This is a genomic window from Sphingopyxis granuli, assembly GCF_001559015.1.
In the GTDB taxonomy this organism is placed as follows: domain Bacteria; phylum Pseudomonadota; class Alphaproteobacteria; order Sphingomonadales; family Sphingomonadaceae; genus Sphingopyxis; species Sphingopyxis granuli.
In genome coordinates, this window is record NZ_CP012199.1 from 3,721,423 (window position 1) to 3,952,108 (window position 230,686).

General features: G+C 67.7%; 201 protein-coding genes, 1 tRNA gene and 1 pseudogene (1 of these 203 cut by a window edge). 75 read left to right on the plus strand and 128 right to left on the minus strand.

Going from position 1 to position 230,686, the window contains the following annotated elements:
- Nucleotides 1-138, plus strand: the end of a protein-coding gene (locus SGRAN_RS17130; RefSeq protein WP_067185677.1) for a VOC family protein. The gene continues 249 nt to the left of window position 1, outside the view; the window shows 138 of its 387 coding nt (coding positions 250-387); the start codon falls outside the window, past its left edge; it ends in the stop codon at nt 136-138.
- 59 nt (nt 139-197) lie between these two features.
- On the opposite strand, the gene SGRAN_RS17135 is transcribed toward SGRAN_RS17130, so the two are convergent.
- The 5 genes from SGRAN_RS17135 to SGRAN_RS17155 all read right to left on the minus strand — a co-directional run bounded on the left by SGRAN_RS17135 (nt 198) and on the right by SGRAN_RS17155 (nt 6,426).
- Nucleotides 198-1,922: an ATP-binding protein gene (locus tag SGRAN_RS17135; RefSeq protein WP_210434248.1), complete on the minus strand. Its 1,725-nt coding sequence runs from the start codon at nt 1,920-1,922 to the stop codon at nt 198-200.
- Between the two features lie 85 nt (nt 1,923-2,007).
- Nucleotides 2,008-2,781, minus strand: coding sequence for a TIGR02186 family protein (locus tag SGRAN_RS17140; protein ID WP_067185678.1), 774 nt, complete (start codon nt 2,779-2,781; stop codon nt 2,008-2,010).
- Complete coding sequence (locus SGRAN_RS17145; RefSeq protein ID WP_067185680.1) at nt 2,778-3,686, minus strand: sulfite exporter TauE/SafE family protein; 909 nt, start codon at nt 3,684-3,686, stop codon at nt 2,778-2,780. Before SGRAN_RS17145 ends, SGRAN_RS17140 begins: the two co-directional genes overlap by 4 nt.
- 101 nt (nt 3,687-3,787) lie before the next feature.
- Nucleotides 3,788-4,972, minus strand: coding sequence for a hypothetical protein (locus SGRAN_RS17150; protein ID WP_148650911.1), 1,185 nt, complete (start codon nt 4,970-4,972; stop codon nt 3,788-3,790).
- Nucleotides 4,969-6,426, minus strand: coding sequence for a glycosyl transferase family protein (locus SGRAN_RS17155; RefSeq protein ID WP_082737326.1), 1,458 nt, complete (start codon nt 6,424-6,426; stop codon nt 4,969-4,971). The genes SGRAN_RS17150 and SGRAN_RS17155 overlap by 4 nt, the downstream gene beginning before the upstream one ends.
- Nucleotides 6,427-6,938: 512 nt before the next feature.
- Between SGRAN_RS17155 and nhaA the strand changes: the two genes are divergently transcribed.
- The 3 genes from nhaA (at nt 6,939) to SGRAN_RS17170 (ending at nt 10,382) form a co-directional block, all read left to right on the plus strand.
- Nucleotides 6,939-8,216: a Na+/H+ antiporter NhaA gene (nhaA, locus tag SGRAN_RS17160; RefSeq protein ID WP_067185686.1), complete on the plus strand. Its 1,278-nt coding sequence runs from the start codon at nt 6,939-6,941 to the stop codon at nt 8,214-8,216.
- A 274-nt stretch (nt 8,217-8,490) separates the two neighbouring features.
- Nucleotides 8,491-9,258 (plus strand): tryptophan 2,3-dioxygenase family protein, encoded by a 768-nt coding sequence (locus SGRAN_RS17165; RefSeq protein ID WP_067185688.1) that lies wholly within the window; start codon nt 8,491-8,493, stop codon nt 9,256-9,258.
- Nucleotides 9,255-10,382 (plus strand): aminotransferase class V-fold PLP-dependent enzyme, encoded by a 1,128-nt coding sequence (locus SGRAN_RS17170; RefSeq protein WP_067185690.1) that lies wholly within the window; start codon nt 9,255-9,257, stop codon nt 10,380-10,382. The genes SGRAN_RS17165 and SGRAN_RS17170 overlap by 4 nt, the downstream gene beginning before the upstream one ends.
- Before the next feature lie 3 nt (nt 10,383-10,385).
- Here the strand turns inward: SGRAN_RS17170 and SGRAN_RS17175 are convergent, their stop codons facing one another.
- Nucleotides 10,386-12,134 (minus strand): N-acyl-D-amino-acid deacylase family protein, encoded by a 1,749-nt coding sequence (locus SGRAN_RS17175; protein ID WP_067185692.1) that lies wholly within the window; start codon nt 12,132-12,134, stop codon nt 10,386-10,388.
- 270 nt (nt 12,135-12,404) lie between these two features.
- Between SGRAN_RS17175 and SGRAN_RS17180 the strand changes: the two genes are divergently transcribed.
- Nucleotides 12,405-12,716: an alkylphosphonate utilization protein gene (locus SGRAN_RS17180; RefSeq protein WP_067185694.1), complete on the plus strand. Its 312-nt coding sequence runs from the start codon at nt 12,405-12,407 to the stop codon at nt 12,714-12,716.
- Nucleotides 12,717-12,836: 120 nt separating this feature from the next.
- On the opposite strand, the gene SGRAN_RS17185 is transcribed toward SGRAN_RS17180, so the two are convergent.
- The 11 genes from SGRAN_RS17185 to SGRAN_RS17235 form a co-directional block, all read right to left on the minus strand.
- Nucleotides 12,837-14,132: an acyl-CoA dehydrogenase family protein gene (locus SGRAN_RS17185; protein ID WP_067187146.1), complete on the minus strand. Its 1,296-nt coding sequence runs from the start codon at nt 14,130-14,132 to the stop codon at nt 12,837-12,839.
- A gap of 141 nt (nt 14,133-14,273) precedes the next feature.
- A complete protein-coding gene (locus SGRAN_RS17190) occupies nt 14,274-15,605 on the minus strand; it encodes a phosphotransferase family protein (protein ID WP_067185695.1) in 1,332 nt (443 codons plus the stop codon).
- A gap of 53 nt (nt 15,606-15,658) precedes the next feature.
- Nucleotides 15,659-16,441: an enoyl-CoA hydratase gene (locus SGRAN_RS17195; protein ID WP_067187147.1), complete on the minus strand. Its 783-nt coding sequence runs from the start codon at nt 16,439-16,441 to the stop codon at nt 15,659-15,661.
- A 72-nt stretch (nt 16,442-16,513) separates the two neighbouring features.
- Nucleotides 16,514-17,443 (minus strand): electron transfer flavoprotein subunit alpha/FixB family protein, encoded by a 930-nt coding sequence (locus SGRAN_RS17200; protein ID WP_067185697.1) that lies wholly within the window; start codon nt 17,441-17,443, stop codon nt 16,514-16,516.
- A gap of 28 nt (nt 17,444-17,471) precedes the next feature.
- Nucleotides 17,472-18,221 (minus strand): electron transfer flavoprotein subunit beta/FixA family protein, encoded by a 750-nt coding sequence (locus SGRAN_RS17205; RefSeq protein WP_067185699.1) that lies wholly within the window; start codon nt 18,219-18,221, stop codon nt 17,472-17,474.
- A 236-nt stretch (nt 18,222-18,457) separates the two neighbouring features.
- Complete coding sequence (sucC, locus tag SGRAN_RS17210; RefSeq protein WP_067185701.1) at nt 18,458-19,666, minus strand: ADP-forming succinate--CoA ligase subunit beta; 1,209 nt, start codon at nt 19,664-19,666, stop codon at nt 18,458-18,460.
- Nucleotides 19,667-19,791: 125 nt separating this feature from the next.
- Nucleotides 19,792-20,106 (minus strand): hypothetical protein, encoded by a 315-nt coding sequence (locus SGRAN_RS17215; RefSeq protein WP_067185702.1) that lies wholly within the window; start codon nt 20,104-20,106, stop codon nt 19,792-19,794.
- 106 nt (nt 20,107-20,212) lie between these two features.
- Nucleotides 20,213-21,358 (minus strand): class A beta-lactamase, encoded by a 1,146-nt coding sequence (gene bla, locus SGRAN_RS17220; protein WP_067185704.1) that lies wholly within the window; start codon nt 21,356-21,358, stop codon nt 20,213-20,215.
- Between the two features lie 492 nt (nt 21,359-21,850).
- Complete coding sequence (locus tag SGRAN_RS17225; RefSeq protein WP_067185705.1) at nt 21,851-23,062, minus strand: pyridoxal phosphate-dependent aminotransferase; 1,212 nt, start codon at nt 23,060-23,062, stop codon at nt 21,851-21,853.
- A 133-nt stretch (nt 23,063-23,195) separates the two neighbouring features.
- On the minus strand, nt 23,196-25,025 hold the full coding sequence (gene pabB / locus SGRAN_RS17230; protein WP_210434163.1) for an aminodeoxychorismate synthase component I: 1,830 nt from the start codon (nt 25,023-25,025) through the stop codon (nt 23,196-23,198).
- A gap of 31 nt (nt 25,026-25,056) precedes the next feature.
- On the minus strand, nt 25,057-25,602 hold the full coding sequence (locus tag SGRAN_RS17235) for a hypothetical protein (protein ID WP_067185707.1): 546 nt from the start codon (nt 25,600-25,602) through the stop codon (nt 25,057-25,059).
- A 128-nt stretch (nt 25,603-25,730) separates the two neighbouring features.
- On the opposite strand from SGRAN_RS17235, the gene SGRAN_RS17240 reads away from it, so the two are divergent.
- The 4 genes from SGRAN_RS17240 (at nt 25,731) to SGRAN_RS17255 (ending at nt 30,448) form a co-directional block, all read left to right on the plus strand.
- Nucleotides 25,731-27,398 carry a long-chain-fatty-acid--CoA ligase gene (locus tag SGRAN_RS17240; RefSeq protein WP_067185709.1) on the plus strand — a complete coding sequence of 556 codons (1,668 nt, stop codon included), beginning with the start codon at nt 25,731-25,733 and terminating at the stop codon, nt 27,396-27,398.
- A 190-nt stretch (nt 27,399-27,588) separates the two neighbouring features.
- Nucleotides 27,589-28,020: a MerC domain-containing protein gene (locus SGRAN_RS17245; protein WP_234002460.1), complete on the plus strand. Its 432-nt coding sequence runs from the start codon at nt 27,589-27,591 to the stop codon at nt 28,018-28,020.
- A gap of 84 nt (nt 28,021-28,104) precedes the next feature.
- A complete protein-coding gene (locus SGRAN_RS17250) occupies nt 28,105-28,569 on the plus strand; it encodes a Fur family transcriptional regulator (RefSeq protein WP_067185711.1) in 465 nt (154 codons plus the stop codon).
- 355 nt (nt 28,570-28,924) lie between these two features.
- Nucleotides 28,925-30,448 carry a fumarate hydratase gene (locus tag SGRAN_RS17255; protein ID WP_067185713.1) on the plus strand — a complete coding sequence of 508 codons (1,524 nt, stop codon included), beginning with the start codon at nt 28,925-28,927 and terminating at the stop codon, nt 30,446-30,448.
- Between the two features lie 32 nt (nt 30,449-30,480).
- On the opposite strand, the gene SGRAN_RS17260 is transcribed toward SGRAN_RS17255, so the two are convergent.
- On the minus strand, nt 30,481-31,344 hold the full coding sequence (locus SGRAN_RS17260; protein WP_148650912.1) for an MBL fold metallo-hydrolase: 864 nt from the start codon (nt 31,342-31,344) through the stop codon (nt 30,481-30,483).
- On the minus strand, nt 31,341-31,658 hold the full coding sequence (locus SGRAN_RS22365) for a cupin domain-containing protein (protein WP_067185715.1): 318 nt from the start codon (nt 31,656-31,658) through the stop codon (nt 31,341-31,343). Before SGRAN_RS22365 ends, SGRAN_RS17260 begins: the two co-directional genes overlap by 4 nt.
- A gap of 120 nt (nt 31,659-31,778) precedes the next feature.
- Between SGRAN_RS22365 and SGRAN_RS17270 the strand changes: the two genes are divergently transcribed.
- The 3 genes from SGRAN_RS17270 (at nt 31,779) to SGRAN_RS17280 (ending at nt 34,807) form a co-directional block, all read left to right on the plus strand.
- Nucleotides 31,779-32,717 (plus strand): LysR substrate-binding domain-containing protein, encoded by a 939-nt coding sequence (locus tag SGRAN_RS17270; RefSeq protein WP_067185717.1) that lies wholly within the window; start codon nt 31,779-31,781, stop codon nt 32,715-32,717.
- A gap of 88 nt (nt 32,718-32,805) precedes the next feature.
- Nucleotides 32,806-34,341, plus strand: a complete 1,536-nt coding sequence (locus SGRAN_RS17275; protein ID WP_067185718.1) for a M20/M25/M40 family metallo-hydrolase — start codon at nt 32,806-32,808, stop codon at nt 34,339-34,341.
- Between the two features lie 10 nt (nt 34,342-34,351).
- Entirely contained in the window at nt 34,352-34,807 is a 456-nt protein-coding gene (locus SGRAN_RS17280; RefSeq protein WP_067185720.1) for a VOC family protein, read from the plus strand.
- Nucleotides 34,808-34,816: 9 nt separating this feature from the next.
- Here SGRAN_RS17280 and SGRAN_RS17285 read toward each other — a convergent pair whose 3' ends face one another.
- Nucleotides 34,817-35,848 carry a DUF481 domain-containing protein gene (locus SGRAN_RS17285; protein WP_237233553.1) on the minus strand — a complete coding sequence of 344 codons (1,032 nt, stop codon included), beginning with the start codon at nt 35,846-35,848 and terminating at the stop codon, nt 34,817-34,819.
- A gap of 34 nt (nt 35,849-35,882) precedes the next feature.
- Between SGRAN_RS17285 and SGRAN_RS17290 the strand changes: the two genes are divergently transcribed.
- Together SGRAN_RS17290 and SGRAN_RS17295 are read left to right on the plus strand one after the other, a co-directional pair.
- Nucleotides 35,883-36,065: a hypothetical protein gene (locus SGRAN_RS17290; protein ID WP_067185722.1), complete on the plus strand. Its 183-nt coding sequence runs from the start codon at nt 35,883-35,885 to the stop codon at nt 36,063-36,065.
- A gap of 48 nt (nt 36,066-36,113) precedes the next feature.
- Nucleotides 36,114-36,392 carry a hypothetical protein gene (locus SGRAN_RS17295; protein ID WP_067108458.1) on the plus strand — a complete coding sequence of 93 codons (279 nt, stop codon included), beginning with the start codon at nt 36,114-36,116 and terminating at the stop codon, nt 36,390-36,392.
- Between the two features lie 343 nt (nt 36,393-36,735).
- On the opposite strand, the gene SGRAN_RS17300 is transcribed toward SGRAN_RS17295, so the two are convergent.
- The 5 genes from SGRAN_RS17300 to SGRAN_RS17320 form a co-directional block, all read right to left on the minus strand.
- Nucleotides 36,736-37,872 carry an MBL fold metallo-hydrolase gene (locus SGRAN_RS17300; RefSeq protein WP_067185724.1) on the minus strand — a complete coding sequence of 379 codons (1,137 nt, stop codon included), beginning with the start codon at nt 37,870-37,872 and terminating at the stop codon, nt 36,736-36,738.
- Between the two features lie 117 nt (nt 37,873-37,989).
- Complete coding sequence (locus tag SGRAN_RS17305; RefSeq protein WP_210434164.1) at nt 37,990-38,655, minus strand: DUF1013 domain-containing protein; 666 nt, start codon at nt 38,653-38,655, stop codon at nt 37,990-37,992.
- A gap of 169 nt (nt 38,656-38,824) precedes the next feature.
- Nucleotides 38,825-40,216 carry an SPOR domain-containing protein gene (locus SGRAN_RS17310; RefSeq protein WP_067185726.1) on the minus strand — a complete coding sequence of 464 codons (1,392 nt, stop codon included), beginning with the start codon at nt 40,214-40,216 and terminating at the stop codon, nt 38,825-38,827.
- Between the two features lie 26 nt (nt 40,217-40,242).
- Entirely contained in the window at nt 40,243-40,893 is a 651-nt protein-coding gene (locus SGRAN_RS17315) for a hypothetical protein (RefSeq protein WP_067185730.1), read from the minus strand.
- Nucleotides 40,894-40,910: 17 nt separating this feature from the next.
- Nucleotides 40,911-41,633, minus strand: a complete 723-nt coding sequence (locus SGRAN_RS17320) for a ParA family protein (protein ID WP_067108446.1) — start codon at nt 41,631-41,633, stop codon at nt 40,911-40,913.
- Between the two features lie 255 nt (nt 41,634-41,888).
- On the opposite strand from SGRAN_RS17320, the gene SGRAN_RS17325 reads away from it, so the two are divergent.
- The gene (locus tag SGRAN_RS17325) at nt 41,889-43,259 is read left to right on the plus strand and encodes an SPOR domain-containing protein (RefSeq protein WP_082737328.1); all 1,371 of its coding nucleotides are present in this window, start codon (nt 41,889-41,891) and stop codon (nt 43,257-43,259) included.
- 355 nt (nt 43,260-43,614) lie between these two features.
- Here SGRAN_RS17325 and SGRAN_RS22370 read toward each other — a convergent pair whose 3' ends face one another.
- The 5 genes from SGRAN_RS22370 to SGRAN_RS17345 form a co-directional block, all read right to left on the minus strand.
- A complete protein-coding gene (locus SGRAN_RS22370; RefSeq protein ID WP_172709669.1) occupies nt 43,615-43,908 on the minus strand; it encodes a hypothetical protein in 294 nt (97 codons plus the stop codon).
- Nucleotides 43,905-48,236: an RHS repeat domain-containing protein gene (locus SGRAN_RS17330; protein ID WP_082737329.1), complete on the minus strand. Its 4,332-nt coding sequence runs from the start codon at nt 48,234-48,236 to the stop codon at nt 43,905-43,907. Before SGRAN_RS17330 ends, SGRAN_RS22370 begins: the two co-directional genes overlap by 4 nt.
- Before the next feature lie 57 nt (nt 48,237-48,293).
- A complete protein-coding gene (locus SGRAN_RS17335) occupies nt 48,294-48,560 on the minus strand; it encodes a hypothetical protein (RefSeq protein WP_237233554.1) in 267 nt (88 codons plus the stop codon).
- A gap of 125 nt (nt 48,561-48,685) precedes the next feature.
- Nucleotides 48,686-49,075: a DUF6118 family protein gene (locus SGRAN_RS17340; RefSeq protein ID WP_067185735.1), complete on the minus strand. Its 390-nt coding sequence runs from the start codon at nt 49,073-49,075 to the stop codon at nt 48,686-48,688.
- A gap of 1 nt (nt 49,076) precedes the next feature.
- Nucleotides 49,077-49,274, minus strand: a complete 198-nt coding sequence (locus SGRAN_RS17345) for a DUF1192 domain-containing protein (protein WP_067108440.1) — start codon at nt 49,272-49,274, stop codon at nt 49,077-49,079.
- Nucleotides 49,275-49,484: 210 nt separating this feature from the next.
- Here SGRAN_RS17345 and SGRAN_RS17350 point away from each other — a divergent pair, with 210 nt between their 5' ends.
- From SGRAN_RS17350 to argJ, 11 genes are all read left to right on the plus strand, one after another.
- Nucleotides 49,485-50,483 (plus strand): NAD(P)H-quinone oxidoreductase, encoded by a 999-nt coding sequence (locus SGRAN_RS17350; RefSeq protein WP_082737330.1) that lies wholly within the window; start codon nt 49,485-49,487, stop codon nt 50,481-50,483.
- 159 nt (nt 50,484-50,642) lie between these two features.
- Nucleotides 50,643-52,979, plus strand: coding sequence for an ATP-dependent Clp protease ATP-binding subunit ClpA (clpA, locus tag SGRAN_RS17355; protein WP_067185739.1), 2,337 nt, complete (start codon nt 50,643-50,645; stop codon nt 52,977-52,979).
- Nucleotides 52,976-53,152, plus strand: a complete 177-nt coding sequence (locus SGRAN_RS22680; RefSeq protein ID WP_210434165.1) for a hypothetical protein — start codon at nt 52,976-52,978, stop codon at nt 53,150-53,152. The genes clpA and SGRAN_RS22680 overlap by 4 nt, the downstream gene beginning before the upstream one ends.
- A 655-nt stretch (nt 53,153-53,807) precedes the next feature.
- Nucleotides 53,808-54,647, plus strand: a complete 840-nt coding sequence (map, locus tag SGRAN_RS17360; RefSeq protein ID WP_067185741.1) for a type I methionyl aminopeptidase — start codon at nt 53,808-53,810, stop codon at nt 54,645-54,647.
- Nucleotides 54,648-54,920: 273 nt separating this feature from the next.
- Nucleotides 54,921-57,098 carry a PQQ-dependent dehydrogenase, methanol/ethanol family gene (locus tag SGRAN_RS17365; protein ID WP_067185743.1) on the plus strand — a complete coding sequence of 726 codons (2,178 nt, stop codon included), beginning with the start codon at nt 54,921-54,923 and terminating at the stop codon, nt 57,096-57,098.
- A gap of 469 nt (nt 57,099-57,567) precedes the next feature.
- Nucleotides 57,568-57,906 (plus strand): P-II family nitrogen regulator, encoded by a 339-nt coding sequence (locus SGRAN_RS17370; protein WP_067112731.1) that lies wholly within the window; start codon nt 57,568-57,570, stop codon nt 57,904-57,906.
- A 66-nt stretch (nt 57,907-57,972) separates the two neighbouring features.
- Nucleotides 57,973-59,385, plus strand: coding sequence for a type I glutamate--ammonia ligase (gene glnA, locus SGRAN_RS17375; protein ID WP_067185745.1), 1,413 nt, complete (start codon nt 57,973-57,975; stop codon nt 59,383-59,385).
- A gap of 153 nt (nt 59,386-59,538) precedes the next feature.
- Nucleotides 59,539-60,057 (plus strand): hypothetical protein, encoded by a 519-nt coding sequence (locus tag SGRAN_RS17380; protein ID WP_067185747.1) that lies wholly within the window; start codon nt 59,539-59,541, stop codon nt 60,055-60,057.
- An 83-nt stretch (nt 60,058-60,140) separates the two neighbouring features.
- Complete coding sequence (locus SGRAN_RS17385; protein ID WP_067185749.1) at nt 60,141-61,451, plus strand: M20/M25/M40 family metallo-hydrolase; 1,311 nt, start codon at nt 60,141-60,143, stop codon at nt 61,449-61,451.
- A gap of 95 nt (nt 61,452-61,546) precedes the next feature.
- Entirely contained in the window at nt 61,547-62,983 is a 1,437-nt protein-coding gene (locus SGRAN_RS17390; RefSeq protein WP_067185751.1) for an aldehyde dehydrogenase family protein, read from the plus strand.
- A gap of 292 nt (nt 62,984-63,275) precedes the next feature.
- On the plus strand, nt 63,276-64,502 hold the full coding sequence (gene argJ, locus SGRAN_RS17395; RefSeq protein WP_067185753.1) for a bifunctional glutamate N-acetyltransferase/amino-acid acetyltransferase ArgJ: 1,227 nt from the start codon (nt 63,276-63,278) through the stop codon (nt 64,500-64,502).
- A gap of 246 nt (nt 64,503-64,748) precedes the next feature.
- Here the strand turns inward: argJ and trxA are convergent, their stop codons facing one another.
- The 8 genes from trxA to ahcY form a co-directional block, all read right to left on the minus strand.
- Nucleotides 64,749-65,069: a thioredoxin TrxA gene (gene trxA / locus SGRAN_RS17400; protein ID WP_067112728.1), complete on the minus strand. Its 321-nt coding sequence runs from the start codon at nt 65,067-65,069 to the stop codon at nt 64,749-64,751.
- 63 nt (nt 65,070-65,132) lie between these two features.
- Nucleotides 65,133-68,576 (minus strand): double-strand break repair helicase AddA, encoded by a 3,444-nt coding sequence (gene addA / locus SGRAN_RS17405; protein WP_067185755.1) that lies wholly within the window; start codon nt 68,574-68,576, stop codon nt 65,133-65,135.
- Nucleotides 68,576-71,542 carry a double-strand break repair protein AddB gene (gene addB / locus SGRAN_RS17410; protein ID WP_067185757.1) on the minus strand — a complete coding sequence of 989 codons (2,967 nt, stop codon included), beginning with the start codon at nt 71,540-71,542 and terminating at the stop codon, nt 68,576-68,578. The genes addA and addB overlap by 1 nt, the downstream gene beginning before the upstream one ends.
- A gap of 88 nt (nt 71,543-71,630) precedes the next feature.
- Nucleotides 71,631-72,350, minus strand: a complete 720-nt coding sequence (locus tag SGRAN_RS17415) for a nucleotidyltransferase family protein (RefSeq protein WP_067187153.1) — start codon at nt 72,348-72,350, stop codon at nt 71,631-71,633.
- Nucleotides 72,347-73,348: an aminoglycoside phosphotransferase family protein gene (locus tag SGRAN_RS17420; RefSeq protein WP_067185759.1), complete on the minus strand. Its 1,002-nt coding sequence runs from the start codon at nt 73,346-73,348 to the stop codon at nt 72,347-72,349. The genes SGRAN_RS17415 and SGRAN_RS17420 overlap by 4 nt, the downstream gene beginning before the upstream one ends.
- Nucleotides 73,345-73,794, minus strand: coding sequence for a tRNA (adenosine(37)-N6)-threonylcarbamoyltransferase complex ATPase subunit type 1 TsaE (tsaE, locus tag SGRAN_RS17425; protein ID WP_067187154.1), 450 nt, complete (start codon nt 73,792-73,794; stop codon nt 73,345-73,347). Before tsaE ends, SGRAN_RS17420 begins: the two co-directional genes overlap by 4 nt.
- Before the next feature lie 345 nt (nt 73,795-74,139).
- Nucleotides 74,140-76,503 (minus strand): sensor histidine kinase, encoded by a 2,364-nt coding sequence (locus SGRAN_RS17430; protein ID WP_067185761.1) that lies wholly within the window; start codon nt 76,501-76,503, stop codon nt 74,140-74,142.
- A gap of 458 nt (nt 76,504-76,961) precedes the next feature.
- Complete coding sequence (gene ahcY / locus SGRAN_RS17435) at nt 76,962-78,371, minus strand: adenosylhomocysteinase (RefSeq protein WP_067185763.1); 1,410 nt, start codon at nt 78,369-78,371, stop codon at nt 76,962-76,964.
- A gap of 484 nt (nt 78,372-78,855) precedes the next feature.
- Here ahcY and SGRAN_RS17440 point away from each other — a divergent pair, with 484 nt between their 5' ends.
- Complete coding sequence (locus tag SGRAN_RS17440; protein ID WP_067185765.1) at nt 78,856-79,254, plus strand: hypothetical protein; 399 nt, start codon at nt 78,856-78,858, stop codon at nt 79,252-79,254.
- Between the two features lie 4 nt (nt 79,255-79,258).
- On the opposite strand, the gene SGRAN_RS17445 is transcribed toward SGRAN_RS17440, so the two are convergent.
- Entirely contained in the window at nt 79,259-79,822 is a 564-nt protein-coding gene (locus SGRAN_RS17445; RefSeq protein WP_067185767.1) for a YqgE/AlgH family protein, read from the minus strand.
- Nucleotides 79,823-80,236: 414 nt separating this feature from the next.
- Here SGRAN_RS17445 and SGRAN_RS17450 point away from each other — a divergent pair, with 414 nt between their 5' ends.
- The 3 genes from SGRAN_RS17450 to SGRAN_RS17460 all read left to right on the plus strand — a co-directional run bounded on the left by SGRAN_RS17450 (nt 80,237) and on the right by SGRAN_RS17460 (nt 83,202).
- Nucleotides 80,237-80,716 carry a peroxiredoxin gene (locus SGRAN_RS17450; RefSeq protein ID WP_067109558.1) on the plus strand — a complete coding sequence of 160 codons (480 nt, stop codon included), beginning with the start codon at nt 80,237-80,239 and terminating at the stop codon, nt 80,714-80,716.
- A 73-nt stretch (nt 80,717-80,789) separates the two neighbouring features.
- Complete coding sequence (locus tag SGRAN_RS17455) at nt 80,790-82,277, plus strand: AMP nucleosidase (protein WP_067185768.1); 1,488 nt, start codon at nt 80,790-80,792, stop codon at nt 82,275-82,277.
- 151 nt (nt 82,278-82,428) lie between these two features.
- Entirely contained in the window at nt 82,429-83,202 is a 774-nt protein-coding gene (locus SGRAN_RS17460; RefSeq protein WP_067185770.1) for an SDR family NAD(P)-dependent oxidoreductase, read from the plus strand.
- A 13-nt stretch (nt 83,203-83,215) separates the two neighbouring features.
- Here the strand turns inward: SGRAN_RS17460 and SGRAN_RS17465 are convergent, their stop codons facing one another.
- Entirely contained in the window at nt 83,216-83,698 is a 483-nt protein-coding gene (locus SGRAN_RS17465; RefSeq protein ID WP_067185772.1) for an SRPBCC family protein, read from the minus strand.
- Between the two features lie 48 nt (nt 83,699-83,746).
- On the opposite strand from SGRAN_RS17465, the gene SGRAN_RS17470 reads away from it, so the two are divergent.
- Nucleotides 83,747-84,073 carry an ArsR/SmtB family transcription factor gene (locus tag SGRAN_RS17470; RefSeq protein WP_067185776.1) on the plus strand — a complete coding sequence of 109 codons (327 nt, stop codon included), beginning with the start codon at nt 83,747-83,749 and terminating at the stop codon, nt 84,071-84,073.
- A gap of 539 nt (nt 84,074-84,612) precedes the next feature.
- Here the strand turns inward: SGRAN_RS17470 and SGRAN_RS17475 are convergent.
- The 3 genes from SGRAN_RS17475 to SGRAN_RS17485 form a co-directional block, all read right to left on the minus strand.
- A complete protein-coding gene (locus SGRAN_RS17475; protein WP_067185777.1) occupies nt 84,613-86,460 on the minus strand; it encodes a M2 family metallopeptidase in 1,848 nt (615 codons plus the stop codon).
- A 74-nt stretch (nt 86,461-86,534) separates the two neighbouring features.
- Nucleotides 86,535-87,287, minus strand: a complete 753-nt coding sequence (locus SGRAN_RS17480; RefSeq protein WP_067185779.1) for an alpha/beta fold hydrolase — start codon at nt 87,285-87,287, stop codon at nt 86,535-86,537.
- Between the two features lie 238 nt (nt 87,288-87,525).
- A complete protein-coding gene (locus SGRAN_RS17485) occupies nt 87,526-88,173 on the minus strand; it encodes a 2-hydroxychromene-2-carboxylate isomerase (protein ID WP_067109576.1) in 648 nt (215 codons plus the stop codon).
- Nucleotides 88,174-88,305: 132 nt separating this feature from the next.
- On the opposite strand from SGRAN_RS17485, the gene SGRAN_RS17490 reads away from it, so the two are divergent.
- The 3 genes from SGRAN_RS17490 to SGRAN_RS17500 are packed head-to-tail and all read left to right on the plus strand — an operon-like array spanning nt 88,306 to nt 91,505.
- On the plus strand, nt 88,306-88,770 hold the full coding sequence (locus tag SGRAN_RS17490; protein ID WP_067109579.1) for a MarR family winged helix-turn-helix transcriptional regulator: 465 nt from the start codon (nt 88,306-88,308) through the stop codon (nt 88,768-88,770).
- Nucleotides 88,770-89,906, plus strand: a complete 1,137-nt coding sequence (locus SGRAN_RS17495) for an HlyD family secretion protein (RefSeq protein ID WP_082737331.1) — start codon at nt 88,770-88,772, stop codon at nt 89,904-89,906. The genes SGRAN_RS17490 and SGRAN_RS17495 overlap by 1 nt, the downstream gene beginning before the upstream one ends.
- Before the next feature lie 9 nt (nt 89,907-89,915).
- Nucleotides 89,916-91,505 (plus strand): DHA2 family efflux MFS transporter permease subunit, encoded by a 1,590-nt coding sequence (locus SGRAN_RS17500; RefSeq protein ID WP_067185781.1) that lies wholly within the window; start codon nt 89,916-89,918, stop codon nt 91,503-91,505.
- A gap of 25 nt (nt 91,506-91,530) precedes the next feature.
- Here the strand turns inward: SGRAN_RS17500 and SGRAN_RS17505 are convergent, their stop codons facing one another.
- Entirely contained in the window at nt 91,531-92,178 is a 648-nt protein-coding gene (locus tag SGRAN_RS17505) for a glutathione S-transferase family protein (protein ID WP_067185783.1), read from the minus strand.
- A 227-nt stretch (nt 92,179-92,405) separates the two neighbouring features.
- Here SGRAN_RS17505 and SGRAN_RS17510 point away from each other — a divergent pair, with 227 nt between their 5' ends.
- From SGRAN_RS17510 to SGRAN_RS17545, 8 genes are all read left to right on the plus strand, one after another.
- Nucleotides 92,406-94,031, plus strand: a complete 1,626-nt coding sequence (locus SGRAN_RS17510; RefSeq protein ID WP_237233555.1) for a CHASE domain-containing protein — start codon at nt 92,406-92,408, stop codon at nt 94,029-94,031.
- Complete coding sequence (locus SGRAN_RS17515; RefSeq protein ID WP_067185786.1) at nt 94,024-97,644, plus strand: hydantoinase B/oxoprolinase family protein; 3,621 nt, start codon at nt 94,024-94,026, stop codon at nt 97,642-97,644. The genes SGRAN_RS17510 and SGRAN_RS17515 overlap by 8 nt, the downstream gene beginning before the upstream one ends.
- Before the next feature lie 61 nt (nt 97,645-97,705).
- Nucleotides 97,706-98,380, plus strand: coding sequence for a DUF969 domain-containing protein (locus tag SGRAN_RS17520; protein WP_067185788.1), 675 nt, complete (start codon nt 97,706-97,708; stop codon nt 98,378-98,380).
- Nucleotides 98,377-99,315, plus strand: a complete 939-nt coding sequence (locus SGRAN_RS17525) for a DUF979 domain-containing protein (RefSeq protein ID WP_067185790.1) — start codon at nt 98,377-98,379, stop codon at nt 99,313-99,315. Before SGRAN_RS17520 ends, SGRAN_RS17525 begins: the two co-directional genes overlap by 4 nt.
- 13 nt (nt 99,316-99,328) lie before the next feature.
- Entirely contained in the window at nt 99,329-100,339 is a 1,011-nt protein-coding gene (locus SGRAN_RS17530) for a DUF2891 domain-containing protein (RefSeq protein WP_067185792.1), read from the plus strand.
- Nucleotides 100,340-100,431: 92 nt separating this feature from the next.
- Complete coding sequence (locus SGRAN_RS17535; protein WP_067185794.1) at nt 100,432-101,616, plus strand: GGDEF domain-containing protein; 1,185 nt, start codon at nt 100,432-100,434, stop codon at nt 101,614-101,616.
- 522 nt (nt 101,617-102,138) lie between these two features.
- Complete coding sequence (gene acnA / locus SGRAN_RS17540) at nt 102,139-104,814, plus strand: aconitate hydratase AcnA (RefSeq protein ID WP_067185796.1); 2,676 nt, start codon at nt 102,139-102,141, stop codon at nt 104,812-104,814.
- 30 nt (nt 104,815-104,844) lie between these two features.
- Entirely contained in the window at nt 104,845-105,156 is a 312-nt protein-coding gene (locus SGRAN_RS17545; protein WP_067185798.1) for a ribosomal protein L7/L12, read from the plus strand.
- Between the two features lie 176 nt (nt 105,157-105,332).
- Here the strand turns inward: SGRAN_RS17545 and SGRAN_RS17550 are convergent, their stop codons facing one another.
- The 3 genes from SGRAN_RS17550 to SGRAN_RS17560 form a co-directional block, all read right to left on the minus strand.
- Nucleotides 105,333-106,793: an amidohydrolase family protein gene (locus SGRAN_RS17550; RefSeq protein ID WP_067185800.1), complete on the minus strand. Its 1,461-nt coding sequence runs from the start codon at nt 106,791-106,793 to the stop codon at nt 105,333-105,335.
- 68 nt (nt 106,794-106,861) lie between these two features.
- A tRNA-Val gene (locus SGRAN_RS17555) sits at nt 106,862-106,937 on the minus strand.
- A 56-nt stretch (nt 106,938-106,993) separates the two neighbouring features.
- Nucleotides 106,994-107,986 carry a winged helix DNA-binding protein gene (locus tag SGRAN_RS17560; RefSeq protein WP_067185801.1) on the minus strand — a complete coding sequence of 331 codons (993 nt, stop codon included), beginning with the start codon at nt 107,984-107,986 and terminating at the stop codon, nt 106,994-106,996.
- A gap of 233 nt (nt 107,987-108,219) precedes the next feature.
- On the opposite strand from SGRAN_RS17560, the gene SGRAN_RS17565 reads away from it, so the two are divergent.
- The 6 genes from SGRAN_RS17565 to SGRAN_RS17590 all read left to right on the plus strand — a co-directional run bounded on the left by SGRAN_RS17565 (nt 108,220) and on the right by SGRAN_RS17590 (nt 112,161).
- The gene (locus tag SGRAN_RS17565) at nt 108,220-108,828 is read left to right on the plus strand and encodes a thermonuclease family protein (RefSeq protein WP_067185804.1); all 609 of its coding nucleotides are present in this window, start codon (nt 108,220-108,222) and stop codon (nt 108,826-108,828) included.
- Nucleotides 108,829-109,093: 265 nt separating this feature from the next.
- The gene (crcB, locus tag SGRAN_RS17570; RefSeq protein WP_067185806.1) at nt 109,094-109,471 is read left to right on the plus strand and encodes a fluoride efflux transporter CrcB; all 378 of its coding nucleotides are present in this window, start codon (nt 109,094-109,096) and stop codon (nt 109,469-109,471) included.
- On the plus strand, nt 109,468-110,619 hold the full coding sequence (locus tag SGRAN_RS17575; RefSeq protein WP_067185808.1) for an RluA family pseudouridine synthase: 1,152 nt from the start codon (nt 109,468-109,470) through the stop codon (nt 110,617-110,619). Before crcB ends, SGRAN_RS17575 begins: the two co-directional genes overlap by 4 nt.
- A complete protein-coding gene (locus SGRAN_RS17580; protein WP_067185810.1) occupies nt 110,619-111,242 on the plus strand; it encodes an FMN-binding negative transcriptional regulator in 624 nt (207 codons plus the stop codon). Before SGRAN_RS17575 ends, SGRAN_RS17580 begins: the two co-directional genes overlap by 1 nt.
- Nucleotides 111,239-111,475, plus strand: a complete 237-nt coding sequence (locus tag SGRAN_RS17585; RefSeq protein WP_067185812.1) for a hypothetical protein — start codon at nt 111,239-111,241, stop codon at nt 111,473-111,475. The genes SGRAN_RS17580 and SGRAN_RS17585 overlap by 4 nt, the downstream gene beginning before the upstream one ends.
- On the plus strand, nt 111,472-112,161 hold the full coding sequence (locus SGRAN_RS17590; RefSeq protein WP_067185814.1) for an ATP12 family chaperone protein: 690 nt from the start codon (nt 111,472-111,474) through the stop codon (nt 112,159-112,161). The genes SGRAN_RS17585 and SGRAN_RS17590 overlap by 4 nt, the downstream gene beginning before the upstream one ends.
- Before the next feature lie 13 nt (nt 112,162-112,174).
- On the opposite strand, the gene SGRAN_RS17595 is transcribed toward SGRAN_RS17590, so the two are convergent.
- The 5 genes from SGRAN_RS17595 to SGRAN_RS17615 all read right to left on the minus strand — a co-directional run bounded on the left by SGRAN_RS17595 (nt 112,175) and on the right by SGRAN_RS17615 (nt 116,631).
- A complete protein-coding gene (locus tag SGRAN_RS17595; protein WP_067185815.1) occupies nt 112,175-112,978 on the minus strand; it encodes a crotonase/enoyl-CoA hydratase family protein in 804 nt (267 codons plus the stop codon).
- Nucleotides 112,979-112,991: 13 nt separating this feature from the next.
- On the minus strand, nt 112,992-113,603 hold the full coding sequence (locus tag SGRAN_RS17600) for a 2-hydroxychromene-2-carboxylate isomerase (RefSeq protein ID WP_067185817.1): 612 nt from the start codon (nt 113,601-113,603) through the stop codon (nt 112,992-112,994).
- Between the two features lie 21 nt (nt 113,604-113,624).
- Nucleotides 113,625-114,275, minus strand: coding sequence for a TetR/AcrR family transcriptional regulator (locus SGRAN_RS22685; protein WP_067111461.1), 651 nt, complete (start codon nt 114,273-114,275; stop codon nt 113,625-113,627).
- A complete protein-coding gene (locus tag SGRAN_RS17610; RefSeq protein ID WP_067185819.1) occupies nt 114,272-115,801 on the minus strand; it encodes an acyl-CoA synthetase in 1,530 nt (509 codons plus the stop codon). Before SGRAN_RS17610 ends, SGRAN_RS22685 begins: the two co-directional genes overlap by 4 nt.
- Before the next feature lie 89 nt (nt 115,802-115,890).
- Nucleotides 115,891-116,631, minus strand: coding sequence for a response regulator transcription factor (locus SGRAN_RS17615; protein ID WP_067185820.1), 741 nt, complete (start codon nt 116,629-116,631; stop codon nt 115,891-115,893).
- A gap of 82 nt (nt 116,632-116,713) precedes the next feature.
- Here SGRAN_RS17615 and SGRAN_RS17620 point away from each other — a divergent pair, with 82 nt between their 5' ends.
- Nucleotides 116,714-118,246 (plus strand): class I adenylate-forming enzyme family protein, encoded by a 1,533-nt coding sequence (locus SGRAN_RS17620; RefSeq protein ID WP_067185822.1) that lies wholly within the window; start codon nt 116,714-116,716, stop codon nt 118,244-118,246.
- A gap of 174 nt (nt 118,247-118,420) precedes the next feature.
- Here the strand turns inward: SGRAN_RS17620 and SGRAN_RS17625 are convergent, their stop codons facing one another.
- Genes SGRAN_RS17625 through SGRAN_RS17635 form a run of 3 tightly spaced genes read right to left on the minus strand, consistent with a single transcriptional unit; the run spans nt 118,421 to nt 120,118 of the window.
- Nucleotides 118,421-118,939 carry an AAA family ATPase gene (locus SGRAN_RS17625; protein ID WP_067187156.1) on the minus strand — a complete coding sequence of 173 codons (519 nt, stop codon included), beginning with the start codon at nt 118,937-118,939 and terminating at the stop codon, nt 118,421-118,423.
- Nucleotides 118,936-119,505, minus strand: coding sequence for a nicotinamide riboside transporter PnuC (gene pnuC, locus SGRAN_RS17630; RefSeq protein WP_067185824.1), 570 nt, complete (start codon nt 119,503-119,505; stop codon nt 118,936-118,938). Before pnuC ends, SGRAN_RS17625 begins: the two co-directional genes overlap by 4 nt.
- A gap of 31 nt (nt 119,506-119,536) precedes the next feature.
- On the minus strand, nt 119,537-120,118 hold the full coding sequence (locus tag SGRAN_RS17635; RefSeq protein ID WP_067111500.1) for an LOG family protein: 582 nt from the start codon (nt 120,116-120,118) through the stop codon (nt 119,537-119,539).
- A 198-nt stretch (nt 120,119-120,316) separates the two neighbouring features.
- On the opposite strand from SGRAN_RS17635, the gene lnt reads away from it, so the two are divergent.
- From lnt to trmB, 3 genes are all read left to right on the plus strand, one after another.
- The gene (gene lnt / locus SGRAN_RS17640) at nt 120,317-122,008 is read left to right on the plus strand and encodes an apolipoprotein N-acyltransferase (RefSeq protein WP_067185826.1); all 1,692 of its coding nucleotides are present in this window, start codon (nt 120,317-120,319) and stop codon (nt 122,006-122,008) included.
- 52 nt (nt 122,009-122,060) lie between these two features.
- A complete protein-coding gene (gene metK / locus SGRAN_RS17645) occupies nt 122,061-123,287 on the plus strand; it encodes a methionine adenosyltransferase (protein WP_067185827.1) in 1,227 nt (408 codons plus the stop codon).
- A gap of 587 nt (nt 123,288-123,874) precedes the next feature.
- Nucleotides 123,875-124,606 (plus strand): tRNA (guanine(46)-N(7))-methyltransferase TrmB, encoded by a 732-nt coding sequence (gene trmB / locus SGRAN_RS17650; protein ID WP_067185829.1) that lies wholly within the window; start codon nt 123,875-123,877, stop codon nt 124,604-124,606.
- Nucleotides 124,607-124,622: 16 nt separating this feature from the next.
- Here the strand turns inward: trmB and SGRAN_RS17655 are convergent, their stop codons facing one another.
- The 3 genes from SGRAN_RS17655 to SGRAN_RS17665 form a co-directional block, all read right to left on the minus strand.
- On the minus strand, nt 124,623-125,537 hold the full coding sequence (locus tag SGRAN_RS17655; RefSeq protein ID WP_067185831.1) for an SMP-30/gluconolactonase/LRE family protein: 915 nt from the start codon (nt 125,535-125,537) through the stop codon (nt 124,623-124,625).
- 2 nt (nt 125,538-125,539) lie between these two features.
- Nucleotides 125,540-126,286 (minus strand): FadR/GntR family transcriptional regulator, encoded by a 747-nt coding sequence (locus tag SGRAN_RS17660; protein WP_076078102.1) that lies wholly within the window; start codon nt 126,284-126,286, stop codon nt 125,540-125,542.
- Nucleotides 126,287-126,457: 171 nt separating this feature from the next.
- Nucleotides 126,458-126,955, minus strand: coding sequence for a flavin reductase family protein (locus tag SGRAN_RS17665; protein WP_237233556.1), 498 nt, complete (start codon nt 126,953-126,955; stop codon nt 126,458-126,460).
- 145 nt (nt 126,956-127,100) lie between these two features.
- Between SGRAN_RS17665 and SGRAN_RS17670 the strand changes: the two genes are divergently transcribed.
- Genes SGRAN_RS17670 through SGRAN_RS17690 form a run of 5 tightly spaced genes read left to right on the plus strand, consistent with a single transcriptional unit; the run spans nt 127,101 to nt 132,707 of the window.
- Nucleotides 127,101-128,753 carry an FAD-dependent oxidoreductase gene (locus SGRAN_RS17670; protein WP_067185834.1) on the plus strand — a complete coding sequence of 551 codons (1,653 nt, stop codon included), beginning with the start codon at nt 127,101-127,103 and terminating at the stop codon, nt 128,751-128,753.
- A complete protein-coding gene (locus SGRAN_RS17675) occupies nt 128,750-129,538 on the plus strand; it encodes an alpha/beta fold hydrolase (protein ID WP_067185836.1) in 789 nt (262 codons plus the stop codon). Before SGRAN_RS17670 ends, SGRAN_RS17675 begins: the two co-directional genes overlap by 4 nt.
- Nucleotides 129,538-130,311, plus strand: a complete 774-nt coding sequence (locus tag SGRAN_RS17680) for an SDR family NAD(P)-dependent oxidoreductase (RefSeq protein ID WP_067185838.1) — start codon at nt 129,538-129,540, stop codon at nt 130,309-130,311. Before SGRAN_RS17675 ends, SGRAN_RS17680 begins: the two co-directional genes overlap by 1 nt.
- A gap of 42 nt (nt 130,312-130,353) precedes the next feature.
- Nucleotides 130,354-131,622: a cytochrome P450 gene (locus tag SGRAN_RS17685; protein WP_172709671.1), complete on the plus strand. Its 1,269-nt coding sequence runs from the start codon at nt 130,354-130,356 to the stop codon at nt 131,620-131,622.
- A complete protein-coding gene (locus SGRAN_RS17690; protein ID WP_067185842.1) occupies nt 131,619-132,707 on the plus strand; it encodes a zinc-binding dehydrogenase in 1,089 nt (362 codons plus the stop codon). Before SGRAN_RS17685 ends, SGRAN_RS17690 begins: the two co-directional genes overlap by 4 nt.
- Nucleotides 132,708-132,734: 27 nt before the next feature.
- Here SGRAN_RS17690 and SGRAN_RS17695 read toward each other — a convergent pair whose 3' ends face one another.
- From SGRAN_RS17695 to argH, 16 genes are all read right to left on the minus strand, one after another.
- Nucleotides 132,735-133,769 carry an LLM class flavin-dependent oxidoreductase gene (locus tag SGRAN_RS17695; protein WP_067185844.1) on the minus strand — a complete coding sequence of 345 codons (1,035 nt, stop codon included), beginning with the start codon at nt 133,767-133,769 and terminating at the stop codon, nt 132,735-132,737.
- Nucleotides 133,770-133,788: 19 nt separating this feature from the next.
- Nucleotides 133,789-135,282, minus strand: a complete 1,494-nt coding sequence (locus SGRAN_RS17700; protein WP_067185846.1) for a class I adenylate-forming enzyme family protein — start codon at nt 135,280-135,282, stop codon at nt 133,789-133,791.
- A gap of 5 nt (nt 135,283-135,287) precedes the next feature.
- Entirely contained in the window at nt 135,288-137,003 is a 1,716-nt protein-coding gene (locus tag SGRAN_RS17705) for a thiamine pyrophosphate-binding protein (protein ID WP_067185847.1), read from the minus strand.
- A complete protein-coding gene (locus SGRAN_RS17710; protein WP_148650918.1) occupies nt 136,990-138,372 on the minus strand; it encodes an MFS transporter in 1,383 nt (460 codons plus the stop codon). The genes SGRAN_RS17705 and SGRAN_RS17710 overlap by 14 nt, the downstream gene beginning before the upstream one ends.
- A 4-nt stretch (nt 138,373-138,376) precedes the next feature.
- Nucleotides 138,377-140,596 carry a TonB-dependent receptor gene (locus tag SGRAN_RS17715; protein ID WP_082737337.1) on the minus strand — a complete coding sequence of 740 codons (2,220 nt, stop codon included), beginning with the start codon at nt 140,594-140,596 and terminating at the stop codon, nt 138,377-138,379.
- A gap of 329 nt (nt 140,597-140,925) precedes the next feature.
- The gene (locus tag SGRAN_RS17720) at nt 140,926-142,050 is read right to left on the minus strand and encodes a dipeptidase (protein WP_067187158.1); all 1,125 of its coding nucleotides are present in this window, start codon (nt 142,048-142,050) and stop codon (nt 140,926-140,928) included.
- Complete coding sequence (locus tag SGRAN_RS17725; protein WP_067185853.1) at nt 142,040-143,419, minus strand: amidohydrolase family protein; 1,380 nt, start codon at nt 143,417-143,419, stop codon at nt 142,040-142,042. The genes SGRAN_RS17720 and SGRAN_RS17725 overlap by 11 nt, the downstream gene beginning before the upstream one ends.
- A gap of 50 nt (nt 143,420-143,469) precedes the next feature.
- Complete coding sequence (locus SGRAN_RS17730) at nt 143,470-144,084, minus strand: GNAT family N-acetyltransferase (RefSeq protein ID WP_067110287.1); 615 nt, start codon at nt 144,082-144,084, stop codon at nt 143,470-143,472.
- A gap of 62 nt (nt 144,085-144,146) precedes the next feature.
- Entirely contained in the window at nt 144,147-145,970 is a 1,824-nt protein-coding gene (gene lepA / locus SGRAN_RS17735) for a translation elongation factor 4 (protein ID WP_067110284.1), read from the minus strand.
- Between the two features lie 90 nt (nt 145,971-146,060).
- Nucleotides 146,061-146,969, minus strand: a complete 909-nt coding sequence (locus tag SGRAN_RS17740; protein ID WP_210434166.1) for a transposase — start codon at nt 146,967-146,969, stop codon at nt 146,061-146,063.
- Between the two features lie 74 nt (nt 146,970-147,043).
- Entirely contained in the window at nt 147,044-148,048 is a 1,005-nt protein-coding gene (locus tag SGRAN_RS17745) for a HEAT repeat domain-containing protein (RefSeq protein WP_067185855.1), read from the minus strand.
- A 78-nt stretch (nt 148,049-148,126) separates the two neighbouring features.
- Nucleotides 148,127-148,273 (minus strand): hypothetical protein, encoded by a 147-nt coding sequence (locus SGRAN_RS22690; RefSeq protein WP_156483142.1) that lies wholly within the window; start codon nt 148,271-148,273, stop codon nt 148,127-148,129.
- Between the two features lie 94 nt (nt 148,274-148,367).
- Entirely contained in the window at nt 148,368-149,135 is a 768-nt protein-coding gene (locus SGRAN_RS17750; protein WP_067185856.1) for a precorrin-2 dehydrogenase/sirohydrochlorin ferrochelatase family protein, read from the minus strand.
- A gap of 47 nt (nt 149,136-149,182) precedes the next feature.
- Nucleotides 149,183-150,442, minus strand: a complete 1,260-nt coding sequence (gene lysA, locus SGRAN_RS17755) for a diaminopimelate decarboxylase (protein ID WP_067185858.1) — start codon at nt 150,440-150,442, stop codon at nt 149,183-149,185.
- A gap of 143 nt (nt 150,443-150,585) precedes the next feature.
- On the minus strand, nt 150,586-150,849 hold the full coding sequence (locus SGRAN_RS17760; RefSeq protein ID WP_067185860.1) for a hypothetical protein: 264 nt from the start codon (nt 150,847-150,849) through the stop codon (nt 150,586-150,588).
- Between the two features lies 1 nt (nt 150,850).
- Nucleotides 150,851-152,221, minus strand: coding sequence for an argininosuccinate lyase (gene argH / locus SGRAN_RS17765; RefSeq protein ID WP_067185862.1), 1,371 nt, complete (start codon nt 152,219-152,221; stop codon nt 150,851-150,853).
- Nucleotides 152,222-152,279: 58 nt separating this feature from the next.
- Between argH and SGRAN_RS17770 the strand changes: the two genes are divergently transcribed.
- A complete protein-coding gene (locus SGRAN_RS17770) occupies nt 152,280-152,846 on the plus strand; it encodes a TlpA family protein disulfide reductase (protein ID WP_067187159.1) in 567 nt (188 codons plus the stop codon).
- A 33-nt stretch (nt 152,847-152,879) separates the two neighbouring features.
- Here SGRAN_RS17770 and SGRAN_RS17775 read toward each other — a convergent pair whose 3' ends face one another.
- The 11 genes and pseudogenes from SGRAN_RS17775 to zwf form a co-directional block, all read right to left on the minus strand.
- A complete protein-coding gene (locus tag SGRAN_RS17775; RefSeq protein ID WP_067185864.1) occupies nt 152,880-153,881 on the minus strand; it encodes an NAD(P)H-dependent glycerol-3-phosphate dehydrogenase in 1,002 nt (333 codons plus the stop codon).
- A gap of 43 nt (nt 153,882-153,924) precedes the next feature.
- A complete protein-coding gene (locus SGRAN_RS17780; RefSeq protein WP_067185867.1) occupies nt 153,925-154,857 on the minus strand; it encodes an alpha/beta fold hydrolase in 933 nt (310 codons plus the stop codon).
- Between the two features lie 39 nt (nt 154,858-154,896).
- A complete protein-coding gene (locus SGRAN_RS17785; RefSeq protein ID WP_067185869.1) occupies nt 154,897-155,739 on the minus strand; it encodes an alpha/beta hydrolase in 843 nt (280 codons plus the stop codon).
- 1 nt (nt 155,740) lies between these two features.
- On the minus strand, nt 155,741-157,189 hold the full coding sequence (locus tag SGRAN_RS17790; protein WP_067185871.1) for a DUF3336 domain-containing protein: 1,449 nt from the start codon (nt 157,187-157,189) through the stop codon (nt 155,741-155,743).
- Between the two features lie 17 nt (nt 157,190-157,206).
- Nucleotides 157,207-158,418: a WS/DGAT domain-containing protein gene (locus SGRAN_RS17795; RefSeq protein ID WP_404950380.1), complete on the minus strand. Its 1,212-nt coding sequence runs from the start codon at nt 158,416-158,418 to the stop codon at nt 157,207-157,209.
- Between the two features lie 127 nt (nt 158,419-158,545).
- A pseudogene (locus SGRAN_RS23075) lies at nt 158,546-158,758 on the minus strand (wax ester/triacylglycerol synthase domain-containing protein); the annotation flags it as partial.
- A gap of 121 nt (nt 158,759-158,879) precedes the next feature.
- Complete coding sequence (locus SGRAN_RS17800) at nt 158,880-161,234, minus strand: glycerol-3-phosphate 1-O-acyltransferase (RefSeq protein WP_067185873.1); 2,355 nt, start codon at nt 161,232-161,234, stop codon at nt 158,880-158,882.
- Nucleotides 161,235-161,361: 127 nt separating this feature from the next.
- The gene (locus SGRAN_RS17805) at nt 161,362-162,912 is read right to left on the minus strand and encodes an HAD-IB family hydrolase (RefSeq protein ID WP_067185875.1); all 1,551 of its coding nucleotides are present in this window, start codon (nt 162,910-162,912) and stop codon (nt 161,362-161,364) included.
- A gap of 106 nt (nt 162,913-163,018) precedes the next feature.
- Nucleotides 163,019-163,639: a bifunctional 4-hydroxy-2-oxoglutarate aldolase/2-dehydro-3-deoxy-phosphogluconate aldolase gene (eda, locus tag SGRAN_RS17810; RefSeq protein ID WP_067185877.1), complete on the minus strand. Its 621-nt coding sequence runs from the start codon at nt 163,637-163,639 to the stop codon at nt 163,019-163,021.
- Between the two features lie 135 nt (nt 163,640-163,774).
- Entirely contained in the window at nt 163,775-165,616 is a 1,842-nt protein-coding gene (gene edd, locus SGRAN_RS17815; RefSeq protein WP_067187160.1) for a phosphogluconate dehydratase, read from the minus strand.
- Between the two features lie 195 nt (nt 165,617-165,811).
- Entirely contained in the window at nt 165,812-167,287 is a 1,476-nt protein-coding gene (zwf, locus tag SGRAN_RS17820; protein WP_082737338.1) for a glucose-6-phosphate dehydrogenase, read from the minus strand.
- 352 nt (nt 167,288-167,639) lie between these two features.
- On the opposite strand from zwf, the gene glpD reads away from it, so the two are divergent.
- Entirely contained in the window at nt 167,640-169,166 is a 1,527-nt protein-coding gene (gene glpD, locus SGRAN_RS17825; RefSeq protein ID WP_067185879.1) for a glycerol-3-phosphate dehydrogenase, read from the plus strand.
- Between the two features lie 81 nt (nt 169,167-169,247).
- Here the strand turns inward: glpD and ahpF are convergent, their stop codons facing one another.
- The 13 genes from ahpF to SGRAN_RS17890 form a co-directional block, all read right to left on the minus strand.
- A complete protein-coding gene (ahpF, locus tag SGRAN_RS17830) occupies nt 169,248-170,831 on the minus strand; it encodes an alkyl hydroperoxide reductase subunit F (protein ID WP_067185881.1) in 1,584 nt (527 codons plus the stop codon).
- Nucleotides 170,832-170,966: 135 nt separating this feature from the next.
- Entirely contained in the window at nt 170,967-171,530 is a 564-nt protein-coding gene (gene ahpC / locus SGRAN_RS17835; protein WP_067112257.1) for an alkyl hydroperoxide reductase subunit C, read from the minus strand.
- A gap of 324 nt (nt 171,531-171,854) precedes the next feature.
- Nucleotides 171,855-172,397: a 3-hydroxyanthranilate 3,4-dioxygenase gene (locus tag SGRAN_RS17840; protein WP_067185882.1), complete on the minus strand. Its 543-nt coding sequence runs from the start codon at nt 172,395-172,397 to the stop codon at nt 171,855-171,857.
- Nucleotides 172,398-172,402: 5 nt separating this feature from the next.
- On the minus strand, nt 172,403-172,849 hold the full coding sequence (locus SGRAN_RS17845; RefSeq protein WP_067185885.1) for a RidA family protein: 447 nt from the start codon (nt 172,847-172,849) through the stop codon (nt 172,403-172,405).
- A complete protein-coding gene (locus SGRAN_RS17850; protein WP_082737339.1) occupies nt 172,846-173,625 on the minus strand; it encodes a 2-keto-4-pentenoate hydratase in 780 nt (259 codons plus the stop codon). The genes SGRAN_RS17845 and SGRAN_RS17850 overlap by 4 nt, the downstream gene beginning before the upstream one ends.
- 9 nt (nt 173,626-173,634) lie before the next feature.
- Entirely contained in the window at nt 173,635-175,107 is a 1,473-nt protein-coding gene (locus SGRAN_RS17855; protein ID WP_067185886.1) for a 2-hydroxymuconic semialdehyde dehydrogenase, read from the minus strand.
- Nucleotides 175,104-175,931, minus strand: a complete 828-nt coding sequence (locus SGRAN_RS17860) for an alpha/beta fold hydrolase (RefSeq protein ID WP_067185887.1) — start codon at nt 175,929-175,931, stop codon at nt 175,104-175,106. The genes SGRAN_RS17855 and SGRAN_RS17860 overlap by 4 nt, the downstream gene beginning before the upstream one ends.
- On the minus strand, nt 175,931-176,710 hold the full coding sequence (locus SGRAN_RS17865; protein WP_237233557.1) for an ABC transporter ATP-binding protein: 780 nt from the start codon (nt 176,708-176,710) through the stop codon (nt 175,931-175,933). The genes SGRAN_RS17860 and SGRAN_RS17865 overlap by 1 nt, the downstream gene beginning before the upstream one ends.
- Nucleotides 176,677-177,432 (minus strand): ABC transporter permease, encoded by a 756-nt coding sequence (locus SGRAN_RS17870; protein ID WP_067185889.1) that lies wholly within the window; start codon nt 177,430-177,432, stop codon nt 176,677-176,679. Before SGRAN_RS17870 ends, SGRAN_RS17865 begins: the two co-directional genes overlap by 34 nt.
- Nucleotides 177,429-177,986, minus strand: coding sequence for a VOC family protein (locus SGRAN_RS17875; RefSeq protein WP_067185891.1), 558 nt, complete (start codon nt 177,984-177,986; stop codon nt 177,429-177,431). The genes SGRAN_RS17870 and SGRAN_RS17875 overlap by 4 nt, the downstream gene beginning before the upstream one ends.
- Complete coding sequence (locus SGRAN_RS17880) at nt 177,983-179,035, minus strand: ABC transporter substrate-binding protein (RefSeq protein WP_067185893.1); 1,053 nt, start codon at nt 179,033-179,035, stop codon at nt 177,983-177,985. Before SGRAN_RS17880 ends, SGRAN_RS17875 begins: the two co-directional genes overlap by 4 nt.
- Complete coding sequence (locus tag SGRAN_RS17885) at nt 179,032-179,946, minus strand: fumarylacetoacetate hydrolase family protein (RefSeq protein ID WP_067187163.1); 915 nt, start codon at nt 179,944-179,946, stop codon at nt 179,032-179,034. Before SGRAN_RS17885 ends, SGRAN_RS17880 begins: the two co-directional genes overlap by 4 nt.
- Before the next feature lie 129 nt (nt 179,947-180,075).
- A complete protein-coding gene (locus SGRAN_RS17890; protein WP_067112228.1) occupies nt 180,076-180,903 on the minus strand; it encodes a sulfite exporter TauE/SafE family protein in 828 nt (275 codons plus the stop codon).
- Nucleotides 180,904-181,236: 333 nt separating this feature from the next.
- On the opposite strand from SGRAN_RS17890, the gene SGRAN_RS17895 reads away from it, so the two are divergent.
- Both SGRAN_RS17895 and SGRAN_RS17900 read left to right on the plus strand, forming a co-directional pair.
- Nucleotides 181,237-182,040, plus strand: coding sequence for an aspartate dehydrogenase (locus tag SGRAN_RS17895; protein WP_067185894.1), 804 nt, complete (start codon nt 181,237-181,239; stop codon nt 182,038-182,040).
- A gap of 25 nt (nt 182,041-182,065) precedes the next feature.
- Nucleotides 182,066-182,512, plus strand: coding sequence for a VOC family protein (locus SGRAN_RS17900; protein ID WP_067185896.1), 447 nt, complete (start codon nt 182,066-182,068; stop codon nt 182,510-182,512).
- A gap of 188 nt (nt 182,513-182,700) precedes the next feature.
- On the opposite strand, the gene SGRAN_RS17905 is transcribed toward SGRAN_RS17900, so the two are convergent.
- A complete protein-coding gene (locus SGRAN_RS17905) occupies nt 182,701-183,717 on the minus strand; it encodes an amidohydrolase family protein (protein ID WP_082737342.1) in 1,017 nt (338 codons plus the stop codon).
- 167 nt (nt 183,718-183,884) lie between these two features.
- Between SGRAN_RS17905 and SGRAN_RS17910 the strand changes: the two genes are divergently transcribed.
- Entirely contained in the window at nt 183,885-184,841 is a 957-nt protein-coding gene (locus tag SGRAN_RS17910; protein ID WP_067185898.1) for a LysR family transcriptional regulator, read from the plus strand.
- 13 nt (nt 184,842-184,854) lie between these two features.
- On the opposite strand, the gene SGRAN_RS17915 is transcribed toward SGRAN_RS17910, so the two are convergent.
- The 9 genes from SGRAN_RS17915 to SGRAN_RS17955 all read right to left on the minus strand — a co-directional run bounded on the left by SGRAN_RS17915 (nt 184,855) and on the right by SGRAN_RS17955 (nt 198,340).
- Nucleotides 184,855-186,243: an amino acid permease gene (locus SGRAN_RS17915; RefSeq protein ID WP_067185899.1), complete on the minus strand. Its 1,389-nt coding sequence runs from the start codon at nt 186,241-186,243 to the stop codon at nt 184,855-184,857.
- A 26-nt stretch (nt 186,244-186,269) separates the two neighbouring features.
- Nucleotides 186,270-187,523 carry a kynureninase gene (kynU, locus tag SGRAN_RS17920; protein ID WP_067185900.1) on the minus strand — a complete coding sequence of 418 codons (1,254 nt, stop codon included), beginning with the start codon at nt 187,521-187,523 and terminating at the stop codon, nt 186,270-186,272.
- Entirely contained in the window at nt 187,513-188,955 is a 1,443-nt protein-coding gene (locus tag SGRAN_RS17925; RefSeq protein ID WP_237233558.1) for an aldehyde dehydrogenase family protein, read from the minus strand. Before SGRAN_RS17925 ends, kynU begins: the two co-directional genes overlap by 11 nt.
- Nucleotides 188,952-190,580 carry a thiamine pyrophosphate-binding protein gene (locus tag SGRAN_RS17930; RefSeq protein WP_067185902.1) on the minus strand — a complete coding sequence of 543 codons (1,629 nt, stop codon included), beginning with the start codon at nt 190,578-190,580 and terminating at the stop codon, nt 188,952-188,954. The genes SGRAN_RS17925 and SGRAN_RS17930 overlap by 4 nt, the downstream gene beginning before the upstream one ends.
- Nucleotides 190,581-190,678: 98 nt before the next feature.
- Entirely contained in the window at nt 190,679-191,356 is a 678-nt protein-coding gene (locus SGRAN_RS17935) for a fumarylacetoacetate hydrolase family protein (RefSeq protein ID WP_067185905.1), read from the minus strand.
- Nucleotides 191,357-191,366: 10 nt separating this feature from the next.
- Nucleotides 191,367-192,284 (minus strand): hypothetical protein, encoded by a 918-nt coding sequence (locus tag SGRAN_RS17940; protein WP_067185906.1) that lies wholly within the window; start codon nt 192,282-192,284, stop codon nt 191,367-191,369.
- A 25-nt stretch (nt 192,285-192,309) separates the two neighbouring features.
- Entirely contained in the window at nt 192,310-194,061 is a 1,752-nt protein-coding gene (locus tag SGRAN_RS17945) for an LVIVD repeat-containing protein (RefSeq protein ID WP_067185909.1), read from the minus strand.
- Between the two features lie 80 nt (nt 194,062-194,141).
- Complete coding sequence (locus SGRAN_RS17950) at nt 194,142-196,523, minus strand: TonB-dependent receptor (RefSeq protein WP_067185911.1); 2,382 nt, start codon at nt 196,521-196,523, stop codon at nt 194,142-194,144.
- A gap of 272 nt (nt 196,524-196,795) precedes the next feature.
- Nucleotides 196,796-198,340: a M23 family metallopeptidase gene (locus SGRAN_RS17955; RefSeq protein WP_067185912.1), complete on the minus strand. Its 1,545-nt coding sequence runs from the start codon at nt 198,338-198,340 to the stop codon at nt 196,796-196,798.
- A 273-nt stretch (nt 198,341-198,613) separates the two neighbouring features.
- Between SGRAN_RS17955 and SGRAN_RS17960 the strand changes: the two genes are divergently transcribed.
- The 3 genes from SGRAN_RS17960 to fdxA all read left to right on the plus strand — a co-directional run bounded on the left by SGRAN_RS17960 (nt 198,614) and on the right by fdxA (nt 202,195).
- Nucleotides 198,614-201,394 (plus strand): helicase-related protein, encoded by a 2,781-nt coding sequence (locus SGRAN_RS17960; protein ID WP_067185914.1) that lies wholly within the window; start codon nt 198,614-198,616, stop codon nt 201,392-201,394.
- On the plus strand, nt 201,394-201,693 hold the full coding sequence (locus tag SGRAN_RS17965; protein WP_067106393.1) for an RNA-binding S4 domain-containing protein: 300 nt from the start codon (nt 201,394-201,396) through the stop codon (nt 201,691-201,693). Before SGRAN_RS17960 ends, SGRAN_RS17965 begins: the two co-directional genes overlap by 1 nt.
- A gap of 163 nt (nt 201,694-201,856) precedes the next feature.
- Nucleotides 201,857-202,195: a ferredoxin FdxA gene (gene fdxA / locus SGRAN_RS17970; protein WP_067106391.1), complete on the plus strand. Its 339-nt coding sequence runs from the start codon at nt 201,857-201,859 to the stop codon at nt 202,193-202,195.
- 155 nt (nt 202,196-202,350) lie between these two features.
- On the opposite strand, the gene SGRAN_RS17975 is transcribed toward fdxA, so the two are convergent.
- On the minus strand, nt 202,351-202,815 hold the full coding sequence (locus SGRAN_RS17975; protein WP_067185915.1) for a hypothetical protein: 465 nt from the start codon (nt 202,813-202,815) through the stop codon (nt 202,351-202,353).
- Nucleotides 202,816-203,468: 653 nt separating this feature from the next.
- Here SGRAN_RS17975 and SGRAN_RS17980 point away from each other — a divergent pair.
- From SGRAN_RS17980 to SGRAN_RS17990, 3 genes are all read left to right on the plus strand, one after another.
- Nucleotides 203,469-204,119, plus strand: coding sequence for an ATP-dependent Clp protease proteolytic subunit (locus tag SGRAN_RS17980; protein ID WP_067185917.1), 651 nt, complete (start codon nt 203,469-203,471; stop codon nt 204,117-204,119).
- 215 nt (nt 204,120-204,334) lie between these two features.
- A complete protein-coding gene (gene clpX, locus SGRAN_RS17985) occupies nt 204,335-205,603 on the plus strand; it encodes an ATP-dependent Clp protease ATP-binding subunit ClpX (protein WP_067106387.1) in 1,269 nt (422 codons plus the stop codon).
- A 270-nt stretch (nt 205,604-205,873) separates the two neighbouring features.
- Nucleotides 205,874-209,080 carry a TonB-dependent receptor gene (locus tag SGRAN_RS17990; protein ID WP_067185919.1) on the plus strand — a complete coding sequence of 1,069 codons (3,207 nt, stop codon included), beginning with the start codon at nt 205,874-205,876 and terminating at the stop codon, nt 209,078-209,080.
- 91 nt (nt 209,081-209,171) lie between these two features.
- On the opposite strand, the gene SGRAN_RS17995 is transcribed toward SGRAN_RS17990, so the two are convergent.
- The 10 genes from SGRAN_RS17995 to SGRAN_RS22695 all read right to left on the minus strand — a co-directional run bounded on the left by SGRAN_RS17995 (nt 209,172) and on the right by SGRAN_RS22695 (nt 212,787).
- Nucleotides 209,172-209,582 carry a SufE family protein gene (locus SGRAN_RS17995; protein ID WP_067185921.1) on the minus strand — a complete coding sequence of 137 codons (411 nt, stop codon included), beginning with the start codon at nt 209,580-209,582 and terminating at the stop codon, nt 209,172-209,174.
- Between the two features lie 86 nt (nt 209,583-209,668).
- On the minus strand, nt 209,669-209,923 hold the full coding sequence (locus SGRAN_RS18000) for a hypothetical protein (protein ID WP_210434169.1): 255 nt from the start codon (nt 209,921-209,923) through the stop codon (nt 209,669-209,671).
- Between the two features lie 26 nt (nt 209,924-209,949).
- Complete coding sequence (locus tag SGRAN_RS18005; RefSeq protein WP_067185923.1) at nt 209,950-210,213, minus strand: hypothetical protein; 264 nt, start codon at nt 210,211-210,213, stop codon at nt 209,950-209,952.
- A 45-nt stretch (nt 210,214-210,258) separates the two neighbouring features.
- The gene (locus SGRAN_RS18010) at nt 210,259-210,507 is read right to left on the minus strand and encodes a hypothetical protein (protein WP_067185928.1); all 249 of its coding nucleotides are present in this window, start codon (nt 210,505-210,507) and stop codon (nt 210,259-210,261) included.
- A 10-nt stretch (nt 210,508-210,517) separates the two neighbouring features.
- On the minus strand, nt 210,518-210,838 hold the full coding sequence (locus SGRAN_RS18015) for a hypothetical protein (protein WP_067106379.1): 321 nt from the start codon (nt 210,836-210,838) through the stop codon (nt 210,518-210,520).
- Nucleotides 210,839-210,849: 11 nt separating this feature from the next.
- Entirely contained in the window at nt 210,850-211,149 is a 300-nt protein-coding gene (locus SGRAN_RS18020) for a hypothetical protein (RefSeq protein ID WP_067185930.1), read from the minus strand.
- Between the two features lie 28 nt (nt 211,150-211,177).
- A complete protein-coding gene (gene pspC / locus SGRAN_RS18025; RefSeq protein ID WP_067106375.1) occupies nt 211,178-211,558 on the minus strand; it encodes an envelope stress response membrane protein PspC in 381 nt (126 codons plus the stop codon).
- 1 nt (nt 211,559) lies between these two features.
- A complete protein-coding gene (pspB, locus tag SGRAN_RS18030) occupies nt 211,560-211,835 on the minus strand; it encodes an envelope stress response membrane protein PspB (protein WP_067185932.1) in 276 nt (91 codons plus the stop codon).
- A 12-nt stretch (nt 211,836-211,847) separates the two neighbouring features.
- Nucleotides 211,848-212,510: a phage shock protein PspA gene (gene pspA / locus SGRAN_RS18035; protein WP_067106372.1), complete on the minus strand. Its 663-nt coding sequence runs from the start codon at nt 212,508-212,510 to the stop codon at nt 211,848-211,850.
- A gap of 106 nt (nt 212,511-212,616) precedes the next feature.
- Nucleotides 212,617-212,787 carry a hypothetical protein gene (locus SGRAN_RS22695; protein ID WP_156482980.1) on the minus strand — a complete coding sequence of 57 codons (171 nt, stop codon included), beginning with the start codon at nt 212,785-212,787 and terminating at the stop codon, nt 212,617-212,619.
- A gap of 176 nt (nt 212,788-212,963) precedes the next feature.
- On the opposite strand from SGRAN_RS22695, the gene pspF reads away from it, so the two are divergent.
- Nucleotides 212,964-213,992 carry a phage shock protein operon transcriptional activator gene (gene pspF / locus SGRAN_RS18040; protein ID WP_067185934.1) on the plus strand — a complete coding sequence of 343 codons (1,029 nt, stop codon included), beginning with the start codon at nt 212,964-212,966 and terminating at the stop codon, nt 213,990-213,992.
- A 234-nt stretch (nt 213,993-214,226) separates the two neighbouring features.
- On the opposite strand, the gene SGRAN_RS18045 is transcribed toward pspF, so the two are convergent.
- Entirely contained in the window at nt 214,227-214,745 is a 519-nt protein-coding gene (locus tag SGRAN_RS18045; RefSeq protein WP_067185936.1) for a hypothetical protein, read from the minus strand.
- 229 nt (nt 214,746-214,974) lie between these two features.
- On the opposite strand from SGRAN_RS18045, the gene rplU reads away from it, so the two are divergent.
- From rplU to SGRAN_RS18060, 3 genes are all read left to right on the plus strand, one after another.
- Nucleotides 214,975-215,454, plus strand: coding sequence for a 50S ribosomal protein L21 (gene rplU / locus SGRAN_RS18050; RefSeq protein WP_067185938.1), 480 nt, complete (start codon nt 214,975-214,977; stop codon nt 215,452-215,454).
- Between the two features lie 42 nt (nt 215,455-215,496).
- Complete coding sequence (rpmA, locus tag SGRAN_RS18055) at nt 215,497-215,766, plus strand: 50S ribosomal protein L27 (protein ID WP_067106365.1); 270 nt, start codon at nt 215,497-215,499, stop codon at nt 215,764-215,766.
- A 242-nt stretch (nt 215,767-216,008) separates the two neighbouring features.
- On the plus strand, nt 216,009-216,593 hold the full coding sequence (locus SGRAN_RS18060) for a GNAT family N-acetyltransferase (RefSeq protein ID WP_067185939.1): 585 nt from the start codon (nt 216,009-216,011) through the stop codon (nt 216,591-216,593).
- A 15-nt stretch (nt 216,594-216,608) separates the two neighbouring features.
- Here SGRAN_RS18060 and SGRAN_RS18065 read toward each other — a convergent pair whose 3' ends face one another.
- A complete protein-coding gene (locus tag SGRAN_RS18065; RefSeq protein ID WP_210434170.1) occupies nt 216,609-218,243 on the minus strand; it encodes an amidohydrolase family protein in 1,635 nt (544 codons plus the stop codon).
- A 61-nt stretch (nt 218,244-218,304) separates the two neighbouring features.
- Nucleotides 218,305-218,703, minus strand: coding sequence for a hypothetical protein (locus SGRAN_RS18070; protein ID WP_067185941.1), 399 nt, complete (start codon nt 218,701-218,703; stop codon nt 218,305-218,307).
- 211 nt (nt 218,704-218,914) lie between these two features.
- On the opposite strand from SGRAN_RS18070, the gene SGRAN_RS18075 reads away from it, so the two are divergent.
- Complete coding sequence (locus SGRAN_RS18075) at nt 218,915-219,370, plus strand: Lrp/AsnC ligand binding domain-containing protein (RefSeq protein WP_067185943.1); 456 nt, start codon at nt 218,915-218,917, stop codon at nt 219,368-219,370.
- A gap of 57 nt (nt 219,371-219,427) precedes the next feature.
- Here the strand turns inward: SGRAN_RS18075 and SGRAN_RS18080 are convergent, their stop codons facing one another.
- The 3 genes from SGRAN_RS18080 to SGRAN_RS18090 all read right to left on the minus strand — a co-directional run bounded on the left by SGRAN_RS18080 (nt 219,428) and on the right by SGRAN_RS18090 (nt 225,885).
- Nucleotides 219,428-220,834: an amino acid permease gene (locus SGRAN_RS18080; RefSeq protein WP_067185945.1), complete on the minus strand. Its 1,407-nt coding sequence runs from the start codon at nt 220,832-220,834 to the stop codon at nt 219,428-219,430.
- Between the two features lie 70 nt (nt 220,835-220,904).
- Nucleotides 220,905-223,040 (minus strand): S9 family peptidase, encoded by a 2,136-nt coding sequence (locus tag SGRAN_RS18085; RefSeq protein ID WP_172709672.1) that lies wholly within the window; start codon nt 223,038-223,040, stop codon nt 220,905-220,907.
- A gap of 100 nt (nt 223,041-223,140) precedes the next feature.
- A complete protein-coding gene (locus SGRAN_RS18090; protein WP_082737343.1) occupies nt 223,141-225,885 on the minus strand; it encodes a TonB-dependent receptor plug domain-containing protein in 2,745 nt (914 codons plus the stop codon).
- 412 nt (nt 225,886-226,297) lie between these two features.
- On the opposite strand from SGRAN_RS18090, the gene SGRAN_RS18095 reads away from it, so the two are divergent.
- Nucleotides 226,298-226,969: an FABP family protein gene (locus SGRAN_RS18095; protein WP_067185950.1), complete on the plus strand. Its 672-nt coding sequence runs from the start codon at nt 226,298-226,300 to the stop codon at nt 226,967-226,969.
- Nucleotides 226,970-227,017: 48 nt separating this feature from the next.
- Here SGRAN_RS18095 and SGRAN_RS22700 read toward each other — a convergent pair whose 3' ends face one another.
- Both SGRAN_RS22700 and SGRAN_RS18100 read right to left on the minus strand, forming a co-directional pair.
- On the minus strand, nt 227,018-227,194 hold the full coding sequence (locus tag SGRAN_RS22700) for a hypothetical protein (RefSeq protein WP_158682282.1): 177 nt from the start codon (nt 227,192-227,194) through the stop codon (nt 227,018-227,020).
- A gap of 334 nt (nt 227,195-227,528) precedes the next feature.
- On the minus strand, nt 227,529-228,227 hold the full coding sequence (locus SGRAN_RS18100) for a CerR family C-terminal domain-containing protein (protein ID WP_067185952.1): 699 nt from the start codon (nt 228,225-228,227) through the stop codon (nt 227,529-227,531).
- 81 nt (nt 228,228-228,308) lie between these two features.
- Here SGRAN_RS18100 and SGRAN_RS18105 point away from each other — a divergent pair, with 81 nt between their 5' ends.
- Nucleotides 228,309-229,655, plus strand: a complete 1,347-nt coding sequence (locus SGRAN_RS18105) for an oxygenase MpaB family protein (RefSeq protein WP_210434171.1) — start codon at nt 228,309-228,311, stop codon at nt 229,653-229,655.
- 15 nt (nt 229,656-229,670) lie between these two features.
- Here the strand turns inward: SGRAN_RS18105 and SGRAN_RS18110 are convergent, their stop codons facing one another.
- Nucleotides 229,671-230,630, minus strand: a complete 960-nt coding sequence (locus SGRAN_RS18110) for a Coq4 family protein (protein ID WP_067185956.1) — start codon at nt 230,628-230,630, stop codon at nt 229,671-229,673.
- Nucleotides 230,631-230,686 lie beyond the last annotated feature (56 nt).

Below are 230,686 nucleotides of genomic sequence, written 5' to 3' on the forward strand. Positions count from 1 at the left end.
GTGCTCGCGCCGTTCCGCGCCGCGGGCGAGGCCATCGTCACCAAGGACGAATGGGACGACCCGGCTGTTGGCCGCTTCGCCCGGGTGCACGACCCGGAGGGCAATCCGATCGAGTTGTGGGAGCCGCCGGCGGGCTGAGTCCAGCCGCCGCGCAGTCATGTGAACCTCCCCGCAAGCGTGGAGGATATTCGGAACCCTTAGCGCCCCTGGCTGCGCCAGCGCTTGACGATGCGCTCGACCATCTCGGCCTCGCCGCCGGTTTCGCGCCACAGCTTCGAGAAGAGCGGGTCGCCCGAGGCCGGTCGCTTGTCCTCTTCGAGCGTGTCGAGATGGATGCGGATCGGGATCGACACACCCTCGCCGCAGACGATGCATTCGCGGTTGCGCAGCGCCGGGATCGAATCGATGAAGCCGCGCGATCCTTCGGGCATCGCCGCCTTGACGAAATGCTGGTCGCGCTCGTTGTTGAGGCGCATCGAGATGATCGTGCCGCACTGCGACAGCACGCCCTCGGCCAGATCCGACGGGCGCTGGGTGATCAGGCCCAGCGACACGCCGTATTTGCGGCCTTCCTTGGCGATCCGCTCGAGGATCTTGCGCACCGCCTGCCCCTGGCCGACGTCCTTGGCCGGAATATAGCGGTGCGCCTCTTCGCAGACGAGCAGGATCGGTCGCTGCGGCTCGCCGCGCGACCAGATCGCATAGTCGAACGTCAGGCGCGAGAGCACCGCGACGACGACGCCGGTGATGTCCGATGGTACCCCCGACACATCGATGATCGAGATCGGCCGCCCGTCCGAAGGCAGCCGGAATATCTTGCCGATGAAATTCGCCATCGTGTCGGCGACGAGCATGCCCGAGAACATGAAATTATAGCGCGGATCGGCCCGCATTTCCTCGATCTTGCCCTTGATCCGCATGAAGGGTGCCGACGATGTCGCCTTGTCGAGCTTGCCCATCTCGTTGGTCAGGATGCTGAGCAGGTCGGACAGCAGGTAGGGGATCGGCGAATCCACGGTGATCTTCGTCATGCCCTCTGCCAGGCGGTTCTTCATCCGCGCCTGAAGCAGGCATTTGGCGAGCACGTCGCAATCGCCCTGCCGGTCGCGGCCCTCGCTGGTGACGAAGACCTCGCAATGCTCCTCGAAGTTCATCAGCCAATAGGGCATGGCAAGGTTGTCGACGTCGAACAGCGCGCCGGTGCCCTTGAACGCCGCCGAATATTCGCCGTGCGGGTCGACCATCACGATATGACCCTGCGGCGCGAGTTCGCAGATGCGGTGGAGGATCAGCGCGGCGCTGGTCGACTTGCCGGTGCCGGTCGACCCGAGCAGCGCGAAATGCTTGCCGAGCATCGCGTCGACATAGAGCGAACCGCGGATGTCGCGCGTCGGATAGACGGTGCCGATCTCGACATGCGCGCGCTCGTCGGCGGCGTAGATCTGCTTCAGATCGGCGTTGGTCGCGGCATAAACCTGACTGCCGGGGATCGGATAGCGCGTCACGCCGCGGCGGAAATTGTGGATGCGGCCGGTGATCTTCTCCTCGTCGCCCTCGCCGAGGAAGTCGATCGACGCGACGATCAGGCCCTGCCCGCCGTTATGAAGCTGCTGGTCGCGAATGCTGGCGAGCAACCACACATTGCCGACGCGGACCTTGACCTGCGCGCCGACCTGCCCCGCCATCGCGACGGCCGGGTCGGGGGAATTGGCGAGTTTTGCGAGCGTCGTGGCGTCGAGGAGGATGCGCGAGGCCGAACCCGCGATGTCGATGACCTCGCCGATCAGCAGGTCGTCGCGATGCGGCGCCGCGACGGGCGCGGGTGCAGCGGCGGAGGCCGCCACGGTGCCGCCGCCGGCCAGCCGGACGTGTTGCACCGCCGTCGAATCCGCGGCCGGAAAGCCGCTGCCCTGCATATCCATCAATCGCCCCGCCTGCTCTGGTCTGTCCCGCGGGCGATTATCGCATCGGATCGTAAAGAAAGCGCTTATGCCGCGCGCACCGCCGTCAGCGGCGGCGGAAGAGCGCCGAGGCGCCGTAGCCGAGCACGAGCGACAACAGCACCGCGCTCAATCCATAGAGAAAACCGTGCCGCTGCGCCGCGAGCGCGACGAATCGCTCGAAGCCCGCCTTACGGATCTGCACGTCGCGCGAGGCGACCGCGAGCACCCGCCCCTTGCTGATCAGATAGGTCTCGGCGCGATAGGTGCCGACGGGAACGCGCGCGGGCAGCGGAATGCGTGCGCGGTAGAGCACGCCCTCGGTGATCTCGACCGCCCGGGGGTTCTGGTAGAAGAGTCCCTGGCGCGTGTAGAGGTCGATCAGGCCGTTCTCGAAGCGTTCGAGCTTGCGCGATTCCGAAAAGCCGGTCGGCGACATCGACAGGTTGCTGAGCCCGAGTTCGAAGATCGCCGCGGTGCGCTCGTCGACCAGTTGCTCGATCGGGCGCGACGAGCCGATCGCATAGAAGCCCGGCGAGGTGCGCAGGCGGATGCTGTTCGCATTGACCCACATGCCGGCGACGCGCCGCTTCTCGCGCAGCACGATCGGGCGCACCGGTCCTTTCAGCACGACGACGATGTCGGCGCGGTCGTCGGGCAGGCGCTGCCCCGGATAGAGGATCGCGCCGAACAGCAGCAGTTCCTCGCCGGTGAAGCTGTACTGGATCTCGATCGCGCGGCTCGACACGTCGGGGACAAGGCGCGGATCGGCGGCGTGCGCAGCGCCGCCCAGCCCCACCGTCAGCGCCAGCCAGAGCAGAAAGGCGGCAAGCCGCCTCATTGCACCGTGTAGATTTCGTCGGGACGGATGAACAGGCCGACCGCCATCTGGACCGCGACGAGCAGCACGATGACCGCGAGCGCGAGGCGCAGATATTCGGGCCGCGCCTTTTGCGCGAAGCGCGCGCCGACCTGCGCGCCGGTGACGCTGCCGAGCAGCAGCAGCCCCGCAAGCACGATGTCGACCGCGCCGGTGGTCATCGCATGGACCATCGTCGTGGCGATCGTCACGAACAGGATCTGGAAGAGCGAGGTGCCGACGACCACCTGCGTCCCCATGCCGAGCAGATAGAGCATCGCGGGAACCAGGATGAAGCCGCCGCCGACCCCCAGCAGCATGGTGAGGATGCCGACCGCCATGCCGAGCAGCAGCGGCGCGAGCGGCGAGATATAGAGACCCGAGCGATAGAAGCGCCAGCGCATCGGCAGGTTGGCGACCATCGGATGATGGCGCCGCTTGCGCGGCGGCGGCGGCAGACCCGCCTGCATCGAGCGCAGCGTCCCCCACGCCTCGCGCCCCATCAGCGCGCCGACAGTGCCGAGCAGGCCGACATAGAGGATCGAGATCGCGGTATCGATCTGCCCGAGCGCCGCGAGCAGTTCGAACAGTCCGGCGCCGATCAGCGAGCCGAGCAGCCCCCCGGCGACGAGCACCGAGCCCATGCGCAGGTCGACCGCGTCGCGATCGAGGTAGGCCATCACCCCCGACACGCTGGCCCCCGTCACCTGCGTCGCGGCCGAGGCCACCGCCACCGTCGGCGGAATGCCGTAGAAGATCAGCAGCGGCGTGGTCAGGAAACCGCCGCCGACGCCGAACATCCCCGACAGCAGGCCGACGCCGCCGCCGAGCAGGACGATCACCAGCGCGTTGACCGACAGATTGGCGACGGGAAGATAAAGATCCATGGAACCCTGAACGATGGCCGAGCCCCGAACGGGGCCGATTCCGCCACCCTAGACCATTTTTCGGAGACGGGGAATCGGCTGTGCGGCGAATGCGGAGAATTTCAGAAATCGGCCGCCAGCGTCAGCGCCAGCCCGCTTTCGGGGCGTGCTTCGCCCGCGATGCGCTGGCGCCAGTCGAGCGCCACCCGGCTGCCCTCGCCGACGCGGGGCAGGCGCAGCGTCAGCCGCGGCCCGACATCGACCCGCCCGGCGCCGGGCTGGACCGCGCCCGCCGCGAGCGCGCCGATCCGCAACCGGCCGGCGCCGTCCGCGCCGAAGCCGCGGTCGATCGCCACCGCACCGTCGGCAAACGCGTCGCGTCGCTGCGCCCCGACGACCCCGGCCTGGCCATAGGCTTCGAGGCGGAAGCCCTTCGTCAGCGGCACGTCGCCGACCCCACCGCTGACGAAAGCGGCGAGCGCGGTCCGGCCTTCGCGGCCGATGGCGACGCGCTGCTCGACGGCAACATCGATCGGCCAGCCCGTCACCGGCGCATGGACGACACCGAACGCCAGCTCACGCTGCCGCGTCCGTTCGAGCGCGACGATCGCGCGGCCATAGACGCGCGTCCGCCCTGTCGCGCCAAGGCCGTAGGCCAGCCGGGCGCCCGCCTGACTGCCGCCGAGCCCGCCGGCCGCTGCAATTCCACCGGGCATCGCACCCGACGCTTCGCGCAGATAGACCCAGCCGCCGAGCGATAGGCCGCTCAGGTCGCGCTGCATCCAGAAGGGCGCACCGCGCCCCGGATCGGCGGGCCACGCCGACACTCCGGTAGGCCATGGCAGCGATCCGCGCAGCGCCGAGCGCGCCTCTCTACCGATCGGCGCGGGCAGCGTGCGCGCGATCAGCGCGAGGCGAATTGCATGGCGGTCGGTCCCCCATCCCGCGAAACCCGGCTCGCCGCCGCTCCGGCCGCTGACGGCAGTCGGTTGGCCGACCGTCGGGGCACGATCGGCGACCGATGCGAAACGCGGCTCGCCGACGGGCACGGCGGCGGCGCGGCGCGGCGGTGCAGGCGCGGGCATCGCATCGCTGCGACTTGGAGTGGCGAGCGCGGCGTCGCGCCATTGCGGCGCGACGAAGGACGCCGGTGGCCGCCAGCGATCTGCGCCCGGATCGGACAGCAGCCAGGCGGGATTCCACAGCATCATCGTCCGCAGCGCGATCCAGCCCCCGACGCACAGCGCCAGAAAGCGCAGCGCCGAAGCGTCGCGGCGCGAGCGCGGACCGGGCGAAAGCATCATCATGCGATCCGCACCGGCATCGCCAGCGGATCGGCCAGCGGATCGGCCAGCGGATCAAGTTGAGAGGGCGGCGGCGCTTCGCTATGCCGCGTCTTGTCCCAGACCACCTCGCGCGATCGCAGCATCCGGCCGTAAAGCAGAATCGCCCGGCGGGCGGCGAGCATGGCGACGATATTCGCAACGAAGGCCCGCGGAACCGACAGCAATGCCTCGCGCATTCCGTACCAGCGCGCCGCAAAATGCCCCCGCATCCCGAGCCGCCAGAGCAGCAGTGCGGCATCGACCGCCAGCAGCAGGCGGAAGCCGTCGCCGATCGGCGACGGCGCCCAGCCGAGCAGCGCCTCGCCGGCCCACACGACCCCCGTCGCGATCATGCCGACATAAGCGGCAAGCAGGATCAGCGCCGCGAGCGGTACCCGGCGATCGCGCCACAGCATCCAGCGCGCCAGCCACGCGCGGAGTCGGCCGCCGTTTCCACCCGCCAGCGATGGCCAGCCGAGATGATCCCAGCCGGCGAGCGAAATGCCCGCGACCCAGCGCGCCTTCTGCCGCGCCGCCGCCTCCAGCGTTGCCGGGAACGCCCCGCGCGAGACCACCGGATCGCCCGGCGCGCTCCACGCCTCGACGAAGGCGGCGGACAGCCCGTAATGGCCGATGAGCATGCCGGCCTCATAATCCTCGGTCAGGCTGTCGGCGCGAAACGGCGCGCCGCCGCGGTGCAGCGCGAGCAGCGAAAGCGCGTCGCGGGCGAAGGCGCAACCGACGCCCGCCGCGGGCAGCGGCAGTCCCAGATGCGAGCGAACGACCAGTTCCTTGCCGTGCGCCTCGGCGAACTCGTCGCCATAATGGCCGCTGACCCACGTCGCGCCCGCGCCTTTCGTCGGCACGACGGGAATCTGGATCATCGCATGATCGGGCAGCCAGTCGCGATAGAGCGCGATCTCGGCCGGGTGGACGCGATCCTCCGCATCGTGGAGGACGATGGCGGCAAAGCGCAGCCCCTCGCGCCGCTCATCCTCGCAAAGCGCATCCCACAGCCGGTTGAGATTGTCCCCCTTGGTCGTCGGACCGTCGGCGTCGCCGATGACGAGCCGCACCCGCGGGTCGCGCGCCGCAAACGGCGCGGCGGCGAACAGCGTGGCGGCATCGTTGGGATAGCAGCCGACATAGAGGCGGACCGCCTCGCCAACCCAGGCGCGGAGCGCGTGGACCAACGTGTGGGGCAGGACATCGGCCTCGTCCCACGCGGGTACGAAAACCGCGAAGACGCCGCGCAACCGCGGCCCGGCAGGACGGCTCACCGCACGCCGGGCGATGCTGCGGCGGATCCCGAACCACAAGCCGTCGAACAGCAGGTCGTCAAGACCCATGACGAGGATGCCGACTGCCGCGAAGAGCATCAGTTCGTGGCGGATGCCCTGCACCAGCCATTCGATCCATGCGGCCGCCTGATCCACCGCCGAACTCGCCCCCCTGCGCCGACGTCCATCTCCCGAGGGGTTCATGCCTAATGCCGGTCACGCATTTGTAAAGTGTGAGGAATGCGGGGTGGTGACTCAGTTTGAAAGCAGGAGCGAGGTTTTGCTTTCTTCGTCACCCCGGACTTGATCGGGATATATACCCTTCAGGCAAGTCAGGAGCTGTTCCCCGGCGAAAGCCGGGGTCCATGCGTGGTAGCGCCGTGCCATCTGGACCCCGGCTTTCGCCGGGGAACAGTGACTTGTCGAAAAGGGATAATTGCCGATCAAGTCCGGGGTGACGAGATAGGAAATTGCTCCTTCCGAATCCGGACTGAGTCACTACCGAATGCGGGCAGCATAGCTCGCAGGCTTAATCCACGACGCCTGCCCTCCCTTCCCGCAAGCGGGAGAAGAGCGGCGGCGTTGGCTTCGGTTTGATCCGCGCACACCGAGCGGGCATAGGGATGGCCACCCTCCCGCCAACGCCGACCCGACAGGATATTCCCCGCATGCCGCATCGCCCGACGCCCCGTTCCGTCCTGCGCGCCTTTCTGGCGAGCGAGAGCGCCGGTGGGATGCTGCTGATCGTCGCGGCGGCGCTGGCGATGCTGGTCGCCAACTCGTCCTTCGGTCCGGCTTACCACCATGCGGTCCATGCCGTGACCGGGCCGGTGCTGGCCGACGCACTCGGCCCGATGACGGTGCATCTGTGGATCAACGACGGGCTGATGGCGGTCTTCTTTCTGCTCGTCGGGCTGGAGATCAAGCGCGAGTTCGTCGATGGGCGGCTCGCCAGCTGGGATCGGCGGCGCCTGCCGATGATCGCCGCGGCGGCGGGGATGGCGGTGCCGGCGCTGCTCTATACGCTGCTCGCGGGTGGCACCCCTGGCCTCGCGCGGGGCTGGGCGATCCCGGCGGCGACCGACATCGCCTTCGCGATCGGCGTGCTGGCATTGCTCGGGCGCCGCGCGCCGACCTCGCTCAAGCTGTTCCTCGTCACCGTCGCGATCGTCGACGACATGGGCGCGGTGGCGATCATCGCGCTCTTCTACACCGCGCAGATCGACCTCGCGGCGCTGGCCGCCGCCGCCGCGGTGCTCGCGGTCATGGCCGCGTGCAACCGCGCGGGCGTCCGGCGCCTTTCGGTCTATGTCCCGCTGTTCGGCCTGCTCTGGTACGCGATGCTGCTGTCGGGGGTGCATGCGACGATCGCCGGGGTCCTCGCCGCGACCGCCATCCCCTTCGAGCGCACCCCCGATGCGCCCGACAGCGCGACTTCGCCGCTCCACCGGCTCGAGCATGCGCTGCATCCGTGGGTCGCGTTCGCGATCGTTCCGCTGTTCGGTTTCGCCAATGCAGGGGTCGATATCGGCGGGCTGACCGCCGCGCAGATATTCTCGCCGCTGCCGCTCGGCATCGCGGCGGGGCTGTTCCTGGGCAAGCAGGTCGGCATCTTCGGCAGCGTCTGGCTGTCGGTGAAGCTCGGCATCGCGGGGCCGCTGCGCGGCGCGACCTGGTGGCAGGTCTATGGCGTCGCGCTGCTGTGCGGCATCGGCTTCACGATGAGCCTGTTCATCGGCGGCCTCGCCTTCCCCGGCGAACCGCTGCTGGTCGAGGAGGCGAAGATCGGGATATTGATGGGGTCGCTGGCCGCGGCACTCGCGGGTTTCGCCGTGCTGCGCATCGCGCCGCTGCACCCGCGGCACGACGCGATCGAGCACGAAGCGCGCGCCGAGATCGACGCCGACGGCGACGTCCGCGATACGTCGGACGCGGCGACGAATTAGGCTGGCGACGGCGCGGCGCGGCATGCTATCGATCGGGGCGTGACGCTATCAGGCATCCCGGCTGGCGATCGCGGCTCCGTGCGGCGGGGCGGCGAGTTCCGCGCGCACGTAGCGCGCGCTTCCGCCGGCCGGAGGCGCCGCGCCGGCATGCCGCTCTGGCTCGGCCAGGCCGGATCGCCGCGCCACCCCCCTGCGGGCGTCACCCCGCGCGACTGACCGGCCGGCGCGGACCCGCGCCCCGTCCATTCGTGCCATTTTCGCAAGGGGATGCCCCATGCTCGACAAGATCGAAGTCCACAACCGTATCGAGACGCCCGAGATGAAGGATTACGGCGTCTACCTGTCGGTCGACCGCCTGCTCCAGTGCCAGAAGCGGCTCGCCGACCTGTCCACGCCCGACGAATTGCAGTTCCAGATCGTCCATCAGATCGAGGAGCTGTGGATGAAGCTGATGGCCTTCACGCTCGCCGAGATCGACGGGCACATGGCCGCGCGCGAGACGATGCGCGTCCTGACGCTGTTCGGCCGCGTCCACCGCATCATGCAGCTGATGACCGACCAGCTTGCGCTGCTCGAGACGATGAGTCCGTTCGACTATCAGGCGATCCGGCTGCTGCTCGGCAACGGATCGGGACAGGAAAGTCCCGGTTTCCAGCTGCTGCTGACGCTGCCGCAACCGTTATGGGCGCGCTACAAGACGGTCTATCTCGACGCGGCCGGGCGCAGCGTCGCCGACGTCTACGACACCGGCTATCGGCACGACGACGCCTATATGGTCGCCGAGGCGATGGTCGAGTTCGACGAGCTGTTCCAGCTGTTCCGCGCGCACCATATCCAGCTGATCCACCGGTCGATCGGCATGGGGTCGAAATCGCTGAAGGGGCGCCCCGTCGAGTTGCTCAACGCGGGCATGCGGCACCGTTTCTTTCCCGAGCTGTGGGACATCCGCTGCGAGATGACCGACCGCTGGGGCGCCGAATATGGCGTGAAGCGGGCGAGCATCAGCGGCGCGTCGGCGGCGGGCCACGGCAGCGGGCTGTGACCGGCACGCTGCTTTCGGAAGCGGTCGCGGACCGCTTCCACCTGCCCCCCGGCGCCGTGTACCTCAAGAGTCACAGCGTCGGCTGCCAGCCGCGCGCCGCCGAGGAGCTGCTGCGCGACCGGATGCTGGCGCCGTGGCGCGACACCGGCGAGGCGTGGCCCGACTGGCTGGCCGCGATCGACGCCTGGCGCGCCGCGCTGGCGGGCCTGATCGGCGTCGAAGCCCGCGACCTGTGCCCCGCGACCAACGTCAGCGCCGGCCTGTCGCGCTATCTTTCGGCGCTTGGCGCCGCGACCGGGCGGCGGACGATCCTGCTTGCGCCGAGTGCCTTTCCGACCATCGGCTATGTCGCCGGCGGGCTGGCGGCGGCGGGGTGGACGGTGCGTTACCTGCCCGACGATGCCGACGTGCGCGACGTCGCGAACTGGACTGCGGCGCTCGACGACGATGTCGCGCTGGCGGTCCCGATGCACGTCAGTTCGAACAGCGGCGCGCTGACCGACATTGCGGCGGTCGCGGCGGCCGCGCACGCCGCGGGAGCGCGCTGCATCGCCGATTGCGCCCAATCGGTCGGCGTCGTGCCCGTCACCCCCGCCGCATGGGGCGTCGACGCGGTTCTGGGCACCAGCGTCAAATGGCTGTGCGGCGGCCCCGGCGGCGCCTGGCTGTGGGTCGCTCCGCACGACCGCACCGCGCTCTGCCCCAGCGAGCGCGGCTGGTGGAGCCACGCCGATCCCTTCGAGATGGCGATCGGCGATTTCCGCTACGCGCCCGACGCGCGCCGCTGGTGGGGCGGCACCCCCGACGTCGCGCCCTTCATCCTGTCCACCGCCGGGATCGCGGAGATCGCGGCGATCGGCGTGGACCGGATCGCGGCGCACAACCGCACGCTGCAGGCGATGCTGCGCGACGCGCTGGAGGCCGCGACGCCGCAATGGCGCTGGCCCGAGGGCGCGATCGGCGGGACGCTGTGCATCGACACCGGCGCCGACCAGCCGCGCGTCGCGGCGCTGCTGGACCGGCACGGCCTGCGCGCCGATTTTCGCGGCACCGTGCTACGGCTGTCCTTCCACGCCTATAATAGCGTAGCGGACGTGGAGACGGCGGCGGCGGCGCTGGCCTGAGACCTATTCGGCCGCCATCGCCAGTTCGACGCGCTGCGGGCCGCGGATGACGGTGCCGGGATAGGCGCCCTGCCCCTCGCCGCCGCGGAAGGTCACCACCCCCGACTTGATCGTCGCATCATAGCCGTCCGCCTTTTGCAGCAGGCGCTTGCCGCCCGCGGGCAGGTCGAAGGCAAGCCAGGGTTTGCCGAGCCGAATCCGCTCCATGTCGACGACGTTGATGTCGGCGAGATAGCCGGGGGCGATCAGGCCGCGATCCTCGAGCCCGTAGAGGAGCGCGGTATCACGGCACTGGCGCTTGATCGCGCGTTCGAGCGGAATGCGCCCGCCGCGCTTGCGGTCGCGCACCCAATGCTGGAGCATGAAGGTCGGCGACGCGGCGTCGCAGATCGTGCCGCAATGCGCGCCGCCGTCGGACAGGCTGTTCACCGTGTCATCGGCGTCCTGCAACGCTTCGAGGAAATCGAGATTGCCGTCGGCATAGTTGAGGATCGGCAGATAGGCGAAGCCGGCCCCGTCGTCGCGGCATAGCAGGTCGTAGGCATAGGCCGCGGGATCGATCCCCGCCGCCGCGGCGCGCGCCGCGATGCTGGCCTCCGGCCCCGGCTCATAGTCGAAATCCTCGTCCATCTCGAACTGCATCGTCCAGCCGCCGGCGACGACCATCAGCAGCCCCATGATGTCCTTGGGCACCTCGCTGAAATCATTCTCCTCCGCCAGCAGCCGCGCCCGGAAGGCCGGGTCGAGCAGCTTCGCCTTCTGCTCGTCCCACGACAGCGCCTCGATCGCGCGCCATGACGGGCGGAAGCGGAAGGGATGCACGGTGCCGCGCCACGCCATGATGATGCCGTTGCCGCGCAGCGCGATCTGCGCGACGATATTCGCGCCCTTCGCATTTTCGGCACGCATCGTTTCGATCTGCTCGTCGAGCGGCAGTTCCTTGGCGATCGACTGGAGCGCGGCGAAGGTCACGGGCAGGCCGGTTTCGCGGCTGAGCTTGCCCATCCAGTCGAACTCGTTCCATTCGCGGTTGAGGTCGCTCGCCATCTCGAACACGCCGTAGCCGACGCGCCCCATCGCGCGGCCGATCTCGATCAGTTCCTCCGCCGTTGCAGTGGTGCCGGGGACGACCTCTCCATCGACCGACTTGTGGATCACCGTGCGGCTGGTCGAAAAGCCGAGCGCGCCCGCGCGCACGCCTTCCTCGACGATACGCGACATCTCCACGATGTCCTCGGCGGTCGGCACCGCGCCCGGCTTTTCCCGGTCGCCGAGCACATAGGCGCGCACCGCACCGTGCGGGACGTGGCAGGCGACGTCGATCGTGCGCGGCAGCTTTTCGAGTGCGTCCATATATTCGGGGAAGGTTTCCCAGTCCCACGACATCCCCTCGGCAAGCGCGGTGCCGGGAATATCCTCGACCCCTTCCATCAGGCCGATCAGCCAGTCGTGGCGATCGGGACGCGCGGGGGCGAAGCCGACGCCGCAATTGCCCATGACGACGGTGGTGACGCCGTGCCAGCTCGACGGGGCCATTTCCGGGTCCCACGTCGCCTGCCCGTCATAATGGGTGTGGACGTCGACGAAACCGGGAGTGACGATCCGGCCGCGCGCGTCGATCTCCTCGCGGCCCGCACCGATGTCGGCGCCGACCGCGACGATGCGATCGCCGTCGATCGCGACATCGGCGACAAAGGGCTGCGCGCCCGAACCATCGACGACCGTGCCGCCGCGAATCACCAGATCATGCATGCCGACTCTCCCGATTATTTGGCTCTGTTTTTCGTTTCAGGGAGAAACCTATCATGGATTGCCGAGATGCCAAGCGCTTTGGGACCGAGCCTTGAAGCCACAAAAGTCACGCATGCTCGCATCGTTTTGTGTCCTTTGTGGCTTGAGAGCATCGTGCGTCAAATCTGCATCACCCTTTCTGCCGGGGAGCGGCAGGGGCGCTGCCGACTGCCGCCCTTCCCCTCGCAATGGCGATTCCCATCGGCGCCGTCCTGTTCTAAGAGCGGCGCCATGACCAGCGACGATGAAGACTATGTCTATGACGAGGCGAGCGGCGAATGGCTGCCCGCGAGCGAAGCGCGCGCACGGACCGAAGCCGCCGCCGCGGGACCCGAGGTGCGCGACGCGGTCGGCAACCTGCTGAACGACGGCGATTCGGTGGTGCTGGTCAAGGACCTGACGGTGAAGGGCGCGGGCCAGACACTGAAGGTCGGCACGGTCATCAAGTCGATCCGCCTGACCGGCGACGCGCAGGAGATCGACTGCCGGCACGAAGGAATCAAGGGACTGGTGCTGCGCGCCGAATTCGTGCGGAAGCGCTAACGCCCTTTACTTTTTCGTGTTCCCCCGCGAAGGCGGGGGTCCATCTCCGGCCGGTTCAAGATAGCATGCACCGGAGATGGGTCCCCGCCTTCGCGGGGACACACGGTCTTTGTATGATCCTCAAATCTTCCCCAGCGTCTCCTTGCGCGGCCCCATGAAGCCGAACAGATAGGCCGCGACCTTGCGCATCTGGATTTCCTCCGCACCCTCGGTGATGCGGTAGCGGCGGTGGTGGCGATAGATGTGCTCGAAGGGCTTGTGCCGCGAATAGCCGATGCCGCCGTGCACCTGCATCGCGCGATCGGCGGCCTGACAGACGAGCCGGTTCGCCCAATAGTTGCACATGCTGACCTTGTCGGACAGCCGGCGCTCGATCTCCTTGTGCGGCATGTTGTCCATCTCCCACGCCGTCTTGCGGATCAGCAGGCGCAGCATCTCCGCCTGCGTCGCCAGTTCGACCAGCGGGAACTGGATCGCCTGATTCTTCGCCAGCGCCTCGCCGAACGGCTTGCGCTCGCGCGCGTAGCGCACGCTTTCCTCGATGCAGTAGACCGCCGCGCCCAGCGACGAGGCCGCCTGGCGGATGCGGTTCTGGTGGACGAAGCTCTGCGCGATGGCGAGCCCGCCGTCGACCGGGCCGAGCCGCGCGCTGTCGGGCACCCACACGTCGGTGAAGCTGACGCGCGGATGGTCGGTCGGCATGTTGAAGGTCCACAGATATTCCTCGATGACGAGGCCCGGCGACGGGTTGGGGACGAGCAGGCAGGTGATGCCCTTCGCGCTGCCGTCCTCGCCGCTGGTGCGGCAGAAGGTCGCGCAGTGGGTCGCGACGTGCATCCCCGTCGTCCACATCTTCTCGCCGTTGATCAGCCAGCCGTCGACGCCGTCGCGCGTCTCGCGCACCGCGCGCGTTTCCATATGCGTCGCGTCGCTGCCATGGTCGGGCTCGGTCAGGCCGAAGGCGGCACGGCGCTTGCCCTCGAAGCCGCCGAGGATGAATTCCTGCTTCTGTTCGTCGCTGGTCCCGAACTGTTCGAACATCGCGACGAAGGGGAAGTTGCCGACGATGCTATGCTCGTTCTGCAGGTCGTTGTGGAGGCCGAGTCCCTTCGCCGCGAAATGCTCGCGGATCACCGCCATCCACAGGTTCGACCCGTCCTTGCCGCCATATTGGCTGGGCGCCGAGAAGCGCCAGTGCCCCGCCGCGTCGGCACGCCGCGTCGCCTGCTTCAGCAGCGCCTCCCATTCATGCCGCGGCAGGCCCTGATTGTCCCAGTCGGTGCGGCTGTGCTCGCGCCGATGGTCGAAGAAGCGGATATTGTCGTCCGCCTCCTCCAGCGGCCTGATCTCGGCTTCGATGAACGCGTCGAGTTCGTCCAGATAGGCCTGCAGGTCGGGTGCAATCGCGAAATCCATCATCCTCTCCCTTTCAATTCTGACCCGTCACCCGCGCCGTTCGTGCTGAGCTTGTCGAAGCACCGTTCTTTCCTTCAAGATCGATGGAAAGAACAGCCCTTCGACAAGCTCAGGGCAAACGGAGAGGAGTATGCGGATCCCCTAGCCGTCCCACTGCTCCCGCGCCTGCGCGAGCGCGGCATATTTGGGGCTGTCGACGGCGCATTTGTCGAGCACGGCGCGGCGCAGCCGGGCGAGCAGGCCGGGTTCGGCGAGCGTCGTCGCCCCGGACAGCATGGCCTCCGCCAGCGCGCGATCCTCGGCGCGAACCCCGGCTTCGAGGTCGCGCATCACGATGCCGAGCGCGTTCATCGCGACCACCACCTGAAACTTGCCGTGCCCCTCGGCGCCGGGCTTGATCGCCTCACCCAGCCAGTCGCGCACCGCCTGCACCATCTCGCGCGTCGTCGGCTCGCCGACCGGGGGCGCCGGCGGGGCGGACGACGGCGGCAGCGGACGCGACCGCTCGGCCGCGGGCGCCTCGTCGCCGAGCAGCAGCAGCAGGTCGAGTTCCTGCTCGGCGGTGCGGCGCCCGACGACGACGCGCTCGACCGTGGTGTCGGCGCCGCTGCGCCAAGCCTGCCCCATCTGCAGGCAGCCGAGCGCCCACCAGAGCGTGCGATAGACCAGCCAGAAGCGGAATCTCTCGCGGTCGACCTTGCGCCCGCCCGCCGCTTCATAGGCCGCGAAATAATCCTCGAGACTGCCGACCCCGAAAGCCGGCCGGTCGAGCCGGCCGAAGCGCCACACCGTCATGCAGCCGAACGCCAGATCCTCGTGCGGGTCGCCGAGATGGGCGAGCTCCCAGTCGAGCACCGCGGCCAGCCCGTCCGCGTCGACCATCACATTGCCCATGCGATAATCGCCATGGACCAGCACCGGATCGGCGGGCGCGGGCAGATGCGCCTCGCACCAGCGGACGGCGAGCGCGATCACCGGCCGGTCGCCGCCATAGGCGAGGAAGCGCGCCTTGAGCTCGGCAAGCGCCGCGGCGGTGTCCATCACCTTTATGCCATCGGGGATCGCCGCGCGCGGCAGCGCGTGGATCAGCGCGAGTTCGCGCCCGAGATCGGCGACGAGCGACGGCGGCGGGTCGGCCAGTATCTTCGCCGGGCTGACCTCCGCGACCACCCGCCGCATGACATAGCCGGTGCCCATGCCGTCGGTATCCGCCAGCACCCCGACCACCTCGGGCGCCCTCACCCCGCCCGCGTGCGCCGCCCGGACCAGCGCCGCCTCGACCGCGTGGCTGTAGGGGCGCCCCTCCATATATTCGGCCGAGGGCGCGCGGCGCAGGACATAGGCGCGCCCCGCCCAGTCGAACGCCCAGCTTTCCATGTTGGCGCCGCCCGACAGGCGCGACAGACCCGAAAGCTCGCCGGGGCCGGCGATGCGCGTCATGAAGGCGGAAAGCGGTTGCACGAGATCGGTCATTACTTAACCTTGCTAAGTATTTTTGCGGTGGGCAAGCGCGAATCGCCCGCGGATCACCCCGCGCGTTCGCGCCCGCGCCTCATCACCGCCAGGCGCCGAGCCTCGACCGCGTCGGCGCTGACCGTACGGTTCGCCGCCGACGAGCGCGCATGTTCGAGCGCCAGCGCCTCGCCGTAGGGCAGCGCATAGCCGTCGTCGATCAGCGCCCTGTAGGCGCGCACCATCGCGGGGTCGGCGCTCGCGATGTCGCGTGCGAGCGCCTGCGCGGCGGGCAGCAGGTCCTCGGGCGCGACGACGCGGTTCACCAGACCCCAGTCGCGCGCCGCCTCCGCCCCCAGGAAATTGCCGGTGAGCGACAATTCCTTGGCGCGGCCGAGGCCGATCAGGCGCGACAGCTTCTGCGACAGGCCCCAGCCCGGCATCACCACGACGCGCGCGTGGGTGTCGGCAAAGCGCGCGTTGGTCGAGGCGATCAATATGTCGCAGGCGAGCGCCACCTCGAACCCGCCGGTGATCGCGACCCCGTTGATCGCGCCGATCACCGGCTGCGGGCACAGTTCGATCGCCTTCACGGGATTTTCGTCGGCGCCCTCCGCGTTGGCGGCGCCGAGGTTACCGGTGTCGGCGCCCAGTTCCTTGAGGTCGAGCCCCGCGGTGAACGCCCGCTCGCCCGCGCCGGTCAGCACGATCGCGCGAATCCCGTCATCGGCGGCAAGCCCGCGCATCGCGGCGGCAAACTCGGCTCGCAGCGCGCGCGACAGTGCATTCATCGCCTCGGGCCGGTTGAGGGTGACGGTGGCGACGGCATCGTCGCGGGTGACGAGGACGAGGGACATCATCTTCTCCCAAAAAGAAAGGGCGGCCGTTTGCGGGCCGCCCTTTTTCCGTTCATGCCATGCGATCTGAATTCAGATCTTGCCGGTGAGTTCGGGCACGGCGCTGAAAAGGTCGGCGACGAGGCCGAGGTCGGCGACCTGGAAGATCGGGGCGTCCTCGTCCTTGTTGATCGCGACGATGGTCTTCGAATCCTTCATGCCGGCGAGGTGCTGGATCGCGCCCGAGATGCCGATCGCGAAATAGACTTCCGGCGCGACGATCTTGCCGGTCTGGCCGACCTGATAGTCGTTGGGGACATAGCCCGCATCGACCGCGGCGCGGCTGGCGCCGAGCGCGGCGCCGAGCTTGTCGGCGAGCGGGACGATCACTTCCTGATATTTCTCGCTCGACCCCAGCGCGCGGCCGCCCGAGACGATGATCTTCGCCGAGGTGAGCTCGGGGCGATCCTGCTTGGCGATCTCGGCGCCGACGAAGCTCGACAGGCCGGCATCGCTTCCCGCCGAGACGGCTTCCACGGTGCCCGAGCCGCCGGTCGCGGCGGCCTTTTCGAAGGCGGTGCCGCGGACGGTGACGACCAGCTTCGCATCCGACGATTCGACGGTCGCGATGGCGTTGCCGGCGTAGATCGGACGGGTGAAGGTCTTGGGGCCCTCGACCGACAGCACTTCCGAAATCTGCATCACGTCGAGCAGCGCGGCGACGCGCGGCGCGATATTCTTGCCGGTGGTCGTTGCGGGCGCGACGAACGCGTCGTGGTTCGCCATCAGTTCGGCGACGAGCGGCGCGACATTTTCGGGCAGGTTGTGCGCGAAGGCGGCGTTATCGGCGACATGCACCTTCTGCACGCCCGCGATTTCGGCCGCCGCCTTGGCGACGCCATCGACACCTTCGCCCGCGACGAGCAGGTGGACTTCGCCGAGCTTCGAGGCGGCGGTCACCGCGGCGAGCGTGGCGTCCTTGACCGACGAACCGTCATGTTCGACCCAAACCAGAGTTTTCATCTCTTGCGTTCCTTCTGATCCGTGGGTGTTAGCTGTGGACGCCCATGGCCTTGAGCTTGGCGACCAGTTCGTCGACGTCGGCGACCTTGACGCCGGCCGAGCGGACGGGGGGTTCGGAAACCTTGACCGTCTTGACGCGCGGCGCGGTGTCGACGCCGTAATCGGCGGGCGACTTGGTATCGAGCGGCTTCGACTTCGCCTTCATGATATTGGGCAGCGACGCATAGCGCGGCTCGTTCAGGCGAAGGTCGGTGGTGACGATCGCCGGAAGCTTGAGCTTCACCGTCTCGAGACCGCCGTCGACTTCGCGCGTCACGCTGACATGATCGCCCTCGACGTTCACCGCGCTGGCAAAGGTGCCCTGCGCCCAGCCCGTCAGCGCGGCGAGCATCTGGCCGGTCTGGTTGTTGTCGCCGTCGATCGCCTGCTTGCCGAGGATCACGAGGCCCGGCTGTTCGGCATCGACGATCGCCTTGAAGATCTTGGCCAGCGCCAGCGGTTCGACCTCGTCGTCGGTCTGCACCAGGATCGCGCGGTCGGCGCCCATCGCGAGCGCGGTGCGCAGCGTTTCCTGCGCCTTCGCCGGGCCGACACTGACGGCGATGATCTCTGTTGCGACGCCCTTTTCCTTCAGGCGGATCGCTTCCTCGACCCCGATCTCGTCGAACGGGTTCATCGACATCTTCACATTCGCCAGGTCAACGCCCGTGCCGTCGGCCTTCACCCGCGGCTTCACGTTGTAATCGAGCACCCGCTTCACGGGGACGAGGATCTTCATCGCTATCCAGCTCCTCTCAAAAATTGTGCACCGCGCCATAATTGGCGTTTACGTAAACGTCAACCTTGCAGACCCTAGCCCTCTCCCCTTCAGGGGAGAGGATAGTGCAGCTTGCTCCGAAGGAGCTAGCGGAGCTTGGAGAGGGGGACGCGACCTGCCCCTCTCCAACTCCGGCTAGGCAGCAAGCTGCCAAGCCTTCATATCCTCTCCCCTGAAGGGGAGAGGGCAGAATCGTCTCACGCCGCCTTGGCGACTTCCGCGACGATCTTCTTCGCCGCGTCGCCCAGGTCGTTCGCGGGAACGATCGGCAGGCCGCTGTTCGCAAGGATTTCCTTGCCCTTCTCGACGTTCGTGCCTTCGAGGCGGACGACGAGGGGAACGGAAAGATTCACTTCCTTCGCCGCGGCGACGATGCCGTCGGCGATGATGTCGCACTTCATGATGCCGCCGAAGATGTTGACGAGGATGCCCTGCACCGCCGGGTCCTTGAGGATGATCTTGAACGCCGCGGTCACCTTTTCCTTGCTGGCGCCGCCGCCGACGTCGAGGAAGTTGGCCGGGAACGCGCCGTTGAGCTTGATGATGTCCATCGTCGCCATCGCAAGGCCGGCGCCATTGACCATGCAGCCAATGTTGCCGTCGAGCTTGATGTAGGCGAGGTCATATTCGCTCGCCTCGACCTCGGCCGGGTCTTCCTCGGTCAGGTCGCGCAGTTCGGCGAGGTCCTTGTGACGGAACATCGCGTTCGAATCGAAGCCGACCTTGGCATCGAGGACATAGAGCCTGTCGCCGTCCGCCGTCGGGCAGATGGCGAGCGGGTTGATCTCGATCTGCGAGGCGTCGGTGCCGAGGAAAGCGGCATAGAGGCCTTCGAGAATCTTCGCCGCCTGCTTGGCGAGGTCGCCGGTCAGGTTCAGTGCCTTGGCGACCGCGCGGCCGTGGTGCGGCATCAGCCCGGTGGCGGGGTCGATGGTGATGGTGTGGATTTTCTCGGGGGTCGAATGGGCGACTTCCTCGATGTCCATGCCGCCCTCGGTCGAGGCGACGACCGCGACGCGGCTGGTCGCGCGGTCGACGAGCAGCGCGAGGTAGAATTCCTTGCCGATATCAACGCCGTCGGTGATGTAGAGGCGATTGACCTGCTTGCCCGCCTCGCCCGTCTGGACGGTGACGAGCGTGTTGCCGAGCATGTCCTTGGCATGCGCCTCGACCTCTTCGATCGTCTTGGCGAGGCGAACGCCGCCCTTCGCGTCGGGGCCGAGTTCCTTGAACTTGCCCTTGCCGCGTCCGCCGGCATGAATCTGCGCCTTCACGACATAGAGCGGCCCCGGAAGCTGCTTCGCCGCCGCGACGGCTTCTTCGACGCTCATCGCGGGGATGCCCGCGGGAACCGCGACACCAAATTTCGCGAGCAGTTCTTTTGCCTGATATTCGTGGATGTTCATGGGATCTGCCGGCCCTTTCGACTCTGGAAGAGGAGATGATCGCGGCCGCATAAGCACAAGTTGCGTGGCAAGGCTACCCCTGCCACGTCCAGAAATTCTTGGCGCACCGAAAGCGGGCCGAGTCGTCAGCGCAGCGCGCAGACCGCCGCCGAGCTGGTCGTCACCGCGAGTATCTCGGCATCCTTCAGCGCGCGCACCTTGTGCCGGAACTGGTCGAGCGACAGGTCGGTCACGCGCTTGTCGCGGAGACTGCCGAGAGCGGACAGGCGGCGAAGCTGAACCAGCGACAGCCGGTCGACCATGCGATCGGCCATGCACGCCGCCATCGCCTGCGACAGGCCTGCATCGTGGAGCCCGGTGCGCAGCCGCGTTTCGGGCGTCGCGCAGCCCGCGAGCGCCAGCGACAGGGCGAGAAGGGAAAGGACGGAGCAGCTTTTCATGCGCGGCCCATAGTCGAAAATTCCCGCCGCCCAAACGCTATTCGCACGACAATCCTCAGCGCGTGGCGCGCCTGTCCGACCCGTCCGTTGCTCGTATCGAGCGAAGCTATCGTCCGTGGAATTCGGCGACGGCGCCCGACACCGCCTGCATCAGCGCCATGCGCGCGGGGATCGATGCGGTGGTGTTGCCCATCATCACGACGATCGCATAGCGCGTGCCGTCGGGGGCTGTCGCGATGCCGATGTCGTTATAGCCCGCGGTCATGCCGTTCAGGTCCTGCCCGGTCCCGGTCTTGTGCAGGAACTGCCAGCCGTCCGGCAGCCCTGCCTTCAGCCGCTTCGGGCCGCTGCGGGTACGGCTCATCACGCCGAGCAGATATTCGGTCGAAGCGGGCGACAGCAAGGTCCCGCGCGCGAGCCGGGTCAGCGCGCTGGCGATCGCGGCGGGGCTGGCGCCATCGATCGGGTCGGCCAGATAATTGTCCATCGCCGTCCGGCGCGTCGCGGCCGGCAGCGCCGAGCGCGCGGCCTGGAAATTGCGGCCGACCGAATAGCTCTGCTGCCAGCTCAGCCCGGCGGTCGCGCTCTGCAACAGCCGTTCGCCGGGGCCGAAGCGGATCGCACCCAGCCCCTTGTCGGCGATGAAGGCGCGCACCGCCTTCGGCCCGCCGACGGTGCGCAGCAGGCTGTCGTTCGCGGTGTTGTCGCTGTGCGTGATCGCGGTTTCGATGAGATCGCGCACGCTCATCGTCACCGTCCCCTCGGCGCGCACGCGCGCGGCGAGGGGCTGATGGAACAGGGTCAGGTCCTCGGGCCCGATGCGGACCATCTGGTCGAGGCTGATCCGGCCGGCATCGACCGCATCGAGCACCGTCAGCGCCACCCACAGCTTCGACACGCTCTGTTGCGGGAACAGGTCGCCGCCGCGCTGCGCCAGCGCCCATTCGCCGTCGATGCGCTGGATCGCGATCCCCGTCTTGCCGGGAAAGGCGCGCCACAGCGAGGCGATGCGATCGTCGAGGCCGGGCGGCGAGCGGCGGAAACCGGGATCGAGCGTGCCACGCGGCGGCGGCGGCGCGGTCGACGGGCGGACGGGGGGACCGATCGGGACGGTGACGGCGCCCGCTTCGCCGTGCGCGGTCTGCTGCTGGCGCGGCGACGGCACCAGCGCGGCGCTGCTCACGCATCCGGCAAGCAGGACCGAGCCGATTGTCATGCCGAGCAGCGACCTGCCCGAAAACTGAACCTTCATTCAAACCCCGCGACTGCGACCCTCTATCATCCCGACCCGTTGGCCGGGACCGTTCGTCCCGCACGGGCGCCGGACTCGCCAGCGATTTGCGACGAACGATTCGTCTGCCGCGACAAGCGGCGGAACCCGTCCGATCTGGGGAGTGGGGATCGCCCGCACAAGAGCGGCGGGACCAATTCCAGTGCCGCAGGGGTGCGGCGGTGCGGCGTCAGAGCGCGAAGGCCAGCGCCGGTTGCTGGAACATCACGTAAAGCCCGCCGACCGTGAATCCGGCCATCAGCTTCAGGAACCAGTCGGAGCGGAGAATCGAAATCATGGGAGCCTCTTTGTCTTGTTCCGTCGTCGGTCTGTTCTTCGTTGTTTCACCGACGTTATGGTGCGCCCCCGGCCAGCGGTGCAGTGACGGGCGTCACCGTAGCGCGACAGGGTTAGCAAGGCGTGAACCGGACATTCGTCCGCGGTTCACGGCCGAGTGCGCCGGCGCGGCGCGGCTCAGCTCAGCGCGGCGCAGGCCTGCTGGATGCGGACGCACGCCTCCTTGAGCACCGCCTCCGACGTCGCATAGGAGACGCGGAACGCCGGCGACAGGCCGAACGCGCCGCCATGCACCGCCGCGACGCGCGCGCTGTCGAGGAAATAGTCGATCAGCGCCTCGTCGCTGTCGATCACATGGCCCGAGGGCGTCTTCTTGCCGATGCAACCGCTCGCGTCGGGATAGACATAGAAGGCGCCATCGGGGACCGGGCAGTTCAGCCCCGGCGCGTCGTTGAGCATCGCGACCACCATGTCGCGCCGCTTGCGGAAGGCGGCGTTGCGGTCGTCGAGAAACTGCTGCGGCCCGCCGAGCGCCGCCGTCGCCGCCGCCTGCGCGATCGAACAGGGGTTCGACGTCGATTGCGACTGCAGCTTGCCGATCGCCTTGATCAGCCAGGCGGGACCGCCCGCGAACCCGATGCGCCAGCCGGTCATCGCATAGGCCTTCGAACAGCCGTTGACGGTCAGGATGCGGTCGATCAGGTCGGGGCAGCGCTGCGCCAGCGTCGAGAAGGCGAAATCGGCGTACCAGACATGCTCGTACATGTCGTCGCACATCACCATCACGTGCGGGTGGCGGCGGATCACCTCGCCGATCGCGTCGAGTTCCTCGGGCGAATAGGCGGCGCCCGACGGGTTCGACGGCGAGTTGAAGATGACCCAACGCGTCTTCGGCGTGATCGCCTGGTCGAGCTGCGCGGGGGTGATCTTGTAATGCTGCGCCGCCGACGCCGCGATGAACACCGGCGTGCCGCCCGCGAAGGCGACGATGTCGGGATAGCTGACCCAGTAGGGCGCGGGGATCACCACCTCGTCGCCCGCATCGACCGTCGCGACGAGCGCGTTGAACAGCGTATGCTTGCCGCCGACGTTGACCGTGATCTGGTCGAGCCCATAGTCGAGGCCGTTGTCGCGGCGGAACTTGCCGCGGATCGCTTCCTTGAGCGCGACGGTGCCGTCGACCAGCGTATATTTGGTCTGGCCCGCGCGGATCGCGGCGATCGCCGCCTCCTTGACGAAGTCGGGCGTGTCGAAATCGGGCTCGCCCGCCGACAGGCCGATCACGTCGACGCCCTCGGCTTTCAGCCGGGTCACGCGCGCGGTCATCGCGAGCGTGGCCGAAGGCTGGATGCGGCCCAGGGCGGCGGAAAGATGCGGCTTCAGCGTCATGAAAACACGTCCTCGAACAGCGCGGGAAACAGGGCGAAGGAACAGGAAATTGCGCGGGGCCGCGCCTAAAGCCTTCGCCCGCAATGCGCAAGCCGGGAGCCGGATAATTTCCCTATACCGGGCGAAGCCGCGGCTATCGACGATCCGCCGCCGCGGCCAGCCGCGCGGGGATCAGCCCGCGCAGCGAATTGCCGAGGAAAAAGCCGCCTTCGAGGTCGGCGGCGCGCAGGTGCGATTCGACCGCCCGCCCCTTTTCGATCAGCTCGGCGCGCAGCACCCCGGGGAGCAGCCCGAGCGCCAGCGGCGGCGTCAGCAGCACGCCGTCGCGCTCGACGAAGACGTTGCTCCAGCTCCCCTCGGTGACGAAACCGGGTTCGTCGACGAACACCACCTCGGCCGCGCCGCTGTCGCGGCGCGCCTCGTCATAGGGCGCGCGCAGACTGGTCTTGTGCACGAGGCGGAAATCATCCGCCGCCAGCGGCGCGGGCTGCAGCGCGACCGGCACCGGCAGTTCGGCGAGTCGGGGCAGCGACGACACCTCGATCGCGAGCGCGCCCGACACCGCGAGGCGCATCCGCACCCGCGCCGCGTGGCGCAGGCGAAAGGTCGCCGATTGCAAGCTGTTGCGCGCGCCGTGCCGATCGAAGCGGAACCCCAGCGCCTCGGCGCTCGCCTTCAGCCGCGCGAGGTGCCCCTCGAGCCGCTGGACGCCATCGACCGGATCGAACTGCATGGTTTCCAGAAGATCGAAACTGTCCCCCGCTGCGGCCACAAATTCCCCCTTGGCCAGACATTCGCGCCATTCCTCCGGCGCGCGACTGTCGGCGACGATTCCCGATCCCAGCCCCAGCGTGGCGCACGTGGCGCCCGCGCGCAACCCGTCCACCGGCGGAAAGACCAGCGTGCGGATCGCGACGTTGAAGGCGGCATCGCCGCCAGGCTCGATGAAGCCGACCGACCCAGTATAGACCCCGCGCGCGTCGCTTTCCAGCGCGTCGATGATCTCCATCGCCCGGACCTTCGGCGCGCCGGTGATCGACCCGCAGGGAAAGGCCGCGCGCAGCACGTCGGTCGCGCCGACACCGCCGGGCAACCGCGCGGCGACGTCGGAGACGAGCTGGTGAATCGTCGGAAAGCTTTCGACCCGGAACAGGTCGGGCACCGCGACCGATCCAGGCGCGGCGATGCGCGACAGGTCGTTGCGGATCAGATCGACGATCATCAGATTTTCGGCGCGCTGCTTCGGATCCTCCGCCAGATCGTGGCGCGCGCGCGCGTCGGCGTCCGCATCGGGGCGGCGCGCGGCCGTGCCCTTCATCGGACGCGCCATCACCTGCCCGCCGCGCAGCGCGAAGAACAGTTCGGGCGACAGCGACGCGATCGCCTGCTCGCCGGTCCAGACGAAACCGCCATAGCCGGCGCGCGCAGAGCGGCGCAGCCGGGCGTATGCGGCAAGCGGGTTTCCGTGCACCGGCACGTCGGCGCGAAAGGTCAGATTGGCCTGATAGATGTCGCCGGCACGGATGAAGTCGAGCACGCGCCGGGCCGCTGCCAGATAGGCTTCACGCGATAGCCGCGGCACGGGCGGACCGATCCAGCTGGCGCCGGGATCGGGAAGCAGCGCCGGCACCGCGTCGGCGTCGATCCGCTCGACCCGCTCGAAAAGCCCGAACCAGCCGAGCGGCCGCTCGCCATCGGTACCGCCCGCCACGCCGCGCCACGCCGGCGCCAGTCCGCGCCCGGCTTCATAAGCGAGATAGCCCGCCGCGAACAAACCGCGCGCCCGCGCGTCGTCGAGCGCGTCGAGCAGTGCCGGAACCGCCTCCGCCCGATGCACGACGAGCAGGTCCACCGGATCGCGGAACAATCGCGCCGCCGCTGCACCCGCAACGCGCGCATCGTCGAGCAGCACGAAGGGCGGCGCGGCACACGCCGGACTCTGAATCCTGATTGGATCGCTCATTCTCCGCCCGACGCATCCAATGAAAGACAGGTCAGCGTTCGCGACGCATGCGAATCGAACGTCCGCCGCTGACGCTCGCGAAATAACTTCCCATGGCGGCCACCTTGATCACAACCTTGTCGCCAACGTGCGGGGTGCGTGGCAGCCAACCGTCGATCTGCACCCAGACGGCACCATCCTCCATCGTCAGGCGATATTTGCCCCCATTGTCGGTCGACACGTTGGCGATTGTCGTCTCGATGCTCTTGATCCGATCTTCCTCTTCCTCTTCGTCGCTGCCAAATAGTGCGCCAAGATTGGGAAGCGCGAAGCCGAACAGGCCGCGTCGAGCCTTTTTCATCGTCGCCTTGTCGGCGAAGGTGATATCGCGGTTCGCGTCGGCGGCGGCGAGCCCGCCGACCTCGCGGTCGAAACAGGCCAGTCGCTCGGTCGGATCGGTGATCGTCCGGCAGCCGAACAGCGCATCGATCTGCGCGGGGCGCGGAGGCGGCGCCTTGTCCTTGGCGACGGCCGGCGTGGCCGCGGCGAGGCCGAGAGCGACGATCAGCGCGGCGAGATGCGACGACGGGTGCGGCATGACGATCCTCTGACGATGGCGATGCTCCTGCCTAGCCGCCGCGCCGCCGCGCCGCAAGATTGCGATGGCGCGTCTTTGCTGCTTAAAGCAATGTCAGTAACCGGCGGAAGAGAGGATGACGCGGCCCGATGAATACCCCCTTTGACTGGTCGCAAGCCTATCGTCACCCGACCGACTGGAACCAGAGCTTTCCACCGCTTTCGCTACCCGCGATGCTCGCCGAAAGCGTCGCGCGCAAGGGCGATGCGCCGATGCTCGATTTCATGGGGCGCCGGTTCAGCTATGCCGAGGTGGCGCGCGGCGTCGCCCGCGTCGCGCGCGGCCTGCAGCAGCGCGGGATCGGCACGGGCAGCCGCGTCGGCCTGTTCCTGCCCAATGTCCCGCACTATGTCGCTGCCTATTACGGCGCGCTCGCGGCGGGCGCGACGGTGGTCAATTTCTCCCCGCTCTACACCGTCGCCGAACTGGAAGCGCAGGTCGAGGATTCGGCGACCGACACGCTGTTCACCGTCAGCGCCGCGGCGCTGCTGCCGACCGCGCTCGCGGTGCTGGACGGATCGAGCCTCAAGCGACTGGTCGTCGGATCGGTGGCGGGCGGGCTGCCCGCCGCCAAGTCGGTGCTCTATCGGCTGTTCCGGCGGCGGGAGACCGCGCCGCTGCCCGACGATCCGCGCGTGATCCGCTTTTCCGCCCTCGTCGACAACGACGGGCGCGCCGACCCGGCGACGATAGACCCCGAGCAGGATATCGCGCTGATCCAATATACCGGCGGCACCACCGGCACGCCCAAGGGCGCGATGCTGACGCACCAGAATCTGACCGCCAACGCGCGGCAGGTGAACAGCATCGATCCCGACCGCGACGCCGACGACCGCATCCTGGGCGTGCTGCCCTTCTTCCATGTCTTCGCCAACACCGCGGTGCTCAACCGCACCGTGCTCAACGGCGGGATGATCGCGATGCTGCCGCGCTTCGACGCCAAGCAGACGTTGCAGGCGATCACGCGGACGAAAGCGACCGCGCTGCCCGGCGTGCCGACGATGTACCAGGCGCTGCTCGACCACCCCGACCTGGCGAAGACCGATTTTTCATCGTTGCGCGTCTGCATCTCCGGCGGCGCGCCGATGCCGGCCGAACTCAGGGACAAGTTCGTCGCCGCGACCGGCGCGTCGCTGGTCGAAGGCTATGGCCTCACAGAAAGCTCCGGCGTCGTCTCGACCAACCCCTATGAAGGCCCGGTCAAGGCCGGCACCATCGGTCAGCCGATCCCCGCGACGCACATTCGCCTGCTCGACAAGGAGGACCCGACGCGCGACGCCCCCGCGGGCGAGCCGGGCGAACTCGCGGTCAAGGGGCCGCAGATCATGCGCGGCTACTGGAACCGGCCCGAGGCCGACAAGGACAGCTTCACCGCCGACGGCTGGCTGCGCACCGGCGACGTCGCGACGATCGACGCCGACGGCTATATCCGCATCGTCGACCGGCTGAAGGACATGATCGCGGTCGGCGGCTTCAAGGTCTATCCCAGCGAGATCGAGCACAAGCTCTATCAGCATCCCGCGGTCAAGGAGGCGATCGTGCTCGGGGTGCCCGACGCCTATCGCGGCGAGGTGCCCAAGGCGTTCGTGACGCTGGAGGACGGATATGAGGCATCGGGCGACGCGCTCGCCGCCTGGCTCAACCCCCAGCTCGGCAAGCATGAGCGGGTAAGCGCGGTCGAGGTGCGCGAGAGCCTGCCCAAGACAATGATCGGCAAGCTCGACAGGAAGGCGCTGCGCGCGGAGGCCATGGGGTGAAACGCGGCCGCCGCGGGGATAGGAGAACGGCACCTGCTTTGCACCTCCAGCTCGCCGAGCTTGTTTCGGCATGACGAACGATGAGGATCGGCGGCGTCCACAAGCCGCGCCACCACCCTGCAATGTTATGTTGTAACCTCCTTCATGTTATGCCATATCCCCGCTGCACGCTTGACCAACGGAGAATCGGGTGACGGACGTCGCCAGCCATGCCCCCCTGTTGATGCGCCTCGGCGCCATCGTTCGGGCTGCGCGCGATTCGCGGCCGTTGACCTCGCTTTCGGGCGACCAACTGGCGATGGGCCTGTCGGGGCTCTGCCTCGTCCATTGCCTGGCGAGCACCATCGTCTTCGCCTCGATCGCCTCGGTCAGCGGGGTGCTCGAAAATCATCTGTTCCACGAGATCGGGCTGATCGTCGCGATCGGCTTTGCGCTTGTCACGCTGGTCGCCGGGGTGCTCAGCCACGGCTATATGATGCCGTTCGCGGTGGGCAGCTTCGGGCTCGGCATGATGGCGGGCGCGCTGTCGCGGCCGCACGACGGCAGCGAGATACTGGCGACGATGGCAGGCGTCGCGATCGTCGCGCTCGGCCACGACCTCAACCGCCGCGCGACCCACTGACGCCGCCGGCGGCTTGCGACCTCTCTCCTAAAGGCCTACATTGCGAAGGCGCGGCGGACCGAGGCCGCGCGCCGAGGACAAGCGATGGGCAAGCATGATCACGCGCATATCGAGGCGAGGGGCGTCCCGCTCGCGAAGGCGGCCCGCGACGCGCTCGAAAAGGCGGGCGAGGCGTGGACCGACATGCGCGCGCAGATCTTCGACGCGGTCGCCGAAATCGGCAAGCCCGCGAGCGCCTATGAAATCGCCGACATCGTCTCGCAGAAGCGCGGGCGCCGGGTGGCACCGAACAGCGTCTATCGCATCCTCGACCTGTTCGTCGCCAACAACCTCGTCCGCCGCGTCGAAAGCGCCAACGCCTTCGTCGCGAACAGCCATCCCGGCTGCCTGCACGACTGCATCTTCCTGATCTGCGACCAGTGCGGCGCCGCAGTGCATGTCGACAACGACCGGCTGTCGGACGAAGTCCGCGCCGCCGCGGAGGCGACGGGCTTCGCCGCCGAACGCCCGGTGATCGAGGTGCGCGGCAAGTGCGCCGAGTGCCAGTGACGGAACGCTGATCGGGCGCAGACCGGCTGCGTCGTCACCCCCGGCTTGATCGGCGATCATCCTTTTTCGACAAGTGACCGCTCCCCGGCGAAAGCCGGGGTCCACGCGGGGCAGTGCTGTGCCATCTGGACCCCGGCTTTCGCCGGGGAACAGCACCTGACTTGCCTGAAGCAAATATATGCCGACTTGATCCGGGGTGACGGGGAATACCGCAAAGCCGATATACGCCCCCCGCCCGGAGAGCTTCCCGACGCTCCGTGCCCCCGCCTTCGCGGGGACACGCATGTTGCAATTCCGGCCGATCGCGCCTTAGGGACATCGCGAATCCGAAACACGGACAAGAAGGCTGCACCGAATGAACACCGTGATCATCCGCGAGGACGACCTGATCGAGACGATCGCCGACGCGCTCCAGTACATCAGCTATTTCCACCCGATGGACTATATCCGCGCGCTCGGCGCGGCTTATCAGCGCGAGGTGTCGCCCGCCGCGAAGGACGCGATGGCGCAGATCCTGTCGAACAGCCGGATGTGCGCCGAGGGCCACCGGCCGATCTGCCAGGACACCGGCATCGTCACCGTGTTCATCAAATGGGGCATGGACTGCCGCCTCGATTCCGCGCGCAGCCTGCAGCAGGTGGTCGATGAGGGCGTCCGCAAAGCCTATCTGCATCCCGACAACAAGCTGCGCGCCTCGATCCTCGCCGACCCGGCGTTCAGCCGCGTCAACACCAGGGACAACACCCCGTCGGTCCTGAACGTCGAGATGGTGCCGGGCGCCAAGGTTCATATCGACGTCGCGGCGAAGGGCGGCGGCAGCGAGAACAAGTCGAAGTTCAAGATGCTGAACCCCAGCGACTCGATCGTCGACTGGGTGCTCGACATGGTGCCGCAGATGGGCGCCGGCTGGTGCCCGCCCGGCATGCTCGGCATCGGGATCGGCGGCACCGCCGAAAAGGCGATGCTGCTCGCCAAGCAGTCGCTGATGGACCCGATCGACATGACCGAACTGCTCGCGCGCGGGCCGTCGTCGCCGATCGAGGAGCTGCGCGTCGAGCTGTATGAAAAGGTCAACGCGCTGGGCATCGGCGCGCAGGGGCTCGGCGGCCTCGCCACCGTGCTCGACGTCAAGATCAGGGACTGGCCGACCCACGCCGCGTCGAAACCGATCGCGATGATCCCCAATTGCGCCGCGACGCGCCACGCGCATGTGACGCTCGACGGCAGCGGCCCGGCTTTCCTCGAACCGCCGGTGCTTGCCGACTATCCGCAGATCGACTGGGCGCCTGACAGCGCGGCGAAGCGCGTCGACCTCGACACGCTGACGCCCGAAGTCGTCGCGAGTTGGAAGCAGGGCGACCGCATCCTGCTCAATGGCAAGATGCTCACCGGCCGCGATGCCGCGCACAAGCGCATCGCCGACATGCTGGCGAAGGGCGAGGACCTGCCGGTCGAATTCAAGGGCCGCGTCATCTATTATGTCGGCCCGGTCGATCCGGTCGGCGAAGAGATCGTCGGCCCCGCCGGTCCGACGACCGCGACGCGCATGGACAAGTTCATGGACATGATGCTCGAACAGGGCCTGCTTGCCTGCGTCGGCAAGGCCGAGCGCGGCCCCGCCGCGACGAATGCGATCGCGAAGCACAAGAGCGCCTATCTGATGGCGGTCGGCGGCGCCGCCTATCTCGTTTCGCGCGCGATCAAGGGCAGCAAGGTCGTCGGCTTCGGCGACCTCGGCATGGAGGCGATCTACGAATTCGAGGTGAAGGACTTCCCCGTCACCGTCGCGGTCGACAGCGAGGGCCAGAACGTCCACGTCAACGCGCCGCTGGTGTGGCAGAAGCGGATCAAGGACGAGCGATTGCTGGAAAAGGCCTAGGGCAGCCGCTCCTCCAGCGCCCGTAGCGGCGCTCAGCCTTGCCAGTCGAGCCATTCGCCCGGTTTCAGGATCGCCACGCGCGGTCCGCCGGGCTTGCTGGCGCCGCGCAGCGAGTCGAGAAGGTCGGGCATCTCGGCATAGCCTTCGGCGCCGGCGATGCCGTAGTGGATCGGAACGATCCGCTCCACGCCCAGAATGGTGGCCGCGGCGATCGCCTGTTTCGGCGTCAGGACCGCAGGCTCGTCGGTCGCCGGCTGCTGAAAGGAAAAAGCCGCGCCGTTCACCGGCAGGAACGCGGCGTCGAACCGGCCGAACTGCCGTCCCACGCGCCACCAGCCGCCGTGCATCATCGTGTCGCCGCCGTGGAATATCCGGCGGCCGCCGCCCGAAACGACCCACGACACCTGCAGATCGCCATAGCCGTCGGAGGCGGGGACCGGCGTCGCGGTGAAATCGCCCAGCAACTGCGGTTCCCACAAGGGACACGGCCGCTGGCGCACATGGTCGGGCAGGCCGCCGAAAGGCGGCGTGCCGGCGGCATAGGCCAGCGTACCGCCATGAGCGAGGGCGGCGGCGATGGCGGCCGGGTCGGCATGGTCCGAATGGCGATGGGTGACGAGAACGACGCTGTCGCCGACCGCATCGCCGACGCCGATCAGTTCGTCGGGCAGCGTGGAACCCCAGACCGCGGGGTCGATCAGCGGATCGACGAACAGCGTCGCCTTCGGAAGCTGGAGGCGGATACCCGCCCACGCCAGACGCCGGATTCGCAGCGTCGGCGCCACCCCGGCGCGCGCCGCTTTGCCGCTCACCAGCGCGACTGCCGCCGCCGCGATGCCGCCGCCCAGCACTTGCCTGCGGCTCGCACCGCCCGCGTGGACGAGAAGCCGCGTCACAGGAGGTTGAACCCGATCAGGCGGACGCCCGTTTCGGTTCGGGGTTGATGCCGGCTGTCGGGATCGAAATGAAGATAGGTGCCGACGCCGAACCGTTCGTCGCCTTCGATGACTTCGCCGTCGAGGACGAAGACGTCCTCGCCGCCTTCCCCATGATGGTCGACGCGCGGCCATTCGCTACCCGGGGCCATTTCGACGATCCAGACACGCACGCCGGGACGCGACGGCAGGTCGCGGCGGGTGCAGCCCGGACCGATGGCGATGGCTTCGCAACTTTCGAAGGACACGGGCGTGAGCCCCGTCGGCTGGAACATGGCATTTCTCCTGCAATCGCGAAGCTGCTATGGCAGGGAGGCTCGACGAGCCAGATCGCCGATCGCCATGCTCCCTTGCGTGAAAATCACATATCCTTCCTTCCGTGCCGGACCCGATTCTTGCTCAACATCCCCTCTTCCGAAGCGCTCATTGCCGCGATCGAGGCCGCCCGAACGGGGTCGATGGCGGCCGCCGCCGAACGGCTCGGGCTGACCCACGGCGCCGTCAGCCGCCGGATCCAGTCGCTCGAACAATGGCTCGGCGCGCCGGTTTTCGAGCGAGGGGGCCGGGGCGTCGTTCCCACCGCGCAGGGAACGATATTCCTGCGCCGCGCCGAACGGTCGCTGGCCGCGATCGAGGCGCTGCGTTCCGAACTGATCAGCCGCCGCGACCAGGGCGCGCTGCGCATTTCCGCGCTGCCGTCGATGGTGCGGCTGTGGCTGATGCCGCGCCTGCGGCATCTGGAGGCCGTCGTCCCCGGCCGGCATGTCGAGTTGCTTCCCGAATATCGCCTGGCGCAGGTCGAGGCCCGCGACATGGATATCGCCGTGCGGTATGGGCTGGGGTCCTGGCCCGGCGTCGATGTCCATCCGCTCTTTCCCGACCTTGTAGTTCCGGCCGCCGCGCCCGATCTGGCGGCCGAACTGGCGGGCATCCCTGCCCGCGACCTGATGCAGCAACCGCTGCTGATCGACGGTGACGGCGCCGACTGGCGGCGATGGGGCCGACTGGTCGGCGCGCCGCAGGCCGCCATGGGGTCCAGACGGCAGTTTCTGGACCATGACGTGGCGGTCGAGGCGGCGCGCCAGGGGCTCGGCATCATCCTGCTGCGGGTCCCGATGGCGGCGGATGCCCTCCATGACGGGAGCCTGCACGCCCTGCCCTTCCCGATGATGCAGAGCGCGCGCGGGCATTATCTGGCGGTCCGCGCCGGGGAGAGCCGCCCCGACATCCTGACGCTGGTCGACGCGATCGGGGCGCTGGGCGCAGAGGCGCTGTCGCGTTTCGAAACGCGGTTTCCCGATGTCGTTGCCAGCCGGATTGCCGAAAGCGAATGACGCGATCGAAGCGCGGGGGCGCGCGGCCTTGCCATGCAAGCCGATTTGCCCAACACTCCGCCCTGCAACGGAAAGCAGGGGACGCATCATGGATTTTCACGCCACCGAAGGATGGAATCGTCGCGAGCTGATTCGCGGCACCGCGATGCTCGGCGCGGGGGCGATGCTGATGCGGCCGCTGCCGACGCTCGCCGCCGACGGCCCGATGGCGGAGATCCGCAAGGCGGCCGAGGCGGGCAAGGAAGCGTCGGTCCAGCGGCTGCGCGAGTGGATCGCCCTGCCCTCGATCGCCGCCGAGAACCGCAACATGCCGGAAGGCGCGGCCTATATGGCCGAGCTGGCGAAGGACGCGGGCTTCACGAATGTCGAGATCGTCCCGACCGACGGCCAGCCCGGCGTGTTCGGCACCATCGACGTCGGCGCGCCGCGCACGCTCGGCATCTATTTCATGTACGACGTCAAGCAGTTCGACCCCGCCGAATGGACCTCGCCGCCGCTCGAGGGCAAGCTGGTCGACAAGCCGGGTTTCGGCCTGTCGATGGTCGGACGCGGCGCGGTGAACCAGAAGGGACCGGAGGCGACCTTCCTCGCTGCACTCCATGCGATCCGCGCCGTCAAGGCGAAGCTGCCGGTCAATATCGTCCTCGTCTGCGAAGGCGAGGAGGAGATCGGCTCGCCGCATTTCCGCCAGATCGCGACCCGGCCCAACATCCTCGCCGCGCTGCGCAAATGCGACGGCATCTTCATCCCGGCGAGCTGGCAGGACCGGAACGGCAATGTCGCGGTCAATCTGGGATCGAAGGGGGTGATCGAACTCGAACTGGTCGCGAGCGGCGAGAAATGGGGGCGCGGGCCGAAGGGCGACATCCATTCGAGCCTGAAGGCGATGGTCGATTCGCCGGCATGGCGGCTGGTCGCAGCGCTCAACACCCTCGTCACGCCCGACGGCAACACCCCGGCGATCGAGGGGTGGTTCGAGAATGTCCGCCCGCTCACCGACCGCGAGAAATCGCTGATCCGCGAAGCGGCGAAGCATCTCGACGAAGCGCAGCAGAAGCAGATGCTCGGCGTGCAGCACTGGATCGACGACCTGCCCTATGAGGATGCGCTGATCCGCCTTGCGCAGGAGCCGACGGTCAATATCGAGGGGCTGGTCGCGGGTTACACCGGGCCGGGCGGCAAGACGATACTGCCGGGACGCGCGGTCGCCAAGCTGGACCTGCGCCTCGTCCCCGACCAGACGCGCGCCGAGGCCGAGAAGAAGCTGCGCGCGCACCTCGACAAGCATGGATTCAGCGACGTCGAGATGAACGTGTCGGGCGGCTATGACCCGACCGAGACCGACGAGAACAGCCGGCTGATCCGCGCCGAACTCGCGACCTACAAGCGGCTGGGGGTGCAGGCGAACATCAATGCGCGGCTGGCCGGAAGCTGGCCGGGCGCGACCTTCACCGCGCCGCCGGTGTCGATCCCCGCCGGGCATTTCGGCATCGGCCACGGATCGGGCGCGCATGCGCCGGACGAATATTATCTGATCGATTCGACCAACCCCAAGGTCGCCGGGATCGTCGATGCCGCGATCGGCTATGCCGAGTTCCTCTACACGCTCGCCGCGATCAGATAGGCCCGCCGCCATGTCCGACCTCAACGGTGTCGCGCACGTCATCCTGACCGCGGGCGACTTCGCGCGCTCGACGGCGTTCTGGCGCGACCTGATCCGCTATCTGGAACTCAAGCTGGTGCTCGACAGCGACGCGATGCTCTATGGCGTCGGCGGGCGCACCGCGATCGGGATCCGAGCCGGCAGCGCCGAACATGCCGGCCGGCGCTTCGACCAGGGCGCGCCCGGGCTGCACCATGCCTGCTTCCGGATGCGCGACCGCGATGCGGTCGACCGCCTCCACGGCTTCCTGAAGGATCGCACCGACATCGTCATCGTCCACGAGCCGCAGGAGGAGCCCTGGGCCCCGGGCTATTATTCGATCCTGTTCGAGGACCCCGACGGCATCCGCATCGAGTTCAACCATGTCCCCGGCGCCGGCCTGCTCGAAGACGGAAGCCGGATCGGCGGGACTTCGGTGTTCGAATGACCCCTCGCCTCAAAAACCATAGACGAGGGTGAAGCGGGTCAGCGTGTCGACTTCGCGAACGCCGGCCGGCGGGTGGGTGTCGATATCCGCCGAATAGGCGATGCGCGCCGACAGCGCGCCGGTCAGCTTGGCGTTGAGCGCGGTGAGCGAGCTGGTCGTCACCGTATTGCTGCCGACGACCGTCGAGGCGGTCTGCGTCAGGCGCAGCGTCGGCGACATCTGCCAGCCGAAATCGAGCCCCGCGAGCCCCGTGAGTTCGCTGTCGCGAAGGCCGCTGACGAAATCGACCTCGCGCCATGCCGGACCGCCCTTCACGCTCAGCGACAGCGTCTTGCGGTCGACCAGCTTGTAACCGAGCCCGGCCGACAGGTTCCAGCGCGTGTCATAGCCGAGGATGCGATCCTGTTCCCAGCGGCCGAGCCCGTAGGCGAAGGCCCGGTTGCTGACGCGATATTGCGGCTCCACCTCGACGAGGAAGCGTTCGACCGAGGTTCGGCCGTTGGTGCGCTGATAATCGGCCTGGGCGCGAAACTTGTGGTTCCAGTCGATCCCCTTGCGCGCCAGCGCCACCCCGGCGCTGAGCCCCTTCGAGCGCGTGTTGCCGGTGGCGATGGTGGCGCCGATCTGTCCCTCGCCCTTCCAGTTTTCCCAGAATTTCGCGGCCGCGAGCTTGGCGCGCGCCGCATCGGCCGCCGCTTTCTTTTCCGCGGCGCGACGAGCGCGATAGTCGGTCAGCAGCGCGTCGATCTCGCCCTCCTTCTGGGGGCTGGTCGCCTTGGCGAGCTTGCCGACTGCCTCGACGTCGCCGTCCTTCTTGCTCGCCATCGCGGCGGCCAGCATCTCGCGCACCGGGTCGGGGTCGGCCTGCAACCCCCCGCTCCGCCGTGCCTCATAGGCCGCGAGGATCGCGTCGATGTCGCCGATCGAGCGCGGGTTGGTCGCCTTGGCGAGCGACACCACCGTCTCCACCTCGCTTTTCTTGCCGCCTTCCAGCGCCGCCTCGATCATCGCGCGGATGGGATCGGGCAGCGGCTTGGGCATGATTTCGGGAACCAGGGCCGGCAAGCCGGCGGGGATGAACAAGGGCGACGCCGCCGATCCGGACGTCTGGGCGCAGACAGGCGCGGCGCCCAATGCGATCAGCACCGTGAAAGCCGACAAGCGCGCAATTTTCATCATCGAACAGAACCTTCGCCACGGGGAGGTGAGAATTTTCGGCCGGATCGAGGGGCTTCGTCCCGATCCAAGGCGGTCATAAACGCAAAGCCGCTGGCATTTCCACCCCGCCTGCCCCATCTGCATTCCCATGCTGATCGCGATCATCGCCATTTTCTGCGCCGGCGTCGGCAATTTCGCCATGCATCGCGCCTTCATGGAAAGCGACGATCCGCTGGTACGGCAGATGGTGCGGCCGCTCGCCGAAAAGGTGGGACCGCATGTCACCTATGTCTTCGAATTCCTGCTGCTTGTCGGCGCGCTGGCGATCACGACGCGCAACTGGTTCACCGGGCTGCTGCTCTATGGCCTCTATACCATCTTCAATGCGATGGCCTTCAGCTGGGTGATGCACCGGCCGGGGGAATGATGCCGCACGCGCAAAAGGCGCAGGCGACCGGTTGAAAAGCGGCGCGTGGCTCTCCCTGCCTTGTCGCCCCGGACTTGATCCGGGGGCCCGCTCGAGCATCGTGCGTTAAAAATCCGAACCGTTTGCCCTGAGCTTGTCGAAGGGCCGTCCTTTCTTTTTACGCCGGAAAAAAAGGACGGTGCTTCGACAGGCTCAGCACGAACGGCAGAAAGGATGATGCAGATTGAAGGCGCGATGCCCTATCGCCTGTCCCGTTCAGGTTGAAGCGGCACATAAGCTCATCCCCTTCGTATCATTGTGTGAGACGCTCATCTTTTCGCGTCTCCGCGCGGGGATCAGCGCGTCACGCCACGCCGTGATACCACCAGACGCCGTCGCGATCTTCCTTGCGCACCCGGCCCTCGACCTCGAGCCGCTTGAGATGCGCGAGCGCCTCGCCGGTCGCGAGGCCCAGATTATGCTCGCCGATCGGCCGGCTGAACAGCAGCGGGAAGGTCTCGACCGCCCGCATCGGCCGTTCGGACACCGCCTCCGCGACCTTGTAGAGCCGCATGCGATGTTCGTCGCGCAGCGCCGTCAGGCGGACGTGCAGGCCCTTGAACGGCTCACCGTGCGCCGGACATGTGATCACGTCGGGCGGCACCACGCGCAGCAGCTTGTCGATCGACGCGAGCCATTCGCCGAGCGGATCGGCGTCGGGTTCGGTGATGTTGACCGACACGTTCGAGCTGATCCGCGGCAGCACCTGATCGCCCGACACCAATATGCCCTCGCGCTCGTTCCACAGGCAGGCATGTTCGGGGCTGTGGCCCGATCCGGTCACGACGCGCCACTGGTGCGCGCCCATGGCGATGCGGTCGCCGTCCTCGATCCGCATATAGCCGCGCGGCAGCGGAAAGATCATGCGCTGGAACATGTTCCAGCCGCGCGTGCGCTGTGCCTCGATCGCCGCGTCGTCCCAGCCCGCGGCGCGCGACTGGACGAGCAGCTCTTCGGGCGCGGTATCGCTCGAATCGGCGATGATCGCGCGCGCGGTCAGCATCTCGCCGCGCGTCATCCACAGCTTCACCCCGCGCTTCTTCGCGATCCAGCCCGCAAGCCCGATATGGTCGGGATGGAGGTGGGTGCCAAAGACGCGCGTGATGCGCGCGTCCGCGAGCGCGCCGGCATAGAGCGCCTTCCACGCGTCCGAACACATCGTCAGGCAGATGCCGGTATCGACCACCGCGACGCCCTCGCCATCCTCGTCGGCGTCGTCGAGCAGCCAGCTGTTGATGTGGCCGAGCGACCCCGGCATCGGGATGCGCGCCCAGCTGATGCCGTTCGCGATGCGGATCGTCTCGCCCGCGGCCGGCGCGGCGTCGCCCCACGGATAGGCCAGCCCCGCATGGCTGGTGACGGTGAAATTATCGTCCTGGGTCAGCGACGCATCGGGCGAGCCGCTGGTCGCCGGAATATCGTCTTCCTCGCCGTTCGCCATGTTCCTATTCCCCGTCATTGCGAGCGGAGCGAAGCAATCCAGAGCGGTTTGCGCACCTCCGGATTACCGCGCCTTCGATTCCCCGCAATGACGAGGATGGAAACTTCATCGCCGACGTCAGGCTTCGCCGTCGGCTTCGTCGATTTCCTCCGCGGCGCGCGCTTCGGCGGCGGCGGTGCGTTCGGCGCGCAGTTCCTCGAGCAGCGCCTCACGGTCGCCTTCGAGACGATTGTCTTCGGGCGCCTTGATCCCCGCCTTCTTCGCCGCCTTCGCGACCAGCGCGTCGAGTTCGCGCTGCGAGCAGAGGCCGAGCGTCACCGGGTCCTTGGGAACGATGTTCGCGCTGTTCCAGTGGCTGCGCTCGCGGATCGCGTTGATCGTGTTGCGCGTCGTGCCGATCAGCTTGCCGATCGCGCCGTCCGACACCTCCGGGTGGTTCTTGAGGATCCAGGCAATGCCGTCGGGCTTGTCCTGACGCTTGCTGACCGGGGTGTAGCGCGGGCCGCGCGTGCGGCGGATCGTGTCCTGCGACTGCACCGTCATCTTCAACCGGTAGCCGGGGTCCTTCTGCCCCTTCTCGATCTCTTCCATCGACAGTTCGTTGGCGCGGACGGGGTCGCGGCCGGTGTATTTGGTCGCCGCGGTCTCGTCGGCGATCGCCTGCACTTCCAGCACGTGGATGCCGCAATATTCGGCGATCTGGGCAAAGGTCAGGCCGGTGTTGTCGACCAGCCAGGCGGCGGTCGCGTGCGGCATCAGCGGGGTCGGATCGGCATGGGCCATGGCGCTTCTTCTCCAAGCGGAAATAATAAGGGCCGCCCCTCGCGGGGCGGCCGGACATTGGCGGTCGCTCTATACCGGATTGGGCATGGCGGCAAGGCCCCGCAAGCGAAGGGGCGCGGTTTTCCACCGCGCCCCCTGCCGTTTCACTCCCCCCGGAGTGCCGAAAAACTCAGCGCGACGCCATCCGCACCGGGCTGGCCTTCGCCGCCCACTGGATGCTTTCGCTGCCGCCCATCTGGCGGATGAAGCATTGCTGCCCCTGCGCCTTCAACTGGCGGCAGAGCTCGGTCGCGTCGCCGCGGCTCGCAAGGCCGTTGACCGTCAGGCGATGGAAGGTGCGTCCCTTCACCACCGCGCTGTGGCTCGATGCGGGGAACTGGCCCAGCATCGCGTTGCGGCGTTTGAGCACGCCCCATTTTTCCTGCGCGATCGCCAGGCTGTCATAGGCGCCGAGCTGCACCGCCCATCCCGACGGCTTCTTCGAGTCGAAGCTCATCGCGCGCGGAACGATCCGGGTCGCGATGTCGAGCGCCTCGCGCTGCATCGGACGCAGCCGTTCGCCGTCGGTGCGCGGCGCGTGGCGATAGGGCGCCGCATCGGCGAGGATCACCGGCGCTTCGGCCTTCGGCGGCGCCGGCAGATCGCTGACCGGCACGACGCCGTGGGCATCGCGCGCTGGCATCGGTAGTTCGACGGCGCGGATCGCTTCGCTGGCGTCGGCAACGACGGGCGGCGGCGGCGCAAAGCGCTCGACCGGCGCCGGGTCGGCGGCGGCCATCGGCGCCGGAACATCGGCCGCGGCCATCCGGGTGTCGGTGCTGGCCTGCAGCGCGAGGCGGGCCGGCATGCCGCCGTCGGCGCGCATGCTGGTGCCGATCAGGGTCGCGATACGGACCCCGGGGTTCGGCTGCTCGGCCAGTTTCGTCCATTCGGCCATGCGGCCCTCGACCTTGTCGAGCGACAGATCCTGCGCGGCGAGGATGCGCGCCTGCGCCCAGCGTCCCGAAAGCGCGAGGGCGAGCGCGAGATTCTGGCGCGTGCGCGCGTCGGCGCCTGGCGCCCGCGCGGCTTCGCCGAGCGTATAGAGCGACGCCTCGCTGTTGCCGACGAGTGCGAGCGCCAGCCCCGCGTCGGATGCCGGCACCGTGTCGTCGTGCGCGCGCAGCAATTCCACTGCTTCCGCATTCTTGCCCTGCGCGATATAGGCGAGCGTCAGGGCGATCACCGTGTTGCTGTCGGTCGCGCCCAGTTCCATCGCCTCGGTCAGCGCGGTGCTCGCCGAAACGAAGCGCCCGTCGTTCAGATAGGCCTGGCCGAGCAACGTGCGATAACCGGCGTCGCGCGGGCTTCCCGCGACGGCGGCCTCGGCGAGCGCGACAGCCTTGGCGGCCTTGCCCTTTTCGAGCGCGCTGCGCGCCTTGTCGGCCTGTTTCGCGGCGGCGTCGGCGTCGGCGGTGCGCGCCGGTTCGGTCGCCGCCGAGCCCGCGCTTGCGCAGCCCGCCGTGCCCGCCCCCAGGACGAATCCCGAAATCGCGAGCTTGATCAGCATTTTGCGGTTCATCTTTACAGTCCCCCCAAACTCGGGTCTTAGCGCTGCCGCGCCCGGCGCGCCGGACGCGCCGCCGGCAGGCGGCTCGCCATTGCGTCGATCTCGGGCAGCGACGAGAGATAATCGTCGAGCAAATCGGTCAAAATGCCCTGCGCCGAGCGGTTCGTCACCGCGCTCGCAAGGCGCAGGCGCAGATGGCGTTCGGCATCGAGGCGCAGCGTGAAGGCCGCCTTGTCGCGGGCACGCGGCGCGCGCGCCGGACCTTCGGGCGCCTTCGCTTCGGGACGCCGTTCGACCTTGCGCGCCACGGCGGCGACGCGGTCGAGCAGCGATTCCTGCTGGCGCACGACCTCCGGAATCGCGGGCGGATTCGCGGGTGCCTCGGCTTCGGGTGCCGGGAGCGGCGCGTCGGGAACCGCGCTGTGCTCGACCGCCTGTTCGGCCTCGCTGTTGTGCTGCAGCACCGATCCGGCGAGCAGCGGCTTCAGGTCGACCATGTGCGCCGGTTCGGACGACTGCTGCGGATCGACGTCATAGCCCATGTCGTTCCAGCCAAGATCGTCATAGCCCGGCTGGACGAGCGGCGCGGGGCCGCTGCCGAGCGGCTGGCGGCGCATCGCGGGGCGCGCCGCGCCCTTGCGGGCGAGCAGGCCGGCGCTCAGCGAGGCAAGTGGTTTGGGTTCGCCCATGAGTTCCGCTCCCCCGCTCACTGGCCCGCGATGCGGCGGCCGAAGCCCCCGCCCAGCGGGCGCACCGCGCCGTAACCCGCCTGCGCGGGCATCGGCGCCGAAAAGACGGTGCGGCGGAAATTCTTCTCCAGCCGGTCGTTGATATAGGTCCACAGCTGGCGGACCTCCTCGGCCGAGCGGCCGTTGGGATCGACCTCCATCACCGTGCGGCCATCGATCATCGAGGCGGCATAGTCGGTGCGGTGGTGCAGCGTCACCGGCGCGACGGTGCCGTGCTGCGACAGCGCGACCGCGGCCTCGCTGGTGATCTTCGCCTTGGGCGTCGCGGCGTTGACGACGAACACCAGCGGCTTGCCCGCGCGCTCGCACAGGTCGACGGTCGCGCCGACGGCGCGCAGGTCGTGCGGGCTGGGACGCGTCGGGACGACAATCAGCTCGGCGACCGAAATCACGCTCTGGATCGCCATGGTGATCGCCGGCGGCGTGTCGATGACCGCGAGCTTGAAGCCCTGCTGGCGCAGGATCTCCAGATCGGAGGCGAGCCGCGCGACCGTGGTCTGGGCAAAGGCCGGAAGGTCGGTTTCGCGCTCGTTCCACCAGTCGGCGAGCGAGCCCTGCGGATCGATGTCGATGAGAACGACGGGACCGGCGCCGGCAAGCTGCGCCTGCACCGCGAGATGCCCGGACAGGGTGGTCTTGCCCGATCCGCCTTTTTGTGAAGCCAATGCCAGAACGCGCACGACTGTCCCCCTGGATATCCTCGAATTGGCGACGGGATGCCACGCGGGGGCCTAAAATTGGGTTAACGATGCCGAAAAGAGGGTGAACGATCGGTTCGCGCTCATGGTCAACAAGGGCTTAAGAGGTGTTTGTGCCATTTCGGATCAAAAGCCGGGACCCCGCGTTTTTCGCTAACGGGGTGTTAGCCATTTGGGATTAGGACGGCGGGCGGAACTGCTCGCTCGTCAAGTGACGCCGTTCATTGGAGATTGCCGATGCGTTCATACCGCACCCTCTTGCTGGCTGTGCCGCTGATCCCGGCCGTGCTGCTCGCCGCGCCCGCGCTGGCCGCGACCAAGGCCGCGCCGAACGCCGCGCCCCCGGCAGCGGCGGCAGCGCCCGACGTCAAGGCCGGCGTCGATGCCTGGGAAGCGGGCGACTATGCGAAGGCGGTGGCCGTGTGGCGCCCGCTCGCGATCGCCGGCGATCCCGACGCGCAATTCAACCTCGGCCAGGCCTACAAGCTCGGCCGCGGCGTGCCCGCCGACCTTGGCCAGGCCGAAGGCTGGTATCGCCGTGCCGCGAAACAGGGGCATTTGCAGGCCGAAGACAATCTGGGCCTCGTGCTCTTCACCGCCAATCGCCGCGACGAGGCGATGCCCTTCATCACCCGGTCGGCCGAGCGCGGCGAACCGCGCGCGCAATATGTTCTGGGCACCGCGATGTTCAACGGCGATCTCGCGGCGAAAGACTGGCCGCGCGCCTATGCGCTGACCAAGCGCGCGAGCGATGCCGGACTGGGCATCGCCTCGGCGCGCCTCGCGCAGCTCGACCGGCTGATTCCGCTCGACCAGCGGCAGCGGGGCCTCGCGCTGCTGCCCGAAATGGAGAAGAACGAGCAGCGCGCACGGCTCGCCGCGGTGAACGCCGCCGCGCCCGAAGCGCCGAAATCCGCGCCGTCGCCGGTGCAGACCGCGAGCCTGCCCGCCTCGGTCCCCGGCACGCTCTACACGCCGCCGCCCGTTCTTGCGCCGGCACCAGCCCCCGCCCCGATCCCTGCCCCGGCCCCCAGGCCCGCGGCGCCGCTGTCGCCGGCCGCGCAGCACGCCGCCGCCGCGGCGGCCGAGGCTGCGGCCAGCGCCGATGTGGCGGCCGCAGCCGCGAAGGAGGCTCCAGCCGACACCATCCAGACGGCGCCCGGCGCGATCCGCGTCGTCACGCCGCCGCCGTCGCAGCCCGCGGCGCCGGGCACCAGCTATGCCGCGCCGCCCGAAAAGGGGCCGCTGCCGCCCGCCGAAACGCCCGCGCCTCCGCCGACTCCGGCGCCGATACCCACGCCCGCGCCCGTGCAGGAGAAGGTGGTCGTCGCCACGCCGAAAGCGGCACCGCCCGCCCCCGCTCCCGCCGCCGGCAAGAGCCCGTGGCGCGCGCAACTCGGCGCCTTCGGCGTCGAGGCGAACGCGCGGAACCTCTGGCGGTCGGTCGAGAAAGCCTATCCCGCCGCAGCCGCACGCCAGCCCTATCTGGTCAAGAGCGGCAAGCTCACCCGCCTTCAGGTCGGCGATTTCGCGAGCAAGGCCGACGCCGAATCCTTCTGTTCGGCGGTGAAGAAGGACGGCCGACCCTGTCTGGTGGTCGACCGTTAGAGGTCGTTTGGCATCGGATGGGGAGTATTCCGGTCATCCGTGAGGCGCATCCGATCAACGCCCGCCATTCCCCGCAACGAGGCCGATCTCACTATCGCTGAAACGGCCTTGGGGCGGATTCCGCACATTTCCCATTTTTGCCATTCCCGCGTTCTCAGGCGCACCATTGTTATAATTCGTTTGAAGTGGCTATTTGATCCCAGAGCGCGCAGAGACGCCTTGCTCCCGACGGACACTAAAACCGGCAGCGGACCATCATAATTCGATTCACATGAGCGGCTCAACCTCGCCCTTTGTTTTCACTTACTTGAGTCTCCAAGCTCTGAATTCCCGCGATGGCCACATCTCGTTTACACTACACAATTTGCACGACACATCCGGTCGCTATTATTTTAGAAGGCCCTGACCAAATATTAAATTCGATTCCTTCAATCACATTTAGACTACTGGAAAAACTAATAACAGAAACCAAAACCGTTTCTGATTTTCCATGAATTATAATATCTCTTTTTCTTTTCAGTATTGCCGGGTATTTTATACCTTCAATTTGAACATTAACACCAAATTCTTCTAAGTCATATCCATCTATCTTTTCCCTATCCACGCAAAAAACAATATCAGCCAAGAAAGAAACGCTAGAATTTCTCATCTGATGCACCCTAATTCATGGATACCGGATTTGCGGGCATCGCGATTTACGGCTTGGAGCCCTGCAGGATTGAATGATATCGCGTCCCGCCCATCAAGAAACTCGTCAGTGCCCATCCCCCTAGTTGTAATGCTGATTAAGGTAGACACCACAGTTTGTTCACGGCCGAATGCGTTAAGAGCCATGCGGCCATATCGCTCGGCATCCTCACGCGTTGTCCAAAATTGTTTTTCTCCAAATCCACTAGGGCTGGGTGAAAATTGTCCGCTGGATCGAATAGAGCTTAACTCCCGTGGTCCAACCGACCTAAATATTGGAACAGATGGCTTCGGCGTGTCTCCACCCAATGACAATACGGCTAATGGGGCGATGGCGCGGGCAATCAAGGACCCCAAACCTCGTGCAACGCCTGCTCTAAAACGACCACCTGCCGTGGACTCTGCAGCCTTCGCAACTGCGGGTGGGGCCAAAAACGCTCCACTCGACGAACATGTTTCCCCCATGTTCGCCTGACCAGATTTGTAGAATCGCGATCCCGTTACAACGATATCGTCGCCAAAACCCGCTATTCTGTACCAATCCTCAAGGCTAAACCCCCTGGGATCATAGCACATATCTTCTCCATAAGGCAAAGATACGCCCATGGCGCACAGCCCCGTCGGATCGTTAAAATTTACCGGATCGCTGGCAACATAATTGTACCAGTTCATCCCATCGGAGTACCCGATCGGATCAGTCTGCATGAAGCGTCCGAGCGTCGGGGAGAACATCCGCGCCTTATAATACCACATCCCGACCTCGGGCAGCCACGCCTGCCCAGTATAACCAAATCGCCCTATATTTCCCGGCGCCGGAATGCCGAACTCATCATATGCGTTGATGTTCACCGTCGCGCCTGCGCTGTCGGTGACGCTGACGACGCTGCCGCGTTCGTCGGCCATCAGGAAGCGCCGCGTGGCATTGCTGATCGCGCTGCCTTCGTACCAGACGATCGGATTGTCGATGCCGGGACCGTGGACATAGCGGCGCTGCACCGCGTTCGCAGCGTCATATTCGCCGATCATGTCGATGCCGTCGTAGAGAAAGCGAGTCGTCACCGGCGACTTCACCGTCTGATACAGCCGCCCGAGCGGGTCATAGGCAAGGGTAGTGCTGCCCGGCGCAGTCTTGAGCAGATTCTCCGCCGTATAGGTGTAGGCATTGGTTCCATCGCTCGTCAGGTTGCCGCGCGCATCGTAGCTGAACCCCAACCCGCCAGCGTTCATGATCCGGTTGAGCCCGTCGGCAACATAGGTGCGATCGACGTTATAATGCGCCTGCCAAGCATAGGCATCATTGCTCCGCACCACGCTCTGGATCTGCCCCGCCGGATTATAGGCAAAGGTCTGCGTCAGGTCGTGCGTCGTCGCCGCGTCGCCGAGGTTGTTGGTGATCGTCTCGACCCGCCCGTTGGTCTGCGTCGTGGTGCTCGCGCCATAGGTAAAGCTCTGCACCGATCCGTTGCCGAAGGTTACGCTCGTCCGCCGGCCCTGATTGTCGAAGGCATAGGCCGCGAGCACTCCGACCCCGCTCGTCGCACCATTCTCGCGGATCTTCGTGACGTTGCCGATCGTGTCATAGTCGTAATTGATTGCTAGCGTGCCGCCTGGATAGCTCATCGTCAGCCGTCGGCCTGCCGCGTCATAGGTATAGCCGATGGTGCCGAGCGGCCCAGTCTGGCTAGTCACCTGGCTGAGCGCGTTGAGCGCAAAGCTGTGCGTCTGCGTCCCCTGCGTCACCCCGGTCGCACGGCTCATATAGTCATAGGCATAGGTGACGTCGGGTTCGGTCCCCGGCAGGTTCTTTGTCGTCAACCGGCCGAGATCGTCATAGCTGTAATCGATCGTCGTCCCGTCGCGCAGGCGGCGCTGGGTGACGCTGCTTCGCGCGTCATAGGTCAGCCCCTCATAATCGCTCGCATTGCTCGCGTTCGCGCCCTTGGTCGTCGACGGATAGCGCGTCTGCTGCAATCGGTCGTGGCCGTCGTAGATATAGGTGGTGCGGTTGCTTTCGGCATCGATCACATAATCGACCTGCCCGTTCGCGGTATAGGCAATGCGCACCTCGTCGGCCGCGGCGGTGGTGCCGATGGCGTTTTCGACCTTGGTCGACCGGTCGTTTGCGTCATAGCTGGTGCGCGTGATCCGGTCGGGACCATAAGCGGTCGACGCCGTCGCCGCGGTACATGCACTCGCCGGCAGCGAAGCCCAAGTCGCCGGGTTCATCCGTACCGCAGTGCATTGCAGCCGTTTCTTCGTATCATAGCTATACTGGGTGACCCCGATCGTCCCCGATGGGGTCGAGATCACTTCCTTTACGACCTTCTTGTTGGCGTCATAGGTGTAGGTTACAGTCTGCAACGCCGTCATGCCGTTGAGATCGGTCAGCGTCGTTCCGGTGACCGTGCCGGTCGAGATCGATTGCAGCAGCGTTGTTAGATTTACATAGGTGCGCCGCTCCGCCTGGCGCGGACGTGGACCGGTTCCATCGGGGTCAGGATAGATAACCCCGACGGGCAAGTCGGTCGTACCGAAATAATAGGTCGTATCGCTGGTTCCCGGCAGCGGGCCGTCGATGCTGGTGACATTGCCGCGCCAATCATAGGCGTAGGTGGTCGTCGCGCTCACCGAGCCGTTGCCCGCCGCGGTCGTCACGCTGCTTGGCATCAATTTGCTGTCGTAGGCGATCGTGACCTTGGTCTCATTCGCGGTGCCAGCACAGTTCGCTGCGGTTGCGCAGGTCGTGATTTGAGTCACCTTATACACCGTGCCATTTGGCGTAGACATTCCGGTGTAACTATAGTTGATCTCGGGCCGCACCCCTGTCTCGGTTCCTGCTGCGTCCGCGGTCGGCGACGGCAGTTGGACCTTCGTCACCTGCCCATGCGTTGTGTCATAGGTGTAGTTGGTGCGGTTACCGAGCGCATCCTGCGTCCAGTTCGGCTTGTTGCATTTCACGACATTGGTGCAGGTCGCATCGAAGTTCGCGGTCGCGACGATATCGGCAAGTCCGCTGCCCGATTTGGCAACGACGCGGGTTTCCGTGATGTTGCCGCGCGCGTCGTACGTGGTGTGGACATAGTTGCCTTCGGGCATCGTCATGCGCGTACGACGTCCCGACGCATCATATTGGTAGGTGACGGTCTGCGACGTGCCATTGGTGATCGTTGTCGGCTGCCCGACGGTCGGATTCGACACTGCCTGCCCCGTATCAGTGCCTGCCTCGGTCGTATTTACTACCGTATTGGTACCTGACGTCCCCCAGCTGTAAGTTTTGGTTACACCGTCCTCAGTGATCGAGGTGACCCGGCCGCTGCTATCGTAAGCGATCGTCGTCGTGTCGGTCGTCGCGCCGGGCCGCCGGATGCCAATGACACGTCCGTTCCCCGTGCCGCTCGTACCCTTGGTAAAACGCCAAACCTCGCCGGTTGTGGTGGTGACCTCCAGGATATTGGAAGCCGGAGAAGCGTATTGCGCTATCGGCGTGTCGGGCGGAAATGTGCAAGGGACGCCAATTCCCGTGCAAGTAACTTCATCGGAATGAAAAAATCGTGCGGTTGTCGATCCAAAGGAAACCTTGTAGCCCGACGACGACGTAACTGTCGCTCCGCTAGCGACACTAACAGAGCAATTTTGCGCCCCCACCGGCCCGGGGGAGCAGCTATAACTAGTGCTATAAGATAAGGTGAACTTTTGGCCGTCAGGGCGCTTTACCGACACAGGCAGCGCGCAGTGCGTCACCAATCCAGGGCAATAATAGGTGACGGTGCCGGTGGTCGGGTACATATTCGAAATCAGCGGCGGCGTTTTGAAAACAACCTCAGTCCCGTCGGCCGCCTTGTAGACATATTGCACTCTGGAAGGCTGCTCATAATCTATCCGGATGAGCGTTGCACCGTTGGCCTTGCTCGAAGTCCAACCTCCGCCGCCCGGAACGAATTTTTCAGAGACATTCCCAAAAATGATGTTGATATGATTTTGACCATCGAAGTTGATCAGGTTGAGCTCACCTGTCCAATTATTCTCGTAGCCGCCTTTGCCATAGTAACGAATCAGCGACACGCCGCCATCAGCCGGACCGATCGAGCCTTCGAGAAGCTTCACGTTGAAACTGCCGGTTGTCAGATCGACACCGTAAACATCATCGTTGCGATAGGGTTCGGGGCCGTCCTGCGCCTGCGCCGGCGAGGTTACGCCCAGCGCCGCGATCATGAGCAGCGTCCATATCGCCGCCAACAGGCGATAAAATCCGCGTCCCGCTGCTTCTCCGCCCTCAAACCGCATTTGCATTCCCCGTTTCCACCGATCCGCCGATGCCCCGACAGCGCAGTTCCGGCCTCGAACGCCTTAAGGTGGCGGGTTCGGAGAGTTGGTCGTCTTCAGGCGCGTGCGGTTGTCGGCCTTATCGTGGGTATATTCAACGGTGACATTGTTGTTCACCGTTCCCGTGCGGACGACCTTTACCAGCCGGCCTTTCGCGTCATAGGTGTAGGTGATTGTCTCCGCCGCGGTCGCGGCACTCGACATCGCAAGCAAAGCGACAGCCCCAAGCAATACTCGACCAACTCTCATGCGCGCACCTCTGTCGCGGAGACCAAAGGAATCGAGTCCCATATCTTATTGTTTTGTGAAGGCTATGAAGCTTGAACATCGATGTCAACAAAAGCGGCGGGAAATAGAACCACTTCGGCAGCATTATCCGATTCTCCCCGTGACGGGAGGATAATTGACACGCAAGATTACTCGCTCCCTCCAACCTTGATGGTGCAGTGAACAGGCGCCTTTCGCTTCGCGGCCTTTTGTTCGCACTTCGCGATCGTTTCCTTATTCTCATGGCGCATCACGGCGGCTGCGCTGATCGCGCGCCACGCTTCCGGGCTGTCCACCTGCATCATGCAGCTCCCGGCTTCCCATATGCTTGGTTCGCCGACAGTGCGCCGCGCAATTTTCTCGGGCCAGTGCCAGCTCTCGGGCACGGAGCGTGCGATCATGCCGGGGAGGAGTGACCAGAGCAGGCATCCGGCGAGGACGCCGCCGCCGATGCCCCGTAGAAGATGCTCGCGCTGGCCTTGCCGGGTGCGCGCGTGGCCGATGATCTGGCGCAACGCTTTTGCACAACCCGCCCCCATCCTAGCCTTTGCGGAACAGCGCCTCCGCGTTTGCCTTGAAGCTGCCCGCAGCGGCGGCGTGCTTTCTGGTGCGCTCGATTTCGGCTTCGAGCACGGCGATGCGGTCGGCGAGTTCGTCGACCGATAGCGGGTCGAGCGGCTGGCGAATCAGCGCGGCGAGCAGGTCGTCGCGGCGGCGGGGAAGATCGTCGTCGTCCATGGCGTTTCCTTTCGCGCCGGTCGCGGTCGATGGCGCGCGACTGTTGACCCGTGCCGTCCCTCTGTCAATAAGGCGGCCACAAGGATGACGCCTCGCCCTTTCCGCCGTCGCCCCGGACACGATCCGCATCCGCCTGCCCGAACCACCGGCGCTGGCGGACCGGGACCGGCGGCGCGGAGAGCGGGTGGAGCTAGTGGGGGATTTCAGAGCGTGACCAGCTTGCCAGCGAGCATGACCGCCATCGCGATCCGCGAACCGGGCGGACCCGAGGTTCTGGTGCCGGAGACGCGGCCGGTGCCGCAGCCGGGACCCGACGAAGTGCTGATCCGCGTCGCCGCGGCGGGGGTGAACCGCCCCGACGTGCTACAGCGCATGGGCTTTTATCCGCCGCCGCCGGGGGCCTCCGACCTGCCGGGGCTGGAGGTCGCGGGGACGGTCGCCGCGATCGGACCGGGCGGCGACCCGGAGTTGCTGGGACAGGCGGTATGCGCGCTCGTCGCGGGCGGCGGCTATGCCGAATATTGCATCGCGCCGGCGGGAAGCTGCCTGCCCATGCCCGCGGGATTCTCGATGGAAGAGGCGGCGGCGCTGCCCGAAACCGTCTTCACCGTCTGGCACAATCTGTTCGAACGAGGCTGGGTCAAGGACGGCGAGACGGTGCTCGTCCACGGCGGCACCAGCGGCATCGGCACCACCGCGATCGGGCTGTGCAGGCTGTTCGACATCCGCATCGCGGTGACGTGCGGCAGCGCCGAAAAATGCGCCGCGGCGCGCGCACTCGGCGCCGACCTCGCGATCGACTATTCGACCGAGGATTATGTCGAGGCGGTCAAGGCATTCACCGACGGCAAGGGCGTCGACGTCGTGCTCGACATGGTCGGGGGCGATTATGTGCCGCGCAACCTCGCCTGCCTCGCCGAGGAGGGGCGCCATGTCAGCATCGCCTTCCAGCGCGGCGCGACGGCACAGGTCGACATTTCGAGCCTGATGCGGCGGCGGCAGACGATGACCGGGTCGACGCTGCGCGCGCGCAGCGCCTCGTTCAAGGGGGCGCTGGCCGACGAGATCCACCGGACGCTGTGGCCGCTGCTTGCCGAGGGCGGCTGGAAGCCGGCGATGGACCGGCGCTTCCCGCTGGCCGAAGCCGCCGCCGCGCATGCGCGCATGCAGGCGGGGGAGCATGTCGGGAAGATCGTGCTGTCGGTTTAGCCGCCGCCGTTTCCCAAGGCTTCGTTAACCATGAAGCAAGGCTGCGACGCTAATTTGATCGTGGCTTCCGCTTTTCCCTTGCGGTGAAGCGGCGGCATCGCCACCTTGTGGTCCCAGGGGTCCGCCTCTCCCCGGCGGGTCTCGCAAGGAGAACGACCCATGCCGTCCTTTTCGGAATCGCTCGAAAAGACCCTGCACAACGCGTTGAAGGCCGCGTCGGAGCGGCACCATGAATATGCAACGCTGGAGCATCTGCTCTATGCGCTGATCGACGACGAGCACGCCGCCGAGGTGATGCGCGCCTGCGGTGTCGCATTGGGCGACCTGCAATCGGCGGTGGTCCACTATCTCGACACCGAACTCGATAGTTTGAAGGTCGAGGGGCACAGCGACCCCAGCCCCACCAGCGGTTTCCAGCGCGTCGTCCAGCGGGCGATCCTGCACGTCCAGTCGTCGGGCAAGGACGAGGTGACGGGCGCCAACGTCCTCGTCGCGCTGTTTTCGGAGCGCGAATCCTATGCCGTCTATTTCCTCCAGCAGCAGGACCTGACGCGGCTCGACGCGGTTTCCTACCTCAGCCACGGCGTCGGCAAGGGCGGCAAGCCCGCCGCGCAGGCCGAGCCCGAGGAGAAGGAAGAAGCGAAGGACAAGGGCGAGGCGAAGAACAAGAAGGAAACCGCGCTCGACCAGTTCACCGTCAACCTGAACGAGAAGGCGAAGGGCGGCAAGGTCGACCCACTGATCGGTCGCGGTGCCGAGGTCGACCGCACGATTCAGATTCTGTGCCGCCGCAGCAAGAACAATCCGCTCTATGTCGGCGATCCCGGCGTCGGCAAGACCGCGATCGCCGAAGGGCTCGCGCGCAAGATCGTCGAGGGCGACGTGCCCGACGTGCTCAAGGAAGCGGTGATCTATTCGCTCGACATGGGCGCGCTGCTCGCCGGCACGCGCTATCGCGGCGACTTCGAGGAGCGGTTGAAGCAGGTCGTCTCCGAACTCGAAGGCCTGCCGCACGCGATCCTGTTCATCGACGAGATTCACACGGTGATCGGCGCCGGCGCGACGAGCGGCGGCGCGATGGACGCGTCGAATCTGCTCAAGCCCGCGCTGTCGGGCGGCGTCATCCGCTGCATCGGATCGACGACCTACAAGGAGTTCCGCAACCACTTCGAAAAGGACCGCGCGCTGCTGCGCCGGTTCCAGAAGATCGACGTGATCGAGCCGAGCCTCGAGGATACCAAGAAAATCCTCGCCGGGCTGCGCGAGGCGTTCGAGAGCCACCACAATGTCAAATATACCGCCGATGCGATCAACGCGGCGGTCGAGCTGTCGGCGCGCTACATCAACGACCGCAAGCTACCCGACAAGGCGATCGACGTGATCGACGAGGTCGGTGCGATGCAGATGCTGGTACCGCCGTCGAAGCGCCGCAAGACGATCACCGCCAAGGAGATCGAGGCGGTGATCGCGACGATGGCGCGCATCCCGCCCAAGTCGGTGTCGAGCGACGACAAGAAGGTGCTCGAAAGCCTCGAGACCGACCTCAAGCGCGTGGTGTTCGGGCAGAACACCGCGATCGAGGTGCTGGCGTCGGCGATCAAGCTGTCGCGCGCCGGGCTGCGCGATCCCGAAAAGCCGATCGGCAACTATCTGTTCAGCGGCCCGACCGGCGTCGGCAAGACCGAGGTGGCGAAGCAGCTCGCGGCGCTGCTCGGCATTCCGCTCCAGCGCTTCGACATGTCGGAATATATGGAGCGCCATTCGGTGAGCCGCCTGATCGGCGCGCCGCCGGGCTATGTCGGATACGACCAGGGCGGCCTGCTGACCGATGCGATCGATCAGAATCCGCACTGCGTGCTGCTGCTCGACGAGATCGAGAAGGCGCATCCCGACCTGTTCAACATCCTGCTGCAGGTGATGGACAACGGCCGCCTGACCGACCACCACGGCAAGACGGTCGATTTCCGCAACGTCATCCTGATCATGACGACCAACGCGGGCGCCAGCGACATGACGCGCGAATCGATCGGCTTCGGCAATGCGACGCGCGAGGATGCGCAGGAAGAGGCGGTGAAGCGCATGTTCACCCCCGAATTCCGCAACCGCCTCGATGCGATCGTGCCCTTCGGCTATCTGCCGCCAGAGGTGGTGGCGCGCGTCGTCGACAAGTTCATCCTGCAGCTCGAACTGCAGCTTGCCGACCGCAACGTCCACATCCAGCTCGACGAGGCGGCGCGCAAGTGGCTGACCGACAAGGGCTATGACAAGCTCTATGGCGCGCGTCCGATGGGCCGCCTGATCCAGGAGAAGATCAAGCAGCCGCTCGCCGAGGAGCTGCTGTTCGGCAAGCTGGTCCACGGCGGCGAGGTCAAGGTGAGGATGAAGCAGGGCGAGGACGCCAAGGTCGGCAATCCGCTCGCCTTCGAAATCACCCCCGCCCCGCCCAAGGCCGGCAAGGGCAAGGCGAAAGGCAAGGCCGAGAAGGCGGCGGAGTGAGAAAGAATTTGGACGAAACGTCAAAGCGCCAGATGCTCGCTGCCGAGGCTATCATGGCTGAGGATCGCGAGATTCTGCGCGCTTTGGCATCAATCGATCAGGACGAGCAGACGACGATTGCAAGAGCGGTCATGAAGAAGCGAAGGGCCGCGCTCAAGAAGCTGGCCGAATAGCACCATTTTTAAACCCCCTCTCCTTTAGGGGAGGCGACTATGTATTTTGCAAACGCGCTGGCGCCGGCCTTCGAACGGAAGGCGACTGCCGGTATGTTTAGAATCTTGTCATTCCCGCGAAAGCGGGAATCCAGGGTATGCGTCGGCTGACCCCACGCTGGATTCCCGCTTTCGCGGGAATGACAAAGGTGGGGAAGGCAGGAGAATGTCCGCTTCCCACCCCAAAGCCGGCGTCCTCGCTTGCGTTTGCAATCGATATAATCGCCTTTAGTGAAGGGGCAGCGAGACTTGGGTTCGGCGTTAGCCGGGCCTTAGTCGCAACGGGGTGGGCTGCGCGCCTTGGTTTGAGGCCGATGGCCCCACCCCAACGTCACATTGGCTGTCGTTGGAAATCAGGATTACCGGAGTTCGTCGCTGGCTAGACCAGCACACATCTAGACTCTGATGACTTTGGATTGACCCACTTCGTCATTGCGACCCCGGACCTGATCCGGGGGAAGCAATCCAGAGCGGTTACCGCACGCTCTGGATTGCCGCGCGGCCTCGCCGCTCGCAATGACGAGTCCATTCGATGTCATCACGGTCTAAACAGCGTAAGCAAAGCCGACACTCGCAAAACTAGCGTTTTAGCACCTCATCGCCTATATAGCCCCCCATGTACGACTATATTTCCGTCACCGCCGCCGAAGCCGGCACCCCTGCTCCCGTGCGCGACGGGACAATCAAGCTGCATGACGAGGCGGGTTTTGCCGGGATGCGCCGGGCGGGGCGGCTCGCGGCCGAGATTCTCGACGCGCTCGTTCCCTTCGTCCAGCCCGGCGTGACGACGGCGCAGATCGACGACCTCGTCCGCGAGATGACGCTGGCGGGCGGCGGCATTCCCGCGACGCTCGGCTATCGCGGCTACACGCACAGCTGCTGCACCAGCATCAACCATGTCGTCTGCCACGGCATTCCCGACGCCAGGCCGCTGCGCGAGGGCGACATCGTCAATGTCGACGTCACGCCGATGGTCGACGGCTGGCACGGCGATACGAGCCGCATGTATCTGGTCGGCGAGGTCGGCATCAAGGCGCGGCGGCTGGTCGACGTGACCTATGAATGCCTGATGCTGGGGATCGAGCAGGCCAAGCCGGGCAACAGGATCGGCGACATCGCGCACGCGATCCAGCAGCATGCCGAACGCCACCGCTATTCGGTCGTGCGCGACTTCTGCGGCCATGGGGTCGGCCAGATGTTCCACGACGCGCCCGAGGTCGTCCACGCCGGCCGCCCCGGCACCGGTCCCGAACTGAAGCCCGGCATGTTCTTCACCATCGAGCCGATGATCAACACCGGCAAATATGCGGTGAAGATGCTGCCCGACGGCTGGACCGCGGTGACGCGCGACCGCAGCCTGTCGGCGCAGTTCGAGCACAGCATCGGCATCACCGAAACCGGCTGCGAAATCTTCACCGCCAGCCCCAAGGGCCTGAACGCGCCGCCCTGGGCGTGAACACGCCGCGCTGCCGCGAACGCGCGGCGTCTAGAGCATCGAGCGTTAAATCTGACCCATCGTCCCGTTCGTGTCGAGCGCAGTCGAGACACCCATCAGCGTGGCGCAAGGCCGATGGGTGTCTCGACTGCGCTCGACACGAACGGATGAGGGGCGTTGCAGGTTCATGGCACGCCGCTCTAGGTAGAAGACCCTAAATCCCCCTTGCCAATCGGGCGCGCCCGGCGCAGAGTTGACGCAAACGTCAACCATGGACGTCGAGGGAGAGCGAATATGGCGAAACGGGTCTTCGTGACCGCGCTGCTGGGCGGCGCGGCGCTGGTGCTGGCGGGATGCAACGCATCGAAATCGGGCGGGACCGGATCGCTCGACGACGCGGAGAAGGCCAGCGAGACCCTGCTGAAGACCGGCGGCAACGGCGACGACTGGGCCGGCATCGGCTATAGTTACGACGAGCAGCGCTTCAGCCCGCTCAAGGACATCGACGACCGGAATGTCGGGCAATTGGGCATCGCCTGGTTCGCCGACCTCGACGATGCGCGCGGGCAGGAAGCGACCCCGGTCGTCGTCGACGGGGTGATGTATGTCAGCCACGCCTGGTCGAAGGTCGACGCATGGGATGCCGCGACCGGCAAGAAGCTGTGGAGCTTCGACCCCAAGGTGCCCGGTGAGCGCGCGGTCAACGCCTGCTGCGACGTCGTCAACCGCGGCGTCGCGGTCTGGGGCGACAAGCTGTTCGTCGGCACGATCGACGGCCGGCTGATCGCGCTCGACCGCAAGACCGGGCAGGAACTGTGGTCGACGCAGACCTTCGACACCGCGAAGCCCTATACGATCACCGGCGCGCCGCGCGTGGTGAAGGACATGGTGCTGATCGGCAACGGCGGCGCCGAATTCGGCGTGCGCGGCTATGTCACCGCCTATGACGCCGACACCGGCAAGGAGCGCTGGCGCTTCTACACCGCGCCCAACCCCGAGAAGAAGAAGGACGGCGCAGCATCGGACGACATCTTCGCGTCGAAGGGCAACGCGACCTGGTCCGACAAGGGCGAGTGGAAGGTATCGGGCGGCGGCGGCACCGTGTGGGACGCGATCGTCTATGACAAGGATCTCGACCAGATCTATCTGGGCGTCGGCAACGGCAATCCGTGGAACCACGGGCTGCGCTCGAACGGCGAAGGCGACAACTGGTTCCTCTCCTCGGTCGTCGCGCTCGACGCGGATACCGGCGCCTATAAATGGCATTATCAGGAAACCCCGGCCGAAAGCTGGGATTATACGGCGACGCAGCCGATTATCCTGGCCGAGCAGCCGGTGAATGGCACCCCGACCAAGGTGCTGTATCACGCGCCGAAGAACGGCTTCTTCTTCACCATCGACCGCGCGACGGGCAAGCTGATCGACGCCAGGCCCTTCGTCGACGGGATCAACTGGGCGACCGGCTACGACCTCGCAACGGGGCGGCCGATCGAAAATCCCGATGCCCGCTTCTATCGGACCGGCAAGCCGTTCATCGCCATTCCCGGCGCGCTCGGCGCGCACAACTGGCACCCGATGAGCTACAATCCCGCGACCGGCCTCGTGTACATCCCCGCGCAGCAGATTCCGCAGGGCTATCTCGAGGACATGGACGAGCTCGACAAGCGCAAGGTGCTCGGCTTCAACGTCGGCACCTCGCTCCAGGCCGGGATGCTGCCCGACGACACGGCGGCGTTCCGCGCCGCGGTCGCCGCGACCACCGGCCGCCTCGTCGCCTTCGATCCGCGTACTGGCAAGGTCGCCTGGGGGGTCGATTATCCCGCCGCATGGAACGGCGGGACGATGACGACGGCGGGCAACCTCGTCTTCCAGGGCACCAGCACCGGCCGCTTCCGCGCCTATGCCGCCGACACCGGCAAGCAGCTTCTCGACCTCGACATGCAGTCGGGAATCGTCAGCGCGCCTTCGACCTTTCGCGTGAACGGGGTGCAATATGTCGCCTTCCAGACCAGCAAGGGCGGCGCCTTCCCGCTTGTCGCCGGGATCGCGGGCGGCGTGACGCGTAAGGTGCCCAACATCCCGCGCCTCGTCGTGCTCAAGATCGGCGGCACCGTCCAACTTCCCGCGCCGCCCGCGACGACCGCGCTCGAATGGAACCCGCCCGCGCCGGTCGGCACGCCGCAGCAGGTTGCGGCAGGCAAGGCGCACTTCGGACGCTATTGCCAAGTGTGTCACGGCGACAGCGCGATCGGCAACGGCTTCACCCCCGATCTGCGCGTCTCCGGCACGCTCGCCAACGCCGACGCGTGGAAAAGCGTGATCCTCGACGGCGCGCTCAAGGATCGCGGCATGGTCAGCTTCGCGCGCGTGCTCACGCCCGCCGATGCCGAGGCGATCCGCGCCTATGTCATCGAGCGGTCGAACTGGACCAAGGCGCATCTGCCCGAGGCGTCGGCGCCCATGGGGCGGTAGGGCGCAGGCATCGCCCCCTTTCCAAAACCGATGCTGGTTGCGGAGGGGGCGGGACAGGAAATTTTCACGCGAAGGCGCAAAGGCGCGAAGAGGCCGTGTCATTGTGCTTGCGCCGCTTTCCGATCGCGCGAAGCGCCTTCAAGGTCGCCTGCGTCGACAAATGGACGGCCGGCCTCGTGCGCGGCCTTCTTCGCGCCTTCGCGCCTTTGCGTGAATCAAAATAGAAGCGCCCGTGCCGCCATGCCCATATATTAGGCAGCAGGATGGCGGCGCTGCCCGCGTCTTGGGCAACGCCGCGACCCCACGTCGAAATTCCCGTCGGAACCCCGCCATTCGCCAATTGGCACGGGTCTTGATTGGTGCAAGATGGCGGCACACCGCACCGACTCGACCGGGAGGACCGGACCAGGCATGCCTGATCCGGCCCGGACTGCGACCGGCGGTGGACAGCCCAAGGGGAATGGACAGCGTGAAGAAGATTGAAGCAATCATCAAACCGTTCAAGCTCGACGAGGTGAAGGAGGCGCTGCACGAAGTCGGCGTCAGCGGCATCACCGTCACCGAAGCGAAGGGCTTCGGGCGCCAGAAAGGCCATACCGAGCTTTATCGCGGCGCCGAATATGTCGTCGACTTCCTGCCCAAGGTGAAGCTGGAGGTCGTCGTCGAGGACGGACTGGCCGAGCGCGTGGTCGAGGCGATCGCCGCCGCCGCGCAGACCGGCCGCATCGGCGACGGCAAGATCTTCGTCTCGACCATCGAAACCGCGCTGCGCATCCGCACCGGAGAGCGCAACGAGGACGCGCTTTAGGGCCCGCCATCAGCCGTTCACCATCCCCCCGCATCGGGATCTATCGCAAGAAGGAAGTGCAAGACCATGGCCACCAAGCCGAAGGATATCATCGCGCGGATCGAGGAAAACGACATCGAGTGGGTCGACCTGCGCTTTACCGACCCCAAGGGCAAATGGCACCACCTGACCATGTGCGCCGGCGCGATCGACGAGGATGCGCTGGAGGATGGGCTGATGTTCGACGGTTCGTCGATCGCGGGGTGGAAGGCGATCAACGAAAGCGACATGATCCTGAAGCCCGACCTCGACGCCGTCTATGACGATCCCTTTTCGGCGACGCCGATGCTGATCATCGTCTGCGACATCGTCGAACCCGCGACCGGCGAAGGCTATGCCCGCGATCCGCGCACGACCGCGAAGCGCGCCGAGGCCTATGTCGGATCGACCGGCATCGGCGACACCGTCTATGTCGGGCCCGAGGCCGAATTCTTCATGTTCGACGACGTCCGCTTCGAAACCGGCTACAACAAGTCGGGTTTCGAGATCGACGACATCGAACTGCCGACCAATTCGGGCCGCAGCTACGAGGGCGGCAACCTGGCCCACCGGCCGCGCGCCAAGGGCGGTTATTTCCCCGTCGCCCCTGTCGACAGCGCGGTCGACATCCGCGGCGAGATGGTGTCGACGATGCTCGAACTCGGCCTGCCGTGCGACAAGCATCATCACGAGGTCGCGGCGGCGCAGCACGAACTGGGCCTGACCTTCGGCACGCTGACCCAGACCGCCGACCGCATGCAGATCTACAAATATGTCGTGCACCAGGTCGCGCATGCCTATGGCAAGACCGCGACCTTCATGCCCAAGCCGATCAAGGACGACAACGGCAGCGGCATGCACACGCATTTCTCGATCTGGGAAAAGGGCAAGCCGCTGTTCGCGGGCAACGGCTATGCCGGGCTGTCGGACATGTGCCTCTATTTCATCGGCGGCGTCATCAAGCATGCCAAGGCGCTGAACGCCTTCACCAATCCGACGACGAACAGCTACAAGCGGCTCGTCCCGGGTTTCGAGGCGCCGGTGCTGCTCGCCTATTCGTCGCGCAACCGGTCGGCCTCGTGCCGCATCCCCTATGGCGCGGGCGCCAAGGCGAAGCGCGTCGAGTTCCGCTTTCCCGACGCGATGGCGAACCCCTACCTCTGCTACGCGGCGCTGCTGATGGCGGGGCTCGACGGCATCCAGAACAAGATCCACCCCGGCGACGCGATGGACAAGAACCTCTATGACCTGCCGCCCGAGGAACTGAAGGAAGTACCGACCGTGTGCGCCTCGCTGCGCGAAGCGCTCGACAGCCTGGCCGCCGACCACGACTTCCTGCTGAAGGGTGACGTCTTCTCGAAGGACCAGATCGAGGCCTATATCGAACTCAAGTGGGACGAGGTTCACGCCGTCGAACAGACGCCGAGCCCGGTCGAGTTCGAGATGTACTACAGCGCCTGACCGGCCCGACCGGCAGAACGACAGGGGCGTCCGGCCGACAGTGGCCGGGCGCCTCGCGTCTTTCGGAAGAATGGGTCATCGCGCCGGCGCTTACCATTCGGCAAGATGGCGCTGCTATACCCCCCGACGGAATGTCCGAGGGGGGATATCGCAATGCTTCGCCGCCTGCTGCTGGTCGTCACGATGCTGCTGGTCGCCGGCTGCGGCAAGGTCGCCGAGCTGGCGAACCAGACCCGGACCGTCGCGGCGCCGCGCGAAGAGGTGTTCGCGAAGATGTTCGGCGACGAGGGCGCCTTCACCGGCCTGCCGCTCGTCACCAACGGCGGCTCGACCCGCCTTTACGAGCTGGTGATCGACAGGAGCGACCCGGCGTGGGCGCAGGTCGCGCCCAAGCTGCGCCCCGACGCCTATAAGGTGAAATTCGCCGTCGCGATGGAAATCCCGCGCGAGGCGCACATGATCTACAGCATCGACGACGGCGCGCTGGCGACCGGCCTCAAATTCACCTTCGACGAACTGGCGCCCAACCGCACCCGCGTCGCCTTTTCGATCGACGAACTGTCGGGTTCGGACAGCGAGGGCCTCCGGGTGAATGCGGCGAAGCTCCGTTCGATCGCGCGCGATGCGCTGAAGAAGCTCGACGATTTCGACGAGGTGAAAGACGCCGCCTGATCGCGGCGCGCAAAATCCCCGCGGCGACTTGCCGCCCCAGCGCCGAGTCGGCACAAGGAGCAACCCCTCGCAAGGAGTCGCTCATGAAATCGCTGCCGTTCATCGCCCTGCTCGCCCTCCAGTTCGCGCTCGTCCCGCCCGCGCAGGCGAAACTCAGCAAGGCCGAAAGCGCGATGGCGAAGACGGTCGCGGCCGAGCAGGACCGCTCGATCGCGCTGCTCGAACGGCTGGTGAACCAGAACAGCGGCTCGCTCAACCTCGCGGGGGTCGAGAAGGTCGGCCAGATGATGCGCGCCGAACTCGAACCGTTGGGGTTCGAGGTGACGTGGAAGCCGACGCCCGAGACCGGCCGCGCGGGCCATCTGATCGCGGTGCACAAGGGCCGCCCCGACACTAGGCGCCTGTTGCTGATCGCGCATCTCGACACGGTGTTCGAACCCGATTCGCCCTTCCAGACCTTCACCCGCAAGGGCGACCGGGGCGAAGGCCCGGGCGCGGGCGACGACAAGGGCGGAATGGTCGTCATCCTCGCTGCGTTGCGCGCGATGAAGGCGGCGGGAACGCTGAAGGACGCCAATATCGAAATCCACATGACCGGCGACGAGGAGGATGCGGGCGATCCGATCGAGAAGGCGCGCGCCGACCTGATCGAAGCGGGCAAGCGCAGCGACGTGGCGCTCGACTTCGAGGGGCTGGTGCGCGACGGCGGCGCCGACATGGGGTCGATCGCGCGGCGCTCGTCGGAAAGCTGGACGGTCACGGCGACCGGCCGGACGGGCCACAGCTCGGGCATCTTCGGCGCCGGGGTCGGCGACGGCGCTATCTACGAGCTGACGCGCATCATCCAGCGCTTTCGCACCGAACTGCCCGAACCCAACCTGACCTTCAACGTCGGGTTGATCGCCGGCGGCGAGACCGCGAGCCTCGACGCGGGCGGCATCCGCGGTGCCGCGACGGGCAAGACCAACATCATTCCGCCGATCGCGATCGCGCGCGGCGATCTGCGCACGCTGTCGATCGAGCAATCGCAGCGGGTGCGGGCGAAGATGGCACAGATCGTGGCGGACCACGCGCCGGAAACCGGCGCGACGCTGAGCTTCGACCCCGGCGGCTATCCGCCGATGGCGCCGACCGAGGGCAACAGGGCGCTGCTGGTGAAGCTGAACGGCGTCAACCGCGACCTCGGCCTGCCCGAGATGGCGGCGCTCGACCCGCTGAAGCGCGGCGCGGGCGACATCAGCTTCGTCGCCGCCGACGTCGACGGGCTCGCGGGCCTCGGCCCCTGGTCGACCGGCGATCACGCGCCGGGCGAGGCGGTCGATCTGCCCAGCATCGCGCGGCAGGCGACCCGCGCCGCCATCCTGATGTCGCGCCTCGCGGCCGAAAAGCGCTGACCCGCCAGCTTTCGCAGTTGGCCCAGCTTGATTCATGGTCCACAGTGATTAGGTAGCAATCCGATACGCAATTCCGCGCCGATGGGAGACAGACGATGAGCGATACCGAAACCCACCTGAAACAGCAGTACATCGGCGGCCAATGGGTCGACAGCAAGGGCGGCAAGCTGCACGACGTCGTCAACCCCGCGACCGAGGAAGCCGCCTCGACCGTCGTGCTCGGCACCGCCGCCGACGTCGACGCCGCCGTCGCCGCGGCGCGCGAGGCCTTCAAGAGCTGGTCGCAGACGACGCGCGAGGAGCGGCTGGCGCTGATGGGCCGCATCGTCGAGGAATATAAGAAGCGCGGCCCCGACCTCGCCAGGTCGATGGCCGCCGAAATGGGCGCGCCGGTCAGCTTCGCCGGCACCGCGCAGGTCGGCGCCGGCATCGGCGGCTTCCTCGGCACGATCGAGGCGCTCAAGACTTTCGAGTTCAGCGAGCAGCATGGCGCGAACAAGGTCGTCTATGAGCCGATCGGCGTCGTCGGCATGATCACGCCGTGGAACTGGCCGCTCAACCAGATCGCGCTGAAAGTCGCGCCCGCGCTGGCCGCCGGCAACACGATGATCCTCAAGCCGTCGGAGGAATGCCCGGGCAACGCGGTGATCTTCGCCGAAATCCTCGATGCCGCGGGCGTGCCGCCGGGCGTGTTCAACCTGGTGCAGGGCGACGGCCCGACCGTCGGCAACGCAATCTCTTCGCACCCCGGCATCGAGATGGTGAGCTTCACCGGATCGACCCGCGCCGGCATCCTCGTCGCCAAGGCGGCGGCGGACACGGTCAAGCGCGTCCACCAGGAACTGGGCGGCAAGTCGCCGAACCTCGTCCTGCCCGACGCCGACCTGGGCGCCGTGCTGCCGCCGACGGTGCAGGGCGTGCTCGTCAACACCGGGCAGAGCTGCATCGCGCCGACGCGCATCCTTGTCCACAAGGACCGCAAGGAGGAAGCGGTCGGCGTCATCAAGGCGATGTTCGACGGCACGCAGGTCGGCGATCCGAGCCAGGAGGGCGGTCACATCGGTCCTGTCGTCAACAAGGCGCAGTTCGACAAGATTCAGGGCCTGATCCAGTCGGCGATCGACGAAGGCGCGACGCTGGAAACCGGCGGCACCGGCCTGCCGAGCAACGTCAACCGCGGCTATTTCATCAAGCCGACGGTCTTCTCGGGCGTCACCCCCGACATGCGGATCGCGAAGGAGGAAGTGTTCGGCCCCGTCGCGACGATCATGGAATATTCGAACCTCGACGAAGCGGTCGAGATCGCCAACGACACCGAATACGGCCTGTCCGCCGTCGTGTCGGGCGACCCCGCCAAGGCCGCCGAAGTCGCGCCGAAGCTGCGCGCGGGCATGGTCGCGGTCAACAACTGGGGGCCCGCGCCGGGCGCCCCGTTCGGCGGCTACAAACAGTCGGGCAACGGCCGCGAAGGCGGGTTGTTCGGCCTCAAGGACTTCATGGAAATGAAGGCGATCAGCGGCATTCCGGCGTAATACTCCCCTCCCGCCTGCGGGAGGGGCTGGGGGTGGGCAGCGACGTCGCATTGGCCCACCCCGCTGCGGCCAGGGCGTGATGCCATCGAATGGACTCGTCATTGCGAGCGGCGGAGCCGCGCGGCAATCCAGCGCGTGCGCAAACCGCCCTGGATTGCTTCGCTCCGCTCGCAATGACGAAGGGGGTCAATCCAAAGTCATCGGTGTCTAGGACGCAAGCGCCCAAGTCTCGCTGCCCCTCCCGTAAACGGGAGGGGTTTTGCGTGGGGGGAAGAGCCGCTACACGCGCCCCATGACCACACGCTCGCCGCTCGCCCCCGCCGCCTTCCCCGCCCTGCCCGACATCGCCGGGGTGACGCGCCGCGTCGCGCGCGCGCGTTACAAGGAATGGGACCGCTGCGACCTCACCTATGTCGAACTGGCACCCGGCACCGCGGTCGCGGGCGTATTCACGCGCAATATCTGCTGTTCGTCGGAGGTCGAGCTGGGCCGCGAGCAGGTGAAGCACGGCGCCGCACGCGCGCTGATCGTCAACGCGGGCAACAGCAACGCCTTCACCGGCTATCGCGGGCGCGAGGCGGTCGAGCAGATCAGGACGCAGGTCGCGGAGCATCTCGGCTGCAAGGACGACGAGGTGTTCGTCAGCTCGACCGGCGTGATCGGCGTACCGCTGCCCAAGGACAAGGCGCGCGCGGGCATCGCGGCGGCGCTGACCGCCGATCCCTGTTCGTGGGAAGCCGCCGCCGAAACGATCGGCACCACCGACACCTTCGCCAAGGGCGCCGCGGCGAGCGCCGTCGTCGGCGGCCGCACCGTCCACGTCGCGGGGATCGTCAAGGGATCGGGGATGATCGCCCCCGACATGGCGACGATGCTCGGTTACATCTTCACCGACGCCGCGGTCGCGCCGGCGCTGTTACAGGAAATGCTGAGCGAGGCGACGGGCGGGACGTTCAACTGCATCACCGTCGACAGCGACACCTCGACCAGCGACACGGTGCTGCTGTTCGCTACCGGACAGGCAGGCAACACGCGCCTCGAATCATGGGACGACGCCGGCGCCGACGCGCTGCATGCCGCGATCCGGCAGGTGGCGCTCGACCTCGCGCAGCAGGTGGTGCGCGACGGCGAGGGCGCGTCGAAATTCATCGAGGTGCAGGTGGCCGGCGCGACCAGCGACGAGAGCGCGAAGCGCGTCGCGCTGTCGATCGCCAATTCGCCGCTGGTCAAGACCGCGGTCGCGGGCGAGGACGCCAATTGGGGCCGCGTCGTGATGGCGGTGGGCAAGGCCGGCGAACCCGCCGACCGCGACCGGCTGGCGATCCGTTTCGGCGACCATTGGGTCGCGAAGGACGGCCTGCCGGTCGAGGGCTATGACGAGGCGCCGGTCGCGGCACATCTGAAGGGGCAGGCCGTCCGCATCGGCGCCGACCTTGGCCTCGGCGAAGGCCGCGCGACCGTGTGGACGTGCGACCTGACCCACGGCTATATCAGCATCAACGCCGACTATCGGAGCTGAGCTGGCCTGCAATAACCGGGATCACCGAAAATCCGTTCGTGCTGAGCTTGTCGAAGCACCGTTCTTCGACAAGCTCAGCACGAACGGAATGGCGACTCTGCCTTTTCGACAAGTAACCGTTCCCCGGCGAAAGCCGGGGTCCATGCGAGGCAGCGCTGTGCCATCTGGACCCCGGCTTTCGCCGGGGAGCAACTCCTTACTTGCCTGAAGGATATATATGCCGAACGGAATTAGGGGGATGCGGAGTTACAGCGCCCCTTCGAGCCAGCCCTTGAGCGCGCTCTTGGGTGCGGCGCCGACCTTGGTTTCGGCGATCGCGCCGTTCTTGAACAGGATCATCGTCGGGATGCCGCGCACGCCATAGCGCGCGGGGGCGTCGGGATGGTCGTCGATGTTGAGCTTGGCGATCACCACCTTGCCCGCGAGTTCGTCCGAAATCTCTTCGAGCGCCGGGCCGATCATCTTGCACGGACCGCACCATTCGGCCCAGAAATCGACGAGGACGGGGGTGTCGCTGTCGAGGACATCGGCCTGAAAGCTTGCGTCGGTGATCGCCTTGGTACCCATGGGGAAACTCCTGAATATATGTTTGATGCCAAGCTAGGGCGCGCGCGCGTTCGGCTCAAGGGGTCAATCCGGCAAATTCGCCTTGGTTGCCGCCAAGCCCGGCTTGTGCGGCGCCAGCACCGCCGCGTCGAGCCCGATCAGCGTCGGCCCGGCGGTATAAAGCAGTGCCGCGTCCACCGCCCGCCCCGGGAAGATCACCCCCAGCGCATCGCGATAGGCGGCCATCTGGCGCAGATAGGTGGGCGCGACGTCTGCCGCGCTTTCGGGCACCTGCCGCCCGGTCTTGTAGTCGATGACGAGGATGCGCGCGTCGGTGACGAGCAGCCGGTCGACGATCCCCGCCACCACCGTGCCGTCGACCACCGCCGACAGCGGCACCTCCGCGAGGCTGCCGGGGCCGAACAGCGCCGCGTGCGCCGGATCGCCCAGCACCGCGAGCACCTCGTCCGCCATAGCCGCGCGATCGCGCTCGTCCAGCGCCGGCGCCTGCGCCGCGAGCCAGCGCAGCGCGGCGGCGCGGCGGCGGTCGGACGCGACCGATGGCAGGCGTTCGAACAGCGCGTGGAGCAGCAGCCCGCGCTCGACCGCCGCGGCGCGCGCACCGCCCTGCGGCGGCGTCGCCACTTCGTCCTCGCCGAGCGCCGACGGAGCGAGCGGCCGCGGCGGCCGCGCCTCTTCCGGCGCCGGCCGATGCGTCCAGGCGGGCAATATGAGCGGCGGCGGCGCGGCCTTAGCCTCCCGCTCGCGGCGCGCCCATCGGCCGGCGTGGACGCGGTGAACCCGGCGGCGGCCCCACAGCGGCCCCGCCTCCTCCCAGTCGCAGCCCATCGCCTCGAGCGCGCCCTGCGCCGCCGCGTGCCAGCTCGCCGCGGGCACCGACCGGTCGGGCGTTTTCGTCACCCCCGCGACGACCAGTATTTCCTCGGCCCGCGTCATCGCGACATAGAAAAGCCGCCAATGCTCCTCGGCCGCCGCGCGCGCCGCTGTCTCATAGGCTTCGGCGAGCGCGCCGTGGCGTTCGTCGCCGGGCAACGCGAAGACGGGGAGTTTCTCCCACGCCGCGACGTCGACGGTGAAGGGCCGGTGCCCGATCCCCGCATCGTCGGTCGCATCGGCCAGGATGACGATCGGCGCCTGCAACCCCTTCGATCCGTGCACCGTCATCACGCGCACCACGTCGCTGCGCGCCTCGGTCTGGCGCTTGATCTCGGCGGCGCTGCCCTCGACGCTGGCGAGGAAGCCGAGCAACGACACCGTCTCGCGCGCCTCGAACGCGAGCGCCTGGCTCAACAGTTCGTCGATCGGGTCGCGCGCCTCGCGCCCCAGCCGCGCATAGAGCCTGCGCCGCCCGTCGATCGGCCCCGACAGCAAGGTTTCGAGGAAGCGGAAGGGCGTGGTGTAATCGGCCATCGCCAGCAGGTGGCGCAGCGCCTCCATCGTCGCGGCGGGCAGGTCGCCCTCGGCCCTGCGCAGATGCTCCCAGATCGCGGCGCGCCCGCGTCCGCGGGTGCGCGCATAAAGCTCGTCCTGCGTCCAGCCGATCAGCGGCGAGACGAGCAGCGCCGCGAGGTTGAGGTCGTCGAGCGGCTGCACCGCAAAGCGCATCGCCGCCATCAGGTCCTGCACCGCAAGCGGCTGGGTCAGCGCGAAGCGGTCGACGCCCGCGACCGGGACGTGCAGCGCCTGCAGGCGCGCGACGATCCGCGCCGCGAGGTCGCGGCGGCGGCGGACGAGGATCATCACGTCGCCGGGCGCGACCGGGCGTCCATCCTTGCCGTTCGCGATCCAGTCGCGAACCTCGTCGGCGATCGCGCGCGCGAGGCGCATGCTCGCGGGGTCGGAGGCGGGCGCGCCGGTATCGCCCCCGATGCCTTCGTCGCCCGCATCGTCGGTTTCCGTATCGAGCGCCTTGTCGACCGGCAACGGTGCCCAAAGCTCGACCTGCCCCGCCTGGTTCGAACGGAAGGGGCGGTGCGGCGGTTCGTCGCCGTCCAGCCCCATCGCGGCGGTGCCGCCCGCCGCGAGCCACGCATCGACGACTTCGAGCACCGCCGGGGTCGAGCGATAGTTGGAGACGAGATCGACCTGGCGGAACGCCTGCCCCGCCCGCTCGCCCAGCGCATGGAACAGGTCGCGCGCGGTGGCGAAGGCTTTCGGTTCGGTGCCCTGAAAGCCGAAGATCGCCTGCTTGCGGTCGCCGACGGTGAACAGGGTGCGCGCGCGTTCCATATCGTCGCGATGGACCGCGAAAAACTCCTCGGCGAGCGACAGGACGATGCCCCACTGGCGCATGTTGGTGTCCTGCGCCTCGTCGACGAGGATATGGTCGGTGCGCTGGTCGAGCTTGAAGCGCACCCATTCGCCGAAGCTGCTGACGCGCAGCAGGCTGCCCGCGAGGGTGATGAGGTCGTCGAAATCGGCGAGCCCGCGTGTCCGCTTCGCCAGCGCATAGCCCTCGGCGAAGCGGCTCCCGAGCTTCCATGCCGCCGCCAGTTCGTCGGCGACGCGCATCGCGGTCGCGGTACCGCGCAGGCCCGCCGCCGCCTCGACGATCCGCACTGCCGAATCGACGCAATCGGTCATCCGGCCCTTGTCGCCCGCGAAATCGGCGCGCAGATCGCCCTTGCCGGTCAGGAAGCAGCCGATCAGTTCGTCGAGCATCGCCGCGCGCGCGCCGGGATCGGCCATCAGCCAGCCGATCATCCTGTCCGAACACGCTTCCCCGGTCCGGGTGCCCCACGCCGCGCCGCTCGTCGCCACCGCGCGGATGTCGGCATCGGCGATCGCCCCCGCCGCCAGTTGGTCGGTGAGCCACGCATCGGGGTCGCCCACCGGCAGGTCGAAAGCGTCGCGCAGGTCGCGCGCCGACGGCGGCAGCAGCGCGCGCGGCCCGCCGAACGCCGCCGCGCAGCTCGACAGGAAGGACAGCGCCGATTCGGGACCGAGCCGCCGCGACAGCATCGCCGCCGCGTCGCGGAGGTCCGTTTCCTCTTTTTCCGCGCTCAGCAGGTCGCTCAGCACCTCGCGCTGCAGGGCGCCGGCCTCATCCTCCTCGATGGCGCGGAAACCGGGGAGCAGCCGCGCCTCGAGCGGGAAGCTGGCGAGCAGCGTCTGGCAGAAGCTGTGGATCGTCTGGACGCGGATCGCGCCGCCGGGGCTGTCGATCACCGTCGCGAACAGCGACCGCGCGCGCGTCATCAGCCCCGGCCGCTGCCAGTCGAGCCCCAGCGCGTGCAGGTCGAGCCGCAGGTCGCCCTCGTCCATCCGCACCCACGCGGCGAGCCGTTCGTGGATGCGGTGCGCCATCTCGGCCGCGCCCGCCTTGGTGAAGGTGATGCACAGGATCGCTTCGGGCGATACGCCGCCCAGCATCAGCCGCAGCACGCGCGCCGAAAGTACCTGCGTCTTGCCGGTGCCCGCCGACGCGCCGAGCCAGACATGGTGCGCGGGATCGGCGGCGGCGCCCTGCCGCGGATCGAGCGTCGCGAGGCCGCCGGGTTTCGCCATCACTCGCCCTCCCCGCGCCCGAACCATTCGTCGCGGCGCATGAGCTGGTCGTAATCGCCGGGGCCCGCGACCTCGCCCGGCGCGAACGGTGCGTCGCCGAGCAGATAGCGTCCGGCAAGGTCGACGAGCGCCCCGGCGGCGTGGTCGATCGCCTCTTCGGCACTCTTGAGCCCGCCGCGCGGTCCATGGGTGCGGGAGATCTTCCCGGCGCCGCCCGCGCGGCGATCGGGGCGCAGGCTCCAATATTCGAGGCTCGCGACGGGCGCGGCGGCGATTCCCTCCATCCCGCCCGCGCGCGCGATCAGGCCGAGCAGGCCGAGCTGGTTGTCGAGCCTGTCGTACGCCGCCTTGGCACTCGGCGCGCCGCCCGACTTGTAATCGACGATGGCAAGGCTGCCGTCGTCGTGGCGGTCGATCCGGTCGGCCTTACCGTGAAGCGTGATGCCGTCGGCGGTCAGCTCGCCCCGCGCTTCGACCGCGAGCGGCCGGCGCCCCTCGGCACTCCAGACCTGCTCCGCCGCCCAGCGCAGCGCGGGCTCGATGCGCGGCAGCCAGAAGGCGCGCGCGATGGCGTCGAGCGCCGGGTCGATACGCAGCGCGGCGATTTCGGCCTCGAACCCCTCGCGCGTCGCGCCGCCGCGCACCCAGTCCTCGAACAGCGTATGGATGCGCGTGCCGCGCCAGCGCGGATCGGGCGCGGCGCTGAGCGGATCGAGCGGCGACAGGCCGAGCATCTGGTTCGCATAATAAGCGAAGGGATCGCGCGCGAGCCGGTCGAGCGCGGTGACCCCGATCCGGCGCGGCCGGTCGGCGAGCGGGGGCGCGGGGCGCGGCCGCGGCGTCGGCCGCGGCTCGCCCGGCGGCGCATCGAGTTCGGCCGCGAGGCGGGTCAGCGGCACGCCGCCGGGGTCCGGCTCGGCGAGGTCGCCTGCCAGCGCCGACAGCCGCAGCCAGAATCGCGACGCGACCGCCGGGTCGCCGCCGCTGCGCTGCGCGCGCGTCACGACGATCTCGCGCGCGCCCAGCGCCCCGGCGAAATCATGCGCCGCCAGCCCCTGCTGCCGTTCGGGCGCCGGCAGGCCCAGCAGGCGGCGGATGCCGGGCGCGAGCCACGGGTCGGGCTGCGTCGCGGCGGGCCAGCGGCCCTCGTCGAGCCCGCCGAGGATCATCAGGTCGGCGCGCTGCAACCGCGCTTCGAGCAGGCCCCAGATGAACAGCCGCGGGTGCCCGCCATAGGGGGGCCGCACGCTCGCCTGCGCCAATAGCTGGCCGAGCATGGCCGGAAAATCGGCCGGATCGACGCGCGCCGGGCCCGCGCCGCGCGCGAGCGCCCACGCATCGAACAGTTCGGCGAGCATCCGCCCCGCCGGTCCGGTCCATACCGCGTCGCCGGTCAGCCGCTCGAGCCCCGCCTGCAAGGCGCCGAGCAGCGTCGCGGGCGGCGTCGGCCCGGCGGCGAAGGGCGCCAGCGTCGCGCCGAGCGCCTCCGACAGCTCGCCCCACCATGGCCCGAGCGCCGCCGCCAGTGCGTGCCCGCGCGCCTTCGGGTCCGCCGCGCGCGCCGCGATGCGCGCCGTCACGCCCGCCCAGCCCGGCGTCAGCCCCGGCTCGCGCAGCAGCAGGTCGAGTCGCCGCACCTGGTCGAGCCACGCAGCGCGCTCCTCCCCCTTGCGCACGAGCGGATGGCCGAGCAGCGACACCAGCGCGACCGGGTCGAAATCGGCCGCCAGTCCGGCAAGCAGCAGCAGCAGGGCGCCCGGCGGCGTCTGCGCGAGCGGCTGGCCGGCGCTGTCGTCGACCGCGATGCCCCAGCGCGTCAGCGCCGCCGCGACCCGTTCGGCCAGAGCGCGATCGGGGGTCACCAGCGCCGCGGTGCGCCCGGGGGTTTCGATCGCCTCGCGCATCAGCAGCGCGATCCCCTGCGCCTCCTGCCCGTCGTCGGCGAAGACCGCGCCCGACAGGCCGACGGTCGCCGCCGACAGGTCGCCCGCCGCCTGCCACTGCGCGCTATAGGCGGCGGGCGCGAGGAGCAACGAAACGAAGGGCGTGCGCGCCTCCGGGCCGTCGAAATCGGACACCGCATCCCACGCCTGAACCTCGTCGCGGCTCGCGCCCATGCGGTCGAGCAGCAGCTTGAGATGATATTGCGGATGCGTTTCGAGCGGGCGCGCCGGATCGTCGGCATCGGATCGCGTCGGCCCGAGCGCGTCCCACTCCTCTGTCGCCATGACCGGGTCGAGCCCGGGTAGCACCACCATGCCGCGCTCCATTCCGGCGACGGTGCGCAGCAGCCGGGCGACGGCGGGCGCCGCGGTGGTGATCCCCGCCGCAACCACGAAGCGCGCCGGCGGAGCCTTGCGCCAGCCTTCGCGCACGCGGTCGAGCAATCGGTTGCGGCGCTCGGCGCGGTCGATGCTGCCGGTGGCGGCGAGCACGCCCGGCCAATGGTCGACGAGCAGCCGCAACCGCGCGAGCGATGCCTGCCAATGGCCGGCGAAGGCCCCCAAGTCGAGATCGACGAGCGCCGACACCGTCCGCTCCTCATAATGAAGCTGGTCGATCACGCGCGCCAGCCCGTCGGCAAGCTGGAAGGCGGCGGCGCCCGTGATCGCCGCTTCGCCCTCCGGCGTGTGCCGTTCGATCAGTTCGGCGAGCAGCAGGCGGCGGCGCAGCGGGTCGATGGCGGGCGGCAGCGGCTCGGCCTCGTCGATCGCGTCGAGCGCCAGCGCGACGCTCTCGTCGAGGTCGGCGTCGCCGATCACCGCGAGCCGCGGCATCAGCAGACCCTCCCCGCCCGCACGCACGAACGCCGCCTGCACCGCGCTCTTCGCGCGGTTGCTCGGCAGCAGGATCAATCCTTCGGCAAGGCCGAGCGCCCCGTCGGCGAAGCGCGCGATCAGCCCCGCCGCCAGCGCGTCGGCGAAAGCCCGATGAATCGGGATGGAGAAGATGGCGGGCCGCGTCATTGCGAGCGCAGCGAAGCAATCCAGGGCAGTTTACGCAAGCTCTGGATTGCCGCGCGGCTTCGCCGCTCGCAATGACGATGGAGAAAGGTCAAACCCCGCCCAGCGCCGCCTCGGTCGGCGCGATCGCCGCCGGGGTGCCGACGTCGAACCATTGCCCCATGTGCGCGAGGCCGTAGAGGCGGCCCGCCGCGATGGCACGGTCCCACAATATGTTGGTCGAGAACGCCCCCTCCGGCGCGTCGTCCAGAAAACGCCGCGACACGAGCTGGATGCCGGTGAAGACAAAGGGCGCGACGCGGCCCGGCCTGCGCCGCGACAGCCGCCCCGCCGCGTCCATGTGAAAATCGCCCTGTCCGCCATGCCCGCGCGCGCTGGCATGCTCGACCACCAGCAGCAGCGCGTCCATCGCGGCGCCGTCCCAGTGATGCGCCAGGCTGCGGATGCTGTTCTGCGGCCCGTCGGTCCAGATATTGTCGCTGTTGACGATCAGCATCGGATCGCCCCTCAGCAGCGGCAGCGCCTTGACCATCCCGCCGCCGGTTTCGAGCAGCCGGTCGCGCTCGTCGGAGATGGCGATGTCGAACGGCCGCCGCTGCGCCGCGAGATGCGCCTCGAGCGCGTCGGGCAGATAATGGACGTTGACCACGACATGGCCGATGCCCGCCGCCTCGATCCGGTCGAGGCTGTGATCGATCAGCGGCTTGCCCGCGACGCGCACCAGCGGCTTGGGCCGCGTCGCGGTCAGCGGCCGCATCCGCTTGCCGATGCCCGCCGCCATCACCATCGCGCTTTCGATCGTCGCGCTCATGCTCCCGTCGCCTCCCCCGTCGACTCCCATGCCTCCGCCCGTTTCCCGGCGGGAACATGGGCATCGAACCACGCCTTCACCGGCGCGAGCGCGGGATGCGTCAGGTCGCGTTCGAGCAAGCCCCACATGCGCGGCTGGAACCGGCGGTATCCGGGCTTTCCGTCGCGCTTCCACAGCCGCACGAAGACGCCGAGGATGCGCGTGTTGCGCTGCGCGGCCAGCGCCCAATAGGCGGCACGGAAGCGGTCGTCGCGCGCCGTCGCGGCGACATAGCGGTCGAGCATCGCGGCCTCCACCGCCGGGGTCACGTCGCGCCGCGCATCCTCCAGCACCGAGGCGAGGTCGTAGGCGGGATGGCCGACGAGCGCGTCCTGAAAGTCGAGCAGGCCGAAATGGGCGATGCCCTCTCGCCCGCCGAGCAGCATGATATTCTCGGCATGGAAATCGCGCAGCACCGTGACGCGCGCGATCCCGTCGGCGGCGACCGGCGCCAGCGCCGCTTCCCACGCGGCGCGGAACGCATCGCGATCGACCTCCAGCCCCAGCGCCGGGGCGTACCAGTCGGGAAAGAGCATCACCTCGTCGAGCCATTGGTCGAGCCCGTGCACCGGCAGTCCCGGCATCGCCGGGCGCGCGTGGAGCCGCGCGAGCAGGTCGACCACCCCCGCATAATAGCCGGCCTCGGCCTCCGGCCTTTCGTCGAGCGTCTCGCGCAGGCGGACGTCGCCGAAATCCTCGATCAGCAGCAGACCCCGCTCCAGATCGCGCGCCAGAATCGCGGGCGCGGTCAGCCCCTGCGCGCACAGCCACTCGGCCACCGCGACGAAGGGGCGCGGGTCCTCGTGTGGCGGCGGGGCGTCCATCAGCACCGCCCGCCGGCCGTCGCCGACGACCCGGAAATAGCGGCGGAAGGAGGCGTCGCCCGCCAGCGGCAGGATTTGCGCGTCGCCCCAACCGTGCGCGGCAAGGAACGCCGGGGCATCGGCGGGCGGAATCATCGAAGCGGCCATCGCGCTTCCCAAGCCGCCGGCACCTGCGCTGTCAAGACGCGCGCGTCGCCGCTGCCCGAAATCGTCAGCGCCAACGCATCGGGCCAGCCCTCCGGCCCCAGCCGCTCGGGCCATTCGATCAGCAGCGCGCCGTCGTGCCGGTAATCGTCGAGCCCCAGTTCGATCAGCTCATCCGCCCGCTCGATGCGATAAAGATCGACATGGGCGATGGGCAGGTCGACCTCGGGCGGCGCATAGGGCTGGACGATCGCGAAGGTCGGACTCGGCGCCTCGCCCGCCAGCCCGCGCGCCTTCAGCATCGCGCGCGCCAGCGTCGTCTTGCCCGCGCCGAGATCGCCCGACAGCAGCACGACGTCGCCGGGCGCCAGCACCGCGCCGATCGCGGCGCCGATGCGGCCGGCGTCTTCGAGCGTGTAGGGGTGGCGCGTTTGCATGGCGGTCGTCAGCTTCGCGGGGGCTGCGGGCGACAGCATCGCTTGCTCCGGCGAACCGGGAGATCATTCGCGCAGAGGCGCGGAGATCGCAGAGAAGGCTGTGAGGATTCACGCGGAGACGCGGAGACGCGGAGATGGAAGTTCGGGCCGACAGGCCCATTCTCATCCCAGACGGCGCGGCCGGACGCGAGGTCGAATAGATAAAGCCGCTTCGCGGCAATCACGACATCTCCGCGTCTCCGCGTCTCCACGTGAACAAAAATCTCTGCGATCTCCGCGCCTCTGCGCGAATCCTTTTTCGCCGCGGAAGAACGACAGCGCCCGGTCACCGCGCCCGGTCGCACGTCACGCGCCCCGCGGCAGGTGGATGCGCACCAGCGTTCCCTGCCCCTTCTCGCTCAGCACCTCCATCGTCCCGCCGTGCGCGGCGACGAGCTGGCGCGCGAGCGCGAGGCCGATGCCGCCGCTCTGGGTTCCCGCCTGCTCGCCGCGCGTCACCGCCGCGACCGCTTCGGGAAGCCCTGGCCCATTGTCGGACACGACGATCTCCACCCCCCGCGCATCGCCGTCGGCGTGCAGCAGCACCCGGCCGTCGCCGCGCCGGGCGGGCGCGGTATAGCGGATCGCATTGTCGAGCAGTCCGGCGAAGAGGCGCGACAGGCGCGGCGCGTCGCCGTCGATCCGGCCGAGCCCATCGGCAAGCTGGCCGACCAGCTCGACCTTCTCACCCTCCGCAAGCGCTGCGGCGTCGCCGAGCGCCGCGTCGAGCAGCGCGCGGACATCGACCGGCGCGCGCTCGATCGCCAGCGTCCCCGCCTCCCCCTGCGCGAGGTCGAGCACATTGTCGATCTGGCGCGACAGCACGCCGACCGAATCGATGATCGCATCGACATAGGCCTGCTGCTGCTCGCCGAGCTTGCCCGCATAGCCCGCCTGCAGCATCTCGGCGAAGCCGCCGATCGAGGTCAGCGGCGTCCGCAGCTCATAGCTCATCCGCGACAGGAAGGCGGTCTTGACCTTGTCCGCCGCCTCCAGCGCCTCGTTGCGCTCGCGCAGCGCGCCCTCGATCTTGCGGCTGTCGGTAACGTCGAGCATGATCAGCAGTGCGTTGCCGTCGGGCAGCGGGATCGCCGCGAAATCGAAATGGCGCCCGTCACGGAAGCGGATCTGCCCGACGCGCTGCTGGCGTTCGAGCGTCGCGGCGCGGATCACCTCCTGCACGATGCTGACCTGGTTGGGCTTGGCGAGCCGGTCGGCCAGCCCGTTCATCAGCTGGTCGACGCGCGGATGCGCGGCCAGCGTCGGCTCGTCGACGCTCCACAGCCGGCGGAAGCGCTGGTTCCACAGGTGGAGCCGCCCGTCGGAGGCGAAGACCGCGACCGCCTCGAACAGATTGTCGAAGGTCGCGGTGCGCACGCGCAGCAGCGTGTCGCGCGTCGAGGCGAGTTGCACCTGCTCGGTGCGGTCCTCGGCGATCAGCAGCAGGCCGCCGTCGGGGGTCGGCTGGGCGACGACGTGCAGGTGGGTGCCGTCGCGCAGCAGCCATTCCTCCTCGCCCGCCTCGGCGCGCGCGAACCAGTCGACATGCGCCTGCCGCCACTGCGGATAGTCGCGCACCTCGGGCGTCCGCCCGGCGTCGCGCCACGCATCGAGCAGCCGCGCGAACGACCGCGCCTCCGCCACCTCGTCGGCACCGATCGCGAAGAGGCGGCGGAACGGCAGATTGGCGAAGACCAGGTCCTGATCGGGGCCGAACTGCGCGACCGCCGCCGACAGCCGGTCGAGCAGCTCGCGCTGGGTATCGACGAAACGCCGGTGCGCGCCGCGCTCGCTCTCCAGTTCCTGAATGTCGATGGCATAGCCCGCGATGCCGATCACCCGTCCGCCCTCGGGCGCCAGCGGCACGTCGACGACGCGCATGATCCGCCGCTCGCCCTCGATCGTCACCGGCACCGTCCGTTGCTGCGCCGACCCGGCGGCGCGCGCCGCCTCTGCGGCGTCGGTCGCGCTGACCCCGGCGACGGGCTCGCACAGCTCGGTGCCCTCGTCGATCACCGCCGCGGCGCTCTTCGCCTCGACCGCGCGGACATAGGCGGCGTTGACCAGCGCGAGCCGCATGTCGGTCTCGCGGAACCACATCGGGAAGGGTGCCGCCTCGATCAGCCCCGACAGCGCCTCGAACGCCGCCATCGCCTCGTCGCGCTCGGCGCGCGCGCGGACGAGCGCCTGCTGACCATCGGTCGCATCGCTCAGCCACAGCAGCACGCTGCCCGGCCCGCCGACCGCCGGCGGCGCCGCCATGCCCTGAAAGACGATGGTGCGGCTGCCGCCCCGCGGCGTCAGGTTCAGCGTGAAAGGCTTGGCGCCGCGCTGCGCGCCCAGGATCGCCTGCCGCAGCGCCTCGTGCCCCGCGGCGTCGAGCCCGGCGTCGAGCCCGCGCAGCTCGTCGAAATTGCGCGGGCCGCCGTCGAGCCCGAGCCAGCGCCCGAGCCGCTCGCCCGCCTCGATCCGCCAGTCGGCACGGACGATGACGGGAAGCTGCGGCGACGCCTCGACCAGGCTCGCCAGCCGCTCGGTCTGCCCGGCGACGAAGGCCGAGCGCCGCTGCATCGCGATGCCGCGCCCGACCGCCCACAGGCCGGCGATCAGCCACAGGGCGGCGAACAGGCCGAGCGCGAACAGCGATGCCGGGGAAAGCGGATCGCTCATCCCGTTTCGCATCCTCGCATGTCCGGCCGTTCCGCGCGCATGACCGATGCCCTACCGGCGATGCGGGGATGTTTCAATCGCATGTCGGCGCCGGTTGCCGCGCCCCGCCTTCCGATGGGCGCGCGGCTGTGGAAAAGCGGCGCATGGTGCAAGTTTGATGGGTGTCTCGACTTGGCCGACACGAACGCAACGACAGATCGGATATGAGGCTCGGTGGCTTAAAGCCTGACGACACGGCCTTGAACCGTCATTGCGAGCGGAGCGAAGCAATCCAGAGCCCGCGTAAACCGCCCTGGATTGCTTCGCTCCGCTCGCAATGACGGAGAAAATTTTGACCGGCCGCGGACACGGGTTTTTAGGAACCGAACGAAAAAAGAGGGCGGCCAGGCCGCCCTCTTCCTTTCTCCGCGATCGCCGCGGTCCCGGCGCGAAACCACCCCGCGCCGAAGCCGGAAGCGTCAATAGCGGTAATGGTCGGGCTTGAACGGCCCCTCGACCGGCACGCCGATATAGTCGGCCTGCTTCTGCGTCAGCTTCGACAGCTTCACGCCCAGCTTTTCGAGGTGCAGCGCCGCGACCTTCTCGTCGAGATGCTTGGGCAGGACATAGACGTCGTTCTGATACTCGCCCGCCTTGGTGAACAACTCGATCTGCGCAAGCGTCTGGTTGGTGAAGCTCGACGACATGACGAACGACGGGTGGCCCGTCGCACAGCCGAGATTGACCAGCCGCCCCTTGGCGAGGATGATGATCTCCTTGCCGTCGGGGAATTTGACCAGGTCGGTCCCCGGCTTGACCTCGGTCCAGTCGTAGTTGGCAAGCGCCGCGATCTGGATCTCGCTGTCGAAATGGCCGATGTTGCAGACGATCGCCATCGGCTTCATCGCTGCCATATGCTCGGCGGTGATGACGTCGGCATTGCCCGTCGCGGTGCAGAAGATGTCGGCGCGGGTCACCGCCTCGTCCATCGTCACCACCTCATAACCCTCCATCGCCGCCTGCAGCGCGCAGATCGGGTCGACTTCGGTGACGAGCACGCGCGCGCCGCCGTTGCGCAGGCTCGCCGCCGAGCCCTTGCCGACGTCGCCGAAGCCCGCGACGCACGCGACTTTGCCCGCCAGCATCACGTCGGTGGCGCGGCGGATCGCGTCGACCAGCGATTCCTTGCAGCCATAGAGGTTGTCGAACTTCGACTTGGTGACGCTGTCGTTGACGTTGATCGCGGGGAAGGGCAGCTTGCCCTCCTTGGCGATCTGGTACAGGCGGTGGACGCCCGTGGTCGTCTCTTCGGAGACGCCCTTGATGGCGCGGACGCTCTTGGTCAGGTAACCGGGCTTGGCGGCGAGGAACGCCTTGAGCGCGCGGACGAATTCGACTTCCTCGGCATTGGTGGGCTCGAACAGCGCCTCGCCCGCCTCGACCCGCGCGCCCCACAGCGCGAACATGGTGGCGTCGCCGCCGTCGTCGAGGATCATGTTGGCGGTCTGGTCGTCGCCCCAGTCGAAGATGCGCCCGACATAGTCCCAATAGTCGGCGAGGCTTTCGCCCTTCACCGCGAACACCGGCGTGCCGCCCGCGGCGATCGCGGCGGCGGCATGGTCCTGGGTCGAGAAGATGTTGCAGGTCGCCCAGCGCACCTCGGCCCCCAGCGCGATCAGCGTCTCGATCAGCACTGCGGTCTGGATCGTCATGTGCAGCGACCCGGTGATGCGCGCGCCCTTCAGCGGCTGCGCGGCGCCATATTCCTCGCGCAGCGCCATCAGGCCCGGCATTTCGGTTTCGGCGATCGCGATCTCCTTGCGGCCGAAGTCGGCAAGGCCGATGTCGGCGATCACATAGTCACGGGTTTCGGCGGCAAGAGTGGCCACGATTCATGTCTCCTGTCAGGCGGCACGGCCGCGCGCACGCGACCGGCAATGATGCGCGGCGCCCTAGCCGAAAGCGGCTCGGCGTTCAAATATAAACTTTTCTTTATATCGCGCCCCAAACACTGTTGAGCCACACTGTTGAACCACAGCGTCGAACCGAGGCCGTCGCATGACGTCGATCGGATCGCCGCCCACGAACCGCGAAGCCGCGCGGCGGTCCGGCTTGATGCGGAACGCCCGCGCGAATCGCATTCCCCCCGGAGCGCACACGAAAAAAATTTTCGCCTCGTCCGATATGTGACAGCCGCGCATGGCAGCGCGCGGCCGCAGCAAGGCATCGTCAGGATATTGATAATCCTGACTTATAATGCGCCATGCGATGAGCATAATCGCCTATTGTGACAATATTGTTACAACTGCTTGGAAATATTGACTTTTTCCCGATTGCGATGGAAAATCGGCCAAAGTTTCGGGGAGATAGGAAATGAAGAAAATCATGCTGCCGCTGCTCGCTGTCGCTTTCGCGAGCCCCGCCGCGGCGCAATCCATCGTCGTCGTCACCGCGCCGCAGGCCGATTCGACGGTGCTGCCGGTCGCCTATGCCGAGCTTCGGGCGGGCGAGAATACGGCCGCGGTGACGAAGCTGACCGGCAATGCCGCGCTCGACGCGCGCGACCCGTCGCGGCTGATCAACCTCGGCACCGCTTATGCCCGGCTCGGCCGGACCGCCGATGCGGCGGCGGCCTATGAAGCGGCGGCGGCCAGCCCGATCCGTTACGACCTCGAACTCGCTGACGGCAGCTATATGGATTCGCGCTGGGCGGCCCGCACCGCGCTGGCGCGCCTCGGCGGCCGCCAGCCGCTGCTCGCGCTCGCGCGCTGACCGGTCAGGCTTCGCCGCCCTCGGTGGTGAGCAGGCGGGCGTCGACGCCGGCTTCCGCGAACGCAGCCTGCCAGCGCCGGGTAGGAGGGGTTTCGAACAGCAGTGCGTCGCTGCCCGGCGTGACATGCCAGCCGTGGCGCACCATTTCGTCCTCCAGCTGGCCGGGCGACCAGCCGGCATAGCCGAGCGCGACCAGCCATCGCGTCGGGCCGCGTCCTTCGCCGATCGCGCGCAATATGTCGTGCGAGCTCGACAGCATCCAGCGGTCGGCGACCTGCACCGCGCCCTCGCCGCCCCAGTCGCGGCTGTGAAGGACGAAGCCGCGCGACGGCTCGACCGGCCCGCCCAGGAACACTGGCTGTGCCAAGGGATCGTCGTGCGCGATGTCGAGCTGATCGAGCACCGCGCCGACGGTCATGCCGTCGATCGGATCGGCGACCGCGATCCCCATCGCGCCGTCCGCATCGTGGCTGATCATCGCGATCACCGCCTGCTCGAAACGCGGATCGCCGATTCCCGGCAGGGCGAGCAGCAACTGGCCGGTGAACCAGGCAGGGGTGGATTCCATCGCGGTACCATGGACGCGCGCGCCCGCCGGGTCCAGCGCCTTTACCGCGTCCCCCTCCCGCTTGCGGGAGGGGCAGCGAGGCTTGGCAGCTTGCTGCCTACTATGGCGTCCTCGTCACCCCGGGCTTGACCCGGGGTCCCGCTTCCTTTCGCGCACGGACCGAAGAAAAGCGGGATCCCGGGTCAAGCCCGGGATGACGAAATCCATGTGGCGAACTTCAGATTCAGGTGCCTAGCCGCAGCGGGGGGCAGACGCGCCGCCGCCGCCCCACCCCCGATCCCTCCCGCTTGCGGGAGAGGAGACCGGGTGGACGCATCATGTTCAAAATGACCCGCTGCCCCGTCCCGCTTGACTCGCGCCCGTCACAATCCGATGTCACCGCCATCCCAATCCCCTCGATGAAAGGATGCCGACATGACGATCCAGACCGGAGACAAGCTGCCCGACGCCAAGCTGGTGAAGGTGACCGAGAACGGCCCCGAACAGGTGAACGCCGCCGATTATTTCAAGGGCCGCAAGGTCGCGCTCTTCTCGGTTCCCGGCGCCTTCACGCCGACCTGCTCGGCGAAGCACCTGCCGGGCTATGTCGACAAGGCCGACGAACTGAAGGCGAAGGGCATCGACGAGATCGCCTGCACCGCGGTCAACGACGCCTTCGTGCTCGGCGCATGGAGCAAGAATGCCGGCGCCGATCAGGTGACGATGCTCGCCGACGGCAACGGCGATTTCGCCGAGGCGGTCGGGCTGACGATGGACGGCACCGCCTTCGGCCTCGGCAAGCGCGGCCAGCGCTTCTCGATGATCGTCAACGACGGCGTCGTCGAACAGCTCAACGTCGAGGCCCCCGGCGAATTCAAGGTGTCGAGCGCCGACCACATGCTCGAGCAGCTTTGACCGGAGCGGGGCGGGCGCCGACGGCAGGCCCGCCCCCTTCCCTTTTGCCCCGATTTCGTGCAAGAGCGCCGCGATGACATCGCCTTCATCGCTTTCTCCCGACATCGCCGATACCGACGCGCTCGTCGAAACGATCATCGCCGAACTGAAGGCGAAATTCCGCGACGCGGTCGTCGCGCTCAAATCGGCGATCGCCGCCTATGTGCACGACGGCACCCTGCCCCCGGCGGACGCCGCCGCGACCGGCCTGTTCGACTATCCGGCGCTGCGTCTGGTCACCAACGGCGAGTTCCGCGACGGTCAGGGCGGGCATAATCTGGCCTTCGGCCATTTCGAGCGCGCGGGCGAATTCGTCACCACCGTCACCCGCCCCGACCTGTTCGAGGCCTATCTGCGCGAACAGCTCAGCCTGCTGGTGCATCATTACGACATGACGCTGGAGGTGACGCGCACCGGGCAGCAGATTCCCTTCCCCTATGTGCTCGACGCGAGCGACGGGTCCGACATGGGCGGCGTCACCCCGCTCGAACTCGCGCGCCATTTCCCGACCACCGACCTCGCCGACATCGGCGACGAACTGGCCGACGGGCTGTTCGGCGCCGACCCCGCGGCGTCGCTGCCTCTCGCGCTGTTCGACGCGCTGCGCACCGATTTCAGCCTCGCGCGGCTGCGCCACTACACCGGCACCGCGCCCGAGCATTTCCAGCGCTATATCCTGTTCACCAACTATCATCGCTATGTCGACGAGTTCGTCGCCTGGGCGGGCGCGCAGGTGGGGCGGGATCGCTACACGGCGCTCGCGGGCGCCGGCGGCCTCTATGTCGACCGGGCGGGCGTCGACGCGAGCGCGCTCGTCGCCGACAGCGCATGGCGCCGGCACCAGATGCCCGCCTATCACCTGATCGCGCCCGACGGCAGCGGCATCACCCTCGTCAACATCGGCGTCGGCCCGTCGAACGCCAAGACGATCTGCGATCACCTCGCGGTGCTGCGGCCGGAGGCGTGGATGATGATCGGCCATTGCGGCGGGCTGCGCCCCAGCCAGCGCATCGGCGACTATGTGCTCGCCCACGCCTATTTGCGCGACGACCATATCCTCGATTCGGTGCTGCCGCCCGAAATCCCGATCCCGCCCATCGCCGAGGTGCAGCAGGCGCTCGCCGGCGCGGCGGAGGCGGTGTCGGGAACGAGCGGCGCCGACCTCAAGAAGCGGATGCGCACCGGCACCGTCGTCACCACCGACGACCGCAACTGGGAATTGCGCTTCACCGACTCAGCGCTGCGCTTCTCGCAGTCGCGCGCGATCGGCATCGACATGGAAAGCGCCACCATCGCGGCACAGGGTTACCGCTTCCGCGTTCCCTATGGCACGCTGCTCTGCGTCAGCGACAAGCCGCTGCACGGCGAACTGAAGCTGCCCGGACAGGCGAACCGTTTCTACGAGGAGGCGATCGCCGCCCACCTCCAGATCGGCATCCGCACCTGCGAGATGCTGCGCGACGAAGGCCCGCGGCTCCACAGCCGCAAGCTGCGCGCATTCAACGAACCCCCGTTCCGGTGAGCGGCGGGGGCAGCCGCCCCCTCCCTTCTCCCGTTCGTGTCGAGCGAAGTCGAGACACCCATCGGGGTTGCGCCATGCAGCGCTCCGACTTCGCTCGACACGAACGGAAAGGTGGGTCAGGTTAAAGGCGCGCACTCGAGAAGGACGGCCCATGACGAACCCAGCCCCCAACCTGTCGCGCTCGGTCGCCGGCCGCGTCGCCATCGTCACCGGGGCGGCCAGCGGCATGGGCCGCGCCACCGCGCTGCTGCTCGCGAGCGAAGGCGCGAAGGTCGCGGTGACCGATCTCGACCTTGCGGCGTGCGAAGCGGTCGCGGCCGAAGCCGGCGACAACGCCCGCGCCTTTGCCCTCGACGTGTCGGACGGCGAGGCGATCGGGCGCACCGTCGCACAGGTCGCGGCGACATTCGGCGGCATCGACATCCTGATCAACAACGCCGGGGTGTCGAGCTTCTGCCCGCTCGACGCCGACGATTACGAGGCGATCTGGCACCGCGCGATCGCCGTGATGCTGACCGCGCACCAGCGCATGGTGCGCGCGGCGCTGCCATGGCTGCGCCGGAGCGACGCGGCGCGCATCGTCAACATCGCCTCGACCGAGGGGCTCGGCGCGACGCCCGGCGACACGCCCTATGTCGCCGCCAAGACCGGCGTCACCGGCCTGACGCGCGGCCTCGCGGTCGATCTCGGCAAGGAGGGGATCACCGTCAACTGCATCTGTCCCGGCCCGATCCGCACCGGCATGACCGACGCGGTGCCCGAAGCCGACAAGGCGGTCTTCGCGAAGCGCCGCACCGCGCTGCGCCGCTATGGCGAGCCCGAGGAGGTCGCGCATGTGACGCTGAGCCTCGTCCTGCCCGCCGCGAGCTACATCACCGGCGCGGTGATCCCCGTCGACGGCGGCCTGACGGCGCGCAACGCGTAGGGTCCCCTAGGCCTCACACATACATGCCGTCGCGCAGGTTGATGCCATGCTCGACCCACGCCTTGAGCGCGCAGAGCATCTGCGACCAGCCCTGGCAATTGCCGTAGGAGGCGTCGAGCGCACCCTGATTTTCGCGCCAGCCCTCTTCGGCGATCTCGACGAGCGTGCGTCCGTCGTCGAGACCCTTGAACGCCATGGTGACGCGCGTGCGATAGTCGCTGCCCGTCATTCCCCCGCCTTCGACGTTCGGCGCCTCGCCCTCGTTCGCCTGCCATTCGAGCACGATCCGCTCGTCGGGCACGACCTCGATCACATGAACGGGAAAGGCGCCGGGGAAATCGTGGAAATCCCATGTCACCGTCGCGCCGGTCTCCAGCCGCCCCTCGGCGCCGCCGGTGGTGAAATAATGCGACAGCTGCCGTGGGTCGGCGACCGCCTCGAACACCGTGTGCACCGGCTTCGCGATCCGCGCCGCGACCCTGAACTTCAGTTCCATGACCAGTCTCCGCTTGAGTCGCGTTCGATTATGTTATAAATTTACAACATGTCAATCCACGACGATTTCGACCGGATCTTCAAGGCGCTCGCGCATGCGGTACGGCGGCAGATGCTCGACGATCTGAAGGATCAGCCGCTGACGACGGGTACGCTGTGCGGCCATTTCCCCGACCTCGACCGCTGCACGGTGATGCAGCATCTGAAGGTGCTGGAGGAGGCCGGGCTGGTGATCGCCGAGCGGCGCGGCCGCGAACGCTGGAACCACCTCGACGCGATGCCGATTCAGGACATCCACGACCGCTGGATCGGCCCGCACGCCGCCGCCGCGACGGCGCGGCTCGCGCGCTTCAAGCAGGCGGTCGAGGCGGAATGACGGGGGGATGACTGGAATCGGCCGATAAGCGACGCCAGCAGGATCGTCACCCCGGACTTGATCGGCAATTATCCCTTTTCGACAAGTCACTGTTCCCCGGCGAAAGCCGGGGTCCAGATGGCACAGCGCTACCACGCATGGACCCCGGCTTTCGCCGGGGAATAGCTCCCTACTTGCCTGAAGGGTATATATCCGACTTGATCCGGGGTCCATTCGCGCAGCGCTGAGAGAATGGATTCCGGATCAAGTCCGGAATGACGAAGATAGGAGATGTCTGGTTGCGACCGAAAGCGGACGTTTCTTCTCCCCTCCCGCAGGCGGGAGGGGTTGGGGGTGGGCAGCGACGGCGCAAAGGCCCACCCCGCTGCGACTAACGAACAAGTTCGTAAGTCTCGCTGCCCCTCCCGCCTGCGGGAGGGGAAACCAGAACATGTCTCAAACGTCAGTTCCCCACCCCGAAGCCGACATTTGCACTCCCGCATGAAAGGGGCCGGGGAGTCGCCTCCCCGGCCCTTGTCAGATCGTCGCGAACCTCGGGCTCACCACCCCTGCGGCTTGCCCTTGTTCTGTTCGTCGAGCCACGCCTTGAGCGGGGCGAAATAATCGACGAGCGCCTTGCCCGACATCTCGCGGCTGCCGGTGAAGGCCTCGAGCGCGTCGGGCCACGGCTTCGACGCCCCCATTTCGAGCATTTCGTTGAGCTTCGCGCCGACCGCCTTGTCGTTGTAGAAGGAACAGCGGTGCAAGGGGCCGGTCCACCCCGCCTGCTTGCACGCCGCCTGATAGAATTGGAACTGCAGGATGCGCGCGAGGAAATAGCGGGTGTAGGGCGTGTTGCCGGGAATATGATATTTGGCGCCGGGGTCGAAGGCGTTCGCGGGCCGGTCGCCCGGCGGGACGATGCCCTGATATTGCAGGCGAAGCTGCGTCCACGCCTTGTTGTAGTCGGCGGGCCTGATCGTGCCGTCGAACACCCCCCAGCGCCAGCGGTCGACGAGCAGGCCGAACGGCAGGAAGGCGATCTTGTCCATCGCCTGACGCAGCAGCAGGCCGATGTCCTTGTCGGCGCTCGGCACCTTCGCCTTGTCGAGCAGGCCGATGTCGACCAGATATTGCGGCGTGATCGACAGCGCGACGAAATCGCCGATCGCTTCGTGGAAGCCGTCGTTGGCACCGTTCAGATAGAGGAACGGCTGCCGGTTGTAGGCGCGCTGGTAATAATTGTGGCCGAGTTCGTGGTGGATGGTGACGAAATCGTCGGCATTCACCTTGATGCACATCTTGATGCGGATGTCGTCCTTGTTGTCGACGTCCCAGGCCGAGGCGTGGCACACGACCTCGCGGTCGGCGGGCTTGGTGAACAGACTGCGCTTCCAGAAGCTTTCGGGCAGCTTCTCGAACCCGAGCGAGGAATAGAAATTCTCGCCCGCCCGCACCATGTCGAGCGGCGCCTTGCCCTGCGCCTTCAGCAGGTCGCCGATGTCGTAGCCGAGGTCGCCCGAACCCGGCGGCGCGACGAGCGGGTAGATGTTGCCCCATTCCTGCGCCCACATGTTGCCGAGCAGGTCGGCGCGGATCGGCCCGGTCTTCGGCTGCACCGCGTCGCCGTATTTCTCGTTGAGCTTCCAGCGGACATAGGTGTGCAGGGCCAGATAGAGCGGCTTCACCTCCTGCCACAGCCGTTCGGTCGTCTTCGCGAAATCCTCGGGCGACATGTCGTAGCCCGACCGCCACATCGCGCCGGTGTCGGCGAAGCCCAGTTCCTTCGCGCCCTCGTTGGCGATGGTGACGAGGCGCGCATAATCGTCCTTCATCGGCGCGCCGACATTGTCGTGCCAGCTCGTCCACATCTCGGCATATTCGGCGGGCGTATGCTGGAGATTGCCCATCTCCGCCTCGATGTCGGAGCCGGAGATTTCCTTGCCGCCCAGCGTGCCGCGCCCCTTGCCATATTGCGACTGGAGGTCGGTCGCGATGGTGTTGAGTTCGGTCGCCGCGCCCGGCCGGGTCGGCGCCGGCAGGACGAGGCCGGTGCGCAATATGTCGAGCTTGCGCTTCGTATCGGCGCTCAGCCCGGCGACGTCGCGATATTTCGCGGCTTCGAGCGCGTATTTCACCGCCTTTTCGGTGCCCACCGCATTGATGCGCGCCGCCATCGCGTCGGTGTCGTCGGTGATGTAGGTCGAATTGACCCAGTTCACCTGACTCGCCTCGACCGTATAGTCGAACAAATCCTTTTCCGCGGCGGCGACGAAGGCATCGGCATCTGCCGCAGTGGGGGCAGCCGTCGGCGCGGCGGGGGCGTCCTTCTGCTTCGGTGCGGCGAGCGCGGGGCCCGCGACCGCAAGCGAAAGGGCGAGCGACAGCGTTGAAATCATGGCTCTCATGGGATGCGTCCTCTGGATGGTCTGACGGCGCTCCAGCGCCGGATACCCCAGACTGAACCGCGTCCGCGGCAGGGTCAAGCCGTCAGGAAGGCCGCGATCGCCTGCCCCAGTTCGGGCTCGGTGACGCTCGACATGTGGGTGCCGGGGATCGTCGCGAGCACCGCGTCGGGCAGTGCCGCGACGAGGTCCTCGGCCGACCCGTTGTCCCGGTCGCGGTCGCCGCACACGACGAGCGTCGGCATCGTCAGCGCGGCCAGCGCATCGGGCGGCGTATCGGTGAAGCTGTCGAGCAGGTGGCCGGCGGCGATGCGGTCGATCTTCATCGTCTTCATGAACTGGATCGACAGCCAGCTGTCGTCGCCGCGCTTCGCGCTGTCATATTCGGCAATCACGCGTTTGAAGAACTGCCCCCGCCGCTGCCACCCGGCCAGTCCCGCCAGCCCCATGCCGCCCAGGATCAGTCGCCCCGGCGCCATCCCCGCAACCACCGCGCGCACGCTGGTCCGCGCGCCGAGCGAGAAACCGCCGAGATCGAACGCCGACAGACCGAGGTGCGCGACCAGATCGGCAAGGTCGTTCACCAGCACGTCGGGCGGGTAAAGCGCCGCGTCGTGCGGCGCCGCGCTCGATCCGTGGACGCGCAGGTCGGGCATGACGACGCGATAGCCCTCGGCGGCGATGCGTGCCGCGGTGCCGAACTTGATCCAGTTGACCTCGGCGCTCGAGAACAGGCCGTGGAGCAGGACGACCGGCCGCCCCTCCCCCATCTCGCGCCACGCCAGCCGCACGCCGTCGCGCGCGTCGAAATATTGCGGTTCGATGCTCATGCTTCGGCCTTAGGACAGGATGCCATCGGATTGAACCGTCATTGCTTCGGCATGTTCGCTTTCCGCAAGGAACCGTTCCCCGGCGAAAGCCGGGGTCCACGCGGGACAGCACTATGCCGTATGTCATCTGGACCCCGGCTTTCGCCGGGGCACAAGCTCTCGCTCTATGCCGACTTGTTCGAGTATGACGAAAGGGGGAGAGCGCGCCGAAACTCTCCCGCGCAGATTTTCGCTGTGCTCAGCGCGGCCGCAGGCCTTTCTGCTCCATGCGCCATTTCGCCAGCTCGATCCGGTCCTGCCCGAAGAAGGGCTCGCCGTCGAAGACGAGCGTCGGCACCCCCCAATGGCCCGCGAGTTCGAGCGCCGCCTGGTTCGCGGCGATTTCCGCGTCGAGCGCCTCCGCATCGGTTTCGGCCTCGGCGTCGAGTTCGGCGAGGTCCAGCCCCGCGCGGCGGGCCGCGCCCGCCAGATGATCGCCGAGGTGCCAGTCCTGCGCGCCGCCCCAGATGAGCTGTGCGACCTCGTCGCAGAAGGCGAGGCTCTTGCCGCGCCGCGACGCCGCCTGCCCAAGGCGCGTCAGGCGGAAGATATAGGGCTGCTCCGCCGCAATCTCGCGCGTGTGGACGTTCTGGACGATCGGGTCGGGACGCGGCGGGCCGAAGGGGATGCCGTGGAACTGCGCGACGCGCATCATGTCGCGCATCGTGTAGCCGAGCCAGTTGGGGTGGTTGCGCTCGAAGAAATCGGGCTGGCGGATCGCGAGCGGATAGACGGGACGCAGGTCGATCGTCACGTCGTGGCTCGCCGCGAGCGCGCGATAGCGGCCGATGGCGAGATAGCTGTAGGGCGAGCGGAAGGACCAGAAGAGGTCGGCGGTCAGACTCATGGCACGCATAGTGCCAAAATATCCGCGCGGCGCAAGCGATTGTCGAAAAGCGGCAGCCGCCGTTCGCGGCAATTTCGCATGTGCAGCATATTGTCATTGGATATAGTGGCAATTGCTATTATATCGTCTGCCATGAGAGAGACGGTCGGCTTTCTGCTCAACGACACCGCGCGGCTGTTCCGCCGCGCCTTCAACGCGCGCACCCGCGACAGCGGGATCACCGCGCTGCAATGGCGGCTGCTCAGCTATCTCAAGCGCTACGAGGGCATCCGCCAGGGACCGCTCGCCGACCTGATCGAGGTCGAACCGATCACCCTGTCGCGGATGGTCGACCGGCTGGCCGAGGCCGGGCTGGTCGAGCGTCGCGCCGACCCCGGCGACCGCCGCGCCTGGCTTCTCTATCTGACCCCGCGCGCCCGCGAGCAGATGGGCGCGATGCGGCGGCTGACCGACGCGCTGACCGAAGAGGCGATCGGGGGGCTTACCCCCGCCGAGCGTGCCGAACTGATCCGGCTCGTCCGCCACGTGCGTTGCAACCTGTCGCGCCGCGACGCGATCGACACGACCGAAAGAGAAGAAACGAAAGAGGCCCTCTGATGGACCAGCTCGCTCCCCCTCGCCGCAAGCCCGACCACGCCGCGCCGCGTTCCGAAGAGGTCGTGCCGCCGAAGGCCGCCTCGAAGGCCGCGCCGAAGGCCGATCCCGTGCCGCCGCCCGCCACCGCGGCAGAGGCGAAGCCGGGCTGGCGGGCGCGCGCGCTGATGTTCGGCGTGCCGCTGGTGCTCGCGGCGGCGGGCGGCTGGTACTGGCTGGCGAGCGGCGGGTCGGTGTCGACCGACAATGCCTATATCCAGATGGACAAGGTGTCGGTCGCCGCGGAGGTCGGCGGCCTGATCACCGAGGTCGCGATCCGCGAGGGTCAGGAAGTCGAGAAGGGACAGCTGCTCTTCCGCATCGACGGCCACCCCTATGCGCTGACGGTCGCGCAGGCGAACGCCGCGATCGATTCGGCGACCGTCGACGTCGGCAATCTGTCGGCCAGCCTGGCCGCGACGGCGGTCGATATCCAGGCGGCGCGCGAGGACATCGCCTTCGCCGAATCGAATTTCCAGCGCCAGGCCGCACTGATGGACAAGGGGTTCACCACCCGCGCCGCCTATGACGCGTCGAAGCACGCGGTCGAGCAGGCGCGCGCCCGGCTCGCCCAGGCGCAAGCGTCCGCCGCCGAAGCGCGCGCCAAGCTGGCGACGGGCACGGGCGGCACCAATCCGCAGGTCGCGGCGGCGCGCGTCCGGCGCGCGCAGGCACAGGTCGACCTCGGCCGCACCGAGGTGCGCGCGCCGAGCGCCGGGCGGGTCGCCGAATCGGACCGGCTGCAGCTCGGCCAGATGATGGTCGCGGGACTTCCCGCGGTGACGCTGGTCGATACCGCGCATCCGTGGGTCGAGGCCAATTTCAAGGAAACCGACCTCGCGCACATGTGCGTCGGCCAGCCCGCCGAGATGCGCTTCGACGCCTATCCGGGGCTGAAGGTGCGCGGGCACGTCCAGACGATCGGCGCCGGCACGGGCAGCGAATTTTCCGTGCTGCCCGCGCAGAACGCGACCGGCAACTGGGTGAAGGTGACGCAGCGGGTGCCGGTGCGCATCGCCTTCGACGAGGCGCCGAAGCGGGCGATGATCGCGGGGCTTTCGACCGAGGTCACGGTGATCACCTCGGGCGGCTGCAACTAAGGGCAGCCGGTGGCGAGCCGCGTCTTTTCCCGGCGCCCGGCGCCTGCGGCGACGGTCGTCAGCGACGACCGGCCGCTCTACGAACAGGTGCGCTATCATGGCCTGCTGACCGTCGCGGTGATGGGCGCGTCGGTGATGCAGATCCTCGACACGACGATCGCCAACGTCGCCATTCCGCACATGCAGTCGAGCCTCGGCGCGACGAGCGAGACGGTGAACTGGGTGCTCACCAGCTATATCATCGCCTCGGCGGTCGCGATGCCGATCACCGGCTGGCTCGCCGACCGCATCGGGCGGCGCCCGCTGTTCCTGATCGCGGTGCTCGGCTTCATCATCGCCTCGATGGCCTGCGGCGCGGCGCAGAATCTGGAGGAGATGGTCATCTTCCGTTTCCTGCAGGGGATCAGCGCCGCCTTCATCGGGCCGCTGTCGCAGTCGGTGATGCTCGACATCAACCCGCCCGAACGCCACGCGCGCGCCATGTCCATCTGGGGCATGGGGATCATGGTCGGGCCGATCCTGGGACCGATCCTGGGCGGCTGGCTGACCGAATCGGTCAACTGGCGCTGGGTTTTCTACGTCAACCTGCCGGTCGGGCTGGCGACGCTGGCGCTGCTCTGGGCGCTGCTCCCCGCGACCGGGCGCAAGGACCGCAAATTCGACCTGTTCGGCTTTTCGATGCTCGCGCTCGGGCTCGCGTCGCTCCAGCTCATGCTCGACCGCGGGGCGCAGAAGGACTGGTTCGACAGCCTCGAGATATGGATCGAGACCGGCGTCGCCCTCGCCTGCCTGTGGATGTTCCTGATCCACCTGCTGACGGCACGCGACACGCTGTTCGACCGCCGGATGCTCGCCGATCGCAATCTGCTCACCGCGCTGGGGTTCATGATCGTGATCGGCATCGTCATGTTCTCGTCGATGGCGCTGCTACCGCCGATGCTCCAGCGCCTGTTCGACTGGCCGGTGATCGACACCGGCTGGGTGCTCGCGGTGCGCGGCGTCGGCATCCTGATCAGCATGTGGATCGCGGGCCGGCTGATGGGGCGGATCGACGCGCGCTGGCTGGTCGGCAGCGGCCTCGTCATCGCCGCCTATTCGCTGTGGCAGATGAGCCAGTGGTCGCTGATGATGGGCGTCTGGCCGGTGGTGGTCAGCGGGCTCGTCCAGGGGCTCGGCATGGGGCTGGTCTTCATCCCGCTCAACACCATGGCCTTTGCGACGCTGGGTCCGGCGTGGCGCACCGACGGCGCCAGCCTGCTCAACCTGTTCCGCAGCGTCGGCGCGTCGGTCGGCATCTCTGTGGTGACGACGTTGCTGGCCACCAACACGCAGACGAGCCACGAAGACCTGGTCGCGCACATCACGAACAGTTCGGTCGCGCTGATCGACCCGTCGACCTCCGACCGGCTCGGCGCGCTCGGGGGCAGCGTGATGGCGATGGTCAATGCCGAGATCAACCGGCAGGCCGCGATGGTCGCCTATATCGACGATTTCTGGGCGATGATGTGGGTGACATTGCTGTCGGTCCCGCTCGTCATCCTGCTGCGCCCGCCCGCCCCCGGCGGACCGGCGGCGTCGGCGAGCGACATGGGGCATTGATGCGCCGGGCGGACCGCGCGCCGCGCTATCCGGCCAGCGCCGCCATCATCCGCTCGTCCTTCGCGATCCAGGGGGCGAGGCTGGGACGCGAGAGGATCGCCGCGCTCCACGCCGCGATCTTCGGATAGCGCGCCGGATCGGCCCCGGCGCTGCAATGGCGGACGTTCACCAGCGGCGAGACGGCGGCAAGGTCGGCGAGCGTCAGCCGGTCGCCGACCAGAAAGCCGCTCGCGGGGATCGCCTCCTCCAGATAGGCGAGCAGCTTCGGCAGGTCTTCGGCCTCCGCCTGCGCCGCCGCGGCCAGGTCGCCTTCGCGTTTCAGGACGTGCGGCGCGACGACGCGGTTGAAGAATAATTTGCCGCTGCACGCCGCGAGCAGCGTATCGCCGAACTCCTCCCACCAGATCGTCCGACCGCGCAATTGCGGATCGGCGGGAATCAGTTCGGGTTCGGGATGCTTCGCTTCCAGATAGTGGATGATCGCGCTCGAATCGGCGAGCCGATAACCGTCGTCGTCGATCGCCGGCATCTTGCCGAGCGGCGAGGCGGCGCGGAACCCCGGATCGGGGTCGCCGATGCCGACCCCCTTCAGCTCGAAGCCGATCCCCTTCTCGCCCAGATAGCCGAGCAATTTCCGCACGAAAGGCGATAGCACCGAACCATAGACGATCATCGAACCTTCCCCCTTCGCCGCTGCCCACCCAGCATAGGGAAGAGGCCGCGAACCGCAACCCGCGACGGCGGGCGAAAGCGACGGCACAACGTGCGCGGCGACCCCGATAAACGCGCTTGCTATCAGCGCCTTGGCGTGGAACACTCGCTTGTTCGGGGGCGCTGCCGGGCGCAGCCATACAACAGGAAAACCAAGCAATGCGCCCTTCCGCCTGGGCAGATCGGCTGATGGCCCTTTCGGTCCGCGCGATGGGCCTCGTCATCCTGCTCGGCGCGCTTGGCGCGGCGGCGGCCAGCTTCTTCTACAACCAGACGCAGGAGGCCGATCAGGCCGGGCGCGTCGCGATGCAGATCGACGACCGGCTGCGCGATCATATCTCGGCGCTCGAAGGCGTGCGGGCGCTGTACGAATCGGACATGGCCGCCAACGGCCCCGCCATTCGCGCCTATCTGACGGCGCTCCAGCCGCAGGTGCGCTCGCCGGGCATGCAGGGCATCGGCATCGCCATCGCGATGCAGCAGGCGACCCCCGCCGCCGCCGAGGCGCGGCTGCGCCAGAACTATGGCCGGGACATTCGCGTCTGGCCCACGACCGACCAGCCGATCGGCTTCCCGATCATCCTCCTGGAACCCGACGATACGCGCAACCACCGGGCGCTGGGTTTCGACATGTACAGCGAACCGGTCCGGCGCGAGGCGATGCGCCGCGCCTGGCAGACCGGCCGGCCGGCCGCGAGCGGCATCGTCGAGCTGCTTCAGGAAACCCGCGACCGGCGCAAGCAGCCGGGTTTCCTCATCTATATTCCCGTCTATGCCGCGACGCCCTCGGCCGACGCGATCGCTGCGCTTCCCCCCGTCGACGCCGGCGGCGGCAGCGCCGTCGCGACCGCCGGCGGCGGCGTCCGTCCGATCGAGGCTTTCGTCTATGCGCCGTTCCGCGTCGACGACCTGATGCGCGCGGTGCTCGGTTCGCAGCTCGAAAGCATCGACGGGATCGAAGTCTTTGCGGGCGACGGCCCGTCGGCGCCGCGTGTCTTCACGCACGGCGTCATGCGCTGGGACGCGCATGAAGAGCATATCCGCGTCGCCGACCGACTATGGACGGTGCGCATCTCCTATGGCCGGTTCATCGACCGGATCGGCCGGCCGCTCGGCATCCTGCTCTTCGGGCTCGCCATCGCGGTCCTCGCGACCCAGCTCCACCGGCTGCAACAGCGCCGCCTCGGCGCCTTCCAGGCGCTTGCCGAGGAAAAGGCGCGCCACGCGGAGGACCGCGAACTGATCATGGGCGAAATGGCGCACCGGATGAAGAACGCCTTCGCCCGGATCGGTGCGCTCGCCCGGATCACGGCACGCGAGGCGGGCGATCTCGCCACCTTCGAGGCCAAGTTCGACGGGCGGCTGCGCGCGCTGTCCGACGCCAAGCAGATGCTCGTCACCGGCGCGGTCGACAGCGTCGAACTCGGCGCGATCGTCCGCCGCGAACTGACGCTCGCCGGCTGGGACGAGGAACGGCTCGCGTCGCTTTCCGGTCCGGAGGTCCGCCTCGCCGACGAGGGCGCACAGGCGGTCGCGCTCGCGATCCACGAATTCGTCACCAACAGCATCAAATATGGCGCGCTGGCCGGCAAGGGGACGCTTGCGGTGCACTGGCGCCGCGACGGCACCGATATCGAACTGTCGTGGATCGAGAGCGATCTGCCCGAAACCCCGCATTTCGAGACCGAAAGCTTCGGCACCCATTTCATCCGCTCGCTGATCGAACGGCAACTGAAGGGCCGGTGGCATCGCCACGCCACCGACAAGCAGCTTGCCATCCTGATCCGCTGGCCCGATCAGGCGGTCCATGGCTGACCCCTGCTGGCACATCTGGATCGATCGCGGCGGAACCTTCACCGACGTCGTGGCGCGCGCCCCCGACGGCCGCGCCCTCAGCACCAAATATCTGAGCGAGGACCCGGCGCGCCCCGGCGATGCGGCGGTGAACGCGATCCGCGACCTCACCGGCGCGGGCGACGGCCCGCTGCCGCCGCTGTCGATCCGCATGGGATCGACCGTCGCGACCAATGCGCTGCTCGAACGCAAGGGCGAACCGACCCTGCTCGCGATCACGCGCGGCTTCGGCGACGCGCTGACCATCGGCTACCAGGACCGGCCCGAGCTGTTCGCGCGCGCGCTGAACCGCACGCCGCCACCGCACGCGGCGGTCGCCGAGATCGCCGAGCGTATCGGCCCCGACGGAGAGATCATCGCGCCGCTCGACGAAGCCGCCGCGCGCCGGGCGCTGCAGGCGGCGCGTGACGCCGGGATCGCCAGCATCGCGATCGTGTTGATGCACGGCTATCGCCACCCGGCACACGAACGGCGGCTGGCGGCGATCGCCGCCGAACTGGGCTTTTCCCAGATTTCGACCAGCCACGACGTCAGCGCGCTGATCAAGCTCGTCGGGCGCGGCGACACGACGCTCGCCGATGCCTATCTCTCGCCCGTCCTCCATCATTATGTGCGCCAGTTCTGTGCCGCGCTGGGCGACGAGGCCCGGCCGCAGTTTATGAAAAGCTCGGGCGGGCTGGCCGCGGCGGCCGCCTTCCACGGCCGCGACGCGATCCTGTCCGGCCCTGCCGGCGGGATCGTCGGCATGGCCGGCAGCGCGGCTCCGCTGGGGTTCGAACGGCTGATCGGCTTCGACATGGGCGGCACCTCGACCGACGTCAGCCATTATGCCGGCCGGCTCGAGCGCGATAACGAGACGATCGTCGCCGGGACGCGCATCCGCGCGCCGATGCTGCGCATCCACACCGTCGCCGCGGGAGGCGGTTCGATCTGCCGCTGGGACGGCGCGCGCCTGCTCGTCGGCCCCGAAAGCGCGGGCGCCAACCCCGGCCCCGCCGCCTATGGCCGCGGCGGCCCGCTGACCGTCACCGACTGCAACGTGCTGCTCGGCAAGATTCAGCCCGATCATTTCCCGAAGCTGTTCGGCGAAGGCGGCGACCAGCCGCTCGACCGCGCCGCCGTCGCGGACAAGTTCGCGGTCCTCGCGGCGCAGGTCGGCAACATCACCCCCGAAGCGCTGGCCGAGGGGCTGCTCGCCATCGCGGTGCAGCAGATGGCGAACGCGATCAAGCGCATCACCATCGCGCGCGGTCACGACCTGACGCAGGGTTACAGCCTCGTCGGCTTCGGCGGCGCCGCGGGACAGCATGTCTGCCTCGTCGCCGATGCGCTCGGCGTCGACCGGATCCTGCTCCACCCGCTCGCGGGCGTGCTCTCGGCTTATGGCATGGGCCTTGCTCGCCCCTCGGCGATTCGCGAGCGGACGCTGGGACTGCCGCTCGCCGCCGACTGCGCCGACAGCCTCGCCGCCGCCGAAGCCGAGCTTGCCGGACAGGCGCGCGCCGACCTCGCTCCCGACGCGCAGGTCGCGCGCGAGACCCTGCTCTTCGTCCGCCTCGCCGACAGCGACAATGCGATCGAACTGCCGCTTGCCGATCCCGCCGCGGTGCGCGCCGCCTTCGCCGCCGCCTTCCGCCAGCGGTTCGGCTATGCGCCGCACGATGATCTGGTCGTCGACCGCATCCGCGTCGAGCTGACCGAGGCGGACGACGCCCCCGCCGCCCTGCCGCCACCCGCGCCAACGACCGAAGCCGAACCCGAGACCGTCACCGCCTGGCTCGCAGGCGCCCCACACCGCGTGCCGCTCCACCAGCGCGCCGCGCTCGCCCCCGGCCGCACCGTCGCCGGGCCCGCGATCATCGTCGACGCGCTCGCGACCACGGTGGTCGAACCGGGATGGACGGCAACGGTCGAGTCCGAAGGCACGCTGCTGCTCTCAAGAACGGGCGCAGCCCCGCGCGAGGTCGATGGTTCCGCTCCCGAAGCGCGGGAAGATCAACCCGACCCGATCCGTCTCGAAATCTTCAACAGCCTGTTCATGGCAATCGCGGAGGAAATGGGCGGCGCGCTTCAGCACAGCGCCTCGTCGATCAACATCCGCGAGCGGCTCGACTTCTCCTGCGCGCTGTTCGACGGCGAAGGGCGGCTTGTCGCCAATGCGCCGCACATGCCGGTCCACCTCGGCTCGATGGGGGAAAGCGTCCGCACGATCCTGCGCCGGCGCGGACCCGATGCCGAGGGCCGGCCGCGCGACGGACGCGGGCTGCGCCCCGGCGACGCCTATGCGCTCAACGCCCCCTATGACGGCGGCACCCATCTGCCCGACATCACCGTCATCATGCCGGTGTTCGTGGAGGGGCGAACCGACGCCCCCGCTTTCTTCGTCGCCGCGCGCGGCCACCATGCCGACCTCGGCGGCATCGCGCCCGGCTCGATGCCGCCGAACAGCCGCAGCATCGAAGAGGAAGGCATATTGTTCGACAACCGGCTGATCGTCGACGACGGCCGGTTCCTCGACGCCGATGTCCATGCGCATCTGACCGCGGGCGCCTTTCCGGCGCGCAACCCGGCGCTCAACATCGCCGACCTCAAGGCGCAGGTCGCCGCCTGCCAGCGCGGCGCCAGCGCGCTCGCCGACCTGTCCGCCGCGCACGGGGCCGCCACCGTCGCCGCCTATATGGCGCACGGCCAGCGCCAGGCCGAAGCCGCGGTGCGCCAGCTCGTCGCCCGCCTCGACGACGGCGCCTTCCGCTATGCGATGGACAATGGCGCCGAGGTCGCCGTCGCGGTGCGGGTCGACCGCGCGGCGCGCCATGTCACGATCGACTTCACCGGCTCGTCGCCGACGCTGCCCGACAATTTCAACGCGCCGCTGCCGGTCGTCCGCGCCGCCGTCCTCTATGTGCTGCGCACGATGCTCGACGACCCGATCCCGATGAACGAGGGCTGCCTTGCACCGGTGACGCTGATCGTGCCCCCCGATTCGATGCTCAGCCCACGCCATCCCGCCGCCGTCGTCGCGGGCAATGTCGAGACGAGCCAGGTGATCACCGACGCGCTCTTCGCCGCTTTCGGCGCGATGGCCTGCGCGCAGGGGACGATGAACAATTTCACCTTCGGCGACGCGCAGCGCCAATATTACGAGACGATCGCCGGCGGTTCGGGCGCGGGCCCGGGCTTCGACGGCACCGCGGTCATCCAGACGCACATGACCAACAGCCGCATGACCGACCCCGAGGTGATGGAGACGCGCTTTCCGGTGATCGTCGAGGAATTTTCGATCCGCCGCGGTTCGGGCGGCAAGGGGCGCTGGACCGGCGGCGACGGCGCGACGCGGCGCATCCGCTTTCGCGCGCCGATGGTGGCGAACATTCTCGCCAACCGCCGCAAGGTGCCGCCCAAGGGGCTCGCGGGCGGCGCGGACGGCGTCCCCGGCCGCAACTGGGTCGAGCGCGCCGACGGATCGATCGAACGGCTCGCCGCGACGGGCAGCGCGAACCTCGAAGCCGGCGACGCCTTCGTGATCGAGACGCCGGGCGGCGGCGGCTATGGCGAAGCGGGGGAGGAGCGATGAGGGGGTGTGCCTATGTGCGCCCCGGCTTTCGCCGGGGTCCAACGTCCGACAGGCCTGAGCCATGCTCGTCCTGATCGGCATCCTCATCATCATCGCGGGCTTTCTGCTTCGCTTCAATCCGCTGCTGGTCATCATGGCCTCGGCGCTTGCGACCGGGCTTGCGGCGGGGCTCGACGTGACCGCGATCGTCGCCGCCTTCGGCAAGGCGTTCAACGACACGCGCTATGTCTCGATCGTGTGGATCGTGCTACCGGTGATCGGCCTGCTCGAAGCCTATGGCCTGCAACAGCATGCGCGGACGCTGATCGGACGGATGAAGGGGGCGACGCTCGGACGCCTGCTCACCGGCTACCTGCTGCTGCGCCAGCTTCTGTCCGCGGTCGGCCTGACCTCGGTCGCGGGGCATGCGCAGACGGTGCGGCCGCTCGTCGCGCCGATGGCGGAAGCCGCCGCCGATACGCAGAACCCGGCGCTCAGTGACGCCCAGCGCGAGGAGGTGAAGGGCTTTTCGGCGGCGACCGACAACATCGGTCTCTTCTTCGGCGAGGACATCTTCCTCGCCATCGGCTCGATCCTGCTGATGAAGGGCGTGCTCGAAGGCTATGGCTACGACATAGAGCCGCTGCACCTGTCGGTCTGGGCGATTCCGACAGCGATCGCGGCCTTCATCATCCACGCCTGGCGCCTGCGGCGGCTCGAACGGCGCATGGCGCAAAGGGCGGAGGGCGGCGCATGATCACCCTCGGCTTCGTCTACGTGCTTTCGGGGCTGGCCTTCGCGCTGTTCGCACTGCTCGGCCTGCTCGACCGCACGAATCCCAAGCGCTTCGGCAATGCCGCCTTCTGGGGTCTGCTCGCCGTGTCGATGCTCGCCGGCGACCGGCTCGGCGATTTCGGCAACGGGCTGCTCGTCCTCGCGCTCGTCGCCATTGCGGGGACGGGCCAGATCGGCAAGGGTCCCGGCGGCGACATCCCGGCCGAGGAACAGGCGGACCGTGCCGCGCGCCACGGCAATTTCCTGCTCCTTGTCGCGCTGATCATCCCGGCGGTCGCGCTGGCGGGCACCTTTCTGTTCAAATGGGTGCCCGGCATCGCCGATCCGAAGCAGGCGACGCTGATCTCGCTCGCGCTCGGCGTGCTGATCGCGCTCGCGGTCGGCATGGCGCGGCTGCGCCCGCCGCTGCTGCTCCCGGCGCAGCAGGGGCGCCGGCTGCTCGATTCGGTCGGCTGGGCGGCGGTGCTGCCGCAGATGCTCGCCAGCCTCGGCGCGGTGTTCGCGCTCGCCGGCGTCGGCGAGGTGGTGGGCGGCCTGATCGGCGGCGCGATTCCCGAAGGCAGCCTGTTCGGCGCCGTGCTCGCCTTCGGTCTCGGCATGGCGCTGTTCACCATCGTGATGGGCAATGCCTTCGCGGCCTTTCCGGTGATGATCGCCGCGATCGGCATGCCACTGCTGATCCAGCAATATGGCGGCAATCCCGCCGTCGTCGCGGCGATCGGCATGCTCGCGGGTTTCTGCGGCACGCTGATGACCCCGATGGCCGCCAATTTCAACCTCGTGCCCGCGGCGCTGCTCGAACTGAAAAGCCCCTATGGCGTGATCCGGGCGCAGATCGGCACCGCCATCCCGCTGCTCGCGGTGAACATCGTCTTCATCTGGCTCTTCGCCTTCTAATCCGACGGAACCCATGCACCTTTCCCCTGACCACGCCACCCGCTTCGCGACCGCGACGCTGTCGCATCTCGGCCGCGAATACCCCTACAAGATGGACCTCGTCATGGCGGGGCCGGAGGATGCGAAGCCGCCGCGCGATCATCACCCGATCTTCCACGGCAGCTTCGACTGGCACAGCTGCGTCCACGGCTGGTGGCAGGTTCTTCGCCTCGCGCGGCGCTTTCCCGACCTGTCCGTCGCCGCCGCCATCCGCGCGCGCGCCGACGCGATGCTGGTGCCCGACAAGGTGGCGGGCGAGCTCGCCTTCCTCGATCGCCCGACCGCGACCGGATTCGAGCGTCCCTATGGCTGGGCATGGCTGCTCGCGCTCCACGCCGAGGCGGCGGCGCACGACGCCCCCTGGGCCGCGGCGCTCGAACCGCTCGCCGCCGCCTTCGCCGCGCGTTTCCATGCTTTCCTGCCCAAGCTGACCTATCCCTTGCGCGTCGGGACGCATTTCAACATCGCCTTCGCGCTGCTGCTCGCGCGCCATTGGGCGGGCCCGCGCGATCCGGCGCTGGTCGCGCTGATCGACGCCCGCGCGCAGGACTGGTTCGGCGGCGATGCCGATTGCCAGGCGTGGGAGCCGGGCGGCGACGAGTTCCTCTCGTCCGCGCTGACCGAGGCGCATCTGATGGCGATCGTGCGCGGCACCCGATTCGCCGACTGGTTCGACGCCTTCCTGCCGCGCGCCGCGCAACGGACGCCTGCGACACTCTTCACCCCCGCGACGGTGTCCGACCGCAGCGACGGCAAGATCGCCCATCTCGACGGCCTCAACCTCAGCCGCGCCTGGTGCTGGCGCGCGATCGCCGCCGCGCTGCCGGCCGGCCACCCGGTCGTCGCGGAGGCCGAGGCGAGCGCACTGCGCCACCTCGACGCCGCGCTGCCGCACGTCACCGGCGATTATATGGGCGAGCACTGGCTGGCGAGCTTCGCGCTCCTCGCGCTCGACGGGTTGGCGGACAGAGAAGACCGCTCCTAACCGTTACATACTCTCGCCGAGCTGCATCGCACCGTAACGACTTGTTATCCATGGCCTCGCTATGGTCTCCTCCGGTCACGCAGGAAGCCGATTTGACGGGACAGCTCTTCATCTCCTTGCTCAATCCAGGCATCGGCCTGCTGTTCGCTGGCGCCTTCTTCCTGATGTGGCTGAACCGGCGCGAGCGCTACATCGCCTATGCCGCCGGGGCCTATGTCGCGACCGCCTGCGCCTTCCTGATCCAGGACCTGGCGCCGGTACTGCCGATGGAATTGCAGCGGCTGCCCGCCAATGCCGGATTCCTGCTGACCGGCGTGCTGTTCGCGGCCGCGATCATCCAGCGTTACGGCCTGCCCGTGCCCTGGCGCGCGATGGCGCTCACTGCGGCGGCCTCGCTGGCGGTCTTCGTCTGGTTCCTGCTCGGCCGGCCGAGCATCGAGGGCCGCATCTATTCGATCAGCCTCGGCACCGGCATCGTCGCGCTGATGGTCGTGCGGGCCCTGTGGCCGATCGACAAGCCGCACCTGATCGACCGGCTGCTGTTCTGGGTGGCCGCGCTCTGCGCCGCCAACCTGATCGTGCGGCCGATCGTCATCCTGACCTTCAGCGGCGGCTTCGCCGATTACCAGGGCTTCCAGCAATCGGTCTATTGGACGACGGTCCAGTTCAGCCAGGCGATGGTATCGGTCATGGCGGCGATCAGCCTGATGGTCGCGGTCGCGGTCGACATGCTGGCCGAATTGCGGGCGGAGGCGCAGGCCGACCCGCTGTCGGGCCTGCTCAACCGCCGCGGGTTCGAGGCGACGGCGAATGCCGCGCTGCGTCGCTGCGACGGCGACGGACGCGTCGCGGCGCTGTTGATCGCCGACCTCGACCATTTCAAGCGGGTCAACGACCGCTACGGCCATGCGGTCGGCGACGCGATCATCACCGCCTTCGGCGAGATCGTGCGGCGCGAAGGCCCCGCCGACATGATCGCGGGACGGATCGGCGGAGAGGAATTCGCGGTGCTGATCCCCGGTGCGGGGATCACGGCGGCGCGGCAACTGGCCGAGGCGATCCGCGCGGGCCTGTCCGCCACCTGCGCCGGACGCATCCCGCCCGCGCTGACCCCCACCGCCAGCTTCGGCCTTGCCGCGAGCACGCCCGGCGCCGGCCTGTCGGCGCTGCTGCGCCAGGCCGACCAGGCGCTTTACGACGCGAAGCGCGCGGGCCGCGACCGCGTGCGCGCCTTCGCGGCGCCGGCCCCCGCACCGCCCCTGTCCGCCAGCGCCTAGAGCATGATGCCATGCGTTGGAATCGTCATTGCGAGGAGCGAAGCGACGCGGCAATCCAGAGTGCGCGCAAACCGCTCTGGATTGCTTCCCCCGGATCAGGTCGGCAATTATCCCTTTTCGACAAGGAACTGTTCCCCGGCGAAAGCCGGGGTCCAGATGGCACAGGGCTGCCCCGCGTGGCCCCCGGCTTTCGCCGGGGAACAGCTCCCTACTTGCCTAAAGGTATATATCCCGATCAGGTCCGGGGTCGCAATGACGAAGCGGGTCAATCCAAAATCATCAGAGTCCAGGGCCCTCAGGCCCGCCTCGTCTTCCCGTAAGCTGCAACCCGGATTCAACGCACACCTCGTCAGCCGCGAGCCCCGACGCGGTTACAGGCCGCCCGCCCCCCTTGCATTTCCTGCCCCCCGGCGTAAGGCGGCGCGGACATAAACCCGCGCGCGCGACTCCCGTTGGCCCCGCTCTCCCGGATGGGGCTTCGGCCGTCATTCCCCGCCGCGCCAATTTGGGGACTGCAAGCCTATGACCACCACCGGCCACGATACGCTGGGCACCCGTTCGACGCTCGATGTCGGGGGCAAGACGTACGCCTATTATTCGCTCGACAAGGCGGCGGCGAAACTGGGCGACGTGTCGCGCCTGCCCTTCTCGATGAAGGTGCTGCTCGAAAACCTCCTCCGTTTCGAGGACGGCGGCTTCACCGTGTCGACCGACGACGTCCAGGCGATCGTCGACTGGCAGTCGAACCCCGTGTCGGCGCGCGAGATCCAGTATCGCCCGGCGCGCGTGCTGCTTCAGGACTTCACCGGCGTCCCCTGCGTCGTCGACCTCGCCGCGATGCGCGATGCGATCGCGAAGCTCGGCGGCGACACGTCGAAGATCAACCCGCTGGTTCCCGTCCACCTCGTCATCGACCACTCGGTGATGGTCGACGAGTTCGGCCATCCCAAGGCGTTCGAGCAGAATGTCGAGATCGAATATTACCGCAACGGCGAGCGCTACGACTTCCTGAAATGGGGATCGAAGAGCCTCGACAATTTCAAGGCCGTGCCGCCGGGCACCGGTATCTGCCACCAGGTCAACCTTGAACACATCGCGCAGGCCGTGTGGTCGAGCGAGGGTGCGGACGGCCAGACCGTCGCCTATCCCGACACCTGCGTCGGCACCGACAGCCACACGACGATGATCAACGGCCTGGGCGTGCTCGGCTGGGGCGTCGGCGGGATCGAGGCGGAGGCCGCGATGCTGGGCCAGCCCGTTTCCATGCTGATCCCCGAAGTCGTCGGCTTCAAGCTCACCGGGCGGCTCAGGGAAGGCGTCACCGCGACCGACCTCGTGCTCACCGCGACGCAGATGCTGCGCGCCAAGGGCGTCGTCGGGCGCTTCGTCGAATATTTCGGCCCCGGGCTCGACAGCCTCAGCCTCGCCGACCGCGCGACGCTCGCCAACATGGCGCCCGAATATGGCGCGACCTGCGGCTTCTTCGGCATCGACGAAAAGACGATCGACTATATGCGGCTGACCGGCCGCAGCGAAGAGAATATCGCGCTGGTCGAAGCCTATGCGAAGGCGCAGGGCCTGTGGCGCCACGCCGGCATGCCCGACCCCGTGTTCACCGACACGCTCGAACTCGACATGGCGACCGTCGTCCCCAGCCTCGCCGGGCCGAAGCGCCCGCAGGACAAGGTCGTGCTGACCGAGGTCGACGACGTGTTCAACGCCGACCTCGCCAATGTCTACAAGCATGACGGCGCGAAGCGCGTGCCGGTCGAGGGCCGCGATCACGACATCGGCGACGGCGACGTCGTCATCGCCGCGATCACCAGCTGCACCAACACCTCGAACCCCGGCGTGATGATCGCCGCCGGCCTCGTCGCCAAGAAGGCGAACGAGCGCGGCATGAAGCCGAAGCCGTGGGTCAAGACCAGCCTCGCGCCGGGATCGCAGGTGGTCACCGACTATCTCGCCAAGGCGGGCCTCCAGCCGCACCTCGACGCGATCGGCTACAACCTCGTCGGCTATGGCTGCACGACCTGCATCGGCAACTCGGGCCCGCTCGCCGAGCCGATCTCGGCCGCGATCAACGGCAACGACATCGTCGCCGCCTCGGTCCTGTCGGGCAACCGCAATTTCGAGGGCCGCGTGTCGCCCGACGTGCGCGCCAACTTCCTCGCCTCGCCGCCGCTCGTCGTCGCCTATGCGCTGAAGGGCACCGTCACCGAGGATTTCACGGGTACGCCGATCGGGCAGGACAAGGACGGCAACGACGTCTACCTCAAGGACATCTGGCCGACCAACCAGGAGGTCGCCGACACCATCGCCGGCGCGGTCGACCGCGGCATGTTCGAGGCGCGCTACGCCCATGTCTACAAGGGCGACGAGCATTGGCAGAAGATTCAGGTCGAAGGCAGCGACACCTATCAGTGGCGCGCCGGGTCGACCTATGTCGCCAACCCGCCCTATTTCGAGGGGATGGAGATGACGCCGGCGCCGGTCGCCGACATCGTCGACGCAAAGCCGCTCGCGATCCTGGGCGATTCGATCACCACCGACCACATCAGCCCGGCCGGGTCGATCAAGGCCGACAGCCCGGCGGGCAAATGGCTGATGGAGCATCAGGTCGCCAGGGCCGACTTCAACAGCTACGGCTCGCGCCGCGGCCACCACGAGGTGATGATGCGCGGCACCTTCGCCAACATCCGTATCCGCAACGAGATGGTGCCGGGGATCGAGGGCGGCATGTCGCGCTATGGGCAGGAAGTGATGCCCATCTATGACGCCGCGATGCGCCACAAGGCCGACGGCACCCCGCTCGTCGTCATCGCGGGCAAGGAATATGGCACCGGTTCGTCGCGCGACTGGGCGGCGAAGGGGACCATCCTGCTCGGCGTGCGCGCGGTGATCGCCGAAAGCTTCGAGCGTATCCACCGCTCGAACCTCGTCGGCATGGGCGTGCTGCCGCTCCAGTTCGCCGGGGACGATTCGCGCGAAACACTAGGCCTAACCGGCGACGACACCTTCACCATCACCGGCGTCGCCGACCTGAAGCCGCGCCAGACGGTGACGGTGCAGGTGACGCGCGCCGACGGGTCGACCTTCAGCTTCGACACGCTCTGCCGCATCGATACGGCAAACGAGGTCGAATATTATATGAACGGCGGCATCCTGCACTATGTGCTGCGCAAGCTCGCCGCCTGACCCGCGAGCGGGAGGCCCGGGGCCGAAGCGGTGAGCGCCTTGCTCCTCTTCGCCGCGGGCTTCCTGTGCGGCGCGGCGCTGACATGGATGCTGCGCCGCAAGGCCGGACGCGGCGCGCGCGACCTGATCGCGCCGCCGCCGACACCGCGACCCACCGGGCGACCGACCTCCGCTTCCAGCGCGCCCGCGCCCATCGGCAGCGATGAAGAGGCGGTCGTCGAACTGCTGCGCCAGAATCGCAAGATAGAGGCGATAAAGCTGTGGCGCGAAGCCACCGGGCTGGGGCTGGCCGAAAGCAAGGCGGCCGTCGAAGCCCTCGAACGCCGCCGACTGCTCCGCTGACTCGCGACCGCTTCGCGAGCCGCGAGCCGGGATCTACACCGTCAAAGTGCAATCTTTTTTGAACGAAACGTCGTCCCCGCGAAGGCGGGGACCCAGAGCGTCATGACGCCGGCTACCCCGAAGCGGTGAGTGCTAGATCTGCCCCATATCCCGTTCCAGATCGTAGGCGCGCCGCCCTATTCGCTCGCGCCATCCTCCGCGTTCCATGCCGCGACCTGGGCGCGCGTGTCAGCCAGCATCGCATCGAGCGCGGCGCGGTCATAGGTCTTGCCGCGCATCACCACCGTGTCGATCGCCTTCGTCGCGGCGATATCCTCCAGCGGGTTGCGTTGCAGCAGCACCAGGTCGGCGGCCATCCCCGGCCGGATCGCGCCATAGCGGTCGAGCTGGCCGAACCAGGCCGGCCCGGCGCGCGTTGCGGAGGCGAGCGCCTGCGCCGGGGTCAGCCCCTTTTCGACGAACAGCGCGATCTCGTCGTGCAGCGCGAAGGCAGGATAGTTGAAGCTGTTGAGGAATCCGGCGTCGGTCCCGGCGATGATCGTGACGCCGGCCTGCTGCAGCATCGGCAATATCCGCGCCATCGCGTCGATATGCGCGTGGCGCGCCGCGACCGCCTCGGGGCTGGCCTTGGCCGCGCGCTCGATGCGCCAATCATAGGTTTTGCGCAACTTCGGCCCGATATAGGCGAGCCCTTCGTCCTTGCTGTGATCGTCGCGGTCGAGGAAGGCGAGGATGCGGCTGCCGTTCAGCGTCGGGGTGACGAACACGCCCTTTTCGGCAAAATGGCGATAGGCGGCCATCGCAGTCGCGGGATCGAACGCCGCGTCTAGCCGGCGGCTCGCCTCGGCACGGTCGATGCGGCCCGCCGCGAAATCGGCGGCGACCGCCGCTTCGTCACGCGCCCCGGCGTGATAGGCATAGTCGAGATGCTCGATCGAGCTGATCCCGGCATCGACCGCCTGCCGGGTGGTCAGCGCCATCGGGATATGCCCCGACGTCCGGATTCCGCGCGCCTTCGCCTGCCGCAGCGCATAAAGGAACAGGTCGGGTTTCAGCGTGCTGTCGGTGATCTTGACGAAATCGACCTTGTCGTGCTGTTGCAGCCGGGTCAGCGCCGCATCGACGTCGGCTTCGCTGCCGACCTCGATCGTCCCCTTCCACACCGGCGCGATCCCCTCGATCTTCGCACCGGAGGTCAGCAGGCGCGGCCCGAACAGGCTGCCGCTCGCGATCTCGCTGCGCCATCCGAGCACCTGGTCGGGCAGGTCGCCCGAACAGTCGCGGATCGTCGTGATGCCGTTCGCGACATAGAGCGGCAGAAGCGCCTTGTTCTCCTCGATCAGCTCGGGTCCGCCGCCGAAATGGACGTGCATGTCCCAAAGGCCGGGGATCAGATAGAGGTCCTTGCCCTCGACGACCTTGGCCGCGCGCCAGTCGCGCGCGATCGCAGCGTCGGCGCCGACGGCGACGATGTCGGCGCCGCGCAGCACCACCGCCTGATCGGCCTGCGTCTTCGCCGCCTCGACATCGACGAGATTCACGTGGCGGATGACGACATCGCCCTGCTGCGGCGCCGCGAGCGCGGGCGCGGCCAAAGCGAGCAGCGATGATGCCAGAGCGGCGGCGAGACATTTCATGGAGAGACCCTTTTCCCGACAGGTAATTCCCCCTAGCCCCGAAAGGGCGGTCTCAACAAGGCGGGATATGGTGGGCGCTGACGGGCTCGAACCGCCGACCCTCTCGGTGTAAACGAGATGCTCTACCAACTGAGCTAAGCGCCCCCTGCGGGGAGCGGGCGCCCTGCCACAGCTTCGCCGCACTGGCAAGCTGCCGCGCCCTATTCCTCCAGCGCCTCGAAATAGCGCGTCATCGCATCGGCCGCGCCGTCGGCGAGCGCGATGAAGATGCGGCGTCCGTCGTTGGGGTCGGCTTCGCGCACGAACAGGCCGGCGTCGGTCATCGTTTTGATCCAGCGCAGCGCGGTCGTCGCGGGAACCGCGGCGGCGATGCACAGGCTCGACACCGAAACGGGCCGCCGTTCGAGCCGCGCGGCATAAAGATCGAGCAGCATGTCCCACGCCGGATCGGCGAACAGGTCGGCCGGGAAATATTGCTCGCGCACCCGCCGCTGCCGCAGGAGGCGGCGCACCGCCTTGGCGCGCTGGCGATCGGTCGCCCGATCCTCGGGCACGAAGCTGCGTGGAGCGGCGGCATAGTCGCGCCCGGGCGACCGCAGCGACACCGCGCGGCCGGGGTCGTCGGACGGGGGCATCGCCAGCCCGCCGGGTCCCCCCGCCAGCCCGCGCTGTCCGGCAAGGTCGCCGAGCAAGCGCGAGATGCGCGCAACCTCTTCCTGCAAACGGTCGATGCGCTCCATCGCCTCGTCGCGCGCGACGTCGTGCACGGCAAGCGCCGCGCCGGGGCTGGCGGCGGCAAGCGCGACCAGCCGGTCGGCGGCATCGGCCTCGACGAGCCATTCGGCGCGCACCGCGGGCGGGATCGCCGCCGCGACGCGGTCGAGCGCCGCCAACCCGGTCTCGCACACCAGCCGGCAATCGCGTTCGATGACCGCCGCGGCGATGTCGGCAAGCGACGGCTCGTCGATCGCGTCGGCGTCGGCCAGCCAGACGATGTCGACCGCGATCATCGCGCGGATGTGCGCCGCCGCGTCAGCCGGGGCGAGCGCCGCGACCAGCCGGGCCCCCGCCCGCGCATAGTCCGGCACCGCCTCCGCCGGGCCGACGAACAGCAATCGCGTCGCCGGTCCGAGGTTTGCCTGATCCGGCGACGACACGGTCTCTGCCGGTCGAAATGCGATCGCCTGTTCCATGGCCCACCCTTTCCCTGTTTTCTGCCCATCCCGGTGCCCTTATGCCGTCATAGCGGCGATATTCCCCTTTTGTTCGCTCGTATCTGCCGCCATTTCGGACCCTGCCGCTGGATCGCCCGGGTCCGCAGGCAAGGCAGCGGACTAATTTGGTCCATTTTGGACATGATTTGTTCTCACCGTCAATCCCTGATTCACCCTTGCAACGCCGGCTTCGCCGCTCCACCGCGAGTCCGATGCGCGGTTCCTCTCCCCTCACCCGCCTGCGCTGGCGCCGGCGGCTGCGCGCGCTGGTCGCCCTGCTGCTGCTCGCCGGGCTGGCGGTCGCGGCATGGCTGGGAAGCCCGGCGCCGGTGGCGGTGATCCCGCTCGTCCACGTCATCGACGGCGACAGCCTGACGGCGCGGCAGGATGGCCACGTCCTGACCATCCGGCTCGTCGGCATCGACGCGGTCGAATATCGGCAGGACTGCGAACGCGCCGACGGGACGCGCTGGCCGTGCGGGGTCGAGGCGCGCGCGGCGCTCGAGCGCCTCGCCGGGCGCGGCCCTCTTCATTGCGCGATCGAAGGCACGGACCGTTATCGCCGGACGCTCGCGGCCTGCCGGACTGCTCCCGACCCCGCGGGGGCCGACCTCGGCGCCGCGTTGGTGCGTCAGGGCTGGGCGATCGCGACCGACGACCGCTATTTCGTCGAGGAAGCCGAAGCGCGCACAAAGCGGCGCGGCATCTGGCAGGGGCGCTTCGTCCGGCCCGCCGACTGGCGCGGGGCGCACCAGACGATGACGGTCAAAGGCCTCGAGCAGGGTCCGGCTTCGGCAGGCTTCCTTCGCGTCGTCGCCTGAATTCGTTTGGCGTAGTATATCCTTCCGGCGCGTAAGATCCTGTTCCCCGGCGAAAGCTGGGGTCCAGATGACATAGCGCTGCTCCGCGTGGACCCCGGCTTTCGCCGAGGAACGGTTAGCTGTCGAAAAGGGATCATTGCGAACCTGTTTCAGGAACGCCGAAACCGGCGCCCCGAACGTGATGACCCGCCCCCGATCGATGACGCACTCCGGCATGCCATGCGCCCGCTTTCCGCCGCGCGCTTTTGCCGCTAGGGACGAGCGCATGAACGGACTTTTCCCAGTCATGGTCGGCGGCGCGATCGGCGCGGGGGCGCGGCATCTGGTCGGCCAGATCATGCTCGCGCGGCTTGGCCCCGGTTTCCCGTGGTGGACGCTGTCGATCAACATCGCGGGCAGCCTGCTGATGGGCCTGCTGATCGGCTGGCTCGCGCGCAGCGGCGGCAGCGAGACGACGCGGCTGTTCCTGGGCGTCGGCATCCTCGGCGGCTTCACCACCTTTTCTTCGTTCAGCCTCGAATTCTGGCTGCTGTTCGAACGCGGCGCGATGGCGCAGGCGGCCGCCTATGTCCTGTCGTCGGTCGTCGTCGGTATCGCGGTGTGCGGGCTGGGGATGCTCGCGATGCGGCAGCTTCCGGCATGAGCGGCGACAGCGCCACCGTCGGGGAAGAGGATGACGGCATCCGGCTCGACCGCTGGTTCAAGCGGCACCGGCCGGGCACGCCGCATGCGCTGATCGCGCGCTGGGCGCGGTCGGGCGAACTGACGCTCGACGGAAAGAAGGCGGACGTCTCCGCCCGGATCGAGGCGGGGCAGCGGATCGCGATGCCCGTTCCCCCCGCCGCCCCCACCGGACCGCGGCCGCGCAAGGACCGGCCGCTGTCTCCTGCCGACATCGCGCTGGCCGAGGCGATGGTGATCCACCGCGATGCGAGCGCGTTCGTGCTCGACAAGCCGCCGGGGCTCGCGACGCAGGGCGGGACGAAGACCGACGCACATGTCGACGGGCTGCTTGGCGCGTTGCAGGGCGAGGCGCCGGTGCGGCCGAAGCTCGTCCACCGGCTCGACAAGGACACGTCGGGCGCGCTGCTCGTCGCGCGCACGCCGCGCGCCGCCGCGTGGTTCGCCAAGGCCTTCTCGAACCGCAGCGCGCGCAAGACCTATTGGGCGATCGTCGTCGGCGTCCCCGACATCGCGCAGGGGGAAATCGACCTGCCGCTGGCGAAGCAGCCCGGATCGGGCGGCGAGAAGATGCACGTCGACGACAAGGGGCTGCCGTCGAAAACGCGCTATCGCATCATCGAGCGCGCGGGGAACAGCGCGGCGTGGGTCGAACTCCAGCCGCTGACCGGGCGCACCCATCAGCTTCGCGTCCATATGGCGGCGATCGGCCACCCGATCGTCGGTGACGGCAAATATGGCGGCAAGGCGGCTTTCCTGACCGGCACGATCAGCCGCAAGCTGCACCTGCACAGCCGCCGCCTGCGCATCGACCATCCCGACGGCGGCGCGCTCGACATCTCGGCGCCGGTGCCCGAGCATTTCGCCGCGAGCCTCGACGCGCTGGGCTTCGACCCGCTGCTCGGCGATGCGCTGGCCGAGGAGGCGCCCCGGCCTTCGGCGAAGACCGTGCAGAAGACGAAGGCCAAGGCGCACGCCAAACAGGTCCGCAAGGCAAGGCGCGGCGAGCGGCGCGGCCGCGCCGAAGCCAAGGCGAAGCCCAAAGCCCCGGCAAAACGCGGCCCCGCGAAACCCGGCGGCCGCAAGCCCGCGCCCCGGAAGCCGCGCTGATGCATCCCAACCCCGCCTTCCGGCCGCGGCAGGACGACCTCGCCGCGCTGCTGGTGCGCGAGATCGGCTTCGCAGCCATCTTCGCGGGCACGCCCGACGGGCCGCGCGTCGCGCACGCCCCGGTGGTGCTGAGCGACGACGCCGCGACGCTGCAATTCCACCTCGCGCGCGGCAACGGGCTGACCCGGCATCTCGCCGGGGCGACGGCGCTCGCGGTCGTGCAGGGCCCCGACGCCTATGTCAGCGCGGACTGGTATGTCGAGGAAGCGCACGCGGTGCCGACGTGGAATTATGTCGCGGTCGAGATGGAAGGCCCGGCGCGCCGGCTCGGCGAGGCCGAACTGGTGGCGCAGCTCGACGCCTTGTCGGCGCAGCACGAGGCGCGGATCGGAGCGAATCCGCCGTGGACGCGCGACAAGATGGACCGGAATTATTTCGCGAAACTGACCGGTGCGATCGTCGGCTTCGAGATGCGGATCGCCGCATGGCGCCCGACGATCAAGCTGTCGCAGAACAAGCCGGCCGACGAACGCGCGCGGATCGCGACGGCGATCGAGGCGACCGGCCATGGCGCGCTGGCGCATTTGATGCGCGAGCTTGGCGGCGATAGGAAAAGCGCATGACCCGACCCGAAGACGCCCTGGCGAAGAAACGCTTTTTCGCGCTGTCCAGCATGCGACTGATGGGCGCGCTGCTCATCCTCGCGGGCTTCCTGCTCATCCGCGGCGTATGGGCGCTCGCCGGCCAGCCCGCGGACCGCTGGGTCGGCGCCGCCGTGGTGCTGATCGGCGTGTTCGATTTCGCGATCATGCCGCGCATTCTCGCGCGCCGCTGGCGGACGCCGCCCGGGCCGTGAAGCGCTTCTGGAAGCAAGCCGAGGCTATCCCGCAGGACGACGGCTGGGGCGTCGCGCTCGACGGGCGGCCGGTGCGCACCCCGGCGCGCGCGCCGCTCGCCGTCGCGAGCAAGGCGCTGGCCGAAGCGATCGCCGCCGAATGGGACGCGCAGGGTGAAGATATCGACCCCGCGTCGATGCCGCTGACCGGCATCGCCAACGCCGCGATCGACCTCGCCGCCGCCGACCCCGCCGGCTTCGCAGCGCCGATCGCCGCTTATGCCGCGAGCGACCTCTTCTGCTACCGCGACGACCGCGACGCGGCGCTGCAGGCCGAACAGGCGGCGGCGTGGAACCCGCTGCTCGCCTGGGCCGAGCAGCGCCACGGGATCGAATTCGCGCTCGCGCAGGGGGTACTGCCGGTCGATCAGCCGCCCGCAACGGTCGCGGCGCTGCGCGATGCGGTGCAGGGCCTCGATCCCTTCCGCCTCGCACCGCTCGCACCGCTCGTTACCATCGGCGGATCGCTCGTCGCCGGGCTCGCGCTGGTCGAGGATGCCTTTCCGGCGGATGCGCTGTGGACGGCGGTCAGCCTAGACGAACTCTATCAGGAACGCCGCTGGGGCGCCGATACCGAAGCGCAGAGGACGCGCGCGCGCCGCGAGGCCGACTGGCACCACGCGGCGCGATTCCTGCGGTTGCTGTAGAGGGCCGCTCTCCTCAATCCGCGAAATTCGGCTTACGCTTCTCCATATGCGCCATCACCGCCTCGATCTGGTTCGGGGTGCGGATGACCTTGACCTGTTCGTCGCTTTCGGCCTGCAATATCTCGGCGTCGGTCGCATCGGCGAGCATGTTGCACAGACGCTTGGCGCCGCGGATCGCGTGCGGATTCTTGCCCGCGATCACCCGCGCAAGGTCCATCGCCTTGCCCAGCGGGTCGTCGGCGACATGCGTCGCGAACCCCAGCAGCTTTGCTTCCGACCCGGTGAATTCGCGGTTGGTGTAGATCATCTCGCGCAGCACGTCGTCGGCGACCTGCGTGCGCCACAGCGCCATTCCCGCGACGTCGGGGACGAGGCCCCAGCGCATCTCCATGATCGCGATGCGCGTGTCGGGATGGACGATGCGGATATCGGCCGCCGCCATGATCTGGCTGCCCGCGCCGAATGCGACGCCGTGCACCGCGGCGATCACCGGCACCGGCAATTCGCGCCAGCCCCACGCGGCATATTGCGCATTGTTCGACCGGCCGCGCGTGCGGTCGGACAGCGTGCCGCCCGCGCTGCTCGCCCCCGGATCGCGCTCGGCGCTGAGGCTCGAGAGGTCGAGCCCGGCGCAGAAGGCGCGCCCCTCGCCCGACAGCACGACGACGCGCAGCCCCTGCTTCGCCTTCAACTCGTCGATCGCCTCGGCAAGCGCCGACCACATCGCGGCGTCGAGCGCGTTCATCTTGTCGGCGCGGATCAGCCGGACGTCGGCGATGCCGTCCTCCAGCATCGTGATGGAAATGCGGTCCTGCATCGGGAGTATCCTCTCAGTTGCGTTGAAGCGCCGCTTCGACGAGCGGCAGCTGGTCGTTGCCGAAATACATGTCGGTGCCGTTGACGAACAGCGTCGGCGAGCCATAGCCGCCGCGTGCCACCAGCTCTTCGGTGTTGGCACGCAGCCGCGCCTTGACCGCGTCGGTGGTCGAGGCGGCGCGGATCGCGGCGCCGTCGAGACCCGCGCCCGTCGCCACGACTTCGAGCACGGCGGGATCGTCGAGATTTTCCTGCCGCCCGAAATAGCTTTCGAACGCGGCGCGCGCAAAGGCGATCAGCGCCGGCTGGTCGTCCTCGAGCGCGGTCGCGAACCGCATCGCGTGGACGCTTTTCGCCGGGTGCCAGCGCGACGGGAAGTTCATCTCCACCCCCGCCAGCCGCGCCCAGTCGGCCAGCACCTTCCAGCCATGCTGCATCTTGCGGTTGTCGGTCTGCTCGCGCGCGGCATAGACCGCCGGGTTCACCGCGTTGAACACCCCGCCGACCAGGATCGGGCGAAAGGTCGCATCGGCGCCCGTCCGCGCGATCAGCGGCTGGACATTGGCGAACGCCAGACACGTCCAGGGCGAGGAGAGGTCGAAGAAGAATTCGAGTCGGGAGGGCATGACGGCTCCTTCGCTGGCGGGTCAGCTTTGCAGGTCGGCCTGCTCGATCGCGCGGTGAAAGCGGCGCGCCGCGGCGGGATCGAGCCGGTCCTCGAACAGCGTCAGATGACGCTCGACCGTCCAGCGCGCGCTGTCGAGGTCGCCGACCGCCGCCGGGTCCATCTCGCGCTGATATTCGAGGCCGAAGCGCAGGATCAGCAACGCGTTGGTGCACAGGTCGCCGAGCCGGACGCGCGGCCAGTCGAGCAGGCCGCGATCGATCATCGCGCCCAGATAGATGCTCAGCTGTTCGTGCACCCGGTCGTACCAGCCGCCGATATGATCGAGGATGATCGGGCTCGATTCGCCGTAATCGGCGCGGTCGCGATAGATGAAGCGAAAGGTGTGCAGTTCGCGCTGCATGCAGGCGAGCAGGCCGACATATTCCTCGATCAGGTCGCCCGCATCGGACGGGCGCATCCGCAGCCGTTCCTCGATCGCCTCCGCGAAATCGGCGCTGATCGCGTCGAGCAGCGCGCGCTTGCTACGGAAATGATACCACAGATTGCCCTCGGCGATGCCGACCTCGGCGGCGATCGCGGCGGTCGAGACGCTGCCGAAGCGCTGTTCGTTGAACAGCCGCAGCGCCGCCGTCAGGATGCGGTCGCGCGTCTTGACCCGCGGCGGGCTCACTTGCCCTTCGCCTTCTCCCAATATTGATCGCGCAGCAGCCGCTTGTAGAGCTTGCCGGTGTCGTGGCGCGGCAGCGCCTCTAGGAAATCGATGCGCCGCGGGATCTTCACCCCCGACAGCTTCTCGCGCGCATAGGCGCCCAGTTCCTCGCGGAACGCGTCGGTGGCGTCGGCCATGTCGGCGGGCTGGATGACCGCGATCACCTCTTCGCCCATCTCTTCGTGCGGTCCGCCAACGACCGCGACATCGGCGACCTTCGGATGGGTGACGAGATGATTCTCGATCTCCTGCGGATAGATGTTCACCCCGCCGGAGATGATCATGAAGCTCTTGCGGTCGGTCAGATAGAGGAAGCCCTCCTCGTCGACCCAGCCGACGTCGCCCAGCGTCGACCAACCTTTCGAATTGCGGCTCGATGCGGTCTTTTCAGGGTCGTCGTGATATTCGAAGACCTGCTCGCTTTCGAAAAAGACCGTGCCTTCCTGCCGCACCGGCAGTTCGGTCTCGTTATCCTCGCCGACGATGTGCAGCACGCCGTTGATCGCGCGCCCGACCGTACCCTTGTGTGCCAGCCAGTCCTCGCTGGTCGCGAAGGTCATGCCATTGCCTTCCGATCCCGCATAATATTCGAGCAGCACCGGTCCCCACCAATCGATCATCGCCTGCTTGACCGGCACCGGGCACGGCGCGGCGGCGTGGATCGCGCTCTTCATCGACGACACGTCGTATTTCGCGCGCACCGCCTCGGGCAGTTTCAGCATCCGCACGAAATGCGTCGGCACGAATTGCGCCGCGTTGCAGCGATAGGTCTCGATCGCCGCCAGCGCGCCTTCGGGATCGAATTTCTTCATCAGCACGACGGTGCCGCCAAGCCGATGAATCGTCATCGACCAGCGCAGCGGCGCCGCGTGATAAAGCGGCGCGGGTGACAGATAGACGCTCTCGGGGCCGATGTGGAAGGCCGCGGCGGCGAGCATGACGAGGCTGTTCGGCGCGTCGATCTCGCGCTCCTCGGGCAGCGGCACCCTGACCCCCTTGGGCCGGCCGGTGGTCCCTGACGAATAGAGCATGTCGACCCCGGCGCGCTCGTCGGCGATCCGCGTCGCCGGCATCTTCGCCAGTTCGTCCTCGATCTTCGGCCAGCCGGCGATGTCGCCGCCCATCGAAAAGCGCTCGATCCGCGTCTGGAGCTGCTGTGCCGCGGGTGCGAGGCTGGCGGCGACGATCAGCATCTTCGCGCCCGAATTTTCGAGGATATAGTCGGTCTCGTCCTGCGTCAGCCGCGACGAGATGCAGACATAGCGCAGCCCCGCGCGCTGCGCGCCCCAGGTCAGCCCGTAATAATGCGGCGTGTTGTCGAGCATGAAGGCGACGACGTCCTCGTGCCCCAGTCCGTGCGCGCGAAAAAGCTGTGCCGCACGGTTCGACGCCGCGTCGAGTTCAGCATAGCTGATCGATTCGCCCGTCTCGGCGACGATGATCGCGGGCTTGTCGGGGGTAGCGGCGGCGTGGACGGACGGGTGCATCGGCGATCTCTCCAGCTGTTCTGTTCGTTCTTTCCGCCGAGTCAGTAGTCATCCAAAGCGCCGGGTCAAGCGGGCTTAGGGTCTTGCCCCTATTCGGGCGCGCCCGCGCCGGGATGCGAGCGCAGCGCATAGCCGACGCCCTTGATCGTGTGCAGCATCGGCCAGGCGAAGCCGCGGTCGAGCCTGGCGCGCAGCCGCGACATATGCACCTCGACCCGGTTGGTCCCCGGATCGAAGTCGAGCCGCCACACCGCCTTGAGCAGCGCCGCGCGCGACAGCGGACGATCGGGAACGCGTGCCAGATTGGCGAGCAGATCGAATTCGCGCAGCGGCAGGCGGATCGGCCGCCCCGCGCGCTCGACGCGCCGGTCGATCAGGTCGATCCGCAACTCGCCCGCGCCAAGCTGGCCGGCGGCCAGCCGGCTGCGCCGCAACAGCCCGGCGGCGCGCGCCAGCACCTCGGGCAGATTGTCGGCCCAGGTGACCACGTCGTCCGCGCCGCCATGCAGCGCGATCATCCGTTCCTCCAGCGAGTCGCGATCCGACACCGCCAGCACCGGCCGCCGCGCGGCGACCGCCGCCATCAGCCGCACGAAGGCAAAGGGGTCCTGCCAATCGAGGAAGGGGTTGATCAGCAGCAGGTCGAAGCAGCCGTCGAGCCACGGCCGCAGTCCGTTCGCCGGTGACGGCATCGACCGCACCGCATGGCCCGCGGCTTCCAGCGCCGCACCCAGCGTCGCGGCGCGCTCGCGCAGCGGATGATAGAGGGCGATGCGCCCCGCCCCATCATGCGATTCGCCGCCCGGATCGCCTCCGTCCGATGCCCGCACCCTGCCCCCCAGGCCGTCACACCCGACGGCGTTTCGCGGCGCCCGGCATTGCGCCGGTCCCCCGCTGTGCTAACCGATGGACATGACCTCGACCGACCTGCTCGACAGCGCTTTCGCCACCCTGCCCGACCTGATCCGCGCCCATGCCGCCGAACGTCCCGATGCCGTAGCGGCTGCTGACCCGTCGCGGCGATTAAGCTGGTCCGAACTGGACCGGATGATGGATCGAATCGCTGCCCGGCTTCAGCAGGACGGCTTCCAGAGCGACGACCGGACCGCCGTTGCCGGGCTCAACAGCGTCGAACAGATGGCCGCGATCCTCGGCACGCTGCGCGCCGGCGGTGTCGCGGGACTGATCACCAACAGCGCGACCGGCGAACAGATGGCGGCGATGATCGCCGACACGGGTGCGCGCCACCTGTTCCTCGACAGCGCCGCCGCGGTGAGCCTCGAAGGCCAGACCGTCACTGCGACCGACCGCATCGCCATGGACGGCAGCGGCGTCGGGGTCGCGCTCGACGACTGGATGGCGCCCGTGGGAACGAAGCCCGATACGGTCGAAATCCGACCGGAGGACGGCTTCAACATCATCTATTCGTCGGGCACCACCGGCACGCCGAAGGGCATCGTCCACAGCCACGCGATGCGCTGGCAGCATATCCAGCGCGGCGTTCCCGCCTATGGACCGCACGCGGTGACGATCCTGTCGACCCCGCTCTATTCGAACACGACGATGGCGAGCTTCCTTCCCACCGTCGGCTCGGGCGGGCAGGTCGTGCTGATGAAGAAGTTCGATGCGCGCGGTTTCCTCGAACTGGCGGAGCGCGAGCGCGCAACCAACACGATGCTGGTGCCGGTGCAATATCGCCGCATCATGGCGCTCGAGGATTTCGACCGCTTCGACCTTTCCAGCTTCATCATGAAATATTGCACCTCGGCCCCCTTCCCTGCCGCGCTCAAGGCCGACGTGCTCAAGCGCTGGCCGGGCGGGCTCGTCGAAATCTACGGCATGACCGAGGGGGGCGCGGCCTTCATCCTCGAAGCGCATCAATATCCCGACAAGCTGCACACGGTCGGCCGCCCCGCACCCGGCCACATCGCCAAGGTGATCGACGAGGAAGGCAACGAACTGCCGCAGGGTTCGGTCGGAGAGATCGTCGGCCGCAGCCCCGCGATGATGACCGGCTACAACAACCGTCCCGACGCGACCAGGGCGATGCACTGGTACGATGCGGAGGGGAATCTCTTCTATCGTCATGGCGACATCGGCCGCTTCGACGAAGACGGCTTCCTGACGCTGATGGACCGCGCAAAGGACATGATCATCTCGGGCGGCTTCAACATCTTCCCCAGCGATCTGGAGGCGATCCTGCTCGCCGACGACCGCGTCGTCGAGGCGGCGGTGGTCGGCATGCCGAGCGAGGAATGGGGCGAGACGCCCGTCGCCTTCGTCGTGCTCAAGCCCGGCGCCGATCCCGAAAGCGTGCGCGCCGACTGCAACGCCAAGGTCGGCAAGACCCAGCGGCTGAGCGCAATCCGCGTCGTCGAAGAACTGCCGCGCAGCCCGATCGGCAAGGTACTGAAACGCGAATTGCGCGACGCCTATTCGGGATGAAAGGCGGGTAGCGATCGGAAGGCGCCATTCCCGTTTTTCGCTTCGTCATTCCCGCGAAAGCGGGAACCCAGGGAAAGGTCGGCCGAAGCCCGCTCTGGATCCCCGCTTTCGCGGGGATGACGAAGATGGGGTATGTCTGGCCACCCCAAACGGACGACCCGGCAACCTTCGCGATCAGGCGAACTCCGCCGCCTCCACTGCCGCCAGCGCGCTTTCCAGCCGCGTGTCGCCTTCGCCCTCGACCCATGCCCAGCGCAGTTTTCGTCGTTCCAGCTCGCCGATCGCGACGTCCATGAACTGGCGCCGCGCGAGGTCGCTGCCGAACAGCCGCGTGCCGTCCTCTTCCCACAAAAGATCCATCGCGGGGACGAGATAGAGGTCGGCGACCTCATCCCACGCGTCGATCTCGGGCAGCCGTCGCCCGAGCAGCATTACCGCCCACGCCTGCGTCATCAGCGGGTCGGTGTCCGAAACCAGCCATCGGGGCCGCTGTGCCAGCGCCGCCCGCGTCGCCGCGACATGGCCCTCGAAGATCGCTAGCAGGTCGGCTTCGTCGAACTCGGTGCCGTTCGCCTCGGCATAAGCGCGGCCATATTCGGGGACGACGAGGCCGCCGAGCCGCGCGGCGAGCCGCGGCGCCAGCGTCGACTTGCCGGTGCTTTCGGCGCCGTGGAGGCAGATGCGGCGGGTCATGCGGGCGCCGTCCCCGCCGCCGCGGCGCGGCGCCACTGGATCAGCCCGTCGATCGACAGGCCGAGCAGCACGACATAGACCACGCTCGTCGCATAGAGGCCGCGCGAGGCGAACAGCGGCACCGCGATCAGATCGACGAAGATCCACAGCCACCAGCTTTCGACCCGGCGCCGCGCGAGCAGCCATTGCGCGGTGATGCTGGCCATCGCGATCGCGCCGTCGATCCACGGCGCCGCTGCGTCGGTGTGGCGATGCATCGCGGCGCTCCAGACGATCCAGGCCGCCAGCGTGGCGCCGCCCCAGACCAACCGCGCCCGCGCGGTCATCCAGCCGACCGGCACGCCGCTGTCCGCGCGCGCGCGCAGCCAGGCGGCCCAGCCATAGAGGTTCAGGACAAGGAAAAAGCCCTGGAGAAGCATGTCGCTGTAAAGCTTCGCCTCATAGAAAACGACGGCGTAGAGGCTGACCGCGACGAGCGCGAAGGGATAGTTCCACACACTGCGCAACGCGACGAGCGCGACGTTGATCAGGACGAGACCGGCGGCGATCCATTCCACCTCGCTCATGGGCGGCGCCCCCCTCGTCGCCCGACATGGGTCACAAATCGTCGGCCTTCATCGCGAAGATCGGCTCGTGCGGGCGATAGGCGACCATCTTGTCGAGCAATTCGTCGAGCCCGGCATCGACGATCATGATCCGCGCATGCGCCGGGCGGATGAAGCCGACCTCGACCATGCGGCGGTTGAAGGCGATCAGATCGTTGTAGAATCCCCCGGCATTGAGCAACCCGACGGGCTTGGCATGATAGCCGAGTTGCGCCCAGCTGATCGCCTCCCACAGCTCGTCCATCGTGCCGACGCCGCCGGGAATGGTGAGGAAGCCGTCGGACAGGTCGGTGAACATGCGCTTGCGCTCGTGCATGCCCGAAACGACGTGGAGTTCGGTCACGCCGCGATGCGCGACCTCGGTGCCGACCAGCGCATCGGGGATCACCCCGATCACCTCGCCCCCCGCCGCGAGCGCCGCATCGGCGACCGCGCCCATCAGGCCGGTCCGGCCCCCGCCATAGACGACGCCGATGCCGCGACTCGCCAGCGTGCGCCCGACATGCCGCGCGGTTTCGATGAAGGCGGGATCGTCGGGGGTCGCGGACCCGCAATAGACGGCAAGGCGTTTCATCGTGAAAGGCATGGCAATGTCCGTTCGGCCTGGCCCTTCGGCAGGGGCTCGATGGAGCCGCGTCGAAAGCCCGTTCTGTCTTTCCGCGCCTTTGCAGGAAGAACCGGGCTTCGACAAGTCGCCGCCGATGTGCACCGGACGATCGCGATGCCATATAGGCTCTGGCGAGCGCCGCGCCGCCCGGCTAAGGCTGCGCGCGTGACCGCGACACTCCACGCTTTCGCCGACCGCCGTCCGAAACTCGCCGCTCTGCTGCTCGGCGCCGTTTCCGCCACGGGCTTCGCGCCGCTCGACCTGTGGCCGCTGACCCTGCTCGCGCTCGCGGGCTGGATGCTGCTCGTCGCGCGGGCGCCGCGCGGGCGCCGCGCGCTCGGGACCGGCTGGGCCTTCGGGGTCGGCCATTTCACGATCGGCCTGAACTGGATCGCGACCGCCTTCACCTATCAGGCGGCGATGCCCGCATGGCTGGGGTGGATCGCGGTCGTGCTGCTGTCGCTCTACCTCGCCGTCTATCCGGCGCTCGCGGCGTGGGGAGCGTGGACGGTTTCCCGAATCGTCGCCCCTGCGAAAACGGCAGTTGCCGGAAACGGGACGCCGACGGCCACCGCCTTCGCCGGGGCAACGCTCTCCTTCATTCTCGCCCTCGCCGCGCTGTGGACGCTGACCGAATGGCTGCGGAGCTGGATGTTCACGGGCTTTGCGTGGAATCCGCTGGGCGCAATCGCGGCGGGCCGCTTCGCTTCGGCGGCGATCTGGCTCGGCACCTACGGGCTCGGAGCGCTGGTTGTCTGCGTGGCGGGCGCGCTGCTCCTGCTTTCGGCGCGGCAGTGGAAGCGCGCGGCGCTCGCAGCGTCGATTCCGATATTGGCCACCGCGGCCGCCGTTGCGACAGCCAGCGGCGGAACAGCCGACACGGCCTCCCCGATCCCCATCACCCTCGTCCAGCCCAACATCGGACAGCAGGACAAGTGGGAGGGCAACAAGGCCGACGCCAATTTCGCCAAGCTGGCACGGCTGACCGTTCCGAAGGACGACCGCGCCCGCCTGATCCTGTGGCCAGAGGCGGCTATCCCCGATTATCTCGAAACCGGCTATCCGCTCGTCTATTACGACCGTTCGCCGGCCGAGGCGCGGGCGCGGCTGACGAATCTGATGAATCCCGGCGACCTGATGCTGCTCGGCGCGCTCAAGCTCGAACTCGGCCCTGACGGCACCGTCGTCGGCGCGCGCAACGCGGTGATGACGGTGTATCCCGACGGCACGCTGGGGCCGCGCTACGACAAGGCGCATCTCGTCCCCTATGGCGAATATCTGCCGATGCGGCCGCTGCTGTCGGCGATCGGCCTGTCGCGGCTCGCGCCGGGCGACATCGACTTCTGGCCGGGACCGGGCGCGCGCACCCTCTCCCTGCCCGCCGCGACCCGCACGGTCGATGTCCCGCCCGCGGGTCACCCGCCGGCGGTGATCGCAACCCGCCTGCCCGAAACGCTGCGCCCGGCGGTCGAGGTCGGCCTGCAAATCTGCTACGAGATCATCTTTTCGGGACAGGTCGTCGACCGCGCGCATCGGCCCGATTTCATCTTCAACCCCTCGAACGACGCCTGGTTCGGAAGCTGGGGCCCGCCGCAGCATCTCGCCCAGGCGCGGCTGCGGGCGATAGAGGAAGGGCTGCCGGTCGTCCGCGCGACTCCGACCGGGATCAGCGCGGTGATCGATGCCGACGGCCGCATCCGCGCGGCGATTCCGATGCACCGCGCCGGGCGCATCGACACGCTGGTTCCGCCGGCCCACGCCCCGACGCTTTTCGCCCGTTTCGGCAATCGTCTTCCGGTCGGCTTCGCACTGCTGCTGCTCGCGCTGGCCATTGCCTTTCGACGGCGCGGACGCTAACAGCGCCGGGACATAAACTTTTCTTTATATCCAAATCCAAAGAAAGTCTCCCATGCGCAACAGCTTCCTCTTCACGTCCGAAAGCGTGTCCGAAGGGCATCCCGACAAGGTTGCCGACCAGATCAGCGATTCGATCGTCGATCTGTTCCTGTCGAAGGACCCCGAAGCGCGCGTGGCCTGCGAAACGCTGACCACGACCCAGCTTGTCGTGCTGGCAGGCGAAATCCGCTGCAAGGGCGTCTACGAGGATGGCGAATGGGCGCCGGGCGCGCTCGATGAGATCGAGGCGACGGTGCGCGAGACCGTTCGCGAGATCGGGTATGAGCAGGACGGTTTCCACTGGAAGAACCTGCGCTTCGAGAACAATCTCCACGGCCAGTCGGCGCATATCGCGCAGGGCGTCGACGAAAGCGCCGACAAGGACGAGGGCGCCGGCGACCAGGGGATCATGTTCGGCTATGCTTCCGACGAGACGCCCGACCTGATGCCCGCGACGCTCGATTACGCGCACAAGATTCTCGAGCGCATGGCCGCCGACCGCAAGGCCGGCATTGCGCCCTTCCTCGAACCCGACACCAAGAGCCAGGTCACGCTGCGCTACGCCAACGAGCGCCCGGTCGAGGCGACCGCGATCGTCGTGTCGACCCAGCACGCGCCGGGCTATTTCTGGCATGACGGCGAAGGCGACGAGACCAAATATCAGGAGCTGCGCAAATATGTGCTGGGCGTGATCGCCGACGTCCTGCCCGCCGAGCTTCTGACCGCGAACACCGTCTATCATATCAACCCGACCGGGCGTTTCGAGATCGGCGGACCCGACGGCGACGCCGGGCTGACCGGCCGCAAGATCATCGTCGACACCTATGGCGGGGCGAGCCCGCACGGCGGCGGCGCGTTCAGCGGCAAGGACCCGACCAAGGTCGACCGCTCGGCCGCCTACATCACGCGCTATCTGGCCAAGAACGTCGTGGCCGCCGGCCTCGCCCGCCGCTGCACGATCCAGCTCAGCTACGCGATCGGCGTCGCCGAACCGCTGTCGGTCTATGTCGACCTGCACGGCACCGCGGCCGAGGGCGTGTCCGAAGCCGCGCTGGAACAGGCACTGCCGCAGCTCGTCCGGCTGACCCCGAAGGGCATCCGCACCCATCTGGGCCTCAACAAGCCGATCTATCGCCAGACCGCGGCCTACGGTCATTTCGGCCGCCAGCCGGACGGCGACGCCTTCCCCTGGGAACGCACCGACCTGATCGACAGGCTGAAGGCCGCGCTGGGCCGCTAAGACCCGCGCACTTCTCGCCCGATCGCGGCGCGATCTTCGCGCGCCGCGCCATTCGGGGCGGCAAGCGTTCAATCTGAATCGCCTCTCTTCCGTTCGTGTCGAGCGAAGTCGAGACACGAACGGGATGCAGATTTGGCGCTCCGCCGCTTAGACGCTGATGACTTTGGATTGCCCCCCTTCGTCATTGCGACCCCGGACCTGATCCGGGGGAAGCAATCCAGAGCGGTTTGCGCCTGCTCTGGATTGCCGCGCGGCTTCGTCGCTCGCAATCACGCGTCTGCCCAATGTCATCATGCGCCTAGAGCATCGCGCATTAAACCTGCATCGCCCTTTCTGCCGTTCGTGCTGAGCTTGTCGAAGCACCGTCCTTCTTCTTGCGGCGCCAAAAGAAAGAACGGCCCCTTCGACAAGCTCAGGGCAAACGGTTCAGATTTAATGCTCGATGCTCTAAAGCACAAAAGACATAATTGCGGCGCGCGCGTGCAGGGTTTTTGCGGCTTTAACGCCTTCGCCGCGCCACAGGACGCCAACGGCCCGCGCATCGCCCCGCCTTGCCCGCCCGGCGCGGCACGGCTAACGCGCGCGGCATGACGGCTTATAAATCTGGCGATCCGACCACGCTCAACCGCCTCTACGGCCGCGCCAAGGGCAAGCCCCTGCGCGCGGGCCAGCAGGATCTGGTCGACCACCTGCTGCCGCAGATCGCGGTGCCGGCGGAGGGGCCGGTGACCGCCGAGCGCCTGTTCGGTTTCGACCGCCCGCTGCATTTCGAGATCGGCTTCGGTGGCGGCGAGCATATGGCGGCGCGGGCCGACATGCTGCCCGATCACGGCTTCATCGGCGCCGAACCCTTCCTCAACGGGGTCGCGCAGGCGCTCGTCCACGTCAGCGGCGATCCGCATCTCGCGGGAAAGGGGGGCACGCATCCGCCGCTCGCCAACGTCCGCATCCATCATGGCGACGCGCTGGAGGTGCTGCGCCGCATTCCCGACGGCGCGCTGTCCTTCGTCTACCTGCTCCATCCCGACCCATGGCCGAAGGCGCGGCACGCCAAGCGGCGGATGATGAACGACGGGCCGGTCGACCTGATCGCGGCCAAGCTGAAGCCCGGCGGCGAGTTCCGCTTCGGCACCGATCACCCGATCTATCTCGCGCACGCGCTGATGGTGATGCGCCGCCACCGCCACCAGTTCGAGTGGCTGGCACGGACCGCCGACGATTTCCTCGTCCGTCCCGGCGGCTGGCCCGAAACGCGCTACGAAGCCAAGGCCCGCGCGCAGGGGCACGAGGTCTGGTATTTCCGCTGGCGGCGTAGATAGAACGCCGCATCCGGCCTCAGAAATTCAACCGCAGCCCGGGCCGCGGCCACGTGAGGCGATAAACGCGGCCGGTCGCGGACGCCGTGACATAGGCATGCCGCATGTCGCTGCCGCCAAAGGCGATATTGGTGATCGCGGGGTCGAGGTCGGACAGATCGACGAACCCGATCCTCTCGCCGTCGGGGCCGACGATCGCGATGCCGGCCTGCAGCAGCGTGCCGATGCACAGATTGCCGTTCGCCTCGACCGCCATGCTGTCGTAGTAGGCGTAGCCGGGCTCGGCCCACAGGAAGTTGCCGCCGCCCGCGCCCATGAAGGTGCGGCCGCCGCACAGCACCCCGGGGCGCTCGACCTCCCACCACCAGGCGCGCGCGGTCGCCGTCTCGGTCGCATAGAGGCGGTCGCCGGCGGGGGAGAGCGCGATGCCGTTCGGCTGGTCGAGCGGTTCGGCCACCGTCCGCGCGCCGGCGCCGTCCACATAGCATATGCGTCCATGGTCGCTGTGATGCCGGTGATGCTTCCCGGTATCGGTGAAATAGAAGCCGCCATCCCGATCGAAAACGATGTCGTTCGGGGCCGACAGGGGACGACCGTCGACCGCCTTCAGCAGCGTCTCGACCCGTCCGTCCGCGATGCGGAGCCGCTGGATGGACCCGCCCGCATAGTCCGCCGCCGCGCCGACGGGCACCGCCCATCCGTCGCTCTCGGCCCATTGGTAGCCGCCGTTGTTGCAGAGGATCAACGCGCCGTCGGGGGCCAACGCCGCGCCGTTGGGGCCGCCGCCGACCTTGGCGATGACCTGCTTCGTCCCGTCGGGCGCGATGCGCGTCACCTGACCGTGGCGAATCTCGACCACCGCGAGCGAGCCGTCGGGCAGGATCACCGGTCCTTCGGGAAAGCCCAGACCCTCGGCGACAAGGGCGGCCTCCATCGTCAATAGAGATCGAGCACCGTCGTCTGGCCCAGCTCGCCGATGATGACCGTGCGCAACTGGTCCATATGGTCCTCCCACACCGACTCGGCGCGCTTCGGCTTGTGCGCCGCGATCGCGTCGACCAGCGCCCGATGGTTGGACAGCGCCTGCTGGTTGAGCGCCAGCTGGTCCGGGCGCGACCTGCTGAGGAAGCGCTCGACATGGCGGAGGAAGATGTCGTCGAGCATGCTGACGATCACGCCCAGCGCGACGTTGCCGGCGCGTTCGACCAGCACCCGGTGGAAGTCGGCCGTGGCGCGCCCGAAGCGCGCGAAATCCTCGATCACCTCCGCCTCGTGGGCCAGGTGATCGCGCAGCGTCTGGATATCGTCGGCGGTCGCCGAGGCCGCCAGCCCCGCCGCCAGCCGCGGCTCGATGAACGAGCGGGCGTCGAGCACCTCGGCCAATGTCGCGCCGCGGAACTGAAGCAGGAAGCCCAGGGTGCGGGCCGCCGAATCCTCCTGCGGCGGACAGATTCGCACGCCTCCCTTGGCGCCCCGAAGCACGCGCACCAGCCCTTCGGATTCGAGCAGGCGGATCGCTTCGCGCAAGGTCGGGCGCGATACGTCGAACTGCGCCATCAGGTCCGCTTCGGCGGGGAGCAGGTCGCCCTCCTTCAGGTCGCCCAGGACGATCCGTCGCCGGATGGCCTGCGCGATGATCTCCGCCGCCTTGGGAATTCGCACGGGCGACATCCCATCCGTCATCATTTGCCCCTTCAACGCCTTGCCCCGCGTCCCTTCGCGACCGCTTTCCATTTCGTTCTTAGCCATCCTCCCGCGGGAAGTCATCCAATGGACTTGATCTCCATAATCAGTTTGATAATTTATACGAAATGAAAAGCCAATGGGAAACTGGCCCTGTTTCCTCGCACCGCATCAGGACCGGAAAGCGCCGTCGACATAGATCAGCGGGCCAACCTCTCCCGCGATCCGCACATCGATCACCCGGCCGATGAAGATGCCGTGCGTGCCATAGAAATGCGCCTGTTCGAAAGCACAGGCGAAGCTGGCCTGTGCGTCGCCCAACACCCATCCGCCGTTGGCCGCTTGCCGCCAGTCACCCTCCGCAAAGCGCGCATCGCCCGCCGCGCCGCCCGCGCACCGGTCGGCGATCGCCCGGTGCGAGCCGTCCAATATGTTGACGCAGAAATCGGCCCCGTCCTTCAGCAGGGGGAACATCGACGCCGAGCGGTTGGCGCAGACCAGCAGCGACGGCGGGTCCAGCGACAGTTCCGAAACCGCGGTCGCGGTCATGGCCGCGCGTGCGTCGCCGCGATGTGCGGTGACGACCACCACCGCCTTGGCGAGCCGGCGCAGGCCCAGTTTCAGCGCACCGGCAATATCGCCCGCATCGGGCAGAACGGCGTTCGTCAAATCCTCTCTCCTCTTCCATCCCGTCCGCGACGTGCCATCCTTTCCGGAGGCACGCCGCGCATCGGCTTCCCGGCAAGCGCCTCAAAAAGGTTGCTTTCCACAATCAGTTGTATAATTTATATGTAAATAGAAAAAAGGGAAGGTCTTGCGAGAGGGCGATCATCATTGCGATTTTCTGGTGCTCGGCGGCGGTGCGGCCGGGCTGACCGGGGCGCTGGCCGCGCGCCTTGCGGGGCTCGACGTGCTGCTGGCCGAGAAGGAGGCCTGGCTCGGCGGCGCCACGGCGCTGTCTGGGGGGACGGTCTGGCTGCCCGCGAGCCATGTGCTCGAACGCGCCGGCGTCGCCGATTCGTGCGAGGACGGCCTGCGCTATCTGGAGGCGCTGATCGGGCCCGGCCGCGACGAGGTCGACCGGGAGCGCATGAAGATATTCGTCCGCGAAAGCCCCGCCTTCGCCCGTTTTCTCGACGATCAGGGTCTCGCGCTGCGCCATGCGCGCGGCTGGTCGGACTATTATGCGGAACTGCCCGGCGGGCGCGAGGCGGGCCGCACGCTCTATTGCGACGCGCTCGACCTGCGCGCGCTGGGCGAGGCAGAGGAATGGCTGGCGCCGGGGGCGCTCTTCTCGACCGCCCATTCGGTCGAGGTGTCGACGATGGCGCTCGGCATACGCTCGCTGGCGGCGGCACGCGCGGCGCTGCGCGTCGCGGCGCGATCGGCGAAGGCACGGCTGACCGGCGCCCGGCCCGCGACCCGCGGCAAGGCGCTGATCGGCCGCCTGCTGCTGGCGGCAAGGCGAAGCGGCGTCGCCGTCTGGCGCGGCACGCCCCTCGTCGAACTGATCGTCGAGGAGGGCCGCGTCGCCGGTGCGGTGCTCGACCGCGACGGCAAGCGGGTCCGGGTGATCGCACGCCGGGGCGTCCTGCTGGCGACGGGCGGCTTCGCCCGCCACGCGGGCCTGCGCCAGATTCATCAGGCGCCGGTCGGCGTCGATGCGACCATGGCGCCGGCCGGCGACATGGGCGACGGCATCCGCGCCGCGGCCGGTGCGGGCGCCGAGATGGCGATGATGGACCAGGCGTGGTGGGTCCCGGGCACCAAGACGCCCGCCGGTCCGATGGTCCATGTCTGGGATCGCTGCTTTCCGCATTCGCTGGTCGTCGACGTCGCGGGCGAGCGCTATATGGATGAGGCCGGGCCCTATATGGAGGTCGGCCAGCGCATGATCGCACGCCACGCCGCGCTGGGCACCGATCATAGCTGGCTGATCCTCGAAAGCCGGCATCGCAGCCGGTACGCGTTCGGAATGGCGCCGCCGATGGTCACCCCGCCGGGCTGGATCGAAAGCGGCTATCTGATCCGCGCGGGTTCGGTCGACGAACTGGCCGAAAGAACGGGCCTTCCCCTCCAGCGGCTGCGCGACACCCTCGACCGTTTCAACGCCGGCGCGCGCGCGGGCCGCGACGACGACCATGGACGCGGATCGAAGGCGATCAGCCGCTATTACGGCGACCGCCGGGTCCGGCCGAACCCCAATCTGGGGCCTGTCGAGCAGCCGCCTTTCTATGCCGTCCGGCTCTATCCGGGCGATGTCGGCACCGCGGGCGGGGTGCGCACCGACCTGCACGGCCGTGCGCTCGACCCGGCGCTGCGCCCGATCGCGGGGCTCTATGCGGCGGGCAACAATGCCAGCGGCATCTTCGGCCCCTGCTATCCGGGCGCCGGCGCCTCGATCGCGCCCGGCATGCTCTTCGGCCGGCGGGCGGCCCTCCACGCGGCGCAAGGAGGCGCGGAATGAGCGGCGACAGGACGAAAAGCGTCGAATCGACATCGGCTGGGCCGGTGACCATCTATCGTGCCGGAAGCGGCGATCCGGTCGTGCTGCTGCACGGCAACGGCCATTCGGTGCACGAGTTCGAACGCAGCTTGCCCCTCCTCATCCCCCGTTTCGCGCTGATCGGCTGGGACATGCCCGGCCACGGCGCATCGAACGAAGCCGATGCGGCCCTGTCGATCGACGAACGCGCCTCCGTGCTGGGCGAGATACTGGCGCGTCAGGCCATCGGACCCGCGGTGCTGGTCGGCAATTCGATCGGCGCCTTCATCGCGGCGGCGCTGGCGGCGCGGGCGCCGGAGCGCGTGAAGGCGCTGCTGCTCGTCGAGATGCAGGTGCGCCCGCGCGCATGGTGGGATGCGGCGTGGCCGCTGGTCGACCGGATGTTCGGCACGCCGCAGCAGGATTTCGACGCGGTGCAGGCGCGCCTCTGCTCGCCGCTCGCCGCCGACCTGCTGGCGCGCTGGAACAGCGACCGTGCGCGAGCGGGCGCCGGGGCGATGATCGCCGCGATGGAGGCGATCCGCGCGCATGACGTCATGGCGACGCTCGCGGCGCTGACCGTCCCCACCCATTTCCTGTTCGGTGAAAAGGGCCCCGCCGCCGAATGCGCCCCCGCCGCGCTCGACTGCGTCGCCCATGCGACGAGCGAGATCGTGCCGGGGGCCGGGCATTTCGTGTCGATCGACCAGCCCGCCGCATTTGCCGCGGCCGTGGAGCGCGCGGCGCAGGCGCAAGGAGACTGCTGATGGCTTTCGATTTCCTCGGTTTCCCGGCAGGCAGTTCGGCGATCGTCACCGGCGCCGCCAGCGGCATCGGCGCCGCCACGGCGCAAATGCTGTGCGAAGCCGGACTGACGGTGATCGGGGTCGATATCGACGCTGACCGCCTGCACGGCCTCGACCTCGGCCCGGCCTTTCACCCCCATGTCTTCCACACCGGCGAACCCGAAACCGTGGCGACGCACATGGCGCGGATCGCGGCCGAACATGGTCCGATCCTGCATCTGGTGAACAATGCGGGACCGCCTTCGTCGCTGCCGCTGACCATCGAGGAAGGCCTGGCGCAGACGGCCGGCAGCGTGCAGCGCGTCACCGCCGCCTGGGCGGTCGCGCTGCCCGAACCGGCCGCGCACGCCAGCCTGGTCAATGTCGCATCGGTTGCGGGAGCCATCGCGGGGGGACCGCCGCCCTCGCTGGTTGCCGGGCGCGGCGGCGCGGCGGAGAATGGCTGGTATCCCGCCGGCAAGGCCGCCATCGCCGGGATGACCCGCTGGCACGCCGTGTCCGCGGCCGGCCGCTATCGCGCCAACGCCGTCGCCCCCGGCATCACCCGCACCCCCCGCCTCGGCGACATCACCGCGGGCGCCTATGGCCGCGACGTCCTTGCGCGCACGCCGCTGGGCCGGCTCGGCGAGGCGGAGGACATGGCGCGCGCGATCCTGTTCCTGCTCAGCCCGGCGGCGTCCTTCGTCAACGGCCAGACGCTCGTCGTCGACGGTGGCGGCGGCCTCGCCTTCTGACGCCCCGCCTTTTCTCCCGCTTCAACATGAATGAAAGATATGATGACAGACACTAACATGGACATGGTGGCCGGCGTCGGCCGCGAGGACTGGGAACGGCGCACGACAAGCCGAACGGGGGCGGGACGCGTGGCCGACCCCTATCCGAAGCTCGCCGAATTGCGCCGGCAGGGGCCGATCCACCGCGGATCGACCTTCGACCTGTTCGGCGTGCCCGATCCGATGGCCGAAGTCTGGCCCGACGCGCCGCGCTTCATCTCGGTCGGCTACGACGTGACCGAACAGATATTGCAGGACAATATCGGTTTTTCGAACGCCGGCATCCGCAAGATGACCGAATATGTCTTCGGTGAAGTGTCGTTGATGGGCTCCGACGATCCCGAGCATCGCAAGTTCCGCGCCCTCGTCCAGCCCGCCTTCACACGGCACGGTCTCGACCTGTGGCGCGGGTTCGTCCGGCCGCGCCTCGACCATCTGATCGAAGGGTTCAAGGCGAAGGGGCGCACCGATCTCTATTTCGAATATTGCGCCGAGTTCCCCGTCTATGTCATCGCGATGGTGCTTGGTATCCGGCCGCAGGACCTCGAGCGCTTTCACGAATGGGCCGCGATGCTCCAGATCGCGGCCGCGACGCCCGACGAGGCGCGCAATGCCCGGCTGGCGGTGGAGGAGTATATGCGCGGAATCATCGAGGACCGGCGCCGCAATCCGCGCGACGACATCGTCAGCATGCTGCTGGAACGCGAGATCGAGCTCGACGGCGTGCATCAGAAGATCAGCGAGCGCCACCTGCTCGGCCTGATCAACAACCTGCTGCCGGCGGGGGCGGGCACCACCTATCGCTCGCTCGGCATCCTGCTCGTCACGCTGCTCGAACGGCCCGAGCTGCTCGAACGCCTCTATCACGACCGCGACCGGATTCCGCGCGTCATCGAGGAACTGCTGCGCTGGAACGGCCCGGTGCTGTTCGCGCCGCCCCGGCTCGCCACGCGCGACATGGTCGTCGCCGGCGTCGAGATTCCCGCGGGATCGATCGTCGAGCCGGCCATCGGCGCCGCCAACCGCGACCCCGCGCGCTTCGAGGATCCCGACAGCTTCATCGCCGACCGCAACCCGCGCGTCACCCTGTCCTTTTCGACCGGGGTTCATTATTGCGCCGGGTCGCAGGTGGCGCGGATGGAGCTGACGGCGGCGCTGAACGCCCTGCTCGACCATCTGCCGCACCTGCGGTTCGACGACAGCCAGCCGCCGCCGCAGATCACCGGCCTGATGTATCGCATGCCGACCGGCGTGCCGGCGATGTGGGGATGAAGGCCGCGATCTTCGTCGCGCCCGGCGAGGCACTGCGGCTGGAAGAGGTGGAGAGCCTGCCGCTCGGGCCGACCGACGTGCATGTCCGCGTCGACGCCACCGCGCTCTGCCAGACCGATGTCGCCGTGCGCCGCGGCGATCACAGCTATGGATCGCCGCTGCTGATGGGGCACGAAGCGAGCGGCACCGTGCTGGCCGTCGGCAGCCATGTCGCGGGGCTGAAGGCCGGCGACACGGTCATCAGCTCGTCGGCGCCGGCATGCGGCCACTGCATCCAGTGCGCCTCCGGCCGCCCGCATATCTGCGTCCAGTCGCTTCACCTGCGATCGGTGCCCCGCGCGCGCCGCGCCGACGGATCGGTCGCGACCGGCCTTTTCGGGCTCGGAACCTTCGCCGAGGAAATGGTGATCGACCGGGCATCGCTAGTCGCGGTCGATACCGATCAGCCGCCCGAATCGCTGGCCCTGATCGGGTGCGGCGTCACCACCGGCCTGTCGACCGTTCTCAACCGGACCCAGCTGTCGCATGGCGGGTCGCTGGCGGTCATCGGCTGCGGCACCGTGGGACTCGCCGCTATCCTGGGCGCGGGCCTGAAGGGTGCGGCGACGATCGTCGCCATCGACCCCAACCCCGCGCGCCGCGACGATGCCCGGCGCCGGGGCGCGACGCTGGTCATCGACCCGGGGGCGGGCGATCCGGCCGAGGCCGTCCGCGCCGCGACCGGCGGACTGGGCGTCGACGCGACCATCGATGCGGTCGCAGCCCCGGCCACCGTGGCGCAGGCGCAGGCGATCACGCGCCGTTCGGGGGAAATCGTCATCGTCGGCATGCCGCCGGCGGACGGGACGTTCGAGCTGGCCGCCCTGCCCTTCTTCCTGTCCGAACAGCGCCTGTCGAGCGCGCTGTTCGGTTCGGCGAACATCCGCCGCGACTTTCCCGCTTTCGTCCGGCTGGCCGAAAGCGGCCGGCTCGATCTCGCCGGCTTCGTCAGCCGCACGCTGGCGCTGGGCGACGTGAACGCGGGGCTCGACGCCTTGTCGCGCGGAGAGATACTGCGCGCGGTGATCCGCCCCGGCCGCCGGTGAGAGGGTCCGGCGACCGGGGCGTCCCCGTCAGGCGATCGCCCGATCCTCGGCCGGCTGCGCCGCGAACGCCCCCATCACCTCTTTCGCGAAGAAGCGCAGCCGTTCGATGCCGCCCCACGGATCGTTGAACAGCACATAGTCGACGCCGACCGCCTCCAGTTCCTTCAGGCGGGCGACGCACGCCTCGGGGGTACCGATCACGGTCGAGGCCTCGGTCGCGTCGCGCGAGGAATCGAGCATCTGCGACCCCACCACCGGCGCTTCGCTTTCCTCGCCCGGCACGCGCGCGGTCGCGGCGAGCATCGCGATGGCTTTCAGCCGGCGTTCAATTTCCCCGGTCCGCTTCGCCTCGTCGTCGACGAGCAACAGTCCGCGCGTCACCGCGATCTGGTGCGGCCGCGACGCCACGCCGCGCCGGGTCTGCTCGTCGCGATACCAGGCGATGCGCTGACCGATGGTCCGGGTGTCGCTGAACTGGTCGAGCATCAGCGACTGTCCGCGTGCCGCCGCCTGTCGCACCGACGCCTCGCTCTGGGCGGCGACCCAGATCGGCGGGTGCGGCTGCTGCACCGGCTGCGGTTCGACAAGGATATCGCGATAGTGCCAGTATTCGCCGTCGTGCGACCAGCGTTCGCGCGTCGTCCAGCTTTTCAGGATCAGTTCGATGGCCTCGTTGAAGCGCGCCGGGGCGGTCGCGGGATCGACCATGAAGCCGTGGAACTCGTTGGGGCGATAGCCGCGGCCGATGCCGAAATCGAGCCGCCCGTCCGACACCACGTCGACCGTCGCCGCCTGCTCCGCCATCAGGACCGGATTGTGCCACGGCAGTACCGTGACCCCGGTGCCAAGGCGCATGCTGGTCGTCAGCCCCGCCAGATAGGACAGCAGGGTCATCGAGGCGCTGAGCTGGCCAGCGCCGGTGAAATGATGCTCGACGAGGAACAGCGAATCGAACCCCAGTTCCTCCGCGCCGACGACATAATCGACGAAGCTGCGATAGGACTGGCTGTCGCCCGACTGGTCCGCGCCGCGGGCGGCGCCGCCGAAAAGTCCGAATTTCATGATCGTCTCCTTTGTCTGATTAGGGGGCGGTCGCCGGCTGCGCGGCCCGTTCGAGCCGCTGTCGCAGCGCCGGCTTGTCGATCTTGCCGATCGGATTGCGCGGCAGGCTGTCCAGAAGATGATAGGCGACGGGGCGCTTGAACCGCGCGAGCGCCTTCTCGATCTCCGCCTGCAGCGCGGGGATTAGGGCGTCGGCATCGCCGCCCTCGGGCGCGACGACGAAGGCGACGGGCACCTCGCCCATCACCGCGTCGGGCCGGCCGACCACGGCGGCTTCGGCAACGAGGTGCGTCGCCATGATCGCCTCTTCGACTTCGGACGGATAGATATTCTCCCCGCCCCGGATGATGAGGTCCTTCTTGCGCCCGACCAGCGTCAGCCATCCCTCGCCGTCCAGACGGCCGAGGTCGCCCGTCCGCAGCCAGCCGTCGACCAGCACCGCGGCGCTATCCTCCGGCCGGCGCAGATAGCCCTTCATCACGTTGCCGCCGCGGACGGCGACCTCGCCGACCGTATCGGGCGGACAGAACGCCCCGTCCTCGCCGACGATGGCGACCTCGATGCCCGGCATCGCGCGGCCGACGCTGCCGGGGCGGCGCGGGCCGTCGAGGGGGTTGAGGGTCGCGCCGACGGTCGATTCGGTCAGCCCGTAACCTTCGAGGACCGGCACGGCGTAGCGCGCCTCGAACGCCCCGATCGCCTGCGCGGGCATCGGCGCGGCGCCGCAGATGGCGAAGCGCAGCCGGGGCGCCGGCGCGATGGCGCCGCGTTCGGCGGTCAGCAGCAGATACATCGCCGGCACGCCCGAGAAATAGCTCGCGCCGCTGTCGCGCACGCTCTGCCAGAAGCTGTGCCGGTCGAAATGTTCGAGGATGCATGCGCCGCCGCCCGCCGCGAGCGGGGCCAGGATGCTGACCAGCAGGGCGTTGACGTGGAACAGCGGCATCACGAGCAGCGACAGGTCGCCATCGAGCCGCAGCGCGCCGTGGATCGAGTGCAGCATCGCGTCGATGTTGCCGTGGCTCAGCATCACGCCCTTGGGCCGCCCCGTCGTGCCGCTGGTGTAGATGAGCAGCGCGGTGTCGTCGGCCGCCACCGCCGCGTCGGGCAGGACCGCCGCCGATCGCTCGGGCGGCGCATCGACCGGCAGCAGCGTCGCCGTCGTCCCCGTCAGGCGCTCGCGCGCGGCGGCGTCGACCAGGATCAGCCGGCTTCCCGAATCCGCGGCCTGATACAGCGCTTCGGCGCTGGTCAGCGCCGGGTTGATCGGCATGAAGGCGGCGCCGATCCGCCACGCGGCGAACATCGCGACGACGATGTCGATCCGGTTCGGCAGCATCGTCGCGACCACGTCGCCGCGCCCGACCCCCTTCTGCACGAACAGCAGCGCGAGACCGGCGACCTCGGCCGCGAAATCAGCGGACGACAGCGCCCGCCGCGCGTCGCGCACCAGCGGCCCCCTGTCGTATCGGCGCGGTTTCCAGTGGAGATGCAGGGGATGAAAATCGTCCATCGCCGTCACCCCATCCCGTAGGCGCCATAGGCCGAGGCCGCCGCCGGATCGAGGCTGCCCCAGTCGACGCTGGGCGAGGCGTCCTCCGAGGTCAGGATATCGACGATCGCCGGCCCCTCCCCCTGCCACGCCTCGCGCAGCGCCGCCCGCGCCTCTTCGAGCGTTTCGGCGCGATAGCCGCGCGCGCCCATCGCCCGCCCCATCGCCGCGAAATCGACCGGTCCGAAGGTCGAGCGCGGCTCGATGTCGAGCATCTTCTCGCCCTGCATGATCCAGCCGAAGCCGGCGTTGTTGAGGATGACGAAGACGATCGGCAGCCGGTGCCGGACCGCCGTTTCGACCTCGCCGATCCAATAGGAGGTGGCGCCGTCGCCCGACACCGCCACGACGCGCCCGCCCGGCCGGTCGCCCAGCGCCAGCGCCGCGCCGATGGCGGCGCCCCCGGCCCAGCCGATCCCGGCCAGCCCGCGCGGCGCCAGGAAATGCCGCCCGCTGCCGCGCACGCGATAGCGCGAAGCGGTCCACCCCGACGCCAGGCTGGCGTCCGACACTAGAACGCAGTCCTCGTCCGCAAGGTCGGACAGCGCGAGGATCACCTGCTCCGGCGCGACGCGCGGATCGCCCTCGGCCGTGCCCGGCTGCGCGGGGCATTCGGAAAGGTCCGTCTGCCACGCCGCGCGCGGCGCCGCGTCGCCCAGCGCCTCGCGCAGGCGGCGAGCGGTGCGCCCCGCGTCGGCGCAGATCGCGAGCCGCGCCGGGATCGCGCGCCCCAGTTCGGCCCCGTCGCTGTCGACATGGATCAGCGTCTGCCGCGCCGACGGCAGGCGCCAGAGGAAGGAATTGAACTGGGCGAATTTCGACCCCAGCACCAGCACCACATCCGCCTGGCGCAGCGCCACGCTGGCTTCGACCGATCCGAACACGCCGACGACGCCGCGCGACAGCGGATGATATTCGTCGATGACCCCCTTGCCGTTGATCGAAGTGACGACGGGGATCGAACATCGTTCGGCCAGCGCGACCACCTCGTCCGCCTCGCGGCTGCTGAGCGCCCCGCCGCCGGCGAGGATCAGCGGACGCTGTGCCTGCGCCAGCAGCTCGGCCGCCTGCGCGACATCCTCGGTCCGCGGCGCGGCGCCGTAGCGCGGCCAGCGCCCCGCCTCGGGGTCCGCCGCCACGGCCGCGCCGGCGGCGGGCGCGAAGAAGATGTCCTCCGGAATCTCGAGAACCGCGGGGCCGGCGCGGCCGGTCACGGCGGTGCGCACCGCCTCGGCAAAGACGTCGGGCAAGCCCTCCGGCGCGTGGACGCGGCTGACCCGCTTGGTCACGCCCTGCAGCATCGCCTGCTGCTCCATCGCCTGCGAGGCGACGCCGCGCACCCGCAGATGCTCGCGCTCGGTCTTCACGTCGGCGACGATCGCCAGGACCGGGATCGCGGAGGCATAGGCTTCCGCCAGCCCCGACACGAGGTTGGTCGCCCCCGGACCGACCGTCGCGTCGCACACCCCGATCCGGCCCGACACACGGGCATAGGCATCGGCGGCGCAGGCGGCATTGCGCTCGTCGCGCATCATCACGTGGCGGAACCCATGGCGGCGCGCGGCGGCATAGAGGGGAATGGTCTGCCCGCCCGGCACGCCGAAGCACACGGTGGCGCCGACCGCCTCCAGGCATTCGATCAGGGCGTCGCCGAACTGGCGCTGGGTTTCATTCTGTTTCATATTGACCCCTTGAAGACGGACCGGGAACCGGCCGTTCGATGGTTTCGCAAAGGCGGGAAAAGGGGCGCAGCGCCGCGAGCAGCAGCAGGATGGACAGCGTCCCCGCGCCCACGACGAGCACGACCATTCCCGACGACAGATTGGCCCCGCCTCCCAGCCGGTCGGACACCATCGCCACGACCATCGGCCCGCAACCGACCGCGACCAGCGAATTGACGAGCGTGTAGACGGCGGCGAACAGGCCGGTCGCGCGCGGCGGCACCGTCCAGTTGATCGCGAAGATGGCGTAGGTGCCCGAGGGCACGAGAAAGAAATATCCGGCCGCGAGCAACAGCAGCAGCATCGGCGCCGACGGGGCCGCGAAACCGGCGAGCAATGGCACCGCCCCCACCGCGATCGCCCCGGCGCAGATCAGCGGGAGCGCGTCCATGCGGCCGCGCGACCGGAAATGGCCGGCGATGCGCGGCGCGGCCGCCAGTCCGGCGAGAGCCGCGGTCACGCCGGACAGCCCGAACCAGATTCCCGCCTGCCCCGCCTCGAAGCCGAAGTCGCGGACCAGCAGGCTGGGCAACCACGAACTGACGCCCAGCACGATCGCCTGCCCAAGCGCGGAGGCGACGAAAAGAAGGACGAACAGCGGCATGTTCCGGCGCGCGAAAACACGCTCGGGCGACGTCGGCGCCGCATCGACCGGCCCGGCCGCGCGGATCGACGCGGTGCGCGGCGGCTCGCGCACCGCCGCGGCGAACAGCGCGGCGAGCAACAGGCCCGGCAGCGCTACGACGACGAACGTTGCCCGCCATGGCGCCAGAAACAGACTGCCGATCGCGACCGGCTCGCTGCCCAGCAACTGCACCGCGACGCCGCCCAGCATGAAGGCACCGAAGGCGCCGAACACGCCGAAGCCGACGAAAACGCTCGTCGCGGCCGCGCGGCGGTCGGGCGGGAACAGGTCGGCGATCATCGAGATCGCCGCCGGGAACAGCACGGCCTCCGCCACCGCGACCCCGACGCGCAGGATCGCGACCGTTTCGAAGCTGGGCGCGAAGGCCGTCGCGATCGTCGCGGTCGTCCAGCACAGGACGCCGGCGAGGATCAGCCGGGTGCGCCGGACGCGGTCGGCGAGCCACCCCATCGGCAAGGCGAACACGCCGCCGAACAGCGCGAAGACCGGACCGACGAGCAGGGCGATGGCGGTGTCGCTGATGCCGAATTCGGCGCGCACCGGCGCCACCAGCAGCGCCAGGATCAGGCGGTCGAGATAGGAAACGATATACAGCAGGCCAAGCAGCAGGACGACGACCGGTGCCCCGGCCGCCGCCCATGGCCTCTGCCCCCTTCCCCTGCCCATGACGGAGAGAGTCGTCACGCGGTCAGAAGCTGTAGCGGGCGCGGACGCCGAACTGGCGCGGATCGCCGACGTAGCCGACGTACAGGCCGGTCGACAGCGGCGACGGATAGACGAAGTTCACATATTTGTCGTTGAACAGGTTCCGCGCGAAGGCTTCGAGCGTCAGCCCTGACGCCGTTTCGATTCCCAGCCGCGCGTTGATGATCGTGCGCGGCCCCTGGAAGGCATAGGGGTCGAGGTTCTGCTGATAAAAGACGCTGCTCTTGTGGCTGCCGTCGATCCGGCCATAGCCGGTCAGCGACCCCGTCAGCGGTGCGCGATATTCGGCCGATCCGCCCAGCGTCCATTCGGGTGCGTTCGGCAACCGCTTGCCCGACAGGTCGCACGGCGGCGCGATTCCGGGAACGCACGAACCGTCGGTGAAGTCCACGTAACGCGCATGGGTGTAGGACGTCTGGAACTGCAGCGTCAGCCCCTCGGTGGGGAGGGCGGTGACCTCCAGTTCGCCGCCCTTGATGCGGAAAAGCTCCGCATTGCGCGTGACCAGATTCAGGCCGTCGAAGGCCTGCGCCTGAAAATTCTGGTAATCGGTCCAGAACAGGGCCGCCGAAAAGCGCAGCTTGCGGTCGAGGATATTGCCCTTCAGCCCGATTTCGTAATTGGTGTTCTTTTCCGCGTCGAACTCGAAATTGTTGAAGTTCGGAAGGCGCGTCAGGTCGAACCCGCCCGGCTTGAACCCCCGCGCCACGCTGGCATAGAGGTTGAGGTCGCGCTGCAGGCTGTAGCGCGCGTTGGCGACCCAGGTGAACTGCGACTCCCGCCGCGACTGCTGGCGATTGCCCAGCGAAGCATAGGCGACGTTGCCCGACGTCTGGGTGAAATCGACGTCCTGATCCTCGCGGGTATAGCGGCCGCCGGCGGACAGGGTCAGACGGTCTGTCAGGTTGAAATCGACGTGCGCGAAGGCGGCATAGCTCTTGTCGTTCAGCCGCGACGCGATGGTGGTGTCGCCGCGCTGACCCGGAAGGATGACGGCCGCGGCGTCGGCGCGCGGCTGCAATATTTCCAGATCGTCGGATCGCCGCGCGAAATAATAGAGGCCCGCGACATAGGTCACGCGCTGTCCCGAGGGCGAAGCGATCCGCAATTCCTGGCTGAACTGATCGTGCCGCTGATCGATGTAGAAATCGTCGAGCAGGCGGAGCGGCAGCGAATCGATATCGCTGATCGGCGTGACGTCCCAGCGCCGCCACGCCGTCACCGACGTCAGCACATGATCCCCGACATCGACGTTGATCTCCGCCGAAACCCCGCCGCCGCTGTTCGGGTTGAGGTTGCGGCTGTTCTGGATCGTCTGGCGCGAATAGGGCGATCCGGCGGGGATCAGCGACACGATCGGGACACCGAAGACGTTGGCCGTGGGGGTCCAGGCCACGGGAATCGCCGAACAGCATTCGGACCGTTCGCGCAGATAATCGCCCGACAGAAGGACATCGAAGCCCTCGCCGCGATAATAGAGTTTCGCCCGCCCGCCGCTGCGGCGCAGATTGTCGACCGAACGGCCGGTGGTCGCATTGTGCGTCAGGCCGCCCCGGCGCACATGATAGGCCGAAACGCTGATGCCGAGTTGGTCCTCGACCAGCGGCCCGGTCACGCTTCCGCGCAGTTCGAACGCGTCATGCTCGGCCGCCACACCCTCGACGAAGCCTTCGACGCCCGACAGCGACGGACGCCGCGTGACGATATTGACGAGCCCGGCCGCCGTGTTGGCGCCGAACAGCGTCCCCTGCGGACCGCGCAGGATCTCGACGCGCTCGATATCGGCGAGTTCGCCCGTCGCCGCGCCGTAGCGGGCCAGAAAGACGCCATCCAGGAAGACGCCGACCGACGACTGCTTGCCGGGGTTGTCCTGCTGCGACGTCACCCCGCGCAGCATGATGCGCCCGGCCCGCGCATCGCCATATTGTTCGGAGGTGAAGCCCGGCGCCACCTGCGACAGGTCGTGGAATTGCGTGACGCCCGCCGCGGCCAGTTGATCGCTGGTGAGCGCGGTCAGCGAAATGGGAACGTCGACCAACCGCTCCTCGCGCTTCTGAGCGGTGATGATGATCTCCGCATCGCCCGAATCGACGTGACTCGCGCTGCTCGTCGCGGTGGTTTGCGCGCCGACGGGGTTGGCCGCGGTCAGCACGGAAAGAGCCGCCGAGCACAAGAAAATCCTTTTCCGGTAGATATTTGCCATCGTTTCTCTCCCCAAGACCGCTCGTTGTTCGAACGGTTATTTTCCTATGAATTATCTATCTGATTATGATAAATCAAGCCTGTCGACGAAATTTCGGTTGGAGGGGCTTCACGGACTTGGCGATGCGACCGCCCTGCCCAAGGGAAAGGCAGCGCCGGCGGGCCCGGCGACGGGCCCGTCAAATTCGACTTGTCGAAGGGGTGAAAGCGGCGGGATCGGGCGCGCGACTGCCGCCCGCGATTTCAACCGCGCATCGCGAAGCGCGGTCTCGCCATTTCGTCACTATGCTCTTTGCGATCTGTCGGATCGGGCGGGAACGCCCGCGCCCGTCAACTGCCCCAGACGGTTTCCGCGTGGCGCAGGAAATTGAGTCCCATGATCTTCTCGATCCGGCCGCTCGAATAGCCATGGGCCGACAGAAGGTCGATCAGCCTGAAGAACTGGCCGGGTCCGCGCAGGTCGACGACGAAGGGATAGGTGTCCGGCCGCTCGCCGGCGGCGCTGATCCCGGCGGCGCGGCGCTCGGCGATCTCCTTGGCGAGGACGGCCTGATATGCGTGGAGATCGTCGATCGCGGTCACGGTGCCGTCGGTGCCGATGCCGACATGATCCTCTCCGCAGATGTTCACCGCATGGTTGATATGCGCGACGACGTCCGCGGCGCGGGCGCGGCCCGACCGGGCGAGGAACGGCATGAAATAGATGCCGACGAAGCCGCCCCTTTCGGCGACCAGCCGCAGTTCGGCGTCGGTCTTGTTGCGCGGCAGATCGGTCACGGCGCGGCAGCCGGTGTGGTTGATCGAGATGGGGGCCGTCGACAGCCGCGCCGCCTCCAGGCAGGTGCGCTCGCCGCTGTGCGACAGGTCGACGATCATGCGCTGCGCGTTGAGCCGCTCGACGACCTCCCGCCCGAAGGGCGTCAGGCCGCGATTCTCGGGCGCCATGGCGCCGTCGCCGAGCCGGTTGGCGGGATTGTAGGTGAGCTGGAAGATGCGCACGCCCATGTCGGCGAACAGGTCGACGCGGCTCGCGTCATCGCCGAGCATCGCGCCGTTCTGGAAGCCGTAGAGGATGCCGATCTTCCTTTCGGCCCCGGCGCGGCGGATGTCGGCGGCGCTGAAGATCTTGAGCAGATCGGCCGGGTGGCGGCGGAGCAGCGCATCGGCCTTGGCGACGTCGCGGACGCTCGCCTCGAACGGGTCGTCGGGACCGGCGACATAGCCGAAGGTGCAGTTGATCGCGGTGACGCCCGATTCGCGCGCTTCGGCCAGCACGCGCGGCGAATAGGGATCGTCGGCGCCCTCGACATTGGGATCGGAAAGGCCGCCGAGCGCATTGACGATCAGCCGGTTCGCGCGGCCGGGCGCCGCCGCGGCGCGCACCGCGGACGATCCCAGCGATGTCGCCGCCAGCCCCGCCGCGCCGGCCAGCAGCGCCCGCCGGTCAATCGTCATCGCCAAGCTCCGCGGCCGTCAGGACGACATAATCGGCGCGACGGAATTCCCGGCCGCGCTTCACCGTCATCTCGATGCTCCCGATATTGCCGATGTCGGCAAGAGGATCTGCGCGAAGAACGACAAGATTCGCCAATTTGCCAGGTTCGATCGACCCCATGTCGCTGTCCTGTCCCGCCGCGCGCGCGCCAACGAGCGTCGCCGAATGGATGACCGCGAGCGGCGACATGCCGACGTCGTGGGCGAGATAAAGCAGCTCGGCATGGACCGCGGGCCATGGGTCGCCGGCCGGGTTGACGAAATCGGTGCCGGTCGAGATCGGTATGCCCGCCCGCCACGCCTGCTGGGTCAGCGCGATCGTCCGCGCCCCGCTGCAGCGAAGCGGCTTCTTGCCCGAATCCGCCTTGCGCTCGGCCTCGAACTTGACGAACAGGCTGCCCGTCGCATCAAGGATCGTGCCTTGCTTGCGCATCATCCGATAGAGGCGGCCGACCACCGGATCGTCGCCCGTCGGGGCCAGCAAAGCCTCGTCGACCGGCGTGCGATCCTCATAGGCGGCGAGCATTACCGGCTGCGCCTCATAGGCCAGGTAGCAGACATGGCTGATGACATCGGCGCCCGCCTCGATCACCTGCGCCGGGCGGGCGGGAAAGACGGCGCTGTGCGCCCAGATCATCAGCTTCTGGCGGTGCGCCTCGGCGGTGATCGCAGCGACCCGCTCGGCGGGCAGGTCGGCGTAGATCTTGATCGCGGTCGCCGCCGTGCCGCGTGCCAGCGCCACGGCCAGACGCAGGTCGGTCTTTGCGTCGATCGCCTGCATCCACGGCGCGGTGCCCGGCGCGAACCCCCGCGTCACCGCGAGGACGCGCGGATCGGCGAAGAAGGGCGGCCCCGCCATCAGCGCGGCATAATAGATGTCGGGCGCCGCTATCTCGCCGACCAGCGATGCGCGCGCCAGTTCGCCGACCGCGCGCAGGTCGTCCGCCATGTCGCGCACCGCGGTGACACCGCCGTAGAGCTGGCGGCGGAGGATCGCCTCCGCCCGCGCGCGGTTCGGCGGCGTGGCCAGATGGACGTGGCTGTCGATCAATCCGGGGATGACGAAGCGGCCCGGCAGCGGAACGGTGCGCGCTGTCCGCGCGCGTTCCCCCAGGCTGCCGTGCGCGCCCACCGCGACGATCCGCTCGCCCTCGATCAATAGGTCCTGACCGGGACGCGCCGGCGCCCCGGTTCCGTCGATGAGCGTCACGTCGGTATAGAGTATCGCCTCGGCCGCACTCGACGGAACGGCCGCCAACAGCGAAGCCGCAAAGACGAGCGAGCGGAGGAAAGCCGGGATGGCGGACGGGCGCGGGAACGACGCAGACATGGCGATGGCGCTAGCCCCACTGCCCGCCGTCCGCAATCGCCGGGCGCGCATCACGCCGCGCCGAGCTGGCGCAGCACGTCCTGCACCCCTGGAAAATCCCGATCCTGCCGCAGCGATTCGAGCCCCGCCGCGACGTCGAGTTCATAGTCGGCGACCCCCGCCGATTCGAGCTTGCGGCGCGCGCCCATCGCGGTGATCAGCCGGGCCGCCGCGCGGTTGTGCGACAGGATATGGATGTCGAGCGTCGTCAGCCCGGCCGCGAGACAGTCGACGAGCAGCGCCGCGGTCATCATCCGCGCCAGCCCCAGTCCGTGGAAGGCATCGAGCACTGCAATCGAATATTCGCCGACGCGCCCGTCGCTGTGATGCCGCACCGCGTGCACCGCGCCGATCGCCGGCTCGCCCTCGCATTCGGTGCAGATGGCGCCCCAGGCGATGTGATCGTGCCCGTCGACGTCGGCGAGCCGTTCGACCACCGCGTCGGGCATCGTTGGCGCCGGCGAGAAGAAGCGCAGATAGCGCGCCTCCGCCGACAGCTTCGCGATCCCCTGCCGCAGCAGGTCGGCATCGTCGGGCGTAATCGTGCGCAGACACACCGCCGTCCCGTCGGTGAGCCGGCTGCACACGACGATATTGTCGATCGGCCTTGCCCGGGCCTGCTCCATCGCCTGTCCTTCCGTCGCTGCGGAAGCGCGAAGCTAACCCGCCGCGGCGGCGATGGCCAGCCTCAGGCGTCGTCGCCCATCCGCAGCGCGGCGATGAACGCCTCCTGCGGGATGTTGACGTTGCCATATTCGCGCATCCGCTTCTTCCCCTCCTTCTGTTTTTCGAGGAGCTTCTTCTTGCGGGTCGCGTCGCCGCCGTAGCATTTGGCGGTCACGTCCTTGCGGAGCGCGGCGATGGTTTCGCGAGCGATCACCTTGCCGCCGATCGCGGCCTGGATTGGAATCTTGAACATGTGGCGCGGGATCAGGTCCTTGAGCCGCTCGCACATGCCGCGCCCGCGCGCCTCGGCGCTGCCGCGATGGACGATCATCGACAGCGCGTCGACCGGCTCGTTGTTGACGAGGATGCTCATCTTGACGAGGTCGCCGGGGCGGTGGCCGATCTGGTGATAGTCGAAGCTGGCATAGCCACGCGAAATGCTCTTGAGCCGGTCGTAGAAGTCGAACACCACTTCGTTGAGCGGTAGTTCGTAGGTGATCTGCGCGCGGCCGCCCACGTAAGTGAGGTTCTTCTGGATGCCGCGGCGGTCCTGGCACAGCTTGAGGATCGCGCCGAGATATTCGTCGGGGACATAGATCACCGCCTCGATCCACGGCTCCTCGATCTCCTCGATCCGGTTCGGGTCGGGCATGTCGGCGGGGTTGTGCAGCTCCATCTCGGTCGGGCCGCCGTCCTTCGACCGGGTGAGCTTGAGCTTGTAGACCACCGACGGCGCGGTGGTGATCAGGTCGAGGTCGTACTCGCGGGTCAGCCGCTCCTGGATGATCTCGAGGTGCAGCAGGCCGAGGAAACCGCAGCGGAAGCCGAAGCCCAGCGCGGCGCTCGTCTCCATCTCGAAGCTGAACGACGCATCGTTGAGGCGCAGCTTCTGGATGCTTTCGCGCAGCTTCTCAAAATCGTTGGCGTCGGTGGGGAAGAGGCCGCAGAAGACGACCGGCTGCACCTCCTTGAACCCCGCCAGCGGCGCCGCGGCGGGCTTTTTCGCGTCGGTCACCGTGTCGCCGACGCGCGCCTGCGCGACGTCCTTGATCTGCGCGGTGATGAAACCGATCTCGCCGGGGCCGATTTCGGTCAGGTCCTGCCGCTTGGGCGTGAAGCAGCCGACGCGGTCGATCAGGTGGGTGGTGCCCGCCTGCATGAACTTGATCTGCTGGCCCTTCCTCAGCACGCCGTCGACGACGCGGACGAGGATGACGACGCCCAGATAGGGGTCGTACCAGCTGTCGACGAGCATCGCGACCAGCGGCGCGGCGGGGTCGCCCTTCGGCGGCGGAATCTTCGCGACGATCGCTTCGAGCGCGTCCTCGATGCCGATTCCCGACTTGGCCGAGGCGAGCACCGCATCGTCGGCGGGCAGGCCGATGATGTCCTCGATCTCCGCCTTCACCTTGTCGACGTCGGCGGCGGGCAGGTCGATCTTGTTGATGACCGGGACGATCTCGTGATCATGCTCGATCGACTGATAGACGTTGGCGAGCGTTTGCGCCTCCACCCCCTGCGCCGCATCGACGACGAGCAGCGCGCCTTCGCAGGCGGCAAGGCTGCGCGACACCTCATAGGCGAAGTCGACGTGGCCCGGCGTGTCCATCAGGTTGAGCTGATAGGTTTCGCCGTCGTGCGCCTTGTACGACAGGCGCACGGTCTGCGCCTTGATCGTGATGCCGCGCTCCTTCTCGATGTCCATATTGTCGAGTACCTGCGCCGACATTTCGCGCTCGGTGAGGCCGCCGGTGAACTGGATCAGCCGGTCGGCGAGCGTCGACTTGCCATGGTCGATGTGCGCGATGATCGAGAAGTTGCGGATATGCGAAAGAGGCGTTGTCATGGCGCCGCCCGTTAGCAGGGGTTGAGGGCGCTGTCAGCAGGCGTGACGGCGGGAGGCCGGCATAGCGGGATAATATAGGAAAGGCGGTTTTTACGGGCCGGCGTCCGGTGGGGAGCAACCGGCCAGCCAACGCTCGCAATCGTCACGCACCCGCGCGTCCTTATCGCGCAGCCCGCGTTCGAGCACCGCCGCCCTGCCCCCGCCGTCCTCCACCGCCGCCAGCGCGGCAAGCGCGGTGGCGCGGACGCGGGGAACCGGGTGCGCGGCAGCGAAATGGTCGGCCACGTCCTTGCCCTCGTCTGTCAGGTGGACCGCGCAGCGCAGCAGCATTTCCGCCGCGGTGATCGTCGGGCGGCGGGCGATGGTGCCTCTTTCGAGATCGACGATATACTGGTCGCGCCACGGAACGGCTTCGCCCTCGTCCATGATGTTGAGGCTGACCGACAGCCGTTCGGGCGGGAGCTGGCTGTGGATATCGCGGTGGGCGCGATAGAGCATCATCGTGCCTTCGCTCAGGCTGCTGCGCTCGACGAAGCGCAGGTTCAGCGGCTCGCCGAGGCGGCCGTCGACGGCCTCCGCGTCATAATCATAATAGTCGCTGATATAGCCCGGCCCCCAATAGCCGACGGTCAGGAACGAGAAATTATGGTCGTGCGGCAGGCCGTAGGCGAAGGCGGCGGCGCCGCTGGCGGCATAGGCCGCGTCGCGCTCGGCCGGCCACATGTTGGCGCGGATGAAATAGCCGCGACGGCTGCGGTGGAGCAGGAAGACCTGCGCCGAATAACGGTTCGCCTCGAGCTGGTCGCGATAGCTCGCCTTGAGCTCGGCGATCACGCGGTCGGCAAGAAAATCGCGGTTGTTCGCCAAACCTGCGAGAAGCACCGCGCAGCGGGCGACGCTGTCCTCGCATTCGAGGTCGACGCCGGCCTCGTCGAGGCGCGCTGCCACCTCCTCCAGATCATATTCGGGCGCGGTGGGCGCGGCGATCGGGCGCGGCATGATATTCTCCTGCTCGCCTCCCGCTTTCGGGAGGAGTTGGGGGGTGGGCGGCGCATCGGCCCGCCCCGCTGCGGCTAGCGAACGAGTTCGCAAGCCTCGCTGCCCCTCCCGCAAGCGGGAGGGGACGGATAAAGTTCCAGCGTCGCGGCGGCGGCGGCGCGGACCTCGGGATGCGGATCGGCGGCGGCCATGCGGGCGAGCGGCGCGCGCGCGGCGACGGAGTCGAGCGCGATCAGTTCGCGCATCGCGTTCCAGCGCGCGGCGAAATCCTCGCTGGCGGCTTCGGCGGCGAAGAGCGGCGCGGCGTCGGTACGGCGCATCGCGCGAAGCAGCGCGAGCGCCATCTGGCGAAAGCTGCTGTCGCGGCGCGAGGCGGAGACATGGACGAGCCGGCCGCTCGCGACGTCATAGGCGCGGATCGGCAGGGGCGACGGCGGCTGGATCGCGAGCTGGAGCATCAGCACGTCGCCGCTGCCGCCCGAAAGGCCGAAGGTCTCGCGCGCCGAATCGAGCCGGATCGTCTCCCCCGCGCGCAGCGGCCGGGGATCAGTGCTGCGGCAAGGACTCGCCCCGGCGGCGGTGAAGGCGCCCGCTTCCTCCGCGGCGCTGACCGCGACGCGGTGGAAGCGGAGCATCGCGCCGCCGTCCGCGAGGATGCGCGTCACCGAACGGCCGGGGACGAACAGCGCCGTCGGCGCCGCTTCGTGCGCGGCGGCATCGAAGGGGCGGAGCAGCAGCGTCATCCGGATCGCGCCCGCTTCGGCGAGCAGCAGCCCGCCGAGCGCGCCGCCGCCGACCGGGCGTAGCGGCGGGCGCGCGAAGGCGTCGGCGGCAAGCAGGCCCAGCGCCTCGCCGAGGCGCGCGCGCAGCCAGCCGATGTCGGCGAGCCACGGGGCCAGCGCCGCGATCGCGGTTTCGGGCGTCGCTGCCTCCTGCGCCCGCATCGCAGCGAGCAGGCCGTCCGGGGCGAGGTCGCCCGCGCGCCACGCGGCGTCGAGTGCGCTCGCAGCGGCGTGGCGGCGCCGGCGGCGCGCTTCGTCGCTGCGCGGGAAATGATCGTGCCGCGAGCGCGGCATCATGCCGTGGTCCATGGGGAAAGGGCGCGCGGAAAGGGCGCGCGGCGGCGCGGGAAAGACGGCGCCGCCGCGCGCAGGCGCTCAGTCGTAGATGATCAGGACGACGGTGACGGTGACTTCGAACACCGACGATCCGGGCGTCGATTGCATCGGCGCCAGCGATCCGAACAGCCCGACGGCGGTGTCGAGCAGCGGAATGCTGTCGATGTCGATGGCCTCTACCCCCATATGTCCCTCCCTGTTGCAGGCGGCGCGTCTGCCGCACGACAAGGCTTAGGAAACCGGGCGGCGGGAGCCAGTTAACTTATTGTAAGGTGGCATTTCACCGCGCGAAGGCGATCCACAGCGACAGGCCCGGCGGCGGCGCGGCGGGCGGCGCATCGGCGGGGTGGCGCACGGCATCGGCGCGCGCGCGGTCGAGGATGGCGGACGGAACCGCCGGGTCGTGAAAGACATGGTCGGCCTCGCCCAGCAGGCGCGCCGCGCGCAGCGTCAGCTCGTCGGGATCGGCGCCGGTCAGGCGAATGGTTTCGAGACGCGGCGCAGCGGCGGCCTGCGGCACCGCGAGCCACGCCCCGACGCGATCCGCCGCATCGGCATCGAGCGGGTCGAGCGCGCCGCCCGGCGCCAGCGCGGCGTCGATCGCGCGGCGGCGGTCGGCGGCGGCGGGCCAGCGCGCCTTCATCGCGCCGCGCGCGGCGTGGAGCGCAGCCGCGAGCGCGCCGAGACGCGCGGGGAGCAGCGCCTCGATACGCTGGCGCACCGCCTTGGCGAGCCCCGCCGAAGCGCCGCCGGTGCCGACCGCGATGGTGACCGGCGCGCGGTCGACGATCGCGGGCGTGGTGAAGTCGCACAGGTCGGGACGGTCGACGACGTTGACGAGCAGGCCGCGAGCGCGAAGATCGGCGGCAGCGGTTTCGGCGCCGTCTTCAAGCGCGACGAAAGCGATCGTCGCGCCCGCTTCCCACGCCGGGACGACCCGACCCCCGGCGCGCACGATCAGCCGCGCCTTGGCATCGGCCGCCTCGCCTTCCCCGACCAGCACGACCGTGCGGCCGGAAATGTTCAGGAAGATGGGAAGCTGGCGCATGGGACCGCTATAACAGGCCCCTCCCCCGAGGGGGAGGGTGCAGCCGGTTACTCGATCCAGTCCGGCACGCGCTCGGCGGCCATGATCGTCCCCGCGGCGATGCGGTCGGCGACGACGATGTAGCGGTCGCCGTCCACCAGCACCTCGGGCACGAGGCTGCGGCTGTTGTAGGTCGAGGCCATCGTCGCGCCATAGGCGCCCGCGGTGCGGAAGACGGCGAGGTCGCCCGCCTCCACCGCGTCGATCGCCCGGTCGCGCGCGAAGGTGTCGCCGGTCTCGCACACCGGGCCGACGATCGACGCCGTCATCTTTTCGCCGGTCGGCTTCACCGCGACGAAATCATGATACGCATCGTAGAGCGCCGGGCGTGCGAGGTCGTTCATCGCGGCATCGACGATCACGAAGGGATTGGTCGCGCCGGGCTTGACCCACAGCACCTCGGTCAGCAGCACGCCGGTGTTGCCCGCGATCACGCGGCCGGGCTCGAACAGCAGGGTGACGTCCCAGTCCCTGGTCACGCGCGCGACCATCGCGCCATATTCGGCCGGGCTCGGCGGATCGTCGTCGGGGCGATAGGGCACGCCGAGACCGCCGCCGAGGTCGACGTGGGTGATGCTGTGCCCCGCCGCGCGCAGGTCGGCGACAAGGCGGCCGGCGCGCTCGAACGCCGCTTCGAGCGGGTCGAGACTGGTGAGCTGGCTGCCGATGTGGAGCGCGATGCCGCGCATCTGGAGGCCGGGAAGCGCGGCGAGTCGGCCGAATATCTCCGGCGCGACATCGATGCCGACGCCGAACTTGTTCTCGGCCTTGCCGGTCGAGATCTTGGCGTGGGTGCCGGCGTCGACGTCGGGGTTGACGCGCAGCACCGCGCGCGCGGTCATTTCCTTCGCCAGCGCGATCTGGGCCAGCGCGACGCCTTCGGCTTCATGCTCGATGTTGAACTGGCCGATGCCGCGGTCGAGCCCGAGCGCCAGCTCGGCGCGCGTCTTGCCGACGCCCGAAAAGACGATGTCCTCCGCCGCCATGCCCGCGGCGATCGCGCGTTCGAGCTCGCCGCCCGACACGACGTCGGCGCCATAGCCCTGCCGCGCGAGGACGCGCAGCACGCCGAGGTTGGGGTTGCACTTGATCGCGAAGGCGATGTGCTTCTTCGGCACGTCCTTCAGCGCGTCGCGGAACACCTGCGCATGGCGCTCCAGCGTCGCGCGCGAATAGACGTAGACGGGGGTGCCGATCTCCTCGGCGATGCGCGGCAGGGGAATGTCCTCGGCGTGGAGGACGCCGTCACGATATTGAAAATGGTCCATCGATTATGATCCTGAACATCTTCCCGTTTGCCCTGAGCCTGTCGAAGGGCCGTATTTCTTTCTGCGTTGCTGAAAGAAGGACGGTGCTTCGACGGGCCCGGCACGAACGGATGAGAGGTTATCTATGTTTCGATCGTCGAATTTCAGCCCGGGGGCGGAAGGTCGAAATCGTCGGGTTCGCGCTGTTCGGAGCGTTTGAGAAGTTCGTCGCTGCGCGCGGGTTTGGCCTGCGCGTCAGGCGTCGTCAGCTCCTGCGTGGTGGGCGCCCGCGTCGCCCCGACCGGCAGGGCGGCGGGCGGCTGGCCGGCGACCGGCTTCAAATCTTCCTTCTTGCCGCACGCGCCAAGCGCCGCGACGAGCGCGACGCCGGCCAGTGCGGCCGCGATGATGGAACGCTGTGCCGTCATCCTAATCCTCCAGCGCGGCGCGGGCGGCCGCGACGGCCTCTCTTACCCGCTCGGGCGCGGTGCCGCCATAGCTGGCGCGGCTGGCGACCGACGCCTCGACGGTGAGCGCGGCGAGCGCCGCCGGCGTCACCGCAGTGTGGATCGCCGCCGCTTCGTCGGCCGGCAACGCCGAAAGCTCAACGCCGAGCTCCTCGGATCGTTTCACGCAGGCGCCGACGATATGGTGCGCTTCGCGGAACGGCACCCCCGCCTCGCGCACCAGCCAGTCGGCGAGGTCGGTCGCGGTCGAAAAGCCCGAGGCGGCGAGCGCGCGCATCCGATCGGTACGAAAGGCGAGCGTTTCGACCATGCCGGTCATCGCCGCAAGCGACAGCGCGAGCGCGTCGTAGGCGCCGAACACCGTCTCCTTGTCGTCCTGAAGGTCCTTCGAATAGGTGAGCGGCAGCCCCTTGACGATCACCGCGAGCCGCTGGAAGGCACCGAGCAGCAGCCCGGCGCGGCCGCGCACCAGCTCGGCGGCGTCGGGGTTGCGCTTTTGCGGCATGATCGAACTGCCGGTCGACCAGGCGTCGGGCAAGGACACGAAGCCGAAGGGCTGGCTCGCCCAGATCACCACCTCTTCGGCGAGCCGCGAGAGGTGGAGCGCGGCGATCGAAGCGGCCGCGCAATATTCGAGCGCGAAGTCGCGGTCGGACACCGCGTCGATGCTGTTCGCCATCGGCCGATCGAAGCCGAGCGCGGCTGCGGTGGCATGGCGATCGACCGGGAAGCCGGTGCCCGCGAGCGCGGCGGCGCCGAGCGGCGATTCGTTGAGCCGCGCGCGCGCGTCGGCGAAGCGGCCCCGGTCGCGGCCGAACATCGCGACATAAGCGAGCAGATGGTGGCCGAGCGTCACCGGCTGCGCGACCTGCAAATGGGTGAAGCCGGGCATGATGCTGTCGGCATGCTCGTCGGCGCGGGCGAGCAGCGCGGCCTGAAGCGCCTTCAGTCCCGCGTCGATACGGTCACAGGCGGTGCGGACCCACAGGCGGAAGTCGGTCGCGACCTGATCGTTGCGCGAGCGCGCGGTGTGGAGGCGCCCCGCGGGTTCGCCGACCAGCTCCTTCAGCCGCGATTCGACGGTCATGTGGATATCCTCGAGCGCGAGGTCGACCGGCACGCCGCCCGCCGCGAATTCCCCGGCGATCTGGGCGAGCCCGGCGTCGATCGTCGCAGCGTCGGCGGCGGCGATGATCCCCTGCGCGCCGAGCATCGCGGCGTGCGCGCGGCTCGCGGCGATGTCTTCTTCCCACAAGCGTTTGTCGACGGGGATCGAAGCGTTTATCTCTTGCATGACCGCGGCGGGTCCGCCACCGAAGCGGCCGCCCCACATGCTGCTCTTATCGGGAGAATCCGCCATTCGCCGCGTCCCAGATCCGAAAACCGTGCTGATCGCCCTGCTGCTCGCGGGGGCGGTCGCGGGCTGCGATAGGGAAAAGCCCGGCGCGGAGCAAGCGGCGACGCCGCAAGCAAATGTTTCGGCAGGCGAAGCGGCGGCGGGCGCCGCGCATTTCGTGCATCAGGTCGATCGCGGCCAGGCGGGCAAGGCGGCGCCGACCGCCACCTTCCGCGGTCCCGACGACGCGCCGGTGACGCTGGCGGCGTTCCGCGGGCGTCCGCTGCTCGTCAACCTGTGGGCGACGTGGTGCGCGCCGTGCGTCGCCGAAATGCCGACGCTCGACGCGCTGGCCGCGGAGCGCGGCGACCGGCTGGCCGTGATCGCGGTCGCGCAGGACCTGCAAGGCGCCGAGATCGTCGATCCCTGGTTCCAGAAGGCGAAGCTGAAGGCGTTGCAACCCTATGTCGACCCGCAGAACGGCCTGCTCGACGCGGCGGGCAGCGCGCTGCCGACCTCGATCCTCTATGACGCGCAGGGGCGCGAGTTGTGGCGGGTGATTGGCGCGATCGACTGGCAGGGCGAGGAGGCGAAGGCATTGCTGGCAGAGGGCGGGGTGTAATTCGCTCTCCCACAGGCGAGATACGGCCCGTGGTCAGCCCGGATGCGCCTCGTCGCCGACGGTCGATTTCAGCAGGCCGCGGAACACCTCCATCGCGGTCCGCCGGCCCTGCGTGACGTCGGACACGTCGCGCGCGATCGGCATCGCGATGCCGTGGCGGTCGGCAAGCGCCATGACGGTCGGCGCGCTCTTCACGCCTTCGGCGACCATGTGCATGTCGGCGATGATCGCGTCGATCGGCCGCCCCTTGCCCAGTTCGACGCCGACATGGCGATTGCGCGACAGCGGGCTGGTGCAAGTGGCGATCAGGTCGCCCATGCCGGTGAGGCCGGCGAAGGTTTCCGCCCGCCCGCCGATCGCGACGCCCAGCCGCGTGATCTCCGCCAACCCGCGCGTCATCAGCCCGGCGCGGGTGTTGTCGCCCGCTCCCAGCCCGTCGCCCATGCCGACCGCGATCGCGACGATATTCTTGAGCACCCCGCCCAGTTCGCAGCCCAGCAGGTCGGTGTTGGTGTAGACGCGGAACAGACCCGAATGGAAAACGGGCTGGAGCGCGCGGACGACGATCTCGTCCGCCATCGACAGGACGCTCGCCGCCGCCTGCCCGCTCATGATCTCGCGCGCCAGATTGGGACCGGTGAGGACGCCGACCGGGTGGCCGGGCAGCACCTCCTCGATCAGTTCGGTCATCCGCTTGCCCGACGCGAGTTCGAGTCCCTTGGTCAGGCTGATCACCGGCACCCACGGGCGCAGGTGCCGGCGCGCCTCCTCCAGCACCGCGCGGAAGCTGTGCGAGGGAACGCCCATCACCAGCACGTCGGCGCCCGCCACCGCCTCGCCCAGATCGGCGGTGGCGCGGAGCGCCGGGGGCAGCTTGATGCCGGGAAGATATTTGCGATTCTCGCGATCGCGGTTGATGCCGTCGACCGTTTCGGCGTCGCGCGCCCACAGGGTGATCGGCGCGTTGCGCGACACCAGCGACGCGACCGTCGTCCCCCAGCTTCCCCCGCCGAGCAGCCCCACCTTCAGGCGCATGTGCCTCTCCCCTCCCCTGTTCAGGAAGAGAGTGGCGCGCGTTTCAGGGCTTGGCAAGAAACTCCCGCATCACCGCGGCGGTCGCCTTGGGATCCTCGACCATCGGGACATGACCGACATGCTCGAAGACATGGCTGCGGCTGCCCGCGATGCCGCGTTCGAGTTCGGCGACGCAGCTCACGTCGATCAGCCGATCGTGGCGGCCCCAGATGATCAGCGTCGGCACCTTCACCTCGCCGAGGCGGTCGTTGAGCGGATGGTCGCGCATCTCGGTCGCGATCACCCAGAAGGCGGCGTCGAGCTGGTCGCGGTAGCGGAGCGCGTCGGCGTAGAGGACGGGCTTGAGCCGCTGGGGGATATGGGGCGGCTTGTGGACGACCATCGCCACCAGCCGGTCGGCGTCCTCCAGACTGGCGAGGACGAGCGGGTTGTAATCCTCGTTCGCGGCCTGTTTCTGAAGGTCGCTCTCGTTCGTGCCGTTGACCCCGGCATTGTCGAGCAGGATCAGGCTGGCGAGCGCGTCGGGATAGTCGAGCGCATAGCGCAGCGCGATCCACCCGCCCATGCTGTTGCCCGCGATATGCGGCCGCTGCAGGCCCAGCGCATCGGCGAAGGCTTTCAGCCGCGCGGTCTGCGCCGCGATGTCGTAGGCGAGCGCCGGGTTGCGCTCATTCTCTCCGAAGCCCGGCAGGTCGGGCGCGACGACATGATAGTCGCGCGTCAGATAGGGCGCGAGGAACGACCAATTGTCCTTGTCCCCCGAAAAGCCGTGGACGAGCAGCAGCGTCGGCTTCGCCGGGTCGCCCCCCTCCAGATAGGGCCAGGCACGGCCCTCGACGGTCACGCTTTTCTGCACCGTGCCGCCGCGGCGCCGCAGCAGCCAGCGGCCGAGCGCGACGAGGCGGCCGGGAAAGAGGAAATAGAGCAGCGCCAGCGCGATCAGCGGTGCGAAGACGAGGATGAGAAGGATTTTCATGGCGTCTCCTTGGCCCCCGTCCTGCAGGGGAAGGGCTTATCAAGGCCCCACATGCGCGTCGAACCAGCCGATCAGCTCGTCGAGCACCGCGTCGCGCTCGGGCTCGTTATAGATTTCGTGGAACAGGCCGGGATAGATTTTCAGCCGCTTGTCCGCCGAAGACACATGATCGAACAGATAGCGCGAGCCTTCAGGCGCGGCGAGGCTGTCGGCGGCGCCGTGCTGGAACAGGATCGGCAGCGCGATCCGGGCCGCGCCCGCCTGCGCGGCCGCCATCGCGTCCATCAGTTCCTTGCCGAGCCGCGCGCCGATCTTGCCGGTGTAGACGAGCGGATCGGCGAGATAGGCGGCCACCACCGCCGGATCACGGCTGACGCCGTTCGCGTCGAGCGCCAGCACGCCGAGGCGCGGAAAGAAACGCGACAGGAAGCGGCTGAGTGCGACGGTGACGCGCGACGGCGGCGCGGCGGGCATAATCGCGGGGCCGGAGAGCGCGGCGGCGGCGAACGCGTCCTGCCGCTCGATCAGGAACAGCGTCGCGATCAGCCCGCCCATGCTGTGGCCGAGGAGCAGGCGCGGCACACCGGGATGCTCTTCCTCGACGCGCGCGAGCAATTCGGTCATGCCGTCAAGATAGGCGGAGAAGCGCGGCACGAAACCGCCCTCGCCGTCCGACCGGCCGTGGCCCCAGTGATCGACGGCCTCGACCGCATAGCCGGCGGCGTTCAGCCGCCGCGCGACATGCTCGTAACGTCCCGCATGTTCGGCATAGCCGTGGGCGAGCAGCACGACCCCCTTCGGCGGCGCGGCGAGCGGCCAGTCGGTGACGTGCAGCCGGGCGCCCGCCGCCGCGGACCCCGCCGGCAGCGTCACCGCCGCCATGTCAGCGCACCGGCTGCTTGAGCGCCGAGGCGCGATGGCCGGGACCGTCGTCGCCGCCCCGGTCGATGCGCGCGAGGATCGCGTCGAGCGCGCGGCTGATCGCGGTCTGGGTGCGCACCATCTCGATCTTCGGCCAGGCGGCGCGCTGGCCGGTGTCGATCAGTTCGTCGATCTCGGCCTGGTCGAGGTCGCTCAATATCTTGGTCGGCGACCAGAATTTGGGCGGGCGGATGATGTTGATGTCGCCGGTATATTCCTGATTGATCACCGAACGCGCCATGTTGGCGAGGCTGTTGAGCGGCGGCAGCAGTTCGAGCGGCTTCTGAAAGATCACCATATTGGCGTTGAGCCACGCCTTGAAGGTCATCATCGACGCGTGCTGGATCGCCTCGATCGGCGCCATCTGCTTGCGCGTGTCGGTCGCGAAGGGCAGCGCGAGCGGGTTCGCCTGACTAACGATATGGTGGTTGACGCCATAGAGGCGTTCGAGCCGCTTGGTCGGAATATCGTGCGTCACCGACCCGTCGACCCAGCGCCGGTCGGGCTGATAGGGCACGCGCTCGCCCCGGTCGTCGCGCGCCATCAGCGTCACCGGCGGAAACACCCCCGGCACCGCGCACGAGGCGAGCACCGCCTCGCGGATCAGCACGTTGGGCGCGGTGATCGCGTTGAGCAGGCGGCCGTTCTGGTGCTTTTCGGCCGGCGCGACCGAGACGTTGAGGTGGCGGCCGCTGATCTCGAACGCCTGCTGGAAGGTCAGGTCGGGGATCAGTGCGGCGAGCCGGTCGCGCACCTCGTCGGCGGCCAGCCGGCGCAGTTCGGGGTCGCGATCGGGGTTGGCGAGGCTGTCGCCCTCCAGGAAGGCGCCGATCTCCGCATCCTTGCGCGTGCAGATGATCGCGGCGACGATCGAGCCGCCGCTCGACCCGGCGAGGATGTTCGGCAGCACGCCCTCCGACCACAGCGCGCGCACGACGCCGACATGGAAATAGAGGAAGGCGCCCGACCCCGACAGCAGCAGCGCCGAGCGGCCGTAGCAATGCTGGGCGCGGCGGAAGAAATCGCGCTTTTCGTCGCGCGGGATCGCGCGCGAGGCGGCGATCCGGTCGAGCGCGGACACGACCGCGGCGATATAATCCTCGATCAGCCGCTTCGTGCCGAAGCGCGATTTCTGATAGAGGCGTTCGTGCCCCATGCCATCGATGTTGCCGTGGATGCCCTCGTTGAGGACGAAGAGCAGCCCCTTGACGTCGTTCGCCGCCGACAGCGCCTGCAGCCTTTCGAGCCGGGCGCGGATCGCACGATAGTCGAAATTGCCGCTTTCGTCGGCGTTGCGCCACGCCAGCGCCCCCGACTTGCGGTCATGCTCCTGCGCGGCCTGCGACCATTGGCGATAATCGGCGGCGGTCGCGAGGTCACGGTCGGCACTGAGCGTCGGGGTAAAGAGCATATCTGGTCCTGCGTCGGCTATTTCTTGCGAGTCTTGCCGGTCGCGTTGCCTTTGGCAACCGATTTCGCCCGGCCTTTCGCGGGAGCCTTGGCCTTTGCCCTGGGCCGCGCTGGCGCCTTCGGCCTTGCCGTAGCGGCCTTCGGCTTCTCCGCCGCGGGCTCCGCTGCCATCAGTTCGGCAAAGCTGTCGTCGATGCATTGGCGGAAGAAGGCAATGTCGGGCAGGATCGCGCGTTCGGAGATTATCGAGAAGGCGATGCGGCCGTTGTAGCTTGGCGTCGCGATGAACAGCCCCATGTTGTTGGCGAGCGGCGCTAGGCCGTGCTGCTGCACGAGCTGCGCCCCGGCGAGATAGAGCGGCACCTGCGCGCCGGGGACGTTCGAGATGAACAGGTTGGTGCCGCGCACCGCGAAGCGCTCGCTGGTCACGATGCGCGCGACCGCCGCCATCGTCGCGCCGGGGATATGCTGCGACAGGTCGGTCATCAGCCGCGCGCTGACCCCGGCCTTCGCTTCCTTCGCCTCGACCGTATAGTCGCGGATCGCGGCGAGCCGTTCGAGCGGATCGGCGATGTCGGTGCGCACCGGAACGCTCATCGCCGAAACCTGGTTGCCCGGGGTCGAGGCCTTTCCCGCCGCCTTCTCCTTGCCGCGCAGGTTGATCGGCGCGACCGCGACGAGGCTTTCCTTCGGCAGCTCGCCGTGCCGGTCCAGATATTTGCGAAGCGCGCCGCCGATGGTCGCGATGACGACGTCGTTGACCGTCGCGCCGGGCACCTTGCGGCGCACCGCCCCGACATCGGCGAGCGCGACGGTGGTGCCGTCGAACATCTTGTGCGGGCCGACCGCGACGTTGAAGCGCGTTTCGGGGACGCCCGCGGCCATCCCGCCCTCGCTGATCGACTTGCGCGCCGAGGCCATGATCGCCGGCGACATCTTCATCAGCGCGTTCATGAACTTGACCGGCGATTGCAGCGACGCCGCCCACGCGCGCGCCGCCGCCTCCGTCCCCGACGGCGCCTGGCCGAGGTCCTCGACCGGCGGCGGCTCGGCTATCGCGGGGGTGCCCTTCGCGTCGATGTCGCTCATCGCGATGAAGGCGTGGGCGCCCGATGCGCCGTCGACCGCGGCATGATGGACGCGGTGCAGCATCGCAAAGCTGCCCTTCGGGATGCCGGGGATGCGGTCGAGCCCCTCGATGACGTAGATGTCCCAGAGCGGCCGGTTCATGTCCATCGGCTTCGAATGATAGCGCGCGACCGCGATGCAGAACTGGCGCCAGTCGCCGGGCTCGGGCAGGCGTGTGGCTGATGTGCGCCTCTATGTCGAAATGCTCGTCCTCGACCCAATAGGGATGGTCGAGGTCGAAGGGCAGCCGGTGCAGCCGGCGCTTGAACAGCGGCGAGGTGTCGACGCGGGATTCGACGTGGCGGATGATGTCCTTGAATCGCACGAAGCCGCCCGGCGCGGTCGAAGGGTCGTAGATATAGACCCCCATGATATGCGTCAGATTGTTCGCGGTCTGCGTGTAGAGGAACTGGGCGTCCTGCGCGCTGAGTTGCTTAAGCATCACTTCCTCCTAAACCATCGTCATTGCGAGGAGCCGAAGGCGACGCGGCAATCCAGAGCCCGCGTAGACCGCTCTGGATTGCTTCGCTCCGCTCGCAATAACGAAGTTAAATAACCCACCGTCATTCTCCCGCAGCCGGCAGCCGGTCCGCGAGCGCCAGCGTCGCGAGGCGCATCGATTCCATGACGTTGGCGAGACCGCGCAGTTCCGCGAGCAGCGCGCGGCGCGCGCCGAGGCTGTCGGGGGTGGCGGGGCCCGCCAGTCCCATGTGGCGCATCAGCGCGAGGCCGTTGGCGAAAAGCAGCTTGCCGATCGCCGCCTGGCTGCTGATCCGGCGCAGCAGCCAGGCCTGCCGGCCTTCGGCGAGCGCGGTATCGATCAGCGCCTTTTCATCGACCGTGTCGCCCGGACGGGCGCGGGCGAGGATGTCGGCGACGACCGAATAGGCTTCGGCGAAAGGCAGCAGGATCGCGTGGCCGACCAGTGGCTGGCAGCGCCGGATAAGCTGCGCGACGCCGCGGTCGCCGTTCGCCAGCCGCTTCGCCCAGGCGGGGTCGATGCGCGCGAGCTCGGCCTCGATCGCGGCGCGATGCTCGTCGCGCGGCGGATAGAAGAATTCGAACTTGAACAGATCGCGCAACCGGTCGACCCGGGCCCAGAAAGCCTCGGTCGAATCGCGGCTGTCGGCATCGCGAAGCTGGAACAGCGCCAGTTCGATCATCGCACGGTCGAGGAAATGGTGCGCGATGATGTTGCGGTAATAGCTCGCCATCGGATGCCGGGCGGGCTCGATCGAATAGACATTCTCGCTCCCCGCCTCGTAGCGGGCAAGGAGGCCGCTGGCGACGAGCGTGTCGACGGTGGCCGAAAGCGCCGCCTCGTCGCCGGTTTCAAGCTCCTTGCTGAGGCGGATGCCGCGCGCCCGCGCCCAGGCGGTGACGGCGGCGATGCCCGCCAGCACCTCTCCGGCGGTCGCGCCGCGCGGTGCGGCGCCCAGCAGCATCAGGCACATCACCGATGTCACGGTCAGCGGCGTCACCCGGTTCGCCTCGACCGCGACCGCGAAGGCGATCGTCTCGAGCGCGCGCTTGTCCTCCGGCCCGGGCGCCGCGTCGATCACGATGGGATCGCCAAGGTCGATCCGGATGCGGCCAGACGGCTGTTTCAGGCTTTTCAGATAGCCGAGGAACCAGCTCAGCGATTCGGGCTTCTTGACGCGCCCGGCCTGTTCGGCGGCATATTCCTCGACATCGCGGATCAGGTCGAAGCTGGTGACGAAGGGGACGAAATGGACGCCGCGCGTCCCCGTCGCATGCGCCGCGTCGAGGACATATTTCATCAGCCCATATTTGGGCGGCATCAGCTTGCCGAGCCGCGACCGCGTCCCCTCGAAAGCCCAGGACAGCGGAAAGCGCTTGGCGAGAAGCCACGCGATATAGTGGCGCAGGACCAGCTTGTAGACCGGCTGGTCCTGAAAACTGCGACGGATGAAGATGATCCCCGAGCGGCGAAAAAAGGTGCCCATCACCGCGAAGTCGAGGTTGGCGCCGCCGAAGCTGTGGAGCATCGGCATGTCGTTCTCGTAGGTCAGGCGGCTGGGCGTCGCGCCGTCGATATAGGTCTTGTGCGTGAACAGGATGCAGGTGGGATGTTCGCGCAGCACCGAACGCAGCTTCGCCAGTTCGGCCGCGTCGACCTCCATTTCGGGCGCGTAGCCGCCGAACATCATGCGATCGAGCCGCGCGCGCAGATCGAGGAACAGCGCGCCGGGGGTGGCGATCACCTCCTTCATCAGCGGCCGTGCCTCGCGATAGAGGTCGGCGACGGGACGGCCGAGCTGCTGCGCGAGATCGGCGAGCGCGGCGCGGAACTGCGGGCTGGTGCGCAGGCTGTCGGCGACGAAGCGCGGCACCTTGTAGCGGCTGCCGCGAATGCCGCGTTCGGCGACGTCGAGCGCGAGTCCCGCCTGCCGCGCGACGAAGCCCGCGAACTCGGCGCCGCCCGATTCGCACCCGTCGCCGCCGCCGGTCTGCGACAGGAAGCGCGCCTGGAGCGCGCCCTGCGTCGCCGCTTCGCCGACCAGTATCTGCGCGCGGCGCCGGTCGCGCCACAGGATGAAGCGCGCGCGCAGCGGCCCCGGCTGGCGCGGGTCGCCGAAGATCAGGTGGCGGAATTTGAGCGCGCGGTCGCGGTCGAAGCCGGGGATGCGCCACGCGACGCGCAGCGGCACTACCTCGCGCGCCGGATCGCCCGCCAGCCCGGCGCGAAGCGGATCGAGGTCGAGCGCCTCGTCGCCGTCGGCGATCGCCAGGCTGACCCAGCGCGGCGCGCCTTCGCCCTCCAGGCCCCCGGCGGTCGCGTGGACCCAGTCGAGCAGGATGCGCCGCTCCACCCGGTTGCGGGCATCGATGATATAGAGGCGGTCGGCCGCCGAGGCCTGCGAAGCGACGGGCGCGCGGGGCGTTCCGTCGGCCACGGCCTCACCCCTCTCCCATCAGTGCGAGAAGCGTGGCGCCGAAACGATCTCCGGTCCGCAAAGACGGTCCAGGCCCGACGGCTGGAGATGGCTTCGCTACGCTCGCAATGACGAGGTGATTCATGCCCTAGGCTGTCCTTCCCTTTCGAGGGGAGGGTTTCTTCCCTGGCGCCGCCTTCTTCGCGGCTGCGACCTTGCGCGCGGTTTTCTTCGGCGGCGTCGCCTCGGCCGCCTCGCCTTCTTCCTCCTCCTGCCCCAGCGTGCGCAGGAACAGGTTGCGGACGTCGCGGACATGCGCGTTCAGCGTCTTGACGCTCCACTTCGACGTATCGACCGGCGGCAGCACGGTGACGCGCACCGTCGCGGGGCGCATCACGAACTCGTTCTTGGGCGCGACGTCGGTGGCGTTGTGGATGACGATCGGGACGATCGGCACCCCCGCCTGCATCGCGAGGTGAAAGGCGCCCTTCTTGAACGCGCCGAGCTTCGGGGTCAGCGTTCGCGTGCCCTCCGGCGCGATGCAGATCGACTTGCCCTCGATCCGGATCGCGTCGACCAGCGGCTCCATCGCCTTGATCGCGCTCTTGCCGTCGGCGCGGTCGACGAAGACGGTGCCGCCCCATTCCATCAGCTTCCCCAATATGGGGATGTCCTTGATCTCCTTCTTTCCCACCCCGCCCATGTCGCGGCGGATGAGCTTGGCGAGGATCATCACGTCCGCCTTGCTCTGGTGGTTGAAGATGAAGACGCAGGGGCGCGCCGACCAGAGGTGTTTTTCGTCCTCCACGTCCAGTTCGACGCCGGTGATCGCGGTCGCGAAATCGCCGAACAGGCCGATCGAGAAATTCGCCGCCTCGCGCTGCGAGCGGGTCAGCGCCCAGATCGGCAATCCCGCGGCGAAGGCGCCGACGAGCGAGCCGGTCGCATAAAGGGTGCGGGTATAATCGACCCACGACGGCGTGCCGCGGCTGGCGAAGCGCTGGACCGGCCAGCCGCGCTCCTCGGCAATCGCCTTGAGCTTGAGGTTCGGGTTGAGCGGACGCGGCTTGCCGACGCGTTCGAGCAGTTCGATGTCGTCGTCGCTGTCCGAATAGAAATAGCTCCGGTCGAGATCGAGGCCATATTCGGCGGCCAGTTCCTCGGCCGCCAGCACCTTGCCCTCGCCGAAGCACAACGGGCGGATGATCTCGCCGGTGAAGACCCCGTCCTCGACCTCGTAGGACGAGCATTTGATGTCCGCGATGCCAAGGTCGCGCGCGGTCGGCGCGATCTGGTAGATGGTCGCCGACGAGACGATCGCGACGCGGTGCCCCTTCGCCTGGTGCGCCTCGATGATCGCGCGGGTTTCGGGATAGATCTTGCGCGCGATATGCTTCTTGTAAAGCTCTTCGCCGAATTCGACGAAGCTGTCCTCGTCGACCCCCTTCATGAACTTGGCGGCGGCCGACATCACGCCCGAAAAGCCGATGTTGCCGAGGCTGTGCTGCGCGATGACGTTCGCGGTCTCGGCGATCTCCTCGACCGACATCTCGCGGCGCTGGAACTTCTCGCGCAGCATCGCGGTCGCCGAATAGCCGGCGATGATCGTTCCGTCGAAATCGAAGAGCGCGGCGATATGCGGTCCGGGTTCGGACGCGAGGACTTCTTCCAAATGCGGCTGCGGCCTCGGCACGCGCATCTCCCCCACCAGCGGCTGTCGCGCCGCCTTTCGTCGCACGATGACAGCAAAGACGGGGTTAATCAATGCGTCCGATTCGCCGCTCCGGCGAAAGCCGGGACGATGGTCAGGGACGGAGCGCCGCCGCTTCGCGCGCGAGCCCCTCGACCCGTACGGGATCGAGCGGGCCCGGCGGCACGACCCAGCTGCCGCCGACGCACAGCACCGGGTCGAGCGCCAGCCATTCGGGCGCGCTCGCGGCGGTGATGCCGCCGGTCGGGCAGAAGCGCGCCATGCCGAAGGGCGCGGCAAGCGCCTTCAGCGCCGGGATGCCGCCGCTGGTCGCGGCGGGGAAGAATTTGAAATGCGACAGGCCGAGGTCGAGCCCGCGCATGATATCGCCCGCGCTCGCCACGCCGGGGAGGAAGGGAATGCCGCTGGCGACCGCCGCCTGGCCCAGCCTGTCAGTGAGGCCGGGCGAGACGATGAATTCGGCCCCCGCGTCGACCGCGCCCGCCAGCATCGCTGGGTCGAGCACGGTGCCCGCGCCGACGACCGCGCCCTTCACCGCCTTCATCGCGGTCAGCGCGTCGAGCGCCGCGGGGGTGCGCAACGTCACCTCCAGCACCGGCAGGCCGCCGGCGACGAGCGCTTCGGCCAGCGGCACGGCGTCCGCGACCCGGTCGATGACGATCACCGGGATGACGGGCGCCAGAGCCATGATCTGCGCGATGCCTGTATCTGCCATTTTCAACTCCGTTCGAAATCTCAAATTCCGTTCGCCCTGAGCCTGTCGAAGGGCCGTTCTTTTTCTCGACGTTGCAAAAAGAAGGACGGTGCTTCCCCCGGCCTTGATCCGGGGTCAGCACGAACGGGCGTGTATTCAGATAACGCTGTCCATCGCCGCCAGAATCGCCGAGCCGCCCTTTTCGGCTTCGTCGGCGTGGAGGCGGAACAGCGCGAACAGTTCGCGCCCGACGCCGAGGCCGGGCGGCGGCGGCGCGGCGGGCGGGCGCGCCGCCCATTCGGCGGCGTCGACCAGCGCCGCGACCTCGCCCGTCTGCGCACAGATGCGGACGATGTCGCCGTCCTTCAGACGGGCGAGCGGCCCGCTGACCCCGTCGAAGCCGGGCAGCGCCTCCGGCGACAAATGGATCGCGGCGGGCACCTTGCCGCTCGCCCCCGACATGCGGCCGTCGGTGAGCAGCGCGACGCGGTGGCCCTGATCCTGCAGGACGCCGAGCGCCGGGGTCAGCTTGTGCAGTTCGGGCATGCCGTTGGCGCGCGGCCCCTGGAACCGCACGACGACGACGACGTCGCGGTCGAGTTCACCCGCCTTGAACGCGGCGAGCACCTGGTCCTGATCGTCGAAGATGCGGCACGGCGCCTCGATCGTCCAGCGATCCTCCGCCACCGCGCTGGTCTTGATGATCGCGCGGCCGAGGTTGCCCGCGAGCAGGCGCATGCCCCCGTCGGGCGAGAAGGGCGCCGCGACCGGGCGCAGCATCGCGTCGTCGCGGCTCTCGGCCGGGGCGGCCTGCCAGTGCAGTTCCTCGTCCGCCAGCACGGGCTCCGACGCATAATCGACGAGCGTGCCGCCGACGGTCAGCACGTCGCCGTGCAGCAGGCCCGCGCCCAGCAGTTCGCGGACGACGAAGCCGGTTCCGCCCGCGTCGTGGAAATGGTTCACGTCGCCCGCGCCGTTCGGATAGACGCGCGCGAGCAGCGGCACCGCATGGCTGAGCTCGTCGAAATCCTGCCAGTCGATGACGATCCCGGCGGCACGCGCGATCGCGGGCAGGTGAATCGCATGGTTTGTCGAACCGCCGGTCGCGAGCAGGCCGACGATCGCGTTGACGATCGCCTTTTCGTCGACACAGCGCGCCAGCGGACGATAATCGTCGCCGTTCCAGCCGATCCGCGTCAGCCGATGGGTCGCGGCGCGCGTCAGCGCCTGTCGCAGCTTCGTGCCCGGATGGACGAAGGCGGCGGCGGGGACGTGCAGTCCCATCATCTCCATCATCATCTGGTTGCTGTTCGCGGTGCCGTAGAAGGTGCAGGTGCCCGGCGCGTGATAGGATGCGGCCTCCGCCTCCAGCAGCGCGTCGCGGGTCGCCTTCCCCTCGGCATAGAGCTGGCGCACGCGCTGCTTTTCCCGGTTCGCCAGCCCCGAGGGCATCGGCCCGGCGGGGACGAGGACCACCGGCAGATGGCCGAAGCGCAGCGCGCCGATCAGCAGGCCGGGGACGATCTTGTCGCAGATGCCGAGCAGCAGCGCGCCCTCGAACATCGCGTGGCTGAGCGCGACCGCGGTGCCCTGCGCGATGACGTCGCGGCTGAACAGCGACAGCTCCATCCCCGCCTGCCCCTGCGTCACCCCGTCGCACATCGCGGGCACGCCGCCCGCGACCTGCGCGGTCGCGCCGGCCTCGCGCGCGAACACTTTGATCTGTTCGGGATAGCGGCCATAGGGCTGATGCGCCGACAGCATGTCGTTATAGGCGCTGACGATGCCGATGTTCATCGCCGCACCGCCACGGATCGCCGGCTTGTCCTGCTCCGCCGCGGCGAAGCCGTGCGCGAGGTTGCTGCACGACAGCGCACCGCGATTCGTCCCCGCGTCGCGCTGGCGCTGCATCAGGTCGAGATAGGCGGCGCGGCGTTCGGCGCTGCGGCGGACGATGCGGTCGGTGACGGCGGCGACGGCGGGGTGGAGAGTGGTCATGAGCATTCCAATCCCCTCTCCCCTTGGGGGAGAGGGATGCGCAGACTTGGCAGCTTGCTGCCTAGTCGAAGCTGGGTGAGGGTGTGAACGGCAGCGACAAAAGCAACGGCGGAGACCCTCATCCAACTCCGCCTGGGCGCTGCGCGCCAAGGCTTCGTATCCTTCTCCCGCAAGGGGAGAAGGGATGAAACAATCTCAATCATGCCAGCTTGCCCCGTCGCGTTCGATCAGCGCGATCGCGCTCGACGGCCCCCAGCTTCCGGCGGTGTAGGCCTGCGGCGCGAGATCCACGGCGTCCCAGGCATCGCGGATCGCGTCGATCCATTCCCACTGCGCCTCGACCTCGTCGCGGCGGACGAACAGCGTCTGGTCGCCCTCGATGAAGTCGAGCAGCAGCCGTTCATAGGCGATGCGCCGTCGTTCGCCGGCGAAGCTGTGCGAAAGCGACACGTCGAGCGTCACCTCCTTCAGCTTCACCCCGTCGCGGTCGAGGCCGGGCTGCTTCGCCATCACCTTCACGCGGATATTCTCCTCGGGCTGCAGGTTGATGATCATCATGTTCGCGTCGAGATCGCCGCCCCTTCCGGCCGCACCGACCCGCGCGAAGATATTGTGCGGCACCGGCTTGAACTGGATCAGCACCTCCGACTGGCGCTTCGGCATCCGCTTGCCGGTGCGCAGATAGAAGGGCACCCCCTTCCATCGCCAATTGTCGATGAACGCTTTCAGCGCCACGAAGGTTTCGGTGTTCGACGCATGGCCGAGCTCGTCGGCATAGCCCTTGACCGCGACGCCGTCGACCGCGCCGCTCGCATATTGTCCCTTGACGCTGTGCGCCTTGACGTCGGCGGCGCTCATCCGGCGCAGCGAGCGGAGCAGCTTGACCTTCTCGTCGCGCACCGCCGTCGCCGACACGCTCGCGGGCGGCTCCATCGCGATGATCGCGAGAAGCTGGAGCATATGGTTCTGCACCATGTCGCGTAGCGCGCCGACGCCATCGTAATAGGAAACGCGGCCTTCGAGCCCGACCGTCTCCGCGACGGTGATCTGGACATGGTCGATCGCCTGCGCGTTCCACAGCGGCTCGAACAGCATGTTGGCGAAGCGCAGCGCGAGCAGGTTCTGCACCGTTTCCTTGCCCAGATAATGGTCGATGCGGAAGACATGATCCTCGGCAAAGGCGCTGGCGACCTGTTCGTTGACCGCGCGCGACGAGGCGAGGTCATGGCCGATCGGCTTTTCCATCGCGATCCGGCATTCGGCGCAGGCGATGCCCGCGGCGGCGAGCCCCTGCGCGATGGCGCCGAACATCGACGGCGGAGTCGACAGATAGACGCCGATCGGCCGCGCCATCCGCTCGCCGAGCAACGCGGCGAGATCGTCGTAGCCGCTGCCCGCGCCGGCATCGACCGCGCAATAGTCGATGCGCGCGAGAAAGCCGTCGAGGGCCGCGGCGTCGAGGCGATCCTCGGGCAGGTGATCGGCCAGCGCCTCGCGCACCTGGGTGTGGAAGGCGGCGCGGTCCAGCCGCGTGCGCCCCGACCCGACGATGGTCAGCGTATCGGCGAGCAGCCCGTCCTCATGGAGGTTGTAGAGCGAGGGAAAAAGCATCCGGTGGGCAAGGTCGCCGGTCGCGCCGAACAGCACCAATGTCTCGACCTTGACGTTCACGCGCTATCCCCTTGATCCTGTGCCCCACGCAAATGGCGGATGCGTCCGGGGAATGCAACGCAGCATAGGTCGGCCGGCCCTTGGAGTCCGTCCTGCTCGGGCGAGGGGGTTTGATGCACGCTAACAGGATAGATTCTAAGGCATTTATCGTGTTTGGATAACCACGCCGTGTCCCCGCGCAGGCGGGGACCCAGAGCGATGTGGCGCCGACCTTGATTCTCCCCGCTCTGGGCTCCCGCCTGCGCGGGAGCACGCGGCTTTGCAAGCAAGCCGATCATGTTCCAAGCCCACCTCTGAAGAGGGAGGTGGAAAAGGGTTCAACACGGCCGCCATCCCCTCTAAGACCCGATGCATGACCGACCCCGTGCCGCCGCCCTATGACGTCATCGTGATCGGCGGCGGGATCAACGGCGCCGGGGTCGCGCGCGATGCGGCCGGGCGCGGCGCGCGGGTGCTGCTGCTGGAGGCGGGGGACCTTGCGCAGGGCACCTCGTCGGCCTCGACCAAGCTGATCCACGGCGGGCTGCGCTATCTGGAGCATTATGAATTCGGCCTGGTGCGCGAGGCGCTGAAGGAACGCGAGATATTGTGGGGCATCGCGCCGCACGTCATCCGGCCGCTGCGCTTCGTGCTGCCCTATCGCGATGGGCTGCGCCCGCGCTGGCTGCTGCGGCTCGGCCTGTTCCTCTACGACCATATCGGCGGGCGCCGGAAACTTCCCGCAACGCGCTCGGTCGACCTGCGGCGGCACGCGGCGGGCGCACCGCTCCAGCCGCAATATGTGCATGGGTTCGAATATTCGGACGGCTGGGTCGACGATGCACGGCTGGTGCTGCTCAACGCGCGCGACGCGGCCGACCGGGGCGCGCGGGTCCGCACGCGGATGCACGCCGACCTGATGCGCGTCGAGAACGGCCTGTGGGTGGTCGAGGCGACGGGCGAAGGCGGACGCGCCTATCGCTTCACCGGGCGCAGTCTGGTCAACGCCGCCGGGCCGGCGGTGCTCGACGTGCTGCACCGCGCCTCGGCACCGCCCGATTACAAGATGCGGCTGGTGCGCGGGTCGCATATCGTCGTTCCGAAGCTGTTCGACCATCCCTATGCCTATTTCTTCCAGCTTCCCGACGGGCGCATCTTCTTCGCCATTCCCTATGAGCGCGATTTCACGCTGATCGGCACCACCGATCAGGACCATGACGGGTCGCTGGCCGACGTCCATGCGAGCGCCGAGGAGATCGCCTATCTGTGCGAGGGCGCGAACCTCTATTTTCGCACCGCGATCACCCCCGCCGATGTCGTTTGGACCTATTCGGGGGTGCGACCGCTGGTCGAGGACGGATCGGGCCGTCCCGAGGCGGCGACGCGCGGTTATCGTATCGACCTCGATTGCGACGAGGGCGCGCCTTTGCTCACCATCTATGGCGGCAAGATCACCAGCTATCGCCATGTCGCCGAACATGCGGTCGACGAACTCGCCGCGCATGTCGCGGCGCTGTCGGGCCGGCGCTGGACCGGCAAGGCGCCGCTGCCCGGCGGCGATTTCGCGACCGACGGCGCCGCGGCGCTGGCCGCGGAGTATAAGCTCGCGCACCCCTTCCTGCCCGCCGCGACGGTCGAGCGCATCACCCGCGCCTATGGCACCGACGCGCGCCGCTGGCTGGGCGACGCGGGCGACTGGGACGCGCTCGGCGGCGAAATCGCACACGGCCTGTCGGCGGCCGAATGTGAGTGGATGTGCGCAAAAGAGTGGGCCCAATCCCCCCCCGACATCCTGTGGCGGCGCAGCAAGCTGGGGCTGTTGTTCGGCGAGGATGACGTGCATCGGCTCGCGGCGTGGCTCAATGCGAGGCGCGGCGCAGTTCCGATGCCTGTGGATTGACTCGTTTCGTCATTGCGAGCGGCAAAGCCGCTCGCAATGACGAAGAGTGCCTATAGGGAGACGAGCCGCCTCCGCGTCGTATCAGGCGACCTCGACCTCGGCTTCGACGGGCAGGCGGATCATGTAGTCGAACGCCGACAGCGCTGCCTTCGACCCTTCGCCCATGGCGATGACGATCTGCTTGTAGGGCACGGTGGTGCAGTCGCCCGCCGCGAAAATGCCGGGCTGGCTCGTCTCGCCGCGATGATCGACCTCGATCTCGCCGCGCCGCGACAGGCTGATCGCGCCCGACAGCCATTCGGTATTGGGAACGAGGCCGATCTGGACGAAGATGCCCTCCAGCTCGACCTGGTGCAGCGTGTCCTTGTTGCGGTCCTTGTACGACAGGCCCGTCACCTTGCCGCCGTCGCCCAGCACCTCGGTGGTCAGCGCCGAAGTGATGATCCGTACGTTGGGCAGGCTCGCGAGCTTGCGCTGGAGCACGGCGTCGGCGCGCAGTTCGGCGTCGAACTCGATCAGCGTTACATGCGCGACGATCCCGGCGAGGTCGATCGCCGCCTCGACCCCCGAATTGCCGCCGCCGATCACTGCAACGCGCTTGCCCTTGTAGAGCGGCCCGTCGCAATGCGGACAATAGGCGACGCCCTTGTTGCGATACTCGTCCTCGCCGGGCACGCCCATCTGGCGCCAGCGCGCCCCGGTCGACAGGATCACGGTGCGCGCCTTCAGCGACGCGCCGTTCGCCAGCCGCACCTCGTGCAGCCCGCCCTCGCGCTTCGCCGGGATCAACTCCTCGGCGCGCTGAAAGTTCATGATATCGACTTCATATTCCCTGACGTGCTGTTCCAGATGCGCGGCGAGCTTCGGCCCCTCGGTGTGCGTGACCGAAATAAAATTCTCGATCGCCATCGTGTCGAGCACCTGTCCGCCGAAGCGTTCGGCGGCGATGCCGGTGCGGATGCCCTTGCGCGCGGCGTAGATGGCCGCCGCGGCGCCCGCAGGGCCGCCACCGATGACTAGGACGTCGAACGGGTCTTTTGCGGCGATCCTCTCAGCGGCCTTCGCCTCGGCGCCGCTGTCGAGCTTCGCGAGAATCTGTTCCAGTTCCATGCGGCCCTGGCCGAAGGTCTCGCCGTTCAGGAAGATCGTCGGCACCGCCATCACCTGGCGCGCCTCGACCTCGTCCTGGAACAGCGCGCCGTCGATCGCGGTGTGCGTGATGCGCGGGTTGAGGACGCTCATCAGGTTGAGCGCCTGCACGATGTCGGGGCAGTTCTGGCACGACAGCGAGAAATAGGTTTCGAAATGATAGTCGCCATCGAGCCCGCGGACCTGGTCGAGCAGTTCGGGCGCGGCCTTGGACGGATGGCCGCCGACCTGCAGCAGCGCGAGGACGAGCGAGGTGAATTCATGGCCGAGCGGGATGCCGGCGAAACGCACCGCCACATCGGGCGCGCCGACGCGGCGGATCAGGAAGCTCGGACGGCGCGCGTCATCGTCGGTGCGCGCCACGCTGACCTTGTCCGACAGCGACGCGATCTCGTCGAGCAGGCCCGCCAGCTCGGCCGACTTCGGGCCGTCGTCGAGCGACGAGAGCAGTTCGATCGGTTCGCGGATGTTGGCCATATAAGCCTCAAGCTGCTGCTTGAGCGATGCGTCGAGCATGGGGAGAGTTCCTGTATCTGAAAAACATCCATGTGCTCCCGCCAAGGCGGGAGCCCAGAGCGAAGCCATGCCAGCATTTGCGGCCGGACGCTCCGGGTCCCCGCTTCTGCGGGGACACACGGCGTTGTTTTGAGCTTAGATCTTGCCGACGAGGTCGAGCGAGGGAGCCAGCGTGGCCTCGCCCTCTTCCCACTTCGCCGGGCAGACTTCGCCGGGGTGGCTGACCCAATATTGCAGCGCCTTGATCTTGCGCAGCAGTTCGGCGGCGTTGCGGCCCACGCCCTCGGGAGTGATTTCGAGGAGCTGGATTTCGCCCTGCGGATCGAGGACGAAGGTGCCGCGGTCGGCGAGGCCGACGCCCTGGCGCAGAACCTCGAAATTGTTCGAGATGGTGTGGTTCTGGTCGCCGACCATATAATAGTTGATCTTGCCGATCGCCGGCGAGGTGTCATGCCACGCCTTGTGGCAGAAATGCGTGTCGGTCGACACTGAATAGACCTCGACACCCATCTGCTGGAGGGTCGGGTAGATGTCGGCAAGGTCTTCGAGTTCGGTCGGGCAGACGAAGGTAAAGTCGGCCGGATAGAAGAAGAAGACCGCCCACTTGCCCTTCACATCCTCGTCGCTGATATCGACGAACTTGCCATCCTTGTAGGCGGTGGCCTTGAAGGGCTTGAGCGTGGTATTGAGAACGGACATGAGAGCCTCCTGCTGGGTTGTTCGGAAGGCCCCTGTCTAGCGCCCGGCGCGCGCGAACGGAAATTGGAATTCCCCCCGACGCTGATCGAGTTTATCGATCAATAGCCGCTTGCTTTTTAAAAAAGGCGGTTAGAGCATGGCGATACTGTCTGGGATCGTCATTGCGAGCGGCTAAGCAGCGCGGCAATCCAGAGCAGGCGGTAACCGCTCTGGATTGCTTCGCTCCGCTCGCAATGACGAAGTGGGCCAATCCGATTTATTCGGAATCCTGGAGTATGGAATCTTACCGGTCGCCCTCCCCGGTGGATGGATTCGAGGATCGGCTCAGTCGGCGTCCGCCGCCGGGGCGTGCCTGCCTGGATGGACCGTGCCGCAATGGCCGCAGGTGCGCAGTTCCTCGCTGGCATAGAAAGCCTCGAACAGCGGCGGCAGGTCACGCACGATACTCTGGAGCTGAACCTCGACCCGGTGGACGATGTGGCCGCAATCGTCGCAATACCATTGGAAGGCGTCGAGCAGGCCGTCGGGGCGCTTGCGTTCGATGACGAGACCGACGCTGCCCGCGACGGGGCGCTGCGGCGAGTGCGGAACATAGGCGGGGAGCAGGAAAATGTCGCCCTCGCGGATCGGCATGTCTTTCGGCCCGTCCTCGGTCCACAGGCGCAGGTTCATGTCGCCTTCGAGCTGGTAGAAGAACTCCTCGAGCGGATCGACATGATAGTCGGTGCGCTGGTTCGGACCGCCGACCACGGTAACGATGAAGTCGGCATCCTCCCAGATCTGCGCGTTGCCGACCGGGGGTTTCAGCACGTCGCGATGATCCTCGATCCACTGGCGGAAGTTGAAGGGCAGGCCATAGGTCAGCATGGGCATCATCCTTGTGTCGAAGCGCGCGGGATGAAGGCGGTCGCCTTGATCTCGATCAGCAGGTGCGGGTGGGGAAGCTGGTGGACCGCGACGGTGGTGCGCGCGGGACCGGCTTCGTCGAAATATTCGGCGTAGACCGCGTTGTAGCCGCCGAAGTCGTTCATGTTGACGAGGAAGCTCGTCACGTCGACGACATCGGCGAGCGAGCCGCCCGCGTCGGCGAGGATCGCGCCGATATTCTCGATCACCGCGCGCGTCTGTTCGGCGATATCGAGGCTGACGGTGCCATATTCGTCGGCCGAAGCGCCGGCGAAGCTGTTGTCGGCGCGGCGCGAACTGGTGCCCGAGACGAAGACGAAATCGCCCGCGCGGCGATAATGCGGAAAGCGGCCGCGCGGGCGCGCCTTGCCGGGGATCACCCTGCCCCCTCCATTTTGGGCGCTGCCGCTCATGCCGCGCCTCCTTCGATGGTGAAGCCGACGCGGCCGAGATGCCCGGCGTCGAGCGACACGGTGCGCGCCTCGCCGATCGCCGCCGCCGCCGTCGCGCCGCCCAGCATCACGGTCCAGCCGGGCTGAAGCGTAAGGCCTGCAACGCCCGCGAGCCGCGCGGCCGCGACCAGCGAACGGATGGGATCGCCAAGGATCGCGGCGCTGGTTCCCGTCTCGGCAATTTCGCCGTCGACACGCATCTCCATTGCGACGTCCGAAACGTCGGTGTCGGCGGCGAGCCACGGGCCGACCACGAAGGCCGACGACGATGCATTGTCCGCGACCACATCGCCCAGCGCGAAGCGGAAATTCTCGTAACGGCTGTCGATGATCTCGAGCGCCGCCGCGACCGCATCGACCGCCGCGAGCGCCTCTTCGCGTGTCACCTCGCCCGCCAGCGGCGCCTTCAGGCGCACCGCTACCTCGGGCTCGACGCGAGGGTGGATGAAGCGCGCGCGATCGATCGCGCCGCCGTTGACGACGACCATGTCGGAGGTGAGCCGGCCCCAAATCTGGTCCTTGAGGCCCATCTGCGCCATCTTCGCCTCGCTGGTGAAGCCCATCTTCATGCCGACGAGCGTCGCCCCGCGCGCCAGCCGATGGTCGATTGCGGCGCGCTGGATGGCATAGGCGTCGGCGAGCGGCAGTTCGCCCGTCTCGCCCGTGATCTGCGGGATCGCTTCCGCCCTTTGCGCGGCAGCGTCGAGCCTCGCGGCGATTGCGCTGATGTCCACCATGTCAGTCCCTCACAGTTTCACGCAGATGTTGGTCGGCTCGGAATAGAAGTTCAGCGAATGCTCGCCGCCCTCGCGCCCGATGCCCGACAGCTTCATGCCGCCGAACGGCGTGCGCAGGTCGCGCAGGAACCATTCGTTGACCCAGACGATGCCCGTTTCCATCTGCGCCGCGACGCGGTGCGCGCGGCCCACGTCGCGCGTCCAGATCGCGGCGGCAAGGCCATAGTCGGTATCGTTGGCGAGTTCGACAGCTTCCTCCTCGCTGTCGAACGGCGCAATGTGGCAGACGGGGCCGAAAATCTCCTCGCGCACGCAGCGCGCCTCCTGCCCGAGACCGGTGAGGATCGTCGGCTGAACGAAGGCGCCGCCCGCGAGCGCGCCGTCGAGGTCGGGCACGTCGCCGCCGGTCACCACCATCGCGCCTTCCTCACGCGCGAGCGCATAATAGGAGAGCACCTTTTCCCTGTGGCCGTGCGAGATAAGCGGCCCCATGTCGGCGCCTGACCAGGGGTCGCCGACGGTCAGCGCTTCCGCGCGTTCCGCCAGCGCTTTCACGAAGCGGTCGAAGATCGGGCGCTCGACATAAATGCGCTCGGTGCACAGGCACACCTGCCCGCAGTTGGAAAAGACCGACCGCACCGCCCCCGCGACGGCCTCGTCGAAATCGCAGTCGGCGAAGACTAGCGCGGCGTTCTTGCCGCCCAGTTCGAAGGAGACCGGCTTCACGCCCGCCGCCGCGACGCGCATGATCGCGCCGCCCGTCGCCGATTCGCCGGTGAAGGTGATCGCGTCGATATCGGGATTGGCGGTCAGCCACTCGCCCGTCGAGTCGGCGCCGAAGCCGTGGACGAGGTTGAACACCCCCGGCGGCACGCCCGCCGCGTCCATCACCTCGGCGAGCAGGGTTGCGGTCGAGGGGGTCTCCTCGCTCGGCTTGACGACGACGACATTGCCGCAGGCGAGGGCGGGCGCGACCTTCCACGTCAGCAGCAGCAGCGGCAGGTTCCACGGCGAGACGATCGCGACGACGCCGAGCGGGCGCGCGATCGCATAGTTGATCGCGCTGCGCCCGTCGGGCAGGTCGGTGCGGAAACTCGGCATCGCGCGCGCTTCGGCGAGCGCGGCGAAGACACGGAAATTGGCGGCGCCGCGCGGAATGTCGATGGTGCGCGCCTGATGCAGCGACTTGCCGGTGTCTGCGATCTCGGCCGTCGCGAATTCGTCGAAGCGCGCCTCGATCCCTTCGGCGACGCGGATCAGCAGCTTGCAGCGTTCGGCCTGCGACATTCGGCCCCACGGCCCCTTGAGCGCTGCGCGGCCCGCCGCGACGGCGCGGCCCACGAGGTCGCGGCTGGCGAGCGACACGCGGCCCGCGACGCTGCCGTCCACGGGATTCACATTGTCGAACCAGCCGTCACCCTCGACGAAGGCGCCGTCGACATAGTTCAGGACCGGCCGGTCGGCGAAGGGATAGGCGCTCATGCCGCGCCTCCAACCGGCACATAACCGGCGGCGTTGCTGTGCGCGGGGCCGGACTGGCCGACATGGCCCGCCATCTGGAGCAGCGACAATATCGTGTCGTTGAACTGCACGGGCTGTTCGAGGAAAGCCGAATGACCGGCGTCGTTGATCTCGACGAGGAAGGAGCCGGGAACCTCGCCCTGCACCAGCCGCATCGCCTCGACGGGAAAGAGGATGTCGTCGAACCCGCACAGGAACAGCACGGGAAAGCCTTTGCCGCCCAGATCGGCGGCGGGCCGGGCCGCAAACTTACCGGTCAGGCTGTGGCGGTCGACGGCGTTGAAGCTCGCGATCTGGCGATAGAGCACCGCCAGTTCGCGCGCCGCGCCCGCGCCCAGCACGCGCTCGATCTGGTCCATAGCGGCGGTCTTCGCGCGCGCGGCGTCCATGAGCGCCTTGACCCCGGCACTTTCTTCGATGCCGTGCAGGCTGTCGCAGACCGCCAGTGCCGCGACGCGTTCGGGCGCGCGGTGCGCGAAGCCGATGCAGGTCCCCGCCCCCATCGACTGGCCGACGAGCGCGACCTTGGTTTCGCCCAGATGGTCGAGCAGCGCGGTCAGGTCATCGACGAAGGCATCGCGCCCGCGCCCGTCGATATCGCGCGACAGGCCGAAGCCGCGATGGTCGAAGGCGATGACGCGGTTCGAGCGCGACAGCGCGTCGAGTTGCCGATACCAGATCGCGTGATTGCCGCCGATGCCGTGCGCCAGCACGACCGCCGGGCCTTCGCCCTGCGCCTGCCAATAGAGTTCGGCGCCCGCAGTCGCCAGCACACCGCTTTCCATCACGCTACTCCCATCAATTTGCTGAGCCGCACGACATAGTCGCCGAACGCCGGGTTCTCGCGCGTGACGCTGGGGTCGCGCGGGCGCGGCAGGCCGATGCGGACATCCTCGACGATCGTCCCCGGCCGTTCCGACATCACAAGCACGCGGTCGGACAGCAGCACGGCCTCGGCTATGCTGTGCGTGACCAGCACCACCGTCTTGCGGTCGCGCTGCCAGATGCGCAGCAGTTCCATGTTGAGCCGGTCGCGGGTCAAGGCGTCGAGCGCGCCGAAGGGTTCGTCCATCAGCAGCACCTGCGGCCCGCGCGCGAGCGCCTGGCCGATCGCGACGCGGTGGCGCATCCCGCCCGATAACTGGTGCGGATGGCTGTCTTCGAACCCCGTCAGACCCAGCGTCTCGACCAGATCGGCCAGCGCCGCCGCGTCGGGACGCTTCGCCGCCGGGTCGAGGTCGACGCCGAGCAGCAGATTGTCGCGGACATTGAGCCACGGCAGCAGGTTCGACGTCTGGAACACGAAGCCCATATCCGCCGACGGCGCCGTGACATCCCCGCCGTTGAAGCGGATATGTCCTTCCTCGAAGGGAACGAGGCCCGCGATCAGGCGCAGCAGCGTGCTCTTGCCGCAACCCGAAGGGCCGAGGATCGAGACGAACTCCGACGCGCCAATCTCCGCGCTGACGTTTTCGAGAACACGGCGACCGCCGAACAGCTTGCCCGCGCCCGAGAGGGAAATCACCGCGCTCATGCCGCCCGCCACCAGATGAAGCGTTCCCAATAGGCGACGCCGTAGAAGAGAAGCAGCGACAGGATCGTCACCGCGATCAGCGCCGCGAAGGTCAGCGTCGTGTGCCCGGAGCCCGAGGCGGTGAGGATCAGGTTGCCGAGCCCGTCGTTCGACCCGACGAACTCGCCCACGACCGCGCCGATCACCGCGAGCGGCATCGCGACCTTGCACCCGTCGAGGAAGCTTGGCAGCGCCGCGGGGACGCGCAGCCGCCAGAAGCCCTGCATCGGCGTCGCACGCAGCGCCCGGAAATGCTCCTCCAGATGCGCGGGCGTGCTGGCGAGCCCACCCAATGTCGCGATGATGATCGGGAAGAAGGCGAAGAGGAACGCCATCATCAGCTTCGACGCGAGGCCATAGCCGAACCAGACGACGATCAGCGGCGCGAGGCCGATCTTCGGGATCGACTGGAGCGCGACGAACAGCGGATAGACGGTGCGCTTCGCGGTGCGCGAGAAATGGATCAGCGCCGCGATCGGCACGCCCAGCACCACCGCGATGACGAAGCCCCAGAACACTTCGGTCAGCGTGACGAGGCTCTGCGCCAGGATCGGCCCGCGCGACTGCCAAAGCTCGCCCAGGATCGCGCTCGGCGGCGGCAGCAGGTAGGAGGCGACCCCCGACCAGCGCACGCCGAACTCCCACGCCAGCCCCAGCGCGAGGAAGAAGCCCGCGCTGATCGCGGCATCGCGGCCGAACGGCGCGCGCGTCATGCGCCGTCGTCCTTGTCAAGCAGCGCCTGAATGCGCGCCGGGGGCGGCACCAGAAAGCGGTCGAGGTGCCAGCGGTCGAAGGTCTCTAGGTCCTTCCCGTCCCACACCGACGCCGTATAGGGATGGTCGGCGTCGATCTGCGTCATGTCGGTATAGAATTCGACATTGTTGCCGTCAGGATCGCGGAAGACGAGGAAGCTGTTCGCCCCCGGCCCGTGCTTGCCGATGCCGCGGTCGATCGGGATGCCGCGCGCGACCAGCATCGTCGCGACCGCCTCCATCTCCGCGATCGTTTCGAGGCGATAGGAGAAATGCTCGACGGCGGGATAATGGCCTTCCGGAATGTCGGTATGGCCGGGCGGAAGCTGGAGCAGCGCGAGATCGTGATGATCGGTGCCCGCGCGCAGGAAGACCATATTGTGGTCAATCCAGTCGGACACTTCCAGCCCGACGACTTCGGTGTAAAAGGCAAGGCTGCGGTCGATGTCGCGTACCTTGAGCACGAGATGGCCGAGCCGCGTCGGGCGCGGGCGGTAGGAAGCGGGATCGGTCATGGCTGTTTCCCCATGGGCACGAAAGCATTGGTGAAGAGCTGCGCGCTCTGGTCGAAATCCCGAAGCTGGCCGCTCGCCTGCAGGGTGGCGACAGTGCGCTCGATCTTTTCGGGGCGAAGGCGATGCGAGCCACCCTCGGCCGCCATCAGTTCGGCGGTCTCGCGGATCTGGCGTTCGGTGACGGCCTCGTCGAGCAGCGGATAGGATTTGCGGATGATCGCCAGCGCGGCTTTCGGGTCGCGCGCCGCGTCGGCATAGCCGCGATAGGCGGCCTTCAGGAAGGCGCGCACCAGCTGGGGGTCCTTTTCGATCAGTGCATCGCGCGCCGCGAAGCCGCTGCCGTAGACGTCGAGCCCGAAATCGGCATAGGCGATGCGGCCGACGGTGACACCCTTCGCCTTCGCCGCCTTGTCGAACAGCGCCATCGAATTGCCGAGCCAGCATTCGGCGGCGTCGATCCGCCCCTCGACCAGCGAGGAGACGACGATCGCGGGGTCGAGCTGGATCTGCTCGACGCGGGCGGGATCGACGCCATTGTCGCGGAGCCATGCGGGCAGCAGCGCCTGGATCGCCGAACTCTGCCCCGCCCCGAAGCGCAGGCCGGCAAGGTCTGCGGGCCGTTCGACGCGGTGGCGCTCGCGCACGAAGCAGGCGCCGGCGGGAAACCGCATGTTGATGCCGCCGATCATCCGCACCTTACCGCCCTTGGCACGGCTCAGCGCAACCGACAGCGGGTCGAGATAGGCGAATTCGAACATGCCCTGATCGAGTTCGTTCGCGGTCCGCATCCCGCCGAACCCGCGCACGGGCTCGACGGCGAGGCCCGCGTCAGCGAAATAACCTTTGTCGATCGCGACGAAGATGCCCGCCATGCTGCCCTGTGGCAGCCACGCCATGTTGAAGCGGACCGGCCGCGCGCCCTCGTCCTGCGGCGCGGTGCGCGGCGCCATGCCGCCGAACGCGCTCCACAGGGTCAGCGCCGCGATGCCCGCGACGACGAGCAGCGGCACGATCAGCGCACGGCGCGAGAAGGCGACTCTTTCGGTCATGCGCGCGGCAGATGCGGCGCGGAGACGGGGTTGCGCAGTTCGCCGATCCCATCGACCCACGCGTCCATCACGTCGCCGTCCTTCAGGAACACCCCGCGTCCCATGCCGACCCCGGCAGGGGTACCAGAGGCGATCAGGTCGCCCGCCCTGAGTTCGAGGATCGTCGAGAGATAGGCGATCTGTTCGTAGATGTTGAAGATCATCTCGGACGTGTTGCCGTCCTGCATCGCCTCGCCATTGATCTTGAGGCCGAGGCGGATGGCGTGCGGGTCGCCAAGGCAGTCACGCGGCACGAACACCGGGCCAAGCGGCGTGAAGCTGTCGAAGCTCTTGCCGCGGAACCAGTCGTGCGAAAAGGGAAAGTCACTGCGCCGCGTCCGGTCGCGCGCCGACACGTCGTTGACGATCGTATAGCCGGCGATCAGGTCGTGCGCGGCATCGACCGGGACATTCTTGCCTGACCGGCCGAGAATGACGCCGAGTTCGACCTCCCAGTCGGGGCGCGACACCTGCGGCGGCACGGTAACGGTATCGCCGGGACCGACGACGCTTTCGATCGTCTTGAGGAAGATATAGGGTTCGCTCTCGGCCTTGGCGGCGAGCTTGGTCTGCATCTCCTCGGCGTGCTCGATGAAGTTAGACGCGGCAGCGAAGATGCGGCGCGGCTCGAACGGGGCGGCGAGCGTCGGCGCGTCGATTCCGCCGGTGGCGCCTTCGAGCGCGCGGGCGAGCGCGAACAGCCCCTCACGCCGCGCCTCCCAGTCGCGGACGATCGCGGTGACGTCGCCCGCGACGGCCGCGAAGCCATGCGTCGCCGCGGCATCGTGCAGGTCGTAAAAGGCGCCGCCGACCTGGATCATCGGGCGCGGCCCTTCGGCGGCGGCGCGGGTGGCAAGGGCGAACCAGGTCATGCGTTTCTCTTTCTTTCCAAAAGTGCCGGCGAGCGCGGGACCGGCGCGGACGAGCGCGAGGCCGGCGCCGATCCGCGCGAGAGCCGCGCGGCGACCGAGCGGGCGAACAGGGGCAGCGCGCATCGCATCTCAGCCGAAGGCCCGGAGCAGCATCCGCACCGCAACGACGGTGAGGAACAGGCCGAACAGGATGCTGAGCTGCCGCTTCGACAGCGCGTGCGCGATGCGCGCACCCAGCGGCGCGGTGACGAAGGTCGCCGGGCCGATGATCGCAAGCCCGATCAGGTTGACGTAACCGAGGCTGCCCGGTGGCAGGCCGGGGACGTTCCAGCCGGCGATGACGAAGGCAACGGTCGCGGGCACGCTGATCATCAGGCCGAACAGCGCGGCGGTGCCGACCGCGCGGTGGATCGGGATGGCGAACAGCGTCATCACGGGCACGCTAAGCGTGCCGCCGCCGATCCCCATCATGCTCGACACGCCGCCGATTCCGAAGGGGATGAGCTGGCCGCCGACGCCGCCCGGCATCGCGTCGGCGATGTGCCGGCCTTCGAGAGGCAACAGCATCTTGATCGCGACGAGCAGCGCGACGATGCCGAACACCGCCGACAGCACGTCGCCCGACACGCGCGAGGCGAGGACGACCCCCGCGATCGCCCCGAGGAAGATAGCGATGCCCCAGCGGCGAAGCTGGACATGATCGACCGCGCCCTTCGCCTCGTGCGCGCGCGACGAGGAAATGGCGGTCGGGATGATCGTCGCCAGCGAGGTCGCGACCGTGACATGCATCCGCACCGACGGATCGACGCCGAGCGCGGCGAGCACGAGGTCGAGCACCGGCACGATGACGATGCCGCCGCCGACGCCCAGCATGCCCGCGATCACGCCGCCGACCGCCCCGGTCAGCAGCATCATCGCCGCCAGCGTCAGCAGTTCCGGATTCAAAAGCGCGTGCATCGGTCCTCCCCAAAGATCGGCGATGCTTGTGCGGGGTCCGGGATATGCAGTCAAAGATGGAAAATGAGGTTTTCTATAACCGAAAATAGATAGCCGGTAAAACGCAAGCCGAGAGTATCGAGCCTTTATCCACGCCCACCCCTCATGTTCGTGTCGAGCGAAGTCGAGACACCCATCGACCAAGCGCTATCCCGATGGGTGTCTCGACTTCGCTCGACACGAACGGATTGAGATGGCGCATAGTTAGAGCACAGGGCTCTATATCCTTTTCAGGATATCAAGGCGGCCAAAGGATATTATCCTATATAGCAGCGCCGCCCTAGCGCGGCAGGTATGAAAAGCATCGGCATCGCCGGATTCGGCACCATCGGCCGCGTCGTCGCGCGCCATATCGAAGCAAGCGAATTGCCGCTGAAGCTGGCGGCGGTTTCGGCGGGCGACCGCTGCCGCGCCGAAGCGGCGATGGCGCGGCTGAAGACGCCGGTTCCCATCGTCGACACCGCCGAACTGGTCGCGCTGTCCGACGTCGTCGTCGACAGCGCCCCGACCGCGGCCTTCCGCGAGATCGCCGAAACCACGCTGCGCGCCGGCAAGACGCTGGTCACGGTCAGCGGCGCGGCGCTGATGCAATGGCCCGAGGCCGCCGACGTCGCGCGCGCGCACGGCGGACGGCTGATCCTGGCGACCGGCGCGCTGCTCGGGCTCGACGCGGTGCGCGCGGCGGCGGTCGGCACGATCCACTCGGTCACGATGGTAACGCGCAAGCCGGTCAAGTCGCTGATCAAGGCCGAGCATGTCGTCCGCAACAGGATCGACCTTACCGCGATCACCGAACCGCTCAAGATCTTCGAGGGCAGCGCGCGCGAGGGCGCGATCGCCTTTCCCGCCAACGTCAACGTCGCTGCCGCGCTCGGCATGGCGGGCGTCGGCCCCGAACGCACCCGGCTCGAAATCTGGGCCGACCCCGCGCTCGAACGCAACACGCACCGCATCGTCGTCGATTCGGACAGCGCGCGGCTGGAGTTGGGGATCGAGAATATTCCGACCGACGAGAATCCCGGCACCGGCCGCATCACCGCGCAGAGCATCGTCGCGGCGCTGAACGACCTCGTCGCGCCGATCCGTATCGGCACCTGATTTTCTCAACAGAAAGGCCCGAGACATGACCACCCGCCTGCGCCATGTGGCGATCGCTTCCGCCGACCCCGATCATGCGGTCGGATTCTTCACCGACGTCCTCGGCTGGACCGTCGCCGGCAAGGTCGATAGCCGCAACGCGCGCGGCTATTACGTGACCGACGGCCACATCAATATCGCACTGCTCTGCTTCAAGAACCGCCCCGCCGCGGGGATGGAGTTCCCCGAAGGCTATACCGGGCTGCATCACATCGGTTTCCAGTGCGACGACATCAACGACGTCGTCGCACGGTTCGAGAATTCGGGCTATGCCCCGCGCCACGACGTCAACCTGGCACAGGGCCTCGGCAAGAATCCCGCCAAGGACAATGCCGAATACAAGATGACTGGCCCCGAAAGCGTGATGGTCGACGTGTCCGAACGGGGCTGGGTCGGCACCGACAGCTACAAGGGCATGCCGCCCGCGGCATGACCCGCGATATTCTGGAATGCAAAGGCCGCCGGAGCATGATGCCCCGGCGGCCTTTTTGTTTTCACGAATCCTTTGGCTTGTGATCGGAAGCCGACCCACCCTTCATCGTCATCCCGGACTTGATCCGGGATGACGAGTGGGGTTGGGCAATATTTGCCCCCTACTCCCAATGCCGACAATGACGAGGGTTACAGGTTCAGGAAGGTCCGGGCGTTGCCGCTGAAGATTTTCGCCTTCTGCGCCGCGGACAGTCCGTCGTGCTCGCGCACCAGCGCGCCGATGTCCTGCTCGCCGAGCGGGAAGGGATGGTCGGAACCGAGCAGGATGCGGTCCTCGCCCATCACGTCGACCAGCAGGCTGAGCGCGCGCGGGTCGAACACCGCCGAATCGACGAAGAAACGGTCGACATAGGTCGACGGCGGGTTCGGGCAATCGACGCGCACGATGTCGCGGTGCTTCCACGCATTCTCGACCCGGCCGAGCAGGAAGGCGAAGCTGCCGCCGCCGTGACCGAAACAGATGCGCAGGCTTTTCGGCAGACGCTCGAACGCGCCCGACAGGATCAGCGACAGGATCGAAAGCTGCGTTTCCGCCGGCATCGCGACGAGCCAGGGCAGCATATATTTAGGCATGCGCTCGCGCGCCATCATGTCCCACGGGTGGACGAGCACCGCCGCGCCGACATCGGCGCAATGGGCAAGGAAGGTCAGCAGCCCCTCGTCGTCGAGGTTGCGCAGCCCCATGTGGTTGCCGATCTGCACGCCCAGATGTCCCGACGCGACCGCGCGGCCGACTTCGGCGCACGCCATGTCGATGTCCTGAAGCGGCACCTGCGCCAGCGCCTGCATCCGATCGGGCGCATGGGCACAGAAGGCGAGCGCCGCATCGTTGAAGCGCTGCGCCGAATCGAGCGCCTGTTCGGCGGGGCGGCCGTAGCCGAACATGATCGGCGTCGCGCAGATGATCTGGAGGTCGATGCCCTGCTCGTCGAGCGCCTCGACGCGGCGGGCGGGATCCCAGAGGATGTCCTCGACCGGGCGAAACGGCTTCGTTCCCGACATGATGAGGCCGGTGCCGTCGCCGGCGTCGCGAAGCCACGGCAGCCCCTCCGCCTCCGCCTGCGCGCGATAGGCGGCGTCCATCGCGGGGAAGAAATGGCTGTGCATGTCGATCACCGCCGCTGTGTGTGATGCCTGTCTGTCCATGCGTATTCGCGGCGCTCCCCGTCCATCGGTCGATAACGACCGGCGGCCGGTTCCGGGCGCGGGTCGAATACCCGAGTAGCCGGGGTTTGCTATCAACAATAATCTCCAGACTTGTCCTCGCTATTATAAAATGGCTATAGCTATATCAGGCCGCCCGGGGGAGCATCATGCCAAAATTTCACGAGAATTTTCTGCTGAGCCGTCTGAAGCTCCGCCAGTTGCGGCTGCTCACCGCGATCGCCGACGAAGGCACGGTGCTCAAGGGATCGCAGGCGCTGAACATCGCCCAGCCAGCGGCGACGAAGAGCATCAAGGAGCTGGAGGACGCGCTGGGCGTCCAGCTGTTCGACCGCTCGTCGCGCGGAGTGACGCCGACCGATTTCGGCGCGGTGATGATCAAGCATGCGAAGCTGATCCTGACTCAGCTTCGCCACGCGAGCGAGGAACTGCAGTCGCTGGAGGAAGGCTTGTCGGGCCGCGTCCATGTCGGCACGCTGCTCGCCGCATCGACGTCGCTTCTGCCGCGCGCGCTCGCCCGGCTGCGCGAGCGGCGGCCGGGGATCGCAGTGACGGTCGCCGAGGGCACGATCGACCGGCTGATGCCCGGTCTGCGCACCGGCGACATCGACGTCGTGCTCGGCCGCCTGCCCGAATATCGCGAGCGCGAGGGGCTGAAGCAGGACGTCCTTTATCTCGACACCGTGTCGATCATGGTGCGCGCCGATCATCCGCTCGCAGCGCGCGACGCGCTGAGCCTCGCCGAACTCGTCGACCAGCCGTGGGTGATGCCGCCGCCGCAGACGTCGCTGCGCCGCCAGATCGACCACGCCTTTCGCCACGAAGGGCTGGAGCCGCCGCGCGACGTGATCGAATCGGTGTCGATCCTGACCAACCACGCGCTGCTGATGAGCACCGACATGCTCGCCGCGATGCCGCACCAGGTCGGGCTGGGCCAGGCGGGGCTGGTCGCGCTGCCGGTGACGCTGGAAGGTGCGAGCTCGCGCATCGGCGCGACCACCCACGCGCATGTCGAGCTGTCGGCGGCGGCGCGCTATTTCATGGGCGTGATCCACGAGATCGCGGCCGAGATCCGCGCCGAACTGGGGCAGGACGAGGTCAGCTAGGTTCAACGCGAAGCTATGCGGATTCGAACGTTCCCCGCGACCGCGCCATGCGCCGCCAGACCAGATAGGCGGCGGCGATCAGCACCAGCCACGGTCCGCCGGCGAACACCGCCACCTGCCAGTCGGCATGGAGCGCCATCGTCACCGTGATCGCGCCGAGCAGGACCAGTCCGAGAATCTGCGCATAAGGAAAGAAGGGCATGCGCACCGGCAGATCGGCCCCCTGGTGCCGCCGGCGGAAGCGGAGGTGGCTGACGAGGATCGCGCTCCACACCAGCAGGCCGCCGAACAGCACGATGCCGAACAGATAGTTGTAGGCGAGCGGGGTCAGGATCGACAGCGAGGCGGCGGCAAGGATGCCCGCGCCGGTGACGGCGGTCGCGCGCATCGGCACATTCTGCGCGTTGAGCTGCCCGAGCGCGCGGGGCGCATAGCCGCCGCGCGCGAGCGAGAAGAGCATCCGCGAGCCCAGATAGATGCTGGTGTTCATAGCCGACAGCGCCGCCGTCGCGACGACGAAGTTCATCAGCCCCGCCGCATAGGGGATGCCCGCGCTCGCGAACATCTTCACGAACGGGCTTTCGGTGACGACCTTCGCGCCCGATTCGGTCCATGGCAGGAAAGCGATGATGATGAACAGCGCGAGGATGTAGAAGAGGAACAGGCGCGCCGCCATCGTGCGCAGCGCGGCGGGGATCGCGGTTTTCGGGTCCTTGGCCTCGCTCGCCGTGCCGACGACGAACTCGAGCCCCATGAAGGAGAAGAGCGCCATCAGCACCGCCAGCCAGACGCCCGAAAAGCCGTTGGGCAGGAAACCGCCCGCAAGGCCGGTGACATTGTGCAGCCCGATGGGATCGCCGACGATGCCGACAATGCGCGACAGGCCGACGACGATGAAGGCGACGATCGCCGACACCTTGATCACGGTCAGCCAATATTCGACCGACCCGAAATTATGCACCGCGCGCGTGTTGATCCACAGCACCGCCGCGGCGCTGCCGATCGCCCACAACCACACCGGCACGTCGGGAAACCACCAGCTCATGTAGATGCCGACCGCGACCGCTTCGGCGCCGATCAGCAGCACCTGCTGAATCCAGTAGGTATAGCGGACGATGAAGCCCATCATCGGCCCGAGGTAGATTTCGGCATAGGTGCCGAACGAACCTGCGGTGGGGTGGACGACGGCCATTTCGGACAGGCTGAACACCATGATCACCGCGATCAGCGCCGCGATCAGATAGCTGATGAGCACCCCCGGCCCGGCATAGCCGATCGCGATTCCCGATCCCATGAACAGGCCGGTGCCAATCGCGCCGCCGAGGCCGATCATGATGATCTGCGCCTTGCTCAGCCCACGCTCGAGTCCCGCCTCGCGATCGAGATAGGCCTGTTCGTCCATCGTCACTCCCTCCCCTTGCCGCGCGCTCATGTAACGGCGTCGCGTACCTGATGCTCCGGCAGTTTCCAGATGCCGCCGTCCATGATCGCCACCAGCCGGTCGACGGCATCCCACACGTCGACGAAGCGGACATAAAGCGGCGTGAAGCCGAAACGCACCGTGTCGGGAGCGCGGAAATCGCCGACCACCCCCGCCGCGATCAGCGCGCGCATGATCGGATAGCCGTCGGCGTGCGCGAAGGACACCTGGCTGCCGCGCGCCTCGGCCGCACGCGGCGACGCGAGCGTGAAGCCGTGGCCGGCGCAGCGCTGCTCGACGAGGCGGATGAACAGGTCGGTGAGCGCTATCGACTTCGTGCGGATCGCGCCCATGTCGGCCGACAGATGGATGTCGAGCCCGACCTCGGCGAGCGCCATCGATAGAATCTGCTGGGTGCCGATCAGATATTGGCGGATGCCCTGCTGCGGGCGATATCCGGGTTCGAAGGCGAAGGGCGCGGCGTGCCCCCACCAGCCGGTTACGGGCTGGAGCGCCTGCCCCTGGTGGCGCCGCGCCGCGAACAGGAAAGCAGGCGAGCCGGGGCCACCGTTCAGATATTTGTAGGTGCAGCCGACCGCGAAATCGACGCCAGCGCCATTGAGGTCGACCGGCATCGCCCCGGCGCTGTGACACAGGTCCCAGATGGAGAGCGCCCCGGCCGCATGCGCGCGCGCGGTGATCGCGGCCATGTCGTGGACGTGCCCCGACTTGTAATGAACATGGGTGATCGCGACCGCGATCGTGTCTTCGTCGATCGCCTCCGCAATCTCGTCCTTTTCACAGAGCCGGACCTCGACCCGCCCGCCGGTCGCCGCGGCGACGCCTTCGGCGATATAGTTGTTGGTCGGGAAATTGCTGCCCTCGAGGATCAGCACGCGGCGGTCCGGACGCAGCGCGACCGCGGCCGACAGCACCTTGAACAGATTCTGGCTCGTCGAATCGCAGACGACGACCTCGCCCGGCGCGGCGCCGATCAGCGGCGCGAGCTTGTCGCCGAGCCGCACCGGCAGGTCGAACCAGCCGGCGCTGTTCCAGCTCTTGATCAGGCCGGTCCCCCACTCGCGCGTCACAACGTCGTGCGCTCGCGCTGCCGCATCCTTCGGCATCGCGCCGAGCGAATTGCCGTCGAGATAGATCAGGCCTTCGGGCAGGTCGAAGCGATCGCGCAGCGACGCGAGCGGATCGGCGGCGTCCATCGCCTGACAGGCGGCGCGATCGAGGGGTTCGGCATCAAGCGTCATGGAAACATATCACCTTTGTCTGCGACATTTCGCGCGCGGCAAAGCGCACGCCTTCGCGGCCCATATTGCCCCGCCCGGCGCCGCCGAAAGGCATGGCGTCGAGCCGGTAGTCGGTCGAATCGTTGATCATCACCCCAGCCGCGCGCAACCGCCGCGCCGCGTGGCGCGCGTTGCGGATCGATTCGGTGAAGATCGCGGCGTGGATCGCGTAGTCGGCGCGATTGGCCGCGTCGATGGCCTCGTCCAGATCGGCGAAGCGGAACAGGCTGGCGACCGGGCCGAAGGCTTCGCTGCAGGCGACGCGCGCATCATCGGGCACGTCGGCAAGCAAAGTCGGCCGCACCAGCGCCCCGGCGCGCTCGCCGCCCGCAAGCAGCGTCGCGCCGCCCGCCACGGCTTCCTCGATCCACGCGGCGATGCGCGTCGCCTCTCCCGTGCCGATCATCGGGCCGATGTCGGTCGACAGGTCGGTCGGGTCGCCGACGCGCAAGGCGCGCGTCGCGGCGATCAGCGCCGCTCGAAAGCGGTCGTGGACCGCGTCGTGGACATAGATGCGCTGGACGCCGATGCAATTCTGCCCCGCCGCGCCGAACGCGCCCGAAACGCAGGCCGCGGCCGCCCTGTCGACGTCGGCATCGTCCATCACGATCACCGGCCCATTGCCGCCGAGTTCCATCGCCACGCGCTTGATCCCGGCCGATCGGCAGATCGCCTGCCCGACGCTGGCGCCGCCGGTGAAGCTGACCATCGCCACGTCGGGGTGGCTCGTCAGCGCATCGCCGAAGTCGGCCCCGCGCCCGGTCAGCAGGTTCAGCGCCCCTTCGGGCAGTCCCGCCGCGAGCAGCAGCCGCGCCAGCATGATCGCGACGAGCGGCGCTTGCTCAGCGGGCTTGAACACGACGGCGTTGCCTGCCGCGAAGGCGGGGCCGAGCTTGTGGCAGACAAGATTGAGCGGATCGTTGAACGGCGTGATCGCGGCGACGACGCCGACGGGTTCATAGATGTAATGCCCCGACCGCGACTCTCCCCCCGGAAAGCCGTCGAAGGCGATCGTCTCGCCGGCCAGCCGCACCGCCTCTTCGGCCGAGAGGCGCAGCGTGTTGACGGCGCGCGCCACTTCGCGCGCGGCGTTACGGATCGGCTTGCCCGTTTCGGCGGTGATCGCGGCGGCGAAGCGCTCGCCATCGGCCTCAAGCGCTAACGCGGCGGCGTGGAGAATGCGCGAGCGCACGCCGGTTGGCAGCTCGCGCATCGCAGCGGCGCCGTGCATCGCGGCGGCCACCGCACGTTCGACATGGCTCGCATCGGCGCAGGCGACCGCGCCGAGAGCCGCGCCCGACCAAGGATCGACGACATCCATCGTCGCGTCGACCGCCTCCCAGCGGCCGCCGATCAACAGCGAGCGCGCCGCGTCGAACGCGACATGCATCATGGCTTGTCCTTGCGTAGCACCAGCTCGTCATATTCACGGCTGTCGAGCAGCGCCTCGACGATGACCGGGCCGTCCGCAGCGAAACCGGCTTCGAGCGCGGTACGGAATTCGGCGGGATCGCGCGCGACCGTCACCGGCACCCCGAACAGCGACGGGCCGCCGATCGTTCCCTCAGCGCGCACCGGCGTGCCATAGATGGGATTCGCCTTCTTCTCCTGCTTGATGCGGATCAGCGCGAGGTCGTTGTCGGTGAAGACGACGATGACGATCGGCAGCTTTTCGCGCGCGGCAGTCGCCAGTTCGCCCACCGTCATCAGGAAGCCGCCGTCGCCGAGCACGCAGCAGACCGGCGTATCGGGACGGCACAGTTTCGCGGCGATTGCGGCGGGCAGGCCGAAGCCCATTGCCGACCAGCCGTTGGTCATGATCTGCGTCCCCGGCCGGGGCGTGCGCCAATGCTGGCCGATCAGATGCGTGTGCGCGCCGACGTCGCAGGTCATGATGCCGTCGGCGGGCAGCACGTCACGGAGCACGTCGAGCGCGGCGCAGGGACCGAAACGGCCCTCGCGCCCCTTCAGCTTCGCGAACATCGCCGCCCTGCGCTCGGCCAGCGCAGCGAGGTCCCAGCCCCTCGCCCCGGCGGGCAGCGCGAGGAGCGCGTCGAGCGCGGGCGCGATGGCGCCGACGACCTCGGCGGCGACGGGATGCTTGGCGCGGTCGATGTCAGCGGGGGCGACGTCGATGCTGGCGAGCGCGAGTCCGTCCTTCATCCAGCTTTCGTAATTGAACTCGATCGGGTCATAGCCGACCGCGACGACCAGGTCGGCCTCAGCATGCGTCCGCCCAACCATATCGGACAGCGCGTGGAACAGCACACCCGCGTAATTGGGGTGATCCTCCGGCACCATGCCCTTCGCCATCGGGGTCAGCAGTACCGGCAGGCCGAACCGCTCGGCCAGCGCGAGAATGCGGTCCTGCACCCCCGCGTGGACGGCGCCGAGGCCGACGGCGAGCACCGGCTTCGCGGCGGCGGCAAAGGCGGCGGTCAGCGCATCGAGCGCAGCGGCATCGGGCGCGGGTGGTGCGTCGGGCACGATCGGGCCGATTGCCGCAGGCTCGACCGCCTCCGCGCTCATCCCCTGCGGCAGGCCGACATGCACAGCGCCCGGACGGCCCGACAACGCTATCCGCGCCGCCTGCGCCAGCGTATCGGCGGCGCCGTCGGCCTCGATCCGCATCGTCGTCTTGGTCAGCGGCGCAAACAGCGCCTGATGGTCGATCGCCATCTGCACGGTGCGTCCGCGCAAGGGCGCGGGCATCTCGTCGGTCAGCGCGATCATCGGCGAGCGGTCGAGCGTCGCGCCGCCGACCCCGGTCGCGAGGTTGGTCGCGCCGGGCCCGAAAGTGCCGAAACAGACCCCCGGCACCCCGGTCAGCCGCCCGCACACATCGGCCATGAAACCCGCGCCGCCCTCATGGCTGGTCAGTACGAAGTCGATGCCGTCGGTGGTGCGGATCGCCTCCATATAATCGACCCAGCCGCCGCTCGGCACGCCGAAGACATGGCGTACGCCCATGTCGCGCAGTCCCGTCACGACGTTGCGGGCTACGGTCGTCGATGTCATGCGCGATCCTTCATGCGGGAGCCGGGGTACAGCGCCGGATTAGGCGCCTCCGTCATACACAAATAATATCAAATACCCTCTATGGTATGGCGAACTTGTTATAAGAAGCGGTTGGCGATCGTCCCGATGCCGTCGATCCCGCCCTCGACGACATCGCCTGCTACGATCCGGCCGACGCCCGCCGGGGTGCCGGTGTAGATGAGGTCGCCCGCCTTCAGCTCGACATAGGTCGACAGTTCGGCGATGATATCGGCGACGGGCCAGATCATATCGGCGATATTGCCGTCCTGCCGGACCGTCCCACCCACCGACAGCCAGATTCGCGCTGCGGTCGGATGGCCGACCTCGGCCGCCGGGCGGATCGGCGACAGCACCGCGCTATGGTCGAAGCCCTTGGCCATGTCCCACGGCCGGCCGCCGGCCTTGGCGTCGGCCTGAAGGTCGCGGCGCGTCAGGTCGTTGCCGACCGCATAGCCGAAGATGTGAGACAACGCGTCGTCGGATGCGATATTCGCGCCGCCCTTCGCGAGCGCGACAACCAGCTCGATCTCGTGATGCAGATTGTCGGTGCGCGGGGGCATCGCGATGTCGCCCGCCCCCCCGACGATCGCGTCGGCGGGCTTCGAGAAGAAGAAGGGCGGTTCGCGCGTCGGATCGCCGCCCATTTCGCGTGCGTGGTCGGCGTAATTCTTGCCGACGCAGAAGATGCGGCGAACGGGGAAGCGCTCGGCGCTTCCGGCGATTTCGGCGGTGGGGGCGGAGACATCGAAACGCATGGGCAAATCCTCAGGCTGGCGGATAGAGCGCCGCGCGGCACTTGCCGAGATCAGCGCCGTCGAGGCCGCCTTCCCTCACCGCATTCCACGGGCTGCCCATCCTGTCTTCAGGGCGATACCAGAAGCCATAGAGCTTGCCGTTCGCCGCGACCAGCGTCGCCGCGCCGATGCTGCCCTCCGCCTTCGAATACCAGGCAAGCCGCATGATGCGGCCGAAGATCGTGCCGCGCAGCGTGCCGAGCCCGTCGTTGTAACAGCCGAAAACCTCATTCCCCTTCTGCCGCAGCAGGATCGGACCATATTCATGGGCGTAGACGCCGCCGACATCCTCGCCGCCGCCCGCCCCGCGCTGGTCGAGATCGCCGATCACGGCGAGGTCCGACAGACGCGTCGAACCGCTGCCCGCCCAATTGCTGTCGATGCGCAGCCGCAGCCAGCGTGCGCGGGCCTCCTTCGGCAGTTTCACCAGCGTCTGCGCGTCGGCCTTGGCCTCACCCTCAACCAGCGTCTCGAACGGCCCGTCGGGCCCGGCGGTCGAGCCGAGCAGCGCAAAGCGCCGCACCGGCGAGCCGTCGGGGGCCTGCGACATCGACCCGTCCTCGCGCACCACCGGCTCGAAGCGATTGTCGAGCACGACCGCCCGGATCGTACCGCTGTCCGCCAGCTCGAAAGCGAGCTGGTGCGGGAGGGTGGCGGCCTTGTCGGACTGCCAGCCATAGGCCGGACCGCCATCGACGAGGTTGATCGTCCAGGTCGACCAGTGGCGCGCGGCTTCGCCCGCATCGGCCTCCGCGATACCGCCCCAGCTGATGTGCAGGATATTGTCGCCGGCAGGTTCTGCGGGCTTTGCCGCCGGCTTGTCGACGGGCGCGTTCGAGCATCCGGCGAGGAACAGCGCCCCCGCCAGCGTCATCATCGCTGTGCGCATAAATCAGGTCCTTTTCGAAGTGGAATTATCGCCGTTCGGGCCAGACGGTTTTCGGTGCGCCGAGCCGCGGCTTGCCGAGCAGCGGCGACGACAGCGCATAGACGCCGTTCACCGAAAAGGCCCAGATGATGTTGCGGTCATATTCGGTATAAACCGCGAAGGTCGAGTTGCCGATCGCATAATCGGGCAGTTCGTCGGTCGTCGCGAAGCGCGGGACGAAATAGCCCGCGACCTTCGGCTTCGCCGGATCCTTGACGTCGAAGATCTGGATGCCCGCGTTGTAGAAGGCATAGATGGCGAGACCCTGGCGCCCGCGCTCGGGCTGGGTGAGCCCGCCCGACCGCTTCGGCCCGAAGCTGCCGCGCCGCTGGCAGAAATCGGTAAAGGCCGCGCCGGGCGGCGGCGTCGGACGCGGGAAGGTCGCCGCGACCTTCGGATGCGCAGGATCGCGCACGTCGATCACGTAAATGTCCTTGAACGGCTCGTAGCAATTCTCGTTCATCGGATAGCCGTTCGCGAAGACGAAGCCGGTGCGGTCGTACTGGCTGACGTCGACATTGTCGAATTCGGTCCCGGCATAGCTCGGCGGGATCGTGAGATGGCCGAGCGTCTTCGGCTGCGCCGGGTCGCTGAGGTCGAACGTGTAGAAGCCGAGCCCGCCCGTGCCGCCGAAGCCGACCTTGCCGCCGTCCTCGACCGGCCGGGTGGTCACGATCGGATAGCGCGAACCCATCCAGCTCGTCCGGTTGCCCGCGCGCGGATTGGCGCGATAGGCGGCCTCGCTGGCGGGGTCGCCGAGCTGCTGGCCGGGCACCGTGATTTGCGACACGAATTTCGGGTTCGCCGGGTCCGCCATGTCCCAGACCTGATAGCCGGGCGAATAGAGATAATCGGGATATTCGGTGAGCGAATAGCTGTCGTCGGGCGCCGCCGAGAGCAGCATATATTTGCCCCCGAACCATGTGACCGCGTCGAGCGCGCCCGATCCCTGCTGTTCGCCGATCGGCGCGTCGGGGTGTTTGGTATCGGTGGTGCGCGTCGCGATCAGTTCCCACTGGTCGGGGGTCGGGCCGTTCATCGCATACACCTTGAAGCCCTTGAGCGAATTATAGTGACGCTGCTCCGCCACTTTCTCGGGCTCGCGGCGCTTGTCCTCCATCAGGCCGAAGCGGCCGATCTCGTAGGAGGCGACGAGGATGTTGCGCCGCAGCTTCTCGTTCCATGCGATGGTGACGCCGCCGAAATAGTCGGTGACCGCGGAGGCGTCCCAATCCTCGCTCGACCCCTTGGCGCTCCAGGTGCCGCCCTGCGACCAGACGATCTTCGCCTTGCGCGGGTCGGTGACGTCGAGGATGCGCAGATAGTCGCGGTCGTGCGTATAGAGATAGCGCTTGCCGCCGAAATCGACGACATTCGCCCAGGCGTGCCACGGCGACGTCACCGCGGGATAGAAGGCGATCACGTCGACGTTGCTGGCGTAGCTGTTCTGGTCCCAATGATCGAGCTGCCCCGGAAAGCGCGGCGCATCGGTCGTCAGCGGCGTCGCGACCGGATGGCGGAACGACCCATCCGGGTTCATGCCGTAATCGACGCCCGGTTTCGGCGGGGCCGGCGGATTGTCGGGGGTCATGGCGATCCAGGCCTGCAGCCACGAATCGCGCACATCGATCGGCCCGGGTTCTTTCGGATCCCAGTCCGCCGCAGCGAGCGCCGCCGTGCCGAGCAGCGCGGCGAGGACGGTGCCCGCGCCTGCCATGATCCTGATGCCGCGCTTCATTGCGAACCCTTTCCTGCCTGTTGACCTGCTGCGTCATTGCGACCCCGAACCCGGTCCGGAGTTGCAATGACAATGATGCCCTAGAAGCGGAACCGGGCCGTCAGGCCATAGGTGCGCGGCGGGATATAGGTCGAATAGATGGTGCCGAACAATTCGAGCTTGCTGGTATAGTTGAGCTCGTTGGTGAGATTCTTGATCCAGGCGGTCAATTCCCACTTGTCGTCGATGTCGCGCACCCCGATGCGTGCATTGAGCAGCACCTCTTCGTCGAACTTCAGGATCGGGGTGTTCGGATTGTCGAAGAAATTCGCCCCCGTATATTGGAAGTCGGTGCCCGCCACCAGCGCGAGCCGTTCGCTGATCGGCTGGTCGAGGTTCGCCGCGACGCTGAACGCATGCTTGGGAGTGCGGCGGCAACTGTTACCGTCAAGGTCGGTTCCGTCGTCGTCGATGATCAGCTCGCCGGTGAAGTTGCACTTCGAAAAGGCATAGTTGCCCGACAGGGTGAACGTATCGGTGATCCGCGCCTGGAAATCGAGTTCGAGGCCATAGGCGCGCGTGCCGTTCTTCGCATTGAAGACGAAATTGTCGGGCGGCATCCCCGGCCCTGGCGACAGGAACTGGTTGGTCTGGAGATTGTCGTAGAGCGTATAATAGGCCGCCGCGTTGATGAACAACCGCCGGTCGGCAAGCGCGAGCTTGGCGCCGAGTTCGAAGCTGTCGGCGGTTTCGGGATCGAAGGAGACCAGCGCCTCGGCCGGCGTGTTGGCGTCCTCGCCCGTCCAGCCGCCAGGCTTGTAGCCCTTCGCATAGCGGGCATAGAGGGTGACATCGTCGCTTGGCTCGTAGCGCAGCGTCGCGCTCGGCAGCCAGGCGTCCCAGCTCCGCGTCTCGCCAACCCGGAAATTGACCGCCTCGCCCTCGAACGACACGCCCGAGCGATTGTTCGAATAGCGCTTGCGGTCATAGGCATAACGCAGCCCCGCCTCGACGGTGAGCTGGTCGGTCAGGTCGAAGCTGACTTCGCCGAAGACGCCGATATTGTCGTTGCGCGAGCTGGTGACCGTGTGGTTCGAGCCGGGCGACGGCGTCGCCGGGATGCCGCCATAGGCGAGCGCGAAGGCGAATTCCTCGATCGCCCCGAAGTCAGAGAAAAGGAAGTTCACATCTTCCGCGCGGCGGATTTTCTCGTGCAGATAATAGACGCCGCCTTCGAGCCGGAGCGGCCCGCCATTGTCCCAGCGCAGGCGCAGTTCCTGCGAGAATTGCTTCACGTCCTCGCCCTTGCCGCTGTCGAAATAGCTGTCGGGGACAGTCGCGAGATAGGTGTCGAGCCCGGCGAGCATCGCGGAGGTGATGTCGGGGGCGTTGGTGGCGGGGTCGAAGGGGAAGTTGAAGAACATCCCCGATCCGTCCTCGCGCGCCGCCAGCGAGCTGTCGCGATAGGCGGTCTGCGAGGTGATGCTGATCCCGTCGCCCGGCTGCCAGTCGATCGTGCCACTGAGCCCGTACATGTCGCTGTTCTGGAAGCCGGTGAAATTATGCTCGCCCGAGCGGCGCTTCGCGCTCTTGAACGGCGCGTTGCGGTTCGGCAGCACGAAACCGGGCAGGCTGTCGATCGTCGGCGCATAATAGCCGAGGTAGGTCACTTCCTCGCTGTCGCCGGGAACGAGGATGTCGACCCAGCGCGCTCCGTCGCGGTGGCGCGTATAGTCGGCCGACAGATAGACATCGAGCGTCGCGTCGGGCTGCCAGCGCAGCTGCGCGCGCACCGACTGCATATTCTGGTCCTCTTCGTCGCCGCCGCGCAAATTCTTCGCATAGCCGTCGTGCTTGCGCGAACTGGCCGTCAGGCCGAGGCTGACGGTGTCCGACACCGGGCCGCGCATCGATGCCGCGACGTCGATCCGGTCGTAGTTGCCGTAGCTCGCTTCGAAGCGCCCTTCGAACGTGTCGCCGGGCTTCTTGGTCACATAGTTGATCAGGCCGCCGACGACGCTCTTGCCGAAACGAAGCGCCTGCGGCCCCTTGAGCACCTCGACGCGCTCGAGGTCATAGAGGTCGAGCAGCGAGCCGGTGCCGCGCGACAGATAGACGCCGTCGACGAAGATGCCGACCGCCGCGTCGGCGCCGGCGCCCTGGATGTCCGAACCGATGCCGCGGATGAACAGCTCGGTATCGACCGCGCGCTCGGCACTGAGCTTGAGCCCCGGAATGCGGTAGGCGACTTCGGAAAAATCCTTGATGCCCGCCTGTTCGAGCGCAGCGCTGCTGAACGCCTGGACCGAAATCGGCACGTCCTGCAGGCTTTCGGCGCGCTTGCGCGCGGTGACGACGATCTCGTCGCCCGGTGCGGCCGCGGCGGCCTCGTTCGGGGCCGCCTGCGCAAAGGCCGTGCCCGGCGCCGCGAGGCCCGCCACGGTCGCGAGAAGCGCCCAGCGCAGATTTCGAGTGGATGTCATTGCAGCTTACCTCCCCAGCGGCCGGACCCCTCATCCTCGCTCGGGAAGGTGCCCAACCGGCATTGTTGTGTCGCAGGCTGCAAATTAGCGGCGTTCATATATCAACATAATAAATTATGCATGCCCCAATATTCCTTTTTGATTATATCCAAGATTCGACCAGCCAGCAGGCGACGCCGATCGCGCCGCGAGCGATGGCGGTCGCGCGGTGGCTGCGCACGCGTCTGAACGGAGCGGACGATAGCCGGCGCGTGAGTCCGCGCCGCGTCCGGTCAGAGTCCGTCGCCGGCCCGCTTCGAGGCGACGTCGGCGAGCGAGCCGAGCTTCGGCCCCTCGATCTGCTTCGGCGCGACGGGCGCGAGCGCCGCGCCCGGGGCGATCGCAGTCAGCGTGCGGATGCGCGCGCGGAAGGCCGCGAGTTCCTGGCCTTCAAGCTGCGCCTTGGTGACGAAGCTGACCGACATCGGGTTCACCGCATGGCCGTTGCGATAGACTTCGAAATGAAGATGCGGCCCGGTCGACAGGCCGGTCGAGCCGATATAGCCGATCACCTGGCCGCGCGTGACGCGCTGGCCCGCGCGCACCGCGATGCGGCTCATATGGCCATAGCCGGTGCCGGTGCCGCCGCCATGGTTGAGCTTGACGTAATTGCCGAAGCCGCCGGTGCGGCCGGCGACCGTCACCACGCCGTCGCTGACCGCATGGATGGGCGCGCCATAACCGCCGCCGAAATCGACGCCGCTGTGCATGCGGCGATAACCGAGGATCGGATGGCGCCGCACGCCAAAGGTCGAGGTGACGCGGCCGTTCGTCGGGCGCACCATGCCGCCGCGCCGTTCGCCGACCCCCGACGCCTCGAACCACTGGCTGCGTCCGTCCTTGGTCCATTCGAGCATCGACAGCTTCGGCTTGCCGCCGCGGATCAGCCCCGCATAGAGCAGCCGGCCCGTCTCGCTTTCGCCCGTTTCGGCGCGGCGATGGTCGACGATGATGTCATATTCGTCGGAGGCCCGCAGGTCGCTGCCGACCGATATCTGCTTGCCGATCACGCGCAGATAAGCCTGGATCGCCTCCGGCGGCGCGCCCGCCGCGCGCGCCGAGCGATAGAGGCTGTCGCCGACCCGTCCGCGGATGCGCAGCGGCGTCGCGTCGACGGCGATCGGGATGCGGCGCATCACCATCCGGCCGTCGATCCGCTCCATCTCGATACGAAGGTCGAAGCGTGCGCGCATCGCCAGCGCCTCGACCGGGCGCGGCATGGTGCGCGCCGCGCGGCGTCCCAGGATCAGGTCGATGCGCGTGCCCGGCGCGATGTCGGACAGCGGCACGGCGCCCGAAACCTGCTGCGCGATGGCCTGCGCTTCCGCGCCGCCGACGCCCGAGCGTTCGAGCAGGCGGGCAAAGCTGTCGCCGCGGCCGAGCGTCGCGGCCAATTCAATCTGCGGCCGTTCGGGCGTCTGGGTCAGCGGGCGCACCGCGTCGGTCGCGGCCATATGGCGGCCCGTGTCGGCGCCGAGTGCGAGCGGCACGATCATCTGCGCGCGCGCTTCGTTGAAATCGGCGGCGTCGAGCGCCGGCGCGCCGCCGATCTCCAGCGGCTTGATGCCGGGAAAGGTCGCGATGGCGCTGCCGCACAGCAGGGTCAGCGTCGCCAGCCCGCGCCACCATTCGGCCGAGCCGATATTGGCGCCCAGATCGGGAACGAGGTCGAGACCGGCGAGACGATCGCGCCACGAGAGTGCGGGTTCGGATTCGAACGCCGCGGGCCGCAGCGGAACGGCCTGCGCCATGCTGAGCGCGGCCGCGTTGCCTGACATCCCGGCAATGGGTTCGTGGCGCTGGAACAAATAAACCCCCGCTCGACGGGCCTCCCGCGACCCGGCCGTCGATGATCTCGTCGGACCGAACGTCTGTAAACAAAGGTCGTTAAAGTCAATTTAATGGCTTCCCCGCGGCTTTTGGCTTGCGGCGAGCCGTGGCCGAGGCGGGCTGTGGCGTGCCCGCAGGCGGAAAAGGCAGGGGAGACGCGCATCGCGCGGCGATCGGCGGTTGCGCCCGCGCGCGCGCCATGCCAGCGTGGCGCTAAGACGATGCTTCTCACCTCCTCCCCCATGGTCAAGGCCGTCCTTGGCCCCACCAACACCGGCAAGACCCATTTGGCGGTCGAACGCCTGACCGCCCATGTCAGCGGCATGATCGGCTTCCCGCTGCGCCTGCTCGCGCGCGAGGTCTATGACCGCGTCGCCGCGATCAAGGGACCGGCCGAGGTCGCGCTGGTCACCGGCGAGGAACGCATCTGGCCGCCCGAGGCGCGCTATGTGCTCGGCACGATGGAGGCGCTGCCGATCGAGCGCGACGTCGCCTTCGTCGGGATCGACGAGGCGCAGCTTGGCGCCGATCCCGAGCGCGGGCACGTCTTCACCGACCGGATGCTGCGCGCGCGCGGCCGCGACGAGACGATGATTCTCGGCTCGGCCAGCCTCACCCCGCTGATCCGCGAACTGGTGCCCGAGGCCGAAATTGTCGGGCGGCCGCGTTTTTCGACGCTCAGCTATGCCGGCGCGATGAAGCTGTCGCGCCTTCCCAGGCGATCGGCGATCGTCGCCTTCTCAGCCGAGGAGGTCTATGCGATCGCCGAGATGCTGCGCCGCTTCGCGGGCGGCGCGGCGGTGGTGATGGGCGCGCTGAGCCCGCGCACCCGCAACGCGCAGGTCGCGATGTTCGAGGCGGGCGAGGTCGACTATCTGGTCGCCACCGACGCGATCGGCATGGGGCTGAACCTCGACGTGCGCCACGTCGCCTTCGCCAGCTTGCAGAAATTCGACGGGCGCCGCCTGCGCCGCCTGACCATCGCGGAGATGGCGCAGATCGCGGGTCGCGCCGGACGCCACCAGCAGGACGGCAGCTTCGGCACCATCGGCCTGCCGCAGGGCGGCATGACGCCCGAGGAAATCGCCGCGATCGAGGGGCATCATTTCCCGCCGCTGTCGAGCCTGTTCTGGCGCAACCCGCAGCCGCGCTTCGACACGCTCGACCGGCTGCTCGCCGACCTCGCCCAGCCCCCTGCCCACCCCGCGCTCCGCGCGGCGCCCGAAGCGGTGGACCTCGCCGTGCTGCGGCACCTGGCGGGCGATATCGAGGTCGCGGCGCGCGGCGGCGAGCCGCAGGCGGTCGAGCGATTGTGGGACGTCTGCGGCCTGCCCGATTTCGAGCGGCTCGGCGCCGAGCATCACAGCCGCACCGTGCTCCGCCTGTGGCAGTGGCGCACCAGCGGCGACGGCATGATCGACCCCGACTGGTTCGCGCGCCGGCTCGCGCGGCTCGACGATGCCGAGGGCGACATCGACCAGCTCGCAAGCCGCATCGCGGCGGTGCGCACGCTGTGCTTCATCGCCCAGCGCGGCGACTGGATCGCCGATGCGGCGGGGTGGACCGCGCAGACGCAGGCGCTCGAATCGCGATTGTCCGATGCGCTGCACGCGGCGCTGACGCAGCGCTTCGTCGACCGGCGGCTGGCGCTGCTGATCCGCGACGCCGGCCAGCGCCACGCCGCGCTGCCCGTCGCGGTCGGCGCCGACGGCACCGTCGCGGTCGACGGCGAAGCGCTGGGAACGCTGAACGGCTTCAGCTTCAAGGTCGACCCCGTCGCGCGCGCGAGCGACCACCGGCTGCTGCTCGCCGCCGCGGACAAGCATCTGCGCGGCGAACTGGCGCGGCGCGCCGCGGCGCTGGCCGAGAGCGACGGCGGCGCGCTGGCGCTGGTCGGCGAAGCGGGCGCGCCGCCGCGCCTCGCATGGCACGACCAGACCATCGCGACGCTGGCGCGGGGAACGACGCTGGTGCAGCCGGCGATCCTTCTCGATGCGGCGCTGCGCCGGCTCGATCCGCCGCAGGTGCAGGCGATCGCCGAGCGGCTCCAGCGCTTCGTCGCCGAACAGCTCGCGCGCCACGCCGCGCCGCTCGCCGCGATGGGCGCCGCGGCGGGCGACCTCTTCACCCCGCCGCGGGTGCGCGCGCTGCTCGCGGCGCTGGTCGACGGCGGCGGCACGGTGCCGCGCGCCGCGGTCGAGGACCAGCTCACGGCGATGACCGCGGACGAGCGGCCGCTGCTCCGCCGCCTCGGCCTCACCATCGGGTCGCTCGACCTGTTCCACCCGCAACTCCTCAAGCCCGAGGCGGTGCGCTGGCGCGCCGCGCTGCTCGCCGCGCAGCAGGGCACGGCGATGCCTGCGCTGCCGCCGCACGGCGCGGTGCTGCAAAAGGGCGGCGACGAAGCGGGGCTGGCGGTCGCGGGCTTCCGCCGCTGCGCTTCGGGCTGGCTGCGCATCGACATGGCCGAGAAGCTGGCGCGGCAGGCGCATGCCGCGCGGATGCAGGCCGCCACGCCGCCGAGCGCGCCGGTCGCGGGCGGCGATCCGCATCGCGCCGCGCAGCAGGAGGCGGGCGAAGAGGGCGATGGCGAAGGCGCCGTCGCCGCGCTGCCGCCGGGGTTTGCGATCGACCCGGCGCTCGCCACCTCGCTCGGCCTCGACGAGGAGGCACGGCGCGCGCTGCTCCAGAGTTTCGGCTTCCGCCCCGTCGGCGACCCGGCGCTTCAGCGCTGGCGCTGGGCGGGACTCAAACGGGCCGACAAGCGCCAGCGCCGCAAGCCGGAGCACCGCAAGCCGGAGAGGAAGGGCGCCCCCCAGCAGCAGGCAGGCGAAGCCGCGAAGGGGCGACCGCCCCGCCCCGCCAAGAAGGGGCAGCGCCCGAAACCGGGGCAAGAAGCGCCGCGCGCCCCGCGCCCCGAGCGGGCGCCGCGGCGCGGCCCGTCGCCGCACAGCCCCTTCGCCGGCCTCGCCGCGCTGCTGGCCGAGGGGCGCAAGGACTGATGGCGAGTCCGGGCGCCGCGGGCAGCATCCGGCTCGACAAGCTGCTCTGGTATCTGCGCTTCGCCCGCTCGCGCAGCATCGCGCAGGCGATGGTCGCGGCGGGGCATATCCGCCTCGACGGCCGGCGCGTCACCCGCGCCTCGGCCGCCGTCCATGCCGGCGCGACGCTGGTGCTGCCGGTGGGCGAGCGGATCGAGGTGATCCGGCTGCTGACCGTGCCGTCGCGGCGCGGACCGGCCCCCGAAGCGCAATCCTGCTATGTCCGGCTGGAGGACAGGGGTTCGTCCGCCGCGAGTTGAACGGTCGGCGCCTCCCAGGAAGCACCGCGCGCGGCCGCCGATCGAGTGAGAGTGATTCGCAACTGTCGTCAGGCGTTGACGCGCCGCCGCCGCGCGGCATAGAGGCGAGGAATCGTTGCAGTCGAACGGCGCGCGCCGCGCCGCGATAAGGGAGTCGTTACCCATGACCTACGTCGTCACCGACGCTTGCATCCGTTGCAAATACATGGATTGCGTCGAGGTCTGTCCGGTCGACTGTTTCTATGAGGGCGAGAACATGCTCGTCATCAACCCGAACGAGTGCATCGACTGCGGCGTCTGCGAGCCCGAATGCCCGGCCGAGGCGATCCTGCCCGACACCGAAAACGGCCTCGAACAGTGGCTGGAGCTCAACGCCAAGTTCAGCGCCGACTGGCCGAACATCACGACCAAGAAGGAAAGCCCCGCCGACGCCGACGAATGGAAGGGCGTCGACGGCAAGTTCGACAAATTCTTCTCGCCCGAGCCCGGCGAAGGCGACTGATTCGCAATCGAAGCGAACGAAACGGGGCGGGCCATTCCCGCCCCCTTTCTTTTGGGAATCATGTCGATTGCAGAAATTCGTTCGTCTTGGGCCGCGTGGACAAATTCAAGCTTCGCCAGAATGCCTGATTTGGGGTGGTAAGCAGACATCTGAAATCATTCACGGGATCTCAGGTATCTAACCGTGTCAATGCAGCGGTCGGTCGGGGTGCGGGAGAAAAAATCTTCTCCGAATTTAGAAATCCATTCTGACTTACTATCGGGAAGTGCATTCAGAAGGTCGCGTATCTTCCCAAAAAAGTTCCGGTCGACCTCGCCCTCGATGATTTCCGATCCGGTGATGGTCGACGGAAAGTTCGCCGTTGGCATGAAGGTCACAAGGCCGCCAAATTTGAACCGCTTTGATGGCGGACGCAGACGCTCGAGATCTTCCTCGAAAACCACAATCAGGTCACCTTCGACTCTGCGTTTCTGCGTGCTTGCTCCGAGCATTCTGCTCGACCGGGGAGAAAACATCTTCAACGTTTCGCCGCGCTCGAAGACGAGGCAGTCAAAATGCTCGAACGAGACCACCTCTAATCCGCTCTGAATTGCGAGCTGGGCGGCAAGCTTCCGCTGCATCACTCTTTTCCTCTATGCTGCCGACTTAGCCTTATGAGGCGCAGAGCGAATGTCCACAGCCGGTCGCTTTCAGACAGAGGAATTTGTCCACGCGGCCTAGGTTGGAGCACGCCGCTCTCCCGCTTTGTCATGCTGAACTCGGTTCAGCATCGATGGCCCCGCCTCATCCTTCTGCACGGAGCCTCCATGCAAGGGCAGACCATGGGCCCTGAAACAAGTTGGCAATGATCCCTTTTCGACAGGTAACCGTTCCCCGGCGAAAGCCGGGGACCATGCGAGGCAGCGCTGTGCCATCTGGACCCCGGCTTTCGCCGGGGAACAGGGACGGACAGGATGGGTGGCTCCCATTTGCTGGGCTTGGCAAGCCAGGCAAACCTTTGTCCTACAAAGCTCTGCCGTGCCGGTCTCCGGCCGGGTTCGCGAATCGGCGGTTGCCGATCTTGTCCGGCGCGCGCAGCCGGCTTAAAGCCGCAAAGGACACAAATTCGACGCACGCATGCGGGGCTTTTGTGGCTTTGAGGACCGAGTGCGCCAAAAAGAGAGCCCCGACATTGCCCTCTTGAAACCCTTCGCCTTGCCGCCGATGTAGGGACGCGGAGGGGCCAGCCCGCCGGTCCTCGGCGCGGCATCCCGGAAACATAGGATAGATTCGCATGATCGACCCGCTCGCCGCCCTTGTTCCCGTCGTCGTCGAACAGACGAGCCGCGGCGAACGCAGCTTCGACATCTTCTCCCGCCTGCTGCGCGAACGGATCGTCTTCGTCACCGGCGAGGTCGAGGACAATATGGCCTCGCTGATCGTCGCCCAGTTGCTGTTCCTCGAATCGGAAAATCCGAAGAAGGACATCTTCATGTACATCAACTCGCCCGGCGGAGTCGTCACGGCGGGCATGGCGATCCACGACACGATGCAATATATCCGCCCGCGCGTCGGCACCGTGTGCATCGGCCAGGCGGCGTCGATGGGCAGCTTCCTGCTCGCCGCGGGTGAACCGGGCATGCGCGTCGCGCTGTCGAACGCGCGCATCATGGTCCACCAGCCGTCAGGCGGCGCGCGCGGCATGGCATCGGACATCGAGATTCAGGCCAAGGAAATCCTGCGCATCCGCAAGCGGATGAACGACCTCTACTCGCAATATACTGGCAAGCCGCTCAAGGACATCGAGAAGGCGATGGACCGCGACACCTTCCTCGAGGCCGAGGAAGCGAAGGCGTTCGGGCTCGTCGACCATGTCTACGACCGCCGCCCGACGATGCCCGGCGACGAGGCGGCGAAGGATGTGAGCGAAGGGCCGACGCCCTGATCCGGAGCCTGATCCATCCCTTCGCCACCCCGGACTCGATCCGGCACGACGAAGAGAGTGACATTCCGGTAACCGCATTTCTTGACGCCCGCTTGGCGCCGGGGCGCTAGGCGGAACATTGAACCCGCGTCACCCAATTGCCATATTGTAATTGGGTGGCCGCGGGCTAGGATAAGGACGGCAGCGCGCCTTTTGCGCCCGCCAGAGGAAGTTTTATGACCAAATTGAGCGGCTCGGACAGCAAGAGCACTCTCTACTGCTCCTTCTGCGGCAAGTCGCAGCATGAAGTCCGCAAGCTGATCGCCGGCCCCACGGTGTTCATCTGCGACGAATGCGTCGAACTGTGCAACGACATCATCCGCGAGGAGATCAAGGGCGGAGTCGCCGCGCGCAAGGACGGCGCGGTGCCGACGCCGCTGGAGATTTGCCAGCATCTCGACAATTATGTCATCGGCCAGAACACGGCCAAGCGCGTGCTGTCGGTCGCGGTGCACAACCATTACAAGCGCCTCGCGAACAGCGGCCGCGGCGACGATGTCGAACTGGCGAAGTCGAACATCCTGCTCGTCGGCCCGACCGGCAGCGGCAAGACGCTGCTCGCGCAGACGCTCGCGCGCTTCCTCGACGTGCCCTTCACCATGGCCGACGCGACGACGCTGACCGAGGCGGGCTATGTCGGCGAGGATGTCGAGAACATCATCCTGAAGCTGCTCCAGGCGTCGGACTACAACGTCGAAAAGGCGCAGCGCGGCATCGTCTATATCGACGAGATCGACAAGATCAGCCGCAAGGCCGAAAATCCGTCGATCACCCGCGACGTGTCGGGCGAGGGCGTGCAGCAGGCGCTGCTCAAGCTGATGGAAGGCACGACCGCGAGCGTTCCGCCGCAGGGCGGCCGCAAGCATCCGCAGCAGGAATTCCTGCAGGTCGACACGACCAACATCCTGTTCATCGCGGGCGGCGCCTTCGCCGGCCTCGAAAAGATCATCGGCGACCGCCTGCAGGGCAAGTCGATCGGTTTCGGCGCGCATGTCGCGGGGCCCGACGAACGCCGCGCGGGCGAGGTGCTCAAGCAGATCGAGCCGGCCGACCTCCTCAAGTTCGGCCTGATCCCCGAATTCGTCGGCCGCCTGCCGGTCATCGCGACGCTCGAGGACCTCGACGTCGATGCGCTGGTCAAGATTCTCGGCGAGCCCAAGAACGCGCTGGTCAAGCAGTACAAGAAGCTGTTCGACCTGGAGGAGGTCGGCCTGACCTTCACCGACGACGCGCTCGTCGCGATCGCGAAGAAGGCGATCGAGCGCAAGACGGGCGCACGCGGGCTGCGCTCGATCGTCGAGGCGATCCTGCTCGACACGATGTTCGACCTGCCCGATCTGACCGACGTGGTCGAGATCGTCGTCGACAAGGATGTCGTCGAGGGCCGCAAGCAGCCGGTCCGCGTCTACGCCGACAAGGCGAAGGAAGCCGGCGACGCCGCCTGAGTCGCGGCGACCAACTGGTTGCACCGCGAAACCATGTTGCATTGCAGCAACAGTTGCCGGAAAAAATGCCGCCGCGCCTGATCGCCGATCGGGCGCGGTGACGGAAAACCGGCCTTTTCCCTGACCGCTTCCGACAGTTCGCCGCTGTCCGCTTGCGCTGTCACATTCGCTGTCACAATCGTGCCACATGCGGGCTTCAGGGGCGCTCGCAGGTTCGGCGCGCCCCATATTGCGCGCCTGCCGCAGCTACCAACTAGGGGACGTCCTGACATGAAACTTCGCTATTCGATCGCCGCAAGCCTGATGGCCATCAGCGCGGCCACCGTAATCGCGGCACCCGCCCAGGCCCAGCAAACGACATCTGCGGTCCGCGGCACCGTGGTGTCGGCTACGGGCCCGGTTGCCGGCGCCGATGTGACGGTGACGCACGTTCCGTCGGGGACGACACAGCGCACCACCACCGATGGCAGCGGCAATTTCTCCGCCAACGGCCTTCGCGTCGGCGGCCCCTTCACGGTCGAGATTTCGGCCGGCGGCTTCGAACCGGTCCAGGTCACCGACCTGTTCCTCGAGGCCGGACAGCCGTTCCGCCTGCCGATCGAAATGCAGGAAGAAGCGATCGTCGTCACGGCGTCCGCGCTGCGCGGAACTGTCGCGACCTCGAACGGCCCGGTCACGGCGCTCGACCGCACGGCGATCGAAGGTGCGGCATCGCTCAACCGCGATATCCGCGACCTCGCGCGTCGTGATCCGCTCGTCAGCCTCGACCTGACCAACAGCCGCGCGATCGAGGTTGCGGGCAACAATGGTCGTCTCAACCGTTTCTCGGTCGATGGTGTGCAGTTCAGCGACGACTTCGGTCTCAACAACGGCGGTCTGCCGACCGCGCGCGGCCCCGTCCCCTTCGACGCGATCGAGCAGTTCTCGGTCAAGGTTGCCCCTTACGACATCGCCGAGGGCGATTTCCAGGGCGGCGCCGTCAACGTCGTGCTGCGGTCCGGCGGCAATCGGTTCCATGGCGGAGCCTTCTTCTCCTACACCGACGACAACCTCACCGGCAGCCGCAGCCGCGGCAACAACGTCACGCTCGATTTCGACAGCAAGCAATATGGCGGTTATCTGAGCGGGCCGATCATCAAGGACAAGCTGTTCTTCATGCTTGCCTATGAACGGACCAAGGAAAGCGACCCGTTCGACGATGGTTTCGGGCCCGGCTTTGCCAATCAGATTCCCGGCCTGACGCAGGCGGTTGTCGACCTGGTCAGCCAGACGGCGCAGTCGCGTTACGGCTATGACACGCTGGGATTGTCGCCCAACGCGGTCGAATCGGACGAAAAGCTGATCGGCAAGCTCGACTGGAACATCAATGACAAGCACCGCGCCTCGCTGACCTATATCCGCAATGTCGGAACCCAGCAGTCGCAGCAGAACACCTTTACCAATCCGCCCTATTCGCTGGGCTTCCAGTCGAACGGCTATGAACTGGGCGAAGAAGTCAACACCGGCATCTTCGAACTGAACTCGAACTGGTCGAGCCGGTTCTCGACCCAGGTGCGCGTTTCCTACCGGGACTACAACCGGTCGCAGACGCCGTTCGGCAGTCGTGATTTCCCGCAGTTCGACGTCTGCACCGACGCCGTTTCGGGCGGATCGTCGTCGACGAGCTGCACCGGCACCAGCTTGGTGTTCGGACCCGATATCAGCCGTCATTCCAATGCGCTGAACACCGAAAATCTGTCGGTCGACTTCACCGCTCGGCTCGATGCGGGCGATCATGCGCTCCGTTTCCTCGCAGGCTATACCGACGTCACGGTATTCAACCTGTTCCTTCAGCGTTCGCTCGGTCATTTCTATTTCGACAGCATCGCCGACTTCCTGGCCGGCAATGTGTCGCGGCTGCGCTACGGCAACGCGGTTCCCAGCCTCGATCCGGACGACGCAGCGGCCCAGTTCGGCACGCAGAACTACACGATCGGCCTGCAGGACGACTGGCAGATCACGCCCGATCTGACGCTGTCGGCAGGTGTGCGCTATGATCTGTTCGGCAATGATGCGCGTCCGCCACTCAATCCGAACTTCCTCGCCCGCTACGGATATCACAATCGCGAGACGTTCAACGGGCGCAGCGTCGTGCAGCCGCGTGTCGGCTTCAACTGGAAACCGTCGGACCGCCTGATCGTTCGCGGCGGCGTCGGCATTTTTGCCGGCGGCACCCCCGACGTTTATCTCTCCAACGTTTTCTCCAATACCGGACAGTTGACCAACTCGATCGACATCCGACCTTCCAATTGCGCGACATCGGCCACGTGCGACGCCCTGACGGGCATCACCAGCGGCGCGATCACGCAAAGCGTGAAGGACTATCTCGCCACCAACATCGGATCGCTGGCCGCCGCGCCGACCGACAATATCGATCCGAATCTGAAGCTGGCCCGAAAGCTCAAGACCTCACTGCAGGTCGATTATGAAGCCGACCTCGGCACGCTGGGCGATGGCTGGCTGTTCGGCGCCCAGTTCCTGTACGACAAGAACATCTACGGCTATCAGTGGACCGACCTGCGTTCGGTTCCGACCGGAGCGGTTCTGCCCGACGGGCGCCCGGCCTATGGTCCCTTTGGCGGCAGCGCGACGACGAACCGCGACCTGCAACTGACCAACAGCAAGAAGGGGCGCGGTTATTTCGCCACGGCCCGCTTTGCCAAGAGCTGGGATTTCGGCCTGTCGATCGACGGCAGCTATACCTATTCGAACGTCAAGGATGTCGCGGCGATGACCTCGTCGACCTCGTCGTCGAACTATGGCAACAACATCTTCGTCGACCCGAACTTCGCCGCTTATGGCCGATCGCTCTACGAGTTCCGTAACCAGTGGAAATTCGGCTTCGACTTCAAGCGCGAATTCTTCGGCGACAATGAAACGCGCTTCAGCCTGTTCGGCGAATATCGCACGGGCCGTCCGTACAGCGTGACGATGCTCGACAACAGCGGCGGCCGCGGCGCGGTGTTCGGCACCGTCGGCAATCTGGGCAGCATGGCGCTGTATGTTCCCAACCTGAACGACAACAGCAAGGTCGACTTCGACACGCCGGCGAGCGAGGCGAATTTCAACGCGCTGGTTTCGGCATTGGGCCTTGAAAAATATCGGGGACGAATCGTGCCGAAGAACAGCCAGCGTTCGCCCGATTTCTTCAAGGTCGACCTGCATGTGAGCCAGGAAATCCCGGCCCTGGTCGGCAACGCCAAGTTCAAGCTGTTCGCCGATGTCGAAAATGTGCTGAACCTGATCGACAGCGACTGGGGCGCGCTGCGCCAGGTGGCCTTCCCCTATGCGGCGTCTCTGGTCGAGGTGAGCTGCATCACGGATGGCGCCAACGCCTGCGCCAAATATCTCTATAGCGAGGTGGAAGCGCCCAACACGACGCTGGTCACGCGCCAGTCGCTCTATGGCGTCCGCGTCGGCGTGAAGGTCAACTTCTGATCCTTCGCCTCGAACGGAGTAAGAATGCGGCGCGGGAGGGAACTCTCGCGCCGTTTTCTTTGCAGAATGGAAAATTTCGTCGGAAGACCGGTCAATCGGTCGCTATGCGGCGGGCGGTGTCGGCGACCAGCGCGATCATGTTGGGGACGCCCTGGGTGCGGTTCGACGAAAGCTGGCGCGTCAGGTCGAAGGGGGCGAGACGGCCCGCGATGTCCATCGCCGCGACCTCGGCGGCCGGCCGGTCTTGCACCGCGGCGAGGACGAGCGCTACGATCCCCTTGGTGATCGCCGCGTTGCTGTCTGCGAGGAAATGCAGCCGTCCGTCATCGCGCGGCACCGGATAGACCCAGACGCTCGCGCTGCACCCGCGCACCAGCGTCGCATCGGTCTTGAGTGCATCGGGCATCGCCTCGAGGGTACGGCCGAGGTCGATCAGCAGGCGATAGCGGTCGTCGCTGTCGAGGAAATCATATTCTTCGAAAATGTCGTCAAGGCTGCGCATGGTGCGCCAGTGACAGATTCGGGGTGCGGATGGAAGGGCCCCGCCCCCTTTTGCCGCCCCCGCCTGCGCGGGGACGACCTTTCCTTTTACAGGTCGACCCCCGCGGCGATCGCCTCGAGCTTGCGCAGCCGTTCCTTAAGGTCGGCGATCTCGATCCGCGAGCCGGCGTGCGGCACGGCGGGATCGTGCGCCGCCGACCGGCCGGCGGCAAGCTCCTCGCGCTTGAGTTCGATCCAGTCGCGCCAGCCGCGCAGCGCCGCGAGACTGACGATGCCGAGCGCGGTCAGGGCAACGGCCGCGGTCACGAGGTTGGCGGCGAGATCGGAAGCAATGGTGGCCATGGTTCGGCTCCTTCTCTTCGTCCCGTTCAGGGATGCGAACGGTCGCGCAGCTTCTCGATCTCCTCGTCGAGGCTGGCGGCGCGGTTGGTGTCGGTGGCGATGCGTTCGAGGACCTGGATCCGCTCCTTGAGCTGGCGGATCTCGGCCTGGAGCGCCCTGGTTTCGGCATCGTTGCCGGCAGCGATATATTCGGATCCATGGGAATCACGGCGCACGCCATATTTCGCGCGGAGGATGCTGCCGATGGTCACGATCAGAACGATGCCGATCACCATTTCAAAGGGGTTCATGGGGGAGATTCCTTTCGCCTGTCGGTCCGGTTGTCAGTCCGGTCGTCAATTCAGGGGCGCATCGCGCAGCTTGTCGATTTCCTGGGCGACATCGATGCCCCGGTCGGTGACGATCCGTTCGAGGACGCGCACCCGCGCCTCCAGCCGTTCGGTCTGCGCGGCATATTGCGCCGCCTTTTCGGCCGTCATCTCCGACTGTTTCTCGATCATCTTCTGCTGGTGCTTGGTCCAGATGAACAGACCACCGACGATGAACGGCGCGAGCGGGATCAGCGCATAGACCATATCTTCCATGTCCGCCTCCTCAGTTCGCCGGGCGCCGCAGCGCCTCGATCTCGTGGCTCAGCCGGTGGCCTTCGTCGGTGACGATCCGCTCGACCACTGCGAGCCGGTCCTTGAGCGAGCCGAGCTCGGCGCGGAGCTGGGCGTTTTCCTGGCTCAGCAGCTTGATGCGCTCCATCGCCTCGTCGCCGGTCTTGGGATAGACCGCCTGTCCCCAGGCGCCGTCGAGCGGATAGCCGTTCTTGATCCGCATCCAGGTGGTGACGACCCAGCCGGCGATACCTGCGACGCCGATGATCGCGAGGATCGGGCCGATGGCGTTGATGATACCGAGTTTGTCCATAATTCCTCTCCTCAGCGCAGCCGGTCGATCTGCTCGGCGAGCTGCGCCGCGCGGCCGTTCGCGTCGGTGGCGATGCGTTCGAGCACCGACACCCGTTCCTCCAGCCGCGTGATCTGGGCCGAAAGCTTGGCATTGTCGTCCGTCAGCAGCGCGATTTTTCGATCAGCGTGGGGGTCGGTTCGATGAACCGTGCCGCCCCATTCATTCTCGATCGGATAGCCGTGCCTCGCACGCACCCAGGTGGTGAACATCCATCCGGCGATCGAAAGGCCGATGATCGCGATGACGAAGGCGGGTCCGCCCCAGCTCATGGTCTGTCTCCCTGTTGCCCGGTCCCGCTCAGCGCAGTGCGTCGATCTCGTCGGCGAGGCGGCGGTTGTGACTGGTATAATATTGTTCGATGTCGGCGAGGCGGCGGTCGATGTCGCGGAAGCGCGAGCGGATGTCGCGCGTCGAGGCGCTGGGGTTCGAGCGCACGCCCTGCCAGAATTTCGCTTCCTCCGCCGAGCCATAGAGCGCGAGCGGCTTGGGCGTTCCCATCCAGGCGACCAGCCAGTAGGCGATCAGCGTCCAGGGGAAGCCGCCCATCAGCGTCAGCAGCACCGCGCCGACGCGGACCCAGAGAACGTCGATTCCGATATAGTCCGCAATCCCCGCACACACGCCGCTCCACTTGGCATGCTGTTTATCGAGATAGAATTTGGTGCGGCTGGCAGACATCTCAGTTCCTCCTGCTCATGTTTTCAAGCTGCGCCAGATCCTCGTCGCTGCGAACCGCGGGGCGGAAGTCGGGATGGTCGGCGCTGATGATCCGTTCGACGGTATGCAGACGATTCTCGAGCCGGCGCGCGGTATCGTACAGTTCGTCGAGCAGCTGCTCATCCTCTCCGGTCAGCGTCTTGGCCTGTTTCCACCGCGTGATGTAGTGGAGGATCAGCCAGGGCAGACCGAGGAAGAGGGTGCCGATGACGATCGGGACGATGATGATCTCTTCCATCGGTCCGGCTCCTTACTGCTTGCCCTGCGCCGCCTTGAGCGCGGCCAGTTCGTCGGCGACCTTGTCGGCGGCCTGCAGTTCGGCGATCTCTTCGTCGAGCGACTTCTTGTAGCCGAGACCCAGCGCCTCGGCGCGGCCTTCGGCCTCGTCGACGCGGCGTTCGAGGATCTCGAAGCGCGAGAAGGCGTCCTGGACGCGATCGCCATTGGTCATCTCGCGCAGGCGATAGCGGTTCTCCGCGCTTTCGAGGCGGTTGACGACGCTCGACTGGCGGGCCCGCGCCTCGCCCAGCTTCTTCTGGAGCTTGGCGATATCGGCTTCATAGCCCTTGAGCGCATCGTCGAGCACCGCGATCTCGCCCTTCAGCCGTTCGGCCATGTCGCCGGCCTTCTGCTTTTCGACGAGCGCGGCGGTGGCGAGGTCCTCGCGGTCCTTCGACAGCGCAAGTTCAGCCTTTTCCTTCCAGCTGTCCTGGAGGCTCTCGAGCTTGGCGATATGGCGGCGCATTTCCTTCTGGTCCGCGATGGTGCGGGCCGCAGAGGCGCGAACCTCGACCAGCGTCTCGTTCATCTCGAAGATGATCTGGCGGATCATCTTTTCGGGATCCTCCGCCCGGTCGAGCAGATCGGTGACGTTGGCGGCGATGATGTCGCGGGTCCGTGAGAAAATACCCATTTTACTACACTCCTGTCGAAACACGTCCGAGCCCTTGGCAGGGCCCTTTTTGAATGCTGGTGCCGGGGCGGGGCAAGGGGGGAGAGAGCCCCGGCACCAGAGCCGGTCAGGCCATGCGGCCGACCGTCGGGGTCGATGCAGCCGCCGCCAGCATCGCGGTCGGGGTTCCGGCGGCGCTGGCGGCGATCCGAGGCTGGTCGAGCACGCCGACGAGAATGGCCAGCGCACCGACCGCGCTGAACGCGAAGGTAGCGGCCTGGGCAAGGGTCGTCTTCATGGATCGAACTTCCTCATTCTGCTGCTCCGGCACGACATGCGCCGGTTCGCCTTATTCTATGCAGAGGGCGTGCCAATTGCCCAAAAGCACTGGAAAAGCGCGCAACTTCACACCGAAATCTCCGTACAAGCCGATTCTTCTTGCCATTCAGCGGGAAATTTTGCCAATAGTTGGGAATGGAGCGCGAAACGCAGTTCATCGGGCAATCGGCGGCCTTTCAGGATGCGGTCGACCGCGCGAGCCAGGCGGCGCTACTCGACCGCCCGGTGCTAGTGATCGGCGAGCGCGGCACCGGCAAGGAACTGATCGCCGAACGCCTGCACCGCCTGTCGGCACGCTGGGACAAGCCCTATGTGATTCTGAACTGCGCCGCGATGCCCGAGACGCTGATCGAGGCCGAACTGTTCGGACACGAGGCGGGCGCGTTCACCGGCGCAACACGCAGCCGCGCGGGCCGTTTCGAGGAAGCCGACGGCGGCACATTATTCCTCGACGAACTGGCGACGATGTCGATGGCGGCGCAGGAGCGGTTGCTGCGCGCGGTCGAATATGGCGAGATCACGCGCGTCGGCGCGTCACGCCCGGTGCGCGTCGACGTCCGCATCGTCGCGGCGACCAACGAGCATCTGCCCGCGCTGGTCGAGGATAACCGCTTTCGCGCCGACCTGCTCGACCGGTTGTCGTTCGAGGTCATCACCCTGCCCCCGCTGCGCGCGCGCGAGGGCGATATCGAGGTGCTCGCGACCTATTTCGGGCAGCGCATGGCGGCGGTGCTCGGCTGGGAGGAATGGCCAGGCTTCGGCCCGCGCGCGCTCGCGGCGATGGAAGGGCACGACTGGCCGGGCAACGTCCGCGAACTGCGCAACGTCATCGAGCGCGCCATCTATCGCTGGGCCGACGCGACTCGTCCGGTCGACGTGCTGAGCTTCGACCCCTTCGCGAGCCCGTGGCAACCCGCAGCGCAGCGCAAATCCGCCACGTCGCCCGCCTCCGCGCCTTCGGCCACGTCCAGCGAAGCCGCGCCGGCCGCGCCACCTTCGGGGCCGGTCAGCGACCTGCGCGCCGCGGTCGACGGCTATGAAAGGCAGATCCTCGCCGACACGATGGCGCGCTGCCGCTATAATCAGAAGGTCGCGGCCGAGGCGCTGGGGCTCAGCTACGACCAGATTCGCCATGCGCTGAAGAAGCATGGGCTGAATCAATAACCTCGCCTATTCCTTCGTCATGTCGAATATGTTTCGGCATCCATGGTTCTTACGATGGGCCCTGAAACGGCTTGGCCTGTAAGCTCTTCAGCTCGCTCCCCGGCGAAAGCCGGGTCCAGATGGCGTCGTGCTGCCCCGCATGGACCCCGGCTTTCGCCGGGGAACAGCTACGCGTCGGAACGGGAATAATTGCCAAGCAAGTCCGGGGTGACGATTTCCGGCCGGGTCGGCCCCCTATTGCGGCAATTGCCGCTCCAGCGCCTCGACCACCGCATTCTGCGTCGCCGCCATGTCGGCGAGGCGGTCGCGCAGCGCATAGATATCGGGCAGACCGTCGATGTCCTCTGCGACGCTGCGGTCGAGATAGAGCCGGTCGATGTCGGCGAGCGCGCCGGTGAGCGGCGCGCGGGTCGCCTGGAGGCGCGAGATCGCCTGCTGTGCGACGACCCAGCGCTCGCTGGCGACCGCGGCGCCCGAAGCGGCCGAGACGAGCGTCGCGGCGGTGCCGCGTTCGGCGGCGAAGGCCCTCTGCGCGGCGACGGCATCGGCATCCCATCGCGCGAGGCGGCCAGCGAGGTCGGCGGGCAACGGCCCCGGCGGGTCGACGACGACTACGGGTGGCGCGACGTCGAATCGTCCCTCAACCGGCCGCTTGGCCAGCGACGGCGCCCCGTCCCCGCCCGCGGCGGCGCAGGCCGAAAGCGACAGGGCGGCGGCGATCGCCAGTGGACGGGAAAGCGGGATGCGCGTCATCGCCGCCCCTGATATGGGGGCCGGCGCGGGGCGGCAAGCCGAATCGGAATGCGCGCCCATCGGGATTCCGCGAACGGCGGCGAAATCACCGAAAAGCCCGGAAACATGCGGTTGACAGAAAGCCCCGGTCCCGCTAGTGGCGCGGTCTTTCCCGCATGCCGGAAAGTTCGCCTGCTTCGGCGGGCGGTCGGCAGCGCGGGCGATTTAGTTTTTGATTGGATGGAAGACCATGTTCGCAATCGTGCGCACGGGCGGCAAACAATATCGCGTCGCCGCTGGAGACAAGATCGCCGTCGAGAAGATCGAGGGCGCGGCTGGTGACACCGTGTCGCTGGGCGACATCCTGCTGGCCGGCGACGGCGGCGAGGTGAAGGACGCCAAGGGACTGACCGTCTCTGCCGAGATCATCGCCCAGACGCGCGGCGAGAAGGTCATCGTCTTCAAGAAGCGCCGCCGGCACAATTACCGCCGCCGCAACGGCCACCGCCAGTCGCTGACGCTGCTGCGTATCCTGTCGGTCGGCGAAGCCAAGAAGGCCGCCCCGAAGAAGGAAGCAGCGCCGAAGGAAGACGCCGCCCCGGCCGCCGAAGCCAAGGCTGCGCCCGCTGAGAAAAAAGCTGCAGCGCCGAAGAAGGCCGCCGCGCCCAAGGCCGAAGCCGCCGAGAAGAAGCCCGCCGCCAAGAAAGCGGCCCCCAAGAAGGACGCCTGAGCGCGCTCGTCCGCGGCTTGGCAGAAGTAAGGAGCATCAGTCATGGCACATAAGAAGGCAGGCGGTTCGTCGCGCAACGGCCGCGACTCGCAATCCAAGCGCCTTGGCGTGAAGAAGTTCGGCGGTCAGGAAGTGATCGGCGGCAACATCATCGTGCGCCAGCGCGGCACCAAGGTCTATCCGGGCGTCAACGTCGGCATCGGCAAGGACCACACGCTGTTCGCGACCGCGGACGGCCGCGTCCGATTCCACGACGGCAAGCTCGGCCGCAAATATGTGTCGGTCGACTGTATGGCGGACGCCGCCGAATAAGGGACGATCCTGCCGCGGTCGTCCACCAAGGGACGACCCGGGACCGCCCTTTTCCGCCCGACGCGGAAAACCAGGTTCGAAAAGAGGGAGACGGGTCGCCCCGGTCTCCCTTTTTTCTCGCCCTTATTCCGTCGCTTGACGGACGGGCGCGAAAATCGGGCCGATCATCTCCCTCGCACATCGACTGTCGCCAAAGCGTCACCATCTGGCGCCAAGGCGACAGCCAAATGGGAGTGATGAGAATGTTTGCGCGTACCGATAGACTGTTGCTGCGGCCCGGCTGGCTGGAAGATGCCCCGGCGCTCGCCCGTGCGATCGGCGACGAGGCGGTGGTGCGGGGCCTCGCCCGCGCGCCTTGGCCCTATGGCGAAGCGGAGGCGTCAGCCTTCCTCGACCAGCCGACCGCCCCCGACCAGCCGCGCTTCCTGATCTTCGCGCGCACCGGCCGCGCGCCGCGCCTCGTCGGCGGCTGCGGCATCGCGCCCGGCCCCGACGATGGGCTCGAACTCGGGTACTGGATCGCGCGGCCCTATTGGGGGCTTGGTTTCGCGACCGAGGCGGGGCGCCAGCTCGTCCGCATCGCCCATGCGATGAAGCTGCCCAAGCTGACCGCCGGCCATTTCGTCGACAACCCCGCGTCGGGCGCGGTGCTGCGCAAGCTGGGATTTCGGCCGACCGGTCGGGTCGTGCCGCGTCACAGCCTCGCGCGCGGGGGCGAAGCACCCTGCGCGCTGTTCGAGCAGGGCGACGGTGACGGCAGCGATGCCGTCACCCCCATGCGCTTCGACGAGGATTTCCGCGGCGAGCTGCGCCTGATGGCGGCCTGATCCGCCGCCCCCGCCTCAGGGCAGGAAGGGCGCCGTCACCGTGTCGGGCGCGCGGCCTTCGGGCCGCGATGCCTTGACCATGCGTGCGACCTCTTCGAGCAGGCGGGCATTTTCCATCACCACGCCGTCCTTGATCGTGTGGATGATGCCGGCGGTGCGGACCATCTGACCCGACGCATCGAGCGTGTTGGCGCCGAAACCGTAGAGGAAGGCCAGATTATAGGCCGGGTTGTGGTCGACGATCAGCAGGTCGGCGGCATAACCCGGACGCACCAGGCCCAGCTTCGCCTCGCGCAGCGCCTCCGCGCTGTTCAGCGTCGCGGCCTTCAGTACCTCGTAATTGTGCAGCCCCGCCTCGCGCAGCAGTTCGAGTTCGCGGACGTTGGAGAAGCCGGGGGTCGCCCAGATATAGCTGTCGTCGGTGCCATAGGCGACGCGGCCGCCTTCCTTGTTGAAGGCATAGATCAGCCGGCCCCACAGGTCGTAGGCCTTGCTCCACGCCGCCTCGTCCTCCGACGACCAGTCCCAGAAATAGCCGCCGTGCAGGTTGCGGTTGGGGAGGAACTTCTCCCACAGCAACTGGTGCGTATATTTCTCGTGCCACGGCAGCCCCTGCGCGCGCAGGATGTCGCGGTTGGCCTCGTAGACCACGCGCGTCGGCAGCATGGTCACGCCGGTTTCGGCGAGTTCCTTTGCCACCTCGGTCAGCAGGCGGGTGCGCGCGGGCTCGCGGTCGGCCTCGGTCCAGACCATGCCGGCGTGGCGAAAGCGGTGGCTCTCGTCATCGTAATTATAGTCGCGAGGGAAATCCTGCACCGTGCGGTCGAGCGCGGATTCGGCATAGCCATAATGATGCTCGATCATCGTGACTCCCAGCTTCGCGGCGGTCAGCGCGTCGACGACGGCGGTGGTCGCGGGCGGCAGATGGACCGAGGTGATCCCGCCTGCGGCATAGACGGCCTTGCACACCGCGCCGAAAAGCTCGCGGTTCCAGGCGATCGGCCCGACGCTGACGACATGCGCGCCCTTCGCGGCGATCTCGCGCGCGATGCGCGGCGCCTGCGACGGGTCCTCCTGCTCCTCGCGCGTGTAACCGGGCAGATTGCCCCACGTCCAATAGGGGTAGAGGCGCGGCGCGAGGATGCGGTTGGCGGCCGACAGGCGCTGCTGCTCGAGCGCGTGCGGCATGCCGCGGTCGGGCACCATCACTTCCGAGGTCACGCCGTGGGCGAGCTTCAGATAATGGTTGTAGGCCATCGGAAGCGGATCTTCGCGGATGTGCATGTGCAGATCGATCATGCCGGGCATGACGAACTTGCCTGTCGCGTCGATGACCCGGTCACCGGTAGGCCGGGCGCTCGCGCCGCGACGACCGAGCGTCACCGGGTCGAGCGCGATCATCTCCGCGATCCGGTTGCCCTCGATCACAATGTCGTAGGGACCGGCCGCCGGTCCGCCATGCCCCGGAATCACCATCGCATTGAGGATGACGAGGCGGCGATAGGGACCCGTTGCCAGATCGCCATGATCCTGCGCCGGCGCGACCGTCGCCGACGGAACGACCGCCGCGCTCACGGGAAGCGCTGCGCCCGATGCGAGCATCGCCACGCCCGCCGCCAAGCCCATCGCCTTCTTCATCATCCTGCGCATACCATCCTCCCTCGTCATCCCGTCGTTATTGTTCGAAAGCCCGGTTCGTCCGGGCCGCCCGTCATCCCCGACCGGCCGCCGCAAAGCGCGCGCCGCGATCGTCCGCCTGATCCGCCGCACCGTGCCCGAAGGCGGCGGGCTGCCAATCCTCGTCGTCGTCCTTCGCGCCCGACAGGCTCGGCAGCAGGAAGGCGGCGGCGAGCGCCGCCCGGTCGAGCCCGCCGCCAGCGGCCGGGAACTTCGCGCCGAACCCTTCGATTCCTTCGGCCGCGGCGAGGATGCGCGTCCGCAACCGCTCCCCGAGCGACTGGCGGACCGGCTGGCCGGCGAGGATCTTGATCCAGCTGTTCCAGCTGATGCCGATGCGGCACATGATGTCGGCCTGGCCGCCGGCGAGGGGGACGATGTCCTCGACCAGCATGGGATTGATGATGCACATGCGTTGCTTGTGCTGCTTCACCTCGATACTCCTTTTCCTGCGACCATCGGTAGGGCGGCCGCGCAGCCGGCGCGGCGTGGGCCGGGCGGCCCGAACCCGATCGAATGGCGACTCCTGCGTCCCGAACCGGTCACATCTCCAATATAGCGGCATAACGTCGAATTTACTTGGAATTTTTGGTGCATTATACGATGATCATCCGGATAATTCCGCATTATCCGGAGAATAATCGATGCTGAATGACGCCGACCGCCGCATTCTCAAGGTGATCCAAGCCGAAGGCCGAATCACCAACCAGGAACTGGCGAACCGGTGCGGCCTGTCGCCGTCGGCCTGTTTCGACCGGCTGAAGCGGCTGCGCGAACAGGGTTATATCCTGGGTTTCCATGCCCTGCTCAACCCGACCAAGCTCGACCACGCGCTGCTGGTCTTCATCGAGGTGCTGATGGACCGCACGACCGGCGATGTGTTTCAGGAGTTCGCGACGTCGGTGTCGGTGATGCCGGAAATTCTCGAATGCCACATGGTGGCGGGCGGCTTCGACTATCTGATCAAGGTGCGCGTGCGCGACATGGAGGCGTATCGCGCTTTCCTGGTCGACACGCTGGTCCATATGCCCGGCGTGCGCGAGACGCGCACCTATGCGGTGCTGGATGAGGTCAAGAATTCGGCCAGCCTGCCGCTGTGACCGCCGCGCCCCGGCGGACGGAGGACGGACGCCCGGCGCGCGCATCCGTCCCCTTCCCTATTGCCCGGCCAGGCGGCTCTTGCGCGCGCCATAGGCCAGATAGACGCCGGCGCCGATCAGGTTCCAGATCAGGAACCGGCCCTGCGTGACCGCCGGCAGGCTGATGAACAGATAGAGGCAGCCGAAGATCGCGACCAGCCCGACGACCCAGGGCATCGGCGCGCGGAACTGCCGCGGCAGATCGGGCCGGCGTACGCGCAGCACGATCAGGCACAGGCCGACGGCGACGAACGCGGCGAGCGTTCCCGCATTCGCCAGCTCGGCGATCTCCGCCAGCGGAAAGAAGCCCGCAATGCCCGACACGACGATCGCGGTTCCGATCGTCACCGCCACCGGCGTACCCTTCGCATTCACGCGGCCGAGCCGTTCGGGCAGCATCCGGTCGCGCGCCATGACGAAGAAGATGCGGCTCTGTCCGAACATGAAAGCCAGGATCACCGTCGGCAGCGCGACGTCGGCGACTGCGCCGATCAGCGTCGCGACACCCGGATGGCCGAGCTGGCGCAGCACATAGGCTAGCGGCTCACCCGAGCGCGAGAATTCCATGAACGGCATTGCGCCGATCGCCGCCGCGGCGACCGCCATATAGACCAGCGTGCAGACAACCATCGAGCCGATGATGCCGATGGTCAGGTCGCGCGCGGGATTCTTCGTCTCTTCCGCCGCGGTCGACACCGCGTCGAAGCCATAGAAGGCGAAGAAGATGATCGCGGCCGCCGCCATCACCCCGCGCACCTGCCCGTCGAATTCATGCGCGGCAAAGCCATAGGGCATGAAGGGCCGGAAATTGCCGGCGTCGAACGCCTTCATCGCCAGCACGACGAAAGCCGCGAGCGCCGCGATCTTGAGGACGACGAGCGCCATGTTGAGCGTGGCGCTTTCGCGCGTGCCGACCAGCAACAGCCCGGCCACCGCCGCGACGATCAGGATCGCCGGCAGGTTGATGATCCCGCCGGCATGCGGACCGGCGGCGAGCGCGAGCGGAACGTCGATCCCCGCCGCCAGGAGGAAGCCGACCGCATAGCCCGACCAGCCGACCGCGACCGCCGAGCAAACCACCGAATATTCGAGCACGAGGCTCCACCCGATGACCCAGGCGACGCCTTCGCCGATTACCGCGTAGCTGTAGGTATAGGCGCTGCCCGACACGGGCATCAGCGTCGCGAGTTCGGCATAGGCGAGCGCGGCGCAGACGCAGACCAGCCCGGCGACGACGAAGGCGATGATGACGGCGGGTCTCGCCCGCTCCGCGCCTACGCCGATCAGCGTATAGATGCCGGTGCCGACGATGGCGCCGACGCCGAGGCCGATCAGATGCGGCCAGCCGAGCGTGCGATGAAGCCGCTGGGTCTCGCCGACCGCTCCGATCGTATCGATCGCCTTTCGGCGGGTCAAAAAGGACATGAGGGTCCCTTTCGCGAAGCAAGGCGACAAAAATCTGATGGGGATGGAACCGCTCAAACGCGGCGCAGGATCATTTCATCCGCGTGTTGACGGTGGTCGTGCGGGGCTCCGACGAAAAATGTGTCTCGTACCAGTCGATAGAGCGCTGAAGGAAATCGGCGATATGCTGCGTTTCCCGCATGCCATGACCTTCGCGCGGATAGCGAAGCATCATAGCTTCTACGCCGACGTCGCGAAGGGCGATGAAGAACTGATCGTCCTCGGACGGATCGACGTCGAAATCACGGTCGCCATGCCCGAACATCACCGGCGTCTTCACATTCTGCACATATCGGATCGGCGAGCGTTCCCACAGCATGTCCATAATACCGTCGACATGCGGTTTTCCGCCATATTCCTGCTCAAGATAGTCGTGATAGGACGATGTGTAGTTGAAGCTGACGAGATTGGAGATTCCGGCCCACGGGATGGCGGCCTTGAAACGCGGAGTCTGCGTGATCAGCCAATTGGTCAATTGCCCGCCATAGCTGCCGCCTTCGATGCCCAGACGATCGGTGTCGATCCATGGATTTTGCGCCGACGCGGCATCCAGCCCGGCCAATATGTCCTTCGCCTCCCCGCCGTTCTGATCGCGCGTGATCGCATCGGAAAAGCCCTGGCCATATCCGGTCGAGCCACGATAATTGACCATCAGCGCGGCCCAGCCGCGCGCGGCATAGACTTGCGCCTTGTGGTTGAAGGTCGGTCCCTGCTGCCCGTGCGGCCCGCCGTGGATCATCACGATCAACGGGTATTTCTTCGCCGCCCAAGGATCGAGACCCACGGGCTTGGTCAGAAAGGCCTCGACTTCGCGGCCATCGAAACTCCGAAAAGTGAACGCCGAAACCTCTCCCACGGCCCGCTTGGCCAGGATATTCGCGTTGAGACTGGTGATCGCGACCGGCGGATCGGTCCGGTTCGGCTTCAGCGTATAGAGTTCGGCAAGATTGCCCGGCGTGGCCAGCGCGGCCACGATTGTGCCGTTCTTCTGCAGCGAAAAGCCGCCGACGTCGGCGCGCATCGTTGCGGGAGGACCGACACGCTCGACGCCGCCGCCTGCCGCCGGCAGGCGATAGAGACCGACATTGCCCCGGGCCTGAACCGTGAAATATATCCAGCGCCCATCGGGCGACCACGCCGCGCGGCTCTGGCGATTATCGATGACGGCGCCCAATTCACGCCGCTGTCCGGACGCCACGTCGATCGTCCAGACGTGCGTGTCCTCCATATTGGTTTCGGACGACGTCTTGTCGCGCTTCAGCCCCAGAAAGGCGATGGTCTTGCCATCGGGCGACCAGCGCGGCGCATATTCGGCGCTCTTCGTCTCCGTCACGCGCGTAATCGCCCCGGAATCGACGTCGACGACCGAAATGTCGTAGTTGAAGGTCATGTCGGGATCGGGTTCGTAATTCGACAGGAACGCCAGCTTCCTGCCGTCCGGCGACCAGTCGATCGAATGTTCGGACCGCAGCCCGTGCGTGATTTGCTTCACGTCCCGCGACGCGACATCGACGACGAAAAGATGCAGGCGCCGGTTGTCGACGAATCGCTTGGGATAGCCGTTCATCGGCCGATAGCCATAGCGCGTGATCACCATGGGATCGCCGTCCATCGACGGCTCCGGCCCATCGACGGCCGAAACGAACGCGATCCGCTTGCCGTCGGGCGACCATAGGAAATCATCGTCCGACCCCGGCAACAGTTCGTTGGTGCCCCTGAGTTCCGCGATCATCTGTGGGTTGGACCCATCGGCATTTGCGACGAGGATTCCGCTCTTGTCTCCGCTGCGGCCTCGATAGGCGATGCGCGTGCCGTCGGGCGACCAGCGCGCCGAACCGCCGCGCACGCCCTCGCCGCCGCCCCACGGCTTTGCCGTGCGCGCCGCGACGTCGCCGATCCAGATCAGCGACTGGGGCACGCCCAACGCGACGGGTTGCGACACCGAAAAGATCACGCGCGTGCCGTCCGGCGACAGCTGCGGATCGCTGGCCCGCCGCAATGCAAAGAGGTCGTTGATCTGGACGTTCGCCGTCTCTGACGACGCGGCGGGCGCGCTTGCCGAGGCGGCGATCGCCGGATTGGCAAGGATGGCGCCAGCCGACAGGCCGGGCGCAACCAGAGCGATCGCCAGAGCGAGAGTCGAACGCCGAGTGGTGAAATATGTCATCATTGTCCCCTTTGGAAAAGGCCCCCATTGCCGCGATGCCGTCGCCGGACAGGTCCCGGCGGGACAGGCACAGGCCGTGCCGGTCCCGCCGTGGCCGTCGTCAGAAGTTCATTTCCGCGCGGGCATAGAAGAAGCGGCCGCGCGAGCTGAACGTCAGATTGTCGAAGCCGTTATAATAATTCCCTTCCAGAAACGGCGGCATCCGGTCGGTGACATTCTCGACACCCAGCGACAATTTCATGCGCTCGTCGACCTCGGTCGTGAACATCAGGTCGTGCTGGAGATAGCTTCCCGCCCGCAGATACTGGCCGTTGACCAGAAGCGACGCCTGATTCTCCACACCGCCGACATAGCGCATGCCATAGGTCAGCGAGATGTTATTGAGCGTCCAGGTCGCGCGGCCCGATGCGCGCCATTTCGCCAGCGTGCCGATCGCCGTGGTATAGGTGCCCGCACGTTCGACAGGTGGCGTTCCCGGCGCGGGTGACTGGGTGTAGCTGTCGAGATAGGTGGCGTCGGCTCGGATGTTCAGGCTGCCCCACGACGCTTCGGGCGTGGTATATTCCGCGCCGATATCGATCCCGCGCACTTTCAGCTTCAACAGATTTTCGCGAAGCGAATAGATGTCGGTGATCGAATTATTGACGGGACTGCGCAAAACCGCGCCCAGATAGCCCGTGCCCTGGGCGTTTTGCAGGGCGATATAGGCCGGATCGGCAATGCCGATGATGTCCGACTTGTTGATCTTGTAGAAGTCGACCGTCAACGAAAAGCGGGGCAGGAAGCGCGGCGTGAACACGAAGCCCGCCGTGATGCTCTTCGCCGTTTCCGGGCGCAGATCGGGGTTGCCGCCGGTGATGATCGGCGTGCTGGTATTTACTTCCGCCTGCCTGCCGTTGCAGCCTGGGAAGCTGGCATAGGATGGGGAGGCGCAGGGATCGTTGACGGGCCGGGCCGAACGGCTTTGCGTGGTATTGGCTTCCGTGAAATTGGGCGCCCGGAACGCGCTGCTCCACGAACCGCGGATCAACAAATCCTCATAGGGACGCCACCGTACCGAAGCCTGCGGATTGGTCGTGTTGCCGAAGCCGTTGTAATGCGAAAAACGCACGGCCGCCTCGACATCCAGGCGATAGATGAACGGAATATCGCGCAGCAGCGGAATGCCGAGCTCGCCATAGACTTCGCTGACCTTGCGCGTCGGCGGCAGGAACGGCGGCGTGCGCGTCGTCTTGTCGGGCTGGTCGTCCTGGACTTGCGCGAAGGATTCGGCCCGATATTCGCCGCCGATCGATATATTCAGGTCGCCCGCGGGCAATTGCAGCAAGGTCCCGGAAATATTGCCGACGAAGGACGCCAGCTTCGAATCGATATCGGTGAAGCGATCAACCAGAACGAAGTCCAGCATTTCATCGGTCACGCTTCCCGTCGCGCCGAAGAGGTTCATCGGCACACAGCCGGGCGTCGCGCGGCAGATATCGGAATCGCCGATCGCGATGCGCAGACGCGCGCGCTGCACGCCGCGGCCGCCATAGCTGTAATAGTCCAGCTTCTGATAATTGCCGGAAAGCTCCCAGTTCCAGCTATTGCCGATCCGGCCCTGAAGGCCGCCGACAATGCGGTAGAGCTTCGACGAGACATCCTTCGAACGCGGGACGCCGGTCCGGGTCACTTCGAGCAGCGTCCTCGCCGCCGCGACGTCGCGGCCAAAGGGGTTATAGTCATTGTTGGCGCTGACGATATTCTGATCGCTGAAAATAAAATAGTCAGGCGCAAAGAAGCCAAGCGAATTCCGCTTGTTATAGGACGCCTCCACAAAGGCCGAGATGCTGTCGTTCAGGTCCTGATGACCGGAAAAATAGAGATTATACTGCGATATCTTCGACGCGCTGCTTTCATATTCGAAATAGTTGACGCCGTCATTCCCGGACGTGATCGGCGTCGCCGTTCCGGGGAAAATATAGTCGCGGAAGTCGGCGAGCGAGGTGGCCTGCGTGACGCCTTCGCGGATGATCAGCGCCCGGTTGGGGTCGGCGGGGTCCAATCCCCGGAACGCCGTCGAAAGCGGTGCGGAGTCGCGGAAATTGCGTCCGCCCTGCGCACGCCAGTCGGGATCGAGGCTGACGGGGCGGTCCGAGATCTTGTTGCCGCCCGAATGGCGATAGGCGGCGTTGAGCACGAAGCCGCCGGTCGACCATTTCCGGCCGAACAGCGCGCTGACTTCCTGCGTCGGCAAATCGCCGCGGCTGCTGATGCCCATGCCCGCGCGCACCCGTATCCCGTCATAGTCGCGCCGCATGATCATATTGACCACGCCCGCCACGGCGTCGGTGCCATAAATTGCCGAGGCGCCGTTCTGCAGGATTTCCACGCGCTCGACGGCGTCGAAGGACACACTGTTCAGATCGACCGTGCCGCCGGCATTGTTCGACAGCATGCGGCGGCCGTTCACCAGCACCAACGTGTTGACCGCGTCCAGCCCGCGCAAGGCGACCGTCGCGGAGCCGTCATTGCCACGGCCCGCCGACTCGCTCGTCGATGGGCTGGCGACCGGCAATTCGCGCAGAAGTTCGCCGACGCTCTGTGCGCCTGTTCGGTCGATCTCCGCCGCATCCATGATCGTGACGGGCGCCGCCGCCACCAGATCGGTCTGGCGCAGGCGAGACCCGGTCACAATGATTTCACCGCCCGTCGCCGCGCTCTGCGCGCTGTCGTTCTGCGTATCCTGTGCGGCCGTATCCTGTGCCATCGCCGGAGCGATTCCGGCGACGCCCATCGCCGAAACCATCAGTACGGCCCGTGTGAAACGGGCAACGCGACCAACGAAAATCTCACTGTCTCCCATGTTGCTAATCCCCTTTTTGCGAATTCCGACCGTGAATTCTTCAGTTATCGGATGCTATCATCGGGGTTTCCGAAGGTGCGTGGTATTTTCATCCGAAATCCGGATTTAATTCTCCGTTTTACGTGAAATTCGTCAATTCTTCGGGTCTGTTGGAAAATTTCCCGATAGATCATCATGATTCCGCCCTGACGGAGCGCCCCGCTCCGTCACCAATATGGGCAGACGGCCGATATCCGTGCCAAACCGGGGCGGAATCGCTCCTCTCGGCCGTCGTGAAGACGACTCGAGAGCGGGCCCGAGTTGCGAGTCCGCGGCGGCGACAAGGGCGCCGCGCCTTGCTAGGCTATCACCGGACGGTCGAATCGCGCCGAGCGGGGTCGAGCGGTTGCGCAGTCAGGGGAGAAACAGGGGCGTGGACATTCCGGACGATATTTTCACCGAGCCCGATCCGATCGACGCCGACACGCTGGCGCATCTGGGGCCGTTGCGGCGGCTGGCGGGCGTGTGGGAGGGGCATCGCGGGGTCGACCTCAACCCCAAGGCCGAGGGACCCGAGCGGAAATCCTATTACGAGCGTATCGAGATGCATCCGATCGACCCGCAGACCAACGGGCCGCAGCTCTTCTACGGCTTGCGCTATCATGTGCACATCAACACGCCCGACGAGGACATCGCCTTCCACGATCAGGTCGGCTATTGGCTGTGGGAGCCGGCGACCGGCCTCATCCTGCAGACCGTGGCGATCCCGCGCGGGCAGGTGGCGATCGCGGCGGGACACGCCACGCCGCAGGCGACGAAGCTGATCCTGACCGCGGAGCGCGGGCGGACCGACTATGGCATCTGTTCGACCACCTTCCTCGAACTCGCGTTCCGGACCGACAGCTATCGCATCGAGGTGAGCTTCCACCGCGACGGATCGTGGAGCTACATATCCGACACGAGCCTGATGGTGCGCGGACGCGACGTCGCGTTCCAGCACCGCGACCGGAACAGGCTGACCAAGATCGCCGAACCCGACCTCAACCCCTGGGCCAGGACCGTCAGGGACCGAAAGGCGGCCGCCACGCCGCAACGGGCGGACTGACGCACGGTGGCGGCGGTCCTCCGAAGGATCGCCGCTTGGGTCAGGACCCTAGGTCCGCCGATACATCATCTGCCCCATCGTTCGCGACTTGCGCACCAGATAGCGCCCCGGCAGGATCAGGCCGGACCGCGCGCCGTCGCGCGTGACCATCATGCCGAACCGCGGAATCATCACGATCCGGGGCCGCCACTGGTAGACATCCCGATGAGCGCGTCGCCCGCCCATGACCTCTCTCCTCTCCTTGCCTTAAGCGCAAGGAAAGCGCGGGCCGGATCACGGCGCGAAACCGCGGCCCCGTCGGATCGGTGGGCGGTAGACGAAGTGATCGGCAGCGAAAACGACTCCGGAAAGCCCCGAGTAGCGGCGGCCGGGGCAAGGACGTTCATGACCCGTACGTAAGTTATTGAAAATTCTGAACTCGGAAGCGAACGACAATGTCCGCTTCGCGCTTCATCCCGGCTGTTTGCGTTGGCGTTACAGGTCATCTGAAACGGTTGCTTTGGGGAATATGTGTTCAAGTCCGTGGCTGGTCTTCGTCGGTGCAAGTGGGTCGACGCCGTCAGATGTCCGCACAATGTTGATCATCGCGTCCAAGGGAGTCGATCTGCCTTGCAAGCGCCGCGATGACGAGCGCAACATAGTCAGCCTTTCCTGCCGTGCGTGCGATGACCGGCAGGCCTGAGAGGAAGCCCGTCAGGCTTGAAATCATCAGCACCGCGCGCACCTGTGCCTCGGTCTCCGTCAGTTGCCCGCCCGTCGTCTGCACGATCAGATCGGTCGCAAGCTCGATGCCCGGGCGCCACAGTTCAGCATAGAGAATCTCGAAGGCGGGACCAGGGCTTGCGATTTCGCGCTGGACGAACAGCGACGGATTCTGCGCCCCCGGTGTCGCGAGCAGGAAGCGCGCCAGCGCCGCAAACAGCCGCTTGAGCAGCGCGCGCGCTGCGTCGGGCGCCAGCGGTTCCTGCAGCGCGGCATAGGATGTCAGCGCCACGGCGCCCATGCCTTCGCGATAGCGCGCGACGATCGCGTGCGCGCAGGCGAGATAGAGGCCGCGCTTGTTGCCGAAATAATAGGTGAGCGCGGGCAGGTTCACGCCCGCCTCCCTGGCGATTTGCCGGGTCGTGACGCTGGCGAAGCCGCTGTTGCCGAACGCGGCGAGCGCGACGGCGAGGATGCGCGCGCGCGTCTCCTCGCCCTTGCGATAGCCGTCGGAAGCGGTGCGGAGCGGGGTGGCCGGGGTTGCGGAGCGCGGCATCGGCGGTTCAATCCCTTTTGCTTGAATTTATATCAATTGATATATATGGCCGATGCCATCTCGTCGAGAGGGAGATGGATATTGATCACGCGCGCGACGCTCGACACTCTGTGGGCGAAGGTGGAATCGCAGCGGGATCGGGTGCCCGCGATGTACGGCAAGGTCGATTTCCGGGCCGTTCCCGAACGCTTCGCCGCGGCGCCGGGCGATCCGACCGCGCTGTCGGGCAAATATGACCGCGACCGCGATGCCCTGCTCGCCGATCCCGACCGGGTCGAATTCATCCGTGCCTATACGATGACCGGCGATGCGACCGCCGATGCCTATGCCGCGCTGATGCGCGAATATGGATTCCGCGCGCTGGTCGACATGCTGACGCGCGCCTGCGATGAAGGCGTCGAGAACGTCCCGGGGGCACCGCCCGAACTGGTCGCCTTCATCCGCGACATGGAGCGGATTCCCGACTGGCTCGACATGAAGCTGGTCGAGGAAGGCGCGCGGATCGACCGCAATTCGGCTGCCAATTTCGGCCCGTTCATCATTCGCGGCGCCTTCATCGCGACCTTCATGAACAAATATGCCGCGCTGCCGATGGCGATCACCGGCACGCTGTCGAGCCAGACCGCGGCGCGCCGCGTCAAGGATACCGCGACATTCTTCACCACCTCGCTGCTGCCCGGCGCGCTCGAACGTCATGGTCCCGGCTTCAAGGCCGCGGCGATGGTGCGGCTGATGCATTCGATGGTGCGTGCGAATGTGCTGCGGCGCCCGGACGACTGGGACATGGACGTCTATGGCATTCCGATCCCGCAGGTCGACCAGATGCCGGCCGGGCTGATCTCGGTCTTCCTGCTGTCGTACAGGATGATCGAGGAGGGGCGTCACGAATTCACCCCCGCCGAGCGCGCGACGGTCGAACTGGCCCGCTATCGCTGTTTCCTGCTCGGCCTGCCCGAGGAACTGCTCGCCGACACGCCGCAGGGAATCGTCGATCTGATGAACGCGCGGAGCGGCACGCTCCGCAGCGGCTATGACGACAGCACCTGCGGCGAACTGCTGCGCGCGACGATGGCGGCCGACCTGCGCGCCGACGATTCGCTGCGCGCGCGCCTGCACGAGATCTTCGAGCGCGCCTTTGCCAAGCTCTTCTTCGTCAAGAGCTTCATGGGCGGCGACAAGGCGAAGGCCGCGGCGATCGGCGTCCATCTCACCGCCGGCGATGTCGCGCTGGCGGCGATCGCCGGACTGTTCATCTATGCCCGGATCCGGCTTTATGCGCTTGCGGCGCATATTCCGGGATTGCGTGCGGTCGCCGACCGGCGGCTGATCGCCAAGCTCAAGGCGCAACTCGCGAGTTATGGCCATGCCGAATTCACCACCGACGCCGCGCAATACCGCCCGTCAGCGCCGCCGGTGCCCGCCGAATAGGTCAGCGCGGCCGCGCTAGGCGGCCGCCGGGGTGAGGGCTTCCATCATCCGCACCGCCGCACTGTCGAGCGGACGAATGCCGAGTTCGGCGCGAACGCGCTCGATCGGGTCGGCGATGCGCTGGTGCCACGGAACCGCGATCAGCTCCTTCGTCGCGCGTCCGTGGCGCCAGCCGTCGAACATCACGGTCAGCAGCATGTCCATCATCGCCGGTGCGTGGACCGCGGCCTTGGACGCCACCGTCGCCAGGAAACGCGTCGAATAATTCTGGCCGAACTGCGCCATCTGAAAGCCGGAGATCGCGACCTCGCCCGCCGGGGTGAAGCCATATCCGGCGACCAGATGCCAGATGTCGTGGAGCTGGAGGATGCGCCGGTTGGTCCGGTTCTGCGCCGGATAGTCGCCCGGCAGGACGACGGTGTCGGCGTCGATCACCTCGATATCGTACCCGTTCGCGGTCAGCATCGATAGCAGATCATGCGCAAGGCTGTCGGCTGCGTGGCTTTCGAGGTCGGCGGTGGTCAGCCGCACCTCGGGCTGGGCGATCAGTTCGTGCACGCTGTCGAATTCGAGCAGCGCCGCCTCGCAGGCGTCGATCATCCGCTGGTCGTAGCGGCTGCCGAGCGCGACGACGGCGAGCGTCAGATCGAGTTCGCCCGCGGTCGGCGAGGGCGGCTCGGCCACGATCGCCCAATAATCGTCCCACAGCGCGCGCGGCAGCGCGATGCGCGGTTTGCCCTCGGTCGCCCACGGCAGCGCCGCCGCGATCTGCGTCGCGCGCGCGGCACCGTTGTCGCTCGCCGCCGTGGCGGCTGCGATGGCGTCGAAGATCGGCACCTGCGCGACGGGATCGACGAAGGCGGCGGTCGTCATCAGGGCAGCGAGGCCCAGCGCCGGCTCCTCCGCCAGCGGCGGACGGGCCGTCTCGACCCAGGTTTCGAATTCCTTGCGCATCGACGGTTCGATCATCGCCATTCATCTCCCGAATTTCATCGATCGATCGATTACACTATAAGAATAGAATAATCAAC

Coding starts and splice junctions, on each gene's coding strand:
- SGRAN_RS17135 (WP_210434248.1), bottom strand. CDS start 1,922: ATGGATATGCAGGGCAGCGGCTTTCCGGCCGCGGATTCGACGGCGGTG.
- SGRAN_RS17140 (WP_067185678.1), bottom strand. CDS start 2,781: ATGAGGCGGCTTGCCGCCTTTCTGCTCTGGCTGGCGCTGACGGTGGGG.
- SGRAN_RS17145 (WP_067185680.1), bottom strand. CDS start 3,686: ATGGATCTTTATCTTCCCGTCGCCAATCTGTCGGTCAACGCGCTGGTG.
- SGRAN_RS17150 (WP_148650911.1), bottom strand. CDS start 4,972: ATGATGATGCTTTCGCCCGGTCCGCGCTCGCGCCGCGACGCTTCGGCG.
- nhaA (WP_067185686.1), top strand. CDS start 6,939: ATGCCGCATCGCCCGACGCCCCGTTCCGTCCTGCGCGCCTTTCTGGCG.
- SGRAN_RS17165 (WP_067185688.1), top strand. CDS start 8,491: ATGCTCGACAAGATCGAAGTCCACAACCGTATCGAGACGCCCGAGATG.
- SGRAN_RS17175 (WP_067185692.1), bottom strand. CDS start 12,134: ATGCATGATCTGGTGATTCGCGGCGGCACGGTCGTCGATGGTTCGGGC.
- SGRAN_RS17180 (WP_067185694.1), top strand. CDS start 12,405: ATGACCAGCGACGATGAAGACTATGTCTATGACGAGGCGAGCGGCGAA.
- SGRAN_RS17185 (WP_067187146.1), bottom strand. CDS start 14,132: ATGGATTTCGCGATTGCACCCGACCTGCAGGCCTATCTGGACGAACTC.
- SGRAN_RS17190 (WP_067185695.1), bottom strand. CDS start 15,605: ATGACCGATCTCGTGCAACCGCTTTCCGCCTTCATGACGCGCATCGCC.
- SGRAN_RS17195 (WP_067187147.1), bottom strand. CDS start 16,441: ATGTCCCTCGTCCTCGTCACCCGCGACGATGCCGTCGCCACCGTCACC.
- SGRAN_RS17200 (WP_067185697.1), bottom strand. CDS start 17,443: ATGAAAACTCTGGTTTGGGTCGAACATGACGGTTCGTCGGTCAAGGAC.
- SGRAN_RS17205 (WP_067185699.1), bottom strand. CDS start 18,221: ATGAAGATCCTCGTCCCCGTGAAGCGGGTGCTCGATTACAACGTGAAG.
- sucC (WP_067185701.1), bottom strand. CDS start 19,666: ATGAACATCCACGAATATCAGGCAAAAGAACTGCTCGCGAAATTTGGT.
- SGRAN_RS17215 (WP_067185702.1), bottom strand. CDS start 20,106: ATGAAAAGCTGCTCCGTCCTTTCCCTTCTCGCCCTGTCGCTGGCGCTC.
- bla (WP_067185704.1), bottom strand. CDS start 21,358: ATGAAGGTTCAGTTTTCGGGCAGGTCGCTGCTCGGCATGACAATCGGC.
- SGRAN_RS17225 (WP_067185705.1), bottom strand. CDS start 23,062: ATGACGCTGAAGCCGCATCTTTCCGCCGCCCTGGGCCGCATCCAGCCT.
- pabB (WP_210434163.1), bottom strand. CDS start 25,025: ATGAGCGATCCAATCAGGATTCAGAGTCCGGCGTGTGCCGCGCCGCCC.
- SGRAN_RS17235 (WP_067185707.1), bottom strand. CDS start 25,602: ATGCCGCACCCGTCGTCGCATCTCGCCGCGCTGATCGTCGCTCTCGGC.
- SGRAN_RS17240 (WP_067185709.1), top strand. CDS start 25,731: ATGAATACCCCCTTTGACTGGTCGCAAGCCTATCGTCACCCGACCGAC.
- SGRAN_RS17250 (WP_067185711.1), top strand. CDS start 28,105: ATGGGCAAGCATGATCACGCGCATATCGAGGCGAGGGGCGTCCCGCTC.
- SGRAN_RS17255 (WP_067185713.1), top strand. CDS start 28,925: ATGAACACCGTGATCATCCGCGAGGACGACCTGATCGAGACGATCGCC.
- SGRAN_RS22365 (WP_067185715.1), bottom strand. CDS start 31,658: ATGTTCCAGCCGACGGGGCTCACGCCCGTGTCCTTCGAAAGTTGCGAA.
- SGRAN_RS17275 (WP_067185718.1), top strand. CDS start 32,806: ATGGATTTTCACGCCACCGAAGGATGGAATCGTCGCGAGCTGATTCGC.
- SGRAN_RS17280 (WP_067185720.1), top strand. CDS start 34,352: ATGTCCGACCTCAACGGTGTCGCGCACGTCATCCTGACCGCGGGCGAC.
- SGRAN_RS17285 (WP_237233553.1), bottom strand. CDS start 35,848: ATGCCCAAGCCGCTGCCCGATCCCATCCGCGCGATGATCGAGGCGGCG.
- SGRAN_RS17290 (WP_067185722.1), top strand. CDS start 35,883: ATGAACAAGGGCGACGCCGCCGATCCGGACGTCTGGGCGCAGACAGGC.
- SGRAN_RS17295 (WP_067108458.1), top strand. CDS start 36,114: ATGCTGATCGCGATCATCGCCATTTTCTGCGCCGGCGTCGGCAATTTC.
- SGRAN_RS17300 (WP_067185724.1), bottom strand. CDS start 37,872: ATGGCGAACGGCGAGGAAGACGATATTCCGGCGACCAGCGGCTCGCCC.
- SGRAN_RS17305 (WP_210434164.1), bottom strand. CDS start 38,655: ATGGCCCATGCCGATCCGACCCCGCTGATGCCGCACGCGACCGCCGCC.
- SGRAN_RS17310 (WP_067185726.1), bottom strand. CDS start 40,216: ATGAACCGCAAAATGCTGATCAAGCTCGCGATTTCGGGATTCGTCCTG.
- SGRAN_RS17315 (WP_067185730.1), bottom strand. CDS start 40,893: ATGGGCGAACCCAAACCACTTGCCTCGCTGAGCGCCGGCCTGCTCGCC.
- SGRAN_RS17325 (WP_082737328.1), top strand. CDS start 41,889: ATGCGTTCATACCGCACCCTCTTGCTGGCTGTGCCGCTGATCCCGGCC.
- SGRAN_RS22370 (WP_172709669.1), bottom strand. CDS start 43,908: ATGAGAAATTCTAGCGTTTCTTTCTTGGCTGATATTGTTTTTTGCGTG.
- SGRAN_RS17330 (WP_082737329.1), bottom strand. CDS start 48,236: ATGCAAATGCGGTTTGAGGGCGGAGAAGCAGCGGGACGCGGATTTTAT.
- SGRAN_RS17335 (WP_237233554.1), bottom strand. CDS start 48,560: ATGGGACTCGATTCCTTTGGTCTCCGCGACAGAGGTGCGCGCATGAGA.
- SGRAN_RS17340 (WP_067185735.1), bottom strand. CDS start 49,075: ATGGGGGCGGGTTGTGCAAAAGCGTTGCGCCAGATCATCGGCCACGCG.
- SGRAN_RS17345 (WP_067108440.1), bottom strand. CDS start 49,274: ATGGACGACGACGATCTTCCCCGCCGCCGCGACGACCTGCTCGCCGCG.
- clpA (WP_067185739.1), top strand. CDS start 50,643: ATGCCGTCCTTTTCGGAATCGCTCGAAAAGACCCTGCACAACGCGTTG.
- map (WP_067185741.1), top strand. CDS start 53,808: ATGTACGACTATATTTCCGTCACCGCCGCCGAAGCCGGCACCCCTGCT.
- SGRAN_RS17365 (WP_067185743.1), top strand. CDS start 54,921: ATGGCGAAACGGGTCTTCGTGACCGCGCTGCTGGGCGGCGCGGCGCTG.
- glnA (WP_067185745.1), top strand. CDS start 57,973: ATGGCCACCAAGCCGAAGGATATCATCGCGCGGATCGAGGAAAACGAC.
- SGRAN_RS17380 (WP_067185747.1), top strand. CDS start 59,539: ATGCTTCGCCGCCTGCTGCTGGTCGTCACGATGCTGCTGGTCGCCGGC.
- SGRAN_RS17385 (WP_067185749.1), top strand. CDS start 60,141: ATGAAATCGCTGCCGTTCATCGCCCTGCTCGCCCTCCAGTTCGCGCTC.
- SGRAN_RS17390 (WP_067185751.1), top strand. CDS start 61,547: ATGAGCGATACCGAAACCCACCTGAAACAGCAGTACATCGGCGGCCAA.
- argJ (WP_067185753.1), top strand. CDS start 63,276: ATGACCACACGCTCGCCGCTCGCCCCCGCCGCCTTCCCCGCCCTGCCC.
- trxA (WP_067112728.1), bottom strand. CDS start 65,069: ATGGGTACCAAGGCGATCACCGACGCAAGCTTTCAGGCCGATGTCCTC.
- addA (WP_067185755.1), bottom strand. CDS start 68,576: ATGGCGAAACCCGGCGGCCTCGCGACGCTCGATCCGCGGCAGGGCGCC.
- addB (WP_067185757.1), bottom strand. CDS start 71,542: ATGACGCGGCCCGCCATCTTCTCCATCCCGATTCATCGGGCTTTCGCC.
- SGRAN_RS17415 (WP_067187153.1), bottom strand. CDS start 72,350: ATGAGCGCGACGATCGAAAGCGCGATGGTGATGGCGGCGGGCATCGGC.
- SGRAN_RS17420 (WP_067185759.1), bottom strand. CDS start 73,348: ATGATTCCGCCCGCCGATGCCCCGGCGTTCCTTGCCGCGCACGGTTGG.
- tsaE (WP_067187154.1), bottom strand. CDS start 73,794: ATGCAAACGCGCCACCCCTACACGCTCGAAGACGCCGGCCGCATCGGC.
- SGRAN_RS17430 (WP_067185761.1), bottom strand. CDS start 76,503: ATGAGCGATCCGCTTTCCCCGGCATCGCTGTTCGCGCTCGGCCTGTTC.
- SGRAN_RS17440 (WP_067185765.1), top strand. CDS start 78,856: ATGAAGAAAATCATGCTGCCGCTGCTCGCTGTCGCTTTCGCGAGCCCC.
- SGRAN_RS17445 (WP_067185767.1), bottom strand. CDS start 79,822: ATGGAATCCACCCCTGCCTGGTTCACCGGCCAGTTGCTGCTCGCCCTG.
- SGRAN_RS17450 (WP_067109558.1), top strand. CDS start 80,237: ATGACGATCCAGACCGGAGACAAGCTGCCCGACGCCAAGCTGGTGAAG.
- SGRAN_RS17455 (WP_067185768.1), top strand. CDS start 80,790: ATGACATCGCCTTCATCGCTTTCTCCCGACATCGCCGATACCGACGCG.
- SGRAN_RS17460 (WP_067185770.1), top strand. CDS start 82,429: ATGACGAACCCAGCCCCCAACCTGTCGCGCTCGGTCGCCGGCCGCGTC.
- SGRAN_RS17465 (WP_067185772.1), bottom strand. CDS start 83,698: ATGGAACTGAAGTTCAGGGTCGCGGCGCGGATCGCGAAGCCGGTGCAC.
- SGRAN_RS17470 (WP_067185776.1), top strand. CDS start 83,747: ATGTCAATCCACGACGATTTCGACCGGATCTTCAAGGCGCTCGCGCAT.
- SGRAN_RS17475 (WP_067185777.1), bottom strand. CDS start 86,460: ATGAGAGCCATGATTTCAACGCTGTCGCTCGCCCTTTCGCTTGCGGTC.
- SGRAN_RS17480 (WP_067185779.1), bottom strand. CDS start 87,287: ATGAGCATCGAACCGCAATATTTCGACGCGCGCGACGGCGTGCGGCTG.
- SGRAN_RS17485 (WP_067109576.1), bottom strand. CDS start 88,173: ATGAGTCTGACCGCCGACCTCTTCTGGTCCTTCCGCTCGCCCTACAGC.
- SGRAN_RS17490 (WP_067109579.1), top strand. CDS start 88,306: ATGAGAGAGACGGTCGGCTTTCTGCTCAACGACACCGCGCGGCTGTTC.
- SGRAN_RS17495 (WP_082737331.1), top strand. CDS start 88,770: ATGGACCAGCTCGCTCCCCCTCGCCGCAAGCCCGACCACGCCGCGCCG.
- SGRAN_RS17505 (WP_067185783.1), bottom strand. CDS start 92,178: ATGATCGTCTATGGTTCGGTGCTATCGCCTTTCGTGCGGAAATTGCTC.
- SGRAN_RS17510 (WP_237233555.1), top strand. CDS start 92,406: ATGGCCCTTTCGGTCCGCGCGATGGGCCTCGTCATCCTGCTCGGCGCG.
- SGRAN_RS17515 (WP_067185786.1), top strand. CDS start 94,024: ATGGCTGACCCCTGCTGGCACATCTGGATCGATCGCGGCGGAACCTTC.
- SGRAN_RS17520 (WP_067185788.1), top strand. CDS start 97,706: ATGCTCGTCCTGATCGGCATCCTCATCATCATCGCGGGCTTTCTGCTT.
- SGRAN_RS17525 (WP_067185790.1), top strand. CDS start 98,377: ATGATCACCCTCGGCTTCGTCTACGTGCTTTCGGGGCTGGCCTTCGCG.
- SGRAN_RS17530 (WP_067185792.1), top strand. CDS start 99,329: ATGCACCTTTCCCCTGACCACGCCACCCGCTTCGCGACCGCGACGCTG.
- acnA (WP_067185796.1), top strand. CDS start 102,139: ATGACCACCACCGGCCACGATACGCTGGGCACCCGTTCGACGCTCGAT.
- SGRAN_RS17550 (WP_067185800.1), bottom strand. CDS start 106,793: ATGAAATGTCTCGCCGCCGCTCTGGCATCATCGCTGCTCGCTTTGGCC.
- SGRAN_RS17560 (WP_067185801.1), bottom strand. CDS start 107,986: ATGGAACAGGCGATCGCATTTCGACCGGCAGAGACCGTGTCGTCGCCG.
- SGRAN_RS17565 (WP_067185804.1), top strand. CDS start 108,220: ATGCGCGGTTCCTCTCCCCTCACCCGCCTGCGCTGGCGCCGGCGGCTG.
- crcB (WP_067185806.1), top strand. CDS start 109,094: ATGAACGGACTTTTCCCAGTCATGGTCGGCGGCGCGATCGGCGCGGGG.
- SGRAN_RS17575 (WP_067185808.1), top strand. CDS start 109,468: ATGAGCGGCGACAGCGCCACCGTCGGGGAAGAGGATGACGGCATCCGG.
- SGRAN_RS17580 (WP_067185810.1), top strand. CDS start 110,619: ATGCATCCCAACCCCGCCTTCCGGCCGCGGCAGGACGACCTCGCCGCG.
- SGRAN_RS17585 (WP_067185812.1), top strand. CDS start 111,239: ATGACCCGACCCGAAGACGCCCTGGCGAAGAAACGCTTTTTCGCGCTG.
- SGRAN_RS17595 (WP_067185815.1), bottom strand. CDS start 112,978: ATGCAGGACCGCATTTCCATCACGATGCTGGAGGACGGCATCGCCGAC.
- SGRAN_RS17600 (WP_067185817.1), bottom strand. CDS start 113,603: ATGCCCTCCCGACTCGAATTCTTCTTCGACCTCTCCTCGCCCTGGACG.
- SGRAN_RS17610 (WP_067185819.1), bottom strand. CDS start 115,801: ATGCACCCGTCCGTCCACGCCGCCGCTACCCCCGACAAGCCCGCGATC.
- SGRAN_RS17620 (WP_067185822.1), top strand. CDS start 116,714: ATGACCTCGACCGACCTGCTCGACAGCGCTTTCGCCACCCTGCCCGAC.
- SGRAN_RS17625 (WP_067187156.1), bottom strand. CDS start 118,939: ATGACCCGCCGCATCTGCCTCCACGGCGCCGAAAGCACCGGCAAGTCG.
- pnuC (WP_067185824.1), bottom strand. CDS start 119,505: ATGAGCGAGGTGGAATGGATCGCCGCCGGTCTCGTCCTGATCAACGTC.
- SGRAN_RS17635 (WP_067111500.1), bottom strand. CDS start 120,118: ATGAAACGCCTTGCCGTCTATTGCGGGTCCGCGACCCCCGACGATCCC.
- metK (WP_067185827.1), top strand. CDS start 122,061: ATGCGCAACAGCTTCCTCTTCACGTCCGAAAGCGTGTCCGAAGGGCAT.
- trmB (WP_067185829.1), top strand. CDS start 123,875: ATGACGGCTTATAAATCTGGCGATCCGACCACGCTCAACCGCCTCTAC.
- SGRAN_RS17655 (WP_067185831.1), bottom strand. CDS start 125,537: ATGGAGGCCGCCCTTGTCGCCGAGGGTCTGGGCTTTCCCGAAGGACCG.
- SGRAN_RS17660 (WP_076078102.1), bottom strand. CDS start 126,286: ATGACGGATGGGATGTCGCCCGTGCGAATTCCCAAGGCGGCGGAGATC.
- SGRAN_RS17675 (WP_067185836.1), top strand. CDS start 128,750: ATGAGCGGCGACAGGACGAAAAGCGTCGAATCGACATCGGCTGGGCCG.
- SGRAN_RS17680 (WP_067185838.1), top strand. CDS start 129,538: ATGGCTTTCGATTTCCTCGGTTTCCCGGCAGGCAGTTCGGCGATCGTC.
- SGRAN_RS17685 (WP_172709671.1), top strand. CDS start 130,354: ATGACAGACACTAACATGGACATGGTGGCCGGCGTCGGCCGCGAGGAC.
- SGRAN_RS17690 (WP_067185842.1), top strand. CDS start 131,619: ATGAAGGCCGCGATCTTCGTCGCGCCCGGCGAGGCACTGCGGCTGGAA.
- SGRAN_RS17695 (WP_067185844.1), bottom strand. CDS start 133,769: ATGAAATTCGGACTTTTCGGCGGCGCCGCCCGCGGCGCGGACCAGTCG.
- SGRAN_RS17700 (WP_067185846.1), bottom strand. CDS start 135,282: ATGGACGATTTTCATCCCCTGCATCTCCACTGGAAACCGCGCCGATAC.
- SGRAN_RS17705 (WP_067185847.1), bottom strand. CDS start 137,003: ATGAAACAGAATGAAACCCAGCGCCAGTTCGGCGACGCCCTGATCGAA.
- SGRAN_RS17715 (WP_082737337.1), bottom strand. CDS start 140,596: ATGGCAAATATCTACCGGAAAAGGATTTTCTTGTGCTCGGCGGCTCTT.
- SGRAN_RS17720 (WP_067187158.1), bottom strand. CDS start 142,050: ATGACGATTGACCGGCGGGCGCTGCTGGCCGGCGCGGCGGGGCTGGCG.
- SGRAN_RS17725 (WP_067185853.1), bottom strand. CDS start 143,419: ATGTCTGCGTCGTTCCCGCGCCCGTCCGCCATCCCGGCTTTCCTCCGC.
- SGRAN_RS17730 (WP_067110287.1), bottom strand. CDS start 144,084: ATGGAGCAGGCCCGGGCAAGGCCGATCGACAATATCGTCGTGTGCAGC.
- lepA (WP_067110284.1), bottom strand. CDS start 145,970: ATGACAACGCCTCTTTCGCATATCCGCAACTTCTCGATCATCGCGCAC.
- SGRAN_RS17740 (WP_210434166.1), bottom strand. CDS start 146,969: ATGCCGCGCCCGATCGCCGCGCCCACCGCGCCCGAATATGATCTGGAG.
- SGRAN_RS17745 (WP_067185855.1), bottom strand. CDS start 148,048: ATGATGCCGCGCTCGCGGCACGATCATTTCCCGCGCAGCGACGAAGCG.
- SGRAN_RS22690 (WP_156483142.1), bottom strand. CDS start 148,273: ATGGGGGTAGAGGCCATCGACATCGACAGCATTCCGCTGCTCGACACC.
- SGRAN_RS17750 (WP_067185856.1), bottom strand. CDS start 149,135: ATGCGCCAGCTTCCCATCTTCCTGAACATTTCCGGCCGCACGGTCGTG.
- lysA (WP_067185858.1), bottom strand. CDS start 150,442: ATGGACCATTTTCAATATCGTGACGGCGTCCTCCACGCCGAGGACATT.
- SGRAN_RS17760 (WP_067185860.1), bottom strand. CDS start 150,849: ATGACGGCACAGCGTTCCATCATCGCGGCCGCACTGGCCGGCGTCGCG.
- argH (WP_067185862.1), bottom strand. CDS start 152,221: ATGTGGGGCGGCCGCTTCGGTGGCGGACCCGCCGCGGTCATGCAAGAG.
- SGRAN_RS17775 (WP_067185864.1), bottom strand. CDS start 153,881: ATGCGCCTGAAGGTGGGGCTGCTCGGCGGGGGAAGCTGGGGGACGACG.
- SGRAN_RS17780 (WP_067185867.1), bottom strand. CDS start 154,857: ATGAAAATCCTTCTCATCCTCGTCTTCGCACCGCTGATCGCGCTGGCG.
- SGRAN_RS17785 (WP_067185869.1), bottom strand. CDS start 155,739: ATGGCGGCGGTGACGCTGCCGGCGGGGTCCGCGGCGGCGGGCGCCCGG.
- SGRAN_RS17790 (WP_067185871.1), bottom strand. CDS start 157,189: ATGCTCTTTACCCCGACGCTCAGTGCCGACCGTGACCTCGCGACCGCC.
- SGRAN_RS17795 (WP_404950380.1), bottom strand. CDS start 158,418: ATGAACCGGCCGCTCTGGGACATCTACGTCATCGAGGGGCTCGACCGC.
- SGRAN_RS17805 (WP_067185875.1), bottom strand. CDS start 162,912: ATGCGCGTGCCGAGGCCGCAGCCGCATTTGGAAGAAGTCCTCGCGTCC.
- eda (WP_067185877.1), bottom strand. CDS start 163,639: ATGGCAGATACAGGCATCGCGCAGATCATGGCTCTGGCGCCCGTCATC.
- edd (WP_067187160.1), bottom strand. CDS start 165,616: ATGACCACTCTCCACCCCGCCGTCGCCGCCGTCACCGACCGCATCGTC.
- glpD (WP_067185879.1), top strand. CDS start 167,640: ATGACCGACCCCGTGCCGCCGCCCTATGACGTCATCGTGATCGGCGGC.
- ahpF (WP_067185881.1), bottom strand. CDS start 170,831: ATGCTCGACGCATCGCTCAAGCAGCAGCTTGAGGCTTATATGGCCAAC.
- ahpC (WP_067112257.1), bottom strand. CDS start 171,530: ATGTCCGTTCTCAATACCACGCTCAAGCCCTTCAAGGCCACCGCCTAC.
- SGRAN_RS17840 (WP_067185882.1), bottom strand. CDS start 172,397: ATGCTGACCTATGGCCTGCCCTTCAACTTCCGCCAGTGGATCGAGGAT.
- SGRAN_RS17845 (WP_067185885.1), bottom strand. CDS start 172,849: ATGAGCGGCAGCGCCCAAAATGGAGGGGGCAGGGTGATCCCCGGCAAG.
- SGRAN_RS17850 (WP_082737339.1), bottom strand. CDS start 173,625: ATGGTGGACATCAGCGCAATCGCCGCGAGGCTCGACGCTGCCGCGCAA.
- SGRAN_RS17855 (WP_067185886.1), bottom strand. CDS start 175,107: ATGAGCGCCTATCCCTTCGCCGACCGGCCGGTCCTGAACTATGTCGAC.
- SGRAN_RS17860 (WP_067185887.1), bottom strand. CDS start 175,931: ATGGAAAGCGGTGTGCTGGCGACTGCGGGCGCCGAACTCTATTGGCAG.
- SGRAN_RS17870 (WP_067185889.1), bottom strand. CDS start 177,432: ATGACGCGCGCGCCGTTCGGCCGCGATGCCGCGATCAGCGCGGGCTTC.
- SGRAN_RS17875 (WP_067185891.1), bottom strand. CDS start 177,986: ATGACCGATCCCGCTTCCTACCGCCCGCGCCCGACGCGGCTCGGCCAT.
- SGRAN_RS17880 (WP_067185893.1), bottom strand. CDS start 179,035: ATGACCGAAAGAGTCGCCTTCTCGCGCCGTGCGCTGATCGTGCCGCTG.
- SGRAN_RS17885 (WP_067187163.1), bottom strand. CDS start 179,946: ATGACCTGGTTCGCCCTTGCCACCCGCGCCGCCGCCGAAGGGCCGCGC.
- SGRAN_RS17890 (WP_067112228.1), bottom strand. CDS start 180,903: ATGCACGCGCTTTTGAATCCGGAACTGCTGACGCTGGCGGCGATGATG.
- SGRAN_RS17895 (WP_067185894.1), top strand. CDS start 181,237: ATGAAAAGCATCGGCATCGCCGGATTCGGCACCATCGGCCGCGTCGTC.
- SGRAN_RS17900 (WP_067185896.1), top strand. CDS start 182,066: ATGACCACCCGCCTGCGCCATGTGGCGATCGCTTCCGCCGACCCCGAT.
- SGRAN_RS17905 (WP_082737342.1), bottom strand. CDS start 183,717: ATGGACAGACAGGCATCACACACAGCGGCGGTGATCGACATGCACAGC.
- SGRAN_RS17910 (WP_067185898.1), top strand. CDS start 183,885: ATGCCAAAATTTCACGAGAATTTTCTGCTGAGCCGTCTGAAGCTCCGC.
- SGRAN_RS17915 (WP_067185899.1), bottom strand. CDS start 186,243: ATGGACGAACAGGCCTATCTCGATCGCGAGGCGGGACTCGAGCGTGGG.
- kynU (WP_067185900.1), bottom strand. CDS start 187,523: ATGACGCTTGATGCCGAACCCCTCGATCGCGCCGCCTGTCAGGCGATG.
- SGRAN_RS17925 (WP_237233558.1), bottom strand. CDS start 188,955: ATGATGCATGTCGCGTTCGACGCGGCGCGCTCGCTGTTGATCGGCGGC.
- SGRAN_RS17930 (WP_067185902.1), bottom strand. CDS start 190,580: ATGACATCGACGACCGTAGCCCGCAACGTCGTGACGGGACTGCGCGAC.
- SGRAN_RS17935 (WP_067185905.1), bottom strand. CDS start 191,356: ATGCGTTTCGATGTCTCCGCCCCCACCGCCGAAATCGCCGGAAGCGCC.
- SGRAN_RS17940 (WP_067185906.1), bottom strand. CDS start 192,284: ATGCGCACAGCGATGATGACGCTGGCGGGGGCGCTGTTCCTCGCCGGA.
- SGRAN_RS17945 (WP_067185909.1), bottom strand. CDS start 194,061: ATGAAGCGCGGCATCAGGATCATGGCAGGCGCGGGCACCGTCCTCGCC.
- SGRAN_RS17950 (WP_067185911.1), bottom strand. CDS start 196,523: ATGACATCCACTCGAAATCTGCGCTGGGCGCTTCTCGCGACCGTGGCG.
- SGRAN_RS17955 (WP_067185912.1), bottom strand. CDS start 198,340: ATGTCAGGCAACGCGGCCGCGCTCAGCATGGCGCAGGCCGTTCCGCTG.
- SGRAN_RS17960 (WP_067185914.1), top strand. CDS start 198,614: ATGCTTCTCACCTCCTCCCCCATGGTCAAGGCCGTCCTTGGCCCCACC.
- SGRAN_RS17965 (WP_067106393.1), top strand. CDS start 201,394: ATGGCGAGTCCGGGCGCCGCGGGCAGCATCCGGCTCGACAAGCTGCTC.
- fdxA (WP_067106391.1), top strand. CDS start 201,857: ATGACCTACGTCGTCACCGACGCTTGCATCCGTTGCAAATACATGGAT.
- SGRAN_RS17975 (WP_067185915.1), bottom strand. CDS start 202,815: ATGCAGCGGAAGCTTGCCGCCCAGCTCGCAATTCAGAGCGGATTAGAG.
- SGRAN_RS17980 (WP_067185917.1), top strand. CDS start 203,469: ATGATCGACCCGCTCGCCGCCCTTGTTCCCGTCGTCGTCGAACAGACG.
- clpX (WP_067106387.1), top strand. CDS start 204,335: ATGACCAAATTGAGCGGCTCGGACAGCAAGAGCACTCTCTACTGCTCC.
- SGRAN_RS17990 (WP_067185919.1), top strand. CDS start 205,874: ATGAAACTTCGCTATTCGATCGCCGCAAGCCTGATGGCCATCAGCGCG.
- SGRAN_RS17995 (WP_067185921.1), bottom strand. CDS start 209,582: ATGCGCAGCCTTGACGACATTTTCGAAGAATATGATTTCCTCGACAGC.
- SGRAN_RS18000 (WP_210434169.1), bottom strand. CDS start 209,923: ATGGCCACCATTGCTTCCGATCTCGCCGCCAACCTCGTGACCGCGGCC.
- SGRAN_RS18005 (WP_067185923.1), bottom strand. CDS start 210,213: ATGAACCCCTTTGAAATGGTGATCGGCATCGTTCTGATCGTGACCATC.
- SGRAN_RS18010 (WP_067185928.1), bottom strand. CDS start 210,507: ATGGAAGATATGGTCTATGCGCTGATCCCGCTCGCGCCGTTCATCGTC.
- SGRAN_RS18015 (WP_067106379.1), bottom strand. CDS start 210,838: ATGGACAAACTCGGTATCATCAACGCCATCGGCCCGATCCTCGCGATC.
- SGRAN_RS18020 (WP_067185930.1), bottom strand. CDS start 211,149: ATGAGCTGGGGCGGACCCGCCTTCGTCATCGCGATCATCGGCCTTTCG.
- pspC (WP_067106375.1), bottom strand. CDS start 211,558: ATGTCTGCCAGCCGCACCAAATTCTATCTCGATAAACAGCATGCCAAG.
- pspB (WP_067185932.1), bottom strand. CDS start 211,835: ATGGAAGAGATCATCATCGTCCCGATCGTCATCGGCACCCTCTTCCTC.
- pspA (WP_067106372.1), bottom strand. CDS start 212,510: ATGGGTATTTTCTCACGGACCCGCGACATCATCGCCGCCAACGTCACC.
- SGRAN_RS22695 (WP_156482980.1), bottom strand. CDS start 212,787: ATGAAGACGACCCTTGCCCAGGCCGCTACCTTCGCGTTCAGCGCGGTC.
- pspF (WP_067185934.1), top strand. CDS start 212,964: ATGGAGCGCGAAACGCAGTTCATCGGGCAATCGGCGGCCTTTCAGGAT.
- SGRAN_RS18045 (WP_067185936.1), bottom strand. CDS start 214,745: ATGACGCGCATCCCGCTTTCCCGTCCACTGGCGATCGCCGCCGCCCTG.
- rplU (WP_067185938.1), top strand. CDS start 214,975: ATGTTCGCAATCGTGCGCACGGGCGGCAAACAATATCGCGTCGCCGCT.
- rpmA (WP_067106365.1), top strand. CDS start 215,497: ATGGCACATAAGAAGGCAGGCGGTTCGTCGCGCAACGGCCGCGACTCG.
- SGRAN_RS18060 (WP_067185939.1), top strand. CDS start 216,009: ATGTTTGCGCGTACCGATAGACTGTTGCTGCGGCCCGGCTGGCTGGAA.
- SGRAN_RS18065 (WP_210434170.1), bottom strand. CDS start 218,243: ATGCGCAGGATGATGAAGAAGGCGATGGGCTTGGCGGCGGGCGTGGCG.
- SGRAN_RS18075 (WP_067185943.1), top strand. CDS start 218,915: ATGCTGAATGACGCCGACCGCCGCATTCTCAAGGTGATCCAAGCCGAA.
- SGRAN_RS18080 (WP_067185945.1), bottom strand. CDS start 220,834: ATGTCCTTTTTGACCCGCCGAAAGGCGATCGATACGATCGGAGCGGTC.
- SGRAN_RS18085 (WP_172709672.1), bottom strand. CDS start 223,040: ATGACATATTTCACCACTCGGCGTTCGACTCTCGCTCTGGCGATCGCT.
- SGRAN_RS18090 (WP_082737343.1), bottom strand. CDS start 225,885: ATGGGAGACAGTGAGATTTTCGTTGGTCGCGTTGCCCGTTTCACACGG.
- SGRAN_RS22700 (WP_158682282.1), bottom strand. CDS start 227,194: ATGGGCGGGCGACGCGCTCATCGGGATGTCTACCAGTGGCGGCCCCGG.
- SGRAN_RS18100 (WP_067185952.1), bottom strand. CDS start 228,227: ATGCCGCGCTCCGCAACCCCGGCCACCCCGCTCCGCACCGCTTCCGAC.
- SGRAN_RS18110 (WP_067185956.1), bottom strand. CDS start 230,630: ATGGCGATGATCGAACCGTCGATGCGCAAGGAATTCGAAACCTGGGTC.